The 227,946-nt window shown below is 64.5% G+C and carries 206 protein-coding genes, 2 tRNA genes and 3 riboswitches (2 of these 211 cut by a window edge); of the genes, 122 read left to right on the forward strand and 86 right to left on the reverse strand.

The window, feature by feature from the left end; all coding sequences use genetic code 11:
• The 4 genes from DC363_RS07025 to DC363_RS07040 form a co-directional block, all read right to left on the reverse strand.
• Positions 1 to 1,551 carry the 5' portion of an ATP-dependent DNA ligase gene (locus DC363_RS07025; protein WP_108640424.1) on the reverse strand. It extends 39 nt beyond the left edge of the window, so the window shows 1,551 of its 1,590 coding nt (coding positions 1-1,551); the start codon lies at positions 1,549 to 1,551; the stop codon falls past the left edge of the window.
• Positions 1,548 to 2,555: a ligase-associated DNA damage response exonuclease gene (locus DC363_RS07030; RefSeq protein WP_108640425.1), complete on the reverse strand. Its 1,008-nt coding sequence runs from the start codon at positions 2,553 to 2,555 to the stop codon at positions 1,548 to 1,550. The genes DC363_RS07025 and DC363_RS07030 overlap by 4 nt, the downstream gene beginning before the upstream one ends.
• Before the next feature lie 97 nt (positions 2,556 to 2,652).
• Positions 2,653 to 3,609, reverse strand: coding sequence for an alpha/beta hydrolase (locus tag DC363_RS07035; RefSeq protein WP_108640426.1), 957 nt, complete (start codon positions 3,607 to 3,609; stop codon positions 2,653 to 2,655).
• Positions 3,609 to 3,899 (reverse strand): SCP2 sterol-binding domain-containing protein, encoded by a 291-nt coding sequence (locus DC363_RS07040; RefSeq protein WP_108640427.1) that lies wholly within the window; start codon positions 3,897 to 3,899, stop codon positions 3,609 to 3,611. The genes DC363_RS07035 and DC363_RS07040 overlap by 1 nt, the downstream gene beginning before the upstream one ends.
• 93 nt (positions 3,900 to 3,992) lie before the next feature.
• Here DC363_RS07040 and DC363_RS07045 point away from each other — a divergent pair, with 93 nt between their 5' ends.
• The 5 genes from DC363_RS07045 (at position 3,993) to DC363_RS07065 (ending at position 9,001) form a co-directional block, all read left to right on the forward strand.
• On the forward strand, positions 3,993 to 4,553 hold the full coding sequence (locus DC363_RS07045) for a tetratricopeptide repeat protein (protein WP_108640428.1): 561 nt from the start codon (positions 3,993 to 3,995) through the stop codon (positions 4,551 to 4,553).
• A 25-nt stretch (positions 4,554 to 4,578) separates the two neighbouring features.
• Complete coding sequence (locus DC363_RS07050; protein WP_108640429.1) at positions 4,579 to 7,506, forward strand: helicase-related protein; 2,928 nt, start codon at positions 4,579 to 4,581, stop codon at positions 7,504 to 7,506.
• Positions 7,503 to 7,871 (forward strand): RNA-binding S4 domain-containing protein, encoded by a 369-nt coding sequence (locus DC363_RS07055; protein ID WP_108640430.1) that lies wholly within the window; start codon positions 7,503 to 7,505, stop codon positions 7,869 to 7,871. Before DC363_RS07050 ends, DC363_RS07055 begins: the two co-directional genes overlap by 4 nt.
• A gap of 97 nt (positions 7,872 to 7,968) precedes the next feature.
• A complete protein-coding gene (gene fdxA, locus DC363_RS07060; RefSeq protein ID WP_108640431.1) occupies positions 7,969 to 8,304 on the forward strand; it encodes a ferredoxin FdxA in 336 nt (111 codons plus the stop codon).
• 184 nt (positions 8,305 to 8,488) lie between these two features.
• The gene (locus tag DC363_RS07065; RefSeq protein WP_108640432.1) at positions 8,489 to 9,001 is read left to right on the forward strand and encodes a CarD family transcriptional regulator; all 513 of its coding nucleotides are present in this window, start codon (positions 8,489 to 8,491) and stop codon (positions 8,999 to 9,001) included.
• 143 nt (positions 9,002 to 9,144) lie between these two features.
• On the opposite strand, the gene purD is transcribed toward DC363_RS07065, so the two are convergent.
• Positions 9,145 to 10,407 (reverse strand): phosphoribosylamine--glycine ligase, encoded by a 1,263-nt coding sequence (gene purD / locus DC363_RS07070; protein ID WP_108640433.1) that lies wholly within the window; start codon positions 10,405 to 10,407, stop codon positions 9,145 to 9,147.
• Between the two features lie 73 nt (positions 10,408 to 10,480).
• Here purD and xseA point away from each other — a divergent pair, with 73 nt between their 5' ends.
• A complete protein-coding gene (gene xseA, locus DC363_RS07075; RefSeq protein ID WP_108640645.1) occupies positions 10,481 to 12,037 on the forward strand; it encodes an exodeoxyribonuclease VII large subunit in 1,557 nt (518 codons plus the stop codon).
• 98 nt (positions 12,038 to 12,135) lie between these two features.
• Here the strand turns inward: xseA and DC363_RS07080 are convergent, their stop codons facing one another.
• Positions 12,136 to 13,188 (reverse strand): alkane 1-monooxygenase, encoded by a 1,053-nt coding sequence (locus DC363_RS07080; protein WP_108640434.1) that lies wholly within the window; start codon positions 13,186 to 13,188, stop codon positions 12,136 to 12,138.
• A gap of 144 nt (positions 13,189 to 13,332) precedes the next feature.
• Between DC363_RS07080 and ftsY the strand changes: the two genes are divergently transcribed.
• The 3 genes from ftsY to DC363_RS07100 all read left to right on the forward strand — a co-directional run bounded on the left by ftsY (position 13,333) and on the right by DC363_RS07100 (position 16,444).
• Positions 13,333 to 14,799 (forward strand): signal recognition particle-docking protein FtsY, encoded by a 1,467-nt coding sequence (gene ftsY / locus DC363_RS07090; protein WP_241962950.1) that lies wholly within the window; start codon positions 13,333 to 13,335, stop codon positions 14,797 to 14,799.
• On the forward strand, positions 14,796 to 15,740 hold the full coding sequence (locus tag DC363_RS07095; RefSeq protein ID WP_108640436.1) for a hypothetical protein: 945 nt from the start codon (positions 14,796 to 14,798) through the stop codon (positions 15,738 to 15,740). Before ftsY ends, DC363_RS07095 begins: the two co-directional genes overlap by 4 nt.
• Before the next feature lie 95 nt (positions 15,741 to 15,835).
• Positions 15,836 to 16,444, forward strand: a complete 609-nt coding sequence (locus DC363_RS07100) for an inner membrane-spanning protein YciB (protein WP_108640437.1) — start codon at positions 15,836 to 15,838, stop codon at positions 16,442 to 16,444.
• Between the two features lies 1 nt (position 16,445).
• On the opposite strand, the gene DC363_RS07105 is transcribed toward DC363_RS07100, so the two are convergent.
• Complete coding sequence (locus DC363_RS07105; RefSeq protein ID WP_108640438.1) at positions 16,446 to 16,727, reverse strand: PilZ domain-containing protein; 282 nt, start codon at positions 16,725 to 16,727, stop codon at positions 16,446 to 16,448.
• A 137-nt stretch (positions 16,728 to 16,864) separates the two neighbouring features.
• Positions 16,865 to 16,942: riboswitch (SAM riboswitch) on the forward strand.
• Positions 16,943 to 16,988: 46 nt separating this feature from the next.
• Between DC363_RS07105 and DC363_RS07110 the strand changes: the two genes are divergently transcribed.
• Both DC363_RS07110 and folE2 read left to right on the forward strand, forming a co-directional pair.
• The gene (locus tag DC363_RS07110) at positions 16,989 to 18,176 is read left to right on the forward strand and encodes an aminotransferase class V-fold PLP-dependent enzyme (RefSeq protein ID WP_108640439.1); all 1,188 of its coding nucleotides are present in this window, start codon (positions 16,989 to 16,991) and stop codon (positions 18,174 to 18,176) included.
• A 129-nt stretch (positions 18,177 to 18,305) separates the two neighbouring features.
• A complete protein-coding gene (gene folE2, locus DC363_RS07115) occupies positions 18,306 to 19,409 on the forward strand; it encodes a GTP cyclohydrolase FolE2 (RefSeq protein WP_108640440.1) in 1,104 nt (367 codons plus the stop codon).
• Between the two features lie 21 nt (positions 19,410 to 19,430).
• Here the strand turns inward: folE2 and DC363_RS07120 are convergent, their stop codons facing one another.
• Positions 19,431 to 20,672, reverse strand: a complete 1,242-nt coding sequence (locus tag DC363_RS07120) for a sensor histidine kinase (protein ID WP_108640441.1) — start codon at positions 20,670 to 20,672, stop codon at positions 19,431 to 19,433.
• A gap of 208 nt (positions 20,673 to 20,880) precedes the next feature.
• Between DC363_RS07120 and DC363_RS07125 the strand changes: the two genes are divergently transcribed.
• Positions 20,881 to 22,332, forward strand: a complete 1,452-nt coding sequence (locus DC363_RS07125) for a TrkH family potassium uptake protein (RefSeq protein WP_108640646.1) — start codon at positions 20,881 to 20,883, stop codon at positions 22,330 to 22,332.
• A gap of 1 nt (position 22,333) precedes the next feature.
• Positions 22,334 to 23,941, forward strand: a complete 1,608-nt coding sequence (locus DC363_RS07130) for a thiamine pyrophosphate-binding protein (RefSeq protein ID WP_108640442.1) — start codon at positions 22,334 to 22,336, stop codon at positions 23,939 to 23,941.
• A 63-nt stretch (positions 23,942 to 24,004) separates the two neighbouring features.
• Here the strand turns inward: DC363_RS07130 and DC363_RS07135 are convergent, their stop codons facing one another.
• A complete protein-coding gene (locus tag DC363_RS07135; RefSeq protein WP_108640443.1) occupies positions 24,005 to 25,762 on the reverse strand; it encodes a trypsin-like peptidase domain-containing protein in 1,758 nt (585 codons plus the stop codon).
• Between the two features lie 210 nt (positions 25,763 to 25,972).
• On the opposite strand from DC363_RS07135, the gene DC363_RS07140 reads away from it, so the two are divergent.
• From DC363_RS07140 to glmM, 8 genes are all read left to right on the forward strand, one after another.
• Entirely contained in the window at positions 25,973 to 26,890 is a 918-nt protein-coding gene (locus DC363_RS07140; protein ID WP_108640444.1) for a glycine--tRNA ligase subunit alpha, read from the forward strand.
• Complete coding sequence (locus tag DC363_RS07145) at positions 26,887 to 27,435, forward strand: DUF6446 family protein (RefSeq protein ID WP_108640445.1); 549 nt, start codon at positions 26,887 to 26,889, stop codon at positions 27,433 to 27,435. Before DC363_RS07140 ends, DC363_RS07145 begins: the two co-directional genes overlap by 4 nt.
• Positions 27,435 to 29,660, forward strand: a complete 2,226-nt coding sequence (gene glyS / locus DC363_RS07150) for a glycine--tRNA ligase subunit beta (protein WP_108640446.1) — start codon at positions 27,435 to 27,437, stop codon at positions 29,658 to 29,660. Before DC363_RS07145 ends, glyS begins: the two co-directional genes overlap by 1 nt.
• Positions 29,661 to 29,729: 69 nt before the next feature.
• Positions 29,730 to 32,279 (forward strand): putative PEP-binding protein, encoded by a 2,550-nt coding sequence (locus tag DC363_RS07155; protein ID WP_422396405.1) that lies wholly within the window; start codon positions 29,730 to 29,732, stop codon positions 32,277 to 32,279.
• A gap of 198 nt (positions 32,280 to 32,477) precedes the next feature.
• On the forward strand, positions 32,478 to 33,131 hold the full coding sequence (locus tag DC363_RS07160) for a cell wall hydrolase (protein ID WP_108640448.1): 654 nt from the start codon (positions 32,478 to 32,480) through the stop codon (positions 33,129 to 33,131).
• A gap of 119 nt (positions 33,132 to 33,250) precedes the next feature.
• Entirely contained in the window at positions 33,251 to 34,156 is a 906-nt protein-coding gene (locus tag DC363_RS07165) for a dihydroneopterin aldolase (RefSeq protein WP_108640449.1), read from the forward strand.
• Positions 34,153 to 35,148 carry a dihydropteroate synthase gene (gene folP, locus DC363_RS07170; RefSeq protein ID WP_108640450.1) on the forward strand — a complete coding sequence of 332 codons (996 nt, stop codon included), beginning with the start codon at positions 34,153 to 34,155 and terminating at the stop codon, positions 35,146 to 35,148. The genes DC363_RS07165 and folP overlap by 4 nt, the downstream gene beginning before the upstream one ends.
• An 18-nt stretch (positions 35,149 to 35,166) precedes the next feature.
• A complete protein-coding gene (gene glmM, locus DC363_RS07175) occupies positions 35,167 to 36,522 on the forward strand; it encodes a phosphoglucosamine mutase (RefSeq protein ID WP_108640451.1) in 1,356 nt (451 codons plus the stop codon).
• On the opposite strand, the gene DC363_RS07180 is transcribed toward glmM, so the two are convergent.
• Entirely contained in the window at positions 36,512 to 37,423 is a 912-nt protein-coding gene (locus DC363_RS07180; protein ID WP_108640452.1) for a DMT family transporter, read from the reverse strand. The genes glmM and DC363_RS07180 overlap by 11 nt on opposite strands.
• A 151-nt stretch (positions 37,424 to 37,574) precedes the next feature.
• Positions 37,575 to 38,597, reverse strand: coding sequence for a ketol-acid reductoisomerase (gene ilvC / locus DC363_RS07185; RefSeq protein WP_108640453.1), 1,023 nt, complete (start codon positions 38,595 to 38,597; stop codon positions 37,575 to 37,577).
• Positions 38,598 to 38,730: 133 nt separating this feature from the next.
• Here ilvC and DC363_RS07190 point away from each other — a divergent pair, with 133 nt between their 5' ends.
• From DC363_RS07190 to DC363_RS07210, 5 genes are all read left to right on the forward strand, one after another.
• A complete protein-coding gene (locus DC363_RS07190) occupies positions 38,731 to 39,186 on the forward strand; it encodes an Lrp/AsnC family transcriptional regulator (RefSeq protein WP_108640454.1) in 456 nt (151 codons plus the stop codon).
• Complete coding sequence (locus tag DC363_RS07195) at positions 39,183 to 39,635, forward strand: Lrp/AsnC family transcriptional regulator (RefSeq protein WP_108640455.1); 453 nt, start codon at positions 39,183 to 39,185, stop codon at positions 39,633 to 39,635. The genes DC363_RS07190 and DC363_RS07195 overlap by 4 nt, the downstream gene beginning before the upstream one ends.
• 49 nt (positions 39,636 to 39,684) lie before the next feature.
• Positions 39,685 to 40,473, forward strand: coding sequence for a GGDEF domain-containing protein (locus DC363_RS07200; protein WP_108640456.1), 789 nt, complete (start codon positions 39,685 to 39,687; stop codon positions 40,471 to 40,473).
• 81 nt (positions 40,474 to 40,554) lie between these two features.
• Complete coding sequence (locus DC363_RS07205) at positions 40,555 to 41,685, forward strand: aminotransferase class V-fold PLP-dependent enzyme (protein WP_108640457.1); 1,131 nt, start codon at positions 40,555 to 40,557, stop codon at positions 41,683 to 41,685.
• A gap of 94 nt (positions 41,686 to 41,779) precedes the next feature.
• Positions 41,780 to 43,189 (forward strand): MATE family efflux transporter, encoded by a 1,410-nt coding sequence (locus DC363_RS07210; RefSeq protein ID WP_241962951.1) that lies wholly within the window; start codon positions 41,780 to 41,782, stop codon positions 43,187 to 43,189.
• Positions 43,190 to 43,244: 55 nt separating this feature from the next.
• Here DC363_RS07210 and DC363_RS07215 read toward each other — a convergent pair whose 3' ends face one another.
• Both DC363_RS07215 and DC363_RS07220 read right to left on the reverse strand, forming a co-directional pair.
• The gene (locus DC363_RS07215) at positions 43,245 to 43,661 is read right to left on the reverse strand and encodes a hypothetical protein (RefSeq protein ID WP_108640459.1); all 417 of its coding nucleotides are present in this window, start codon (positions 43,659 to 43,661) and stop codon (positions 43,245 to 43,247) included.
• Positions 43,662 to 43,721: 60 nt separating this feature from the next.
• Positions 43,722 to 44,924 carry a pyridoxal phosphate-dependent aminotransferase gene (locus DC363_RS07220; RefSeq protein ID WP_108640460.1) on the reverse strand — a complete coding sequence of 401 codons (1,203 nt, stop codon included), beginning with the start codon at positions 44,922 to 44,924 and terminating at the stop codon, positions 43,722 to 43,724.
• A gap of 89 nt (positions 44,925 to 45,013) precedes the next feature.
• Between DC363_RS07220 and DC363_RS07225 the strand changes: the two genes are divergently transcribed.
• The 3 genes from DC363_RS07225 to DC363_RS07235 all read left to right on the forward strand — a co-directional run bounded on the left by DC363_RS07225 (position 45,014) and on the right by DC363_RS07235 (position 46,289).
• The gene (locus DC363_RS07225; protein WP_108640461.1) at positions 45,014 to 45,409 is read left to right on the forward strand and encodes a helix-turn-helix domain-containing protein; all 396 of its coding nucleotides are present in this window, start codon (positions 45,014 to 45,016) and stop codon (positions 45,407 to 45,409) included.
• Positions 45,406 to 45,681 carry a succinate dehydrogenase assembly factor 2 gene (locus DC363_RS07230; protein ID WP_108640462.1) on the forward strand — a complete coding sequence of 92 codons (276 nt, stop codon included), beginning with the start codon at positions 45,406 to 45,408 and terminating at the stop codon, positions 45,679 to 45,681. Before DC363_RS07225 ends, DC363_RS07230 begins: the two co-directional genes overlap by 4 nt.
• 92 nt (positions 45,682 to 45,773) lie before the next feature.
• The gene (locus DC363_RS07235) at positions 45,774 to 46,289 is read left to right on the forward strand and encodes a MarR family winged helix-turn-helix transcriptional regulator (protein ID WP_108640463.1); all 516 of its coding nucleotides are present in this window, start codon (positions 45,774 to 45,776) and stop codon (positions 46,287 to 46,289) included.
• Between the two features lie 7 nt (positions 46,290 to 46,296).
• Here DC363_RS07235 and DC363_RS07240 read toward each other — a convergent pair whose 3' ends face one another.
• The 4 genes from DC363_RS07240 to DC363_RS07255 all read right to left on the reverse strand — a co-directional run bounded on the left by DC363_RS07240 (position 46,297) and on the right by DC363_RS07255 (position 49,901).
• Positions 46,297 to 46,971 carry a DUF1194 domain-containing protein gene (locus DC363_RS07240; RefSeq protein WP_241962952.1) on the reverse strand — a complete coding sequence of 225 codons (675 nt, stop codon included), beginning with the start codon at positions 46,969 to 46,971 and terminating at the stop codon, positions 46,297 to 46,299.
• A gap of 88 nt (positions 46,972 to 47,059) precedes the next feature.
• Positions 47,060 to 47,494, reverse strand: a complete 435-nt coding sequence (locus tag DC363_RS07245) for a VOC family protein (RefSeq protein ID WP_108640465.1) — start codon at positions 47,492 to 47,494, stop codon at positions 47,060 to 47,062.
• 57 nt (positions 47,495 to 47,551) lie between these two features.
• Positions 47,552 to 48,925 carry a surface lipoprotein assembly modifier gene (locus tag DC363_RS07250; RefSeq protein WP_158270844.1) on the reverse strand — a complete coding sequence of 458 codons (1,374 nt, stop codon included), beginning with the start codon at positions 48,923 to 48,925 and terminating at the stop codon, positions 47,552 to 47,554.
• Positions 48,903 to 49,901, reverse strand: a complete 999-nt coding sequence (locus DC363_RS07255) for a HupA family protein (protein WP_146180758.1) — start codon at positions 49,899 to 49,901, stop codon at positions 48,903 to 48,905. Before DC363_RS07255 ends, DC363_RS07250 begins: the two co-directional genes overlap by 23 nt.
• A gap of 203 nt (positions 49,902 to 50,104) precedes the next feature.
• On the opposite strand from DC363_RS07255, the gene thyX reads away from it, so the two are divergent.
• Both thyX and DC363_RS07265 read left to right on the forward strand, forming a co-directional pair.
• On the forward strand, positions 50,105 to 51,010 hold the full coding sequence (gene thyX / locus DC363_RS07260; protein WP_108640471.1) for an FAD-dependent thymidylate synthase: 906 nt from the start codon (positions 50,105 to 50,107) through the stop codon (positions 51,008 to 51,010).
• Positions 50,980 to 51,858 carry a DUF3800 domain-containing protein gene (locus tag DC363_RS07265; protein WP_108640473.1) on the forward strand — a complete coding sequence of 293 codons (879 nt, stop codon included), beginning with the start codon at positions 50,980 to 50,982 and terminating at the stop codon, positions 51,856 to 51,858. Before thyX ends, DC363_RS07265 begins: the two co-directional genes overlap by 31 nt.
• A 296-nt stretch (positions 51,859 to 52,154) precedes the next feature.
• Here the strand turns inward: DC363_RS07265 and DC363_RS07270 are convergent, their stop codons facing one another.
• Entirely contained in the window at positions 52,155 to 52,361 is a 207-nt protein-coding gene (locus DC363_RS07270; protein ID WP_108640474.1) for a cold-shock protein, read from the reverse strand.
• A 116-nt stretch (positions 52,362 to 52,477) separates the two neighbouring features.
• On the opposite strand from DC363_RS07270, the gene DC363_RS07275 reads away from it, so the two are divergent.
• Together DC363_RS07275 and DC363_RS07280 are read left to right on the forward strand one after the other, a co-directional pair.
• Complete coding sequence (locus DC363_RS07275; protein WP_108640475.1) at positions 52,478 to 52,801, forward strand: arsenate reductase family protein; 324 nt, start codon at positions 52,478 to 52,480, stop codon at positions 52,799 to 52,801.
• Complete coding sequence (locus DC363_RS07280) at positions 52,801 to 53,163, forward strand: hypothetical protein (protein WP_108640476.1); 363 nt, start codon at positions 52,801 to 52,803, stop codon at positions 53,161 to 53,163. The genes DC363_RS07275 and DC363_RS07280 overlap by 1 nt, the downstream gene beginning before the upstream one ends.
• A 48-nt stretch (positions 53,164 to 53,211) precedes the next feature.
• Here DC363_RS07280 and thrS read toward each other — a convergent pair whose 3' ends face one another.
• Entirely contained in the window at positions 53,212 to 55,161 is a 1,950-nt protein-coding gene (thrS, locus tag DC363_RS07285; RefSeq protein WP_108640477.1) for a threonine--tRNA ligase, read from the reverse strand.
• 377 nt (positions 55,162 to 55,538) lie between these two features.
• On the opposite strand from thrS, the gene DC363_RS07290 reads away from it, so the two are divergent.
• The 3 genes from DC363_RS07290 (at position 55,539) to DC363_RS07300 (ending at position 58,335) form a co-directional block, all read left to right on the forward strand.
• On the forward strand, positions 55,539 to 56,690 hold the full coding sequence (locus DC363_RS07290; RefSeq protein WP_196778390.1) for an MFS transporter: 1,152 nt from the start codon (positions 55,539 to 55,541) through the stop codon (positions 56,688 to 56,690).
• On the forward strand, positions 56,683 to 57,414 hold the full coding sequence (locus DC363_RS07295; RefSeq protein ID WP_108640479.1) for an alpha/beta fold hydrolase: 732 nt from the start codon (positions 56,683 to 56,685) through the stop codon (positions 57,412 to 57,414). Before DC363_RS07290 ends, DC363_RS07295 begins: the two co-directional genes overlap by 8 nt.
• Positions 57,415 to 57,621: 207 nt before the next feature.
• Positions 57,622 to 58,335, forward strand: a complete 714-nt coding sequence (locus DC363_RS07300; RefSeq protein WP_338418928.1) for an alpha/beta fold hydrolase — start codon at positions 57,622 to 57,624, stop codon at positions 58,333 to 58,335.
• 7 nt (positions 58,336 to 58,342) lie between these two features.
• Here DC363_RS07300 and phaZ read toward each other — a convergent pair whose 3' ends face one another.
• Positions 58,343 to 59,641, reverse strand: coding sequence for a polyhydroxyalkanoate depolymerase (gene phaZ, locus DC363_RS07305; RefSeq protein ID WP_108640480.1), 1,299 nt, complete (start codon positions 59,639 to 59,641; stop codon positions 58,343 to 58,345).
• A gap of 161 nt (positions 59,642 to 59,802) precedes the next feature.
• Here phaZ and phaC point away from each other — a divergent pair, with 161 nt between their 5' ends.
• The 3 genes from phaC (at position 59,803) to phaR (ending at position 63,009) form a co-directional block, all read left to right on the forward strand.
• A complete protein-coding gene (phaC, locus tag DC363_RS07310) occupies positions 59,803 to 61,611 on the forward strand; it encodes a class I poly(R)-hydroxyalkanoic acid synthase (protein ID WP_108640649.1) in 1,809 nt (602 codons plus the stop codon).
• Between the two features lie 198 nt (positions 61,612 to 61,809).
• Entirely contained in the window at positions 61,810 to 62,259 is a 450-nt protein-coding gene (locus tag DC363_RS07315; protein ID WP_108640481.1) for a phasin family protein, read from the forward strand.
• A 189-nt stretch (positions 62,260 to 62,448) separates the two neighbouring features.
• Positions 62,449 to 63,009, forward strand: coding sequence for a polyhydroxyalkanoate synthesis repressor PhaR (gene phaR / locus DC363_RS07320; protein ID WP_108640482.1), 561 nt, complete (start codon positions 62,449 to 62,451; stop codon positions 63,007 to 63,009).
• Between the two features lie 4 nt (positions 63,010 to 63,013).
• Here phaR and DC363_RS07325 read toward each other — a convergent pair whose 3' ends face one another.
• The 15 genes from DC363_RS07325 to secG form a co-directional block, all read right to left on the reverse strand.
• On the reverse strand, positions 63,014 to 64,195 hold the full coding sequence (locus DC363_RS07325; RefSeq protein ID WP_108640483.1) for a DegT/DnrJ/EryC1/StrS family aminotransferase: 1,182 nt from the start codon (positions 64,193 to 64,195) through the stop codon (positions 63,014 to 63,016).
• A gap of 85 nt (positions 64,196 to 64,280) precedes the next feature.
• Entirely contained in the window at positions 64,281 to 65,588 is a 1,308-nt protein-coding gene (locus DC363_RS07330; protein ID WP_108640484.1) for an NAD(P)/FAD-dependent oxidoreductase, read from the reverse strand.
• Between the two features lie 4 nt (positions 65,589 to 65,592).
• Positions 65,593 to 66,708, reverse strand: coding sequence for a hypothetical protein (locus DC363_RS07335; protein ID WP_108640486.1), 1,116 nt, complete (start codon positions 66,706 to 66,708; stop codon positions 65,593 to 65,595).
• A complete protein-coding gene (locus DC363_RS07340; protein ID WP_108640487.1) occupies positions 66,705 to 68,057 on the reverse strand; it encodes a glutamine synthetase family protein in 1,353 nt (450 codons plus the stop codon). Before DC363_RS07340 ends, DC363_RS07335 begins: the two co-directional genes overlap by 4 nt.
• Positions 68,054 to 68,731, reverse strand: coding sequence for a type 1 glutamine amidotransferase (locus tag DC363_RS07345; protein ID WP_108640488.1), 678 nt, complete (start codon positions 68,729 to 68,731; stop codon positions 68,054 to 68,056). The genes DC363_RS07340 and DC363_RS07345 overlap by 4 nt, the downstream gene beginning before the upstream one ends.
• Positions 68,732 to 68,856: 125 nt before the next feature.
• Positions 68,857 to 70,185, reverse strand: a complete 1,329-nt coding sequence (locus tag DC363_RS07350) for a glutamine synthetase family protein (protein WP_108640489.1) — start codon at positions 70,183 to 70,185, stop codon at positions 68,857 to 68,859.
• 5 nt (positions 70,186 to 70,190) lie between these two features.
• Positions 70,191 to 71,000, reverse strand: coding sequence for an ABC transporter permease (locus DC363_RS07355; RefSeq protein ID WP_108640650.1), 810 nt, complete (start codon positions 70,998 to 71,000; stop codon positions 70,191 to 70,193).
• Entirely contained in the window at positions 71,000 to 71,884 is an 885-nt protein-coding gene (locus DC363_RS07360; protein ID WP_108640491.1) for an ABC transporter permease, read from the reverse strand. Before DC363_RS07360 ends, DC363_RS07355 begins: the two co-directional genes overlap by 1 nt.
• 88 nt (positions 71,885 to 71,972) lie before the next feature.
• Positions 71,973 to 72,698, reverse strand: a complete 726-nt coding sequence (locus DC363_RS07365) for a transporter substrate-binding domain-containing protein (RefSeq protein WP_108640651.1) — start codon at positions 72,696 to 72,698, stop codon at positions 71,973 to 71,975.
• An 89-nt stretch (positions 72,699 to 72,787) separates the two neighbouring features.
• Entirely contained in the window at positions 72,788 to 73,558 is a 771-nt protein-coding gene (locus DC363_RS07370; RefSeq protein WP_108640492.1) for an ABC transporter ATP-binding protein, read from the reverse strand.
• A gap of 86 nt (positions 73,559 to 73,644) precedes the next feature.
• Complete coding sequence (locus DC363_RS07375; protein WP_108640493.1) at positions 73,645 to 74,082, reverse strand: tellurite resistance TerB family protein; 438 nt, start codon at positions 74,080 to 74,082, stop codon at positions 73,645 to 73,647.
• Between the two features lie 37 nt (positions 74,083 to 74,119).
• Positions 74,120 to 74,548, reverse strand: a complete 429-nt coding sequence (locus DC363_RS07380) for a tellurite resistance TerB family protein (RefSeq protein WP_108640494.1) — start codon at positions 74,546 to 74,548, stop codon at positions 74,120 to 74,122.
• A gap of 37 nt (positions 74,549 to 74,585) precedes the next feature.
• A complete protein-coding gene (locus DC363_RS07385) occupies positions 74,586 to 75,356 on the reverse strand; it encodes a 23S rRNA (adenine(2030)-N(6))-methyltransferase RlmJ (RefSeq protein ID WP_108640652.1) in 771 nt (256 codons plus the stop codon).
• A gap of 127 nt (positions 75,357 to 75,483) precedes the next feature.
• Positions 75,484 to 77,127, reverse strand: coding sequence for a CTP synthase (locus tag DC363_RS07390; RefSeq protein ID WP_108640495.1), 1,644 nt, complete (start codon positions 77,125 to 77,127; stop codon positions 75,484 to 75,486).
• A 209-nt stretch (positions 77,128 to 77,336) separates the two neighbouring features.
• Complete coding sequence (secG, locus tag DC363_RS07395; RefSeq protein WP_108640496.1) at positions 77,337 to 77,699, reverse strand: preprotein translocase subunit SecG; 363 nt, start codon at positions 77,697 to 77,699, stop codon at positions 77,337 to 77,339.
• Positions 77,700 to 77,871: 172 nt separating this feature from the next.
• Here secG and DC363_RS07400 point away from each other — a divergent pair, with 172 nt between their 5' ends.
• Both DC363_RS07400 and DC363_RS07405 read left to right on the forward strand, forming a co-directional pair.
• Entirely contained in the window at positions 77,872 to 79,167 is a 1,296-nt protein-coding gene (locus DC363_RS07400) for an adenylosuccinate synthase (protein ID WP_108640497.1), read from the forward strand.
• A gap of 4 nt (positions 79,168 to 79,171) precedes the next feature.
• Positions 79,172 to 79,417: a DUF2842 domain-containing protein gene (locus DC363_RS07405; RefSeq protein ID WP_108640498.1), complete on the forward strand. Its 246-nt coding sequence runs from the start codon at positions 79,172 to 79,174 to the stop codon at positions 79,415 to 79,417.
• Between the two features lie 78 nt (positions 79,418 to 79,495).
• Here DC363_RS07405 and DC363_RS07410 read toward each other — a convergent pair whose 3' ends face one another.
• Complete coding sequence (locus DC363_RS07410; protein WP_146180759.1) at positions 79,496 to 81,856, reverse strand: hypothetical protein; 2,361 nt, start codon at positions 81,854 to 81,856, stop codon at positions 79,496 to 79,498.
• A gap of 177 nt (positions 81,857 to 82,033) precedes the next feature.
• Between DC363_RS07410 and DC363_RS07415 the strand changes: the two genes are divergently transcribed.
• On the forward strand, positions 82,034 to 82,666 hold the full coding sequence (locus tag DC363_RS07415; RefSeq protein ID WP_108640500.1) for a thiamine diphosphokinase: 633 nt from the start codon (positions 82,034 to 82,036) through the stop codon (positions 82,664 to 82,666).
• On the opposite strand, the gene DC363_RS07420 is transcribed toward DC363_RS07415, so the two are convergent.
• The gene (locus tag DC363_RS07420) at positions 82,599 to 83,516 is read right to left on the reverse strand and encodes a DMT family transporter (RefSeq protein WP_241962955.1); all 918 of its coding nucleotides are present in this window, start codon (positions 83,514 to 83,516) and stop codon (positions 82,599 to 82,601) included. The genes DC363_RS07415 and DC363_RS07420 overlap by 68 nt on opposite strands.
• 233 nt (positions 83,517 to 83,749) lie before the next feature.
• On the reverse strand, positions 83,750 to 85,123 hold the full coding sequence (locus DC363_RS07425) for an L-serine ammonia-lyase (protein ID WP_108640501.1): 1,374 nt from the start codon (positions 85,121 to 85,123) through the stop codon (positions 83,750 to 83,752).
• A gap of 192 nt (positions 85,124 to 85,315) precedes the next feature.
• Here DC363_RS07425 and rpiA point away from each other — a divergent pair, with 192 nt between their 5' ends.
• The 6 genes from rpiA (at position 85,316) to DC363_RS07455 (ending at position 91,812) form a co-directional block, all read left to right on the forward strand.
• Entirely contained in the window at positions 85,316 to 86,104 is a 789-nt protein-coding gene (gene rpiA / locus DC363_RS07430; protein ID WP_108640502.1) for a ribose-5-phosphate isomerase RpiA, read from the forward strand.
• A gap of 145 nt (positions 86,105 to 86,249) precedes the next feature.
• A complete protein-coding gene (locus DC363_RS07435) occupies positions 86,250 to 87,719 on the forward strand; it encodes an FAD-dependent oxidoreductase (RefSeq protein WP_108640503.1) in 1,470 nt (489 codons plus the stop codon).
• 104 nt (positions 87,720 to 87,823) lie between these two features.
• The gene (gene hflK, locus DC363_RS07440; RefSeq protein WP_108640504.1) at positions 87,824 to 89,077 is read left to right on the forward strand and encodes an FtsH protease activity modulator HflK; all 1,254 of its coding nucleotides are present in this window, start codon (positions 87,824 to 87,826) and stop codon (positions 89,075 to 89,077) included.
• Positions 89,077 to 89,976, forward strand: coding sequence for a protease modulator HflC (gene hflC / locus DC363_RS07445; RefSeq protein WP_108640505.1), 900 nt, complete (start codon positions 89,077 to 89,079; stop codon positions 89,974 to 89,976). The genes hflK and hflC overlap by 1 nt, the downstream gene beginning before the upstream one ends.
• A complete protein-coding gene (locus tag DC363_RS07450) occupies positions 89,976 to 90,182 on the forward strand; it encodes a DUF2065 family protein (RefSeq protein WP_108640654.1) in 207 nt (68 codons plus the stop codon). The genes hflC and DC363_RS07450 overlap by 1 nt, the downstream gene beginning before the upstream one ends.
• 226 nt (positions 90,183 to 90,408) lie before the next feature.
• Positions 90,409 to 91,812: a Do family serine endopeptidase gene (locus DC363_RS07455; RefSeq protein WP_108640655.1), complete on the forward strand. Its 1,404-nt coding sequence runs from the start codon at positions 90,409 to 90,411 to the stop codon at positions 91,810 to 91,812.
• A 76-nt stretch (positions 91,813 to 91,888) separates the two neighbouring features.
• On the opposite strand, the gene DC363_RS07460 is transcribed toward DC363_RS07455, so the two are convergent.
• Entirely contained in the window at positions 91,889 to 92,443 is a 555-nt protein-coding gene (locus DC363_RS07460) for a peptidoglycan-binding domain-containing protein (RefSeq protein ID WP_108640506.1), read from the reverse strand.
• 207 nt (positions 92,444 to 92,650) lie between these two features.
• Here DC363_RS07460 and DC363_RS07465 point away from each other — a divergent pair, with 207 nt between their 5' ends.
• A complete protein-coding gene (locus tag DC363_RS07465) occupies positions 92,651 to 92,974 on the forward strand; it encodes a 2Fe-2S iron-sulfur cluster-binding protein (RefSeq protein WP_108640507.1) in 324 nt (107 codons plus the stop codon).
• 91 nt (positions 92,975 to 93,065) lie between these two features.
• Here DC363_RS07465 and DC363_RS07470 read toward each other — a convergent pair whose 3' ends face one another.
• On the reverse strand, positions 93,066 to 93,836 hold the full coding sequence (locus tag DC363_RS07470; protein WP_108640508.1) for an adenosylcobinamide-GDP ribazoletransferase: 771 nt from the start codon (positions 93,834 to 93,836) through the stop codon (positions 93,066 to 93,068).
• Positions 93,837 to 93,909: 73 nt separating this feature from the next.
• Between DC363_RS07470 and cobT (DC363_RS07475) the strand changes: the two genes are divergently transcribed.
• Complete coding sequence (gene cobT, locus DC363_RS07475) at positions 93,910 to 94,920, forward strand: nicotinate-nucleotide--dimethylbenzimidazole phosphoribosyltransferase (RefSeq protein ID WP_108640509.1); 1,011 nt, start codon at positions 93,910 to 93,912, stop codon at positions 94,918 to 94,920.
• A gap of 5 nt (positions 94,921 to 94,925) precedes the next feature.
• Here the strand turns inward: cobT (DC363_RS07475) and DC363_RS07480 are convergent, their stop codons facing one another.
• Together DC363_RS07480 and DC363_RS07485 are read right to left on the reverse strand one after the other, a co-directional pair.
• On the reverse strand, positions 94,926 to 96,818 hold the full coding sequence (locus DC363_RS07480) for a monovalent cation:proton antiporter-2 (CPA2) family protein (protein ID WP_108640656.1): 1,893 nt from the start codon (positions 96,816 to 96,818) through the stop codon (positions 94,926 to 94,928).
• A 37-nt stretch (positions 96,819 to 96,855) separates the two neighbouring features.
• Positions 96,856 to 100,254, reverse strand: coding sequence for a hypothetical protein (locus tag DC363_RS07485; RefSeq protein WP_196778391.1), 3,399 nt, complete (start codon positions 100,252 to 100,254; stop codon positions 96,856 to 96,858).
• A gap of 172 nt (positions 100,255 to 100,426) precedes the next feature.
• Here DC363_RS07485 and DC363_RS07490 point away from each other — a divergent pair, with 172 nt between their 5' ends.
• Positions 100,427 to 101,164 (forward strand): SIMPL domain-containing protein, encoded by a 738-nt coding sequence (locus tag DC363_RS07490; protein WP_108640510.1) that lies wholly within the window; start codon positions 100,427 to 100,429, stop codon positions 101,162 to 101,164.
• 51 nt (positions 101,165 to 101,215) lie between these two features.
• Here the strand turns inward: DC363_RS07490 and DC363_RS07495 are convergent, their stop codons facing one another.
• On the reverse strand, positions 101,216 to 102,508 hold the full coding sequence (locus DC363_RS07495; RefSeq protein WP_108640511.1) for an O-acetylhomoserine aminocarboxypropyltransferase/cysteine synthase family protein: 1,293 nt from the start codon (positions 102,506 to 102,508) through the stop codon (positions 101,216 to 101,218).
• A 500-nt stretch (positions 102,509 to 103,008) separates the two neighbouring features.
• The gene (locus tag DC363_RS07500; RefSeq protein ID WP_108640512.1) at positions 103,009 to 104,037 is read right to left on the reverse strand and encodes a hypothetical protein; all 1,029 of its coding nucleotides are present in this window, start codon (positions 104,035 to 104,037) and stop codon (positions 103,009 to 103,011) included.
• A 95-nt stretch (positions 104,038 to 104,132) separates the two neighbouring features.
• Between DC363_RS07500 and DC363_RS07505 the strand changes: the two genes are divergently transcribed.
• Positions 104,133 to 104,675: a hypothetical protein gene (locus tag DC363_RS07505; RefSeq protein WP_108640513.1), complete on the forward strand. Its 543-nt coding sequence runs from the start codon at positions 104,133 to 104,135 to the stop codon at positions 104,673 to 104,675.
• A gap of 3 nt (positions 104,676 to 104,678) precedes the next feature.
• On the opposite strand, the gene DC363_RS07510 is transcribed toward DC363_RS07505, so the two are convergent.
• Together DC363_RS07510 and DC363_RS07515 are read right to left on the reverse strand one after the other, a co-directional pair.
• Positions 104,679 to 107,807 carry an efflux RND transporter permease subunit gene (locus DC363_RS07510; protein ID WP_108640514.1) on the reverse strand — a complete coding sequence of 1,043 codons (3,129 nt, stop codon included), beginning with the start codon at positions 107,805 to 107,807 and terminating at the stop codon, positions 104,679 to 104,681.
• Positions 107,807 to 109,006, reverse strand: coding sequence for an efflux RND transporter periplasmic adaptor subunit (locus DC363_RS07515; RefSeq protein WP_108640515.1), 1,200 nt, complete (start codon positions 109,004 to 109,006; stop codon positions 107,807 to 107,809). The genes DC363_RS07510 and DC363_RS07515 overlap by 1 nt, the downstream gene beginning before the upstream one ends.
• A 248-nt stretch (positions 109,007 to 109,254) precedes the next feature.
• Positions 109,255 to 109,339, forward strand: a riboswitch (glycine riboswitch).
• Positions 109,340 to 109,418: riboswitch (glycine riboswitch) on the forward strand.
• 83 nt (positions 109,419 to 109,501) lie between these two features.
• Here DC363_RS07515 and gcvT point away from each other — a divergent pair.
• The 3 genes from gcvT to gcvP are packed head-to-tail and all read left to right on the forward strand — an operon-like array spanning position 109,502 to position 113,860.
• Positions 109,502 to 110,626: a glycine cleavage system aminomethyltransferase GcvT gene (gene gcvT, locus DC363_RS07520; protein WP_108640516.1), complete on the forward strand. Its 1,125-nt coding sequence runs from the start codon at positions 109,502 to 109,504 to the stop codon at positions 110,624 to 110,626.
• A gap of 15 nt (positions 110,627 to 110,641) precedes the next feature.
• Positions 110,642 to 111,004, forward strand: a complete 363-nt coding sequence (gene gcvH / locus DC363_RS07525) for a glycine cleavage system protein GcvH (protein ID WP_108640517.1) — start codon at positions 110,642 to 110,644, stop codon at positions 111,002 to 111,004.
• 12 nt (positions 111,005 to 111,016) lie between these two features.
• Positions 111,017 to 113,860 (forward strand): aminomethyl-transferring glycine dehydrogenase, encoded by a 2,844-nt coding sequence (gcvP, locus tag DC363_RS07530; protein WP_108640518.1) that lies wholly within the window; start codon positions 111,017 to 111,019, stop codon positions 113,858 to 113,860.
• A 602-nt stretch (positions 113,861 to 114,462) separates the two neighbouring features.
• Here gcvP and DC363_RS16825 read toward each other — a convergent pair.
• A tRNA-Tyr gene (locus tag DC363_RS16825) sits at positions 114,463 to 114,546 on the reverse strand.
• A 121-nt stretch (positions 114,547 to 114,667) separates the two neighbouring features.
• On the opposite strand from DC363_RS16825, the gene rlmB reads away from it, so the two are divergent.
• The 3 genes from rlmB (at position 114,668) to DC363_RS07545 (ending at position 116,426) form a co-directional block, all read left to right on the forward strand.
• Entirely contained in the window at positions 114,668 to 115,453 is a 786-nt protein-coding gene (gene rlmB / locus DC363_RS07535; RefSeq protein ID WP_108640519.1) for a 23S rRNA (guanosine(2251)-2'-O)-methyltransferase RlmB, read from the forward strand.
• A gap of 15 nt (positions 115,454 to 115,468) precedes the next feature.
• Positions 115,469 to 115,804, forward strand: a complete 336-nt coding sequence (locus tag DC363_RS07540; protein WP_108640520.1) for a hypothetical protein — start codon at positions 115,469 to 115,471, stop codon at positions 115,802 to 115,804.
• Positions 115,805 to 115,988: 184 nt separating this feature from the next.
• The gene (locus DC363_RS07545) at positions 115,989 to 116,426 is read left to right on the forward strand and encodes a CoA-binding protein (protein ID WP_108640521.1); all 438 of its coding nucleotides are present in this window, start codon (positions 115,989 to 115,991) and stop codon (positions 116,424 to 116,426) included.
• Between the two features lie 108 nt (positions 116,427 to 116,534).
• Here the strand turns inward: DC363_RS07545 and DC363_RS07550 are convergent, their stop codons facing one another.
• Genes DC363_RS07550 through hisA form a run of 4 tightly spaced genes read right to left on the reverse strand, consistent with a single transcriptional unit; the run spans position 116,535 to position 118,659 of the window.
• Complete coding sequence (locus DC363_RS07550) at positions 116,535 to 116,822, reverse strand: Dabb family protein (RefSeq protein WP_108640522.1); 288 nt, start codon at positions 116,820 to 116,822, stop codon at positions 116,535 to 116,537.
• A complete protein-coding gene (locus DC363_RS07555; protein WP_108640523.1) occupies positions 116,819 to 117,121 on the reverse strand; it encodes a phosphoribosyl-ATP diphosphatase in 303 nt (100 codons plus the stop codon). The genes DC363_RS07550 and DC363_RS07555 overlap by 4 nt, the downstream gene beginning before the upstream one ends.
• Before the next feature lies 1 nt (position 117,122).
• The gene (gene hisF, locus DC363_RS07560) at positions 117,123 to 117,881 is read right to left on the reverse strand and encodes an imidazole glycerol phosphate synthase subunit HisF (RefSeq protein ID WP_108640524.1); all 759 of its coding nucleotides are present in this window, start codon (positions 117,879 to 117,881) and stop codon (positions 117,123 to 117,125) included.
• Between the two features lie 58 nt (positions 117,882 to 117,939).
• Positions 117,940 to 118,659, reverse strand: coding sequence for a 1-(5-phosphoribosyl)-5-[(5-phosphoribosylamino)methylideneamino]imidazole-4-carboxamide isomerase (gene hisA, locus DC363_RS07565; protein ID WP_108640525.1), 720 nt, complete (start codon positions 118,657 to 118,659; stop codon positions 117,940 to 117,942).
• A 129-nt stretch (positions 118,660 to 118,788) separates the two neighbouring features.
• On the opposite strand from hisA, the gene DC363_RS07570 reads away from it, so the two are divergent.
• Positions 118,789 to 119,172 (forward strand): DUF2147 domain-containing protein, encoded by a 384-nt coding sequence (locus DC363_RS07570; RefSeq protein WP_108640526.1) that lies wholly within the window; start codon positions 118,789 to 118,791, stop codon positions 119,170 to 119,172.
• Between the two features lie 80 nt (positions 119,173 to 119,252).
• Here the strand turns inward: DC363_RS07570 and hisH are convergent, their stop codons facing one another.
• Both hisH and hisB read right to left on the reverse strand, forming a co-directional pair.
• Complete coding sequence (gene hisH, locus DC363_RS07575) at positions 119,253 to 119,891, reverse strand: imidazole glycerol phosphate synthase subunit HisH (protein ID WP_108640527.1); 639 nt, start codon at positions 119,889 to 119,891, stop codon at positions 119,253 to 119,255.
• Positions 119,888 to 120,475 carry an imidazoleglycerol-phosphate dehydratase HisB gene (gene hisB / locus DC363_RS07580; RefSeq protein WP_108640528.1) on the reverse strand — a complete coding sequence of 196 codons (588 nt, stop codon included), beginning with the start codon at positions 120,473 to 120,475 and terminating at the stop codon, positions 119,888 to 119,890. Before hisB ends, hisH begins: the two co-directional genes overlap by 4 nt.
• A 198-nt stretch (positions 120,476 to 120,673) precedes the next feature.
• Here hisB and DC363_RS07585 point away from each other — a divergent pair, with 198 nt between their 5' ends.
• Entirely contained in the window at positions 120,674 to 121,267 is a 594-nt protein-coding gene (locus tag DC363_RS07585) for a GNAT family N-acetyltransferase (protein WP_108640529.1), read from the forward strand.
• Between the two features lie 21 nt (positions 121,268 to 121,288).
• Here the strand turns inward: DC363_RS07585 and DC363_RS07590 are convergent, their stop codons facing one another.
• From DC363_RS07590 to DC363_RS07605, 4 genes are all read right to left on the reverse strand, one after another.
• A complete protein-coding gene (locus DC363_RS07590) occupies positions 121,289 to 122,284 on the reverse strand; it encodes a sensor histidine kinase (protein WP_108640530.1) in 996 nt (331 codons plus the stop codon).
• 136 nt (positions 122,285 to 122,420) lie between these two features.
• Positions 122,421 to 122,495 (reverse strand) — tRNA-Gly (locus DC363_RS07595).
• Positions 122,496 to 122,692: 197 nt separating this feature from the next.
• Positions 122,693 to 123,511, reverse strand: a complete 819-nt coding sequence (locus tag DC363_RS07600; RefSeq protein WP_108640531.1) for a DUF481 domain-containing protein — start codon at positions 123,509 to 123,511, stop codon at positions 122,693 to 122,695.
• Positions 123,512 to 123,769: 258 nt separating this feature from the next.
• On the reverse strand, positions 123,770 to 127,213 hold the full coding sequence (locus DC363_RS07605) for a pyruvate carboxylase (RefSeq protein ID WP_108640532.1): 3,444 nt from the start codon (positions 127,211 to 127,213) through the stop codon (positions 123,770 to 123,772).
• A 216-nt stretch (positions 127,214 to 127,429) separates the two neighbouring features.
• Between DC363_RS07605 and DC363_RS07610 the strand changes: the two genes are divergently transcribed.
• Positions 127,430 to 129,826 carry an ATP-dependent helicase gene (locus DC363_RS07610; protein WP_108640533.1) on the forward strand — a complete coding sequence of 799 codons (2,397 nt, stop codon included), beginning with the start codon at positions 127,430 to 127,432 and terminating at the stop codon, positions 129,824 to 129,826.
• Between the two features lie 7 nt (positions 129,827 to 129,833).
• Here the strand turns inward: DC363_RS07610 and DC363_RS07615 are convergent, their stop codons facing one another.
• Both DC363_RS07615 and DC363_RS07620 read right to left on the reverse strand, forming a co-directional pair.
• Positions 129,834 to 130,451 carry a LysE family translocator gene (locus tag DC363_RS07615; protein ID WP_108640534.1) on the reverse strand — a complete coding sequence of 206 codons (618 nt, stop codon included), beginning with the start codon at positions 130,449 to 130,451 and terminating at the stop codon, positions 129,834 to 129,836.
• A gap of 367 nt (positions 130,452 to 130,818) precedes the next feature.
• Positions 130,819 to 131,031 carry a DUF1127 domain-containing protein gene (locus DC363_RS07620; protein ID WP_108640535.1) on the reverse strand — a complete coding sequence of 71 codons (213 nt, stop codon included), beginning with the start codon at positions 131,029 to 131,031 and terminating at the stop codon, positions 130,819 to 130,821.
• 347 nt (positions 131,032 to 131,378) lie between these two features.
• Between DC363_RS07620 and DC363_RS07625 the strand changes: the two genes are divergently transcribed.
• The 10 genes from DC363_RS07625 (at position 131,379) to murD (ending at position 142,844) form a co-directional block, all read left to right on the forward strand.
• On the forward strand, positions 131,379 to 132,473 hold the full coding sequence (locus tag DC363_RS07625) for an Mrp/NBP35 family ATP-binding protein (RefSeq protein ID WP_108640536.1): 1,095 nt from the start codon (positions 131,379 to 131,381) through the stop codon (positions 132,471 to 132,473).
• The gene (locus DC363_RS07630) at positions 132,470 to 132,955 is read left to right on the forward strand and encodes a GNAT family N-acetyltransferase (protein WP_108640537.1); all 486 of its coding nucleotides are present in this window, start codon (positions 132,470 to 132,472) and stop codon (positions 132,953 to 132,955) included. The genes DC363_RS07625 and DC363_RS07630 overlap by 4 nt, the downstream gene beginning before the upstream one ends.
• A 681-nt stretch (positions 132,956 to 133,636) precedes the next feature.
• Complete coding sequence (locus DC363_RS07635) at positions 133,637 to 134,140, forward strand: division/cell wall cluster transcriptional repressor MraZ (RefSeq protein WP_108640538.1); 504 nt, start codon at positions 133,637 to 133,639, stop codon at positions 134,138 to 134,140.
• Positions 134,141 to 134,143: 3 nt separating this feature from the next.
• On the forward strand, positions 134,144 to 135,121 hold the full coding sequence (rsmH, locus tag DC363_RS07640; protein ID WP_108640539.1) for a 16S rRNA (cytosine(1402)-N(4))-methyltransferase RsmH: 978 nt from the start codon (positions 134,144 to 134,146) through the stop codon (positions 135,119 to 135,121).
• Positions 135,121 to 135,498, forward strand: a complete 378-nt coding sequence (gene ftsL / locus DC363_RS07645) for a cell division protein FtsL (RefSeq protein WP_108640540.1) — start codon at positions 135,121 to 135,123, stop codon at positions 135,496 to 135,498. Before rsmH ends, ftsL begins: the two co-directional genes overlap by 1 nt.
• The gene (locus tag DC363_RS07650) at positions 135,495 to 137,288 is read left to right on the forward strand and encodes a peptidoglycan D,D-transpeptidase FtsI family protein (RefSeq protein ID WP_108640541.1); all 1,794 of its coding nucleotides are present in this window, start codon (positions 135,495 to 135,497) and stop codon (positions 137,286 to 137,288) included. Before ftsL ends, DC363_RS07650 begins: the two co-directional genes overlap by 4 nt.
• A gap of 28 nt (positions 137,289 to 137,316) precedes the next feature.
• Positions 137,317 to 138,828 carry a UDP-N-acetylmuramoyl-L-alanyl-D-glutamate--2,6-diaminopimelate ligase gene (locus DC363_RS07655; RefSeq protein ID WP_108640542.1) on the forward strand — a complete coding sequence of 504 codons (1,512 nt, stop codon included), beginning with the start codon at positions 137,317 to 137,319 and terminating at the stop codon, positions 138,826 to 138,828.
• Positions 138,828 to 140,261 (forward strand): UDP-N-acetylmuramoyl-tripeptide--D-alanyl-D-alanine ligase, encoded by a 1,434-nt coding sequence (locus tag DC363_RS07660; protein WP_108640543.1) that lies wholly within the window; start codon positions 138,828 to 138,830, stop codon positions 140,259 to 140,261. Before DC363_RS07655 ends, DC363_RS07660 begins: the two co-directional genes overlap by 1 nt.
• A 41-nt stretch (positions 140,262 to 140,302) precedes the next feature.
• On the forward strand, positions 140,303 to 141,385 hold the full coding sequence (gene mraY / locus DC363_RS07665; protein ID WP_108640544.1) for a phospho-N-acetylmuramoyl-pentapeptide-transferase: 1,083 nt from the start codon (positions 140,303 to 140,305) through the stop codon (positions 141,383 to 141,385).
• 64 nt (positions 141,386 to 141,449) lie between these two features.
• Positions 141,450 to 142,844: a UDP-N-acetylmuramoyl-L-alanine--D-glutamate ligase gene (murD, locus tag DC363_RS07670; RefSeq protein WP_108640545.1), complete on the forward strand. Its 1,395-nt coding sequence runs from the start codon at positions 141,450 to 141,452 to the stop codon at positions 142,842 to 142,844.
• Here murD and DC363_RS07675 read toward each other — a convergent pair.
• A complete protein-coding gene (locus DC363_RS07675) occupies positions 142,841 to 144,022 on the reverse strand; it encodes a BaiN/RdsA family NAD(P)/FAD-dependent oxidoreductase (protein ID WP_108640546.1) in 1,182 nt (393 codons plus the stop codon). The genes murD and DC363_RS07675 overlap by 4 nt on opposite strands.
• A 176-nt stretch (positions 144,023 to 144,198) precedes the next feature.
• On the opposite strand from DC363_RS07675, the gene ftsW reads away from it, so the two are divergent.
• The 14 genes from ftsW (at position 144,199) to recN (ending at position 158,532) form a co-directional block, all read left to right on the forward strand.
• Entirely contained in the window at positions 144,199 to 145,365 is a 1,167-nt protein-coding gene (gene ftsW / locus DC363_RS07680) for a putative lipid II flippase FtsW (protein WP_108640547.1), read from the forward strand.
• A complete protein-coding gene (murG, locus tag DC363_RS07685) occupies positions 145,365 to 146,459 on the forward strand; it encodes an undecaprenyldiphospho-muramoylpentapeptide beta-N-acetylglucosaminyltransferase (RefSeq protein WP_108640548.1) in 1,095 nt (364 codons plus the stop codon). Before ftsW ends, murG begins: the two co-directional genes overlap by 1 nt.
• Before the next feature lie 37 nt (positions 146,460 to 146,496).
• Positions 146,497 to 147,894: a UDP-N-acetylmuramate--L-alanine ligase gene (gene murC, locus DC363_RS07690; protein WP_196778392.1), complete on the forward strand. Its 1,398-nt coding sequence runs from the start codon at positions 146,497 to 146,499 to the stop codon at positions 147,892 to 147,894.
• Entirely contained in the window at positions 147,891 to 148,118 is a 228-nt protein-coding gene (locus DC363_RS07695; protein WP_108640550.1) for a hypothetical protein, read from the forward strand. Before murC ends, DC363_RS07695 begins: the two co-directional genes overlap by 4 nt.
• Positions 148,119 to 148,209: 91 nt before the next feature.
• Positions 148,210 to 148,470 carry a DUF2484 family protein gene (locus DC363_RS07700; RefSeq protein WP_108640551.1) on the forward strand — a complete coding sequence of 87 codons (261 nt, stop codon included), beginning with the start codon at positions 148,210 to 148,212 and terminating at the stop codon, positions 148,468 to 148,470.
• Positions 148,467 to 148,724, forward strand: coding sequence for a DUF2484 family protein (locus DC363_RS07705; RefSeq protein WP_108640552.1), 258 nt, complete (start codon positions 148,467 to 148,469; stop codon positions 148,722 to 148,724). Before DC363_RS07700 ends, DC363_RS07705 begins: the two co-directional genes overlap by 4 nt.
• 35 nt (positions 148,725 to 148,759) lie before the next feature.
• Entirely contained in the window at positions 148,760 to 149,707 is a 948-nt protein-coding gene (gene murB / locus DC363_RS07710) for a UDP-N-acetylmuramate dehydrogenase (protein WP_422396406.1), read from the forward strand.
• Between the two features lie 108 nt (positions 149,708 to 149,815).
• Positions 149,816 to 150,730: a D-alanine--D-alanine ligase gene (locus tag DC363_RS07715; protein WP_241962956.1), complete on the forward strand. Its 915-nt coding sequence runs from the start codon at positions 149,816 to 149,818 to the stop codon at positions 150,728 to 150,730.
• Positions 150,718 to 151,587, forward strand: a complete 870-nt coding sequence (locus DC363_RS07720) for a cell division protein FtsQ/DivIB (RefSeq protein ID WP_108640553.1) — start codon at positions 150,718 to 150,720, stop codon at positions 151,585 to 151,587. The genes DC363_RS07715 and DC363_RS07720 overlap by 13 nt, the downstream gene beginning before the upstream one ends.
• Positions 151,588 to 151,602: 15 nt before the next feature.
• Positions 151,603 to 152,937, forward strand: coding sequence for a cell division protein FtsA (gene ftsA, locus DC363_RS07725; RefSeq protein WP_108640554.1), 1,335 nt, complete (start codon positions 151,603 to 151,605; stop codon positions 152,935 to 152,937).
• A 177-nt stretch (positions 152,938 to 153,114) separates the two neighbouring features.
• Entirely contained in the window at positions 153,115 to 154,737 is a 1,623-nt protein-coding gene (gene ftsZ / locus DC363_RS07730; RefSeq protein WP_108640555.1) for a cell division protein FtsZ, read from the forward strand.
• A 211-nt stretch (positions 154,738 to 154,948) separates the two neighbouring features.
• Complete coding sequence (gene lpxC / locus DC363_RS07735; protein WP_108640556.1) at positions 154,949 to 155,884, forward strand: UDP-3-O-acyl-N-acetylglucosamine deacetylase; 936 nt, start codon at positions 154,949 to 154,951, stop codon at positions 155,882 to 155,884.
• 133 nt (positions 155,885 to 156,017) lie between these two features.
• Positions 156,018 to 156,872 carry an outer membrane protein assembly factor BamD gene (locus DC363_RS07740; protein ID WP_108640557.1) on the forward strand — a complete coding sequence of 285 codons (855 nt, stop codon included), beginning with the start codon at positions 156,018 to 156,020 and terminating at the stop codon, positions 156,870 to 156,872.
• Between the two features lie 10 nt (positions 156,873 to 156,882).
• A complete protein-coding gene (gene recN / locus DC363_RS07745; RefSeq protein WP_108640558.1) occupies positions 156,883 to 158,532 on the forward strand; it encodes a DNA repair protein RecN in 1,650 nt (549 codons plus the stop codon).
• A 241-nt stretch (positions 158,533 to 158,773) separates the two neighbouring features.
• Here the strand turns inward: recN and DC363_RS07750 are convergent, their stop codons facing one another.
• Positions 158,774 to 160,525, reverse strand: a complete 1,752-nt coding sequence (locus DC363_RS07750; RefSeq protein WP_108640559.1) for a bifunctional helix-turn-helix transcriptional regulator/alpha/beta hydrolase — start codon at positions 160,523 to 160,525, stop codon at positions 158,774 to 158,776.
• A gap of 220 nt (positions 160,526 to 160,745) precedes the next feature.
• On the opposite strand from DC363_RS07750, the gene DC363_RS07755 reads away from it, so the two are divergent.
• Complete coding sequence (locus DC363_RS07755; RefSeq protein ID WP_108640560.1) at positions 160,746 to 162,431, forward strand: chloride channel protein; 1,686 nt, start codon at positions 160,746 to 160,748, stop codon at positions 162,429 to 162,431.
• On the opposite strand, the gene DC363_RS07760 is transcribed toward DC363_RS07755, so the two are convergent.
• The 4 genes from DC363_RS07760 to cobS all read right to left on the reverse strand — a co-directional run bounded on the left by DC363_RS07760 (position 162,428) and on the right by cobS (position 167,550).
• Complete coding sequence (locus DC363_RS07760; protein WP_108640561.1) at positions 162,428 to 162,769, reverse strand: DUF427 domain-containing protein; 342 nt, start codon at positions 162,767 to 162,769, stop codon at positions 162,428 to 162,430. The genes DC363_RS07755 and DC363_RS07760 overlap by 4 nt on opposite strands.
• A 23-nt stretch (positions 162,770 to 162,792) precedes the next feature.
• Positions 162,793 to 164,610, reverse strand: a complete 1,818-nt coding sequence (locus tag DC363_RS07765; RefSeq protein WP_108640562.1) for an aminopeptidase P family protein — start codon at positions 164,608 to 164,610, stop codon at positions 162,793 to 162,795.
• A 65-nt stretch (positions 164,611 to 164,675) separates the two neighbouring features.
• A complete protein-coding gene (cobT, locus tag DC363_RS07770) occupies positions 164,676 to 166,550 on the reverse strand; it encodes a cobaltochelatase subunit CobT (protein WP_108640563.1) in 1,875 nt (624 codons plus the stop codon).
• Between the two features lie 10 nt (positions 166,551 to 166,560).
• Positions 166,561 to 167,550, reverse strand: coding sequence for a cobaltochelatase subunit CobS (gene cobS / locus DC363_RS07775; protein WP_108640564.1), 990 nt, complete (start codon positions 167,548 to 167,550; stop codon positions 166,561 to 166,563).
• A 148-nt stretch (positions 167,551 to 167,698) separates the two neighbouring features.
• Here cobS and DC363_RS07780 point away from each other — a divergent pair, with 148 nt between their 5' ends.
• The 5 genes from DC363_RS07780 (at position 167,699) to DC363_RS07800 (ending at position 170,873) form a co-directional block, all read left to right on the forward strand.
• Complete coding sequence (locus DC363_RS07780) at positions 167,699 to 168,241, forward strand: sigma-70 family RNA polymerase sigma factor (protein ID WP_108640660.1); 543 nt, start codon at positions 167,699 to 167,701, stop codon at positions 168,239 to 168,241.
• On the forward strand, positions 168,238 to 168,945 hold the full coding sequence (locus DC363_RS07785; RefSeq protein WP_158270846.1) for an anti-sigma factor: 708 nt from the start codon (positions 168,238 to 168,240) through the stop codon (positions 168,943 to 168,945). Before DC363_RS07780 ends, DC363_RS07785 begins: the two co-directional genes overlap by 4 nt.
• Before the next feature lie 134 nt (positions 168,946 to 169,079).
• On the forward strand, positions 169,080 to 169,643 hold the full coding sequence (locus DC363_RS07790; protein WP_108640566.1) for a fasciclin domain-containing protein: 564 nt from the start codon (positions 169,080 to 169,082) through the stop codon (positions 169,641 to 169,643).
• A gap of 126 nt (positions 169,644 to 169,769) precedes the next feature.
• Positions 169,770 to 170,234, forward strand: a complete 465-nt coding sequence (gene msrB / locus DC363_RS07795) for a peptide-methionine (R)-S-oxide reductase MsrB (RefSeq protein ID WP_108640567.1) — start codon at positions 169,770 to 169,772, stop codon at positions 170,232 to 170,234.
• Positions 170,235 to 170,339: 105 nt separating this feature from the next.
• Complete coding sequence (locus DC363_RS07800; protein ID WP_108640568.1) at positions 170,340 to 170,873, forward strand: hypothetical protein; 534 nt, start codon at positions 170,340 to 170,342, stop codon at positions 170,871 to 170,873.
• A 6-nt stretch (positions 170,874 to 170,879) separates the two neighbouring features.
• Here DC363_RS07800 and DC363_RS07805 read toward each other — a convergent pair whose 3' ends face one another.
• Entirely contained in the window at positions 170,880 to 171,512 is a 633-nt protein-coding gene (locus DC363_RS07805) for a DnaJ domain-containing protein (RefSeq protein ID WP_108640569.1), read from the reverse strand.
• 74 nt (positions 171,513 to 171,586) lie between these two features.
• On the opposite strand from DC363_RS07805, the gene DC363_RS07810 reads away from it, so the two are divergent.
• Complete coding sequence (locus DC363_RS07810) at positions 171,587 to 171,841, forward strand: BolA family protein (RefSeq protein ID WP_108640570.1); 255 nt, start codon at positions 171,587 to 171,589, stop codon at positions 171,839 to 171,841.
• 18 nt (positions 171,842 to 171,859) lie between these two features.
• On the opposite strand, the gene DC363_RS07815 is transcribed toward DC363_RS07810, so the two are convergent.
• Positions 171,860 to 172,324, reverse strand: coding sequence for a DUF4177 domain-containing protein (locus DC363_RS07815; protein WP_108640571.1), 465 nt, complete (start codon positions 172,322 to 172,324; stop codon positions 171,860 to 171,862).
• Between the two features lie 21 nt (positions 172,325 to 172,345).
• Complete coding sequence (gatB, locus tag DC363_RS07820; protein ID WP_108640572.1) at positions 172,346 to 173,857, reverse strand: Asp-tRNA(Asn)/Glu-tRNA(Gln) amidotransferase subunit GatB; 1,512 nt, start codon at positions 173,855 to 173,857, stop codon at positions 172,346 to 172,348.
• Positions 173,858 to 174,045: 188 nt separating this feature from the next.
• Here gatB and DC363_RS07825 point away from each other — a divergent pair, with 188 nt between their 5' ends.
• Positions 174,046 to 174,918: a transglycosylase SLT domain-containing protein gene (locus DC363_RS07825; RefSeq protein WP_241962957.1), complete on the forward strand. Its 873-nt coding sequence runs from the start codon at positions 174,046 to 174,048 to the stop codon at positions 174,916 to 174,918.
• A gap of 30 nt (positions 174,919 to 174,948) precedes the next feature.
• Here the strand turns inward: DC363_RS07825 and pepN are convergent, their stop codons facing one another.
• Positions 174,949 to 177,507 carry an aminopeptidase N gene (pepN, locus tag DC363_RS07830; RefSeq protein ID WP_108640574.1) on the reverse strand — a complete coding sequence of 853 codons (2,559 nt, stop codon included), beginning with the start codon at positions 177,505 to 177,507 and terminating at the stop codon, positions 174,949 to 174,951.
• Positions 177,508 to 177,592: 85 nt separating this feature from the next.
• Here pepN and DC363_RS07835 point away from each other — a divergent pair, with 85 nt between their 5' ends.
• The 3 genes from DC363_RS07835 to DC363_RS07845 all read left to right on the forward strand — a co-directional run bounded on the left by DC363_RS07835 (position 177,593) and on the right by DC363_RS07845 (position 180,860).
• Positions 177,593 to 177,751 (forward strand): DUF2256 domain-containing protein, encoded by a 159-nt coding sequence (locus DC363_RS07835; protein WP_338418930.1) that lies wholly within the window; start codon positions 177,593 to 177,595, stop codon positions 177,749 to 177,751.
• Between the two features lie 108 nt (positions 177,752 to 177,859).
• Positions 177,860 to 180,007 (forward strand): malate synthase G, encoded by a 2,148-nt coding sequence (locus tag DC363_RS07840; protein ID WP_108640576.1) that lies wholly within the window; start codon positions 177,860 to 177,862, stop codon positions 180,005 to 180,007.
• 79 nt (positions 180,008 to 180,086) lie between these two features.
• Complete coding sequence (locus DC363_RS07845) at positions 180,087 to 180,860, forward strand: gamma-glutamyl-gamma-aminobutyrate hydrolase family protein (RefSeq protein WP_108640577.1); 774 nt, start codon at positions 180,087 to 180,089, stop codon at positions 180,858 to 180,860.
• Positions 180,861 to 180,896: 36 nt separating this feature from the next.
• Here the strand turns inward: DC363_RS07845 and DC363_RS07850 are convergent, their stop codons facing one another.
• Positions 180,897 to 184,592: a Hint domain-containing protein gene (locus tag DC363_RS07850; RefSeq protein WP_108640578.1), complete on the reverse strand. Its 3,696-nt coding sequence runs from the start codon at positions 184,590 to 184,592 to the stop codon at positions 180,897 to 180,899.
• Between the two features lie 349 nt (positions 184,593 to 184,941).
• Between DC363_RS07850 and DC363_RS07855 the strand changes: the two genes are divergently transcribed.
• The 3 genes from DC363_RS07855 to DC363_RS07865 all read left to right on the forward strand — a co-directional run bounded on the left by DC363_RS07855 (position 184,942) and on the right by DC363_RS07865 (position 188,449).
• Positions 184,942 to 186,513, forward strand: coding sequence for a Re/Si-specific NAD(P)(+) transhydrogenase subunit alpha (locus DC363_RS07855; protein WP_108640579.1), 1,572 nt, complete (start codon positions 184,942 to 184,944; stop codon positions 186,511 to 186,513).
• Between the two features lie 17 nt (positions 186,514 to 186,530).
• Complete coding sequence (locus DC363_RS07860; RefSeq protein WP_108640580.1) at positions 186,531 to 188,012, forward strand: NAD(P)(+) transhydrogenase (Re/Si-specific) subunit beta; 1,482 nt, start codon at positions 186,531 to 186,533, stop codon at positions 188,010 to 188,012.
• A gap of 134 nt (positions 188,013 to 188,146) precedes the next feature.
• The gene (locus DC363_RS07865) at positions 188,147 to 188,449 is read left to right on the forward strand and encodes a DnaJ family domain-containing protein (protein ID WP_158270847.1); all 303 of its coding nucleotides are present in this window, start codon (positions 188,147 to 188,149) and stop codon (positions 188,447 to 188,449) included.
• Positions 188,450 to 188,453: 4 nt separating this feature from the next.
• Here DC363_RS07865 and DC363_RS07870 read toward each other — a convergent pair whose 3' ends face one another.
• Both DC363_RS07870 and DC363_RS07875 read right to left on the reverse strand, forming a co-directional pair.
• Positions 188,454 to 188,993 carry a pseudouridine synthase gene (locus DC363_RS07870; protein WP_108640582.1) on the reverse strand — a complete coding sequence of 180 codons (540 nt, stop codon included), beginning with the start codon at positions 188,991 to 188,993 and terminating at the stop codon, positions 188,454 to 188,456.
• Between the two features lie 100 nt (positions 188,994 to 189,093).
• Positions 189,094 to 190,473, reverse strand: coding sequence for an MATE family efflux transporter (locus tag DC363_RS07875; protein ID WP_108640583.1), 1,380 nt, complete (start codon positions 190,471 to 190,473; stop codon positions 189,094 to 189,096).
• Positions 190,474 to 190,595: 122 nt separating this feature from the next.
• On the opposite strand from DC363_RS07875, the gene DC363_RS07880 reads away from it, so the two are divergent.
• Both DC363_RS07880 and DC363_RS07885 read left to right on the forward strand, forming a co-directional pair.
• Complete coding sequence (locus tag DC363_RS07880) at positions 190,596 to 191,759, forward strand: M20 aminoacylase family protein (RefSeq protein ID WP_108640584.1); 1,164 nt, start codon at positions 190,596 to 190,598, stop codon at positions 191,757 to 191,759.
• Entirely contained in the window at positions 191,756 to 192,430 is a 675-nt protein-coding gene (locus DC363_RS07885; protein ID WP_158270848.1) for a YrbL family protein, read from the forward strand. The genes DC363_RS07880 and DC363_RS07885 overlap by 4 nt, the downstream gene beginning before the upstream one ends.
• Positions 192,431 to 192,476: 46 nt before the next feature.
• On the opposite strand, the gene moaA is transcribed toward DC363_RS07885, so the two are convergent.
• Positions 192,477 to 193,481 carry a GTP 3',8-cyclase MoaA gene (gene moaA / locus DC363_RS07890; RefSeq protein ID WP_108640586.1) on the reverse strand — a complete coding sequence of 335 codons (1,005 nt, stop codon included), beginning with the start codon at positions 193,479 to 193,481 and terminating at the stop codon, positions 192,477 to 192,479.
• Between the two features lie 94 nt (positions 193,482 to 193,575).
• Here moaA and DC363_RS07895 point away from each other — a divergent pair, with 94 nt between their 5' ends.
• The 12 genes from DC363_RS07895 (at position 193,576) to DC363_RS07950 (ending at position 207,069) form a co-directional block, all read left to right on the forward strand.
• Positions 193,576 to 194,124, forward strand: a complete 549-nt coding sequence (locus tag DC363_RS07895) for a hypothetical protein (protein WP_108640587.1) — start codon at positions 193,576 to 193,578, stop codon at positions 194,122 to 194,124.
• A 12-nt stretch (positions 194,125 to 194,136) separates the two neighbouring features.
• The gene (locus tag DC363_RS07900; protein ID WP_241962958.1) at positions 194,137 to 194,961 is read left to right on the forward strand and encodes a YihY/virulence factor BrkB family protein; all 825 of its coding nucleotides are present in this window, start codon (positions 194,137 to 194,139) and stop codon (positions 194,959 to 194,961) included.
• Positions 194,962 to 195,161: 200 nt separating this feature from the next.
• On the forward strand, positions 195,162 to 198,278 hold the full coding sequence (locus DC363_RS07905; protein ID WP_146180760.1) for an Ig-like domain-containing protein: 3,117 nt from the start codon (positions 195,162 to 195,164) through the stop codon (positions 198,276 to 198,278).
• A gap of 78 nt (positions 198,279 to 198,356) precedes the next feature.
• Positions 198,357 to 199,727, forward strand: coding sequence for a TolC family protein (locus DC363_RS07910; protein ID WP_108640590.1), 1,371 nt, complete (start codon positions 198,357 to 198,359; stop codon positions 199,725 to 199,727).
• Complete coding sequence (locus DC363_RS07915) at positions 199,724 to 201,979, forward strand: ATP-binding cassette domain-containing protein (RefSeq protein ID WP_196778393.1); 2,256 nt, start codon at positions 199,724 to 199,726, stop codon at positions 201,977 to 201,979. The genes DC363_RS07910 and DC363_RS07915 overlap by 4 nt, the downstream gene beginning before the upstream one ends.
• On the forward strand, positions 201,979 to 203,148 hold the full coding sequence (locus DC363_RS07920; protein WP_108640591.1) for a beta-barrel domain-containing protein: 1,170 nt from the start codon (positions 201,979 to 201,981) through the stop codon (positions 203,146 to 203,148). The genes DC363_RS07915 and DC363_RS07920 overlap by 1 nt, the downstream gene beginning before the upstream one ends.
• A gap of 243 nt (positions 203,149 to 203,391) precedes the next feature.
• Positions 203,392 to 204,018 (forward strand): ATP-dependent Clp protease proteolytic subunit, encoded by a 627-nt coding sequence (locus DC363_RS07925; protein WP_108640592.1) that lies wholly within the window; start codon positions 203,392 to 203,394, stop codon positions 204,016 to 204,018.
• 108 nt (positions 204,019 to 204,126) lie between these two features.
• Positions 204,127 to 205,389 (forward strand): ATP-dependent Clp protease ATP-binding subunit ClpX, encoded by a 1,263-nt coding sequence (gene clpX / locus DC363_RS07930; RefSeq protein ID WP_108640593.1) that lies wholly within the window; start codon positions 204,127 to 204,129, stop codon positions 205,387 to 205,389.
• An 8-nt stretch (positions 205,390 to 205,397) separates the two neighbouring features.
• Positions 205,398 to 205,778: a RidA family protein gene (locus tag DC363_RS07935; protein ID WP_422396407.1), complete on the forward strand. Its 381-nt coding sequence runs from the start codon at positions 205,398 to 205,400 to the stop codon at positions 205,776 to 205,778.
• 93 nt (positions 205,779 to 205,871) lie between these two features.
• Positions 205,872 to 206,255: an NADH:ubiquinone oxidoreductase subunit NDUFA12 gene (locus tag DC363_RS07940; protein WP_108640595.1), complete on the forward strand. Its 384-nt coding sequence runs from the start codon at positions 205,872 to 205,874 to the stop codon at positions 206,253 to 206,255.
• A gap of 14 nt (positions 206,256 to 206,269) precedes the next feature.
• Complete coding sequence (gene mlaD, locus DC363_RS07945) at positions 206,270 to 206,716, forward strand: outer membrane lipid asymmetry maintenance protein MlaD (RefSeq protein WP_108640596.1); 447 nt, start codon at positions 206,270 to 206,272, stop codon at positions 206,714 to 206,716.
• Entirely contained in the window at positions 206,713 to 207,069 is a 357-nt protein-coding gene (locus DC363_RS07950) for a DUF2155 domain-containing protein (protein ID WP_108640597.1), read from the forward strand. Before mlaD ends, DC363_RS07950 begins: the two co-directional genes overlap by 4 nt.
• Here the strand turns inward: DC363_RS07950 and aat are convergent.
• Positions 207,033 to 207,674: a leucyl/phenylalanyl-tRNA--protein transferase gene (gene aat / locus DC363_RS07955; protein WP_108640598.1), complete on the reverse strand. Its 642-nt coding sequence runs from the start codon at positions 207,672 to 207,674 to the stop codon at positions 207,033 to 207,035. The genes DC363_RS07950 and aat overlap by 37 nt on opposite strands.
• Before the next feature lie 88 nt (positions 207,675 to 207,762).
• Between aat and DC363_RS07960 the strand changes: the two genes are divergently transcribed.
• On the forward strand, positions 207,763 to 208,470 hold the full coding sequence (locus DC363_RS07960) for a class I SAM-dependent methyltransferase (RefSeq protein WP_108640599.1): 708 nt from the start codon (positions 207,763 to 207,765) through the stop codon (positions 208,468 to 208,470).
• 1 nt (position 208,471) lies between these two features.
• Here DC363_RS07960 and accC read toward each other — a convergent pair whose 3' ends face one another.
• The 9 genes from accC to DC363_RS08005 form a co-directional block, all read right to left on the reverse strand.
• Entirely contained in the window at positions 208,472 to 209,818 is a 1,347-nt protein-coding gene (gene accC, locus DC363_RS07965) for an acetyl-CoA carboxylase biotin carboxylase subunit (RefSeq protein WP_108640662.1), read from the reverse strand.
• A 13-nt stretch (positions 209,819 to 209,831) separates the two neighbouring features.
• Positions 209,832 to 210,332: an acetyl-CoA carboxylase biotin carboxyl carrier protein gene (accB, locus tag DC363_RS07970; RefSeq protein WP_108640600.1), complete on the reverse strand. Its 501-nt coding sequence runs from the start codon at positions 210,330 to 210,332 to the stop codon at positions 209,832 to 209,834.
• A 130-nt stretch (positions 210,333 to 210,462) separates the two neighbouring features.
• A complete protein-coding gene (locus DC363_RS07975; RefSeq protein ID WP_108640601.1) occupies positions 210,463 to 210,792 on the reverse strand; it encodes a hypothetical protein in 330 nt (109 codons plus the stop codon).
• 143 nt (positions 210,793 to 210,935) lie between these two features.
• Complete coding sequence (gene acs / locus DC363_RS07980; protein WP_108640602.1) at positions 210,936 to 212,885, reverse strand: acetate--CoA ligase; 1,950 nt, start codon at positions 212,883 to 212,885, stop codon at positions 210,936 to 210,938.
• 128 nt (positions 212,886 to 213,013) lie between these two features.
• Positions 213,014 to 213,787: an ABC transporter ATP-binding protein gene (locus DC363_RS07985; RefSeq protein WP_108640603.1), complete on the reverse strand. Its 774-nt coding sequence runs from the start codon at positions 213,785 to 213,787 to the stop codon at positions 213,014 to 213,016.
• Positions 213,788 to 213,857: 70 nt separating this feature from the next.
• Complete coding sequence (locus DC363_RS07990) at positions 213,858 to 214,616, reverse strand: ABC transporter ATP-binding protein (RefSeq protein ID WP_108640604.1); 759 nt, start codon at positions 214,614 to 214,616, stop codon at positions 213,858 to 213,860.
• Between the two features lie 11 nt (positions 214,617 to 214,627).
• Positions 214,628 to 215,755, reverse strand: a complete 1,128-nt coding sequence (locus DC363_RS07995) for a branched-chain amino acid ABC transporter permease (RefSeq protein WP_241962962.1) — start codon at positions 215,753 to 215,755, stop codon at positions 214,628 to 214,630.
• A gap of 130 nt (positions 215,756 to 215,885) precedes the next feature.
• Positions 215,886 to 216,917, reverse strand: a complete 1,032-nt coding sequence (locus DC363_RS08000) for a branched-chain amino acid ABC transporter permease (RefSeq protein ID WP_108640606.1) — start codon at positions 216,915 to 216,917, stop codon at positions 215,886 to 215,888.
• Between the two features lie 97 nt (positions 216,918 to 217,014).
• Positions 217,015 to 218,367, reverse strand: coding sequence for a substrate-binding protein (locus DC363_RS08005; protein ID WP_108640607.1), 1,353 nt, complete (start codon positions 218,365 to 218,367; stop codon positions 217,015 to 217,017).
• Positions 218,368 to 218,581: 214 nt separating this feature from the next.
• Here DC363_RS08005 and DC363_RS08010 point away from each other — a divergent pair, with 214 nt between their 5' ends.
• The 5 genes from DC363_RS08010 to DC363_RS08030 all read left to right on the forward strand — a co-directional run bounded on the left by DC363_RS08010 (position 218,582) and on the right by DC363_RS08030 (position 224,354).
• Complete coding sequence (locus DC363_RS08010; protein WP_108640608.1) at positions 218,582 to 219,847, forward strand: helix-turn-helix transcriptional regulator; 1,266 nt, start codon at positions 218,582 to 218,584, stop codon at positions 219,845 to 219,847.
• A 77-nt stretch (positions 219,848 to 219,924) separates the two neighbouring features.
• A complete protein-coding gene (locus DC363_RS08015; protein ID WP_108640609.1) occupies positions 219,925 to 220,293 on the forward strand; it encodes a response regulator transcription factor in 369 nt (122 codons plus the stop codon).
• On the forward strand, positions 220,290 to 220,589 hold the full coding sequence (locus DC363_RS08020; RefSeq protein ID WP_108640610.1) for a hypothetical protein: 300 nt from the start codon (positions 220,290 to 220,292) through the stop codon (positions 220,587 to 220,589). The genes DC363_RS08015 and DC363_RS08020 overlap by 4 nt, the downstream gene beginning before the upstream one ends.
• Positions 220,586 to 223,270 (forward strand): sensor histidine kinase, encoded by a 2,685-nt coding sequence (locus DC363_RS08025; protein WP_108640611.1) that lies wholly within the window; start codon positions 220,586 to 220,588, stop codon positions 223,268 to 223,270. Before DC363_RS08020 ends, DC363_RS08025 begins: the two co-directional genes overlap by 4 nt.
• 109 nt (positions 223,271 to 223,379) lie before the next feature.
• Positions 223,380 to 224,354 carry a FliM/FliN family flagellar motor switch protein gene (locus DC363_RS08030; RefSeq protein WP_108640612.1) on the forward strand — a complete coding sequence of 325 codons (975 nt, stop codon included), beginning with the start codon at positions 223,380 to 223,382 and terminating at the stop codon, positions 224,352 to 224,354.
• A gap of 42 nt (positions 224,355 to 224,396) precedes the next feature.
• Here DC363_RS08030 and DC363_RS08035 read toward each other — a convergent pair whose 3' ends face one another.
• The gene (locus tag DC363_RS08035; RefSeq protein WP_108640613.1) at positions 224,397 to 224,828 is read right to left on the reverse strand and encodes a protein tyrosine phosphatase family protein; all 432 of its coding nucleotides are present in this window, start codon (positions 224,826 to 224,828) and stop codon (positions 224,397 to 224,399) included.
• A gap of 208 nt (positions 224,829 to 225,036) precedes the next feature.
• On the opposite strand from DC363_RS08035, the gene DC363_RS08040 reads away from it, so the two are divergent.
• Positions 225,037 to 226,392: an enoyl-CoA hydratase/isomerase family protein gene (locus DC363_RS08040; RefSeq protein WP_108640614.1), complete on the forward strand. Its 1,356-nt coding sequence runs from the start codon at positions 225,037 to 225,039 to the stop codon at positions 226,390 to 226,392.
• Here the strand turns inward: DC363_RS08040 and DC363_RS08045 are convergent.
• Positions 226,389 to 226,604, reverse strand: coding sequence for a hypothetical protein (locus DC363_RS08045; RefSeq protein WP_108640615.1), 216 nt, complete (start codon positions 226,602 to 226,604; stop codon positions 226,389 to 226,391). The genes DC363_RS08040 and DC363_RS08045 overlap by 4 nt on opposite strands.
• Positions 226,605 to 226,730: 126 nt before the next feature.
• Here DC363_RS08045 and DC363_RS08050 point away from each other — a divergent pair, with 126 nt between their 5' ends.
• Positions 226,731 to 226,988 (forward strand): DUF2312 domain-containing protein, encoded by a 258-nt coding sequence (locus DC363_RS08050; protein WP_108640616.1) that lies wholly within the window; start codon positions 226,731 to 226,733, stop codon positions 226,986 to 226,988.
• 136 nt (positions 226,989 to 227,124) lie between these two features.
• Positions 227,125 to 227,478 (forward strand): PRC-barrel domain-containing protein, encoded by a 354-nt coding sequence (locus DC363_RS08055; protein ID WP_196778394.1) that lies wholly within the window; start codon positions 227,125 to 227,127, stop codon positions 227,476 to 227,478.
• 84 nt (positions 227,479 to 227,562) lie between these two features.
• Here DC363_RS08055 and DC363_RS08060 read toward each other — a convergent pair whose 3' ends face one another.
• A protein-coding gene (locus tag DC363_RS08060; RefSeq protein WP_108640617.1) for a hypothetical protein crosses the window boundary here: on the reverse strand, positions 227,563 to 227,946 show its 3' end. It continues 492 nt past the right edge of the window; 384 of the gene's 876 nt are visible here — the last part of the coding sequence; the start codon falls outside the window, past its right edge — the gene reads right to left on this strand; its stop codon occupies positions 227,563 to 227,565.

The following is a 227,946-nucleotide window of genomic DNA, read 5'->3' on the forward strand; positions in this document are numbered from 1 at the left end:
GGTGTTGATCTCGTCCACGGGCTTGTCCTTGCGCCAGCGCAGCATGCGCGGGAACCGCAGCGCGATGCCGGATTTGTGCCGAGGAGAGGCCTGTATGCCCTCGAAGGCGATCTCGAACACGTGCTCGGGCGGCACATGGCGGACCGGGCCGAACCGTTGCACGGTGTTGCGGCGCACCCAGTGGGTGATCTGGCGGAACTCGGCGTCGGTCAGGCCGGAGTAAGCCTTGGTGAAGGGCACAAGATCGTTGCCGTTCCGGACTGCGAAGGTGAAATCGGTGAACAGGTTGGCGCGGCGGCCCGATCCGGCCTGCGCGTAGATCATCACCGCATCCACGGTGAGCGGGTCGATCTTCCATTTCCACCAGTCGCCCTTCTTGCGCCCGGCGAGGTAGGGGCTATCGCGGCGTTTCAGCATCAGCCCTTCGGCGTTCATCTCGCGCGAGCGGGCGCGCTCTTGAGCCAGTGCCTCCCACGTGGCACCAGTCACCTCGGGCGAAAGACGGATCGGGGCATCGGGCGGCGAGCCCTCGATCAGGGCCTCCAGACGGGCCCGGCGCTCCTCAAGCGGACGCGCGCGGATGTCGGTGCCTGCGTGTTCCAGAAGGTCATAGGCCATCAGAACGACCGGCGCTTCGGCCATGATCTTCTTCGGCACGGTCTTGCGCCCGATGCGTTTCTGCAAGGCATTGAAAGACAGAGGTTTTTCATCCCTGAATGCAAGGATTTCCCCGTCGATCACCGTGCCATCGGGGAGGTAATCGCGCAGCCGCGCAAGCTCAGGGAAGCGGTCGGTCATCAGCTCTTCGCCCCGCGACCAGAGGTGGTGCTCGCCGCCGCGCAGGATGAACTGGCCGCGGATGCCGTCCCATTTCCGGTCGACGAACCAATCGCTTGGCGGGCCGAGCTGGTCGAGCGTTTCAAGGCCGTAAGCCAGATAGAACGGGTAGGGGCGGCTGAGGTCGGCGCTGGGGTCATCGTCTTCGATCAGGGCCTGCCAGGTGGTCGTCTCGGGCGTCCAGTTGCCCATGAGCTTGTGGGTCAGAACCGCTTCATACTGATCGGTGGCTTGGGCAAGCGCGCGGGTCATGAGCTTCTGGCTCACCCCGATGCGGAACCCGCCGGTGAGCAGTTTGGTGAACAGGAAACGCTCGGTTTGCGGCAGGATGTCCCAAGCATGCAGGATGCCCGCTTTGCGCCCCGCTTCGTCCAGCGCCGAGAGGCGTTTGATCTCGGCGATCCATGCGCTCAGGGGACGCTCTTCATGGGTTGAGGGGGGCGGCAGGAACAGGCTGATGGTTTCCGCCAGATCGCCCACGATGGGATAGCATTCCTCGAACAGCCACAGCGGCAGGCCCGCGCGCTCCGCCGCCCATTCGCGCAGAAAGGTGGTGGTAATGACGCGTTTTGGACGCCGCCCCGAGAACAGCGCAATGCACCAGAGCTTGTCGGCATCCGGCGCGGTGCGGAAATACTCGGCCATCGCGGCGACCTTCACGGTGGTTTTCGTGGTCTGATCAACGGCGGTGTAGAGGGCAGCGAAATCTTTCATGCGTCATCGTCCGCATCCAGCGTCTCACCGTCGAACTCTGTCTGCACCACCTGCGCGTCATAGCCCTGTTCCGACAGCCAGCGGCTGAACACCGAGGTGTAGCCGTGGGTGACGAAGATCCGCTCCGCCCCGGTCTGCCCGATGGCGTCGTTAAGCCCCGCCCAGTCGGCGTGGTCCGAGACGATGAAGCCCCGGTCAGCCGCGCGTCGGCGGCGCACCCCGCGCAGGGCCATCCACCCCGAGGCGAAAGCCGTCGATCCCGGCTTGAACCGCCGCGCCCAGTTCGAATTGAGCGCCGAGGGCGTTGCCAGCACCAGCGCGCCCTTGTGTGCCTTCGCGTCAAGTTCAGGGGTAACGCGGATCGTGTCGGGCAGGGCGATTCCCTGACCTCTTAACACTTCGTTGGTATTTTCGATGGCACCATGGGTCAGGATCGGTCCGATCGAGGGATCGACACTGCGCAAAAGCCGTTGGGCCTTGCCCAGGGCGTAACAGGAAAGGAGGGAATAGGTGCCCGCTGCGGCGTTGCTCGCCCACCAGTCGTTGATTTGCCGGGCCAGGATGTCCTGCGGCGTCCATTTGAAGACCGGAAGCCCGAAGGTCGATTCGGTGATGAAGGCGTGGCACCGGACCGGTTCGAACGGTTCCGACAATCCGTCGTCGACCGTCTTGTAATCACCCGAGCAAACCCAGACCTCGCCCTTGTGCTCTATGCGGATCTGCGCCGAGCCGGGCACGTGGCCTGCGGGATGGAAAGACACCTGCACTCCGTTGTGGGTGGTCACTTCGCCGTAGTCGACGGTGTCGATGCGCACGTCGCCCAACCGGTGACGCATGACCGGGGCCGCCGCGCGGGTCGCCAGATAGGCGCCCATCCCGTCGCGGGCGTGGTCCGCGTGGCCATGGGTGATCAGCGCGCGGTCCACGGGCAGCCATGGGTCGATATGAAAATCCCCGGCGGGGCAGTAGATGCCTTCGGGCGTGAAGGTGAGCAGCTCGGTCATAGCTGCCAAGGTAGCGCTGCGCGGCGCGCGGGCGAGTGAGTTTATCTGGTCAGATGAAGGGGCGGCGGCGCGGGCAGCCGCCTCCGGTGCACTTGCGTCAGGCGAGCGCGGGGCTGTGCGCGTCGAACAGGCGCAGCGTGCGCGCGATCACGCGGGCGCGGATCGGCTCCGCTTCCATCAGCACCTCGTGCCGGGCACCTTCGAGTTCCACAAGCTCGCCCCCGGGCCAGCGCGCCATGCGCTTGCGGATGCGGATCGGGTCGACGATGGACTCTTCGGTCCCGAGGAAGGTCACGCAAGGCAGGTCGGGCGAGGGCTGGCGCGACAGGGCACGCATCTCGCGCAGGGATTCGTTGAGCCAATGGAGCGACGGTCCCCCCAGTGCGAGGTCCGGATGCTGCTTGAGATGTTGCTGAAGCACATCAAAGCTCGCCGCGTCGGAGGTGAGCGTGTTTTCGTCGGCCGTGGTGCGCAGCACATAGGTCTCTGCCTGTTGACCGGGGGCGAAAAGCTCGCCGAAACCCAGCGGTTTACTCATGGAGCTCAGCCCCCAGGCGATGGGGCGCAGGGCCGCAGACATCTGGATGCCCCACATGGGCGCCGAGAACATGACCGAGCGGACGTCGATTCCCTCGTACAGCGACCGCAGAGCGATGCAGCCGCCCATGGAATGCCCGAGCAAGTGGTAGGGTTCGGGCAGGCCAAGGGCTTTGACGTGTGCCAGCAGGGCTTTCGCGTCGAGCTGGTAGTCCGCGAAGACGTTCACATGGCCCACGGCGCGGTTGGCCAGCAGCCGGTCGGCGATGCCTTGCCCGCGCCAGTCGATGGCGACCGAGGCAAAGCCCTGTGCCGCGAAATCGGCCGCTGTGCGTCCGTATTTCTCGACATATTCCGTGCGGCCGGGGAAGATCAGCACCGTGCCGCGCGCGGCTGATGGATCACGGGCGGGCCAGTGGCCCACCCGCACGCGGACCCCGTCCACGGTCAGCAACCAGTGGCACGCCCCGTCCGGGTTGCCCGCAATCGCCGCGTAGTAGGGGGCCGCGTCAGCCATCAGGCGAGGACGCCGGCCAGTTTCATGGCCACGCCCATGTCGCCATCGACCGCCAGTTTGCCGGTCATGAAGGCCGAGGTGGGGTTCTGTTCCCCTTCGAGAATCGCGCGGAAGGTTTCGGTGTCCGACGACAAGGTGACGTCGGCCTCTTCATCGGCGACGCGCGCGCCGGCGCTGTCGATCATGATCGCGCCTTCCCCTTCGACGTCGAACTTTGCGGTTCCGTCGAACTCTTCTCCGGCCATCTTGGCGTTGAGAACCGTAACGGCTTCGGACAATACATCGCTCATAGTGCAACTCCTGCTGGTTTGGCCCTCGGATATGTGAACGAACGGGCGTTCGGGCCCTCTGGTCTCGTGCGCGTGATGCGCTACACTGGCACTATGGGCCTTCGCAAACAGCTTCTCAATTATACCCTTACGGCACTTCTTGCGGGAGTGGGGTTTTCCACACCCCTGTACGCGGATGAGGCGCGCGTCGATCAGCTGTTCGAGCAGCTGCGCGCCGCCCCGCCGGAGGAGGTGGACCGCCTGCAGAACCGTATCCTTGATGAATGGCGCAGGAGCGGGTCGCCCGCCATGGATTTGCTGTTGCGGCGCGGCGAAGACGCGCTGGAGGAGGGGGACGCGGCGCGCGCGGTGGAGCATTTCAGCGCCCTTGTGGATCACGCGCCCACCTTTGCCGAAGGCTACAACGGGCGGGCGGCGGCTTTCTATCAGCTGGAGCTCTATGGTCCGGCGATCGACGATCTGCGGCAGGTTCTGGTGCTTGAGCCGCGGCACTTCGGGGCGCTGACAGGCGTGGCCGTGGTGCTGGAGGAGCTGGACCGTTTTGACGACGCGCTTGAAGTCTGGCAACAAATCGCCAGTTATGCCCCAGCCGACCCCGAAGTGCTGGCCGTGATCGAGCGGTTGGAAAACCGGCTTCAGGGTCAATCACTCTAGCCGCCGTTGCCCAAGGACCGTTGTCATGAGTTTTCCGCCAAAGTCCCAAGGGCGTGTCACGGCTGTTCTGGGGCCGACCAACACCGGCAAGACCCACTATGCCATTGAACGGATGCTGGCACACCGCACCGGGGTGATCGGCCTGCCGCTGCGTCTGCTCGCGCGGGAGGTTTACGACCGCATCGTCGCCGTGCGCGGACCGTCGGTGGTGGCGCTGGTGACGGGGGAAGAGCGGATCGTGCCGCCCCGCGCGGCCTATTGGGTCTGCACCGTGGAAGCGATGCCCGAGGGCATGGGCGCGGATTTCGTGGCCGTGGACGAGATCCAGCTGTGTGCCGATCTCGACCGGGGTCATGTTTTCACCGACCGTCTATTGCGCATGCGCGGGCTGCACGAGACGTTGTTCATGGGCGCCGAAACCATGTGGGGGGCCATTGCGAGCATGGTGCCCGAAGCGGATTTCGTGAAGCGGGAGCGGTTCAGCACGCTCACGTATTCAGGTTCGAAAAAGATAAGCCGCATGCCCGCGCGCAGCGCAATCGTCGGGTTCTCGGTTGAGAATGTTTATGCCATCGCTGAGCTTCTGCGCCGCCAGAAGGGGGGCGCTGCGGTGGTGATGGGCGCGCTCAGCCCGCGCACGCGCAACGCGCAGGTGGAGATGTATCAAAACGGCGATGTCGACTATCTCGTGGCGACGGATGCCATCGGCATGGGGTTGAACCTTGATATCGACCACGTGGCCTTTTCCAGCCTGACCAAGTTCGACGGCCGGCGGATGCGCCCGCTTGCCCCCAATGAGCTGGCGCAGATCGCCGGGCGCGCGGGGCGGCACATGAACAAGGGCACCTTCGGCGTCACTGGCGAGGCTCCTCTGATCGACGATCAGGTGGTTGAGGCCATCGAGAACAACCAGTTCGCACCGGTCAAGAAGCTGCAGTGGCGCAATGCGCAACTGCAATTCGGCTCGGTCGCGCGGCTGATCCAGACCCTGGAAGAACGGACGGACAACCCCTGGCTGACCCGCGTGCGCGAATCCGACGATCTTGCGGCGCTGAAATCCGTCAGCGGCGACGCCGAAGTCACCGCGCGGGCGACGGACGGACCCTCGGTCCGGCTGCTCTGGGATGTCTGCCGCATTCCCGATTTTCGCGGCATCAGCAGCGCGGAACACGCGACCCTGCTCACCGACATCTATAATTTTCTGCACGAACACGGCAAAGTCCCCGACGACTGGTTGGCCGGACGGGTGAACCGGATCGACCGCACCGACGGGGATATCGACGCGCTGTCCAAACGGCTCGCCTATATCCGCACCTGGACCTATGTGGCGCAACGCAAGGGATGGGTGCATGACGAAAGCCATTGGCGCGGGGCGACGCGCGCTGTAGAAGACCGCTTATCGGACGCGCTGCACGCGCGGCTGACGGCAAGATTTGTGGACCGGCGGACCAGCGTTCTGCTTCGCCGGCTCAACCAAAAGGAGGGCCTTGTGGCCGACGTAAACGACAAAGGTGAAGTGACTGTCGAAGGGCAGTTTGTGGGCAAGATCGAAGGCTTCCGGTTCCGGCAGGACAAGAACGCCACACCCGAAGAGGCCAAGACCCTGCGGGCGGCGTCGTTGCAGGCGCTGGGGCCGCAGTTCCATCTGCGCGCGGACCGCTTTTACAACGCCCCCGACACCGAGATTGATTTTACCGAACAGGGTGGCCTGATGTGGGGCACCGAGGCCGTGGGCAAACTGGTGGCATCGAATGACCCGCTCAAGCCAACGGTGCAGGCCTTTGTCGACGACGAAGCGAGCGCAGATGTGGCCGAGAAGGTGCAGCGCCGCTTGCAGCATTTTATCGACCGCAAGATCGCCACGGCGTTCGAGCCGATGATCAAGATGCAAAACGACGAGACGTTGCAGGGGCAGGCCAAGGGCTTTGCCTTCCGTCTGGTCGAAGGCTTCGGCGTCATCCCGCGCGGTGAGGTGGCCGAGGATGTGCGCGCGCTGGATCAGGACGCGCGCGGCTCTCTGCGCAAGCATGGCGTGCGTTTTGGTCAGTTCACCATCTTCATGCCGCTGCTGCTCAAGCCCGCGCCGACCCGTCTGCGGCTGGTGCTCTGGAGTCTGTCCAAGGGTCTGGCGGAGTTCCCCGAAGCGCCGCCGCCCGGACTTGTCACCGTGCCGACGGTGCAGGGCGTCGTCCCGGGCACCTACGCCATGTCGGGCTACCGCGCCGCCGGAGAGCGTGCGATTCGCATCGACATGCTGGAACGGCTGGCGGACATGCTGCGCGATCAGAACACCCGGGCAGGCTTCGAAGCCACGGCGGATATGCTGTCGATCACCGGCATGACACTGGAACAGTTCGCCGACCTGATGGTTGGTCTTGGATACAAGGCCACCAAGGGAGAGCGTGAAAAGATGCGAGCCGAACCCCAGAGCGAGAGCCAGACACCCGCCGATGCGGTCATCGATGCAGCCAACCCCGAGGCGGCCCAGGACGTCGCACCGGTGGCCACCCGCGACGTCGCCTCGGACAACCCCAACCCGGCCCCGAACCCCGGGCCCAACCCGATCCCGAATCCCGCCCCCGCGCCGAAAGACATCCCCCCCGTCGCGCCGGACGTTCCGAAAGACGCGCCCACGGACCTGCCGGACCCCGCGCAGCCGCAGAAAGATGCCGCCACCGGGGACGACGCGCCAGAGATGGAGACCTTCTACACCTTCACCTGGGCCCCGAAGCGGCAAGCGAATCGCCCTCAGGGGGACGGCGACCGCAAGGGCGCGCCGAACGGCAAACGCGGCGGCAAGCCTCAGGGCAAGGGCCGCGCGCCCGGCAAAGGACAAGGCAAGGGGCAGGGTGGCAAGCCGCAGAACTTCTCCGCCCGGCCGCCCAAGCGGGAAAAGAAGATCGATCCCGACAATCCTTTCGCCGCCGCGCTGGCCGGCCTGCAAAAGGATTGACGGAAACGGCCGATACGCTGCGGCTGGACAAATGGCTCTGGCACGCGCGATTCTTCAAATCGCGCGGGCTGGCGGCGGCGCTGGTCAAATCGGGCCGCTGCCGGGTGGACGGGGTGCCGGTCTCGAAACCCGCCCGCACCATCGCGCCCGGCGTCGTTCTGACCTTTCCCAAGGAGGATCAGGTCCGCGTGGTCCGCGTGCTCGCGCTGGGCGTGCGGCGCGGCCCGGCCCCCGAGGCGCAGGCGCTATACGAAGACCTGACCCCACCCGCGCCGCCCAAAACCCAACCGAACGAGCAGCGCGTCGGCGGACGGCCGACGAAAAAGGACCGCCGCGACATGGAGACCCTCAAGGGGACACGTTGACGCGACCGGGGCATGAGCCCTTGAAGGCGCGCCTCACCGCCGTTACAGAAACGCCAATCGCCAGCCGGCTTTTGCCGCCAAACATCCGGACGCACCCATGACCTATATCGTCAACGACAACTGCATCGCCTGCAAATATACCGACTGTGTCGAAGTCTGCCCCGTGGATTGTTTCTATGAGGGGGAGAACATGCTGGTGATCCATCCCGACGAATGTATCGACTGCGGCGTGTGCGAGCCGGAATGTCCCGCCGATGCGATCCGCCCCGACACCGAGCCGGACATGGAGAAATGGGTCGAGTTCAACCGCAAATACTCCGAGGCCTGGCCGGTGATCATCACCAAGAAGGACCCGCTGCCCAACGCCGACGAGATGGACGGCAAAGAGGGCAAGATGGAGCTCTTCTCGGAAAAACCGGGCGAGGGCGGCTGACGACGCCGCGATGCGGCATCCATGCTGCATGCGCGAATGCTATGGGAATCACACGATTTTTGTGCTATAGTGGCCTCAATGCTGCGTAATTGCTGATTGAGATGTGACATCACGCTGTCGGGGGCCCTTGGTTCCCGCTGGCTTTTTGTCGTCTGATGATGCCGCTTTGAGGAAAGGACCGCTCATGGCCAAGAAGAAGAATGAATTCAGCCCCGATGATTATGTCGTCTATCCCGCGCACGGGGTCGGCAAGATTGTCTCGATCGAGACACAGGAAGTCGCGGGCTTCGAGCTTGAAATGTTCGTCATCGCCTTCGAGAAGGACAAGATGACCCTGCGCGTGCCCACGAACAAGGCCGAAGAGGTGGGCATGCGCTCGCTCTCCGCGCCGGATGTGGTGGCGGACGCGATGAAGACGCTCAAGGGCAAGGCCAAGGTCAAGAAAGCCATGTGGTCGCGCCGGGCGCAGGAGTATGAGCAGAAGATCAACTCCGGCGACCTGATCGCCATCGCCGAGGTCGTCCGCGACCTGCACCGCGCCGACGACCAGCGCGAGCAAAGCTATTCCGAGCGTCAGCTTTATGAAGCCGCGCTGGAACGACTGACCCGCGAAATCGCGGCGGCGGGCAACGGCAATGAAACCGATGCCGGCAACGAGATCACCGAAACCCTGCAAAGTCGCGCTTCGGCGGCTTAAGTCGTAACGGAACTGACTGAGAAGCCGCGCCCTTGGGGGTGCGGCTTTTTTCGTTTTGGGAGAGGTGCACAGGGCCGCAGGCAGGATCGCCTGTGGTTTGCGTGCGCCTCCGGCGGGGATATTTTTAAAGCAAAGATGACGGGTCAGAGCGCCCGGTGGCCGATGTCGCGCCGATAGAAGCCTTCGGGCCAGTCGATCTGGTCGATCATGGCATAGGCCTTCCCACGCGCCTCTTGCAGGGTCGCACCGCGCGCGGTGATGTTGAGCACGCGGCCCCCCGTTGCGATAATCTGGCCGTTCTGGATGGCGGTGCCCGCGTGAAACGTCATCTCGGATGCGGTTTCGGGCAGGGCGTCTAGGCCGCTGATCACAGTGCCTTTTTCGTAAGCGCCGGGATAGCCCTTAGCGGCCATGACCACGGTGAGCGCATGATCTTCGGCCCAGACCGGCGCGATCGCGGACAGGCGGCGTTCGGCGCAGGCATGCAGCAGATCCAGCACCTGCGCGCCGAGGCGCATCATCAGCACCTGACATTCCGGATCGCCGAACCGGACGTTGTATTCGACCAGACGCGGCGTGCCGTCCTTGATCATCAGCCCGGCATAGAGGATGCCCTCGAACGGGGTGCCCCGCCGGGCCATCTCCGCGACAGTCGGCTCGATGATTTCGGTCATGGCGCGTTGGGCGATGGCCTCTGTGAGGACGGGCGCGGGGGAATAGGCGCCCATGCCGCCGGTGTTGGGGCCAGTGTCCCCGTCGAAAGCGCGTTTGTGATCCTGCGCGGTGCCTATGGGGAGCACGGTCTCTCCGTCGCAGAGAAGAAAGAACGAAGCTTCTTCGCCCTCCATGAAGTCTTCGATCACCACCTCGGCGCTCGCCGCGCCAAACTGCCCGCCCAGCATGTCGTCGATGGCGGCATTGGCGGTGGCAAGGTCGGTGGCCACGACGACGCCTTTGCCGGCGGCCAGACCGTCGGCCTTGATAACAATTGGCACGCCGGTGCGGCTGACGTAATCCTTGGCGGCACTGGCTTCGGTAAAGCGGGCATAGGCGGCGGTCGGGGCAGCGCAGGCGTCGCAGATGGCCTTGGTGAAGGCTTTCGACGATTCCAGCCGCGCGGCCTCTTGCGAGCAGCCGAAGACCAGCAGCCCATCCGCGCGCAGGGTATCGGCCACGCCTGCGGCCAACGGGGCTTCGGGGCCGATGATCACGAAATCCACGGCATTCTCGGCGCAGAACCCGGCGACCTCGTCACCGTTCTTGATCTCAAGGTCGGCGCATTCCGCGATCTGCGCGATGCCCGCATTGCCGGGCGCCACGAACAGGCGGTCGCATTTGGGGTTCTGTTTGACCGCCCAGGCGAGGCTGTGCTCCCGCCCGCCGCCGCCCAAGATCAGGATGTTCATATCGGTTTCCCTTCCGCTTGGCTGCGTTCTAGAGTGGCCGCCAAAGCAGCACAAGAGCCCGAAAAACATGCCCATGGACCTGATCGACGAACCGCAAAGCGCTGGCAATACGCCGGAGTTTACCGTCAGCGAACTGTCTGGCGCGGTCAAACGCACCATCGAAGGTGAATTCGGCCATGTGCGCGTCAAGGCCGAGGTGGGGCGCGTGGTGCGCGCGCGCTCGGGGCATCTGTATTTCGACCTCAAAGACGACCGCAACGTGCTCGCCTGTACCACGTGGAAAGGGCAGGTCTCCGCCCTGTCGGTGATCCCCGAAGAGGGGATGGAGGTCGTCGTCTCGGGGCGGATGACCACCTTCGGCAGCCAGTCGAAATACCAGCTGAACGCGACCGAGGTGGCGGTGGCAGGGGTCGGCGCGTTGATGGCGATGCTCGACAAACGCAAGAAGGCACTTGCGGCAGAAGGCCTTTTTGCAGCGGAGCGGAAACGCCCCCTGCCGTTCCTCCCCGAGGTGATCGGCGTCATCACATCGCCCACCGGCGCGGTGATCCGTGACATTCTGCACCGCCTGAAAGACCGGTTCCCCCGCAAAGTTCTGGTCTGGCCGGTGGCGGTGCAGGGCAAAGCCTGCGCGCCGCAGGTGGCGCAGGCCATCGCCAGGTTCAACGCGATGACGCCGGGCGGGGCCTTGCCGCGGCCCGATCTGATCATCGTCGCGCGCGGGGGCGGCTCGATCGAGGATCTTTGGGGCTTCAACGAAGAGGACGTGGCCCGGGCGGCGGCGGCGTCGGATATTCCGCTGATTTCGGCGGTCGGGCATGAAACCGATACCACGTTGATCGATTACGTGTCGGACCGGCGCGCACCGACCCCATCGGCTGCGGCGGAGATGGCGGTGCCGGTGCGGCTCGACCTGTTGGCGGCGGTGGACCAGCTGGGCGCGCGCGCCGGTCGCGCCGCGGGGGAGGGGGTGACACGGCGTAAACAGCGTGTCGCCGACCTCTGGCGTGTCGTGCCAAAGCCCGCGCAGCTGACCGATGATGCCAAGCAACGGTATGATTACTGGTCGGAAAAGCTTGATGCGGCGCTGATCGGGCGGGTGACGGCGGGCCAGATGCAACTGGGCAAGGCAAGCGGCCTGCTGCGCCCGACCATGTTGGGCAACCGTCTGCGGCAGAACCACGACCGGCTGACCGGGCTGGACGCGCGGCTCGGGCCCGCGCTCGCCCGCTCGACAACGCAAGCGCGGCGTGACTTGGCCCAGCAAGCGGGCCGTCTACGCCCCCAAACCTTAGAGGCAAAACGCGCGCAAGCGGAGGAACGTCTGACCGGTCTGTTGCGCCGCCTGTCTGCCGCCGCCAATGGGCAGGTGGACCGGCACCGCCACCGGCTCGACGGGCTCGACCGGATGCGCGAAACGCTGGGCTATCGGGAAACGCTCAAACGTGGCTACGCGGTGGTGCGCGGCGACGGGGCGGTCGTCACAACGGCGAAAGCGGCCAAGGCGGCCCGCAGCCTTGAGATCGAGTTCGCCGACGGAACCCTGCGCCCCGACGCCGCCCAGCCCGTCGCCCGCGCGAAGCCTTCGAAACCAAAGCCCCCCACCCCTGAGCAGGGCGATCTTTTCTGACTTCTCTGGTTTAAAAATACCTTGGGGGAGGCCCGGACCAGTCCGGGCCGGGGGCAAAGCCCCCTTCAGGCCGTTCAACGCCCTCGCGCCAGCAAGGGCTATCGCGCGTCCCCGCCGCCCCCGCCGTCCACCCGCCACCGGGCGGCGCGCGGGTTCATCACGCGCTTCCAAAGCGGCGGCACCAGCGCGAGGCTGGCCATCACCGGTAAGGACCGCGGCAACATCGGCATGTCGGCGTCCAACGCAAGGCCGGGGAAGGCACGGCTCGGGGAGCAATGGTGGTCCGAATGGCGCGGCGCGTTCAACATCAGCGCGGAAGAGGCCGGTTGCGGTGCGTTCCAGGACTGCGCCGACCCCACAGGCTCGGCCCGACCATCGGCCCCGATTTTACGTTGTAGTCCATAGTGTTGCACGTAATCGGAAAGCATCAGCTGGCTTTGCGCGAAGATCGCCAGAAGCACCGCCCAAAGCACGCCCGCACCGCCGCCGATGACAAACGCAAGCACCAGCACAGCTACGGCCCCGACCAGATAGCCAAGGTAAGGATGCCGCCACCGGGGCCGTCCGCTGCGCGCGCTTCGCCGGGTCTCCGCCCGCAGCCCGTCGCGGAACCCGCCGATCCAGGCACGCCCCCAGAACCGGTAGAACCCTTCGCCAAGACGGGCGGTGCTGGGGTCGGCGCGGGTTCCGACGTGGACGTGATGCACCAGCGGATGGGCCGATGCGTGATGCCCGAACAACAGCGAGATATAGACCCAGCGGCCCAGGCGGCGCAGGTGCCGCGCCGGGCGGTGGATCAGCTCGTGCGCGTTCGAATTGCTCACTTGCCCCATGAACAGCCCCGCCCCGAGGAACACGCCCAGCTTTTCCCAACCGCCAAGTCCGGTCCATCCGGACAGCGCGGCGATCACCAGCAGCCACAGCAGGAAATGCACCAGCGCCAGCGTGCGGGTCAGATGATCCGCGGCGGGAAACTCGTCCCCCTCGACCACGGGCAGGGTCACGCTTACCAAACGGTCCAACAGCGCCGTCAGCGCCGTCATCCAGAGCACGCCGGCCACCGACCAGATGCCGCCCCAAAGCGCACCTGCGGCCACCAGCAGCGGCGCGGTCAACGTGGCAAGATAGAAAACGGGCAGGGGATGGGGCACGGGGCGCGGTCCTGTCAGCGGGCTCGGCGCAGTCTAGCCCGCTTTGCGCAGGTCGCACAGGGGCCGGGCGGAAATTTCACAGGTCCGGGTTCCTTCTGTCCCGTCGGAGGATTAGGTGTAGGAAAACCCGCAACGGAGCCCGCAATGGCGTTTTTCAAAAAGCTCAAAGATCGCATGTTCAAGTCCTCGTCGAAGATCGAGGACGGGCTGGATGCCATCGTCAATGAAGGCGGCACGGAGGACCGGATCGACCCTGCCGCGCAACCGGATGGCGCAGCCGATGCGGCCGACCACGCCCGCCGGGCCGAAGCGGCGGCGGCCGCGGATCGCGCCGCGCAAGAGCAGGCCGAGGTGCTGCGCCAAGCCGAAGCCGAGCAACAGGCCGCAACCGCCGCGCGTGAGGCCAAGGCCCGCGCCGATACCGAAGCGGCCGAGGCCGAACGCCACCGCGCCGAGCAGGCCGCACAAGCCGCAGCCGAAGCGGAACGCGCCGCGCAGGATCAAGCCGCGTCGGAGGCGGCCAACCGCGCCGCCGCCGAAGCCGCCGCGGCCGCACAGGCCCGGGCCGAAGACGCCGCCCGCGCGCGCGAAGCCGAAGCCGCAGAAGCCGCCCGCCGCGCCGAGGCCGCCCGGCAGGCGCAAGCCGCGCGAGAGGCCGAGGCCACCCGCCAGCAAGAGGCTGCCCGTCAGGCGGAGGAGGCCCGCCGCGCCGAAGAGGCCGCAAAACCCGGCCTGATCGGGCGTCTTCTGGGCCGCTCCGAGGGGCGGGGCGTGGTCCGGCGCGAGTTGGACGATGACATGCTCGAACAGCTTGAAGAGCTGCTGATCTCGGCAGATATGGGCGTTGATACCGCCCTGCGCGTGACCGCGAACATGGCCGAAGGCCGGTTCGGAAAACGGCTGTCCACGCAAGAGATCAAGGAATTGCTCGCCCGTGAGGTTGCCCGCATCATGGAGCCGGTGGCCCGGCCGATGCCGCTGTATCCCACGAAGCCGCAGGTCGTGCTGGTCGTCGGCGTCAACGGGTCCGGCAAGACAACGACGATCGGCAAGCTGGCCAGCCAGTTTCAGGCGGCGGGCAAGAAGGTGGTGATCGCCGCCGGGGATACGTTCCGTGCCGCTGCGGTCGAACAGTTGCAGGTCTGGGGTGAGCGCGCCGGGGTGCCGGTGTTGACCGCGCCTGAGGGCAGCGACCCGGCCAGTCTGGCCTTCGACGCCATGGAACAGGCCGCCCGCGATGGTGCGGATCTGTTGATGATCGACACGGCAGGGCGGCTGCAGAACCGCGCCGACCTGATGGAGGAACTGTCCAAGATCGTCCGCGTGATCCGCAAAAAGGACCCCGACGCCCCGCATAACACGCTTCTGGTGCTGGATGCGACGACGGGGCAGAACGCGGTGTCGCAGGTGCAGACGTTCCAGCAGTTGGCGGATGTAAGCGGCCTTGTCATGACCAAGCTGGACGGCACCGCCAAGGGCGGCGTGCTGGTGGCGCTTGCCGACAAGTTCGGCCTGCCGATCCACGCCATCGGGGTGGGCGAACAGATCGACGACTTGTCGCCGTTCGATCCCGAAGAATTTGCAGATGCGCTGATCGGAGTGACGCGATGAAAGGCCTCGCCCTCATCGCGGCGCTGATCGCCGCCCCGCTGCTGGCGCAGCCCGTCGCCGCGCAGGACCGCATGACTGCGGCCCATTGCACCGACAGTTGGGCCGCGCTGGCCGAGATTACCGGCGTTCCGGCCGAGGGCAGCACAGCCGCGCCGGACAACGAAGGCTGGTGCGTGGTCGAGAATTACCACCTGCAGGGGGCGGGTCAGCAAAGGTGGCAGCTCGGACAGCTGCGCTGGCGCGCCACGGACATCGCTCGCTTCATCGACGACGACCTGCCGCCCCGCGCGCTTGAGGTGCGCGGCCGCAACCTGACCATGGTGCCGCAAACGGACGATCCCGTGCTCGCCTACGCCCTGTCGCTTCAGGCCGAACCCGTGGTCACACAGTTTCGCGCGGCCCTGCGCTGGGATGGTTTGCAGAACGCCCTTGTCGTGGATGAGGCGCTGCTAGTGTTCGATGAAGGCAACCGGCTCTCGCTTACGGCCCGGTTCGAAGGTGTGAACTTTACCAACAGCGATACGATGGCGGCCAGTTTGCAGACCGTCGGGCTGCGCAGTCTGACGATGTCGGCGACCTTTGGCGGCTGGTTCGAGCGTCTGCTCGGGCTGCCCTTGGCGCTGTCGCTGCTGGAGCAGGGCGAGACGCCGCCGGCCGCGCAGGTGGACACGCTCAAATCACAAGCAGTTTCGGCGCTCGGGAGAGTGTCCCGCACGACCTTGACCGACGCCAGTCGCGCCGCCTTGGTGAAATTCATCGAGTCGCTGCCCCGCCCGCGGGGAACGGCGCGGGTCCAGATCTCGGCCAATCCGCGTCTTGATGCCGCCCGCATGAGGCAGGTCGCGACCTTGCAACAGGAGGCAACGGATGCGCAGATCGGCGAAGCGCTGGCCGGGGTGTCGGTGCAGGTCAACTGGACGCCCGCGAGCCCCGCGAAGTAGGCCCCGCGCCATCACGCAGGCCACAGGACCGATGCGACCGCCCACCGGTTCGCTTTGGGGGCTGCAAAGCGCGGGATTGGCAGGTAAGGGAAGGCATGGCTGAGAAAAAGATCAACCCCGCCCTGAAACAGGCCCTCGAACTGGGGCCGACCGTCGTGTTCTTTCTGCTCTATTTGCGGATCAAGGACGAGGTTTATGTGATTGGCAGCACGGAATATTCCGGCTTCATCGCCGCCACGGTCATCTTTGTGCCGATCCTGCTGGTGGCCATGGGCGTCCTGTGGGCGCTGACGGGAAAACTCAGCCGGATTCAGGTGTTCACCGCCTTCATGGTGATCTTCTTTGGCGCGCTCACCGCATGGTTCAACGATGAGCGGTTCTTTAAGATGAAGACAACGATCGTTAACGGCTTGTTCGCGGTGCTTCTGGGGCTGGGGCTGCTGCGCGGCAAAAGCCTTTTGCAATGGGTCATGGGCGAGATGATCCCCATGGAGCACGAAGGCTGGATGATCCTGACGCGCCGTTTGGCGCTGGGGTTCGCGGCGCTGGCCATCGCCAACGAAGTGATCTGGCGCACCATGTCCACGGACGCCTGGGTCAAGATCGAGACGTTCGGCTTTCCGCTGGCGCTGTTCCTTTACCTCTGGCTGCAGATCGTCTCGCTCCAGTCCTATGTTATCGAGCCCGAAGGCGAAGACGGCTGACTTACACCGGGGTCGACAGCACCCGGATCGCGTTCAGCCCGTTCCTCGACAGACGGCTTTCGAACTTCAGCCCGGTCATCTGCGCCATGGTCCAGACGGCGGTCGCCCGCGTCTGGCCCGCGCCGTAGTCCAACACGATGGTGTCGCCCTTTTGCAGCGACGGCACCCCAAGGATACAGCCGCCGCCACGGCTGATGTTGCAAATGGTCGCGCTGAACATTTCCGGCCCCTTGCGCAGAACGACCGGAAATTTTGCTGGATACCGCTCTTCGCGTTTTGTCATCGCACCCTCCGTGACACACCCGCGGAACCGTCGCCCATAGACGTGAAGAAAATGTTAGCGGCGCGACCCTTATGCGCGGGCCCGTTGCGCCCTTTGCGCTGTGCAAAACCATTGACGCAACCGGGCCGCAGGCGTATCGAACCCGCAGTGGCGATTTGTTACCGGATTGCGGGCCACTTTAAACATGCCGCTAAAAGGGACAGGCGCAGCCCTGATACCTTGCCCGGTATCAGGGTTTTTGTTTGCCAGCAGGAGGGCAGGATGGCCACGAAGAAAAACTGGAACAAGCGCACCCGGGCGGTTCACGCGGGCACCCGTCGCAGCGCCTATGGCGAGGTGAGCGAGGCGCTATTTCTCACGCAGGGGTTCGTCTATCCGACGGCGGAAGCCGCCGAGGCGCGGTTCGAGGCCTTGGGCGAGGATGAGTTCATCTACGCCCGCTACGGCAACCCCACCGTACGCATGTTCGAGGACCGGATGGCCGATATGCTGGGCTATGCGGACGGGTTCGCCTGCACCTCGGGGATGGCCGCGGTCTCGGGGGCGTTGATGGCGCTGTCGAAGGCGGGCGATCACGTGGTCAGCAGCCGCGCGCTCTTCGGGTCATGTCTTTATGTCCTCGAAGAGATTCTGGCCCGCTTCGGGGTGGAGATCACGTTGGTCGATGGCACCGACAACAGCGCTTGGGCGGCAGCGATCCGCCCCGAAACGACGCTGGTGTTCCTTGAAAGCATCTCGAACCCCACACTGGAAATCATCGATCTGGCCCATGTCTGCAAACTTGCCCATGGCGTGGGGGCCAAGGTTATCGTCGACGACGTGATGGCCACCCCGATCTATTCCTATGCGGCGGACTGCGGGGCCGATCTGGCGGTCGTGTCGACCACCAAACACGTGGACGGGCAGGGCCGGATGCTGGGCGGCCTGATCGCCGGCAGCAAGGAGTTGATCCGCGGCCCGATCGAAGCCTATTTGAAGCACACCGGCGGGGCGATGAACCCGTTTACCGCTTGGACGCACCTCAAAGCACTGGAAACGCTGGACCTGCGCGTGCGGCAACAGTCCCGCACGGCGATGGCCATTGCCGAAGCGCTGGACGGGCATCCGAAGCTTGCGGCTGTGCGCTACCCGACCCATTCCGCCCACCCGCAACACGCCTTGGCCCGCTCACAGGCCGAGACCGGCGGCACGGTGATGACGCTTGAGGTCAAAGGCGGCAAAGAGGCCTGTTTCAGCTTCCTCAACGCTTTGGAGTTGTTCACCATTTCCAACAATTTCGCCGATGCGAAATCCATCGTCACCCATCCGGCCACCACCACCCATCAACGCCTGCCGCAAGACCAGAAGGACCTTTTGGGCATCAGCGGCGGGTTGGTGCGCCTATCGGCGGGGCTGGAGGATGCGGACGACCTGATCGACGATCTGCGCACCGCGCTTGCGGCGATCTGACCGCGTATTTCGTGCCGCATTCCGGCGCGCGTCTGTCGGGAACGCGGTCCTTTGCCCGGTCCGGCCATGGCAAAAGGGGACAAAGCCCCTTATGTTTACAGTCTGCGGGCATGGTCCGAAGGACGAAAGATGAATATTCAGTCGAACACCCTTGATGACACCCTGACCAAGGACGAAGCGGCCGAGGCTTTGGCCGTTCTGCGGCGCTGGGCGGCGCAAGCGAGCCCGGAGGAGGTGGCGGAACTTGATCCGCTCGTGTCCCGTTTCCTGCCGGGGCAGGAGGTGAGCAATTACCCCGCGCTGGCCCGCGCCTATCCCGAAGAGTTCGAGGCCGATGAGGTTTACCGCGCTACCATGCCCGACCTGCAGAACGGCCCCAGCAGCCTGATCCGCGGGGCCAAGCGGGCGATCCAGCACGTGGGCATCAGCAATTTCCGCCTGCCGATCCGGTTCCACCGCCGCGACGGGGATGATCTCACGCTTGAGACCAGCGTCACTGGCACGGTCAGCCTTGAGGCAGAGAAGAAGGGCATCAATATGTCCCGCATCATGCGGACCTTCTACAAGCACGCGGAAAAGACCTTCTCGTTCGAGGTGATCGACGCCGCCCTCGACGCCTACAAGACCGATCTGGAGAGTTTCGACGCGCGCATCATGATGCGGTTTTCCTTTCCGATGCGGGTCAATTCCCTGCGCTCGGGGCTGACGGGCTATCAATATTATGACATCGCGCTTGAGCTCATCGAAAGCGCAGGGGCGCGCAAGAAGATCATCCACCTCGACTATGTCTATTCCTCGACCTGCCCGTGTTCGCTGGAACTCAGCGAACATGCACGCCAGCATCGCGGGCAGCTTGCGACACCCCATTCGCAACGCTCGGTCGCGCGGGTGTCGGTGGAACTCGACAGCGACCAGGGGGTGCTCTGGTTCGAGGATTTGATCGACCTGTGCCGCCGCGCGGTGCCGACCGAGACGCAGGTGATGGTCAAGCGCGAGGATGAACAGGCTTTTGCCGAACTCAACGCCGCACATCCGATCTTTGTCGAGGATGCCGCACGGCTGTTCGCGCAGAACCTCAACGACGATCCGCGCATCCGCGATTATCGCGTGGTCGCCAGCCATCAGGAAAGCCTGCACAGTCATGACGCGGTGTCAGTGCTAACCGAAGGGAGGACCTTTGCGGAGGAATCCCTTGATCCGCGCCTGTTCCAGTCGCTGTTCCACGTGGGCTAGGCACGCGCGGGGGCAGAGGGCCTAGGTGACCTCAAGCCCCAAGGGCAGTTTGAACGCGAAGGTCGTCTTGGCGTCCTTGGTTTCGACTTCGATCCGGCCGTTGTGCGCGGTGGCGATGGTCGAGGCGATGTAGAGGCCAAGGCCCAGCCCTTCATCCGACGCGCTCGCGCCCCGCTGGAACGGCTGGAACAGGGATTGTTGCACCGTCTCCGGCACGGCCTGCCCTTCATTCGTGATGGCGATCGACACTTCGCGTTCGTCGCTGGTGCCACGCACGTCAATCGGGGTGTCTGGGGTGCCGTGCCGCACCGCGTTCGAGACGAGATTGGCCACCGCTTGCGCGATACGCGGGGCATCGCAGGACACCGCATGCCGGATGTCGATATCAAGATTGATCTCGCGCTCGGGCGAGGCCATGCGCACCTCTTCCACGACGTGTTCGATGGCCTCGGCAAGGGGGGCATCGGGGATGGCGGTGATCTGGATGCCGCCGCCCATCCGCGCCTTGGCATGCAGCAGGATATTCTCGATCAGATCGTTCATGCGGTATAGCGAGGATTGCATCATCGGCACGATCTGTTGCGCCTTGGGCGGCAGGTCCAGCTTGGCCAACTGGCGCAGGCCCGAGCCGAAGGCCGCCACGGGGTTGCGCAGGTCGTGGCCCAGAACGGCGACGAATTCTTCCTGCACGCGCGAGAGCTTGCGCTCTTCCTCGACCTTGCGGGTCTGCGCCTCAAGCCGCTCCTCGGTCTCGAGGCTCTGGCCGATGACATCGGCGAACATCTTCAGCATCGCCACGACCTTGGGGTTCTTGACGTTGCGCGGTTCCGTGTCGATCACACAAAGGGTGCCGAAGAAGCTTTTGTCGGTGCGATAGATCGGGATCGACGCATAGCTGACGATGCCGAACTTCGCGGCGATGGGGTGGTTTTGATAGACCTCATCGGTGTTCACATCGTTGAAAATCACCATCTCGGCGGTGTCGCGCACGCTGCGGCAGAAGGTGGAGTTGATCTCGATCTCGTCGCCTTCGAGCATGCCGAAATTGATCTCGTCCACGGTGCGGCAGGCCACCCAGCGGTCACCGGTCACGCGGGCGACGGCAGCAAACCGCATGTTCGAGGCGAGCATCGCCGTCTCTAGGATCGTGCCCACCAGCTCGCTTGTGGCAAGCATGGAAATATCACCCTGAAAATCATGCCCGCCGGCTAGGAAATCGGCATGGGTCTGCAAGGCGGTGTCGAGATCGGCCCTTTGCGACATCTCAAGCCCTCATTCTACAATCCGGCGAACCTATCAGGCCGCCGTCTGCCGACAACACCGGCCGCGCGTTTTTACGCTGTCACGCGGTGTCATCGGCAAAGATGCAACTGTATTGGCGGGTTTTGGCGCGCGCGGACCGGGCTTCGGCGAAGTCCCGCTTATGCGAACCTCGCTTGACACTTTCTGTGCGCCGCGCCAACCCTGCGACATGTTTGACATCCGCCCCGTAGGATATGTGATCGGCCTTCTGGTCGCGGCCCTCGGGGTCACCATGTTCGCGCCCTTGCTCGCGGATTACATGGCCGGAAACGGGCATTGGCCGGTGTTTCTGGAAAGCGCCGTCATCACCGTCATGTTCGGCGGGCTGATCGCGCTGGCCTGCCAGAACGGCGTCTCCGAAGGACTCACAATCCGGCAGACCTTCCTTTTGACCACGCTGGTCTGGATGGCGCTGCCGCTGTTCGGCTCGTTGCCATTCGTCCTTGGGCATGCGGAGCTGTCGTTCACCGACGGTTTTTTCGAGGCGATGTCGGGGCTGACCACCACCGGCTCAACGGTGATCAACGGGATCGAGGCGCTGCCCGAGGGGCTGAAGCTCTGGCGGGGTGTGTTGCAGTGGCTGGGCGGCATCGGGATCATCGTTGTTGCCATGGTGTTCCTGCCCGAATTGCGAGTCGGCGGGATGCAGATTTTCCGCAGCGAAAGCTTCGATACCATGGGCAAGATCCTGCCCCGCGCGACCGAGATTTCCAGCCGGATTTCCGTGGTTTACGTAGGCCTGACGTTGGCCTGCGCGATGACCTATTCCGCACTGGGGATGAGCGCGTTTGACGCCATCACCCACGCCATGACCACCATCGCCACGGGGGGCTTTGCCAATTACGACAGCTCGTTCGGGCAATTCGCGCCGGGGGTGGAATATGCCTCGGTGGTGTTCATGATGCTCGCCGCGCTGCCCTTCGTGCGCTATGTGCAGCTGATCTCGGGCAGTGGCGCCGGACCGATCCTGACCGACAGCCAGATCCGCACTTTCTTTATCGTGGCCTTCGCGCTGGTGCTGATCCTTGCCACCTGGCAATGGTCCCTGTCCGCCCGCATGACCGAAATGGCGTTCCGGCAATCCCTGTTCAACGTGGTCTCGATCATGACCGGCACGGGCTATGCCAGCGCAGACTACATGCAGTGGGGGCCCTTCGCCGTCACCATGTTCTTCTTCATCGGCCTGATCGGCGGCTGCGCGGGATCGACCGCCTGCAGCGTCAAGATCTTCCGCTATCAGTTGCTGTTCGCCTCGATCAAGGCGCAGGTGCGCCGCATCCACAGCCCGCACGGGGTCTTCGTGCCGCGCTATCAGGGCCGTCCCGTGGGCGAGGACGTGCTGAGCTCGGTCATGGCGTTCTTCGTGGCCTTCATGATGGCCATCGGCGTGATCGGCGTCCTGCTGGCCCTGACGGGGCTGGATTTCATCACCTCGATCTCGGGCGCGGCCACGGCGCTGGCCAATGTTGGCCCCGGTCTGGGCAACAAGATCGGCCCGGCGGGCAACTTTGCAAGCCTCAACGACACCGCGAAATGGATCCTTGCCTTCGCGATGCTGGTCGGTCGGCTTGAAATCATGGCCGTATTCACTCTTCTCAGCTGGCACTTCTGGAGGTCCTGACATGACAACAAACCCGCAAACCCGCCCCTTGGGCGCGCAGATTTCCCATATGCTCAAGGCGCGTGGGGTGGACGTGATTTTCGGGATTCCCGGCGTCCACAATCAGGAAATGTATCGCGGCATCGAAGAAGCGGGGATCACCCATGTGCTGGCGCGCCACGAACAGGGTGCGGGCTTCATGGCCGATGGCTATGCCCGTGCGACCGGCGGCTTCGGCGTGTGCTACCTGATCACCGGGCCGGGGCTGCTCAACGCGCTCACGCCTTTGGGGCAGGCCTATTCCGACGATGTCTCGGTGCTGGCGTTGTGTTCGTGTCTTGACAACACGGTGCATCGGAAGGGCCAGTTGCACCAGATGAAGGATCAGGAAGCGGCGGCGGCGGCGGTCTGCGACTGGTCCGAGACGGCGCAGGACGCGCGCACCGCCTACGGGCTGGTGGACCGCGCGCTTGAGGATTTCGCAGGCGGCGATGCCCGGCCAAAGGCGATCCACGTGCCCATCGACGTGCTCTGCGCCCCTGCCGATCCCGCCGGAGAGGGGGGCGCGGGGCGCAGCCGCTGTCTGCCGGACCCGCAGGCCGTGGCCGAGGTGCGCGACCGCTTGCAGCAGGCCAAGCGCCCGCTTTTCGTGTTCGGCGGCGGGGCCACGGGGGTCGCTTCGGGCGATCTGGTCGCGCGTCTGCTCGAGGTCGTGAACCCGGCGACCTTCTGCACCTTCGCCGGTCGCGGCATCGTGCCGCCGGATGCGCCGTTGCACTTCGGCCCCTTCCTCACGCGGCCGGATTCGGCGCGCGTTGCCGGAGAGGCGGACGTGGTGGTGGCCATTGGAACCCAATTGGCCGAGGTCGACATCTGGCGCGAGCGCTTGGGCCACAAGGACGGCGCGCTGATCCGCGTCGATACCTCGGACGAGTCATTAGGCACGCCGGTCGGCGCGTCACTCAACATCAAGTCCGACGCCCGCGCCTTTGTCGAAGCCCTGCTTGACGAGTGGGAGCGTGATACCCCCGCCGTTGACTGGACCCCGCAAGAGGTCGCGACAACGCGCGCGCGCTGGCGGGCGGAAGTGGACGCCGAGTTCCCCAAGGTTCTGCCCGTCGCGGACGCTTTGCGCGCGGCCTTGCCCGAGGATGCGATGATCTACTCGGACATGACGCAATTCGCCTATGCCGCGAAAGAGGTCTGGGACATGGAGCGGCCGGGCCATTGGCACCACCCGTCGGGCTTCGGCACGCTGGGCTATGCGCTGCCCGCGTCGATTGGCGGGGCTGTGGCGCGTCCGGGCAGGCCCACGGTCTGCATCCACGGCGATTACGGCATCCAATACACGATTGCCGAACTCGCCACCGCCGTCGAACTGGGGCTGCCGCTGGCAATTATCATCTGGGACAACGGCAAGCTGGGCGCGATCGAGGACAGCATGACCGCCGCCCAGATCGCCCCCAATTCGGTGATCCAGCGAAACCCGGATTTCATGGCGTTGGCGAAAGCCTATGGCGCGGAAGCGGTAGAGCCTGCGTCGCTGGACGAGATTGCACCGGCCCTGCAGGCGGCCTTCGCGGCCTCGGTGCCGACGATTATCCGGCTGACGCCCGCATTGGTCGGCTGACCAACAAAAAAGGGATCACCCGCATGGCGGACGATCCCGTTTTTGTAACGCCTTCGTTCGGCGTCAGTCTTCCCAGCAGCTCACCAACACGGCCATGTCTGCGGCCAGCAGGGTCAGCGTCTCGGGCGGCATATAGGCCAGCGTGTCGGTGGTCCGCACGTCCAGCCCCGCGCCCCGGACCGAGCCGATGATCTCATCCGCGTCGACCGAGAAGGCCACATCGGCGGGCAGAACCTGACCGTTCTGCTGACTGCGGGGCTTGAGCATCCCCAGAACCGCGCCGCCCCCGTCGAAGACCGGCCCGCCGGTGTCGCCGTCCTGCGTCGTGATCGACAACCGTTTGACGCCTTCTTCCCCGTTCAGCCCGCGGATGTCCGCGAGCGTGCCGAAGGTCAGCGCTGGGGTCGTCAGCACCCCGCCGTAGGGGAAGCCCGCGACCGCCACATCCGCGTTCAGGCGCGGCACCGAGGTCTGGAACTCGGCCACGGCGGGCGGGGCAAGGGGGCGTTCGGGGCGCAGCACCGCGATACCCAAAGCCTCGTCCACGTGGGCGGGGCTGGCACCGTGTTCCATGTCGAGCGTGATCGACCCGCAGCCTGCGATGGCCTCAGCCGAGGTGAGCACCTCACCGCCGGAGCTGATGTAAAAGCCCGAGCGGTCCCGCAGGGGTTTGCGCACCTCAAGGCCTGAAATCAGATCGACGGATTGATCCTCGTCCGGCTGGGCGGTGGCGGGGTCAAGCACCCCGTCAATGGGCCGGAAGCTTGCCTGCATCTCGTTCAGGACACGGCGGCGGCGCTCGTCGTCTCCGGCGGGCCAGATCAGCATGAAACCCTTGATCTCGCCCCCGTCCAGCACCACCGAGGTATAGGAGTGGATGCGGTCGTTCACGCCTTCGATGGTGAAGCCCCGATTGGAGCGGTTGCGCTCACCCTCGGGCGGGACGACGGCCAGAGTCTGCAGGATTTCGTAAAGCCCGAACATCCGTGTCTGGTCGCCCGGCTGGCTGATCAGCAAAACCTGCGCGTCCAGCTCTCCGCTGGCGTCGTAGCGGGCGAAGGGTGGCTCGTATTCGGTGAACTCGACCACGCCAAGGGGCATCTGGATCTCGATCCCCGCCGCGTCGTCGCGCACCAGTTGCAGGTCCATCCCCTCAAGCACCGCGTTGTAGGCGGCGAACAGCTCCGCCCGCTGACCGGTGGTCAGAACGCCGGTGGCGTCGTGGTTGTTCGCCTCTTGCCAGGCGGTCATGGAGCGGCGCGTGCCGCCGCCGAACAGCCCGTCAATCGCGCCGTCATAGAACCCCGCCCATTGCAGCGCGACCTGCAGGGCGCGTTTTTCGTCCCGGTCCAAAGCGCGTTCGCTGGCGCGGGCCTGACTCAGGGTCTCATCAGGGATCTCGGTCGGATCCGGCGCGGCGACCGGTGCTTCGGGCGCGTCGTCAGCCTCCTGTTGCCCCGCATCCGTGTCGTCCGGCACGTCCGGCGTTGAGAGCGACGCGCCCACAGGCCAGAACTGCGTGCGGAACTGGCTGCCGTCGACCACATAGCTGTCGCGCGGAATCGCGCCCGAGGCCCGCAGGCCCCGCAACAGGCGCGCGGCTTCGTTGCCGTCATATGGCCCCAGAACAATCGCATACCAGCCCCCGGGGATCGAGAATCCGGCAACGTATTCGACCCCGCGCGCAGAGTAGCCTCGCGCGGCATTCTGCGCGCCCGTCAACGTGCGCTGGGCTTCGACCTGAATATAGGCGGGTTGCTGGGCGGTGGCCGGCAGGGCGGCAGACAGGCAGAGCGCCAGTGCGGTGAGTAAGCGAAACATGTGCGTAAGATCGTCCCTGAAAAAGTAATGCCGTGATACGGTAAGCTGCGGCTTCGGTGCAATTTATCAAGTTGTTGCATGAGCGCACGTGCAAAACCGCCCGCAGCGCCGCGAATCCGGGGCATGTTGTCCTATATCACACGGATTTGCGCTCATTGACGCTGCTGGCGCAGCGACCTATTGAAGCGCGAGCATGCCAAGAGGGGTCCCATGACCGATACGCCGCGCAGTTTTCAAGAGATTATCCTGAGGCTCCAGACCTATTGGGCCGCGAAAGGATGCGCCATTCTTCAGCCCTACGACATGGAGGTCGGCGCCGGCACCTTCCATCCCGCGACGACCCTGCGTTCGCTGGGCGCGCTGCCCTGGGCTGCGGCCTATGTGCAGCCCTCGCGCCGCCCCACCGACGGGCGCTATGGCGAGAACCCGAACCGTTTGCAGCATTATTACCAGTATCAAGTGCTGATCAAACCCAGCCCGCCAGATCTGCAGGACCTCTACCTCGGCTCGCTCGAAGCGATCGGCATCAACATGGAGATGCACGACATCCGCTTCGTCGAGGATGACTGGGAAAGCCCCACGCTTGGCGCCTGGGGGCTGGGGTGGGAAGTCTGGTGCGACGGCATGGAAGTCAGCCAGTTCACCTATTTCCAGCAGGTCGGCGGGCACGATTGCCATCCGGTCTCCGGTGAGCTGACCTACGGGTTGGAGCGTCTGGCGATGTATGTGCTGGGTGTGGATCATGTTATGGACATGCCCTTCAACGACCCCGATGCGCCAATTCCTTTGACCTATGGCGATGTGTTCAAACAGGCCGAGCAAGAGCATTCGCGCTACAACTTCGATGTTGCCGACACCGATGCGCTGCTCAAGCATTTCGAGGACGCGGAGCGCGAATGCGCGGCGATCCTGAGCCACGACCAGATCGACCCCAAAACCGGGCACAAGATCGTCATGGCGTTGCCCGCCTATGATCAGGCGATCAAGGCCAGCCATCTGTTCAACCTGCTCGACGCGCGCGGCGTGATCTCCGTGACCGAGCGGCAGGCCTATATCGGGCGGGTGCGCGCGCTCACCAAGCTGTGCGCGGATGCCTTCGTGCAGACCGCCGCCGGGGGGGCGAAATGAATGCCACCCGGCTTGCCATCGTCGCCATCGTGGGCTCGGCCGTGATCGCCGCCGTCTTGATGTATTACCAGCTGGTCTATGCAGGCTATGCCGAACTTACACAGACCGAGGTTGGAGAAATCCAACTTGTGAGCCTCGTTTCCGGCGAGCCCGAGCCTGTTTTGGCAGAAAATGTAAAGGCCATCGACACGGTGGAAGAGGGGGTGCGCCTGTCCGGTGCGATTTCTTTCCGGGCCTGTTTCGACATGGTCAACTCGCAGGCCATGCTGACGGAAACCTATGTCGTGGCCGAGAACGCGGTGCCGCTGACCGCGCCGCGCTGGTTTGATTGTTTCGACGCGCAAGAGGTGGGCGCGGCGCTGGAAACCGGTGAGGCGATCGCCTTTCTGGGCCAGAAGAACATCAGCTACGGCGTGGACCGCGTGGTGGCCGTGATGCCCGACGGACGCGGCTTCGCCTGGCACCAACTGAACCCCTGCGGTGAGGCTGTCTTTGCCGGAGACGACGCCCCCGAAGGCTGCCCAGACTTGACCGAGGATATTTGATGCCCGACCTGTTGATTGAACTCTTCTCTGAAGAAATCCCCGCACGGATGCAGGCGAAAGCCGCCGCGGACCTCAAACGTATGGTCACCGACGGGCTGGTTGAAGCGGGGCTGACCTATGCCGCCGCCGGTGCCTTTGCCACCCCGCGTCGGCTGGCGCTGTCGGTCGAAGGTCTGACCGCCGAAAGCCCCGATACACGCGAAGAGCGCAAGGGCCCAAAAGTCGGTGCCCCGGAAAAGGCCATCGAAGGCTTTTGCCGTGGTGCCGGGGTCGCTCGCGAAGCGCTTGAAGTCCGCGACACCGGCAAGGGTGAGGTTTATTTCGCCGTCATCGAACAACCCGGACGCCAGGCGGCCGAGATCATCGCCGAGGTCCTCGACCAGACGATCCGCAATTTCCCCTGGCCCAAGTCCATGCGCTGGGGCGCGGGCAGCCTGAAATGGGTGCGCCCGCTGCATTCGATCCTGTGCATCCTCTCGGATGAGGGCGGCGCGCAGATCGTGCCGTTCGAGATCGACGGGATCACGGCCTCGGACAGCACGCGCGGACACCGTTTCATGGCGCCGGATGCGTTTTCTGTCACGTCGTTCGAGGATTACGAAACGAAGCTCAAGCGCGCCAAGGTCGTGCTGCGCGCCGATGAGCGCGCCGATCTGATTTGCTCCGAGGCCTCAAATCAGGCCTTTGCCGCCGGGCTGGATCTGGTCGAGGATCCGGGCCTTCTGGCCGAGGTTGCGGGCCTCGTGGAATGGCCCGTCGTCCTCATGGGCACCATCGCGGAAGATTTCCTCGGCCTGCCGCCGGAAGTCCTTACCGCGTCGATGAAAGAACATCAGAAGTTCTTTTCCGTGCGCGACAAGACGGGGCAGGTGGTCCGGTTCGTCACCGTCGCCAACCGCGAGACGCGGGACGGCGGCCAAACGATCCTTGCGGGCAACCAGAAGGTGCTCTTCGCCCGCCTGTCGGATGCCAAATTCTTCTGGGAAAACGACCTGCGGATCGCGACAGAGGGCGGTCAGGCCTGGCTTGACGCGCTGGACAACGTGACCTTCCACAACAAGCTGGGCACCGTGGCCGAACTGGTCGACCGGATGGCGCGGCTTAGCCGTGAAGTTGCCCCCCTTGTGGGCGCTGACCCCGATCAGGCCGAACAGGCGGCGCGCTTTGCCAAGGCGGATCTGTCGTCGGAAATGGTCTATGAATTCCCCGATTTGCAGGGCCTCATGGGGCGCTACTACGCACAGGAAGCGGGGCTGCCGGACGCGGTGGCGCATGCCGCGCAAGAGCATTACGCCCCCCTTGGCCCGTCCGACACGGTGCCGACCGCGCCGGTCTCGGTCGCTGTGGCACTGGCGGAGAAGCTCGACAAGCTCACCGGGTTCTGGGCCATCGACGAAAAACCCACGGGCAGCAAGGACCCCTTCGCCCTGCGCCGCGCGGCGTTGGGGGTGATCCGGCTGGTGCTGGAGAACGATTTGCGGCTGCGGTTGGATCGGTTCATCGATGCGCAACTGGTCCGTCAGAAGGTCAAGGTCGAAGCCAGCCTGACCCACGATGAGGTGGCCGAACTTGTTGACATGATTGCCAAACATGGCGTTTTCGGCGCGGCCTACCGCACCATGAAGGACGCTTGGAGCAGTGCCGAAAAACCTCTGTCGAACGGCTTTGGCGCACTCGCGGCGACGGTGCCGGACAAATCGTCCGACCTCCTCTCCTTCCTGCACGATCGCCTGAAGGTTTACCTGCGCGATCAGGGCATCAGCCACGACGTGATCGACGCTTCGCTCGCCATGCCCGGCAACGACGATCTCCTGCTTCTCGTCAAACGCGCCCGCGCTTTGGCGGCCTTCTTGCAGACGGACGACGGCGAAAACCTCATTCAGGGGTTCAAGCGCGCGAACAACATCCTCACGCAGGCCGAAGAGAAAGACGGCGTCGAATATTCATTTGGCGCGGATGTGAAATTCGCCGACACGGACGAGGAACGGGCGCTCTTCGCAGCCCTGGATGCCGCCGAGCGCAACATCGCCGCCGCCATGGAGGCCGAGGATTTCGCCGCCGCGATGAGCGCCATGGCCGCCCTGCGCGCGCCCATCGACGCTTTCTTCGAGGCCGTGCAGATCAACACGGAAAGCGAGGTCCTGCGCCGCAATCGGTTGAACCTGTTGCACCGCATCCGCACGATCTGTCTTGCCGTAGCGGATTTGCGGAAACTTGAGGGTTAAGGCCGAATCACGGTTATCCTTGCTCTGTCGGCGCGGCGGACTATGCTGCGCGGCAGAAGGGATGCCGCAGTGCAGAAAATAATCACGTTGAAAGACCTGTGCCTTGTCACCAAGACCGCGCCCATGGCGTCGGACGTCCACGGCGGGCGGGCGAAATGTCTGCAACGGTTGATCCGGCTGGACATGCCCGTGCCAACGACCGTCGCGCTGTCCTTTGACGCGGTGCGCAGCATCGCGGCGGGGCAGGGCGTCGAGAGCAGCCAGATCCTGCGCTATTTTGGCCCCGGGCCGCTGTTGTCCGTGCGGCCCAGCAGTATGGACCCCGATTGGGGCGGGCCGGGGGCGATCCTCAACATCGGGATGAACGACGCCAAACATGCCGAACTGGTCGAGCTGATCGGCGAGGAGGCCGCGACGCTCACCTACATGACGCATATCCAGACCTTCGCCGTCGACATCGCTCGGCTGGACGCGGAAGAGTTTCACATCCCTGACCGTCCCGGCACCGATTCCCTTCGCGCCATGCTCGCGGCCTACGAATCGGAGATGGACGAGGAGTTTCCGCAGGACGTGGGCGCGCAACTGGCGAGCGTTCTGCGGTCCATGGCCCGCGCGTGGGAGGGGACCACCGCCCGGCTGTTGCGACAGGCCAAAGGCGCACCGGCGGATGCGGGACTGGGGCTGGTGGTGCAGGAAATGGCGCTGCCCATGGGGCCCGGCGTCTCCGGCTCTGGTGTGATGCAATTCATCGACAGCGCCACGGGCACGCGCAAGATCAATGGCCGCTTTGTCCCGCAGGTCAGCCACAGCGCCGGGCTGCGCGATCAGGCGGGCGCCCTGTATCTGACCCGCGATCCGCGCGGCCCCTCGCTAGAGGATCAGGCGCCGGAAGCCTTCCGGCAGCTTATCGCGTTCGGCGCTTTGGGACGGGACCGCTTGCGCGAGGAGATGGAGATTAAGTTCATCCTCGAAGACGGGCGGCTGGCGATTCTCGATGCGGTCCGGGCCCAGCGGTCCAGCCGTGCCGACGTGCGGGTGGCCGTCGATCTCGCGCTGTCGGGCGTGATCTCGCAGGATGAAGCGGTGATGCGGGTGAAGCCGACCGCGCTGTCGGAGCTGTTGCACCGGCAGATCGCAAGCGACGCCGAGCGGGATTTTCTGGCCAACGGGATCGCCGCCAGCCCCGGCGCGGCCTCGGGGCGTCTGGTTTTCACCGCAAGCGAAGCGCAGGCCAGCGCCGCCCGCAGCGAGCCCTGCATCCTGATCCGGCGCGAGACGACGCCGGAGGACATTCGCGGCATGCACGCCTCGGTCGCGGTGGTCACCCTGCGCGGCGGCATCACCAGCCACGCGGCGGTGATCGGTCGCGGCATGGGATTGCCCTGCATCGTGGGCGCGGCCGATATCGATATTGATGAGCGCAAGCGCCAGATCACCGTGCCCGACGGGCGCACCCTGAACGCGGGCGACATGATCACGGTGGACGGCACCAAGGGGCAGCTTCTGGCCGGAACGCCGAAGATGCACGAAGCTGCCCTTGATGACGCCTTCCAGACGCTTCTGGCTTGGGCCGACGAGGCCCGCGACATCGGGATCCGCGCCAATGCGGACACGCCCGCCGACGCCCAGACCGCGCGGAACTTTGCCGCGCAGGGGATCGGGCTGTGCCGGACCGAACACATGTTCTTCCATGGGGAACGTGTCGATCTTATGCGCGAAATGATCTTCGCCGAAACGCCCACCGGGCGCGCTTCGGTGTTGGAACGTCTGCTGCCGCTGCAACGGTCGGACTTCACCGAGTTGTTCCGCATCATGCAGGGCCAGCCGGTCTGCATCCGCCTGTTCGACCCGCCGCTACACGAATTTCTGCCGGCGGGCAAATCCGGCAAGCGCGAACTGGCCGAGCTTCTGGACGTGCCGCTGGCGCAGGTGATCAGCCGAGTCGAGGATCTGTCGGAATACAACCCCATGCTGGGCATGCGGGGCGTCCGCCTTGGCATAACGGTGCCGGAAATCTACGAGATGCAGGCCCGCGCGATATTTGAGGCTACGGTCGCCATCGGGGAAGAGGGCGACGCGGTCGTGCCCGAGATCATGATCCCCTTGGTGAGCGCCATGCGCGAGGTCGAGCTGGTGCAATCGCGTGTCGATGCCGTGGCCGCCGCTGTTCGCGCCGAGACCGGCGTCGATTTCACCTATCGGCTGGGCGTGATGGTCGAAACCCCGCGCGCGGCCCTGCGCGCCGAGGATATCGCCCAGCACGCGGCCTTCCTGTCGTTCGGAACCAATGACCTGACCCAGATGACCTATGGTCTTTCGCGGGACGACGCGGGCAAATTCATGTCCGACTACGTCAACCAGCGCGTCTATGAGGAAGATCCGTTTCACACACTCGACCTCGATGGCGTGGGGGAGTTGCTGAAACTGGGCGCGGAACGGGGCCGGCAGGGGCGCCCCGACGTCACGCTTTCGATCTGCGGCGAGCATGGCGGGCACACGAATGCCATCGCTTTTTGCCGCGCGCAGGGATTCGATTACGTCTCTTGCTCACCGTTCCGGGTGCCTGTGGCGCGTCTTGCGGCGGCTCAGCTTGCCCTGGCCGATAAAATCGGCAGATAATTGCCTGCAAAGGGCGCGTGAAAAGTCTGTTTGCGAACAGTGCGTTACAAGTTGACGTTGCGGTAATGCTGCAGGTGCAGCATGATTTGGCCCACCTGTCGGGCCGGAAACTGGACGGAATCACCTCAGTCGCTTAAACGGCAAGTCGCTTGCGTGGGGCAGGCAAACGACTGGTACGGATTGAGGAAGACTTCGACGATGGTAAAACAATTTTTCGCGGCTGCCGCTACGGCTGCCGGTTTCGTTCTTGCGACCTTGGCACCAGCACAGGCCGATACTGTTCTTCAGGCGCGTCTTGGCGCTCTCTTGGGTCAGGAACGCGCTGCAATCCAGGAAGTTCCCAACGTGCGCCTTGCAGCCCTCACGGCGGTTCCACCCGCCTCGGCCCGCAACCTGCAGACCGCGCCCGGCACGATCACTTATGACCGCGCCTTTCTGGCCGCCCAGCCTGTCGCCACCGGCGGCGAACAGTGGCAGTGTCTGGCCGAAGCGCTCTACTTCGAGGCGCGCGGCGAAAGCGTTGAGGGCATGTTCGCCGTGGGTGAGGTGATCCTCAACCGTGTCGACTCGGCCCGCTATCCCAGCTCGCTCTGTGGCGTGATCAATCAGGGCACCGGCCGCCGCTATGCCTGCCAGTTCACCTATACCTGTGATGGCAACGCCGAAGTCATCGCCGAGCCCGCCGCTTGGCGTCGCGTGGGCAAGGTCGCCCGCATGTTGATCGACGGCGCGCCGCGCACGCTGACCAACGGCGCGACCCACTATCACACCCGTGCGGTGAACCCCCGTTGGGCGCGCGTGTTCCCGCGCACGACGACCATCGGTTCGCACCACTTCTATCGTCAGGGTTAAGGCCCACACCTTTGCACCACATGATCGCGCCGCTTCTGCTGGACAGGGCGGCGTGTTCTTTCTTGTGGCGCATGCAGCGGCTGGCTATGCCTGCGGCAAATGACTTGCGGGGATATTGCATGAGCAGCGACACCAGACTGGCCTTCGCCCATCCATCCGAGCGCGCCGAAGCGACGGCACCGGAGCACTCCGGCGGGCTGCGCGACCGGATTTCCCTGCGCGACTATATCCGCGAGGTCGAGATCGGCGCCTTCCAGCAAGAGCGTGGCACCCTGCAACGGGTCCGCTTCAACGTGGTGGTCGAGGTCGCGGCCATGTCCGGTGCGATCGACGACGATGTGGACCGCATCCTGTCCTATGACCGCGTAACCGAGGCGATTGACGCGGAACTGGGCACCGATCGGATCAACCTTCTGGAAACCCTTGCCGCTCGCGTGGCCGACCGCATCCTGCTTGAGCCTCAGGCGTTGCGGGTCTTCGTGCGGATCGAGAAGATCGATCGCGGCCCCTATTCTCTGGGCGTCGAGATCGTGCGCGAGACTGGCGGCACGGACGAAGCTGCCACACCGGTCGAGGCGCCGCAGCCCCGTGTGGTTTTCCTGAGCGCCGACAGGGTGTTGCGCGGCGACCTTCACGCGATCATCGACGCCTGCGACGACGATGCCATGCAGCTGATCCTCTGCGTTGACGCCCCCGATCTGCCGCGCGCCAAAGCGCAGACGTCCGCCGCCCAGCGGCACATCGACCTGTTGGCCATCGAACAGAACGCCTGGGTCCTTGCCGCACGGGACAGCCGGTGCCACGTGGTCGGCACGCGCACGGAACTGGATTGGGCGATGAAGAACGGACAGATTTGCGTCTGGGCTCCGGCCAAATTGGTGCAGGACGCCTCCGACGCGCCGCAGGACGCCAGCGACGCGCTGGCCCTTGCCACGTGGTTCGCGGAGCAGATGCAGGCGGCAGAGCTCGTGACCGTGGGCTGCCGCGCGCCCGAAACCACGCTCTCTACGCGAGAGATCGCGTGACCTATTACCGCCCGATCCCCATGAGCGACCCGCACCGGCCAAAGGAGGCCCGAACGCTCGCGGGGGGATGGTGCTGGTTCACCCATGCCGAACGGATCGCGCGTGGACGGCAAGGCGAAGTGGTGCCTGTGGCCGACATCCCGGAGGACGTTCTGCAGCGTCTGACCGACCCCCGCGCCGCCATTGCCGGCCTGTCGATGACGCGGCCGCAGATCATGGGGATCCTCAACGTCACGCCCGACAGTTTCTCCGACGGGGGCCGGTTCGACGCGCCCGAAGCGGCCCTTGCGCAGGCGGGCCGGATGATCGACGCGGGGGCCGACATCCTCGACATCGGCGGCGAAAGCACGCGCCCGGGGGCGGAGACGGTCGACCCCGCGCAAGAGGTTGCGCGCACCGCCCCAGTCGTCGCAGCGATCCGGCAGCGCCATAAAGTGCCGATCTCCATCGACACCCGCAAGGCCGAGGTGGCCCACGCGGCGCTGGAGGCCGGGGCGACGCTGGTGAACGACGTGGCCGCGCTTACCTACGAGGGCGACATGGCGCAGACGGTCGCCTCATCCGGGGCACCGGTCTGTCTGATGCACGCACAGGGCGATCCGGCGACGATGCAGGACGCGCCGCACTACGAGGATGTGGTGCTGGACGTCTATGATTTCCTGTCCGACCGTGTGGCAGCCGCCGCAGCGGCGGGAATTCGCCGCGACCGGATCGTGGTGGATCCGGGGATCGGTTTCGGCAAGACCCTTGAGCACAATCTGACGCTGCTGAAAAACCTGTCGATTTTTCATGGGCTTGGCTGCCCTGTGCTGCTGGGTGCCTCGCGCAAGCGGTTCATCGGCACGCTGGGGAATGCACCGCAGGCCCACGACCGGACGTCCGGCTCGGTTGCCGTAGCGCTGCACGGGGTGCGCCACGGTGTTCAAATTCTGCGGGTCCATGATACATACGCCACCAGACAGGCGCTGAGCCTGCATCAGGCACTTAACTAGGAACGGGACGGGCAGCCCATGGCGCGCAAATTTTTCGGAACCGACGGCGTGCGCGGCACGGCCAACAAATATCCCATGACCGCCGAAATGGCGCTGCGGATCGGTGCGGCGGCGGGGCGGTATTTTCGCAACGACGGCTCGAACGGGCACCGCGTGGTGATCGGCAAGGACACCCGCCTCTCGGGCTATATGTTCGAAAACGCGCTGACCGCGGGGCTGACCAGCACCGGGATGAACGTGCTGCTGCTCGGGCCCGTGCCCACGCCGGCGGTGGGGATGCTCACGACATCGATGCGGGCCGATCTTGGCATCATGATTTCCGCAAGCCACAATCCCGCGCAGGACAACGGCATCAAGTTTTTCGGCCCCGACGGGTTCAAGCTGTCCGACGATGCGGAAAGCGAGATCGAGCGCCTGCTGGAAGGCGAAGTCGAGCCGGCACAGGCCACCAACATAGGCCGCGCCAAACGGATCGACGACGGCCGGTTCCGCTACGCCGAACGGATCAAGGCGACCTTCCCGCACGGGATGCGTCTGGACGGGCTGAAGGTGGTGATCGATTGCGCCCATGGTGCGGGCTACAAGGTCGCGCCCGAAGTGTTGTGGGAACTCGGCGCCACGGTGATCCCTGTCGGCACCGACCCCAATGGCTACAACATCAACGAGAATTGCGGCTCCACCAGCCCGCGCACGGCCGCCGAAGCGATTGTCACCCACGGGGCGGACGTGGGCATCTCGCTCGACGGGGACGCCGACCGCGTGATGATCCTTGACGAGAACGGACAGGTCGCCGACGGCGACCAGATCATGGGGCTTTTCGCCACCCGCTGGGCCGAACAGGACCGGCTGCGCGGCGGCACGCTGGTGGCGACGGTGATGTCGAACCTCGGGTTGGAGCGGCATCTGGACGAGCGGGGGCTGACCCTGAAGCGCACCGCCGTGGGCGACCGCTACGTGGTCGAGGCCATGCGCGCGGGCGGGTTCAACCTTGGCGGCGAACAATCGGGCCATATCGTGATGACCGACTACGCCACCACCGGCGACGGGTTGCTGGCCGGGTTGCAGTTCCTCTCGGCGATGGTCGAGACCGGGCGTCCCGCGTCCGAGCTGTCGCGCGTGTTCGAGACGGTGCCACAACTGCTGCAGAACGTGCGTTTTGAAGAGGGCGCGGACCCCTTGGCGCAAGCGCCCGTCAAAGCCGCGATTGCCGAAGCCGAGGCGACGCTCAACGGGCAGGGGCGCTTGCTGATCCGCAAGTCAGGCACCGAGCCGCTGATCCGGGTGATGGCAGAATGCACCGACGACGGGTTGCTGGCCCAAGTGGTCGACGGGATCGTGGCCGAAGTGGCCGCCGCCTCCTCGGTCAACGGCTGAAGCGCACCGCCCCCAGCAGGGTGCGCAGGCTGTTCCACTGGCTGATCGCCAGCCCCCCGAGGATCAAGAGCAGCGCCACGAAGAACCGCAGGGGTAGCACTTCGGACAGCACCCAAGCGCCGAAAAACATCGACCAGACCGGCACCTGGTAGTTCACCAGCGTCATGAACACGGGCCCGGCAGAACGGATCACCTGCACCCGCAGCAGGGCAGCAAGGGCGGTGGGCACGAGCCCGAGGAAAAGGATCGCGACGCCGGTCCTGTCGGCGTTCAGCGTCGGCACGCCTTCCAGCAAAAGCATGGCGGGGATCAGGCAGATCGCGCCCACGACCAAGCCAGACGCGGCCAGTGCCAGACTGTCCAACGGCGGGCAGCGCCGGGTGAGAATGGCGGCGAGCGCGTAGCTGAACGACGCGGCAAGGCAGGCCAGTTCGGGCAGGGCCAGCGTGCCGGAAGAGACGTCAAACGCCGCCGGACCGATCAGCACCGCCGCGCCGATGAAGCCGAAGACCACGCCGAAGGCCTTGCGCGCCGACATGCGATCATCGGTGAAGAAATGCGCCAGCGGCAGCACGAACAGGGGCAGGGCTGCCATGGAGATTCCGGCAAAGGCCGAGGGCACATATTGTTGCCCCCAGGACAGCAGGGCGAAGGGCAGGGCGGTGTTGAGGACCCCCATGGGGACCAGATGCGCCCACATCCTATGCCCCCGAGGCAGGTGCCGGCCCATCGCGTGCAACAGCAGCACAAGCGTCACCGCCCCCAGCGTGGTACGCGCGCAGGCCACGGTCAAAGGGCCGTAGCCCTCAAGCGCGATGGACACCACCATGAAGGTGCCGCCCCAGATCAGTCCGAGGGTGAAGATCGAAAGCCAGTTCAGGGGCGTAGGCTGTGCGGTCATGGGCGGACTTGTCGGTATGAGAAGATCTCGCGGCGGCGGCGACCGCGACTAAAAACAGGATCGTAAAACGAGGCGGTCGGCCCCTGTCGCAAACGGGGCCGACCTTGAAAGAAGTAAGGGGCCAGCGTGGCCGGCCCCTTGAGGTGTTCGATCAGTTCTTCGACTTGTCGACCATCTTGCCTTCGGAGATCCACGGCATCATGGCGCGCAGCTTCTCACCGACCTGTTCGATCTGGTGCTCGTCGTTGATCCGGCGCGTCGCCTTGAAGTAGGGCTGGCCCACGGCGTTCTCGGCCATGAAGTCACGCACGAACTTGCCGGTCTGGATGTCCGTCAGCACGTCCTTCATGCGCTTCTTGGTTTCCTCGTAGGGCAGGATGCGCGGACCGGAGACGTATTCACCGTATTCAGCGGTGTTGGAGATCGAGTAGTTCATGTTGGCGATGCCGCCTTCGTAGATCAGATCCACGATCAGCTTGGTCTCGTGCAGACACTCGAAATAGGCCATTTCGGGCTCGTAACCGGCTTCGACCAATGTCTCGAAGCCCATGCGGATCAGCTCGACGATGCCGCCGCAGAGCACAGCCTGTTCGCCGAAAAGGTCGGTTTCGCATTCCTGACGGAAGTTGGTCTCGATGATGCCCGAGCGGCCGCCGCCGATGGCGGAGCAATAGGACAGGCCGATTTCCTGCGCCTTGCCCGACGCGTCGGTGTCGACCGCGATCAGACAGGGGACGCCGCCGCCCTTGACGTATTCGCCGCGCACGGTGTGGCCGGGGCCCTTGGGCGCCATCATGATCACGTCGACGCCTTCTTTCGGCTCGATCAGGCCGAAGTGGACGTTCAGGCCGTGGGCGAAGGCGATGGCTGCACCGGGTTTGATGTGGTCGTGGACGTATTTCTTGTAGGTCTCCGCCTGCAGCTCATCGGGCATGGTGAACATGATCAGATCGCACCAAGCCGCAGCTTCTTCGATGCCCATGACCTGCAAGCCTTCGCCTTCGGCCTTGGCGCGCGAGGGCGAGCCTTCGCGCAGCGCGACGACAAGGTTCTTCGCGCCGGAATCGCGCAGGTTCAGGGCATGGGCGTGGCCTTGCGAGCCATAGCCGAGGATGGCGACCTTTTTGTCCTTGATCAGGTTCACGTCGCAATCACGGTCATAATAAACGCGCATTGGTTAATCCTTCGTTACAGTTGCGTTGGCGGCACTATGGGCGAGCGTCCGACAAGAAGCGAGTGGCGTTCCATTGAATTTCCGGCGTATAGTGAAGTTGTCATGCGCGTTTTGCGAGCTGTTAGGATTTATCATGCTTGACGATCTGGATCGCCGCCTGTTGCGGCAGTTGCAGGCCGACCCGTCCCTGACGGCGGCGGAGCTTGGCGCGCGGGCGGGGGTGCCCCCGTTAAAGGCCAGCCGCCGGCTGGGGCGTTTGCAAGAGTTGGGAATCCTGCAGGGCCAGCACGCGGTCATCGATTGGCGCGCGCTGGGCTATGCGGTCGCGGTCTCGCTCCGGGTCACGCTCGACAAAGCCGAACCGCGCGCCTTCGACACATTTTTGGCCGCCGCACGGAAGTTGACGCATGTCACCGAGATCCAGACCTTTCTGGGCCGTGTCGACGTGCGCCTGAACGTGATCGCCCGCGATATGGCCCATTATCAGCAGATCTACCGCGAAGAGATCCTGCAATTGCCCCACATGGCAGATCTTGAAGCGCTGATGACCGTGGCGACCCTGCACACCGATGAAAGCCTGCCCCTATGACGCTCGACGACCTCGACCGCGCCATTCTGGCCGCACTGCAACGCGACGCCACGCAGACGGCCGCGGCCCTTGGCGGGCGCATCGGGCTCAGCCAGCCCGCAACATGGCGGCGCATCAAGCGCCTGCGCGAAGCGGGCGTGCTGGCCGGGCAACGGCTGGCGCTGGATGCTGAGAAGCTGGGCTTCGGCGTGACCGTCTTTCTGGGGGTGAAACTGGCGACCAAGGGCCGCGTCTCGCTTGAGGATTTCGAACGGGCGGTGGTGGCCATCCCCGAGGTGCAATTGGTCGAACACGTGCTGGGGCTTTACGACTACCGCCTGCGCGTGGTGGCCCGTGATCTTGCAGATTTCGAACGGGTCTTGCGGCGGCGGGTCATGACCCTGCCCGGTGTCGGCGATGTCGAGGCGAACGTTCTGCTGAGCGAGGAGCGCCGCCCCGGGCCGATTTAAGGGTTTCGCAAGGATCGTGCCCTATCATGGGGCCACTCAAGAGGGTCCGATGCTCAAACTCAAAACCGCACCGTCGATTGGCATCTTCTGTCTGACCATCACGCTGTTCGGCATCGTCGTGGCGACCGGGGTGGAATATGTCTTCTACCCCGAAGCCTATGCGGACAGCGTCGCTGGCAAAAAGGCGGTGATTGTCGTCACCATCGCGGTGCCGGTGTCCTTCGTGTTGGCATTGATCATCCGACGCAACACCTTGCTGGCGGAAGAACTGTTGCACCTTGTGAACCGGGACCGTTTGACCGACGTGGCCACGCGCGACTTCTTCTTCGCGCGGCTCAAGATGGACGCAGACTCCTACGGCGTGTCGCTGATGATCGACATCGATCATTTCAAGGTGGTGAACGACAGCCACGGCCATCTGGTGGGCGACCGGGTGATCGCGCAGGTCGCGCAAACCTTGAGCGCTCAGTTACGCGAAGAAGATATCGTCTGCCGCTTCGGGGGGGAGGAGTTCCTCGTCTTCCTGCGCAAGGCGACGCCAGACGAAGGATGGGCCGTGGCGGAACGGATCCGCAAGGCGGTGCAGGACACGGTGATCCTCGGCAATGGCGGCCAGATCGGCGTGACCGTCTCGGTGGGTGGTGCACTGAAACACCAGCTTGAGGAGATCGAGGAGGCGATCAAACGCGCCGACGTCTGCCTTTACGAAGCCAAGCGCAACGGCCGCAACCGCACGGTCGTGGCATGGCCCATGGCAGCCGCCAGCGCAGGCCCGGACGGTGCAGCACCCCCTTTCGTGCCACGCAGCAGCGACGCAACCGACCGGCGTGCCTCTTAAAGGCGCGCTTTGCCCCGACATGAACGAATTGCCCCGGCCAGCGCCGACGGGTAGTCATGGGGCAAAGAAGGAGTGTCGCCCATGTCGCATGAACCAAGCCAGAGCGTCGATCCCAACGGATTGATGGAGTTTTCGGTCGTTTTCACGGACCGGTCGTTGAACCACATGTCGAAGGTCTTCCAGGGCGTGATGACCGATCTGCACGGGATGCTATGCGACGTCTATCAGGCGGACGGCGTGGCCATCGTGCCCGGGGGCGGAACCTATGGCATGGAAGCGGTGGCGCGGCAGTTCGGGGCCGGGGCCCATGCGATGATCGTGCGCAACGGCTGGTTTTCCTACCGCTGGAGCCAGATTTTCGAGGCGGGCGGTTTTGCCGGGGAAACAACTGTTTTCAAGGCCCGCCAGACCGGCAACGACAGCCGCGCCCCCTTCGCGCCCGCCCCCATAGAAGAGGTGACGGCGGCCATCCGTGACGCCAAGCCCGACGTGGTCTTCGCCCCCCATGTGGAAACCAGCGCCGGGATCATCCTGCCCGACGACTACATCAGGGCGCTGGCGAGTGCCGCCCATGAGGTGGGGGCGCTGATGGTGCTCGACTGTATCGCCTCGGGGTGTGTCTGGGTCGACATGAAGGACAGCGGCGTGGACGTGCTGATCTCGGCGCCGCAGAAGGGCTGGTCGAGCAGCCCCTCGGCCGGCTTGGTCATGTTCTCGGACCGCGCGTTGACACGGCTGGAGGAGACCACGTCGGACAGTTTCGCGATGGATCTGAAGAAGTGGCGCGCGATCATGGAAGCCTATCTGAACGGGGGGCATGCCTATCACGCGACCATGCCCACGGACGCGCTGCGCGATTTCCGCGACACCATGCAAGAGACGGCCGAACTTGGCTTTGATGCCATGCGCAAAGCCCAGTGGGATCTGGGGGAGCGTGTGCGGAGCTATTTCGCCGAAAAGGGGCTGACCAGCGTCGCCGCCGAAGGATTCGGCGCGCCGGGCGTCGTGGTCAGCTACACCGACGACCCGGACGTGCAGAACGGATCGAAGTTCGCAGCCGTAGGCATGCAGATCGCCGCGGGCGTGCCCTTGGCGGTGGATGAACCGGACGATTTTCGCACCTTCCGCATCGGCCTGTTCGGCATCGACAAGCTGCGCGACGTGGACGCGACCTTTGCCAAATTCAAATCGGTGGCCGATCAGGTCCTCTGACCCGCGCAAAGGTGCCTTGCGCGTGCCGCATTGAAATGCTGCGCGCGCAGGCTGGACGAGGTTGGGGTTTGGGCATAAGCCATTTGACATGTCCATGTCCGACCCCCTCTTGCGGCCTGCGCCGACCCCCTACCGCGAGCATACCGGCCGCCTGTTGAAGCTCGGGCTGCCGCTTGTGGGGGCGAATCTGGCGGGATTCTCGATCCACATGACCGATACGATCATGTTGGGCTGGTACTCCGTCACCTCGCTTGCAGCGGCGACCGTGGCGACCGGTCTGTGGTTCGTGATCTTCATCATCGGCGCGGGATTCGGCCGCGCGGTGACGCCGATGGTCGCGGAAGCCGTGGAGCAGGGCGACGAGACGCGATCGCGGCGGGTCACGCGGATGGCGCTGTGGCTGTCGGCGATCTATGCGGCGCTGTTGCTGGTGCCCTTCATGTATGGCGAGGCCTTCCTTCTGTTGATCGGGCAGGAAGCCGTCGTCGCGGCCGAGGGCGGGCTTTATTTGCGCATCGCGGTATTGGGCATGTTCCCGGCCATGGGCGCGCAGGTGATGCGGTCCTATCTGGGGGCGCAGGAACTCACCGCTGTGCAGCTGTGGATTACGTTGGTGGCCTTAGCGGCCAATGCGGTGGTGAACTACGCGCTGATTTTCGGCCGCTTGGGCGCACCCGAGCTGGGCATCGAGGGGGCGGCCATCGCCTCGGTGATCATTCAGGTCCTGCAGGTCGTGGCCCTGATGGTCTATGCCCAAAAGCGTCTGCCCGAAGCCGAGCTGTTCCGCCGCATGTGGCGCATCGACGTGGAAGCCATGTGGCAGGTGTTCCGCTTGGGATTGCCGATCGGGCTGACGTCATTTGCCGAAAGCGGCATGTTCCTTGCGTCGTCGGTGATGATGGGCTGGATCGGCACGATCGAACTGGCCGCCCACGGCATCGCCATGCAACTGACAGCGTTCATGTTCATGTTCCACGTCGGAATGGCCGAGGCCGCGACCATCCGGGCCAGCCGCCAGTTCGGCGCCCGCAACGAGGTCGAGCTGCGCCGGGGCGCCTTTGCCGCCTATGGTGTGTCGCTGGCCTTCGGGGTGCTGGTGGTCGTGCTTTTCGTGCTGGCCCCGGCTTTTTTCGTATCGCTGTTTCTGGACCCCAGCGATCCGGCCCGCGATGCGGTGCTTGCCCTTGGCGTCGTGCTGGTGATGATGTCGGCGCTGTTCCAGTTCGTCGATGCCGGGCAAGTGGTGGCCTTGTCGGTGTTGCGCGGGGTGCAGGACACGCAGGTGCCCATGTGGTTGGCGATCATCAGCTATTGGTGTGTTGGCATGCCCACGGGCTATGTCATGGCCTTCGTGCTGGGGCTTGGCCCCGTGGGGCTGTGGCTGGGGTTGACCGTGGGGCTGGGGGCGGCGGCGATTCTGCTGAGCCACCGGTTCTGGACGCGGTCGGCACATATCGCCCGACCGGTTGCGCGCGAGGCAGGCGGTGCGCCGATTTTGAAATAAAATCGGCGGCCTCCGGCGGGGATATTTGTAAAGCAAAGATGAACGGGCGGGGCGCCTATTCGGCGGCGTCCTGACCTTTGAGCAGCCGGTCGGCCTTCTTGCGCACCAGAAGCGAGCGCAGGTCGTGCATGGCCAGCAAGAGCGCGTCGGTCACCTCTTCCAGTTGGTCGTCGCTGGCCTTGGACTGCACCCATTGCGTGGTGATGTTGAGGTAGTCGACCGCGCGGTGAATGTCGTCGATGTCGCGCCGGGCGAGCAGGGCACGCCGGTCCGCCATCCAGCGCTCGATCTCGGCCAGATCCTCGGGGGTGAGGGTCCGGTCGCCTTGGGGTTTCACCTCTCCGTTCTTGATGTTGATCACCGCGATCTGGTCCATCTCGATCCGGCGCTGGCGGTTCTCGGTGTCCACACGGAAGACCGCAGCGCCGTTTTCGCGGACGCGGAAGTAATAGTCGGGAAGTTCTGCGCCCATGGCGTCACCCTCTTGCAGCGGTGGTTCAGTTTAGCAAGGCGGTGTCGCTGCCGCCAGAGTTTAGCGCAAAGCGGCGCAGAACCGCTGGATGCGCAGACAAGCCTCTTGCAGGGCGGCGTCCGAAGTGGCGTAGCTGACCCGGAACGCAGGCGAGAGGCCGAAGGCCGCCCCGAAGACGACCGCGACGCCGGTTTCGTCAAGCAGGGCGGTGGCGAAGGCTTCGTCGTCCACGATGGCCGTGCCCGCGCCGCTGGTCTTGCCGATGCAGCCGCTGATGTCGGGATAGACATAAAAAGCGCCCTCGGGCGTGGGGCAGGTGATGCCGCGTGCGTCGTTCAACATGCCGACGACCAGATCGCGGCGGCGCTGGAACAGGCGGGCATTTTCGGCCAGATAGGTCTGCGGGCCGGTCAAAGCCTCGATCGCGGCCCATTGGCTGATGGTGCAGGGGTTCGACGTGGACTGTGACTGGATCTTGCGCATGGCCGCGATGAGGGGCTCCGGCCCGCCCGCATAGCCAATCCGCCAGCCCGTCATGGCATAGGCCTTGGAGACGCCGTTGGTGGTCAGCGTGCGGGCGTAGAGACGCGGCTCGACCTGCGCGGGGGTGCAGAAGGTGAACCCGTCGAAGGCCAGATGTTCATACATGTCGTCGGACATCACCCAGACGTGGGGGTGGCGCAGCAGAACATCGGTCAACGCCTGCACTTCAGCCCAGGAATAGCCCGCTCCGGTGGGGTTCGACGGCGAGTTGAAGATCAGCCATTTCGTCTGGTCCGTAATCGCGCGCTCAAGCGCCTCCGGCGTCAGCTTGAACCCGGTGTCCAGCGTGGTCCCGGCGATGACCGGCGTGCCACCGGCCAGCCTCACCATGTCCGGGTAGCTGACCCAATAGGGGGCGGGAATCACCACCTCGTCGCCCGCGTTCAGCGTGGCCATCAGCGCATTGTAGAGGATCTGTTTGCCGCCGGTGCCCACCGAGATCTGCTGCGGGGCATAGGTCAGGCCGTTGTCGCGGGCGAACTTGTCGCAGATCGCCTGTTTCAGCTCGGGCAGGCCGTCGGGGGCGGTGTACTTCGTCTTGCCTGCCTGAATGGCGGCGATCCCCGCGTCCTTGATGTTCTGCGGCGTGTCGAAATCCGGCTCACCGGCGCTGAGGCTGATGATGTCGCGGCCGCTTGCGCGAAGCTCGGCCGCTTTCGTGCTTATGGCGATAGTCGGCGACGGTTTGACGCGGTCGAGTGTCGCGGAAAGGAAGGACATTTTGGGCCTCGTGTAGCATCCGGGGGTTGGATCTGTCATAGGGGGCGGGTCGGGGACTGACAACTCGGCACAGACAGGGAGAGGTGCGAATGCAAGACGGAGATGACATGCAGGACTGGTACAGCGAAGAGACGGCGACCTTCGGCGACCGGCTGGCCGCCGCCCGTGAGGCGGCGGGCCTGACCCAGAAAGAGCTGGCCCAGCGGGTCGGCGTCAAGTTCGGCACCCTGCGCAACTGGGAAGACGACCTGAGCGAGCCGCGCGCCAACCGTCTGAGCATGCTGGCCGGTATTCTGGGCGTGTCCCTGCGGTGGCTGCTGACCGCCGAGGGCGAGGGGCTGGATGCGCCGGACGCTGCCGCCGAGGTGCCGCCGAACGTGACCATGATGCTGACAGATCTGCGGGCGGTGCGGGCGCAGCTGGCGCAGTCCAACGAACGTCTGGCGCAACTGGAAAAGCGCCTGCGCGCCATGGGCAAACCATGAGTGAGCCCCTGGACGTGATGCGCAAACGGCTGCACATGCGGTCGATCCGGCGTGGCATCAAGGAAATGGACCTGATCCTGACAGAGTTTTCCCGGCAGCATCTGGCGACCCTGTCGCAGACCGAGCTGGAACTGTATGATGCCTTGCTGTCGGAAAGCGATCATGACCTGTATCAATGGGTCAGCGGGCAGGCGGAGGAACCGGCGCGGTATCGCGCGCTGATGGACCTGATCCGGGCCAATTCGGTCGGGCTGACGCGGCCTGCGGAATAAGGCGCAAGGTTGCGACAAATTTCGGGCGATTTAAGGGATTGTTTTACCTCTGCATGGCACTGACGTCGTAGAAAATTGCGACGGAGACTCTGATGAGCTTGCATTCCCTGCCCACGACCCCGCCTGCGCCCCCGCGCGGGGCCGATGCCGAATTCATGAACACCTATCTGGACACGCTGACGCTGGTGGAACGGCTGCACCGGCTGTTGCTCGATGTCATCAAGGATGAGTTCGAGCGCGTCGGCGTGTTGGACATCAACGCCGTTCAGGCGCTTTTGCTGTTCAACATCGGCGACAACGAAGTCACCGCCGGAGAGCTCAAAAGCCGCGGTTATTATCAAGGCAGCAACGTGAGCTACAACCTCAAGAAGCTGGTCGACATGGGTTACATGCACCACCAGCGGTGCGAGGTGGACCGCCGGTCAGTGCGGGTGCGTCTGACCGAGAAGGGCCGCACGATCCGTGATGTGGTGGCGCGGCTGTTTGCCGGGCATGCGACGGGCTTGCAAGAGAAGGGCGTGCTGGACATGAACGGTCTGGATGAGATCGCCACCGCCCTGCGGCGGGTTGAGCGGTATTGGACGGACCAGATCCGCTACATCTATTGAGCGGCACCTAGTGGGTCGTGACGAGCTGGCCGATGGCCATGGCCTGCAACTCGCGCAGCAGCTTACGTCGCATCGCTGTGGCATAATCATCGAACCCTTGCGCGACTTCGACGAAGGCCGCGGGGCCACGAATGACATAGGCGGTGTAATAGGCCGCCAGTTCATGGGTTTGCGGGTCCATCCCGCCGTCGGGCGCATCCCCGGTGCCGGGGCCGATCACAAGGCCGTTGACGGTGACAGGCGCGCCCGCGTCGGGGATATCCTGCGGCCGACGTCCGGTGTTGCCCCGCCCGTCGCCGGACAAATCCAGCGTGCGGGTCCAGCAGGCGGGGCGCTGATCCAGCAGCGCCAGACCGTAGCGCAGCGCCTCGCCCAGTCCGGTGCTGGGGCCCATCTCGGCCCGGTCGGTGCGGCGCAACCGCCGTTGCACCTCGGCCAGGGTTTCGGCGTCGCGGATGGACATCCAGTCGATCACCAGCCGCTGGTCGGTCGGATCGGACCATTCGAACACCGCCAGATCGACAGTGCCGCCCGCGGGATCGAGCAGCGCCGCCGCCACCTCGGCATCCCCGAGCGCTGTGGCCAGACCGTCAAGCTGCAACCGGTATTCGCGGGCGTCCACGGACCCGGACACATCCAGCCCGAGGGCCAGCGCTTGCCGGCAGGGGGTCTGCGCCGCCACCGGGTCGGCCAGCGCGCAAACCGCCGCGAGGGTCAGACCCCGCGGCAGCCAGCCGGACAGGCGCGACCGGCAACGCGCTGCGGTGCGCTTACCAGTGACCGGTATTCTCCATGCTGGCCCAGGGCTCTTGCGGGGGCAGGCTCTCACCTTCCTGCAAAAGCTCGATCGAGATGTTGTCAGGGCTGCGCACAAAGGCCATGTGCCCGTCGCGCGGCGGACGGTTGATGGTGACGCCGTTGTCCATGAGTTTCTGGCACAGATCATAGATGTTGTCGCAGCGATAGGCGAGGTGCCCGAAATGGCGGCTGTCCGACGGCAGGCCATCATCGCCGTCCCAGTTGTAGGTCAGCTCAACATCGTTGTGTCCGTCTGCCTGATCCGGCGGGCACAGGAACACCAGCGTGAACCGGCCCTTTTCGTTTTCCATGCGCTTGCGCTCGACCAGGCCGAGCAGCTTGAAGAAGTCGATCGTCGCATCAAGGTCTTTGACGCGCACCATGGTGTGCAAATATTTAAGGGACATGTGAACTCCTGTGTTGGGTTGCGGCACCCTAACACGCCGTGCAGCGGGGGCCAGAGGTCAGAAGCTGGAGCGGATGCCGATGTTCAGGGAATATTCGCTGGTCTGGAAACGGCTCACGTTGCTTTGCGTGTCCTGCACGCCCAGCGTGGCGACCGGAACGAACCCTGCATATTCAAGGGTGTCGACGACTGCGGACAGACTGCCGAACCAGCGCGTGTCGGTCCGGCCATCGGGCACTTTGAAGATGATCCGGTAATCGGCATAATGGGTCCGGCTGGCCCCGAGCGAGGCGGACAGTTGGAACGGACCCACGGGATCGGCGAAGGCGTAACTAAGCCGCGCGGTGACCGCTTCGTAGCGTTCGTTCGGACTGTCCGAGATTTGTTCTTCGTGCGAGAGTTGCAGCGTTGTCCGGTTGCCGCTCTCTGCGCGATAGGCAAGCTTGGTGCTCAGGGTCCGACGCAGGTTCGAGCGGCGGCTGCGACCCTGCAGATCGGTCCTTTGCACCTCGCTTGTGACTTCGGCACGGGTTTGCGGGGTCAGCGCCTGTCCATAGGACAAAATCCCGTTGATGTAGTTCGTCTTATGTACGCCGCCGAACCAACTCGACCCGACCGTGGCCTGGGTGGTGACAAAACCCTCCGCAAGCCGGCGTTCGTCGCGCAGGCCCAGCTCGAGCCGCTGCGATCCGAAGTCCGAATTCTCGCTCGTGGGCGAGGTTTCGTGGGCCGCGTCAGAGAGCCAGACCGCGCGGGCATAGGCCCGGCCAGTTACGCTTGTGCGATGGGCCGGCCCGCGGGAGATGGCATAGGCGAGCCGCACATCCGCGGTGGCCGAGACCCCCGGAAGCGCTTGCGCATCGCCGCTCAGCACGCCCACAAAGGGCAGCCCGTCGATGATGTTCAACTCGGTTTCGCTGCCGCCGTTCACGTTGTTCGACGGCGCGATGGAAAAGCCCAGCGACACGGACAAGGGATTGAGCCGCCGGATCCCACGATAGTCGGTCTGCGTCTGGCGATAGGCCCGGTCGTCCGGCGCATTCGCGGCCGCGCGCCGCAGCCAGACCTGCGACAGGGTGTAGCGTTCTTCGTTTGCGGCGGCGAGGGCGGTCAGGCGCGCGGCCTCGTAGCGGTCTTCGGGCGTGTCGGACAACCGATAGGCCCGCGCCCCCGCAAGGCGGCCTTCGCGCCCCGAGCCCAACTGCGGCTGCGCCGCCGCCAGAACGATCAGGGCGGCGCGGTCATCGGTGTTGGCATTAAGCAAAGCCTGCGCAAAATCCCGGGCCAGTTCGAACTGGCCCGAGAGCACCGCCTGCCGCGCCGCGATGCGGCCATCTTCAAGGCTGAGATGGAACGTCTCGGCGGGTGATGACGTGGTCAGTCCGACCAGAAGCGTGGCTGCGGCAAGATTACGATGGATTGACCGATGCACAGATGGGATCCTCACCGGGTTGTCCACATTGCGTCAGGACGAAGACGCCGAATTCGTCTTCGCTCTCGATGCCCGGAATCGTGTCCCCATCAAGGTGCACGACGCCCGCGACACCCGCAGCCTCGGTCCCGCCGAAGGTCCCCCCGTATGAGCCGATCCCCTCTTGTGCGGGGTTCTCGGCCGTGCCGAAGAACGTGCCTTCATCGGTGATGTCAGCCGGAATAAGATAGACGTCTTCCAATTCGTTCCCGCCGATGAGCGCCTGCAATGCCGGATCAAGGTTGACGAAGGCCCGGTTGTAGATGGCACCGTTGACCTGATTGTCGCCAAAATCCGCATTAAGGAAAATGTCACCGGTGATCTGCGCGGATTGATCCGGCAAGAGCGCAGGATCGGCGCCGGGTGGGGGCGTCATCAGTTCGTTTCCATCGGCGTTCAGATTGGACAACCCCGCATAGGTGCCGGCGTAACTGACAAGTCCGGTGTCGTTCGGGCCCGAGCCCGGGGTGTAGTCGCCGTCGGTGGCATAGAAGCCGCCGCCGAAGAACTTGGTGAACTGGCCGCCGTCCATCACGACCGCGCCAAGCACCGATCCGTCGTTGCTTTGCGCCACGATGGCGACGAACATCCGGTCCAGCGCGTCATCCTGATAGCTGAAAACCTCGTACCCCGGGGCAAGGGCGGTCAGCGCGGCGTTCGGCGTGTAGTCCTGCTGCGGAATGTCCGAATCCGTGCGGTCCAGCGCCAGCATATCCACCGACAGGGTGCCCGGGTCCGATCCGGTCCCCGGAACATAGGCCACCGATTGCAGGTTGTCGGCGAGGGCGAGGGGGATCCCTTCGGAGGAGACCTCTTCGCCTTCCTCGATGACGGGGGTTTCGGGGTCTTCTACGACCGGCTCTTGGTTAAATGGGTTTTCACTGTCGCACGCGGCAAGGGCGGCGGTCAGGCCGAGGGCCATGAAAAGTCTGCTCATATCAACTGTCCCAATAATAGAATAGTGCGCAATTTCGCGTCATTGCCGCCATAGTCCTGCGATGGGAATTTCAAGTCAACGACGCAGTCGCAGGGGAACCGCATGATGTGGCATTTTCGCGGTTGTTTCGGGCAGATATGGTATATCGGACACTCTTGAGCAGAATCACCGCCCCCAAACGCAAGACCAAAGGACCCATCCCCATGCCCGTGACCCCCGAACAACAGGCCGAAATCGACGATTTGCGCAAAGCAGCGGTGCCCACGCTGCGGGCTGTCGCGCCGGGGATGGAGGCGCATCTGTACAAGGCGCGTGAGGTTCTGGACCACGGATTCGTGCGCGTCATCGACTACATGGGCGACGATGCGGCGATCTGTCAGGCCGCACGGGTGAGTTATGGCAAGGGCACGAAATCGGTGCAGAACGACGAAGGGCTGATCCGCTACCTGATGCGGCACTGGCACTCGACCCCTTTCGAGATGTGCGAAGTCAAGCTGCACGTGAAGCTGCCGGTTTTCGTGGCCCGCCAGTGGATCCGGCACCGCACCGCCAACGTCAACGAATACTCAGCCCGCTACTCGATCCTCGACCGTGAGTTCTACATCCCGCGCGCCGAGGATCTGGCCGCCCAGTCGGTGATCAACAACCAGGGCCGGGGCGAGACGTTGACCGGCGAGGAAGCCGAGCGCGTGCTGCGCTACCTCAAGGACGACGCGGGCCGCGCCTATGACCACTACGAAGAGATGATCAGCGACGAGGGGCAGCAGGGTCTCGCGCGCGAATTGGCGCGGATGAATCTGCCCGCGAACATCTATACCCAGTGGTATTGGAAGGTGGACCTGCACAACCTGTTCCACTTCCTGCGCCTGCGCGCCGACAGCCACGCGCAATACGAAATCCGCGTCTACGCGGATGCGATTTGCGAGATGGTGAAAGACTGGGTCCCAGCGGCATACGGTGCGTTCGAAGACTACCGCATGGGCGGCGCAAACCTGAGCGGCCGACAGCTCGAGTGCATCCGCAAGATGCTCAAGGGCGAAGAGGTCACGCAGGAGACGTCCGGGATGAGCAAGGGGGAATGGCGGGAGTTTATGGGAGTTGTTGGGTGAGTGAATTGCACCATTTTTACATAGACGATTCCAAAATAAGGCCGAAGGCGCACCATAGACAGCGAATGGGTGAGCTAGTGGCGGCAGGTGGTATTATCGTGGACGTCAGTCGCCTCAAAGACTTTGAAAATGCGATTGATACTATCTGTAGAAAAGAAAGTTATGACATCCCAGACAGCGAGAACATAAAGTGGTCTCCGGACAAGCACTCGTGGCTCAGGGATAACCTTGAACGGGGTGTGCGAAATGCTCTTTATCGCGAGCTTTTACAATGTGCGGATGAGCATGATGCTAAGGTCATTGTCGCCATCAGCGATCTGAAGTGCAAAATTGCTAACCAGAAAGCTTTAGATCATGAGATGGACGCGACGCTTTTGGTACTCGAACGCTTTGATACTTGGTTGGGCAGTGGCCATGGAATGGTTTTCTTGTCGAAGCCTTCCGGTGGATCGAAAGATCAAATGAAATTCATCGAGGAATGCATTGAACATCGGCAGAACGGGACTGATTACGTAAAGTTTGACAGTTTTGTATCTAACCCACACATCGTACCAGCCAAGCAATCCCGCATACTTCAGGTGGCCGATCTAGCAGTGTCGATAACGAACGCAAAGGTTGCAGGCGGAGATAAATACGCCGACGCCCTATTCGAGTACGTCTTAAAAATGATGCCTGAAACAAGTAGAGGCGTTAAGGGAGGGCTTGGATTAAAGATCCACCCGTCCTTTAAGTATCGAAATCTATACCACTGGGTTTTGGGTGACCAGTACTATGTTGAGTCGTCGACTGGTATCCCACTACCAATCGAGTCGTATCCATATTCAACTGAAGAAATGAGATGGAGCTAACCAATCTTAGGGTGCCCGTTATCCCGATGGTACGATGAATACGGCCACCAACTCAGGGCGGTCGACCAACCCGTGTTTCGCCGGATTATGGCAATAGTAATTGCCCGCGAGCCGCATAATCGGCTTCGTCTAAATCAGGAAAGGGGAGGCTACATACCCCCCCAAAAAAAGCTACATTCGGCTGGTCTACCTGAATCCAATACAGCAAACATTGAGCCCGCCGCACATAATCCGCCTCACGCACTGACATCACCGCAGGTGCGAAAGCCCTCGAATTCGTAGGGAAAACCCGACGCTCAAGCGCCCCGTAAGTTCCCCGCCATCTGCCGCCCGTCGCGGCCTTCAACGAGGTCGTATTCGACCGGCATATCGTCAGCCAATCCCGTCATGCCCGATTGTTCCACGGCCGAGATGTGCACGAACACGTCATTGCCGCCTTCTTCCGGTTCGATAAATCCGAACCCTTTCGTTGTATTGAACCACTTCACCTTACCCTTGGGCATGTCGTATTCCTCCACTTGATCGTCGGGGGCCGCGGCCCCACGTGTTCTTAACTCGCGGCCGGCGAAAAAGTTCAAACGGCGCGGGGAGAGTGTGATCGGAAAAGGGGGAGGACAGGATGCGGTTCTTTGGTTTGAAAACCTGTGACACCTGTCGCAAGGCGCTGAAAATGCTGGACGGGCGAGCGGTTGAGGTGATCGACGTGCGGGCGGACGGGCTGTCCGACGCTGACCGGGCCGCGATTGTCGCCGCGTTCGGAGAGGCGGCGATCAACAAGCGGTCAACCACGTGGCGCGCGCTGTCCGAGGCGGAGCGGGCGCGGGACGTGGCGGCGCTTCTGGAGGAGCGTCCGACGCTGATGAAACGTCCAGTTATCCTGCATGAAGGCGTCTGGTATCAGGGCTGGACGCCCGAGACGCAGCGCGCTTTGGGGGTGTCGTGATGCGCAGCGCGGCGGGTCTTCTGGGGATCATCGGTGGCGTGATCGGCATCTTTGTGGGGCTGTTCGGCTACGGCATGGTGGCGCTGTCGAACCGGCCCGAGGTGACGGGCTTCGATCTGTTCGACAATCCCGGCTTTGTGCAACTGGTGAGCCTTCTGGCGCCGCTGTTGCTGGTCGCCGGCGGTGCCATGGCGCGGACCCGTGCGCTCTGGGCCGGAGGCGCGCTGCTGATGGGCGCCGCGCTGTTCTACGCGGCCTTCGGGTTCAACGTAGCGACGATGTTTCCCATCGGCTTTGGCGGGGTCGGCGGGCTGCTGGCGATCGCCGCCGGCCGCCCGGACGAGGAAAAGGCGCACTTCTAGATCATGCACCCGGGGCGCCCGCCCACGGCTTGCGGACGGGCCTTTGGGTCAGCGCAGGTCTGGCGGCGTGGCCGCGGCCTGCAACTCGCTCACGATGTCGTCGAGACCGGTGACCGAGGTTTTCTTCTCGCCCAGACGGCGCACGGAGACGGTGCGCTCCTCAACCTCGCGCCCGCCGCAGGCCAGAATGACCGGCACCTTGCCCAGCGAATGCTCGCGGACCTTGTAGTTGATCTTTTCGTTGCGGATGTCCGCCTCTGCCCGAACGCCCGCCGCGCGCAGGGCTTCGACCACCTCATGCACGTAGTCGTCGGCATCCGACACGATGGCGGCCACAACCACCTGACGGGGGGCGAGCCAGAAGGGAAGCTTGCCGGCGTGCTCCTCGATCAGAATGCCGATGAACCGTTCGAACGAGCCGAGCGTCGCGCGGTGCAACATGACAGGGCGATGCTTCTCCCCGTCCGCGCCGATGTAGGTCGCGTCCAACCGCTCAGGCAGCACGAAGTCCACCTGATGCGTGCCGCACTGCCAGTCCCGCCCGATGGCGTCGGTCAGCACGAACTCCAGTTTCGGCCCGTAAAAAGCGCCTTCACCGGGGTTCAGTTCAAACTCCAACCCGGCCGCTTCCGTCGCCGACATAAGGGCCGCTTCGGCCTTGTCCCAAACCTCATCCGAGCCTGCGCGTTTCTCGGGCCGGTCGGAGAATTTCACCTTGAACGAGGCGAAGCCGAGGTCCTCATAGACTGACGACAGAAAGTTAATAAAACGTTTCGTTTCCGATTCGATCTGGTCTTCGGTGCAGAAAATATGCCCGTCGTCCTGCGTGAATCCGCGCACTCGCATGATGCCGTGCAGCGCGCCCGAGGGCTCATACCGGTTGCACGACCCGAACTCCGCCATCCGCAACGGCAGGTCGCGATAGGATTTAAGACCTTGATTATAAACCTGAACGTGGCAGGGGCAGTTCATCGGTTTGAGCGCATTGACCGTCTTTTCGCGGGCGTGCTCCTCGTCCACCTCGACGATGAACATATGGTCTTGATACTTTTCCCAATGGCCCGAGGCTTCCCAGAGCTTGCGGTCCACAACCTGCGGGGTGTTCACTTCGACATAGCCGCCCGCCCGCTGCTTGCGACGCATATAGTCCTGCAGCTGCGTATAGATCAGCCAGCCGTTGGGATGCCAGAACACCTGACCCGGGGCCTCTTCCTGCATGTGGTAGAGGTCCATCTCGCGGCCGAGTTTGCGGTGGTCGCGCTTCGCGGCCTCTTCGAGCATGTTGAGGTGGGCGCGCAGCTGCTCCTTGTTCTGGAAGGCCACGCCGTAGATCCGCTGCAGCATGGCGCGGTCGGAATCGCCGCGCCAATAGGCCCCGGCGATGGACATCAATTTCCACGAATCCCCGGGCACTTGGCCGGTGTTCTGCAGGTGCGGGCCACGGCAGAGGTCCTGCCAGTCGCCGTGCCAATACATGCGCAGCGGCTCATCGCCCGGGATGGAGTTGATGAGCTCGACCTTATAGGGTTCGCCGTTGTCTTCATAATGCCGGATCGCGCGGTCACGGTCCCAGACCTCGGTGCGAACTTCGTCCCGCTTGTTAATGATTTCCTTCATCTTTTTCTCGATCACGGCGAGGTCTTCCGGCGTGAACGGATCTTTGCGGTCGAAGTCGTAATACCAGCCGTTGTTGATCACAGGACCAATGGTAACCTGCGTGTCGGGCCAGATTTCCTGCACGGCGCGGGCCATGATGTGGGCCAGGTCGTGGCGGATCAGCTCAAGCGCCGGAGCCTCGTCCTTCATGGTGTTGATCGCAATGCTGGCGTCGTCCTCGATGGGCCACTGCAGGTCCCAGTGCTGGCCGTTCACCGTGGCGGAAATCGCCTTTTTCGCAAGGCTCGTCGCAATGCTGGCCGCGACTTCGGCAGGCGTGACGCCGGCGTCATAGTCGCGCGAATTGCCATCGGGAAAGGTGAGGGAGATCGTCTGGGCCATGGGCTTGGCTCCTCGTCGGTTTGGCGGCTACAAAGCGCCCGGTTGCGGGTATGGTCGCGCGTCTTGTGGCGCAGGCGGCGGGACGCGTCAAGCACCGTCTGGCATCAGCAGTCTTGTCCGGGGCCAGTGGATCATCGGGGCATATGGCCTATGTGCGGTTAAGCATTGATTAAGGATTTTATTCGATCATGACTGGAGAAACGACACCCCGAAGCGGGGGCCAGCCCGACAGCGCGCAGAATCAATCTGGGCAGGGGGAGGTGCGCGCAGACGGGCATAGGGATCAAACGCGGGACGCTGCGCGCGGTGATACGGCGCAGACTGATGTCTCCGCCGGAGCCCCGGACGCCGAGGGGCGCAATATCTGGCGGCACGTGGTGGCCCTCACTTCGAGCAAGTCCGCCGATGGTTTGGTTGATCCCAAACTGGTGTTGAGCTGGCTGCTGTCCACGCTTGGGGCCGGGGCCTTCTGGATCGGGGCGCTGGTGCCCGTGCGCGAAGCGGGGGCGCTCTTGCCGCAGCTCGCTTTGGCCGGGCGGCTCAAGGCGATGCAGTACCGCAAATGGGCCTGGGTCGCCGGCGCTCTGGGGCAGGCCGCGAGCGTTGCGGCGATTGTTCTTGCCGCCCTGACGTTGCAGGGCGATGCGGCCGGCGGCGTGATCGTCGGCATTCTTGCCGTGCTGGCGCTGAGCCGGTCCGTCTGTTCGGTGAGCTACAAGGACGTGCTGGGCAAGACCGTCCGCAAGCGGCAGCGGGGCCAGACCATGGGCAAGGCGAGCACCGCGGCCGCGGTGACGGTCATCGTCTTCGCCGGGATTCTGATGGCGCTGGACGGGCAGAAATACGGGCTGGTGATCGGTGCGCTGGTGCTCGCGGCCCTGCTCTATGCGCTGGCGGGCTTCGTCATGGCGCAGGTTGAAGAGGGTGCGTCGGACGCGGGCGAGGCGGACGGGATCGTCGCATCGTTACGCCTGTTGCTCGACCGGCCGCAACTGCGGCTGTTCATCATGGTTCGGGCGTTGCTGGTGGGCTCGGCCCTCGCACCGCCCTATCTGGTGATGCTGGCCGGTGGCGGCGGCGTATTCGAGCAGTTGGGCGCGCTGGTGCTGGCTTCGGCGCTGGGGGCGCTTGCCAGTTCCTATGTCTGGGGCTGGCTGTCGGATCGCTCGGCGCGGCTGGTGCTGGTCTGGTCGGGCCTGTCCGGAGCCGCGGCGCTGGCCGTGGCCCTGATGGTCGGATCAGCGGGCGGGGTCTGGGGCATGCCCGTGGTGCTGTTCGGACTGATGGTGTCCTATCACGGCGTGCGGCAGGGCCGCTCGACCTATCTGGTGGATATGGCGGATGAGACCGACCGCGCGGCCTATACCGCTGTCAGCAACACCGCCATCGGCGCCTATTTGCTGGGGGTCGGCGCGCTCTCGGCCGGGCTTGCGACAGTCAGCGTCCCCCTTGTCATCGGGGTCTTCGCCGTGATGTGTTGTGCGGGGGGCGCTTTGGCCCTGAAACTGGAAGAAGTGCAACATGCATAAGACGTTGAAGACCCCACAGGGGCGCGATATTGCCTATCACCGGACCGAAGGGCGCGGGCCGACGGTGGTGTTTCTGGGCGGGTTCAAATCCGATATGGCCGGGACCAAAGCGGTGCATCTGGAGACTTGGGCGAAAGCGGCCGGACGCGCCTATGTGCGGCTGGATTACTCGGGTCACGGGATCAGCAGCGGCACCTTCGAGGAGGGGAGCATCGGCGACTGGGTCGAGGACAGCTGCGCGGTGCTGGAGCTGATCGAGGGGCCGCTGGTGCTTGTGGGCTCCTCCATGGGGGGCTGGATCGCGCTGCAGATCGCCCGCGCGCAGCCCGAGCGGATCGCCGGGCTGGTGGGGATCGCCGCCGCGCCGGACTTCACCGAAGACGGGTTCTGGGCGAACTTTCCGCCCCACATGCGCGAGGCACTGGAGCGGGAGGGTAAAGTGTCCCTGCCGTCTGACTATGGCGAGCCCTATGTGATCACGAAACGCTTGATCGAAGAGGGGCGCGAGCGGTTGGTGTTGCGCACACCGCTGTCCCTGCCGTTCCCCGTGCGCCTGCTGCAGGGCACCGAGGATACATCGGTCACCACCGAAACGGCGGTGCGGTTGCTGGAGCACGCCGACAGCCCCGACATGCGGCTGACGCTGGTAAAGGGGGCGGACCATTCCTTTTCAAGCGAGACCTGTTTGCCGTTGATCGTGCAGGCGATTGAAGAGGTGAGTTGAGCGGGTGGTAGGTGTGATACGGGCGTGAGACGGGGGCGCTGCCCCCCTCGCGCTGTGCGCGAGTCCCCCGGGATATTTCTGAAGCAAAGATGAGACGGCTGGGCGGAAGGCGGCTTTGTCCTTGGGTCGGCGGGATTTGCGGTTGCGTCCGGCAGGCGGGCATGAACAATCAGGGCGCGCAATCACGCCGATAGATTGAAAGAGGTTATGGTGGCCGAACCCCTCGTCCTGTTGCCCGAGATGATGTGCGATGCACGGGTCTGGGCGACCCAATTGACTGTGTTGAGTTACGAGCGGCCGGTGACCATGGCCCCGGTGGCGGCCGGTGACCGGATTGAGGAGATCGCATCGGGGCTTTTGTCGGTCTTGCCGTCGAAGTTCGCGCTTTGCGGCCATGGCATGGGCGGGGCGGTGGCGCTGGAGTTGGTGCGGCGAGCGCCCGAGCGTGTCGTGCGGTTGGCGCTGGTGGGGACGAACCCGCTGTCGGACACCCCGCAAGAGGCCGCGGACCGCGAACCGCGGATTGTCGGCGCGAAAGCCGGGCGGTTGGCCGCGGTTCTTGAGGAGGATGTCTTGCCACGGTTCGTGGGGCCCGGCCCGCAGCGGGGCGCCGTGATGGCGGAGCTGCAGGAAATGGCTCTGTCGCTGGGGGCGGATGTGTTTGCCCGGCAGGAGCGGGCGATGCAACGGCGCCGCGACCAGCAGGCGACATTGCGGCGGATCACCCAGCCGACGTTGGTGCTCGCCGGAGCCGAAGACAAGGTCGTTCCCTTGAAACGGCAGGAGTTTCTGGCCGAGTTGATCCCCTATGCCGAAATGCGGGTGTTGGAAGGGATCGGCCATATGGCCATGCTGGAGGCCCCCGAAGGGACCACCGAAGCGTTGTTCGCATGGATGCGCCAGCCACTGGTGCTGCGCTAGGGACGGTTCAGGCGGCGCTGCGGGGCGCGGCTTTCTTGGCGGCTTTGACCGAAGCCGGCCCTTTGGCGACCGGTTTGCCGTCGGCATTCGCGTCAATGAAATCGAGCACCAGCGGACGGATGTTGTTGCGCCAGCTGCGACCTGCGAAAATCCCGTAATGGCCCGCGCCGGGTTCGATATGCGCGGCCTTCTTGCTGTCGTCGAGACCGGTAAGCAGATCGAGGGCGGCAAGACATTGGCCGGGGGCGGAGATATCGTCTTCCTCACCCTCAACGATTTTCACCGCGACATTGGTGATCTTGCCCAGATCAATCTTGCGACCTTCGACGGTAAAGCTGTTGGTGGCAATTTCGCGGTTCTTGAAGATCCGCTCAACGGTGGAAAGGTAGAATTCCGCCGTCATATCCATCACCGCAAGGTATTCGTCGTAGAACGTGTTGTGCTTGTCGTTCTCCGAAGCCTCGCCCTTGGCTTGTGCCAGGATCTGGTTCTGGAACGCGGCGGTGTGGCTTTCGATGTTCATCGAGATGAACGAGGCCAGTTGCAACAGCCCCGGATAGACCATGCGCCCGACGCCGGGGTATTTGAAGCCGACCTGCTGGATCATCGTCTCTTCCAGTTGGCCCATGGTCACGGTGCGGCCGAAGTCGGTCACTTCCGTGGGGTTCGCTTCAGGGTCGACGGGGCCGCCGATCAACGTGAGCGAGCGTGGCTGCGCGTCAGGGTCCTGCGCGGCAAGATCGGCCGTGGCAGCAAGGGCCAGCGGCACGGGCTGGCACACGGCGATGACGTGGATGTCCGGGCCCAGTTCGCGCATGAACTCGCTCAGGTAGAGGGTGTAATCCTCGACATCGAACTTGCCGGCGGAGACGGGGATGTCGCGGGCGTTGTGCCAGTCGGTGATATAGACGTCGCAATCGGTGAGCAGGGACCGCACCGTCTTGCGCAGCAGCGTGGCGTAGTGGCCGGACATGGGCGCCACCAGCAGCACCCGGCGGTCGCGCGGTTTGCGACCGGGGATGGCAAAGTGGATCAGATCACCGAAGGGCTTGCTGAGCACGGTCTCGATCTCGACCAGATGGTCGCGCTTGCCTTCAGAGAAGGTGTCGATGCCCCAGTCAGGCTTGGCCACCATGCGCGCGAACGACCGTTCCGTCACCTCACCCCAGGCGCGCATCATTTCCATCGCCGGATTGGGCCACATGGCCAGCGCCGGATAGGACGCCATGGCACGGGCGGTCGCGCCGAGCCATTCGTTCGTGTTCCGAACGGTTTCCATAAGGTCGTAAGTTGCCATATACTTCATCTGCTCGCCCTCAAGGCTGGGGCCGCGATCTGACTGGTTCTTCGACCTCAGCCCTGAGACGCGGCATATTGTTCGCTTTGTCGTCAATCCGGGTTACCTTTGGATGAACGGCAATGCTGCACGTGCATCATGCACGTATTGATATGAGGGGCAACGGCGATATGACAACAGATGGTTCCGGAAAAACTGAAATCCCGATCCCCGACGCCGCGTTATCCAAGCTGGAAGCAAACACGGCCAAGATACAGGACCTGACCACCCGGCTGATGGCGATGATGGCGAACAAGCGGACGGTGCCCGTGGATTTGCAAGCGCCTGCGCCGGATCTCTATGCCAAGGCGCAACTCGCCTATTGGCAGGACATGGTGCAGAACCCCGCAAAGCTGATCGAACAACAGGTCGGCTATTGGGGCCAGACCTTGCAACACTTCGTCGAGGCGCAGCAGGCGCTGGCGTCGGGCAAGCTGGAAGCGCCCGAGGACCGGACGCCGGGCGACCGACGCTTCAAGAACCCGCTCTGGCAGACGCATCCCTATTTCAACTTTCTCAAGCAGCAATACCTGCGCAACGCCGAAGCCGTAGAGCAGACCCTGAGCGGAATCGAAGGCCTGGCACCCGAGGAGAAGAAACGGCTGGAGTATTTCAGCGGCCAGATCATCGACATGCTGTCGCCGACGAATTTTCTGGCGACCAACCCCGACGCGCTGACCAAGGCGGTCGAGACCGAGGGCGAGAGCCTTGTGCGGGGACTGGAGAACATGATCGCCGATATGGAGGCAAACGACGGTGAGCTTGTCGTCTCGCTCGCCGACAAGGATGCCTTCACCGTGGGCGAGAATATCGCCACCTCGGAAGGGGAAGTCGTCTTTCGCAACCATCTGTTCGAGCTGATCCAGTATGCGCCGACGACCGAACAGGTCCACAAGACGCCGCTGATCATCTTTCCGCCCTGGATCAACAAGTTCTACATCCTTGATCTGAAAGAGCAGAATTCGCTGATCAAATGGATCGTCGATCAGGGGGTGACATTGATCGTCGTGTCCTGGGTCAACCCCGATGCCTCGTATCGTGAGACGGGGATGACAGACTATGTCGAGGATGGCTACATCACCGCCTTCGAAACCGTGCGCGAGATTTGCGGCGTCAAGAAGGTCAACGCCGTGGGTTATTGCATCGCGGGCACGACGCTGTCGCTGTCGCTGTCGGTGATGAAGCAGCGCGGGCTGGACTACGTCAACTCAGCTACTTTCTTCACCACGCTGACGGATTTCTCCGACCGGGGGGAGGTGGGCGTCTTCCTTGAGGATGATTTCGTTGACGGGATCGAGAACGAGGTCGAACGCTCGGGCTATCTGGACAAGTTCTACATGAGCCGGACGTTCAGCTATCTGCGGTCCAACGATCTGATCTACCAGCCCGCGATCCGCAGCTACATGATGGGCGAGGCGCCCCCGGCCTTCGATCTGCTGTACTGGAACGGCGACGGCACGAACCTGCCCGCCAAGATGGCCGTCGAATATCTGCGCGGCCTGTGTCAGCAGGACAAGTTCGCCGGTGAGGGGTTCGAGGTGGCCGGCCACCTTGCCCGGATCGAAGAGGTCGACGTGCCGCTGTGCGCCATCGCCTGTGAGAGTGATCACATCGCGGCGTGGAAATCCTCGTATCGCGGGGTGCAAAAGATGGGGGCGACGGACAAGACCTTCATCCTTTCCGGCTCCGGTCATATCGCGGGCATCGTGAACCCGCCGGCAAAGAAGAAATACGGCCATTGGACGAACGACGATCTGTCGCTGCCGCCCGAGGCGTGGAAAGCCGCCGCGAAACAGCACGAAGGGTCGTGGTGGCCGCGCTGGGGCAAGTGGCTGGCGAAGCGGTCCGGCAAGAAGGTCGAAGCGCGTGCGCCGGGCAGTGAAACTCACCCCCCGATTGCGCCCGCACCGGGCAAATATGTCGTGAACGAGCGAATTTGAATTCGCGGTAAAAGGCGGCCTGAACACCTCCGGCGGGCGAAAACCTCTCTAAAACAAGGCGCTAGGGGTCGCTGCCCCAGCGTCACATTTTTATGCTGCAGTGCAGAATAATCCTTGAAATGCCGCAGCGCAGCATGTATGTCCTGTGCAGACGCAGAAACGCCGGGTTCCGGCACCGCAATCCGAAGGAGCACCAAAATGGCTGCCAAGACACAAGATTTCACCGCTGTCCTCAAAGACATGATGGGCGCATTCCCCGTGGACACCAAAGCCATGGAAGACGCCTACAAGACGCAGACGTCGCTGAACGAAAAGCTTTCGGCCGTCTCGATCGACGCCGCGCAGAAATCCACCGAACTGTCCGCCAAGTGGGCACAGGACACGCTGTCCAAGATGACCTCGCTGACCGCTGCCAAGGCCGAGCCTGCAGACTACGCCAAATCCGTCACCGACTTCGCCTCGGCCTCTGCCGAAGCCGCAGCCGAGCACATGGCCGCTTTCGCCGAGATCGCGAAAAAGGTTCAGACCGAAACGCTTGAGCTGATGATGGCTGCCGGCAAGGACATCTCCGAAGACATGTCTGCCGCTGCCAAAAAGGCCCAGTCGGACATGACGACGGCCGCCAAGAAAGCCACTGCTGCTAAGTAAGTGAGCCACCCGACCGCGCGCCACCCTCCCTTGGTGCGTCGGTTGACCCCGAAGCCGTGCTGTTCCTCCCGCAGCACGGCTTTTTCGTGTCCGCATGGCCGATATGACCGGATGCACAGAAGTCTTTCCATTTGCGCACATGCGGCATAGGCTTCTCTGCACTGCAACAATGCTTCGGGAGGGCGCCCTTTGGCCAAAGCCTCACAGCCACTTTTGATCAAACGCTATGCCAGTCGGCGGCTCTACAACACCGAGACCAGCGACTATGTCACGCTTGAGGATATCGCGACCTTCATCCGCGACGGGCGCGAGGTGCAGATCGTCGATCTGAAATCCGGCGACGACCTGACGCGGCAATATCTGTTGCAGATCATCGCAGAGCACGAAAGCCGCGGCGAAAGCGTCTTGCCGGTGAACGTGCTGACCGATCTGGTGCGGTCCTACACCTCGCAGTCCATGTCCGTTGTGCCGCAATTCCTTGCCCAATCCTTCGAGATGTTGCAAAGCGGCCAGTCGAAGATGATGGAGAACATGGGCGCGATCAATCCGTTGACGCAGATGCCCGGCTTCGAGGCGATGAAAACCCAGCAAGAAGCCTTCATGAAGGCCATGACCGGCGGCATGATGCCGGGGCAGGGCGCGCCGCAAGGCGACCAGTCCCGCAAATCCGGCGACAGCGCCGAGGACCTGAGTGAGATCAAGGCCGAACTGGCAGCCCTTCAAGAAAAGCTGTCGAAACTTAGTAAATAGGCCCTCAGGCGGCGCGGCGCTGACGGGCGACCTGCGCCGCTTGCAGCAGCACCTGCGCGATCACATCGCAGTCCGCCAGCGACAGCCGCGCCGGAAGCCGCACGTCACAGGCCCGCATGAGCATGGCGCGGGTCTTGGGAAGCTCCGGCAGATCCCCCAGAAACTGCCAGTTCCAGAAGGCGCGCGCGTTGTCCTGCGACTGGCCGAAGATCTGCACCTTGAGGCCAAGCTCTGCCGCAGCATCGGCGAACGCACGGCATTGCGCGTCGTCGAACCCCACAAGGTTGAACTGGATCGAATCCGGCGCCCGCCGTTCCCCGGCAAGGGGGGCGGGCACATGCAGGTTCTCGCAGGTGTTGAGACGGGCCGCGACGTGATCGTGATTGCGCAACCCGTTGGCCACTCGCCGTGCCAGCTCGGGCAATTGCGGGCGGATAATCGCGGCAGACAGGTTCGACAGGCGCAAATTGTAAAGCGGCAGCTTGTTCTGCCATGTCTGCATGACCTCGGCCGGGATCGCGTGTTTTTGCCAGGCGTGTTCATAGGCCCCGGACATGATGATCGCCCGCGCCGCAAGGTCGGCGTCGTCGGTCACCAGAATGCCGCCTTCGCCCGCGTTGACCATCTTGTAGCTTTGAAAAGAAAAGCAGCCGATCTTGCCAAGGGTGCCGATCTTGCGTCCGTTCCAGGTGGTGCCAAGGCTGTGGGCCGCGTCCTCGATCACCGGGATGCCGGCGGCGTCGCAAGCGGCCATGATCGCGTCCATGTCCGACGTGTGGCCCCGCATGTGGCTGATCAGAACGGCATCGGCCTGCGGCAGTTTCGCGGCGAAATCCTCCATGTCGATCCGGTAGTCCGCCCCGCATTCCACCAGCACCGGCACGCAGTCCGCATGGACCACCGAAGAGGGCACGGCGGCAAAGGTAAAGGCGGGGATCAGCACCTTTACGCCGCGCGGCAAGTCCAGCGCTTTCAGCGACAGGAACAGCGCCGCCGAACAGCTTGAGACCGCAAGCGCATAGGTGCTTCCCATGAGGGCCGCGAATTCTTGCTCGAGCAGCGTCACGGGGGCGTCTTGCGCCGCGGTGTAGCGGAACAGGTCGGCGCTTTGCAAAAGGCGCGTCACCTCGCCCAGCGCGGCGTCGGGAATGGGTTCCGCGTCATAGACGTTGGGAATGTCGGTCATCTGCTCGGCCTCTTGTCTGGGCATGTCGCACGGCGGGTAGCACGAAACCGCCGGCAGGTCCAAGCCATGGCGGAATGGGTGGCGGTCAGACGCCAAGCCGGTCGCGCAGGCCATACCACGTCATCGCGGCGGCCAGCAGCGGCGCGCGCAGCAGGGTGCCACCCGGGAAGGCCGGTGTCGGCAGTTGCGCGAAAATGTCGAAGCGTTCGGCCTGACCGCGCACCGCTTCAGCCATGAGGCGACCGGCCAGCCCCGAGAGCGCAACCCCGTGGCCCGAATAGCCCCCCGCGCTGAGGATGTTCGGCGCAGCGCGGGTGATCAGCGGCAGGCGGTGTCGGGTGATGCCCAACGTCCCGCCCCACGTATAGTCAATCGCGACGCCCGCAAGCTGCGGGAACATGCGTTCCATGCGCCGTCGCAGGGCCGGTTCGATCCGCCGGGGGAAGGCGACGGAATAATTCGCGCGGCCCCCGAAGAGCAGGCGTTTGTCTTCGGACAGACGGAAATAATTGACCACGAACTTGCTGTCGGCCACAGCGATATCCTCACGCAGGACGTCCGTCGCGCGCTCCCCCAGCGGTTCGGTCGCCGCGATGAAGGAATTGAGCGGCATGGTCCGTGCCGCCACCTTGCGGTCGAGGTTCGTCAGATAGCCGTTGCCCGCAAGGATCACGAAGGACGCGCTGACGCGACCCTGTCCGGTGGCAACGGTGACGCGCGCACCGGGGTCCAGATGATGCACCTCCGAGCGCTCGAAAATCTGTGCCCCGGCCCGTTCGGCCGCGCGGGCAAGGCCCAGCACGTAGCGCAACGGGTGGATATGCCCCGCGCCCCGGTCGATCAGCCCGCCCTGATACTGTGGCGCATTGACCGAGGCCTGAAAGGCGTCCCGCGTCAGCCCCTCGGCCGCGCTGTAATCATAGGTGCGGCGCAAGAAATCGACCTCGTCGCGCAGGTCGCGGGCCTCGGTCGCGGAATAGGCGCCGTGGGCGACCCCGGGGCGGAAGCGCGCCTCGGGCGCGTGGGCGGAGAGCCGCGATTTCAGCAAGGCCTTGGCTTCTTCCGTCATGTCCCACAGCGCGCGGGCGGGGGCCTTGCCGATGCGCGCGGCGATCCAGCGTTGATCCTGATTGAAGCCCGAGCCCACTTGCCCGCCGTTGCGCCCCGACGCGCCCCAACCTGCGCGATGGGCATCGAGCACGATCACCGACAGGCCGGCTTCGGCCAGCTCGAGCGCCGCCATCAGGCCGGTATAGCCCGCGCCGACGATGCAGACATCCGCCCGGTGCTGGCCCCGCAGGGCGCGCCGCTCGGACGGGATCGGGGTGGTGTCCGCGTACCAGCTGCGGGGGAAATGTCCGGGGCGGTCGTTACGATAGAGCGCGTTGGACATGGGCCTAGGGCGCTTCGCGCAGGTCGTAATAATTCAGGTAATAGCTTTCGCTGCGCCAGTCGAAGGCCCGTGCGGCATCGGTGCGGCCGCCTTCGATTCTCAGCACGTAGCAGTCCAGACAGTCCGCCCCCAGCGTGGCCGAGACGAACTCCGAGAAGCGGGCGTCGGTGTCCACCTGATTGCGTGTGGCTTCCGTCAGCGCGTTGTAAACATCGGCGGGCAGGGTGGTGACGCCGTTGATCCGGGCCCGCACGGTGAAGAAACGTGCGTCGGTAAAGGGGATCGGCGCGCCGTTCACCAGCACGGGCTGGTTGTTATCGGCGTCTGCGAGGATCGCGGCGGGCAGCTCGGTCACGCGGACCCAGTCAAGGCTGGCCCCCTCGGGTAGAAGCGGGGTGATTGCCGTCTGCACAAGGGCTTCGTGCAGGGCGGGGTTGAAGGCGACGTCGGTGGTGACGACGGTGGGCAGTTCAACGATCAGATGGCTGGGGCGGCGGGGCAGGGGGAAATCCACCAGCGGGCGGCGGTCCAGCAACATGAAGTCGGGGGTCTGGGCGATGGCCTCGATGGTTTCGAGATAGGCGTCGTAATCGCTGAACTCGTCCATCACCGGCTGGAACGGGACCGCGTGATCGGTCAGGCCCGCGAAGTTCAGATCGGGGCTGTCGCCGAAGTGGCCGCAGGTGCCGTTGGGACAGGTGACGCTGGCGATCAGCACGTCGTCACGGAAGATCTGCGCGATCACTTCGTCGGGGGTCTCGGCCATCATCGACACCAGCAGGCTGCCCGCAGCCTCTCCGTCGGGGGTCATCGTGTTGACATAGGCGCGGTCTTGCGCGGCGCGCAGGGCGTCTTGGTCGCGGATGATCAGACGTTCGGTGTCCGCATCCGGCGGGAACAACACCAGCGTGATCTCACCTTCGTCGAAGTTGATCCCGCGCAGGAAGAAGAGCTTTTCAACTTCCGGCGTGGCCGGCGCTTCGGAGGCCGGGTTGGGGCCATCCGGCGTGCCCGTGGTGATCAGCGACGGCTCACCCTCTGTGCCCTTGGCGAGGTAGAACGCGCCAAAGGCCAGAAGGCCGGCAATCGCCAGCACCGCAAGGGACGCCAGTCGGATCATACGTTAAGCAGGAGGTGTTCACGCTCCCACGGGCTGATCACATGCAGGAATTCTTCATATTCCGCACGTTTCACAATGGAATAGACACGGGCAAAGTCGGGCCCCAGAAGGTCATGCATGGCGGTGTTTTCATCAAAAAGTTCAAGCGCGGAATACAGACCCTGCGGCAACTCTCCTTCTCCGGCGTAAGCGTCGCCGTCGAAACGTTTGTCGGGACGCAGGCCCTGTTTGATGCCCAGATACCCACAGGCCAATGAGGCCGCAATGCATAAATAGGGGTTGCAATCCATTCCCGCGAGGCGGTTTTCGATGCGCCGTGCCTCGGGCGAGGACAGCGGCACCCGGAGCCCGGTCGTGCGGTTGTCGCGCGCCCATTCCAGATTGATCGGGGCGGCGTGGTCCTTCACGTAGCGGCGGTAGCTGTTCACGTAGGGCGCCATCACCGCGATGACGCTGGGCAGGTGCTGCTGCAACCCGCCGATGAACTGGAAAAACGCGTCCGTTTCACCGCCCTGCGGGCCGGTGAAGATGTTGCGCCCGTCGCGATCAAGGATCGAATGGTGCACGTGCATGGCGCTGCCTGGCTCGTTCTCGATCGGTTTGGCCATGAAGGTCGCGAAACAATTGTGCTTGAGCGCCGCCTCTTTCAGCAGACGTTTGAAAAAGAAGACTTGATCGGCCAGCTCGACCGGATCCCCGTGGTTGAGGTTGATCTCAAGCTGGCCCGCGCCGCCCTCTTGCGTGATGCCGTCGATTTCGAACCCCTGGATCTCGGCGAATTCATAGATGTCGTCGATCACCGGGCCGTAGTCGTCGACGGCGGTCATGGAATAGGCCTGTCGCGCGGCGGCGGGGCGGCCCGAGCGGCCGATCATCGGGTCGATCGGTTTGGCCGGGTCGGTGTTCGGCGCAACAAGGAAGAACTCCATCTCGGGGGCCACGACGGGCGTCCAGCCCTCGGCCTCATAAAGGGCGACGACGCGCTTGAGCACGTTGCGGGGCGAGAACTGGATCAGATTGCCCTTGCGGTCATAGGCGTCATGGATGACCTGCAGCGTCCCATCGGTGGCCCATGGGGCGGCGGTGGCGGTGCTGTAGTCGGGCTTGAGGATCATATCAGGCTCAATAAAGCCATCCTCGCCGGCCGCTTCCCCCCAGCCGCCGGTGATCGTCTGGAAAAAGATCGATTCAGGCAGGTGGAACTGGGTCTGTTTTTCCCATTTCGCCGCGGGCACGGCCTTGCCCCGGGCGATGCCGGGCAGATCGCCGATCATGCATTCGACCTCATCGAGGCGGTTGGCCTCAAGGTAGTCGCGGGCGGCTTGCGGGATCTGGTTGAGCCAGCTCATGGGTGGGCCTCTTTGAAGAATGCGCCGATGCGGGTGGCCAGAACATCGCTGTCCACCTCTTTGCGCAGGTTGGCTTTGGCGGTGTCGATCAGCTCGGGCGGGACGGTGCCCGCGCGGGCGACGATCAGCCCGTTGATGAAGGTGGAATCGAATTCGGGATGGGCTTGCACGGTGAAGGCGCGGGTGCCGTAAACCAGTGCGGCGTTTTCGCAATGGCCGTTGCGGGCGATGGGCGTGGCATCGGCGGGGCGGCGCGTGACCTGATCCTGATGCCAGGCGTTGAGGGCAAGGGTTTCGCCATCCCAATCGTAGGTCTGCCGCCCCACGGCCCAGCCGCCTTCGAACTTCTCGACCCGACCGCCGAGCGCCTGGGCGATGATCTGGTGACCGAAACAGATCCCCACCAGCGGGCGGCCTTCGTCATAGATGGCGCGAATCAGACCTTCGAGCCGCGCGATCCACGGCAGGTCTTCGTAAGCTGCGTGTTTGGAGCCTGTGATCAGCCAACCGTCGCAAACCTTGTGGCTTTCGGGGAAGTCGCCATCGCAGACCGCATAGGTTTCGAAGGTGAACCCCTGACCCGCAAGCAGTTTTTCGAACAGGTTGTTGACGTCACCGGTGATCGGGCGCAGCTCATCTGGAGCGTGGCCAGTTTGTAGAATGCCGATTTTCATGAAGCACCAATAGGTTGATTTGCGCCGAGCGTAGTCGGCCTTGCGCAGGGGCACAAGCGTCGAGCCACGCTGAAAGCGGCCCTCCGGGGGGAGTTTGTCCGGGTCAGATGAAGCGAGGGCGGGGGTCAGACCGTGTCGAGGTAGAGATCGATACGCTCTTCCGGGGAGAGGTCCGCGAACTCTTTGCATTCCTGTCGCTTGGTGGCGACGAGGTTGCGGATCAGCTCGGCCGGGAAAATGCGCGCGATATGCGGGTCGGCCTCAAAGGCGTCGATGGCGTCGGACCAGTTGCCGGGCAGTTGTGGCAGGCGCTGGTCATAGGCATTGCCGGCGATGGGGGCCGGCGGCTGTTGTGCGTCTTCGATGCCGGTGAGCGCGGCGCCCAGCACCACGGCAAGCATCAGGTAGGGGTTCACATCGCCACCCGCGACGCGGTGTTCGATGCGGCGCCCCTTGGGGTTCCCGCCCGGGACGCGGATCGCGGCGGTGCGGTTTTCGTAGGCCCAGCAGATCGACGTGGGCGCGTGGGCGTTGGGCACCAGCCGGTCGTAGGAATTGCCATGGGGGGCAAGGATCAGGGCGCTGGCGGGCAGGGCGGCCATGCAGCCGGCGATGGCGTGCTGCAGAAGGTCCGTGCCCTCGGGCCCGCCATTGTCGAAGATGTTGTTGCCCTCGGCGTCGAGCACCGAGAAATGCACATGCATGCCGTTGCCGGAATATTCCGGATAGGGTTTCGCCATGAAACTGGCAGCGAAGCCGTGTTTCCGGGCGATGCCGCGGACCAGCAGCTTGAACAGCCAGGTGTCGTCGGCGGCTTTCATGGCGTCGCCGTGGCTGAGGTTGATTTCGAACTGGCCAAGACCGGCCTCGGAGATTGCGGTCTCGGCGGGGATGTCCATGGCTTCAGCCCCGTCGTAGAGGGCGGTGAAATATGTGTCGAAGGCGTCCAGCGCCCGCAGCGACAGGATTTCCGCGCCGGGGCGGCGTTTGCCTGAACGGGGCGAGGGCACAACTTGCAGGTCCTTGCCGCTGTCGTCCACGAGGTAGAATTCAAGCTCGGTGCCGCAGATCGGGGTCAGGCCGCGTGCCTTGTACCGCGCCAGCACCGCAGCGAGCGCATGACGCGGGTCGCCTTCATAGGGGCGGCCGTCTTCGCGATACATCCACACGGGCAACAGGGCGGTCGGATTGTCGACCCAGGGCATGGGCATGAAGCCGCGCTCGGTGGGCAGGCAGACGCCATCGGGGTCGCCGGCTTCGAACACCAGCGGGGAATCGTCGATATCCTCCCCCCAGATGTCGAGGTTCAACGCCGAGAGCGGAAAGCGCGTGCCGTCCTGTTCGATCTTCTGTGCAAAGCGCGTGGGGATGCGCTTGCCCCGGGCGACGCCGTTGAGGTCGGAGGCGGCCACGCGAATGGCCTTGATGTGGGGATGGTCGTGAAGCCAGGACATGGATGTTACCGGATCAGTTGCGGGCGGAAGCGGAAGCGCGTGCGCTTCGCCTCTTGCGGCAGGTGGCGGTTCAGTCTTGCGCCGATCCGGCCCATCAGCGTGATGATCACGAGGGTGAGCAGAATGAAATAGCCCGCAAGGATCGGGTAGGGCACGAAGGGGTTGAAGGTCTTGTCGGCGAAGTAGCTGGCGTAATAGAGCGCGTCGCCCTTTTGCTGCCACGCCGGGAAGCCGCTGAAATAGACAAGGGTGGTGGAGTGGAACAGGAAGATCGCTTCATTCGTGTAGGCGGGCCACGCCAAACGCAGCATTGTAGGCCAGATCACGCGGCGAAAGCGCGACCACCCGGACAGGCCATAGGCGTCCGCGGCTTCGATGTCGCCCTTGGGAATGGATTGCAGCGCGCCGTAGAAAATCTCGCCCGTGTAGGCGGAGGTGTTGAGGAACAACACCAGCAGCGCGCCCAGCCATGCGGCAGTGAACGGGTCGAAGAACGGGTATTGCCCTTTGAGCGCCAGAAACAGGAAGTAGGCGAAAAAGAACTGGATGAACAGCGGCGAGCCGCGGAAGATGAAGATGAACCATTCGCTGGATTTACGCAGGACCGGGTTGCGCGCAGCCTTTCCCAGCGCCACGGCGGTGGCCAGAAAGAACCCTGCCAGCAGCGACAACACGCCGAAGTAGATGTTCCACAACATGCCCGAGCCGATCAGCGTGAACTGCTGGCACAGAGTGAAATTCTCTCGCGGCAGGAGGCGTTCGCCGATGCCGATGGAACGCAGCCCGTAGTCAGCGATTGTGTCGAGACATTCCATCATGCGGCGGCCCTGCGTTGGGCTTCACCGCCCGATGTGGCCTGTCCGGCGGTCAGGCGGCGCATCACCCGGTCCAGGACGATTTCGGACAGGCGGGTGAAGGCAAGGTAGAAGACAAGCAGCACCAGAAAATACCACACGCGCCAGTCGCCGTGGGGGTAATCGGTGAAGCGCGGGGTCTTTGTGCCGCCCAGCTCGCGCGCCCAATAGACGATATCCTCGACCCCCAGCAGGAACAAAAGCGGCGTGGCCTTGATCAGGACCATCCACAGATTGCCCAGCCCCGGCAGCGCATAGACCCACATCTGCGGCACGATGATCCGCCAGAAGGACTGGCGCCGGGTCATGCCGTAAGCTTCGGCGGTCTCGATCTGTGGTTTGGGCACCGCGCGCATGGCCCCGAAAAGCACGTTGCCCGCGAAGGCCCCGAAGACGATGGCGAAGGTGAAAACGGCGATGAAATAGCCGTAGGTTTCATGCACCCACTGCGGCGCGTTGCCCAAAGGCATTTTTGCCGCCTGACAGACGATGAAATCGTTGCCCTGCCGGATCGTGTCGGGCCAGTCGGGGCATTTGATCTTGTGGCGCAGGTATTCGATGCCCTGATCAAGGGCGATGACGAAGAACAGGAAAAAGGCGATGTCGGGCACGCCGCGCACGATGGCGATATAACCTTTGCCGAACCACGACAGGGGCGCGATGGTGCTGCGTGCGGCGATGGCCCCGCCGAAGCCGAAGATCAGCGCCAGCGGCGCGGTGATCGCCAGCAGGGTCAGAACCGTCAGGAACGACCAATAGAACCCCATGTGCTTGCCTGTGGTCAGGTAGCAGGCGAGCCACTGGACGGACTCGAGCGTTTCGGGATCTGCGCAAAAGCTGAAAATGGCGGGACCTTCGGGGACGGGGTGGCGCGGTCAACGGCTCAGGAGGAGCGCCGCGCCCGCCGGTTGTCCGGGGGCGCGGCGGATGGGCTTATTCGAAGAGCGAGGCGACTTCCCACTTCGAGATCAGCTCATTGAGCGAGCCATCATCCTTCATGGACTGGATCGCCGCATCGAACTTCTCGCGCAGCTCGGTGTCGCTTTCCCGCAGACCCATGCCGACGCCGCCGCCCAACGCGACCGTCTGCTCAAGCATGATCAGATCGTCCTGCCCCTCAATCGCGCCCGCAAGATAGGACTGGTCGGCAAAGACCGCGTCAGCCTCACCGGCGCGCACGGCGGCGATGGTTTCTTCGGGGGTTGCGAATTCCACCAGCGTCCAGCCCTGATCAGCGATGTAGCCGGCCTGGATGGTGCCGGTCTGTGCGGCGATCACGCTGTTGGCGGGGTCGAGATCCTCGGTCATGGCGACGAAGGCTGTTGGGTCCGCAGGCGTGTATTCCTGTGTGAAGTCGATGATTTCGTCACGCTCGGGCGTGATCGACATGCCAGCGATGATGGTGTCGTAGTTGCCCGACACGAGGTTTGGAATGATGCTGTCCCAGTCGTTGGTGACCCATTCGCAGGTCAGCTCGGCACGCGCGCACAGCTCATCGCCCAGTTCCCGTTCGAAGCCGTCAACCTCACCGGCGTCGTTGATGAAGTTCCACGGGGCATAAGCGCCCTCGGTGCCCATGCGCACGACAGAGTGGGACTCTGCAAACGCCATGGAGGAGGTGAGCGCAAGCGCTGCGGTCGTGAGGATCAGGTTTTTCATCATGTTTCTCCCGTTGATGAGGGGCGACTCGTTGCATGGTCACCCCGACTGTCGCGCAGAATTGTCTGCCCGCGACAAAATGGCAATGGTTAAGCGGATTGCGTGACCGAAAGGAAACCGCGCAGGCGTTCCGATTGCGGCGCGTCGAAGACCGCTTCGGGCGGGCCTTCCTCCTCGATCAGTCCCTGATGCAGGAAGACGACGTGGTCGGAAATGTCCCGGGCCATGCGCATGTCGTGGGTGACCACCAGCATGGTGCGTCCCTCAGCGGCGAGATCCTTGATGACCTTCACCACCTCCTGCTCGAGCTCGGGATCAAGGGCGGAGGTCGGCTCGTCAAAGAGCAGCGCTTTCGGCTCCATGCACAGCGCCCGCGCAATGGCGGCACGCTGTTGCTGCCCGCCGGACAGTTGCGCCGGATAGACGTCACATTTGTCGCCAATGCCCACCTTGTCGAGATAGGCGCGCGCGCTGGCCTCAACCTCCGCCCGGTCGCGTTTGAGCACCGTGAGCGGTGCCTCCATCACGTTTTGCAGGATCGTCATATGGGACCAGAGGTTGAACTGCTGGAACACCATGGACAGGTTGGTGCGGATGCGGATCATCTGCGCGTGATCGCCCGGATGCCGGTGCAGGCCCGTGCCTTTCCAGACCACCGGCTCACCACAAAAGATCACGTCACCCTCCTGGCTGTCCTCAAGCAGGTTGGCGCAGCGCAGAAGGGTCGATTTGCCCGACCCGGAGGACCCGATCAGGCTGACGACATGGCCCGCGGGCGCGGTCACGTCGACGCCCTTGAGCACTTCAAGAGCGCTGTAGGACTTGTGGAGATTGCGGATTTCGATCACCGGATCGGTCATGGGCCCTCATGCGCTGGTGCGCCGATGCGGCGCGGATCCGCATGAGTAGGGCGCAATCCCGCGCAAAATGCAACGGTCTTGCTGCGTCAGCTTCGTTCGACGCGCTGACGGATCTTGTGGCTGTCCTGATCGGTCACCCCAAGCAGCGGCGCGACCATGCGGAGCAGCGCATCCTCGTGCTTATCGCGGTCGCCATCGACCAGAACGACGGACCACATGGCTTCGATCACCGCCTCGCGATTCTCGTAGGGGACGGCGTCCTTGATGGCTCGGGTGAAGCGCACGGTATCAGGGGCTTCGGCCTCGGCGGCCTCACATTCTTGCCGCAGATCGGCGGCGGCGGGGGCGTCCAGCCCGTAGCGGCGCATCAGGATGGCGTCGATCTTCGCGGCTTCGGCGGCGTCATAGGTGCCATCGGAGCGGGCCACCCGCACCAGCAACGCGCCAAGGGCCAGGCGTGCGTCGGTTTCATCCATCGGGGCGGGGTCGGGCGCGGTCAGGCGTTTGAAAAAATCAGCAAGCATGAGGGGGATATAGGGGGCGCAGCGCCGAAGACCAACCCTATCTGCGCAAGGCGGTCGCTTCGTCGAGGGTCATGCCGAAAGTGCGGGTCGCGATCATCACGACCTGCGCTTCGGTGTCGTCGCGTCGCCCATCGGCATCGGCCACCTGCCAGAGCGCTTGCACCAAGGCATCCCGTTCGGTGCGGGTGACCGTGTCCGACAGGATATGCGCCAGATCCTCGGTCTTTGGCATGGCGGCTTCCAGCTTCTCGCATTCCGCCCGCATCCGCGCGGCCTCGACCACGTTCAGATCGTAAAGGCTGGCCAGCAAATGGTCGATTTCCTCAATCTCCTGAAACAGATAGACGCCATCGGCCTTGGCCACCCGGACCAGCAGGGCGCCCAAAGCGTGGCGCGCATCCGCCTGGGGTATTTCGGTGGCGCCGGGGGCGGGCGCGCGGAGCAGGGACAAGAGACGATCAAACATGCCGCAAGTGTAGGCCGCCGGGCCGCACCCGCAAGAGTCAAAGGGCCGCAAACCTGTCCGAAAGCGCTTTTAACGCACCATCAAGCCCCCAGGGCGCGTTGACGACGAACAGGCCCGAGCCCACCATCTTGTGACCCTCGCGCGCGGGCGGAAAGCGCACCTCGTGGCGCAGGGCGTCGGGCAAGGCCGCAGTGAGCGCGCGAACCATGCCGCGATGCCGCTCGTCCGTCAGGATCGGATACCACAGCATCAGCACCCCAACCGGCCAGATCCGCGCAATCCGTGCAAGGTGCCGGGGCAGGTCCGTATAGTCGCTTTTCACCTCGTAGGACGGATCGACCAGCAGCAGCCCCCGCCGCGGCGTCGGAGGGCAGAGCGAATAGGCCATGTCGAACCCGTCCTGCAGATGGATATGCGCGCCGGGCACCGAAGCCTGCAACGCCGCCCCTTCCGCCGGGTGCAATTCCGCCACATGCAGACGATCCTCGGGGCGCAGCAAGCGCGAGGCGATCCAGGGCGACCCGGGATAGGCCGTGTCCCCATGTTCGTCGCGACAACCGGCCAGAACGGCGCGGTAGGGGTGGTCAGCCTCGAACCAATCTTCCACCTGCCCGATCCCGGCCTCTGCCTCTCCGGTCTTCACCGCCTCGGGGGCGGCCAGATCATAAAGCCCGCGCCCGCCGTGGGTCTCAAGATAGCTGATCGGTTTGTCCTTGCGGGTCATGTAGCTCAACACCCACGCCAGTGCCGCGTGTTTGTGCACATCGGCCAGATTGCCCGCGTGATAGAGGTGTTGATACGACAGCATCGCGAAAGCCTCATCTTTGCTTTTCAAATATCCCGGGGGACGCCCGTCAGGGCGGGGGGCAGCGCCCCCAAGCGCCGCCCGCGTGGCACCCCGCCGTCAACAGGTCAGCGCCTGCGGCCCCGGCCTCTTAAACCAGCCGCGAGGTGTCGACCGCCGCCCGCACGAAGTCCGCAAACAGGGGATGCGGTGCGAAGGGTTTGGATTTCAGCTCGGGGTGGAACTGCACGCCGATGAACCAGGGGTGATCCGTCCATTCGACGATCTCGGGCAGCTTGCCGTCGGGCGACATGCCCGAGAAACACAGGCCCGCCGTCTCCAGCGGTTCACGGTACTTGGTGTCGACCTCGTAGCGATGTCGGTGACGTTCCTCGATCGCGGTGGTGCCGTAGATGTCCGCCACTTTCGAGCCTTCGACCAGCGTCGCGTCATAGGAGCCAAGGCGCATGGTGCCGCCTTTGGCGTCATCGGCCTTGCGTTTGACCTTGGCGTTGCCCTGCACCCATTCCTTGAGGTGATAGACCACCGGCTCGAACCGCTTCAGCCCCGCCTCGTGGTCGAACTCTTCCGAGCCTGCGCCGGTCACGCCGGCCACGTTGCGTGCGGCTTCGATCACCGCCATCTGCATGCCCAGACAGATCCCGAGGTAGGGGATCTTGCGGGTGCGGGCGAATTCAGCCGCCTTGATTTTGCCTTCGGTGCCGCGTTCGCCAAAGCCGCCGGGGACAAGGATCGCGTGGAACCCTTCCAGATGCGGGGCCGCATCCTCGCGGTCGAAGACTTCTGCATCGACCCATGAGACATTGACCTTCACCCGGTTGGCCATCCCGCCGTGGGTCAGGGCCTCCTTGATGGATTTATAGGCATCTTCAAGCTGGGTGTATTTGCCGACGATGGCGACGTTCACCTCGCCTTCGTAGTTGTGGATGCGGTCATAGACGTCGTTCCAGATGCGCAGGTCCGGGCGCGGCGCAGGCGAGATGTTGAACGCGTCCAGCACCGCCTGATCCAGCCCCTGCTTGTGATAGGCCAGCGGGGCCTCGTAAATGGATTTGAGGTCATAGGCCGGCACGACCGCCTCTTTGCGGACGTTGCAGAACAGCGCGATCTTTTCGCGTTCCTTGTCCGGGATCGGATGCTCGGACCGGCAGACAAGGATATCGGGGGCGATACCGATGCTTTGCAATTCCTTGACCGAGTGCTGCGTCGGCTTGGTCTTGAGCTCTCCACTGGCCGCGAGATAGGGCAGCAGCGTCAGGTGCATGAAGATGCACTGGCCGCGCGGCATGTCGTGGCTGAACTGGCGGATCGCCTCGAAGAAGGGCAGACCTTCGATGTCGCCCACGGTGCCGCCGATCTCGCAGAGCATGAAATCGACCTCATCCTCACCGATGTGAAGGAAATCCTTGATCTCGTTGGTGACGTGGGGGACGACCTGAATGGTCTTGCCCAGATAGTCGCCGCGCCGCTCTTTCTCGAGCACCGTGGAATAGACCCGCCCCGACGAGACCGAGTCGGTCATCCGCGCGGGCACACCGGTGAAGCGTTCGTAGTGGCCCAGATCAAGGTCGGTCTCGGCGCCGTCGTCGGTGACGAACACTTCGCCATGCTCGAAGGGCGACATCGTGCCGGGATCGACGTTGAGGTAGGGGTCAAGCTTGCGCAGCCGGACCGAGTAGCCCCGCGCCTGCAGCAGCGATCCAAGCGCCGCCGAAGCCAGACCCTTGCCCAGCGAAGAGACAACGCCGCCGGTGATGAAAATAAAACGCGCCATGAACCGGAAACCCCCGTGAAGTCCGTCAAAAAGTGGTTGGACAGGGCGCCGGCCAAAACACGTCGGTGCCCTGTATCACGGGATTTAATCTTAATCGGATTCGGGGGGGACTGGCAACCAGACACCCCCGCGATCTAGGACAAAAACCGCAATAGCTAGTGGTTAGAGTGACTTAGCCCCGCAACCGGTTGTGGGGCCTTTCGTCGGTGTCAGTCAACGTCCGGGGTCAGGGGATCGGCGCTGCCGCCCGCAGTCGGGGGCAGCAGGCTTTCGCCTTCGCTCGGGGCTTCATCGGACTGCGTGGCCGGCGGCAACAGGCCGTCGCCATCCACGACCGAGGCATCGCTGGCCTTTTGTGCCGCAAGGATCGTCAGCGCGATCGAGGTGCAGATGAAGGCCACCGCAAGGATCCATGTCACCTTGCCCAGTGCCGTGGCTGCCGCGCGGCCGGTCATGGCCCCGCCACCGCCGCCGCCAATGCCAAGGCCGCCGCCCTCGGAGCGCTGCAGAAGAACCACGCCAATCAGGGACAGCGCGAGCAGCAGGTGGACGACAAGAACGACATTTTCCATGGATCAGACCTTTGGCGGATAGACGCGTGGTATCTAGAAGCGAACGGCCCGTGCCGCAACCCCCGAAACGCGGCGCGCCGGAGCGGGACCGCCGCGTGCGGCATTTGCCCACTTTCCCCCTTGGGCGCGATGCCCTAGAAGGTGCTCGGATTTGACCCGAGGGGATTCAACAATGGCGAACGTAGTGGTTGTCGGCGCACAGTGGGGCGACGAAGGCAAAGGCAAGATCGTGGACTGGCTGTCCGAACGCGCGGATGTGATCGCGCGGTTTCAGGGCGGTCACAATGCGGGCCACACGCTCGTTATTGATGGCAAGGTCTACAAGCTGCACGCGCTGCCCTCGGGCGTGGTGCGTGGCGGCAAGCTCAGCGTCATCGGCAACGGCGTGGTGCTGGACCCCTGGCACCTGCTCAAAGAGATCGAGACGATCGAAGGGCAGGGGGTCGAGATCAACCCCGAGAACCTGATGATCGCCGAGAACACGCCGCTGATCCTGCCCTTCCACGGTGAGCTGGACCGCGCCCGCGAAGAGGCGGCGAGCAAGGGCACCAAGATCGGTACCACCGGACGCGGCATCGGCCCGTGCTATGAAGACAAGGTTGGCCGTCGCGCCATTCGGGTCGCCGATCTGGCCGATCCGGCGACGCTGGAAGCCCGTGTCGACCGCGCCTTGCAGCACCATGATCCGCTGCGCAAGGGTCTCGGCGTTGAGGCGATCGACCGCGACGCGCTGATCGCCCAACTGCAAGAGATTGCGCCGAAGATCCTGCCCTTTGCCGCCCCGGTCTGGAAGGTGCTGGCCGAGAAGCGCAAGGCTGGCAAGCGCATCCTGTTCGAAGGGGCGCAAGGCGCGCTTCTGGACATCGATTTCGGAACCTATCCCTTCGTAACCTCGTCGAATGTGATCGCGGGGCAGGCGGCAACGGGCGTGGGGCTTGGGCCCACGGCGATTGATTACGTGCTGGGCATCGTAAAGGCCTACACGACCCGCGTGGGCGAAGGCCCGTTCCCGACCGAGCTTGACGACGAAGATGGCCAGCGTCTGGGTGAGCGGGGGCACGAGTTCGGCACCACCACGGGTCGCAAACGCCGCTGTGGCTGGTTCGACGCAGCCCTGCTGCGCCAGACCTGCGCCACCTCCGGCATCACGGGCATCTGTCTGACCAAGCTGGACGTGCTCGACGGGTTCGAGACGCTCAACATCTGTGTGGGCTATGAGCTGGATGGCGAGCGGCTGGACTATCTGCCCACTGCCGCCGACCAACAGGCCCGCTGCACCCCGATTTACGAAGAAATGCCCGGTTGGTCCGAAAGCACCGAAGGCGCGCGCTCTTGGGCGGATCTGCCCGCGGCGGCGATCAAATATGTGCGCCGGGTGGAAGAGCTGATCGAATGCCCGGTGGCTCTGGTCTCGACCTCGCCCGAGCGTGAGGACACGATCCTCGTCACCGACCCCTTCGCGGACTGATCCGGTGGCCCTGTCCTACAAGGCGCGCAGGCGCTGGTCGCTGGTGGTGCTGCTGATCGCCTTGCCGGTCTATGTCGTGGTTGCGGTGAGCGTGCTGAACTGGCTTTACCCCGACCCCATGGCGCGCCCGCCGATCTGGGTGGAGTTGTCGATTTATGTCGGTTTGGGTGTGCTCTGGGCGTTTCCGCTCAAGGCGGTGTTCAAAGGCATCGGACAGGCGGACCCGGAGGCAGAGGACGCGGGCGAGTAGCCGCGAGACACAGGTGCCGGAAACAAAAACGGCGCGGGGGGAAACCCTCGCGCCGTTTGCTTTGGTCTGGTGGTGCGGTCAGCCCGCGCGCCGCTCCGGGTTGAAGCGGCTGTCATCAGCCACTTGGAAACGCCCGTTGCGCACCTTGGTGAAGCGTCCGTCCTGCAACAGTTTGGCAAAGCTGCGCAGACCGTCCTCGCGGTTAAAATCGTCGCTGGCGACCGTGCGCACCCGGCGCAGGATCTGCGGGCGGGAGAACTCTTCCGCGCCTTCGACAAACGCGGTGTAGGCCGCTGCGGCCTCAAGCAGGTCGGGCAGGTCTTTGGCACCCATGCGTTCGGCAAACTCGGCGAAGGAGCCGCCGGAGGCGCCAACGTTCTCGGACCGGCTGGCCGAGACTCGGCGCGGGGTGACCGGACCCTCGCGCTTTTCCGCTTTGGGCAGGTCGACCCGTTGCGACGCCACGAGTTTCAGCGGCGCAGGGCGGGGCCGTTCGGTGCGGGTGGTGCCGCGCACCACGGGGCGGGGTCGCGGGGCCGCACTTTCGGGGCGCACCACCTCGGACAGGTCGTTGCGGAAGGCGTTCTCGACATCCTGGTCGTCGTCGTCCGTCTCGCCGACCTGACGGGCGGCCTCTTTGGCGGCGACAGCGGCCTTGAGTTGCGCAATCGCCTCGCGGCGGCGGCTGCCTTCGGGTTCTTTCAGTTGGGCGTCGGTCTCGGACATCAGCCGCTCAAGTGCTGCGTCGTCGACCTGCGGCTCATCGGTGAGGAAGGCATTGGCCGTTGGCGCGTCGTCCTCATTGTCCGATGTGGCCGGTTCGGGGGCGTCATCCGCTGATGCGTCCTTGGTCAGCGTGAGCGTGCTGTCGTCGCCGACATCCGTGCCAGCGTCCGGGCCTGCAACGGGGGCTTCTGCGTCCTCATCGTCCTCATCCGCAAGGGCGCGCAGGTCGTCGGCAAGCTCGGCGTCAATACCGGGATCGTCGGCGATGACCAGACCGGAGTCGTCGAAATCGCTGTCTTCGAGGTATTCATCAAGCTCGTCAGCCCCGTCGAGCAGCCCGAGGTCGGGTGCGGCCTCGACCGGCTGCGCCGCCTTGGCCTTTTCGAAGTCCGCCCGCTTCATGCGGACGACGCGGGCCCGGGGCGGTTTGGGGTGCGAAGCTTCGGTCGGTGCGGTATCTTTTGCAGCATCCGCGTCAACGGGCTCGGCCGCGTCTTCGGCAGGGGCTACATCCGCGCTGTCGCCATCCGCAGAATGCCGCGCCATAACGCGGGAGATCATGTCGGTGCCGGAGTCGTCTTCCGACTCGGTCTCGTCGGTCGCAGCCTCAGCCTCAACCGGCTGGTCCTCAGCCTGAACGTCGGTCGATGGCTCGTGGTCCTTGGAGGCGGCTTCGGACGTGTCGGCCTTCTGCTCCTCGGGGGTGCTGTCAGGCGCTGCGGCGTCGTGCTGCTGCAGATCGGTGCTGTCGGTTGCGGCGTCCGGGGTGTCGGCGTCCGCGGTGTCGGACCGGGGCAGGACCTGCTCGGTCAGATCGTCCGAGGGCGCGATGGTAGCACTTTTGCCCACGACCGCGCGAATGCGCTGCAGCTTGGCGGCAACGCTGTCGGCATCGGGGTGGGCAGGGGCCTCGTCCAGTTGTGGCGCGGGCGCGGTTTCAGCCTTTGTGTCGCCCTGCGGAGCCTCGGCCTGAGCCTCGGACGCCGTCTCGGCTTCGCTTGAAGGCGACGGCGCTGCAAGCTCTTCGTTTTCATCCACGGGGAACGCCTCGGGGGCTTCCGCCTCGGGCGCGTCGTCGGTGGTTTCTGCCTCAGAAGTTTGGGCCTCCGCCGGGGCCTGCGGCTCCGCATGCGGTGTGCCCGTCTGATCCGATGTCTTTTCCGGCGCATTCGCGGCGTCGATTTTGGCTGTGGCTTCCGCTTCGGCGCGGGCCCGGGCTTCGGCTTTCTCTGCCGCTTTCCGCGCGGCCTTCGCCTTGGCCTTGGCCGCCTTGCGCGCGGCCTTCTCGGCGGCTTTCTTCGCTTTGCGGGCCGCTTTCGCTTCCGCTTCGGCGGCTTTGGCGGCCGCATCTTCGGCAGTGTCTTCGACCTTGTCCGCGGTCACCTCTTCGGCGTCCTCATCCTCAGCCGCCTCGGGCGCGCGTTTGGCGGTGGGCGCGTCGTCGGTCTGATCGCTGATCTGGGCCGCGCGCAGCACAATGCCGCCGTCGTCCATACGGGCGTCGACGCGGCGCGAAATCTCGCGCTCGGCGATCTTGGCCAGCATTTCCGCATCCGGCGTTGGCGGTTCGGCCCCGAAATACCTATCGTCTGCGGCCAGACCGCGAAAATATTCCGCAATCGCCTTCATCGTGTTGAAGGAATCGTCGAACCCTTCCAATGTGCACGAGAAAGTGCCGTATGAGACGGTAAGAATCTTACTTGTTCCAACCATTGTGTACTCGCTTTCTTCCCATCCAGTGACCGTCTGTTTACCATCAATTGGTTCGCAAACCGGAACAGAACCGCGTTATATTGGGTATTATTTCGTGGCGGTTTTGGGGCAGGTTTCCAAAGACAGGGGTAATCAGACGTGATCCAGCCGATTGTTGCAAGTGCGTGTCCAATCACCATGATCGGCGGAGGGGATGTTTCGCCAGATACCCTTTCAGAGGCGTTAAAATGGGGCGAAACGGTGGTTTGCGCCGATGGCGGGGCCGATGTTGCGCTGCGTGCGGGGCTGCGGCCTGCGGCGGTGATCGGCGATCTGGATTCGATCTCGGGCGATGCGCGGGCGGCATTTGACGCGGTGCTGCACCCGGTGGCCGAGCAGGACAGCACCGATTTCGACAAGGCTTTGCGCCATGTGGCCGCGCCGCTGGTGATCGGGGTGGGGTTTCTGGGGCGGCGGTTCGACCACTCGCTCGCCGCGCTGCACGTGCTGTTGAAGTATCGCCACCGGCCCGTGATTCTTCTGGGTGAGGATGATGTCGTCTTCGTGCCGCCGCCGGTGCTGGTGCTCGACACGGACACGGGGCAGCGGGTGTCGCTGTTGCCGCTGATGCCGGGACGTGTCAGCACCCGAGGCCTACGGTGGGACGTGGCGGGGGCCGAGATGTCGATGGCGGCTTTCATCGGCTCATCCAACGAGGCCACCGGCCCGCAGGTCGAGGTGCGCAGCGACGGCGGGCTGGCGCTTATCCTTCCACGGGCGGCATTGGGTGCGGCGGTGCGAGCCGTGCAAGCCGCCGTTCCCGCAGGATGATGTAAAGACCTGCTGCGATAGTGATGCAGATGCCAAGGGCGGCCAGACCGTTGGGCAGGTCGCGGAACACCAGATAGCCGATCACGGTCCCGATGGGGATTTCCAGATATTGCATGGGTGCCAGCGTGGCCGACGGCGCGAACCGCAGGCTCCAGGTCATCAGCAGATGCGCGAATGTGCCCAGCGCGCCCAGAGCGATGAGGAGCCACCACGTGCCTTCGTCCATCTCCGAAAGCGTCAGCCGGTCCGTTTCGGGAAACAGCAGCAGCGCGGCGCCCAGAACCGGCACCGCCATGATGCCGGACAGGGCCTGCATGCCGATGGGGTCCACCTCTTTTGCGATGGCGCGGGTCACCAGCATGAAAAGCGAAAACACCACCGCAACCCCCATGGGCAGCAAGGCCGGCGCGCCGACATCGACGAAGTTCGGCTGCACGACCAGCAACGTGCCTGCGAACCCAACGGCGCAGGCGGCAAGACGGTGGGGGCCCACCTCTTCATGCAGGAACACCTTGCCCAGAAGCAGCATGATGAACGGCATGACAAAGGCGATGGCGATGGCATCCGCCAGCGGGAGGTATTGCAGCGAGGTGAACATCAGACCGATTCCGGCGATGTGGAGCACCGTGCGCAGGGCGGTCATCCGGATCAGCCAGGCGCCACGGGGAAGGGGATAGCCCGCCAGCCAGACCAGCGGCATCAGCAAGATGACTTGGGCGGCAAAGCGCACAAAGACCAGAAAGCCTACGGACAGCTCATCGCCCAACAGCTTCGCCATGGCGTCCCCAAGGGGCGCCAGCATGCAAAAACCAAGCATCAGGATGATGCCAAGAAACGGGCGGTCGATCATGGACGCAGGCTAGGTCCGCGCGGGGGCGGGGTCCAGTGGCCACGGGTGTTACGGACCACGGGTATCGGGCGCGTGGTCGTCGGTGTTGACGAACGGCTTATCCCGGCGACGGAGTTGCATAGCAAAAGGCAGGCGCGGCGCTCTGTTAGGGTGCCAGCAGATCAAACGCCCGCCTCGCGCTGCGCGATATCGTGCCCCAACCGTGGCAGGCAGGGGTGGGGCATCGTCCAAGCCTAGCAATTGGGGACGTTCACCGCCAATCCGCCAAGAGCCGTCTCTTTGTATTTCTCGGACATATCCTCACCGGTCTGGCGCATGGTCTCGATCGCGGAATCCAGCGGAACAAGGTGCGAGCCGTCCCCCCGCAGCGCCAGCGACGCGGCCGAGACTGCCTTGATCGCGCCCAAGCCGTTGCGCTCGATGCAGGGGACCTGCACCAGCCCGCGCACGGGGTCGCAGGTCATGCCAAGGTGGTGTTCCAGCGCGATTTCTGCGGCGTTCTCGATCTGCTCGGGCGTGCCGCCCATGACCGCGCACAGGCCCGCCGCCGCCATGGCCGAGGCGCTGCCCACCTCCGCCTGACAGCCTGCTTCCGCCCCCGAGATCGAGGCATTGAACTTGACCAGCCCGCCGATGGCCGCAGCGGTGAGCAGGAAATCCGGGATCTTCGAGGCGGAGGCGTTCGGCACATGGTCCATGTAATAGCGCAGCGTCGCGGGCACGACACCCGCCGCGCCGTTGGTGGGGGCGGTGACGACCTGCCCGCCGGCGGCGTTCTCTTCGTTCACGGCCATGGCATAGGTCGACATCCAGTCGTTGATCGTATGCGGGGCGGACTGGTTGACGCCTTTCTCGGCCTGAAGCGCGTCGTGAATGCCCTTGGCGCGGCGTTTGACCGACAGGCCACCGGGCAGGATGCCCTCGCTCGTCAGGCCCCGGTCGATGCAATCGTTCATCACCCGCCAAAGCCGGTCGATGCCCCGGTCAAGGTCGTCGGCCGAGCGGCGGGTCAACTCGTTATGGCGCTTCATGGCCGCGATGCTGAGGCCGGATTCCGAGGCCATATCAAGCATTTCTGCCGCACTCTTGAACGGGAAGGGGACCGGCGCGCCGTCATCCTTGTCGGCGCCAGAGGCGAGTTCCTCTTCGGTGAGCACGAAGCCCCCGCCGATGGAGTAATAAGTCACCTGCGTGACCACATCGCCCTGCGCGTCCGTGCCCTTGAGGATCATGCCGTTGGCATGGCCGGGCAGGTTCGGCCCGTAGTCGAATTCCAGATGCTCCTTGGGGCGGAAGGTCAGCGCGCCCAAGCCTTCGGGATGGACGGTGCCCTCAGCCTTGATCCGCTCCATCTCCGCATCGGCCTTCTCGCGGTCGTAGTCATCGGCGCGAAATCCGGCCAGCCCGAGGATCGTGGCGCGGTCGGTGGCGTGGCCCACCCCCGTGAAGGCGAGCGAGCCGTGCAACGTCGCCCGCAGACCGCTCACCTTGAACGGCTGCGCGCGCAGGTGATCCAGAAATCGGGAGGCCGCCACCATCGGGCCGATGGTGTGTGACGATGACGGGCCGATGCCCACCTTGAACATGTCGAAAACCGATAAGAACATAGCTGCACTCCCTTTGGGTCCCTTTGGACGCATATAGGGGGCGGGCGCGGGAAACACGACCTCAAGCGACAGGTTTCGGCGTGTTTGCGGGGACTTGCCGCCCGATGGGGCAAATTTGCACGACTTGCACCGTAGCGCGCGGGCGTGCCTGTGCGTATAAGGACGCGAAACCACCCCTGCAGGAGGCCCCGCATGTCATCCGAACTTTCCCCCATCGACAAAGCGAAATTCGTCGCGGCAAAACAGGCGACGCAATATGTCGAGGACGGGATGAAGGTGGGGCTGGGCACCGGCTCGACCGCCGCGTGGCTGGTGAAATGTCTGGGCGAGATGGTCGAAAACGACGGCCTGAAGATCCGCGGCGTGCCCACGTCCTCGCGCACGGCCGAGCTCGCGCGGGATGTGGGGATTGAGGTGATTTCGCTGGATGAAGCCAAGTGGCTCGACCTGACGATCGACGGAGCGGACGAATTCGACGGCAATCTCAACCTGATCAAGGGCGGCGGGGGTGCCTTGCTGCAGGAAAAGATCGTCGCCACCGCCAGCGACCAGATGGTGGTGATCGCCGATGCGGCGAAATCCGTGGAAACGCTGGGCGCCTTTCCGCTTCCGATTGAAGTGATTCCCTTCGGCTGGCAGACCACCAAGATGCTGGTTGAGGAGACCTTGATCGGAATGGATGTGCTGGGCCGCACGGTGTCGCTGCGGATGAACGGCGATGCGCCATACTACACCGATGAGGGCAACCACATCCTTGACCTGCACCTCAACCGGATCGGCCACGCGCGGCAATTGTCGTTGGTGATCAACCAGATCCCCGGCGTGGTCGAGAACGGCCTGTTCATCGACATCTGCGATGTGGTGGTGATCGGCCACGGTGACGGGCGGGTTGAAGTGCGCGACATCAACGAAGGCACCGTCGAGGAAAGCCGCTTCGACATCATCGAGAAGGACAACCTTTTCGCCGACTTGTCGGACTAGACCGCGCAGCCGCCCAAAGGGCCCGCCGCCATCCGCGGCCCCGCACCGGCCCCCCACTAAGCCCCACGGCGCCGTGACTGGTCATCGGGGCGGGCTTGTGGTTTATCTTGCGGCGAATTTTTCTGACGAGAGGGCGCCGAGCACGATGGCCGAGTTTGACTATGATCTGTTTGTAATTGGTGGCGGCTCAGGCGGGGTGCGCGCGGCGCGGGTCGCGGCCGCCACGGGGGCGCGCGTGGCGCTCGCCGAAGAGTATCGCATGGGCGGCACCTGCGTGATCCGCGGCTGTGTGCCCAAGAAGCTGATGGTGTTCGCCTCCGAGTATAAAGAGGTGTTCGCCGACGCCCGCACCTATGGCTGGGATGTGGACGAATGCACCTTCGACTGGCCGTCGTTCCGCAGCCACCTGCATAAAGAGCTGGACCGTCTCGAAAGCGTCTATCGCAGCCTGCTCGACAAATCCGGGGTCGAGATTTTCGACAGCCGCGTGACCCTGAAGGACCCCCACACGGTGCAGTTTGCCAACGGGGTGACCAAATCCGCCAAGCATATTCTGGTGGCCACGGGCGGGCATCCGAACCGCCCCGATATGGAAAACGCGCATCTGGGCATCGTGTCGAACGACATTTTCCTGATGGAGGAGCTGCCCAAGTCGATCCTGATCGTCGGCGGTGGCTATATCGCTTGTGAGTTTGCCTGTATCCTCAATGGCTTGGGCGTCGATGTGACGCTCTATTATCGCGGCGCCCAGATCCTGCGCGGCTTCGATGACGAAGCGCGCGGCCTGATCGCGGACATGATGCGCGAGAAGGGGATCGACATTCACGTGGGCACCAACATCGTTGAGATGGCGCCCGACTCCGACCGGCCCGAAGCGGGGCCCGCAGGCAGCGACGCCGCCATGGGTGCGCCTTCGGAACACGGCAAGGGCATCGCCAGCAACCCCAAGAGCGAGACGGACCCCGCCGCACGCGGCCCGGTCTGGGTCAAGTCCACCAACGGGCATGAGCAGGTCTTCGATCACGTCATGTTCGCCACCGGCCGCGACCCCAGCAGCCACGACATGGGGCTGGAAGAGGTCGGCGTGAAGCTCGGCCGCCGGGGCGAGATCGTTGTGGACGAATACAGCCAGACGAACGTGCCCAGCATCTATGCCATCGGCGACGTCACCAAGCGCGTCGAACTGACGCCGGTGGCCATCCGCGAGGGCATGGCCTTCGTGGAAACCGTGTTCAAGGGCAACCCGACCCCGGTCGATCACGAGCTGATCCCCTCGGCCATCTTCACCCAGCCCGAGATGGGCACCATCGGCATGACCGAGGAAGACGCCCGCGAGCAGGAAGAGATCGAGGTGTACAGCACTTCGTTCCGGCCCATGCAGACCGCCTTTGCCGACCGGCCCGACCGGGTGATGATGAAGCTGATCGTCTCCAAACGCACCCGCGTGGTGCTGGGCTGCCATATCGTCAGCCCCAACGCCGGTGAAATGATCCAGATGGCCGGGATCGCCGTAAAGATGGGCGCCACGAAAGAGCAGTTCGACCAGACCTGCGCCGTGCACCCGACCATCTCGGAAGAGCTGGTCACAATGCGCGACCCGATCAGGAGTTCTTGAACATTGCACCGGAAAGACGCACTTATACCGGTGGTTGCAATCGCGTATAAGCAGACGAAGACCGTGCCCGGGGGTCGGGCGCCTCAACTAGGAAAGCAGGCTTGATGGCTGGAAACAATGGTGGCCCCTGGGGGGGCGGAGGCAGTGATGACGAAGGTCGTCGTCCGCCGAACGGGGGCCCGAACGGGGGCGACGGACGTCCGGGCGGGCGCCGTCCGGGGGAGCCGCAGATCCCCGAGTTCGATGAAATCGTGAACAAGACCAAGGACCAGTTGCGCGTCCTGATGGGCGGTGGCAATGGCGCAGGTCGCACCGGCGGTGGCGCCGGGGGCGGCGGCGGGCCCGTGGTCAGCCGCGGCATGGTGATCCTTGGCGTGCTGGCCGCTGTGGCGCTCTGGACCATGTCCAGCGTCTATACCGTCCGGCCCGAGGAGAAGTCGGTCGAGCTGTTCTTGGGCAAATGTATGGAGCCCTGCATCGGCGAGAGCGGTTTGAACTTCGCGCCCTGGCCCTTCGTGACCTATGAGGTCGTGCAGGTCACCCGCGAACAGGTCATCGAAATCGGTGAGGATCCGGTCCCGCAAGAGCTGTCGGAAAGCCCCAGCGTCATGCGGATGCTGGAAGGCGACACTGGCCTGATGCTGACCGGAGACGAGAATATCGTCGACATTGATTTTCAGGTGGTCTGGAACATCACCCAGCCCGACCGCTTCCTGTTCAATCTGGCCGAACCCGAAGAAACCATCGCCGCGGTGGCGGAATCGGTCATGCGTGAGATCATCGCGCAATCGCGCCTCGCCAACCTGAACCAGGATCGCGACAACATCGAACAGCGCATGCAAGAGCTGACGCAGGCAACGCTCGACAGCTACGATTCCGGGGTGAACATCGTCCGGATCAATCTCGGGGCTGCCGATCCACCGGCCACCCGCGTCGCAGCGACCAACATCGACGGTGAGGTGAACCCAACATCGCCACTGGCCGCTTACCGTGACGTGCAGGATGCCGAACAGGAACGCATCCAGCTGCAAAACCAGGCTGACGCCTATGCCAATCGTGTGACAGCCGGCGCACGCGGGAACGCGGCGCAGGTGCTCGAGAATGCCGAAGGCTACCGCGCCCGCGTGGTCAACGAGGCCGAAGGTGAGGCCGCGCGCTTCCTGAGCGTTCTGGAAGAATACCAGAAGGCCCCCGAGGTGACCCGCGAACGGCTCTATCTCGAAATGATCGAGGACGTGATGAACTCGGCCAATATCATCCTGCTGGATGAGGCGACGTCCGAGGGCGGAGGCTCCGGCGTGGTGCCCTATCTGCCGCTCGACCAGCTGCGCAACTCTAACACCGGAGGGTCGAACTGATGAACAAGGCCTTGCTTATCGTGCCGCTGATCGTCGTTCTGCTGATCGTGGCTATCTCTTCGCTTTTCATCGTGGATGAACGCGAAAAGGCACTTGTGCTGCGGTTCGGCCGCGTCGTGCAGGTCAAGGAAGAGCCCGGTCTGGGCGTCCGTGTGCCGATCATCGATCAGGTCGTGCGCTATGATGACCGGATCATCTCTATCGATATGGCGGCGCAGGAAGTGATTCCCAACGATGACCGCCGCCTGATCGTCGACGCCTTCGCCCGCTACCGCATTTCCGATGTGGAACGGTTCCGGCAGGCGACGGGGGCCGGCGGGGATCAGGCCATCGCGATTGCCGACAACCGGCTTGAGCGGATCCTGAACGCGGAAACCCGCGCGGTGCTCGGGTCGGTGTCCTCGGGCGATATCCTGTCCACGGACCGGGATGCCCTGATGCTGCGGATCCGCAACGGGGCCATCGCGCAGGCCTCGGGTCTGGGTCTGACGGTGATCGACGTGCGACTGAAGCGCACCGACCTGCCCAGCCAGAACCTTGAGCGGACCTTCCTGCGGATGGTGTCCGAGCGCCAGCGTGAGGCCGAGGACGAACGCGCCCGCGGCCGTGAAGCGGCCTTGCGGATCACCGCGCAGGCGGACCGCACGGTGGTTGAGCTTGTCTCGGAAGCCGAGCGGGAAGCCCGCATCGTGGAAGGCGAAGCCGACGCCCGCCGCAACGCGGTCTTTGCCGAAGCCTACGGGCAGGACGTAGAGTTCTTCGAATTCTACCGTTCGCTTGAAGCCTACCGCGAAGGGTTGGCCACGGGGAACGCCCGCATGGTCATCGCGCCGCCGGAGGAGTTCTTCAACTACCTGCGCTCGCCCACCGGTGATGCGCCCCGCCGGGCGTCGCAGTGATCGGGCTTGCGCTCCTTGCCCTCGGGCTTGTCATGATTGTCGAGGGGCTGGTGTACGCACTGGCCCCTTCGCTTATCGAGGATCTGCTTGAGGCGCTGCGCCAGATCCCGCGTGAGGCACGGCGTCTGCTCGGGTTTGCGGTGCTCACCGGCGGCGTGTTCTTTCTGTGGCTGGCCTCGGTTCTGGGCGCTTTGGACGGGTTGTAACGCCCACGCGGCGTTCACAGCTCCTTGACGGGTTTGAAATGCCCGTTGCGCTCATCCTGACGTGACCTACATTTGCCCCAATCGGCAACTTCGCCCTATTCTATCTGACACACGACGAAGGAGACGTATTGTGCACAGTTCCACCAAGTCCCCGCCCGCCACAGGCCCCGCGCAGGCCGCGGCTCAGGTCCGCACGGACAGCGGGCTTTACTGGCTCGCCGCGTTGATGCTCGGCGCGTTTCTGGCGCTGGTCAGCATTCTGCCGGCCGCCGCGCAGAACCGGCCCGACACGTTCGCCGACTTGGCCGAACAGGTCAGCCCGGCGGTGGTCAACATCACCACCAGCACCGTGGTCGCCAATCGCACCGGCCCGCGGGGCATCGTGCCCGAAGGCTCTCCGTTCGAGGACTTTTTCAACGATTTCAACAACGGGCAACCGCGCCGTTCCTCGGCGCTGGGCTCCGGTTTCGTGATTTCGGCGGACGGCTATATCGTCACCAACAACCACGTCATCGAGGGCGCGGACGAGATCGAGATCGAATTCTTCCCCGGTGCCGGGCAGCCGGCAGACCTGTTGCCGGCCGAACTGGTGGGCACCGATCCCAACACCGATATTGCCGTTCTCAAGGTCGATTACGACGCGCCCTTGAAGTTCGTGAGCTTCGGCGACAGCGATGCCGATGGCGCGCGTGTGGGCGACTGGGTTCTGGCCATGGGCAACCCGCTGGGGCAGGGCTTCTCGGTCTCCGCCGGGATCGTCTCGGCGCGCAACCGCTCCTTGCAGGGGACCTATGACGACTACATCCAGACCGACGCCGCCATCAACCGCGGTAACTCGGGGGGGCCGCTGTTCAACATGGACGGTGAGGTGATCGGCGTGAACACCGCGATCCTGTCGCCTAACGGGGGCTCCATCGGGATCGGCTTTGCGATGTCCTCGGCGGTGGTGACGAACGTCGTCGACCAACTCAAGGAATTCGGCGAGACCCGGCGCGGCTGGCTTGGTGTGCGCATTCAGGACGTCACACCAGACATGGTTGAGGCCATCGACGGGCTGAGCGCCGCCCGTGGGGCCATGGTCACCGATGTGCCCACCGGCCCCGCCGAAGAAGCGGGCGTTGAAGCGGGTGACGTCATCCTGACCTTCGACGGAGTTGAAGTCGCCGACACGCGCGAACTGGTTCAGATTGTGGGCAACAGCCCCGTGGGCAAGGCCGTGCCCGTCGAGATCCTGCGCAACGGCGACGTAATCAATGTGACCGTGACGCTTGGACGGCGTGAAACCTCGGAAGCCTCGGCGTTTCCCGGTGACGTTCCGGCCCCCGGCCAGCCCGAGACGACCAACATGCTGGGCCTGACTCTGTCCGAGATCACCCCGGATATTGCCGAAGAACTCGGCGTGAACGCGAACGCCGGTCTTGTGGTGGTCGAGGTCGAGATCGGCTCGGACGCCGAGGGCAAAGGTCTGCGCGCTGGTGATGTGATCACCGAAGCCGGCCAGCAGAAGATCACCAACATCTCGGACTTCGAGACCCGCGTGGAAGAGGCGCAGGAAGCGGGGCGCAAGTCGGTGCTGCTTCTGGTCCGTCGCGGTGGCGCGCCACGGTTCGTGGCGCTCAGCCTCGAATAACCTCGAATACGATGAGTTAACGAAACGCCCCGTCTGACCTCAGGCGGGGCGTTTTGCGTCTGGACCTTGAAAAGGTCTAAAGCGCGTCGCGGGGCAGGGCGATCAACCCGAGTGTCCGGGCGCTGCGCAGGGTCAGAACCCCAGTGGGAACGTCATCCTGATCGGTCTGGAAGCGTTTGATAGCATCGCTCGTGCGCGCGTCGATTTCACCGTTGATTGCGCCCCGGTAATACCCGCGCGCGAGCAGGGCCCGCTGCACCGAGGCGATAAACTCCGGCGTCATCACGCCGCGGCAGGGGGTTTCGAACTCCACCTCCCGCCGCTCGCGCAGGATGCGCTGGCGCGAGACGGTGCGAAAGGCCGCTGGCTGTTCGACGGTGCCGTCACTGCGCACCAAGGCGGGCTGCACCATCACCTGCTCGGTCACGGTCTCGATCACCGCGGGCGTGGTGTCGCGGGCAAAACAGGTGCCAAGACGGGCATCGACGACCGGCGGTTGCGCCAATGGGCCGATGGCCGGGTCACCGTTCTGCGGCGGGGCGCAAGCCACGAGCAAGGTCAGGGGCGCCGCCATCCGCCACGGATGCCACCATCGGGCCAGTTGTAGAATGGTCGCGGGGGTCACTGTCATAGGCTCCGCCTTTGGCGGGGCAGCCCCGCAGGTGTGTTGCGGTGATAACGCAGAACATCCCCCGCTCAAAGGCGCGGCATGTCCGGGCGGGGCCGGTCGGCAAAGATCGCGCAACTCGCGTGACCTCACAGGCACAGAATGCACTGGAAGGCGGCGCGCGCTGCGCCTATCTATGCCGGGAACACAGGATTGAGGAAGGGCCGGGACATGGCGAAAATCACCTATATCGAGCACAACGGTCAGGAGCATGTCGTCGATGTGCCCACCGGGCTGACTGTGATGGAAGGCGCGCGGGACAATGGCGTGCCGGGGATCGAAGCCGATTGCGGCGGCGCCTGCGCCTGTTCCACCTGTCACGTCTATGTCGATCCCGCATGGGTGGAAAAGCTGCCCGAGAAGGACGCCATGGAAGAGGATATGCTCGATTTCGCCTATGAGCCCGACCCCGAGCAATCGCGCCTGACGTGCCAATTGAAAGTGACGGATGCGCTGGACGGTCTGGTCGTGCGGATGCCCGAGAAGCAGATCTAGCGGCTCGGGCCGGGTCTGCGTCCGAGGCCGTGGTATCTGGGATAGACGTCCGGCTTTAGGTATTTGAGAACCAGAGAAGGGGGGCCACGCGTCAGGTCACCAGCGTGGTGAGGGTGATCAGCAGCGCGGTTTCTGTAAGGTTCTGTGTCGCGCCGAGGATGTCACCGGTCTGGCCGCCGATCTTGGCGCGGGCGATGGCGATCACGGCGAACGTGACGAGTGTGCCGACCACCAGCAGGGGCAGAGCGGCTGCGGGCCAGAGGATCAAAGTCGCCGCGAGCGCAATGGCCAACCCGATCAGGGTCGGTATGTTGTCAGGGCTGCCTACGGAACGGCTCAGCCCCGTGGCGCGGGCATGGGGCAGGCGGGTCATGACCGGCAGCATCGCCGCACGGCTTAGGCTGGCGGTGAGGAGCATCGCAGGCCATGTTGCCCCCGCGACAATCAACAGCCCAAGCGCGTGCCAACGCAGCGCGAAGCTGCCGACCAGCGCCATGACGCCGTAGACGCCGATGCGGCTGTCTTTCATGATCTCCAGCCTGCGGGGCGCGTCCCATCCGCCCCAAAGCCCGTCGGCGGTGTCCGCCAGCCCGTCTTCGTGCATTGCGCCTGTCAGGATAACGAGGCTGATCAGTGCCAGCGCGGCTGCCAGCATGGCCGGGATCCCCAGCCAGAGCGCACTCTGCGTGACCGCTGCCGCAAGGCCGCCAAGCACGAGCCCCGCCACCGGATAGGCCCAGACCGCCTGCGCGCCGCGCGCCGTCGCACGGGCGGGATCGATCGGGATCGGCAGGCGGCTGAGCAGACCCAGGGCTGCGGGAATATCGCGAAGCCGGGGCGTGGGGGCGGCGGTGTCTGTCACGGTTTTTCCTGTCTGGTCATTCCTGCCCTATGGGGTAGAGATTGCGCACCCCTGTTGCAATGAGGCCCAGACCATGACCGCACCTTTCGCCACGCTTGAAGAATTTCGCCACGTCCTGTCGCAGGCAGACGGGCCAGACATGGGCGCCATCGCCGGCGCCCGCGACCGCAACGCGCAGTTGACCAAACCGCCCGCCGCATTGGGACGGCTGGAGGAGCTGGCGATCTGGTATGCCGGATGGCGTGGCACCGACCGGCCCGAGATCGCCAACCCGCAAGTGATCGTCTTTGCGGCGAACCACGGGGTCTGCGCACAAGGCGTATCGGCCTTCCCGCCCGAGGTGACGGCGCAGATGGTTGAGAATTTCCAGCACGGGGGGGCGGCGGTCAACCAATTGGCCAATACCTTCGGCGCGCGGATGGATGTGCACACGCTGGACCTTGACCTGCCGACACAGGATTTCACCAAGGCCCCCGCCATGAGCGATGCCGAGGTCGTTCTGGCGCTGGCGACCGGTTGGAACGCGGTGGACCCCGCATCCGACGTGCTGGTCGCGGGGGAGATGGGCATCGGCAATACCACGTCGGCGGCGGCAATAGCGGCGGCCCTGTTCGGGGGCGCGGCCGAGGATTGGGTTGGCCGGGGCACCGGTGTCGACGACGAAGGCCTTGCGCGCAAGACGGACGTCGTGGCGCGGGGGCTGGCGCTGCATGACACATCCGACCCGCTGGACGCTCTGCGCTGTCTGGGCGGGCGCGAGCTGGCGGCCATGGCCGGAGCCATCGCCGCCGCACGCCATCACCGGATTCCGGCGATTTTGGACGGGTTCATCTGCACTGCGGCTGCGGCGGTGCTTGAGAAAACCGCCGAAGGCGCGCTGGACCACACGGTGGCCGGACACCTGTCCGATGAGCTCGCGCATAAACGTCTGCTTGACGCTTTGGAGCTGGAGCCCTTGTTGGCATTGCGCCTGCGGCTGGGCGAAGGGTCGGGCGCGGCGTTGGCGTTGGGTGTGCTGAAAGGCGCGGTGGCCTGTCACTCGGGCATGGCGACCTTTGCCGAAGCGGGCGTGACGGACTCCTAGGCTCCTCAGGCGCGGTCTGGGGGGGCTGGCATCGCGTCGCCTGCGTCGCCCGCTTCGCTCTCTGCTTCCTCGATGGTTTGCTGCAGTTGGGTCTCGAGCTCACGGTTCGAGGCGCGGGCCCGGCGGATGTATTCCTTGTTCTCGGTCAGTGACAGGTCCGGGTCCCAGACCTCGGCCAGATCGCGCAGGGATTGCCGGTCATGCCGGTAATAGGCCCGCTGCGCTTCCGCGGCCTCGTAATCCGACAGGCCGAGGTTCTCCAGAACGTAGCGGCCCGCCCGTAGCGAGCTGTCGAACATCTCGCGCACGATGTCGTTGGCCCCGGCTGCGTAAAGCCGGTAAACATGCACCCGGTCATGGGCGCGGGCCACGATGTGCAGATCCGGATAGGTGCTGCGGGCATATTTCACCAGTCGCACCGCCGCATCCTTGTCGTCGACGCCGACCACCAGCACCCGCGCCTTGCCCAGACCGGCCGCCTTTAGCACGTCGGGGCGGGTCGGATCGCCGAAATAGCCTTCGAACCCGAAGGTGCGGACGTTTTCGATGGCCTTGATGTTGTTGTCGAGCACGACGGTGTCGAAACCGCTGGACCGGATGAAGCGGTTCACCACCTGACCGAACCGGCCAAGGCCCGCGATCACGACGCTGCCCGACTTGTCGATGGTATCGTGCGCCGGGTCGCTGTCGTCGCGCTGCATCCCCCGTGCGAGGTAGTCATAGACGATGAACAGCAGTGGCGTGACCAACATGGAAAGGGCGACGATCAGCAAGAGCTCATCGCTCAGATCGCCCCCCAGCACGTTCTGTTGCCGCGAAAACGAGATCAGCACGAAGCCGAACTCGCCCGCCTGCGCCAACCCCAAGGTGAACAGCCACCGCGCCCGGCCACGCAAGGAGAACAGAAGCGCCAGTCCATAGAGCACAAGGCCCTTGGTCAGGATGACCGCGCCGGTGACCGAGAGGATCCACAAAGGGTTGTCCATCAACGTGGAGAAGTTGATCCCCGCGCCGACGGTGATGAAGAACAGACCCAGCAGCAGCCCCTTGAACGGCGCAAGGTCGCTTTCTAGCTCATGCCGGAATTCCGAGTTCGCCAGAACCACCCCGGCCAGAAAGGTGCCGAGGGCGGCGGACAGGCCCACCATGCCCATAAGCGTCGCGATAGACACCACGATCAACAGGGCCAGCGCGGTGTACATCTCGCGCAGCCTTGCCTGATGGATGTAGCGGAACACCGGGCGGGTCAGATAGACGCCCACAAGGATGACGGCGGCGACCGCTCCGATGGTGACCAGCGTCACTCCCCAGGCGGGCAGGCCCTCGACCAAGCTGATGGCGGGTTCCTCGCCTGCTATTCCGCCGGCGCCGCTGGTCTCGCCCCGGGGCGCGCCGCGGATGCTCAGAAGCGGCAGAAGCGCCAGCATGGGGATCACCGCGATGTCTTGGGTGAGCAGCACCGAGAAGGTGCTGCGGCCTCCGGTGGTCTGCATCAGACCCTTTTCGTCCAGCGTCTGCAGCACGATTGCTGTCGACGACAGCGAGAAGATGAGGCCAATCGCCAGCGCGGTCTGCCACGGATAGCCGAACAGCGCAAAGGCCCCCATCAGCAGCCCGGTGGTCAGGAAGATCTGCAGCCCCCCGAGCCCGATGAGCCGGTGTCGCATCCCCCAAAGCGCACGCGGTTCGAGTTCGAGCCCGATCAGGAACAGCATCATCACGACGCCAAGCTCGGCGATGTGTTGCAGGCCCTCGGCTTCGCTGCCGATGATCGGACCGATGGCGATCCCGGCAAGCAGATAGCCCAGCACCGACCCCAGCCCCAGCCGTGCGGCCAGCGGAACGGCGATAACGGCCGCGCCCAGAAGGATCGTGGCGAGGAGGAGGGCATTTTGCATCATTCAGGGTCCGCAGAGAAAGGGGAGAGGTGGAGCGTCAGCCGCCCACCTGAAGCGTCACCGTGCGGCCACGTTTGTTGTAACTCAGGGCGTTGGCGCTGATCCCGGTGACGCGTCCGCCGTCCAGCCGGTCGCCCACGGTCACCCGCAGATAACGCCCGTTGCCCAGACGCACCAGCGCCCGGCGGTCGGAAGAGCCGCCGTAGATGCCGATCAAGTTGATGTCGCGCAGGTTAATCTCATTCTGCAGGGTCGCGGCCTGGGCCACCGAGCTTGCCGTCGGAGCGCTGGGGGCGACGCTGGCCGTACGCGGCACCGCTGCGGCTTGCGCAGCCGCCTGTTGCTGGGCCGCAGCCGCCCGCGCGACGATGCGGGCCATGTTGCGGGGCCGGGTGTCCGGCCGGCCGCTTTGTGTCACCGCAAGCCGCGTCGGGTTCACGAAAGGGTCGGGGCGGTTGGCCGCGGCCTGCACCGCGGCAGCGATCTCGGGCGTGAGTTGCAGGCCGCTTGCCTGTGCCGGGGCCGCCGCTGCGACCTGTGGCTCGGGCGTGGGTTCGGTTTCCGGTTCGGCCTCTTCAGGCTCTTGCGCGGGGGCGAGGGCTGCGGGGCGCGTGCGGGGGCGGAAGGCTTCCGCTTGCGCGCGCGTCAACTCGCCCAGAACCGGCGCATTGGCGCGGGCGGCGGCGGCCTGCACGATCTGCGCGGACCGCGGACGCGGGCGCAGTGTGTCCGCGTCGGGCGCTTGCGCGGTTGCCTCGACATTGTCGGCGTCAGAGACATCAACGGCCGCCTCAACCTGTGGGGCGACCGTTCCGGGGCGGGCCGGAGGCAGGACCGATGGGGTGCCGGTGACGACGATCACGTCTTCGCCTGTCACATCGGTTGGTTCGGCGTCCTCCGGTGGTGGCGGTTGCGGGGTGGCGCGGGCTTCCTCGGCCGATAGGTCGGAGGTGCTTTCGGTGTCAGCGACGGGCGCTTCGGGCTCCGCCACGGGGGCTGTCGTGCCGGGACGCACGGGCGGCAGGACCGGAGGTGATCCGGCCAGAACCAGCAAGTCGTCGCTTTCTACAAGGGGCGCATCCGCCTCGGCGATCAGCGCGGCCTGCGGCGCGGGCGTGGGCGCGGTGGTGCCCGGGCGCACGGGCGGCGCGATCCGAGGGCGCCCATTAAGCACGACCACGCCTTCGGGGGCGTTCTCGACCGGCTCTGCGTCCTCGGGCACGACCTCGGCGATCTGGTCCTGCGGTGTGATCTCGGGGGCGACGGTGCCCGGACGGGTGGGCGGGTTCAGCGGCGGCGTGCCGGCGATAACAAGAATACCGTCGGGTGTGGCACTGCCCTCGGGCGTGGCGATGACGCGCCCGTCGGCACCGAAGTTGAATGTGGCGTCGGGGGCCGGAGGATCAATCGGCGTGGCGATCAGCGCATCCCCGGCAACGCTGCCCGCATCCGCAAGGCGCGTCACCTCACTGCGGGGTGCGGCCTGCCAACCGTCACCCAGTTGCAACCCCGACAGGCTGGTGGTGCGCGGGGTCAGCGGGATGCGCGGCGCCCGCTGCCAGACGCCGGTGGCCGCATAGATGCGCGTGGCTTCCTCGGGTGAGAGAACATGCCCCCCCGCAGGCGCAGTGGGGGTCGCCAGCGTATCGCTCGCGGTTGGCACGGCCGCCACGGGCGCGGTCGCCTCGGGCGCGGTGGCGGCGACATCGACCGCTTCGGCCATAGGCGCGTCGACCTCGGCTTCGGGCTGGTCTTCCGGCGCGTCTGCCACCTGCGTTTCGGGCGCGCCGCCGCCGAACCAGCGGGCCAACCCCTCGTCCGAGAGGGCGGCGAAGGCGGCGATGGCGAAGAGCAGCACCAGCAACACCGCCGTCAGGATCAACCCGAGGAACCGGGGCTTTCCACCCACCCGCGCCTTGGGTTTGGCGACCTTGCGGGCGCCGAAGACCGTCAGGCGCGATGTCTTGTCAGAGGTGGCTTTCTCGGCGTCTGGCGCGGCGGCTTTGGACCGGGCCATGCGGCGGCTGGCGAACATGCCGCCCACCGCACCGCCAACTGTGGTAGTTTCAGTCGGGGGTGAGTTCGGCGCCACCTGCGCCGGTGTTTCGGCCGAGAGGGTTGCGGCAACGCGGGCCGCATCGACCGGGTCCACCGCAGCCGGGGTGCCGGTAATCGCCGGGGCCGCGTCGGTCGGGCCAGCCTCGTCCACCGAAGGGGCGGGGGCCGCGTCCGATGCGGGCACGCTGTCGGGGGCGGCGACCGGGGGCATGGCGTCGGTGCCCTTGCCCGTGGGCACCGCGAGTGGCGGCGGGGTGGGGCGGCTGACGCTGGGTTCGGCCCGGCGCGACGAGAAGCTTGCAGCCTCGGGCGAGCCGGACGCTTTGGCAGGCACAGCGGGCGCCGGAGCCGAGCCTGACGCGCCCCGACCCTCGTTGCGATCCGCGCGCAGCCGTGACGCGAACACGGGCGCGGCTTCGGCGACGGCTGCGGGTGCCTCCGGAGTGTGGTCCGATGCGTCCTCGGCCGGGCTTGCCGTTGGGATGGCCGGCACGTCTGGGGGCGGCGGTGTGATGATCGCGTCCTCCGGCGTGTCGTCCGTCCGCCCCGCCTGCGGCATCTCCACCGGCTCCGGATCGGGTTCGGCGGCCGGCTCGGCGGCATTCACCGGATCGGGCAGGGCGTCGGGGGCGGGTTCGAACGCGGGGTCAGCGATCTCGCCCGACGGCGTGATCGGCGGCACGGGAGGTGCGGCGCGCTCTTCATCGGGGACGTCCGGTGTCGCCACAACAGGTGCGGCCTGTGCTGCCACGGCCGGCAATGCGTCTGACTCGTCCTCGGTGCTCACCTGCGCCACGGGATCCGTTGGAGCTTCATCCATATCGGCAGGCGGCGACGGAGGTGTCCCCCCCTCGGGCGGCAAATCGACGGTGCCGGTGACGATTACCGGCTCGGCATCACGCTCCGCCTCGGCCCCGGCGACTGAGCCGAAGAACGCCTCACCGACGAAGGTGAAGGGTTCGGGCACGGCGGCGAAACTGACGGGGTTGAAGCCATGCTCACGGGCGAAGGCTTCGGCTTCGGCCAAAGTCTCACGCGCGACGGCGGCGACATAGGTGCGGCCACCCCCCTTGGCGTAGTCATAGGCCAACTCGTCCAGCGCATAGGGCGTCGTGCCGTCCAGTGCGGCGCGCACGTCAGCCTCTTCCGCGCGGGTGCCATCGATGGCGATATAGCGGATTTGATCGTTTGGAATCAGTAGCTTGGTCGCGATCGGGTCAGAGGTCAGCGTCAGCGCGTCCGCCCGCAGGCGTTCCAGCGCGCCGTTGACGTCGGGATCGTCCAGCGCCACCTGACCGACAAGGTGCCAGCCATCGGCGACACGGTGCATCAGGCGCAGGCCGTCGAAGGAAAGGGACAAGGCAAAATTGGGTTTCATCGGCGTGACTTAGCATCCTGCGCATGGGCTGGAAACACCCCATCCTGTTGCCGATCAAGGCTATAGCAAGGTTCCGCCCACGCCAAGGCGAAGATTCTTGCCATGTTCCCCCGGGCGCGCTCCTATGGAATGCGTCACACCACTATATCCATCATACCCCGGAGGTTTCCCCATGCGATCCACCCTTGCCATCGGCGCCCTTGCCGCCACTTTGTTAAGCGCAACGCTGGCCACCCCGCTGGCTGCCGAAGCCCCCGCCCGCACGATCACCGTCACCGGCACCGCAGAGGTCAGCGTCGATCCGGACATGGCCACGGTGATGATCGGCGTGCAGACCGAGTCGGAGCATGCAGCCGAGGCGCTGGATGCGGCGAGTGTCGCGACTTCGTCCCTTCTGTCCTTGCTAGAGGCCGAGGGCATCCCCCCGGAGCAGATCCGCAGCAGCACCATCCGCCTGCAGCCACGCTATTCATCAAGCGCGCTGAGCAGCGGGACTGAAATCACCGGCTATCAGGCGGTCAATTCGATCATGGTCGAGGTGATGTCCCTCGACCGTCTGGGCGGCCTGCTGGCAGCGTCGGTCGGAGAAGGGGCGAACCGTCTGAACGGAGTGACTTTCGGCCTGCAGGACCCGGACGAAGCCACCGATGAGGCGCGCCGCCTTGCGGCGGCCGATGCCCGGCGCCGCGCGGAGCTTTACGCCGATGCGGCCGGGGTGTCGCTGGACGGGCTGGTCTCTTTGTCGGAAATGGGCGGCGGCAACTACCGGCCCATGCGCGCCGAACCGGTCATGCTGGAAATGGCCAATTCCGCGCCGCAACACGACGTGCCGACCGCGCCGGGGCAGATCGACGTGTCTGCCTCCGTCAACATGGTTTTCGCGATCGATGCGGATGACGACGAGGACTGACGCAAAAAAGGGCCCCACGAGGGGCCCTTTTCTTTCGCTTTGGGTCTGGGATCAGGCTGTTGCCTTGCTCAACGCCTGATCCAGATCGGCGATCAGGTCTTCCACATTCTCAAGCCCGATGGACACCCGGACGACGTTCGGCCCGGCACCCGCCGCCTCTTGCTGCTCCGGCGTCAATTGCCGGTGGGTGGTCGAGGCCGAATGGATGATCAGCGACCGCGTGTCGCCAAGGTTGGCCACGTGGCTGAAAATCTCAAGGCTGTCGACAAGCTTGACGCAGGCGTCGTAGCCGCCTTTCACCGCGAAGGTGAACAGGGCCGACGCGCCACGAGGGCAAACCGTCTTGACCCGCTCGAAATAGGGCGAGGATTCAAGTCCCGCATAGGTGACATAGTCCACACGGTCGTCCGCCTCGAGCCATTTGGCGACCTTCGTGGCGTTCTCGACGTGACGCTCCATGCGCAGCGACAGGGTCTCGATCCCCATCAATGTGTAGTGCGCGGCTTGCGGGTTCATCGTCATGCCGAGGTCGCGCAGACCGATGGCGATGCCGTGGAAGGTGAAGGCCATGGGGCCGAAGGTCTCGGCGAAGACGGTGCCGTGATAGGCGGGCTCGGGCTGGCTGAGCGACGGGAACTTGTCCGAAGCGGTCCAGTCGAACTTGCCGGAATCGACAACGCAGCCGCCCATGACCGACCCGTTCCCGGTCAGGTATTTCGTTGTGGAATGTACCACCAGCGTGGCGCCGTGCTCGATGGGGCGGCACAGATAGGGCGTGGCGGTGGTGTTGTCGATGATCAGCGGAACGCCAGTCTCATCCGCGATATCCGCGATGGCGCGCACGTCCATGATATAGCCGCCGGGGTTGGCGATGGCCTCCCCGAAGATGGCGCGGGTGTTGTCGTCGATCGCGGCGCGCACGGCGTCGGTGTCGTCCATGTCGACGAACTTCGCTTCCCATCCGAAACGTTTGATGGTCTGGCTGAACTGCGTCACGCTGCCGCCGTAAAGACGGGTGGAGACGACGACATTCATGCCCGGCTGCATCAGCGGAAACAGCGCCATGATCTGCGCCGCGTGCCCGGACGCGCAGCACACCCCGCCGACGCCGCCTTCGAGCGTGGCAATGCGTTCCTGCAGCACCGCGACCGTGGGGTTCGTCAGGCGCGAGTAGATGAAACCGACCTCTTGCAGGTTGAACAGCGCCGCCGCGTGATCGGCATCGCGGAACACATAGGCCGTGGACTGATAGATAGGCGTATTGCGCGCGCCGGTGGCCGGGTCGGGCTGTGCACCGGCGTGGATCTGCAGGGTGTCGAAGCCAAGGGAAGGGGTGTCGGTCATGGAAGTCTCCAGCAATGTTTCGACGCTAGGTCTAAGGGCTATGCCGCGGGACCTCAATGCAAGCGACGAACGAAGTCCAATATTGTTCCTCCGGGGGACCGGTGCGAACATGCGTCCCGACGGGCAGCACGAATGCAGCAAGGTTTCCCGCCCCTCGCAAAGCCGCAGGCGGGATCGCGTGCGGCCGACCTGCGCCTCCGGCGGGGATATTTGCAAAGCAAAGATGGGTAAGGTTTCGTTAACCCTTCGGTGGCAGGCTCGGGGCGCGGTACAGGCGGGGACGTCGATGGCCGTAAGCGAAGATAAACTCTTGTGTTTGTCAGATCCGGTGCTGGCCATTGATCGGCGCCGGATTTTAACCGCCCTCATCTTTGTTTCACAAATATCCTCGGGGGGCCCGAAGGGCGGGGGCGGACAGCCCCCTCGACGGCGCGGCACTTTGCCGTTCGGCACGTCGGGTTACCTGCTTGCCGCAGGCGCCGATCGTCACATTTTGCGAACTAGCGCATCCAGAAGCCGTGTTTCTTGATCCGGTTGCGGATTTGCTGTTCCCGCGGTGGCAGATCGGACTGATCAAACAGCGCGCGCACCTTCTGGCCGCGGCCCTGATAGATCATCCGTTTGAAGGGGTCATATTGCTTGAGCCATTTCTTGATCCGGTTCGGGCCGGTGACCTCTTCCAGCACCTGAACGACCGCGGCATCCTCGCGCGCGTAGAGCAAGGGCAGAAGGCGGTAGTGACAGGTCAGATCGCCATCGAGCCCGTCAAGCTCCGGCCCCGGGCGGCCGCCGCCGAAGCTGTGGATCACCAGCGGCAGACTCACCTGATCGAGCCAGGGATCGAGGGATTGCAGCACCAGTTCTTCGGGGGTGTTGTCGCGGATGTCGCGCGCCCAGTCCCGCCAGCGGGCCCCGAACGCCGGCGCGTCATGCCCCGTTACCCAGCCTGCGTTAAAATAAAGGTAGCGTTCCCAGTATTCATCGGGTTGGGCGAGGTCCAGACTGCTGTCGAAGTCCAGCCCGTAGCGGTCGTAAAGCGCCTTCCAGATGGCGGAGTAGCCCGGCCAGTAAAGCTCCTCCTCGGGCCAGGTGCCCGTGCGCCGCATGGAGGCCGCGGGACGGGTGAAGTCGGTCGACAGGCCGCCCAGCTCGCCTAGGATGAGCGTATCACTGTCCAGAAAGAGGAAGTTGCGCCCTTCGGGCATCGCGCAGAGCGCTTCAATCTTGTTGCCATGGGGGTAGCTTTGCCCGAAGGCTGTGTTGTCGAACGGCAGGATCTGCGCCCCCAGATCATCAAGCGCGCCCTTGATGTCGCCCCGCATGGTCGGGTCCTTGTCCCAGAGCGGGCCGGGTTGCGGTTCGGCAATATAGAGCGTGCCGGCAAACCCCGGCGATTTCGCCCGCAAAGAGGCCGCCAGCAGCAGGCATTCGAACTGCAACCGCCCCGCCTGTCCGACCGCGACGATATCGAAGTCGGACGCGCGGGGGGCCGTGTCGCCGGGCGCCAGAGCGGAGGGTGATTGAGCCATTTTGCTTGCCTGATTGCCTGTTGCCTGCACTATAGCGGCGCATCCGCGCCCGAGGGAAGGGCAGCGGGGCGCTATATTTCAAGAAGGATATTTCAATGCTTGATCTTGTTCTACCGCTTTTCATCGGGCTGGCGTTGGGGATTGCGCCGCCTGCCGCGCCGGAGGGTGTCACCGCGGATACCGGGGGGCCGGGCCCGGAGGCCGCCGAGCCATCGCTGGCCGAAGGGTCGGGCGATCACCTCGACGCCAGCCGCACGCCCGAGCCGCAAGACCCCACCGGCAAGTTCACCACGGCGACCGAAGTGCGGCCCATTCTGGACATGACCAAGGGCAACTGGATTGGCGTGCGCGAATACGAGGGGCAGGACCTTTTGTATTTTACCCATCTGATGGCGTGGCGCTGCGGCCTTTGGGACATCCGCTACGGGATCAACGGCGCGCCCGCTGAAGAGGTCATGGCGATGGAGCCCTGCAACACCGACCACGCCCAGCCCAATGCGATGATCGACGTCGAGAATTTTCTGCCTTACGTGGCCTTTCCGCTGCAATCGATCGACAGCGTGAGCGTCGAGATCGTCTATGACGACGGCACCACCGATGCGGCCGAGTTCACCCGGGATGAGGTTCGCATTCCCTAACCGTCAGGTCGCAGCATGCGGATCGAGCAACGGGGCCGGGGTGGCCCTGTTGCGCTCGCCCAGCATCAACATCGCGGGCGTGACCACCAACGTAAGCAAGGTCGCCACGACCAGCCCGCCCGCAATGGCCGCCGAAAGCTCGGTCCACCACTGGGTCGACGGCGCGCCGTAGACGATTTCGCGGGTGAAGAAGTTCAGGTTCAAGCCGATCACCATCGGCATCAACCCGAGCGCCGTTGTCACCGAGGTCAGAAACACCGGACGCAGACGTTGCGCGCCGGTGCGCAGCGCGGCCTCAAGCGGGGATTGCCCGGCCTTTTTCAGGTCGTTGTAGGTGTCGATCAGGACGATGTTGTTGTTCACCACGATCCCGGCCAGCGCGATGACGCCAATGCCGCCCATGACGATGCCGAAGGGGCGACCGGTGACGACCAGCCCCATCAGAACCCCCGCGATGGAGAAGACGATCGCGCTCATGACGACAAAGGCCTGATAGAAATTGTTGAACTGGATCACGAGGATCACGAACATCAGAAAAATCGCGGTGATGAAGGCGCCGACCAGAAAAGTCATGCTTTCCTGCTGGTCTTCCGCCTCACCCGCGAAGGAGTAGCTCACGTCGTCGGGCAGATCGGCGGCGTCGATGGCGGCGCTCAGCGCGATCACCTGATCGTTGACCAGCAGCCCCGGCGCGACGTTTGCCTCGATCGTGGTGACGCGCTTTTCGTCGATACGCCGGATCACGCCGGTGCGCTCGGAGGGGGCGAAGGTCACGAAGTTCGAGATCGGCACCAGACCGGACGCGGTGGGCACCCGCAGGCTGGCCAGTTCCGCAAGCGAGCGATCCTCACGCGGGAAGCGCACCCGGATGTCGAGCGAGCCGTCCACATCGCCGGGGCGGTAGTCGGCCACCGTCACCCCCTGGGTGAGCAGTTGCACCGCTTGCCCCAGAAGGCTCACGTCCGCGCCGAACCGCGCGGCTTCGGCCCGGTTCACAAGGATCGACACTTCGACCCCCGGCACCGGGCTGGTGTCCGTCACGTCGGTAAATCCGCCCAGCCGGTCCATGATCCCGCGGATCATCAGCACCGCTTCTTCCTGCTTTTCCGGGTCGCGCCCGGTGATCTGCAGGTTCACCGGCTTGCCCGAGGTGGGCCCCATGGATTGGGCCTGCACCTGCACGTCGATGCCGGCGATGTCGGCCACGGACTCGCGGATCTCCATGCCAAGCTCGTCCGCCGTGCGGCGCGTGTCCCAGGGTGTGAGTTCCAGTTGCAGCGTGCCGATGGTTTCCTCATCCCCCTGACCGGCGCTCATGGTGGAGCGGGCGTAGATGCTGGCGATCTCGTCGTAAGGCAGCAGGCGGTCTTCCACCGCGCGCACCAGCGCATCGCGCTCGAAGATCGAGAAGTTGTCCCGCGCGCGCACCTGCACCTGCATGAAGTCCGGCTCGGGCGAGGGGAAGAAGCTGACGCCCTTGCCGAACTGCCCATAAAGGCTGAAGGCCCCCAGCAGCATCGCGATGGCCAGCAGCAGCGTGGCACCCGGGCGCAGGATGGCCCAGTGCAACAGCTTGACATAGGCGCCGGTGAAGCCCCCCATGTCACGCGGATCGCCCAGTTCGGCCGCGTGCAGTGCCGCCTTGTCCTTGGCGCTTTGTGGCTGCCGTTTGCCGATGAGACCGCCCACGACCGGGATGAAGATCAGCGCCATGAACAGCGATGCAAACAGCGTCAGGATCACCGTCGTCGGCAGGTATTTCATGAACTCGCCGACCATGCCCGACCAGAACAACAGCGGGAAGAACACGCTCAGCGTGGTCGCGGTCGACGCGATGATCGGCCAGGACATGCGCTTGGCGGCAAATGCATATGCCGCACGGGCGGGCATCCCTTCTTGCAGCTTGCGGTCGGCCAGTTCGACCGTGACGATGGCCCCGTCCACCAGCATCCCCACCACAAGGATCAGCGAGAAAAGCACCACGATATTCATGGTGTAATCCATCACCCAAAGCGCTGTGACGCCGGCCAGAAACGCCCCCGGGATCGCCAGACCCACAAGGATCGCCGAGCGGGTGCCCAGCGCGAAGACCACGACAATCATCACAAGGATCACCGCGGCGATCACGTTGGCCTCTAGGTCGTTGAGCAGATCTTTGACGGATTTCGATTGGTCCTGCAGGTAGGTTACGTTGATGGAGTCCGGCCATTCGGCTTTCAGCGCGGCGACGCGGGCCTTCACCTCGTCCACAGTCTCGATGATGTTTGCGCCGGAGCGTTTGGTCACCTCGAGTGCCAGCGCGGGCTGCCCGTTGATCCGCGCGAACGAGCTGGGGTCCTCGAAGGTCCGGCGCACTGTCGCCACGTCTCCGAAGGTCACCACGGCGTCGCCGCGCACCTTCACCGGGATCGCCATGACGTCTTCGAGGTCTTCGATAAGCCCCGGCACCTTGAGCACGATGCGTCCGGCCCCGGTCTCGATGGCGCCTGCGGCGATCAGACGGTTGTTGCGCTGGATCTGCCCGATCAGTTCATCAAAGGACAGGTTATAGGTCTCGAACACGGTAGGATCGATCAGCACCTCAAGAAACTCGAACCGCTGGCCGCCGATATCCACCTCAAGCACCCCTTCAAGGCTTTCCAGCTCTTCTTGCAGGGTTTCAGCCAGCGCGTTCAGCGTGCGTTCGGGCACCGGACCTGAGAGGATCGCGGTGATCACCGGGAACAGCGCGGTGTTGATCTCGGTGATGGTGATGTCGTTGGCGTCCTCGGGCAGGTCGCCTTGGGCGCGGTCTGCGGCCTCGCGCACCTTGTCGAGGGCTTCGTCGTTGTCGCCGCCCGGCGTGAATTCAAGCTGGATCGACGCAAAGCCCTCGGTGGCCTCCGAGCTCATCTTGTCGAGCCCCTCGATTGAGCCGAACTCGGTCTCCATCGGTTCGAGCAGCAGGCGCTCTGCATCCGTGGGACTGATGCCGTCCAGCCCCGTGGAGATGTAGAAGAAGGGCAGGGGGACTTCGGGATTGGCCTCTTTCGGGATCGCGGAATAGGCGTAGGCGCCCACGGCCAGCAGCATCATGAGCGCCATCACCACCACGCGAGAGCGCGAGAAGGCGGCGTCGATCAACGTCCCCATCAGGAGGGCTCCGCAGTCATGGGGGCCACGGTTTCGTCGATGTTCACGAATCCTTGGCCCACGGTGATGATGTCGACCGCGTCAGGCAGGCCGGTGACCCAGATGCCGTCGATCTGCGCCTTGACGATCTCGACGGGGTAGAATTCGACGATGTTGTCGGCATTCACCGTTTTGACGCCCAGCGTGCCCTGCGTGTCGAGCGAGACGATGGACGGCGCGATGAAATGGGCCGTCACCTCACCGGTCGGGATCACGATCTCGGCGGAGATGCCCGCAGGAATCGCGCCGTCCGCGTTCTCGACCTCGATCTCGGCGCGGAAGGTGCGGGTCTCGGCGGCGGCGGAGCTGCCCACGAAGGTCACGGTGCCGGGAAGCTCCTCTCCGGTGATGAAGCGGACGACGGCGGGCTGGCCCACCTCAAGCTGGGTCAGCGATTGCTGGGGCACGCGGATCACCACGGTCAGCGGCGTGATGTCCACCAGCCGGCCCACCTCGGACCCGGCCGAGACGAATTCGCCCTCGTTGATGTGCAACTCTTCGATGCGCCCGGCGAAGGGGGCCGTGATCGTCAGCGATTTGGCGGCTTCCTGCACGGCGGTGACCTGCGCTTGTGCTGCGGCAAGGGCGGCGCGGGCCTGGGTCACGCGGTCCACCGTGGCAACTCCACGCTCCAGCAGGCTTTGCGCGTTGTCGAAATCGCGCTGGGCGCGGGCAAGCTCGGCCTCGGCGCGGTTCGTGTCCGCCGCGTTCGTCGTGAGATCGAACCGGGCGATCACCTCTCCGGCGTCCACGTCGTCGCCCTTGCGCACCAGAACCTCGGCAATGTCGCCCGAGGCTTCCGCCCGCAGCAGTGTGTCGCGGTCCGGTTCGGCCTGTCCTTCGGCGCGGAACACCTGCGGCACCGTCTCGGCGGTCGAGGGCTCAACCGCGACGGCCACCGGCGCGGGTTCTTCGCGCAGGGGCGGGGGCGCGTCATCCTCGGACGGCAGAACGAAGCCACTGCCCATCCAGCCGACGATGGCAATCAGAAGAAAGGCTGCGAACCATGTGGAGCGGGACGCGCCCTTGTCGGTCTCGAACTGCAGGGTCCGCGCCACTGGCGCATCCGCCCCGGGGCCGGTCGATGGATCCGCCCGGCGGGCCTCGGTCACGGCGGGGGACTCCGGTGACAGGTCCGAAACATTCGACGGCGAATTCATGTGGTATTTCCTCAAGTGACGTCCGGGACGCTCCAACGTGGGTGTCATGTGACCTATTTTTGCGAAAATTCAAACCCGAACCATAAAGATCAGGTGAAATTGACCCCGTCCGGCTCTGCGCGCACTCCTCCTTGGGGGCCATGAGCTGCGATCGGCAAGACCTATCAGCCCGTGGCCGCGCGCAGGGACGTCGCACTTCACCATTTCTCACTTGCTAGCGAGGGGGCGTTTCAGCTACGTAAACCCACGACCCGATCTCGGGAGAACCAGTTCGCTGGTGCCGAAGGAGCAACCGCCTCGGAATCTCTCAGGCCACAGGACCGAGACCGGAATGACGACAACTCTGGAGAGTGGTGCCGCACGCACCCGCCGAAGGGATAACGATCTCAGGCGAAAGGACAGAGGAGGCACCAGCGCGCAGGAATGATCCTGCGTAGGACAGGTGCCGCTTGATTCGTTAAGGGTCTCGCCGGCTTGAAAGAGACGAGTGGCGATATGGCTGAACTGTTGAAGACCCCGCTTTATGATCTGCACTTAGAGGCAGGCGCCAAGATGGTGCCCTTTGCCGGCTACGAAATGCCGGTGCAATATCCCATGGGCGTTATGAAAGAGCATCTGCACACGCGGGCCAAGGCCGGCCTGTTCGATGTGAGCCACATGGGGCAGGTGATCGTGCAGGGCGACAGCTACGAAGCGGCCGCGCGGGGGCTTGAGCGGTTGATCCCTGCGGATGTCCTTGGGTTGGAAGATGGGCGCCAGCGCTACGGGTTCTTCACAAACGACGCCGGCGGGATCGAGGATGATCTGATGTTCGCCAACCGGGGCGATCATCTTTACGTGGTGGTCAATGCTGCCTGCAAGGGCGCGGACATCGCACGGATGAAAACGGCGCTTGAGCCGGATCTCACCGTGGCCGAAATCACCGACCGCGCGCTGTTGGCGCTGCAGGGCCCTTCAGCCGAGGCGGTGCTCGCCGCACTCGATCCGCGCGCGGCCGACATGGCCTTCATGGATGTGGCGACGCTTGACCTCAACGGGGTTGAGGCCTGGGTGTCGCGCTCGGGCTATACCGGTGAGGACGGCTATGAGATTTCCGTGCCCGCCGTGCATGCAAGTTCCATCGCCAAGGCGCTGCTCGAGCATGACGACGTTGAACTTATCGGGTTGGGCGCGCGGGATTCCCTGCGGCTTGAATCCGGCCTGTGTCTTTACGGCAATGACATCGACGCGAAGACCACCCCGGTCGAAGCGGCTTTGACCTGGGCGATCCAGAAGGTCCGCCGCGCGGACGGTGCGCGCGCGGGCGGTTTTCCCGGTGCCGATGTGATCTTTGACCAGATGGCAAACGGCGCCGCGCGCAAACGCGTCGGCCTGCGCCCCGAAGGCCGCGCCCCCATGCGCGAAGGCGTGCAACTCTTCGCCGACGCGGCCGGGGGCGACAGCATCGGCATCATCACCTCGGGCAGCTTCGGCCCCACCGTGGGCGGCCCCGTTGCCATGGGCTATGTGACCGCCGATCACGCGACCACGGGCACCACTGTTTACGGTGAATTGCGCGGCAAACGCCAACCCCTTACACTCACCAAGATGCCCTTCACACCGGCAAACGTTAAACGATAACAGGAAGATAGAGCTATGAAATATACCGAAGAGCACGAATGGCTCCGCGAAGAGTCCGACGGCGTCTATGTCGTGGGCATCACCGAACACGCCACCACGCAGCTGGGCGATCTGGTGTTCGTGGAACTGCCCGAGGTGGGCACCACGGTCAGCAAGGATGACGAGATTGTGGTGATCGAGAGCGTCAAGGCCGCCTCGGACATTCTGGCACCGCTGGACGGCGAGATTGTCGAAGTGAACGAAGCGCTGGCCGAAGATCCGAGCCTGGCCAACAGCGACGCCATCGGCGACGGCTGGTTCTTCAAGATCAAACCGTCCGACCTGTCGCAGATGGACGACATGATGGACGAAGCCGCCTACAACAAGATGATTGGCTAAGGACGCAAACCCATGACCTTCACGCCCACTGATTACCTGCCATACGATTTCGCGAACCGTCGCCACATCGGCCCCTCGCCCGAGGAGATGGATGCCATGCTGGACGTGGTGGGCGCGAAGGACCTTGACGCGCTGATCGACGACACCCTGCCGCCGCAGATCCGCGCTAAGGCCCCCTTGGACTTTGGCAAACCCAAGTCCGAGCGTGAATTGCTCCACCACATGAAAGAGGTGGCCGGCAAGAACAAGGTGCTCGTCTCGCTCATCGGGCAGGGCTATCACGGCACGGTCACGCCGCCCGCGATCCAGCGCAACATTTTCGAGAACCCCGCCTGGTACACGGCCTATACGCCCTACCAGCCGGAAATCAGCCAGGGCCGGCTTGAGGCTTTGCTGAACTTCCAGACCATGGTCAGCGATCTGACCGGGCTGGAAATCGCCAACGCCTCGCTTCTGGATGAGGCGACCGCCTGCGCCGAGGCGATGACCATGGCGCAGCGGGTGGCCAAGTCCAAGGCCCCCGCCTTCTTCGTGGACGAGAATTGCCACCCGCAGAACATCAACGTGATGCGGACCCGGGCCGAGCCTCTGGGGATCGAGCTGATCATCGGCGATCCCGACGATCTGGACGCCGAGGCGGTCTTCGGCGCGATCTTCCAGTATCCCGGCACCCACGGGCGGCTGCGCGATTTCACGCCGCAGATGCAGGCGCTGCACGCCGCTAAGGCCGTGGGCGTCATCGCCGCCGACCCGCTGTCTTTGACGCTGTTCAAGGAACCGGGTGCGATGGGCGCGGACATCGCCGTGGGCTCGACCCAGCGGTTCGGCGTGCCCGTGGGCTACGGCGGGCCGCACGCGGCCTATATGGCAACCAAGCAGGCCTATGCGCGCAACATGCCCGGCCGGATCGTCGGTGTCTCCATCGACGCCCACGGCAATCGCGCCTACCGTCTGGCGCTGCAAACCCGCGAGCAGCACATCCGCCGCGAAAAGGCCACGTCGAACGTCTGCACCGCGCAGGCTTTGCTGGCGGTGATGGCCGGGTTCTATGCAGTGTTCCACGGGCCGAAAGGTCTCCGCGCCATCGCCGAGCGCATCCACCGCAAGACCGCGCGTCTGGCCGAAGGGCTCAAACAGGCGGGCTTCGATCCGCGCCCGGTGACCTTCTTCGACACCGTGACGGTCGAGGTGGGCGACAAACAGCGCGAGATCATGGACCGCGCCGTGGCGAACGGCGTCAACCTGCGCAAGGTCGGAGAGGACCGCATCGGCATCTCGCTGGATGAACGCACCCGCTCTGAGACCATCGAAGCGGTCTGGGCGGCCTTCGGCATTGATCGCAAGGACAAGGACTACACCCCGCACTACAGCGTGCCCGACAAGCTGATCCGCACCTCTGACTACCTGACGCATCCGGTGTTCCACATGAACCGGGCCGAGACGGAAATGATGCGCTACATGCGCCGTCTGGCCGACCGCGATCTGGCGCTCGACCGGGCGATGATCCCGCTGGGCTCTTGCACGATGAAGCTAAACTCCGCCGCCGAAATGATGCCGGTGAGCTGGGACGAATTCGCGCTGTTGCACCCTTACGTCCCCAAGGATCAGGCCAAGGGTTACACGCAGATGATCGACGATCTCTCGGCGAAACTGTGTGACATCACCGGCTATGACGCGATCTCGATGCAGCCGAACTCGGGCGCGCAGGGGGAATATGCGGGGCTACTGTCGATTGCGGGCTATCACCGTGCCCGGGGCGAGGAGCACCGCAATATCTGCCTCATCCCCATGAGCGCCCATGGCACCAACCCCGCCAGCGCGCAGATGGTCGGCTGGAAGGTGGTCCCGATCAAGTCGGCCGACAATGGCGACATCGATCTGGACGATTTCCGCGCCAAGGCCGAACAGCACGCCGACAATCTGGCCGCCTGCATGATCACCTATCCCTCAACCCATGGCGTGTTCGAGGAAACCGTGACCGAGGTCTGCAAGATCACCCATGACGCGGGCGGGCAGGTCTATATCGACGGGGCCAATATGAACGCCATGGTGGGCCTGTCGCGCCCCGGCGATCTGGGCGGTGACGTGAGCCACCTGAACCTGCACAAGACGTTCTGCATCCCCCACGGCGGCGGCGGTCCCGGCATGGGGCCGATCGGGGTCAAGGCGCATCTGATCGAACATCTGCCGGGCGATCCGGTGGAGGGCGAAGGTGCGGTGTCGGCGGCGGCCTTCGGCTCTCCGTCGCTTCTGCCGATCTCATGGGCCTATTGCCTGATGATGGGCGGTGAGGGGCTGACGCAGGCGACGCGGGTGGCGATCCTCAATGCCAACTACATCGCCAAGCGGTTGGAAGGCGCGTTCGACGTGCTCTACAAGGGGCCGTCGGGCCGTGTGGCGCATGAGTGTATCATCGACACGCGCCCCTTCGCCGACAGCGCCAACGTCACCGTGGATGACATCGCCAAACGGCTGGTCGATTGCGGGTTCCACGCGCCGACCATGTCGTGGCCGGTGGCGGGCACGCTGATGATCGAACCCACGGAATCCGAGACCAAGGCCGAGCTCGACCGGTTCTGCGATGCCATGCTCGCGATCCGGGCCGAGATTGCCGAGATCGAGGACGGCAAGATCGATGACAAGAACAACCCGCTGAAGAATGCGCCCCACACGATGGAAGACCTCGTGAAGGACTGGGACCGCCCTTACAGCCGTGAGACGGGCTGCTTCCCGCCCGGCGCCTTCCGCGTCGACAAGTATTGGCCCCCGGTCAACCGCGTCGACAACGTCTGGGGCGACCGGAACCTGACGTGCACCTGCCCGCCAATGGAAGACTACGCCGAAGCGGCGGAATAACAGCGAGCTGGCCAAGATCGAGAGCCCCCGCCCGGTAAAACGGGCGGGGGTTTTCGTTTGGAGGGGGGACACGGAAGAGGGCTGTGGCTGGGGTGCGCATACACAAGGGCTGCGTTGGCCCGCCGGGGTGGCGGAACGCCGCCCCGATGGGGGCGGGCCGGCGTTGCCCGGCGTGCCGCCGGGCTGGGGCGTCGAATTGTGGGGATTGATAGCAGACGAGCGGTTGAAAAAATCTCACAAGACGTGCGTCGTGCTGCGCGTGCGGCGATGACGGTGGCCTGCGCGAACGCGAGTTGCTGCGCAATTCGCGGCCTCGCGCGGATCGGGTGGGGGTGATTGGGTGTGGCCCTATTGGCCCTTCGGGTGCCGAAATGCGGTGCATTTCGGCAGTGGTGGGCGACCCTGGAATCGAACCCGGCGTGCGTCTCCGCGAGGGAACCGCAGGTGGCCCTTGTCGCCGTGAGACCCTTGCGCATGCAGTGACCGCAGTGGCCTGCGCGAACGCGAGTTGCTGCGCAATTCGCTGCCTCGCGCGGATTGGGGGGTGTCCGGGATTGGCCCTATTGGCCCTTCGGGTGCCGAAATGCGGTGCATTTCGTCAGTGGTGGGCGACCCTGGAATCGAACCAGGCGTGCGTCTCCGCGAGGGAGTTACAGTCCCCTGCCACACCTTGCGGCCTGTCGCCCACTGGCGGCGTGAATAGCTTTGGCCTTGGGGGGCGTCAACCTCATTCAGCGCAATTCTTTGGCAGCCCTTGCGGTTTTTTGCGATCCCCCGCATGAGAGGGGCAACCGAAAGGATATGGCGATGAAGAAACCTCAGTGGGTGGTCGACAAGGAGCGCGACAAACGGGCGGCGGCGAACCATACGGTGTGGCTGTTCGGCCTGCATGCGGTGCGTGACGCGCTGCTCAACCCGGCCCGGGAAAAGCTGCGGCTGGTGGTCACGCGCAACGCGCTGGACCGGCTGGGCGATGCGGTCACTCCGGGCCAGAACGGCTGCCCCGAGCCCGAGATGTCCGAGCCGCGCAAGTTTGCCGCACCGCTCGACCCGCAATCGGTGCATCAGGGGGCTGCGCTTGAGGTCAAGCCGCTGGACTGGGGCAGCATCGCGGACCGCTGCATGGGCGACGGCAAGACCCCCCCGCGGGTGCTCTTGCTGGACCGGGTGACCGATCCGCACAACGTGGGCGCAATCCTGCGGTCGGCGGAAGTGTTTGGCGCGCAGGCCGTCATCGCCATGAGCCGCCATGCCGCTCCGGAGACCGGCGCATTGGCCAAAACCGCCAGCGGCGCGCTTGAGCGGCAGCCCTATCTGCGGGTGCGCAATCTGGCCGAGGCGATCACCGAGCTGCAGGACATGGGCTATCTGGTGCTGGGACTTGACGGTGAAGCCGAGGAGGGGATCGAGGCGGCGATCGAGGGCAAACGCGACCGCGCGATTGCGCTTGTGCTGGGTGCCGAAGGCCCCGGCCTGCGCGAGAAGACCAAACAGACCTGCGACAGATTGGTTAAAATCGACTTCGCCGGTGAATTTGGCTCGCTCAACGTCTCGAATGCGGCGGCGGTGGCCTTATATGCCTCCCGTGCCTAGGCAAAAGGAGGCTGCATGCCCGTCACCAAGATCGCGACCTGCTGCTATTGCGGCACCCGCGCGGCGCTGCGCCTGCGGGGCGCGGAGCGACATGAGCTGAGCTGCGCCAGCTGCGGCGCGCCGCTGCGGAACATGAAAGAGATGCCCGTGGCACGGGCGGCGGGATCGGTGGGCCAGTCCACCGGCAAGCCGGCGCGAAACCCGGCAAAACCGGTCGCGGCGCCATCTGCCAAGCGGTCCCGACCAGACCGCACTGAGACGCGAAATCCCAAAAAACGGCGAAATCGCAAGGGGTTGTGGCGCAAGATTGCCGAAGAGGTTTGGGACGAGATCGAGGATATTTTCGACTGAGCGCGCCCGTCGCGGTCACGTTTGCCTGATCCCCCTTACATTTCTGCGAATCGTATCCATATCAGATCTGGAAACGGAGACTGGAACCTCTCTGTTTTGTCTTACTGTCCCTCGTTCCGTACCTCGCGCCCGCACAACGATGCGGGCGCTTTTTTGTCACGATTTGATAGGCTAGGATCCGGATATGTATAGCGATGACCTGCTCAGGGATGTGTTCACCCGGACCGCCACGATTGCGGTCGTTGGCGTGTCGGCCAAACCCGAACGGCCAAGCCATTATGTGACCGAGTTCCTGCAACGAAAAGGCTACCGCGTGATCCCCGTCAATCGCGGTCTTGCGGGGCAGGAGCTGTTCGGCGAACGGGTTTATGGCTCGCTGTCCGAGGTGCCCGACGACGTGGACATGGTGGATATTTTCCGCCGGTCCGAGGCTGTGCCCGCCGTCGTTGAAGAAGCGCTCGCGCGTTGGCCGAAGCTTGGCACGATCTGGATGCAGATCGGGGTGGAGCACGCGGGGGCCGCCGCTGCGGCAGAAGCGCGGGGCGTGACCGTGATCCAGAACCGCTGCCCGAAGATCGAGTATCCCCGCCTGTTCGGGGCGGCATCGGTTGCTGACCTGTAGCTGGTTTGGCGTGGGGTGAAGGGGGGGGCGCTGCCCCCGGCCTGCGGCCTCCCCCGGGATATTTTTTCAAGCAAAGATGGGAAGGGCGGATCTTGGCGTGGGGGGCGTTCAGAGGGCGAGGTCGGCAGCGACGCGGATGTCGCGCAGGGGGCGCACGCGGCGGATCGATTCCGCATAGAGCGGGTGGGCCTTGTAGGCGGCGAGCGCGGCTTCATCCTCGAGATCGGCGATCACCACAAAATCCGGATGCGGGCCGGGGATCTCGTCCAGCCCGAGGTTGCGGTGCACTGCGAATGCCCGCGCGTGGGGATTGTCCTTGAGCAGCCAAAGGCCGGCTTCGATCTCGTCCAGGTCGGCGCGGTCGATGGCGGAGAAAAACGCGATGTGGCGGATCATCGGCTGGCCTTTTCTTGCAGGCCCGATTGGGCGGTGCGGCGCGCCAGTTCGGCTTCGATCGCGTCAAGCGTGACTCCGTGGGCGGCGCACATGACCAAGAGGTGATAGACTACGTCGGCGGCTTCCGATGTCAGCCGCGCGGCATCCCCTTTCGTGGCTTCGATGATCGCCTCAACCGCTTCTTCACCGAATTTTTCGGCGGCCTTGTCCGGGTTGGCCAGCAGCCGGGCGGTCCAGCTTGTTTCGGCATCCGCTTGCGCGCGGGCGGCGATGGTTTGGGCGAGATCACGGATCGACATGTCAGAGCCTCACAGGAATTCCGGCGGCATCCATATGCGCCTTGGCTTGCGGGATGGTGAAGGTGCCGAAGTGGAAGATCGACGCGGCGAGCACCGCAGACGCGCCGCCCTTGGTGACGCCTTCGACCAGATGATCCAGCGTGCCGACACCGCCGCTGGCGATGACCGGGATCGAGACCGCATCGGTGACAGCGCGGGTCAACTCGAGGTTGAAGCCGGATTTGGTACCGTCGTTGTCCATCGCGGTGAGCAGGATTTCCCCCGCGCCCTTGGCTTGCGCGGTCAGGGCGAATTCCACCGCGTCGATGCCGGTGGGGCGGCGCCCGCCATGGGTGAAGATTTCCCAGCGGCCCGGCGCGACGGTCTTGGCGTCGATGGCGCAGACGATGCACTGGGCGCCGAAGCGCAGCGCGGCTTCGGTCAGCACGTCCGGGTTCGCCACCGCCGCCGAGTTGAACGAGACCTTGTCGGCCCCTGCGAGCAACAGTTTGCGCACGTCCTCATGGCTGCGCACGCCGCCGCCGATGGTCAGCGGCATGAAGCAGGCCTCGGCCGTGCGGGTGGCCAGATCGTAGAGCGTGCCACGGTTCTCTTCCGTGGCCATGATGTCGAGGAAACAAAGCTCATCCGCGCCTGCCGCGTCATAGGCCTTGGCGGATTCCACCGGATCGCCGGCGTCGACCAGATCGACGAAGTTCACACCTTTGACAACGCGACCGTTGGCGACGTCAAGGCAGGGGATGATGCGGGTTTTCAACATGGGATACGGTCTAGGGGGCTTTGCGGGGGGCCGCAAGCGGCAGAGGCGCGCGGGTCGATCAGCCTTTGAGCGTCTCGAGCGCGGTGGCAAGGTCGATGGCCCCGTCATAAAGCGCGCGGCCCGAGATCGCGCCGGAGATCACCCCGGTGGCTTTCAGCGCCGCGAGGTCCTCCATCGAGGAGACGCCGCCTGACGCGATCACCGGAATGTCCACCGCCCGGGCGAGGGCTTCGGTCGCGGCGATGTTGGGCCCTTTCATCGCGCCGTCGCGCAGGATGTCGGTGTAGATGATCGCGGCGATTCCAGCATCCTCGAACGAGTGGGCGAGGTCTTCGACCTGCACGTCGGTCTCCTCCGCCCAGCCCTTGGTGGCGACAAAGCCGTTGCGCGCGTCCAGCCCCACGGCGACCTGACCGGGGAACTCTTTCGCGGCCTCCCGCACAAGGGCGGGGTCCTCCACCGCCACGGTTCCAAGGATCACCCGGGCCAGCCCCTTGTCGAGCCAGCTTTCGATCGTTTTCATGTCGCGGATACCGCCACCCAGTTGCGCAGGCACCGGGCAGGCTTTGAGGATCGCTTCGACCGGGGCGGCGTTGACCGGCGCACCCGCGAAAGCGCCGTTGAGGTCCACCAGATGCAGCCATTCACACCCAGCGGCGACAAAGGCCCGGGCCTGAGCGGCGGGGTCGTCGTTGAACACCGTGGTCTGATCCATGTTGCCATGCACCAGCCGCACGGCCTGTCCGTCCTTGAGGTCAATCGCAGGGTAGAGGATCATCGCAGGCACCTTTCGTTTGCCGCGTTTATGCACGCACCTGCGGCGGATGCAACGGACCCTACGTCACGGTTGAATGGAATCAGGGATTGCAGGCAGGATTGTCGCAATCTCAGGGAGGAGACACGCAACATGAAGACATTTCTGGTCACGCTTGCCGCCATGGTCGGCTTTGCCTCGGCGGCTTTTGCCGACCCCATCGAGGGAACATGGCGCACCGAAACGGATGACGGATCCTATGCGCTGGTGAATATCGCACCCTGCGGTCCGGCCTATTGCGGGGTGATCGCGCGGACGTTCAACGCCTCGGGCGAATACCAATCGGAAAACATCGGCCGGCAGATCGTCATCAACATGGTGCCGCAGGGTGGCGGTGCCTATGAGGGGCAGGTCTGGCGTCCGTCCAACAACAAGGTCTACCTTGGCAAGATGGACATCTCAGGCAACACCGCGCGGCTGCGTGGTTGTGTTGCCGGGGGGCTGTTCTGTGCCAGCCAGACCTGGACGCGCAATTAAGACTCAACTTGAGGATCGCGCCGCAGTGATCTGAGGAGCAAAGGAAAGCCGCACCCGGAGATTGACGGGCGCGGCTTTTTTCATGGGGTCCAGCCGAGGAAGTTGGCAATCATGCGCAGGCCCGCCGATTGGCTTTTCTCGGGGTGGAACTGCATCCCGATGATATTGTCTCGCCCAACGATGGCGGTGATGTCGCCGCCGTAGTCGCAATGGGCGAGCCGTTGGGTGGGGTCGGTCATCTGCATCGCCCAGGAATGGACGAAATAGGCGTGATCTCCGGTCAGAATGCCCTGAAGCACCGGGTGCGGGGCGTCAATCACCAGATCGTTCCAGCCCATGTGCGGCACCGGTAGGGTTGGGTCGGCAGGCGTGATCGCGCGAATCTCGCCGTCGATCCAGCCAAGGCCCTGGGTCTCTTGATATTCAAACCCGCGCGTGCCGAGCATCTGCATGCCAACGCAAATGCCCAGAAACGGCACGGCCCGATCCTCGACCGCTTCGCGGAGCGCGTCCGCAAGGCCCGGGATGCCATGCAACTGGGCCTGACAATGGGGGAAGGCCCCGTCTCCGGGCAGCACGATCCGGTCGGCGCGGCGGACGGCATCAGGGTCCGAGGTGACCTGCACCCGGCCTGCACCCGTCTCGCTGGCCATCCGTTCAAACGCCTTCTGCGCCGAATGCAGATTGCCGCTGTCGTAGTCGATCAGGACCGTGGTCAAAGGGCACCTTTGGTCGACGGGATCGCGTCGCCTTTGCGCGGGTCGGTTTCCACGGCCACCCGCAGGGCGCGGGCGACGGCCTTGAACGCGGCTTCGACGATGTGGTGGCTGTTGAACCCGTGCAGCCGGTCGATGTGCAGGGTGATGCCGCCGTGGGTGCTGAAGGCCTGAAAGAATTCGCGCACCAGTTCGGTGTCGAAAGCACCGATTTTCGTGGTCGGCAGGTCCAGATTGCAGATCAGATAAGGCCGGGCCGACAGATCAAGCGCGGCGCGCACCTGCGCGTCATCCATCGCCAGATGGCAATCGCCATAGCGGTTGATGCCGCGCTTGTCGCCCAACGCCTTGACCAGCGCCTGACCCAGTGCAATGCCCGTATCCTCGACCGTGTGGTGATCGTCGATGTGCAGGTCGCCCTTGGCCTTCACCGTCATATCGATGAGCGAATGGCGGGCCAGTTGGTCAAGCATGTGGTCGAAGAATCCGACGCCGGTCTGGTTGTCGTAGGTTCCCGTCCCGTCGAGGTTGAGTTCGACGCTGATCCGGGTCTCGGCGGTTTCGCGGGTGATCGTGGCTGTGCGCATGTGGGCATCCCTTTGAAGTCGCGGCCCTTATAGGGCGCGCGTCCGACCGGGCCAAGCCACTAGATCATGTGGGTGTGGCGTCGAATGCGCGGTCGCCGCGTCGCATCCGAGGACGGGCTTGACGTGGGCCGCCGCTGCGGTAGCTGTTGGACCCGCAAAGGCTTGAGAATTTTCGGCGCAGAACAGGGGCAGGGCAGCATGAATTCGGACTTTCTGGACATCCCGCAGGGCAAGATCGCTTCGGTGGTGACGCATCTGGAAATGCGCGAGAAACCCGAAGTGGCGCCCCATCCCGCCCCGGCCGCCGAGCTCGTGTTCCACGCCCGTCCGGAGCTTGACTGGTATCGCGATCTGTTCAGCCGGATCGGCGCGGACTGGCTGTGGTTTTCCCGGCTGGGGCTGAGCGACGCAGAGCTTGCCTCTGTGCTGAACGACGACCGGGTGCATGTCTATTCGGTGCGCGTCGATGGCCGCGATGAGGGGATGTTAGAACTCGATTTTCGCGAGCCGGGCGAATGCGAGCTTGGGTATTTCGGCTTCACCCCCGCGATGGTGGGCAAGGGGGCGGGACGGTGGCTTATGGGGCAAGCGATTGCCAAAGCCTGGGCCGAGCCGATCACGCGGTTTCATGTGCACACCTGCACGCTGGACAGTCCGCAGGCGCTGCCGTTCTATCTGCGCTCGGGTTTCACCGCTTACCGCCGACAGGTCGAGATCGCCGATGATCCGCGGCAGGCCGGTATCCTGTCGCCAGACCGCGCGCCGCACGTGCCGATCATTCCCGCCGACTGAAACCGGCGTCAGGTCAGGTGCCTAGGACAGGACGACGCGGCGCGGCATTGTCAACGTCCAGACCAGCCCGTCCGGCGCGTAGTCGATCACGGCCTTGCCGCCGACCGAAGCCCCGGCGATTGTGCAGATGACCGTTTGGCCGAATCCGGTCCGGGTGGGGGCCGAGACCGGCGGTCCGCCCTGTTCCTCCCAGCGCAGCACAAAGGTATCCCCCTCATAGCGCCAAGACTGGTCGATATGCCCGGTATCGTTCGACAGCGCGCCGTATTTCACCGCGTTCGTTGCAAGCTCATGAAACGCCATGCCGATCCCCTGTGCTGCATCGGTGGCGAAGCGGGCCTTCGGGCCGGACAGATGCAGCCGGTTGTCCTCGCAATGCACAAAGGCCGAAAGCTGGCCGGTGGCGATGGTGCGCAAATCCACGGAGTCGAGATTGTTGGACACCAGCGCATCAAGGTTGCGGCCCAGCCCGGCCAGCCGCGCCGAAAACCGTTTGAGCGCGTCGTTCGAAGCCTCGCGGCCGAAGGTGCGCCGTGCGATGGCGTTCACCACGGTGAGCAGGTTCTTGGACCTATGGCGCACCTCAAGCAGCAAAAGGTGGCTGTGTTCCTCGGCCTGTTTCAGGCTGGTGATATCCATGATCGCCACGATGCCGGTCACGGGGCGCGGCAGCCCGTCCGGCTGGCGCGGCTCGAACCGGACTTCCTTGCGGGCCGCGACCCAGCGCAAAGAGCCGTCGCGATGTTGCACGCGGTGTTGCACGTCTATGGAAGGCGCGGATTCGGGGGGCAGTAGCCGGTGCACCTCATGCTCGATGGTGTCGCGGTCGGCCGGGTGGATCCGACCGTGCAGCTCGGCGCGGGCAATGGGCACCTCTGCCGGCAGATCGAAAATCTCGGCGGCGACGGGATCAAGGGTGATCGTATCGCGCAGATAATCGACATCCCCCATACCAAGCCCGGCCACCTTGCGGGCAATCTTGTAACGCTCTTCAAAGGTCGTCGGGGCAGGGGGCATGGGCAGGTCCGGCGCATCAAGGGGATGGCCGTTCGGCCTGCCGTCAAAATGCGCGACCTTGCACCGGTTGGCAAGGCGAAGCGACCGGCGAGGGGGCGCCGCGTGCTTTGGTCGAAATGTTATGGAAGTGACGAAATGGAGCGGGCGAGGCGATTCGAACGCCCGACCCTAACCTTGGCAAGGTTATGCTCTACCCCTGAGCTACGCCCGCACCGTTTCGTGAGGCAGGATGTATAAAGTCTGGCTGGCACCCGCAAGAGGAAAAAACGACTTTTCGCGAATATTTTTCACCCCCGGCGCGGGCCTTGGTTTTCCAGCGCAAAACGGGGCGGAGAACGAAGAAAGGGGCGACCAAATCCATGGCCGCCCCTTTCCCCTTGGTCCTCGAGAATGCAAAAAACGAGGGACTTATTGGAAGTTGTACACCAGCGAGACGCCGAAGGTGTTGTCGGTGTCTTTCAGGCCCGGCTGCGGGTCGGTGTGGTATTCGGTCTGCACGCTTGTGCGCAGGGCCAGCACGTCGGTCATCGCCACGTTCACGCCAAGATCGTTGTAGACCACGGTGTCGCTGTCCGACGCGATGATGTCGGTGTCATTGGTGAGCGAGACGGTGTCTGTCAGGCTATTGTAATAGTTCGACGACACGCTGATCGCGGGCTCTTCAAGATCGTCCGCCGTGTTCAGATCTGCCACACGGTAGCCGACGCCACCCTGCACCGACCACTGCAGATCGGCGGTGTTGTAGATCCGGTAGCCCACACCCGCGCCAAGGTAGTTGTCAGAGGTGTCGAAGGGCAAGCTGTCGACGGAGCCCTGCAGCTTGGCGAACCCGAAGTAGGAGCGGCCGAAGTCGCGGGTGTATTGCGCGCTGTAAAGCAGGCTCTCTTCGGTCGAGACGCCATCGGTCTCTGCGTACTGGTAGCTCAGCTGCAGGTCATAGCCGTTGAGACCGTCATAGTAGCCCATGTTCATGCCAAGGCCCACGGATGCGTTGTCAGTGTTGCCGTCCGTAGCATTGGCTTGCAGGGCGACCGATCCGTCGAACCCGAGGGCACGGCCTTCGTTGCCGAACGACGGCACGTCACGCTCGAAATCGTCTTCGATGCTTTCGCGCAGGTCTTCGTTGCGGGTCTCGGCGGCGGAATCGCCCAGAACGGTCTGTGCCATGGCGGGCGCGCCCGCGAAAGCGACAACGGCGGCGGTCATAAGAAGGTATGTTTTTGTCATGATAAGTCCTGTTCGTTCGGGACGCCGCGGCGGCGTCGATCGTGCTGCCCAAGGCAGCGTTGCATTCACGTCGGACCAACAGTGCTGCGCCGCAGAAGTTCCACCTTCGCGCCAGTTTTTTTGGTGACGTAGGGGAAGGTGGAGCGCGAGGTTTTTGTGTGGGTGCCGCTGATCCTGAATGATGGCGCACAATAATCGGGCCGGCCCTTTGTTGGGGCCGACCCGGCGTTGAGCGCTTCAGAAAGGGCAGAGGGGCCGCTACTCCAGTTCGACCAGAAGATCCTTGGCGTCGATCTGCGCGCCGGGGGCGACGTGGATCGCCTTGACGACTGCATCACGCTCGGCATGCAGGCCGGTCTCCATCTTCATCGCCTCGATGGTGAGCAACAGGTCGCCGGTCTTCACCGGCTTGGCCACGGTGGCGGCGACTGTGGCAACGACGCCCGGCATGGGTGCGCCCACGTGATCGGCATTGCCCGGGTCCGCCTTGGGTCGCTTGGCCGAGGTGCCCGCCACGCGGCGGTCGGACACGCGGATGGTGCGGGGCTGGCCGTTCAGCTCGAAGAACACTTTCACGTCGCCTTCTTCGCTGGTCTCGGACACCGCTTGCAGGCGAATCTCCAGCGTCTTGCCGGGGTCGATCTCTGCGCTGATCTCCTCGCCCGGTTCCATGCCATAGAAAAAGGTCCGCGTGGGCAGGGTGCGCACCGGGCCGTAGAGCGCGTGACGGCGGGCGTAGTCGATGAACACCTTGGGATACATCAGGTAGCCGTTCAGGTCTTCGTCGTCGATCTCGATCCCGTCGAGCGTCTCGGACAGTTCCTTGCGCACCGCTTCCAGATCGACGGGCTTAAGGTGCTTGCCGGGCCGCTCAAGGTTCGGCTTTTCGTCCTTGAGCACCGTTTTCACGATGGTGTCGGGAAAGCCGCCGGGGGGCTGGCCCAGATTGCCGCGCATCATGTCGATGACGCTGTCAGGGAAGCTGACATCGACGGCTGGATCCTCGACCTCTTCGCGGGTCAGGCCCTGACTGACCATCATCAGCGCCATGTCGCCCACGACCTTGGACGAGGGCGTGACCTTGACGATATCGCCAAACATTCGGTTCACGTCCGCATAGGTCTGCGCGACCTCGTGCCAGCGTTCTTCCAGCCCGAGGCTGCGCGCCTGCGCCTTGAGGTTGGTGAACTGGCCGCCGGGCATCTCGTGCAGATAAACCTCCGACGCAGGCGCTTGCAGACCGGATTCGAAGGCCGCGTAATGGGCGCGCACGGTTTCCCAGTAGTTGCTGATCTCGCGGATGGCGGCCACATCAAGGCCGGTGTCGCGGTCGGTGTGTTTGAGCGCCTCGACGATAGAGCCCAGCGTCGGCTGCGAGGTGTTGCCCGAAAGCGCGTCCATCGCCGCGTCGATCGCGTCGACCCCCGCGGCCGAGGCCGCCAGCACCGTCGCGATGGCCGCACCCGAGGTGTCGTGGGTGTGGAAATGGATCGGCAGGCCGACTTCATCCTTGAGCGCCGAAATCAGCTGCGTCGCGGCCTTGGGCTTGAGCAGCCCGGCCATGTCCTTCAGGCCCAGCACATGGGCGCCGGCCTTCTCGAGATCCTTGGCCATGCCGACGTAATACTTCAGGTCGTACTTGCTGCGGTCGGGGTCGTTGATGTCGCCGGTGTAGCAGATCGTGCCTTCGCAGACCTTGTCGGCCGCGATCACGGCATCCATCGCCACGCGCATGTTCTCGACCCAGTTGAGGCTGTCGAACACGCGGAACACGTCCACCCCCGAGGCCGCCGCCTGCCGCACGAATTCTTGCACCACGTTGTCGGGATAATTGGTGTAGCCGACGCCATTGGACGCGCGCAGCAGCATCTGCGTCATGATGTTGGGCATCTTCGCGCGGATGTCGCGCAGGCGTTGCCACGGGCACTCCTGCAAGAAGCGATAGGCCACGTCGAAGGTCGCGCCGCCCCAGCATTCCACCGAGAAGAGCTGCGGCATGTTCGCCGCATAGGTCGGCGCGACACGCACCATATCGATCGAGCGCATCCGCGTTGCCAGCAGCGACTGGTGCCCGTCACGCATGGTGGTGTCGGTGATGAGAAGTTGCTTTTGCTCTTTCATCCAGTCGGCCACGGCCCCGGGCCCCGACTGATCAAGGATCTGCCGGGTGCCGGGGGCGGGGTCCTTGGTTTTGGGGGCCGGGGCGCGGGGCGGCAGGGCCTCGGCCTTCGGTTTCGCGCGGCCCTCGGTCTCGGGATGGCCATTCACGGTGATGTCCGCGATGTAGGTGAGGATTTTCGTCGCCCGGTCACGACGCGGCTTGAAGTCGAACAGCTCGGGCGTGGTGTCGATGAAGGACGTGGAATATTCGTTGTTCAGGAACGTGGGGTGTTTGAGCAGGTTTTCCACGAAAGCGATGTTGGTGCTGACGCCGCGAATGCGGAACTCGCGCAGGGCGCGGTCCATGCGGGCGATCGCCGCCTCGGGGGTGGGGGCCCAAGCGGTGACCTTGGTCAACAGGCTGTCGTAATAGCGCGTTATGACAGCGCCGGCATAAGCGGTGCCGCCGTCCAGCCGGATGCCCATGCCCGTGGCGCTGCGGTAGGTCTGGATGCGGCCATAATCGGGGATAAAATTGTTGGTCGGGTCTTCGGTGGTGACGCGGCACTGCAGCGCGTGCCCGTCCAGCTTCACATCATATTGCGACGCACAGCCGGTGGCCTCGACAAGGCTTTTGCCTTCGGCAATCTTGATCTGGGCCTGCACGATGTCGATGCCCGTAACCTCTTCGGTGACGGTGTGTTCGACCTGCACACGGGGGTTCACTTCGATGAAGTAGAAGTCGCCTGTGGTCATATCCATCAGGAACTCGACCGTGCCGGCGCATTCATAATTGACGTGGGCGCAGATTTTCTTGCCCAGATTACAAAGCGTTTCGCGCTGGGCCTCCGAGAGGTAGGGGGCGGGCGCGCGTTCCACCACCTTCTGGTTGCGCCGCTGGACCGAGCAATCCCGCTCCCACAGGTGGTAGATTTCTCCGTGGCTGTCGCCGAGGATCTGCACTTCGACGTGGCGCGCCTTGGTGATCATCTTCTCAAGGTAGCCTTCGCCATTGCCAAAGGCGGCTTCGGCCTCGCGCCGGCCTTCGCGCACTTTCTCCTCAAGTTCGTCGGCGGAGTGGATCGGCCGCATCCCGCGCCCGCCACCGCCCCAGGACGCCTTGAGCATAAGGGGATAGCCGATCTCATCGGCCTCGGCGCGGATCGCGTCCATATCGTCGCCCAGCACTTCGGTGGCGGGAATCACCGGCACGCCGGCCTCGATCGCGACCTTGCGGGCGCTGGCCTTGTCGCCAAGCGCGCGCATGGTTTCGGCGCGCGGCCCGATGAATTTGATGCCATTGGCGGCACAAGCGTCAACAAAATCGGGGTTTTCGGACAGCAGTCCATAGCCCGGATGGATCGCGTCGGCGCCGCTTTCGAGCGCCACGCGGATCATCTCGTCAATGCTCAGATAGGCGGCAACGGGGCCGAGGTCTTCGCCGATCCGGTAGGCTTCGTCGGCCTTGAAGCGATGCAGGCCGAGCTTGTCCTCTTCGGCGTAGACCGCGACCGTGCGTTTGCCCATTTCATTGGCTGCCCGCATGATACGAATGGCAATCTCGCCCCGGTTCGCGATGAGGATTTTTTCAAAGTCCGCCATAGCCTGCGCCTCCCTATTTTGCAGTTGCAGCATTTATGCGGAGTTTTTTGAAGGTGTAAACTGCTTTACGCGCAACTGGTCGTTCGGGTGGCTGGGGGCGCTGCCCCCCGGCCTGCGGCCGCCCCCCGGGATATTTTCAAGCAAAGATGGGCCAGTTTGGAACATATGGCGAACACGGTCTTTTCTTAACCTTCGGGTTTCGATAGATTGGGCGCCATGAGCAGTTTTTCCGATGATGATGCCTTCGAGGCCGCCGCCGCACCGCAGCCCTCCCTGTCGCAACAGGCCATGCAGGCCCGGGGCGCGCCCTATCTGGACGGGTTGAACGTCGCGCAACGCGAAGCGGTCGAGACGTTGGATGGGCCGGTTTTGATGCTGGCTGGCGCGGGCACGGGCAAGACCAAAGCGCTGACCTGCCGGATCGCGCATTTGCTGGGCACGGGGCGTGCGCGCCCCAACGAAATTCTGGCGGTGACCTTCACCAACAAGGCCGCGCGGGAGATGAAGTCGCGGGTTGCGGCGCTGACGGGGCACGTCGAAGGCATGCCCTGGTTGGGGACCTTTCACGCCATCTGCGTCAAACTGCTGCGGCGGCACGCGGAACTGGTCGGGCTGAAGTCGAATTTCACGATTCTGGATACTGACGACCAGTTGCGCCTGCTCAAACAGTTGATCGCGGCCAGCAATATCGACGACAAACGCTGGCCCGCGCGCATGCTTGCGGGCATCATTGATGGCTGGAAGAACAAGGCTTGGACGCCCGCGCAGGTCCCGGTGGGCGAGGCGAGCGCCTTTGACGGCAAGGGTGTGGCCCTTTACAGCGCCTATCAGCAGCGGCTGAAGGATCTGAACGCCTGTGATTTCGGCGACCTTCTGTTGCATATGGTGACGATCTTCCAGACCCATGAAGACGTGCTGGCGCAGTATCAACGCTGGTTCCGCTACATTCTGGTGGACGAATATCAGGATACCAACGTCGCCCAATACCTGTGGCTGCGGCTGTTGGCCCAAGGGCATAAGAACATCTGCTGCGTGGGTGACGATGACCAGTCGATCTACGGCTGGCGCGGCGCGGAAGTGGGCAACATCCTGCGGTTCGAAAAGGATTTCCCCGGCGCCCATGTGGTGCGGCTGGAGCAGAATTACCGCTCGACCGGACATATTCTGGGGGCGGCGGCCGGTGTGATCGCCGCCAACAAGGGGCGTTTGGGCAAGACCCTGTTCACCGAAGGCGAGGACGGCGATCAGGTGCGGCTGATCGGCCATTGGGACGGCGAGGAAGAGGCCCGCTGGATCGGCGAGGAAATCGAATCCATGCAGCGTGGCACCCGCGGCAACGCCGCCCTACCGCTCAACGCTATGGCGATCCTTGTACGCGCGTCCCACCAGATGCGCGCTTTCGAGGACCGGTTTCTGACCATCGGGCTGCCCTATCGCGTGATCGGCGGCCCGCGCTTCTATGAGCGGATGGAGATTCGCGACGCCATGGCCTATTTCCGCCTCGCGGTGAGCCATGACGATGACCTTGCGTTCGAACGGATCGTCAACACGCCCAAGCGCGGCCTTGGCGACAAGGCGGTGCAGACGATTCAGACCACCGCGCGCTCCAACGGGGTGAGCCTTGTGGAAGGGGCGCGTCTGGCGGTTGAGGGCGGCTTGATCAAGGGCAAGGGTGGCAAGGCGCTGGCCGAGCTGGTGCAGAGGCTGGACCGCTGGCACCGGCAGCTGCGCGAAGAGGCCGACACCCACGTTGAGATGGCGGAAATGATCCTTGATGAAAGCGGCTACACCGGCTTTTGGCAGAACGACAAAACGCCCGAAGCGCCCGGGCGGCTCGAAAACCTCAAGGAACTGGTCAAGGCGCTGGAGAACTTCGAGAACCTGCAAGGGTTTCTCGAGCACGTCAGCCTGATCATGGACAACGCGCAAGAGGAAGAGGATGACAAGGTCACGATCATGACCCTGCATGCGGCCAAGGGGCTGGAGTTTCCGGCCGTGTTCCTGCCGGGCTGGGAGGACGGGCTGTTTCCGTCGCAGCGGTCGATGGACGAGAGCGGCCTCAAGGGCCTCGAAGAGGAGCGGCGCCTTGCCTATGTCGGCATCACCCGCGCGGAAAAGTTGTGCACGATTTCCTTTGCTGCCAACCGTCGCGTCTATGGCCAGTGGCAAAGCCAGATGCCCAGCCGGTTTATTGATGAACTGCCCAGCGAACATGTCGAGGTGCTGACGCCTCCGGGCCTTTACGGCGGTGGCTACGGCGCTGCGGGCATGGGGGCCGAGGCGAATCCCGCCAGCATGGGCATGACCTCGAACCTGCATCAGAAGGCGGCGGACGCGAATGTCTACAACTCGCCCGGATGGCGCCGGTTGCAGGCGCGCAGCCAGCAGCGTCCGGTCAGCCAGCCGCTGGAAAGCCGCACCATGGTGATCGACATGACGGCCACGTCTTCGTTCACCACCGGCGACCGCGTGTTCCATCAGAAATTCGGCTATGGCGAAGTGATGGAGATCGAGGGCGACAAGCTGGTGATCGAGTTCGACAAGGCGGGCGAGAAGAAGGTGGTGGCCAAGTTCGTGGTCAGCGCGGCCGCTGCGGACGACGTGCCGTTCTAGCCTTGGATTAAACTGCGGGCCACAGGATCGGCACCAGCGTTGCCAGCAACAGCAGCGCCATGGTGCCATTGAACGCGCGCAGCCGTCCCGGTGACGTAAGGAACCGCCGCATCTGTTGGCCCAGAACGGTCCAGCTGCCGATGCAGGGCAGGTTGACCAGCCCGAAGATCAGCGCCACGAGCAGCACTGCCAGCACGCTGCGGTGCCCGTTCGTGCCGGTGGCAAAGTTCGTCACCGCATAGACGGCCATGGTCCAGGCCTTGGGGTTCACCCATTGAAAGGCCGCCGCCTGCAGGAACGTCATGGGGGTGCCGCTGGTCTCGGGCGCGTCGGGCAGGCTTGGCGCGGCTCTCGCTATCTTCCAGGCGAGCCAGACCAAATAGGCGACCGACAGCACTTTCAGCACGGTGTTCATTATCGGAAAGGCATCGAAAACCTGCATCAGGCCCAAGCCCACCAGCACGATCATCACCGTAAAGCCGATGGCCACGCCCAACATATGCGGCAGGCTGCGCCAGATGCCGAAGTTGGCGCCCGACGCCATAAGCATCGTGTTGTTCGGTCCCGGCGTGATCGAGGACACGAAGGCAAAGGTGATCAGGGCAAGCAGAACATCGAGAATCATCCGCGCATCCTATCGCCGGCAGGGGCGAAGGGAACAGATGGATCGGATCGGATCGGGGAAAGAGAGCGAAAAAAGCGACGGAACCAAGGGAGGAGGAAGTTCCGCCGCTTCTTTGCTACGGTCACCCCAGGGAGGAGGGGGTCTTCCGTGTCATCAAAACGGTCCAAGGGAGGAAGAACCGTTCTGGTGGTATCCAACACACCCCGAGGGAGGACGGGGCAGGCTGGTATTCTTTGGATCGAGAGCGACGGTATCAGGGAGGAGATACCGCCGCGTCTCGATCTGTGCGCCTTCCATCAAGGGGAGGAAATGGACGGCGCGATCACAGGTCAGCCCAGGGAGGGAGGAGAGGGCGACCCGATGCGAATTAGTTGTAGGTCGCTTCGAAAGCGACGCGCTTGATGCTCGAGCGGCCAAAGCCCAGATCGTTAAGCTCGTGGTCGGACAGGTTGCTCAGCTCGGCCACGGTCTTGCGATAGGCGCGGTACTGCATGAAGCGGGAGAACAGGCCGCCAGCGCGATCGGATGCGCGGTCAAGGATGGATGGGCCGCTTGTGCGGATGTCAGATGCGTGTGCCATGATGGCCTCCTAGGTCATTACGACCCTTTCAGCGGGTCGTGGTCTGCGACGCCGTATTGCGTCTTCGAGGCCTCATTTAAGCCAATGCTGCATTTGCACAATGGCCGAAAGGTCAGACCCGCTATGCAAGGACTGCATGGGTAATCTCTTGTAAATATTAATGTTAGCGCCATGGGCACGCCGTGACGCGGGGTCAATCCATGCTGCGGGTGCATAATTCCCCGCCCAGCTCGCCCCAGGGGTGCAAACGCGGCGTGCGTGGGTGCGGCAAGACATCTGTTGTCTTTTGTCTGCACAGGGTGTGAAACAGGTGCTGCAAGATTGACGCAGATAAAGGGCGGGACAGCATGGCACTTACAGGCGAGCAGATCATGGCGGCATTGCGGACCATCGGGCTTCCGGACGGCGGGGACCTCGTCTCGCGCGATATGATCCGGGCGCTGCAGGTGCAGGGCGATGCCGTGCGGTTCGTGATCGAAGCGCCGGACGCGGCCACCGCAAGCCGGATGGAGCCCGTACGGCAGGCGGCGGAAACCATCGTCGGCCGGATCGACGGCGTGTCTTCCGTCTCGGTGGTGTTGACCGCGCCCACGGCCAGCGGCGGGCAAACGCCTCCGGCCCCGGGCAGCAAACCGCCGCCGGACCTCAAGATCGGCCGTCACCCGACGCCGCAGGCGGGGCCGGAAGGGGTGCCCGGCGTCGACCGGATCATCGCGATCGGGTCGGGCAAGGGCGGAGTCGGCAAGTCCACGGTGTCAAGCAACCTTGCTGTGGCGCTGGCAAAGCAGGGCCGCAAGGTCGGGCTGCTGGACGCGGATATCTACGGCCCCTCCCAGCCGCGCATGATGGGCGTGAACAAGCGGCCCAGTTCGCCCGACGGCAAGACCATCATTCCCCTGCAGGCCCACGGCGTCACCGTCATGTCCATCGGCTTCATGGTGGATCCGGCCAAGGCCGTGGTCTGGCGCGGGCCGATGCTGATGGGCGCCTTGCAGCAGATGCTGACGCAGGTGGAATGGGGCGAGCTTGACGTCCTGCTGGTGGATCTGCCACCGGGCACCGGCGATGTACAGCTGACCCTTTGCCAGAAAACGCAGCTGACCGGCGCCATTGTTGTCAGCACTCCGCAGGACGTGGCGCTGATCGATGCGCGCAAGGCGCTGGACATGTTCAACACCCTGAAGACCCCGGTGCTGGGTCTGGTCGAGAACATGTCGACCTATATCTGCCCCAATTGCGGGCATGAGGCGCACCTGTTCGGGCACGGTGGCGTGGCCGCGGAGGCTGAGGCCATCGGCGTGCCGTTTCTGGGCGCGCTGCCCGTGGACCTCGACACGCGGCTCGCCGGGGATGCGGGCACGCCCATTGCCACCGGCGACGGCCCCATGGCCGAGGCCTATGCGACCTTGGCCAAGCGGCTGATCGACGGCGGCATGGGGTGATCATCCGGCCGGCAACCGCGGCGGACTGGCCGGCACTCTGGGACATTCTGCGCCCGGTGTTCCGCGCTGGTGAAACCTATGCGGTGGATCGCGACATCGACGAAAGTGCGGCGCGGGCGTTGTGGTGCGACAGCCCCGCCGCCACTTTTGTGGCCGAGGACGCGGGGCGCATTCTGGGCACCTATTACCTCAAGACCAACCATCAGGGCGGGGCGCGCCACGTGTGCAACTGTGGCTACGTCACCGACGCCACCGCGACGGGCAGGGGGGTGGCGCGTGCGATGTGCGAGCATTCGCTGGCCGAGGCGCGGGCCATGGGCTACCGCGCCATGCAGTTCAATCTCGTGCTTGCCTCTAACGCCGCCGCCGTAGGGCTCTGGCAGAAGCTGGGGTTCCAGATCGTCGGCACGCTGCCGCAGGTTTTCGACCATCCGAGGCTGGGTCTGGTCGATGGGCACGTCATGTGGAAGGCGCTGTCCTGAGCCGGGCGTGACCCGCGCTCCTGTCGCCTCTTGTGGCCCCGGTGAACCTCCCCCCGGTCCCGTCGCCCGTTCCCCGCGCATAGATGCCTCGGGAATTCATGGGAGCGACCCGAGATTTCCGAATCAAACACAAGAAACAGGGCTGTGATTCGGCGGGTTTTGGCCGGTCACCTGTCGGAATGTGCCGTGGCCCTCGCGGGAAAACGTGGGATTTTGGGAAAATCTGGAACTTTCTGTGGCTGCGCTTCAACCGCAACATCTTGTGGTTCATATGATCGGATTGCGCCTTATCTGTGGTTTTTGGCATCTTGAGTACCGGACCGTCGGCCGCGAACGTGACCAAAAAGCACCATCTTGTTCCATGATTTCCCAGAAAAGGGTTGGCGCGCCATGAATTCCCATGCATACATGATTGCAGGAAGACGGGCAGACAACACGGGGCACCAAACGACCCCACCGACACTAAGAAAACTTAGGTCAGGTTTCATACAGGCACCCCCTTTCTGAACGAAGAGATCCGGCGCGCGAGCGAGCAGACATCCCCCCAGGTGGCGCGCGCAGCTGGACACTCCCGGAGACGGGACGAGGGCGGCGGATCAGACAGTGGCAGCAGTCTGATCCGCCGTTTTCCGTTAAAAATCAATAAACTGATGGGGGAACGGGCAAGGGAGCCGCAAGGCAGTGGGTCTGAGTTTCAGAGGCGAATTCAACCAGAAGGTTGACGGCAAGGGGCGCATGTCGATCCCGGCCGATTTTCGCGCTGTGCTCGCCGACGGTGATCCGCGCTGCCCTGAAAATCCGCTTCCCCGCATGGTCGTGTTGCACGGGCCCCACCTGAAAAATTGCCTGCACGCCTATACGATCGAGGCGATGGAAGAGATCGAAGAGGGCATCAAGCGCCTGCCGCGCGGTTCGGACGCCCGCAAACGTGCCTCACGGATGATCCTTGGCAAATCATGGGACACCGAAGTCGATAAGGACGGGCGCATCGTCTTGCCCCAGCGTCTGCGCCAGCAGATCGGCCTGACCGGTGAGGCGACGATGGCCGCCATGGGCGATTATTTCGAAATCTGGAACGCAGAGACATACGCCGAGGTGGAGGCCGCCGAGGCCGCAGCCCTTCTGGAAGAATTCGACGGCGACTTCGATCCGCTGTCCCTGATCGACCCGCCAGGAGGGGCCTAGATCATGGGGACCGCTGCCGCATCTGCCCCGCATATTCCCGTTCTGATCGGGCCGCTGGTCGCGGCCTGCGCGCCGGTCCGTGGCACCTGGCTGGACGGAACCTTCGGGGCAGGGGGCTATACCAAACACCTTCTGGAGGCGGGCGCCGAGCATGTGATCGGCGTTGACCGCGATCCAGACGTTTTCAAAAACGCACAATGGGCGGTCGATGACCCGCGCATTTCGCTGGTAGAAAATACATTTTCCAACCTTGACGCGGTCGCGTCCGATCTGGACGGCATCGTCCTCGACCTTGGGGTGTCGTCGATGCAGCTGGACCAGCCGGACCGCGGATTTTCATTCATGAGGGACGGTCCGCTGGATATGCGGATGGGACAGGAGGGCACCAGTGCAGCTGATATTGTCAATAACGCGTCAGAAACCGATCTTGCTGACATTCTGTTTACCTACGGCGAAGAAAGAGCCTCTCGCCGGATCGCCCGCAAACTCGTCGCTGAACGCGCAAGTGAGCCGATTGAAGGCACGCTCCGCCTGGCCAAAATAATCGAAAGCTGCCTGCCGCGTCCGAAACCGGGGCAAAGCCATCCGGCGACGCGTAGCTTTCAAGCGATCCGCATCGCGGTGAACGACGAATACGGGCAACTGGCCGAAGGGCTTGAGGCTGCCGAGCGCGCGCTGAAACCCGGCGGGCATCTTGCGGTGGTGACCTTTCATTCGGTCGAGGATCGGATGGTGAAGCGGTTCTTGCAGCAACGCGGCGGCGGGCAGGCCAATGCGAACCGCTATGCGCCCGCGCTCGAAGTTGTGCAGCCCGCGTTCCGGATACTCACGAAAAAGGCGGTCGGCCCGTCCGAGGAGGAACTGGCTCAGAACCCCCGCGCGCGCTCGGCCAAGCTGCGCGTGGCCCAGCGGACCGACGCGCCCGCAGGGCCCGCAGACCGGACGAAACTGGGAATGCCACAATTGAGAGATCAACGGTAATGCGTTCTATCCTTTACATCTTTTCGGCAGTCATGGTGATGGGTCTTGCCTATTGGGCCTATCATGAAAACTACCAAACGCAGGCGTCCCTGAAAGAGGTGCGTAGCCTGCACCGCCAGATCGGGCGCGCCCATGAGCGGCTCAAGGTGCTTGAGGCGGAATGGGCCTATCTCAACCGGCCCGACCGGCTGCGCGATCTGGCTGAGCTGAACTTTGACCGTCTTGGCCTGTTGCCACTGATGCCGGAATCCTTCGGCCGCATCGATCAGGTCGCCTATCCCACGGGCATCGTCTTCGATCTGGCCAATTCGATCGAGGTGTCATCGGACAATGCGCCGCTTCTGGACACCAATCTCAACGTCGAGGTGGTCCGATGATCCGCACCCCGCTGCGCCCGCTGGCCCGAATCCTGAAAGCCCGCGAACAGGGGCAAAACCCCGACGCCATCGAAGCCGAAAACATCCGTCTGCGGCACGAGGATGACCGCGACCGCGACCGCAACCGCGCCGAGGGGCGCCTGCTGGTCATGGGGGTCGCGTTCTTTTGCGCCTTCATCGTGATCGGCGCGCGCATGGGAACCCTTGCCGGATCGGTCCCGCAAGAACCCACGGCCCAGGCCTCAGGCTCTCCCATCATTGGGCAACGTTCTGATATCGTTGACCGAAACGGGCGCGTTCTGGCGACCAATCTGGACACGCACAGCCTCTATGCGCAGATCCCAGACATGGTTGATCCGGCGAAAGCCGCGCGCGAACTGGCGGGCATTTTCCCCGAGTTGGACGAAGACGAGCTGTTCAAGGATTTCACCGGTGAGCGGCGGTTCCTGTGGATCCGGCGGGAAATCAGCCCCGAGCAGATGCAGGCGGTCCACGACATCGGTGATCCGGGGCTGCTGTTTGGCCCGCGCGAGATGCGGCTTTACCCCAACGGTTCGGTCGCCGCGCATATTCTGGGCGGCGCGACTTACGGGCGTGAGGGGGTGAGCTCGGCCGAGGTGATCGGCGTCGCCGGCGTCGAGAAATACTTCGACGACTTCCTGCGCGATCCCGCGAACGAGGGCGCACCGCTTGAACTGAGCCTTGACCTCACCGTGCAGGCGGCGAGCGAGCGGGTCCTGCACGGCGGCATGATGCTGATGTCGGCCAAAGGCGCATCGAGCGTGTTGATGGACGTGCATACGGGCGAAATCCTGTCGATGGTGAGCCTGCCGGACTTTGACCCGAATGACCGCCCCCGCGTGCTGACCGAGGCCGACGGAGCGACCGACCAGTCCGACAGCCCCCTGTTCAACCGCGCGGTGCAGGGCGTTTACGAATTGGGTAGCGTTTTCAAGATCTTCACCATCGCGCAAGCGGTCGAGCTGGGATTGATCCGCGCCGACACGATGATTGACACCAAGGGTCCGCTGACCTGGGGCCGGTTCCGCATCCGGGACTTCCGCAACTACGGGGCCGAGCTTACGGCCACGGATGTGATCGTGAAATCCTCCAACGTGGGCACCGCGCGGGTGGCGATGATGATCGGGGCGGAGAAACAGCGCGAATTCCTCGACTCGCTGGGGCTTCTGGCCCCGACGCCGGTGGAGATGGTCGAGGCCCCGACGGGGCGGCCACTGCTGCCGCCGAACTGGTCGGAAATCTCAACGATGACAATTTCTTACGGGCACGGGCTCAGCTCCTCTCCGGTGCATCTGGCGACTGCCTACTCCAGCTTGCTCAACGGTGGCTACCGGGTTGAGCCGACGCTGTTGCGCCAGGATGGCCCCCGTTATGGCCCGCGCGTGGTGTCCGAGCGTGTGTCGGCCACGGCGCGCGACATGCTGCGCGCAGTGATCACCCGTGGCACGGCGTCGTTCGGAGATGTTGAAGGCTACGAGGTGGGCGGCAAGACGGGCACTGCGGAAAAGCCGCGCCCGACGGGCGGCTACTATGACGAGAAGAACATCGCCACCTTTGCAAGCGTCTTCCCCGCCAGCGATCCGCGCTACGTGTTGATTGTCACGCTTGACGAACCCTCGGTTGAGGCTTTGGGCGAACAGCGGCGCACCGCAGGCTGGACGGCGGTCCCGGTCGCGGCGGAAATGATCCGTCGCGTCGCACCGCTTCTGGGCCTGCGACCGGACGTTGAAACCCTGTCACCAACGGGTGTAACACTGACGTCGAACTAGGGGCGATCAACCCGGAAGAGAGACGGACATGAGCAGCCAGGCCGAACAGAAAACATCGACTTTGTCGGCCCTCGGGCTGACCGCGCGCAGCGGAAAGAACCCGCAGATCACCGGCTTGACCGTGGACAGCCGCGAGGTGCAGCCGGGCAGCCTGTTCTTTGCGCTCCCGGGGGCGCGGGTCCATGGGGGCGAATTTATCCAGTATGCTCTGCGCATGGGGGCGGCGGCGGTCGTCACCGACGCGCAAGGCGCTGAGATCGCGGCAAAAGAACTGGCGGAAAGCGAGGCCGCCCTGATCGTGACCGACGATCCGCGCGGCGCGCTGGCGCAGACTGCGTCGCTCTGGTTCGGCGCCCACCCCGAGACCTTGATCGCGGTCACAGGCACCAACGGCAAGACCTCAATTTCGACCTTCGCGCGGCAAATCTGGATCGAGATGGGGCTCGCCGCCGTCAATCTGGGCACCACGGGCATCGAAGGGGCCTGGACCCATCCTTTGCGGCACACCACGCCCGAGCCGATCACCCTGCACCGCGCCCTGGCCGAGGCTCGCGCCGAAGGGATCACCCATGTGGCGATGGAGGCGTCCTCGCACGGGTTGGACCAACGGCGGCTGGACGGGGTGATGCTGGCTGCTGCGGGTTTCAGCAATTTTACGCAGGATCATCTGGACTATCACAAGACGTTTGACGCCTATTTCGACGCCAAGATGGGGCTGTTCACCCGTCTTTTGCCTGAAGACGGTGTCGCGGTGGTCAACATTGATGATCCCAAGGGGCCCGAGGTCGTGGAACTGGCTGAAGGGCGCGGGATCGAGGTGATCACCGTGGGCCGGGCGGCGGACGCGCGCTTGCGGCTCACCGGCCAGCGGTTTGACGGCACCGGGCAAGAGATCCTGTTCGACTGGCAACGCGGCAGCCACAAGGCGCGGCTCAACCTGATCGGCGGGTTTCAGGCGGACAATGTGTTGCTGGCGGCGGGGCTGGTCATTGCCGCTGGCGGGGATGCGGAAGAGGCCTTCGACACCTTGCCGTATCTGACGACCGTGCGGGGCCGGATGCAGCACGCCGCCACGCGCGCGAATGGCGGCGCGGTTTTTGTCGATTACGCCCATACGCCCGACGCCATTGCCACGGCGCTACAGGCCATGCGCCCGCACGTGATGGGCAAACTTGTCGCCATCGTCGGCGCGGGCGGGGATCGTGACGCGGGCAAGCGGCCGCTCATGGGGCAGGCGGCGGCAGAGCATGCCGACGTGGTCTTCGTCACCGACGACAACCCGCGCACGGAAGACCCCGCCGCAATCCGCGCTGCAGTCATGGAAGGGGCAAAGGCCCGCGGCGCCGGCAAGTTGATTGTCGAGGTGGGCGACCGGGCCGAAGCGATCCTGCGCGGGGTCGATGCGCTTGGCCCGGGCGATGCCTTGCTGATCGCGGGCAAGGGTCATGAAAGCGGGCAGACCATCGGTGACGACGTGTTGCCCTTCGATGATGTGGAACAAGCCAGCGTGGCGGTGTCTGCGTTGGACGGGGCGTTCTGATGGCGCTCTGGACCGCAGCCGAGGCCGCTGACGCGACTGGCGGGCAAAGCGCGGGCGATTGGGTGGCGCACGGCGTGTCCATCGACACCCGGACGCTGGCCGAAGGCGATCTGTTCGTCGCCCTGAAAGCCGCGCGCGATGGTCATGAGTTTGTCGCCGCCGCTTTGAACAAAGGCGCGGCCGCCGCCGTTGTGACCCACCGCCCCGAAGGTGTTCCCGAAGATGCACCGCTATTGATCGTCCCCGATGTGCTGGCCGCACTTGAGGCTTTGGGCACCGCAGCCCGGACTCACACCAAGGCCCGCGTTCTGGCGATCACTGGCTCCGTGGGCAAGACTTCGGCCAAAGAAATGGCGCGCACGGTGCTGGCGCGGCAGGGCCGGACCCACGCCGCCGAAGCCTCTTACAACAACCACTGGGGCGTGCCGCTCACGCTGGCGCGGATGCCCAAGGGCACCGAGTTTGCGGTGATCGAGATCGGCATGTCCAACCCCGGTGAAATCGCGCCCTTGTCGCGTTTGGCGCGGCCCCATGTGGCGCTGATCACCACCATCGCCGCCGCCCATCTGGAAGCCTTTGACGACATCAGCGGCATCGCCCGCGAAAAGGCGGCGATCTTTGACGGGCTGACCGCGAACGGCGTGGCCGTCATCAATGCGGATGTGGACACCAGCGAAGTCTTGCAGCACTGCGCATCGAAGAAAGAGGCACGGCAGGTGCTGTTCGGGCAGATGTCGCGGGACTGGAAGCTCAGCCATGTGACCCTGTCCGAGGGGCAAACCATGGTGCAGGCCGACACCCCGCGCGGCGCGCTGATGTTCAAGCTGTCCACGGCGGGGCGGCATTTCGCGATGAACGGGCTGGGCATTCTGGCCGCTTGTGAGGCCATGGGCGCCGATCCGGTGCAGGCGGCGATGGACCTGTCACACTGGGCGCCGCCGACGGGGCGCGGCACTCGTGAGGTCGTGACCCTCGATGCCGCCCACGAAGATGAAACGCTGATCCTGCTGGACGATGCTTTCAACGCCAACCCCACCTCGCTCAGCGCCGCGCTTGAGGTGCTGGCGTCCTACACGCCGACCGATCACGTGGGCCGGATCGTCAAGGGGCGGCGAGTCGCCGTGCTGGGCGACATGCTGGAGCTGGGACCGGACGAGATCGAAATGCATGCCGAGATGGCGAAGGATGCCTCGATGCAGGCCCTGCATCTGATCCACTGTGCCGGACCGCGGATGCGTGCGCTTTATGACGCGCTGCCGGATGCGCGACGTGGCGTCTGGGTCGAGCGGGCCGAGGATCTGGCCACACAGGCCAGCGATCTGGTGGACGCCGGCGATGTCGTGCTGGTCAAGGGCTCCAAGAGCTCGCGCATCAGCCTTGTCGTTGACGCCATCCGCAAACTGGGGCATCCCGCCGCAGGTCCGCAAGGCTAGGGCCCGATCCCCCAAGACTGGAACAAGAAGGTTAGAACGACATGCTATACTGGCTCACCCTGCTGTCTGACGGTGGCGATGTTTTCAACCTTTTCCGCTATATCACCTTTCGCGCGGGCGGCGCGTTCCTGACCGCGCTGACCTTCGGCTTTCTGTTCGGCCCCTCGCTGATCCGCGTGCTGCGGACGCGTCAGGGCAAGGGTCAGCCGATTCGCGACGACGGTCCCGAAGGGCATTTCGTCAAGGCGGGCACGCCCACCATGGGTGGGCTGTTGATCGTGGGCGCGGTGCTCAGCTCGACCCTGCTTTGGGCGCGGCTGGACAATCCCTTCGTCTGGATGGTGCTTTTCGTCACCATGGCCTTTGCCCTGATCGGGTTTGCCGATGATTATGCCAAGGTGTCCAAGCAGAACACCGCGGGCGTCTCGGGCCGGACGCGCCTGCTGCTGGGCTTCATCGTTGCCGCCATCGCGGCCTATTGGGCGGCGCAATACCACCCCGAAGAGCTGTCGTACCAACTGGCCTTGCCGGTCTTCAAGGACACGCTGATCAACCTTGGCGTCCTGTTCATTCCCTTCGCGATGATCGTGATCGTCGGCGCGGCCAATGCCGTGAACATGACCGACGGGCTGGACGGTCTGGCGATCATGCCGGTGATGATCGCCGCAGGCGCGTTCGCGGTCTTTGCCTATTTCGTCGGCCGGGTGGATTTCACCACCGAGCTGGGCCTGCACTACGTGCCCGGCACCGGAGAGCTGGCGATCTTCTCGGCCGGACTGATCGGCGGCGGTCTGGGCTTTTTGTGGTATAACGCGCCGCCCGCGGCGGTCTTCATGGGCGACACCGGCTCGCTCGCGCTGGGCGGGGCGCTTGGGGCGATTGCCGTGGCCACCAAGCATGAGATCGTGTTGGCCATCGTCGGCGGTCTGTTCGTGGTCGAGGCGCTCTCGGTCATTGTGCAGGTGCTGTATTACAAACGCACGGGCAAGCGCGTCTTTCTGATGGCGCCGATCCACCACCACTACGAAAAGATGGGCTGGTCCGAGCCGACGATCGTGATCCGCTTCTGGATCATCTCGCTCATTCTTGCGGTGATCGGGCTGGCGACGCTGAAGATCCGCTAGCGCAGCGCTTGCATCACCCGGGCCGGCACCGCAGGCTGTGCCGCAATCACAAAGGGGCCATGCGATGATTCCAGTTCAGAGGTATTCCGGCAAGACGGTCGCGGTTCTGGGGCTGGGCCGGTCGGGCCTTGCGACCGTGGCTGCATTGCAAGCCGGTGGCGCGGATGTTGTCGCATGGGACGACAGCCCCGATGCCGCCGACAAGGCCGAAGGCGCGCGCGCGGAATTGCGCGATCTGACGCGGGCGGGCTCCTTTGACGATGTCGCGGCGCTGATCACCTCGCCCGGCATCCCGCATCTTTATCCCGAACCGCACCCCGCCATCGCCCGCGCCCTGTCCGAGGGATGCCCCGTGGACAACGACATCGGGCTGTTCTTTCGCAGCTTTGCAACCGACGACTGGCACGGGTTCGACACGATCCCCAAGATCATCGCGATCACCGGGTCGAACGGCAAATCCACCACCTCGGCGCTGGTGCATCACATCCTCGAAGAGGCGGGCCGGCCGACGCAGCTTGCGGGCAATATCGGGCGCGGGGTGCTTGACCTTGATCCCGCCCACGACGGGGAGGTGATCGTGCTCGAGCTCAGCTCCTACCAGACCGAGCTCGCCCGGGCGCTGACGCCGGATGTGGCGGTCTTCACCAACCTGAGCCCCGATCATCTGGACCGCCACGGAGGCTACGGCGGGTATTTCGCGGCCAAGCGCCGGCTGTTTTCCCTTGGCGGGCCGGACCGGGCGGTGGTCGGCGTGGACGAGGTTGAGGGCCGCTATCTCGCCAACCAGTTGATCGAAGGGCAGGGCGACGACCGCGTGATCCGCATCTCGGCGGGGCAGAAACTGGATGGCCACGGCTGGTCGGTCTTCGCGCGCAAGGGGTTCCTGAGCGAGTATCGCAAGGGGCGGCAGATGGCCTCAATCGATTTGCGCGCCATTCCCGGGCTTCCGGGGGCACACAATCATCAGAACGCCTGTGCGGCCTTTGCCGCCTGTCGCAGCATCGGGATCGGGCCGCGCGTCATTGAGCAGGCTTTGCACAGCTTCAAGGGCCTGCCCCACCGCAGCCAGCTTGTGGCCGACCGTGGCGGCGTGCGCTTCGTCAATGACAGCAAGGCGACCAACGTGGATTCCGCCGCCAAGGCGCTGGCCGCCTTCGACCGGATCCGCTGGATCTGCGGCGGGCTTGAGAAAGAGGGCGGGTTGGACGGGCTGCTGCCCGCGCCCACGGTGGTGAAGGCTTACGTCATCGGACGCGAAGCCGCGGGCTTTGCGATGAAGTTGAAAGGCGTCGAGGCCGAGGTCTGCGGCGACATGGCCACCGCCGTCGCCCGCGCCGCGCAGGACGCCCAGCCGGGCGAGGTGGTTCTGCTGGCGCCTGCCGCGGCCTCGTTTGATCAATACGACAGTTTCGAGAAACGGGGCGACGATTTCGCGGCGCAGGTGGCGCAGCTCGACTAGCCGCCCGCCGCGATGGCCGTGCCCGCCGCATGGGCCGAGGACCACGCCCACTGGAAGTTGTAGCCCCCCAGCCAGCCGGTGACATCCACCGCTTCGCCGATGAAATACAACCCCGGCACGCTTTTGGCTTCCATGGTCTTTGACGACAGCCCGTTCGTGTCCACGCCGCCCAGCGTCACCTCGGCCGTGCGGTAGCCTTCGGTGCCCGCGGGTTTCAGCCTCCAGCGGCTCAGCGCCTCCACCAGCGCGTCGATCCGCGCATCCGAGGCATCGGCCACATTGCCTGCAAGCTCCAGATCGGCAGCAAGGAAGTCGACAAGCCGCGCGGGCAGGTATTGCCCCAGAACGGTCGACAGGGCCTTGCGTCCGTCGGTCTGACGGTGACCGCGCAGGGCCGCCGCAAGGTCGAAGTCGGGCGACAGGGTGATGGTGATCTCCTCACCCTCGCGCCAGTAGCTTGAGGCTTGCAGCACCGCCGGACCTGACAACCCCCGGTGGGTGAACAACAGGGCTTCGTCGAAGGCGGTCCCGTCCTGCGTTCCGACACGGGCGGGGGTGGCGACACCGGCGAGCGGTTTAAATTTTTCGTCCGAGAAGGTGAAAGGCACGAGCCCGGCGCGGGTGGACGTCACGTTCAGGCCGAACTGCTCGGCGATCTGATAGGCCAGCCCCGTGGCCCCCATCTTGGGAATGGACTTGCCCCCGGTGGCAACCACAAGATTGCGGGCGGTGATGGTCTGCACCCCACCTTGCCGTTTGGTCGCGACGTGGAAGCCGGTGTCGCCCCGGCGGATGGTGCCGATAGAAGTGTTGAGCCAAAGCTGCGCATTCTCGGCCATTTCCGCCAGCAACATGGCGATGATGTCTTTCGCGCTGGTGTCGCAGAACAGCTGGCCAAGGGTCTTTTCATGCCACGGGATGCCGTGCCGGTTCACCAGATCGATGAAGTCCCATTGCGTATAGCGGGCCAGCGCGGATTTGGCAAAATGCGGATTGCTGCTGATGAAGTTCGCGGCCGTGGTGCCGGTGTTGGTGAAGTTGCAGCGCCCGCCGCCCGAGATGCGGATTTTCTCGCCCGCGGCCTTGGCGTGATCGAGCACCAGCGTCCCGGGGCCGCAATGGGCCGCACAGTGCAATCCGGCGGCTCCCGCGCCAAGAATAAGAGTGTTCACCTGCATGGCGCGACAGGTGCCCTGAATGCAGACGTCGCGCAAGGGGCGACCCGGCCCTCCGGGGGGAGTTTGTCGGGTCAGATGAAGGGGCGGGTGGATTTCTATGGAAACGTAGCCAGATTCCAGCTACACTTGCAGGCAGACCCGGCAAACGGGCGTTTTTAAGGCAGTAAGGCAGTGCCATGACAGAAATGGTCTATGGAGCGATCCCCGTTGCATCGGGTGATCCGGTTCTTCCCCGTTGGTGGCGGACAGTGGATAAGTGGACGCTGTCCTGTATCCTTGCGTTGTTCGGTATCGGCTTGTTGCTGGGGCTGGCCGCGTCGCCGCCGCTGGCGTCCAAGAACGGGTTCGAGCCGTTCCACTATGTGCAGCGCCAAGCGGTATTCGGCACGCTGGCCATCATGGTGTTGTTTGTCACTTCGATGATGTCCCCCACCTTGGTGCGCCGTTTGGCGGTGCTGGGCTTTCTGGGCGCCTTCGTGGCACTGGCCGGGCTGCCGTTTCTGGGCACCGATTTCGGCAAGGGCGCGACGCGGTGGTATTCGCTGGGATTTGCCTCGGTGCAGCCGTCCGAATTCCTCAAGCCCGGGTTCATCGTGGTTGCCGCATGGTTCATGGCTGCGAGCAAGGAAATCGGAGGGCCTCCGGGCAAATCCTATTCGTTGATCCTGACCGTCGTGATTGTGTTGATGCTGGCGATGCAGCCCGATTTCGGACAGGCGGCGTTGATCCTGTTCGGCTGGGGGGTGATGTATTTCGTCGCTGGCGCGCCGATCATCCTGCTGGTGGGGATTGCCGGCGTGGTCGTCTTTGGCGGCACCATCGCCTATGCCAATTCGCAGCACTTCGCCCGGCGCATTGACGGCTTTCTCAGCCCCGATGTCGATCCGACCACCCAGCTTGGGTATGCCACGAACGCCATCCGCGAAGGCGGGTTCTTCGGCGTCGGCGTGGGCGAGGGGCAGGTGAAATGGTCGCTGCCCGACGCGCACACGGATTTCATCATCGCGGTCGCGGCCGAGGAATACGGCCTGATCTGCGTGCTGGCCATCATCGCGCTTTATGCCACGATCGTCGTGCGCAGCCTTGTACGGCTGATGAAAGAGCGTGATCCCTTCATCCGGCTTGCGGGCTGTGGGCTGGCCTGCATGGTCGGCGTGCAGGCGATGATCAACATGGGCGTCGCGGTGCGTCTGCTGCCCGCCAAGGGCATGACGCTTCCGTTCGTCAGCTACGGCGGCTCTTCGGTGATTGCTTCGGGCATCGCTGTGGGCATGTTGCTGGCGTTTACCCGCACGCGGCCGCAGGGCCAGATCGGCGACATCCTGTTGCGGCGGGGGCGGTGATGGCCGGCCCGCTTCTGATCATCGCCGCTGGGGGCACCGGCGGCCATATGTTTCCGGCTCAGGCGCTGGCCGAGGCCATGCTGGCGCGCGGCTGGCGGGTGAAACTCTCCACCGACGCGCGCGGCGCGCGCTACACCGGGGGCTTTCCTTACGAAGTCGAGATCGAACAAGTCGGATCGGCCACCTTTGCCCGGGGCGGGCTGCTGGCGAAAGCGGTGGCGCCCTTCAAGATCCTGGGCGGCATCGCCTCGGCCGTGGTGCGCATGATGCGCGACAAGCCCGCCGTCGTCGTGGGCTTCGGGGGCTACCCCACCATTCCCGCCATGTCGGCGGCCTGGGTCCTGCGCAGGCCAAGGATGATCCATGAGCAAAACGGCGTGCTGGGGCGGGTGAATCAGGTCTTCGCGAAACGGGTGGACAAGGTCGCCTGCGGCACCTGGCCCACTGAGCTGCCCGCGGGTGCCGATGGCGTGCCCGTGGGCAATCCGGTGCGGGGAGCAATCCTTGATCGTTGCGGCGCAGCCTATATTCCGCCTGGCGATTATCCGATGTCGATCCTTGTGATGGGCGGCAGTCAGGGCGCGCGCATCCTGAGCGACGTGGTGCCGCCGGCGATTTCCGGCCTGCCCACCGCCTTGCGCCGCAACATCCGGGTCGCCCATCAGGCCCGGGAAGAGGATCTCGACCGTGTTGCGCAATATTATGCCGATGAGGGTATCCCGGCCGACGTGCAGACCTTTTTCAACGACGTGCCTAGCCGCATGTCCGAGGCGCAACTGGTGATCGCGCGGGCCGGGGCTTCGACCATCGCGGACCTCAGCGTGATCGGGCGCCCCTCCGTCCTCGTGCCTTATGCAGCAGCTGCATCGGACCATCAGACCGCCAATGCGCGGCAACTGGTCGAGGCGGGAGCAGCGATCATGGTGCCCGAAAAGCTGTTCCATGTGGACAGCCTGTCCGAGCAGATCGAGAGCATTCTGTCGGATCCGGACGCCGCGCTGCAGATGTCGCTGGCGGCGCAGCGGGCGGGCAAACCGGACGCCACCCAGACGCTGGTGGATATGACCCTAGAACTGGCCGCGCCTGCGGCGTAAAGAACGGGACACGCAACCGATGGACGGAACGCCACCCATGAACGCCGCAACAAAACTCCCGCTTGATGTCGGACCAATCCACTTCGTCGGGATCGGCGGTATTGGCATGTCCGGCATCGCCGAGGTGCTGCTGCGGCATGGTTATGTGGTGCAGGGATCGGACCTGAAATCGACGCCGATCACCCGCCGCTTGTCCGAGCTGGGTGCCTATGTGTTCGAGGGGCAGACCGCACAGAACGTCGACGATGCCGCCGTGGTCGTGATTTCGAGCGCGATCAAGGCAGGCAATCCCGAGCTGGACGCGGCGCGCAAACGCGGGCTTCCCGTGGTGCGCCGGGCCGAGATGCTCGCCGAACTCATGCGCCTGAAATCCAACATTGCCGTTGCCGGCACCCACGGGAAGACCACGACGACCACGATGGTTGCCGCACTGCTGGACGGGGGCAAGCTAAACCCCACGGTGGTCAATGGCGGGATCATCCACGCCTATGGGTCCAACGCGCGGGTGGGCGACGGCGAATGGATGGTGGTCGAGGCGGACGAGAGCGATGGCACCTTCAACCGGCTGCCCGCGACGATTGCCATCGTGACGAACATCGACCCCGAGCACATGGAGCATTGGGGCACCGAAGAGAACCTGCACCGCGGCTTTTATGACTTCGTGTCGAACATTCCCTTCTACGGTCTGGCGGTGTGTTGCACCGACGACAAGGATGTGCAGACGCTGGTGGGCAAGGTCACCGACCGGCGGGTCGTGACCTATGGTTTCAACTCGCAAGCGGACGTGCGGGCGGTCAATCTGACTTACAAGAACGGTCTGGCGCATTTCGACATTCAATTACAGGCCGAGGGGCTGGAAATCGAAGGCTGCACGCTGCCGATGCCCGGCGATCACAACGTCTCGAACGCGCTGGCGGCGGTGGCCGTGGCGCGGCATCTGGGCATGTCCCGCGAGGAGATCCGCAACAGTCTGGCGAACTTCGGCGGGGTCAACCGGCGTTTCACCCGCGTGGGCGAGGTGGACGGCGTGACCATCATCGACGACTACGGCCACCACCCGACCGAGATCGCCGCCGTGCTCAAGGCCGCACGGCAGGCTTGCGAAGGGCGGATCATCGCCGTCCACCAGCCCCACCGCCACACCCGCCTGCATCACCATTTCGACGAGTTTTGCGGCTGTTTCAACGATGCAGACATCGCCGCCATCGCGCCGGTCTTCGCCGCCGGTGAGGAGGTGATCGAGGGGGCGACGCGGGATGATCTGGTGGCCGGGATGACCCGCGCGGGCCATCGTCATGCACTGGCCATTGACGGCGAAGACGGGCTGGCCGAGCTGGTGCGCAGCCACGCGCGGCCCGGCGATATGGTCGTCTGCCTTGGCGCGGGGTCAATATCGGGCTGGGCCAACGCCCTGCCGGAGCGGCTGTCCGCGTGACCTACGAGTGGCTGATCGTCGCCGCGATCGTGCTGGTTGCGGTCCTGCCGATCATCAAATGGCTGCGCCGTCTGCTCTGGGCCTTTTCGATTGCCTTTTTCGCGATGATGATCGTTCACATGCAACACAACCCCGGAGAGGCCACCCTGGCACTGGGGGCGATGGGCGGGGGGCTTTTGCTGGCCCGTCCGGTGCGACGGCTGGTGTTGGGGGGGATGTTGTGATGACATTCGACGGACAGGATCGCCGATGGGGCGAGGGGCCGGCCCCTCGCGCTCCCCGAGGTATTTTTGAACCAAAGAAGACGGAGGCGGCATGGGGCTGAGCGGTCCGGTTCTGGCGGCGATTGTCTGGGTGTTGGCGGCGACGCTGACCGCGTTGTTGCCGATCCGCAGGCAATATGTGCCGGGGATCACGCTGCTGGTGCTCGCGCCGGTCCTGATCCTCTGGCTGGCGGTGGTCCATGGCTGGGTCTGGGGTGTGCTGGGGCTTGCCGCTTTCGTGTCGATGTTCCGCAATCCATTGAAATACATCTACGCGCGGCTGCGGGGGCGCACGCCAGAGGTGTCCGAATGATCTGGGTTGCGCTGGGCTGTGTCTGGCTTGTGGCCGCCAACGTTCTGGCTTTGGTGCCAAGCCGCGACAATCACTGGTCCCGGGCTTATGTGTTGATCGCGCTTGGTGTGCCGCTGCTGGGGGGCATCTTCTATGCGAACGGCCTCTGGATCGGTCTCGCCTTCCTGATCGCCGGCGCGAGCATTCTGCGGTGGCCGGTGATCTATCTTCTGCGCTGGGTGCGCCGGACCCTTGGCCGCGCACGCCCGTCCTGACTTGGCAGTCCTGCTGGGGCGCGGTAACAGGGGCCATGATGATGAGTGATTTGCCAGATGTGCGGGGCGTTTTGACGCCGGATCGCGACCTCTCCAGCCTGACATGGATGCGGGTCGGTGGCCCGGCGGATGTGTTGTTCCAGCCCGCGGATGAAGAGGATCTGTGTGCGTTTCTCGCGGCTTTGCCCGAAGACGTTCCGGTCTTTCCCATGGGGGTGGGCTCGAACCTGATCGTGCGTGATGGTGGCGTGCGCGGGGTGGTGATCCGGCTGGGGCGCGGGTTCAACGGGATCGACATCGACGGCGATCTGGTACGCGCCGGGGCTGCGGCGCTGGATGCCCATGTGGCGCGTAAGGCTGCCGCCGCGGGGCTGAACCTGACGTTTCTGCGCACCATCCCCGGGGCCATCGGCGGAGCCGTGCGGATGAATGCGGGTTGCTACGGCGATTACATGGCTGATGTGCTGCAAGAGGTGCACGTGGTTCTGCGCGACGGCACCGCAAAAACGCTGCCTGCGGCGGAATTGAATTTGGCCTATCGGTCGTCTGACCTGCCCGAGGGGGCGGTGATCGTGTCGGCCACGTTGAAGGCGCCACGCGGGGCGCCCGAAGCGCTGGAAGAGCGGATGGCCCTCCAACTGGCCAAGCGCGACGAAAGCCAGCCGACCAAGGACCGCACCGCCGGCAGCACCTTTCGCAATCCGGCGGGCTATTCCTCGACCGGGGAGGCTGACGACAGCATGGACCTCAAGGCGTGGAAGGTCATCGACGATGCCGGAATGCGCGGGGCCAGACGGGGCGGGGCGGTGATGAATCCCAAACATTCCAACTTTCTGACCAACGCCGGGGACGCCACAGCCGCCGACCTTGAGGGGCTTGGCGAGGAGGTGCGGAAAAAGGTTTACGAAACAAGCGGTCTGACGCTAGAGTGGGAAATCATGAGGGTCGGCGAACCGGCCCCGCAGAAGGCGCAGACAGTCTGATCCCCTGAAACGGATCACCGCCCCACAGGCAGGGGCACGGTAACGAACTTATTCGGGCCCTAGGGTCCATAACAGACGGGCCGCAAAGGTCCGCGAAAAGGTGGTCGCGTGTCGAGCAGGACACCCAAAACCATAGCCGTCCTTCTGGGCGGACCGTCGGCCGAACGCGAAGTCTCGCTCAGTTCGGGGCGCGAATGTATCGCCGCGCTGACAGAGGCGGGATACGAGGTGGTCGCGATTGACGCGGGCGACGATCTTGTGTCGCGCCTGCAAGAGGTCCGGCCCGACGTGGTGTTCAACGCGCTGCATGGCCGCCGGTGCGAGGATGGCGTGGTGCAGGGCGTGCTGGAATGGCTGCGTCTGCCCTATACCCATTCGGGCGTGCTGGCCTCGGCATTGGCGATGGACAAGCAGAAGACCAAGGACATCTACCGCGCGGCGGGTCTGCCGTTCGCGCAGAGCGTGCTGGCCGACAAGGCCGAGGTCACGGCCGGGCACGTGATGCCGCCGCCCTACGTGGTCAAACCCTTCAACGAAGGCTCAAGCGTCGGCGTCTATCTGGTGCATGACGTGGCCAACGGCCCGCCGAAGCTGGCCGATGACATGCCCGACCGGCTGATGGTCGAGGCCTTTGCTCCGGGGCGCGAGCTGACCACGACCGTGCTGGGCGACCGGGCCTTGACGGTCACCGACATCATCGTTGATGGCTGGTATGATTACGACGCGAAATACGGGGTGGGCGGGTCCAAGCATGTCGTGCCAGCCGACATTCCGGCACCGATTTTCGACGCCTGTCTGGACTATGCGCAGCGCGCCCATGATGCGCTTGGCTGTCGCGGGCTCAGCCGCACGGATTTCCGCTGGGACGAAGCCCGTGGCCTTGACGGTTTGATCCTGCTTGAGACGAACACCCAACCGGGGATGACGCCCACGTCACTGGCGCCGGAACAGGCGGCGTTCTGCGGCATCAGCTTTCCCGAGTTGATGACCTGGATGGTGGAGGATGCCTCATGCGACCGCTGAAGCCCGACACGCCACGCCGCGATCCCGCGCCATCGCGCTGGGGCTACCGTTACCAACGACTGATGCTCACGCCGGGGTTCCGGCGGCTGCTCAAGGTCGGGGTGCCCTTGCTGATCGTGGGCGGCTTGGTCGCCGGCTGGACCGCGCGCGAGGCGAACCGGCAGATGTTGCTGGACGCCTATGCAGACATGAAATCGCAGATCCAGCAGCGCGATGAATTCATGGTCAAGCTGATGGCGATTGACGGCGCGGACGAACGTCTGGCCAAGGATATCCGGACGGTCCTGCCGGTGGAGTTTCCGATTTCGAGTTTCGATCTGGACCTTGAGGAAATGCGCCAGACCGTCGCCGCCCTGCCAGCGGTGGCCGAGGCCACCTTGCGGGTGCGGCCCGGTGGCATCCTGCAGGTGGGCGTGACCCAGCGTCAGCCGGTTGCGGTCTACCGGGTGCCCGATGGACTGAAACTGGTGGATGCCGACGGGGTGCTGATCCAGAACATCATCGCCCGCGCGGACCGCCCCGACCTGCCGTTGATCACCGGCGACGGCGCGCGCGACGCGCTGGCCGAGGGGCTGGAGCTTTACGAAGTCGCCGGGCCGTTGCGGGCACGGATGCGCGGCGTGGTCCGGATGGGGGAACGCCGCTGGGACGTCATCCTCGACAACGGGCAGCGCATCCTGCTGCCTACGACCGGGGCCGTCGCCGCGTTCGAGCGGGTCGTCGCGCTGGATGAGGTGCAAGAGCTTTTGCAGCGGGACGTGGCCACGGTCGACATGCGCCACGCGCACCGCCCGACACTCAGGTTGAACGAACGGGCCATGGCGACCTTGCGCCAGACAAGTGCCGAACAAGAATAAGAAGAGGGACAAACGATGCGAGATCTCTACCAATCCCAGCGCGCCATGCGGAACATGCGTCAAGCGGCCATGCAACGCGGTGTCGTGGCAATTCTGGATGTCGGGTCATCCAAGATTGCCTGTCTGGTGTTGCGGTTCGACGGGCCGGAGCAATTTGGTGAGGCGGACGGCGTCGGTTCCATGGCGGGGCAATCCTCGTTCCGGGTCATCGGTGCGGCCACGACCCGGTCCCGTGGCGTCCGCTTTGGTGAGGTCAACGCCATGGCCGAGACCGAGCGCGCGATCCGCACCGCGGTGCAGGCGGCGCAGAAGATGGCCAATGTGCGCGTCGATCACGTGATTGCCTGCCTGTCGGGCGGGCGGCCCCGCTCTTACGGATTGGACGGGCAGGTCGAAGTCGCGGGACAGGTGGTCACCGAAGGCGACATCGGCCGCGTGCTGGCCGAATGCGAGGTGCCGGATATCGGTGAGGGGCGCGAGGTGCTGCACGCCCAGCCGATCAATTTCGCGCTGGACCACCGCAGCGGTCTGGCCGACCCGCGCGGGCAGATCGGGCAGACCCTTGCCACGGACATGCACCTGATGACCGTCGAGGCCAGCACGATCGAGAACCTGCTGTATTGCATCAAACGCTGCGACCTCGAGCTCGCGGGGCTGGCGTCTTCGGCCTATGCGGCGGGGATTTCGTCCTTGGTTGAGGATGAACAGGAACTGGGGGCCGCCTGCATCGACATGGGCGGTGGCTCAACCGGTCTGTCGATCTTCATGCGCAAACACATGATCTATTCCGACTGCGTGCGCATGGGCGGCGATCATGTCACCTCGGACATCTCCATGGGGTTGCAGGTGGCCCCCGCCATGGCCGAACGCATCAAGACCTTCTACGGCGGCGTGCTGGCCACGGGAATGGACGACCGCGAGATGATCGAGATCGGCAGCGACACCGGCGATTGGGAACACGACCGTCGCACGGTCAGCCGCGCCGAGCTGATCGGCATCATGCGGCCCCGGGTGGAAGAAATTCTCGAAGAGGTGCGGCTGCGTCTGGACGCGGCGGGCTTCGAATATCTGCCCAGCCAGCAGATCGTCCTGACCGGCGGCGCAAGCCAGATCCCCGGGCTTGACGGGCTGGCCAGCAAGATCCTCGGGCAACAGGTCCGGCTGGGGCGCCCCCTGCGCGTGCAAGGTCTTCCGCAGGCGGCCACAGGCTCGGCCTTTTCGGCCGCTGTGGGTCTGTCGCTTTTCGCGGCGCACCCCCAGGACGAGTGGTGGGACTTCGATATTCCGGCCGAGAAATATCCGGCGCGGTCGCTGAAACGAGCGGTAAGATGGTTTAGGGAGAACTGGTGATACGCAAGATTTCGCCGAAACACCCAGATACGGCGGAAAATGACGGAAACAGGGCCATATTTTGCGGTTTTTTGGCAGTTTTTCCGTGACCCTTCGGGGCGTGACCGTTAAAGTCGCAGAAAGATTCAGTCAAGAACGCTCGGTGGGACGGGCATATTCAAAACAGGCGGACAGAACATGACATTGAACCTCTCTATGCCCGGACAGGAAGAACTCAAGCCCCGTATCACCGTTTTCGGTGTCGGCGGGGCAGGCGGCAACGCGGTGAACAACATGATCGAGCAGCAGCTCGAAGGGGTTGAATTCGTCGTTGCCAACACCGACGCCCAAGCGCTGCAACAGTCGCGCTCGGACGCGAAAATCCAGATGGGTGTGAAAGTCACCGAAGGTCTGGGCGCGGGTGCGCGTGCCACCGTGGGTGCGGCCGCAGCCGAGGAAAGCATCGAGCAGATCGTCGATCACCTTGCCGGTGCGCACATGTGTTTCATCACCGCCGGGATGGGCGGCGGCACCGGCACCGGTGCGGCCCCGATCATCGCACAGGCCGCGCGTGAGCTTGGCGTGCTGACCGTGGGCGTCGTCACCAAGCCGTTCCAGTTCGAGGGCGGCAAGCGCATGAAGCAGGCCGACGATGGTCTGGAAGCGCTGCAAAAGGTGGTCGATACGCTGATCATCATTCCCAACCAGAACCTGTTCCGGCTCGCCAACGAGAACACCACTTTCACCGAAGCCTTCGCGCTGGCCGACGACGTACTCTATCAGGGCGTGAAGGGCGTGACCGACCTGATGGTCCGCCCCGGCCTGATCAACCTCGACTTTGCCGACGTGCGTGCGGTGATGGACGAGATGGGCAAGGCCATGATGGGCACCGGTGAGGCCGAGGGCCAGGACCGCGCCGTTCAGGCCGCCGAAAAAGCTATCGCCAACCCGCTGCTGGACGAAATCAGCCTCGAAGGCGCGCGCGGCGTGCTGATCAACATTACCGGCGGCTATGACCTGACCCTGTTCGAGCTCGACGAAGCCGCGAACAAGATCCGCGAAAAGGTCGATGCCGATGCGAACATCATCGTCGGCTCCACGCTGGACACCGGCATGGAAGGCAAGATGCGCGTCTCCGTCGTGGCCACGGGCATCGACGCGGTCGCCAAGACCGACGACATTCCCGTTCCACGTCGCCCCATGGCCGCACCGCTCAAGCAGCAGGTGAGCGCGGAAGTCAAAGAGCAGGCCCCGGCTGCGGTGGCTGAAACTCCGGCACCTGCGCCCGCTCCGGCACCTGCGCCGGAAGCCGCCCCTGCGGTGGCCGCGCAGCCTGAGCCCACGCTCTTTGACGATGCAGCCGCTCAGCATGAGGCGACCTTCGACGCGCCAGCCGCCGCTGCTGCTGCGGACCACGACCTGCCGCCCGCCGCCTACCAGCCGCGCCCCGAGCCTGCGGCGATCGAAGCGCCGACCGAAAGCTTCGTCGCGCCCCAGCGTCCCGCCGCTGGTTCGCCAAGCCAGGACACGCTGGACCGTCTGCGCACCGCCGCGCAGCGCAGCGCGCCAGCCGCACAGCGCAGCGCCCCTGCACCGGCTCAGGAGGCCGCCCCCGCCGAGGCCGAAAAGCCCCGCATGGGTGGTCTGAACAGCCTGATTAGCCGGATGACCGGCCACGCCGAGGGTGCACCGCGTGAACGGGCCCAGCCCTCGGTCGCCAGCCTGCGCGACGAAGCGCCTGCCGAAAGCTACGAAGCGGACGTCGATCCCGATCAGGAGCGGATCGAAATCCCCGCCTTCCTGCGCCGTCAGGCTAACTGAAGCACGTGACGCAAGGTCACATTTTATTCCCAAGGGCCGCCAAGTTGCGGCCCTTTTTCTATGTTTATAAAGGGCTTGCTGCGTTGCAGTAATGAATCCGGCAAGATTGCGCCCCAATCCGGCGCCCATGTTTCAAACCGTTGCAATCTGTGTGTTGAGGGAACCGCCCCCGGTGCTTAGGACTGTATCAACCACAAACAAGGCCGGACCCGTGCAGACAACGATCGACACAACCGTAGCATTCGAAGGCAAGGGCCTCCACCTCGGAGAGCCTGTGTCCGTCGTCGTGCATCCGGCGGCTGCCGATCATGGCATCGTCTTCCGCCGCGCCGATGTTGCCGCGAACACCCCCGCGGGGGCGAACGCCGACATTCCGGCGCTCTGGTCCAATGTCATCGTCTCCCCTCTGAACACCCGGATCGAGAACGCCTTCGGCACCTCCGTTTCGACCATCGAGCATATCATGGCGGCGCTGGCCGGGTGCGGCATCCACAACGCCCTGATCGAAGTGACCGGCCCCGAAGTGCCCATTCTGGACGGCTCTGCCGCGCCCTTCGTTGCGGGGTTCCTGCGGGCGGGCGTGCGCCGCCTGAACCGCCCCCTGCGCGTGATCGAGGTGCGCAAGCCCGTCTCGGTCACCGTCGGTGACGCCACCGCGCGGCTCGACCCGTCGGACACGCTGCACATCCGGTTCGAGATCGACTTCACCGACCGCGCCATCGGCCATCAGGAAAAAACGCTTAACATGTCGAACGGCGCCTTCGTGCGTGAGCTGTGCGACAGCCGCACCTTCTGCCGTTCGCGGGATGTGGACGCCATGCGGGCCAATGGTCTGGCGTTGGGTGGCACGCTCGAGAACGCCGTCGTCGTTGAGGGTGGCAAGGTGCTCAGCCCCGGCGGGCTGCGTCATGCCGACGAAGCGGTGCGCCACAAGATGCTCGACGCCCTTGGCGACCTCTATACCGCCGGCGCGCCGATCCTTGGCCGCTACACCGGATCGAAGGCGGGCCACGCCGTCACCAACGCCCTGTTGCGCGCGCTGTTTGACGATCCCGATGCCTGGGGTTGGGCCGAAGTGGACGCCCAGACCGAGGCGCGCCTGCCCGGGGTTGGGCTGCGCTCTTCGGATGCGCCACAGGTCCTCTGAACGCGCTTGCGGGACCGACCCTCATGCAAAGGTGAAGGCGGGGATGCAAAAGGCGTTTTGCACCTTAATTTTGTATGCTAGACCTGTGCCAACCGGAGCGATCCGAACAATAATTGAAAGCGGGGGCGCCTTCATGTCAGGCCGCAGCAGTGCAAAGAAACTTCGAATTGGATTGGCAAGCGGCGTCGTGTCGCTGGCGCTACTGGCAGGGTGCGGAGCCTTCGACAGCGGGCCTGAAGCCAACCTTGAAGCCTATTCCGCGCAGCAGATCTTCGAGCTGGGCGAACGCAAGCTTGAAAGCGGACAGGCCGATGACGCCGCCGTTTATTTTGGTGAGATTGAGCGCCTTTACCCCTATTCCGAATGGGCCAAACGGGCGCTGATCATGCAGGCCTTCGCCTATCACCGGGATGAGGATTACCCCAATTCCCGCGCCGCCGCCCAACGCTACATCGACTTCTATCCCGCGGATGAGGATGCGGCCTATGCGCAATACCTGCTGGCGCTGTCCTACTACGACCAGATTGACGAGATCGGCCGCGATCAGGCGCTGACATTCGAAGCGCTGCAGGCGCTGCGCGTTGTCATCGAACGCTACCCCGAAAGCGAATATGCCCGCTCGGCCGAGCTGAAATTCGATCTCGCCTTCGACCATCTGGCCGCGAAAGAGATGGAAGTGGGGCGCTATTACCTCAAGCGCGATCACTTCGCCGCGTCCGTGAACCGGTTCCGCGTGGTGGTTGAGGATTTCCAGACCACGACCCACACGCCCGAGGCGCTGCACCGTCTGGTTGAGGCGTATCTCTCCCTCGGTCTTGTGGAAGAAGCGCAGACCGCCGGCGCGATCCTTGGCTACAATTACCAGTCGACCCCGTGGTATCAGGACAGCTATGCGCTGCTGACGGGGCAGGGGCTCGAGATGCGCTCGATCGGGGACAACTGGCTGTCGGCCATCTATCGCCAGATGGTGCGCGGCGAATGGCTCTAGGCTAGGCGCAATGCTCCGCAGCCTTGATATTCGGGACATGTTGATCATTGACCGGCTGGAGCTTGCGTTCCAGCCGGGTCTGAACGTGCTCACCGGTGAGACGGGCGCGGGCAAGTCGATCTTGCTGGATTCCTTGGGTTTCGTTCTGGGCTGGCGCGGGCGGGCCGAACTTGTGCGGCAGGGCGCGGCTCAGGGTGAGGTTGTGGCCGAATTCCAGTTGGCCGAAAGCCATCCTGCTTGGGCAGTGCTGAATGAGGCGGGCTTTGCCTATGACGACGCGCTGATCCTGCGCCGCGTCAACACCCGCGATGGCCGCAAGACCGCGTGGATCAACGACCGCCGGGTCAGCGGAGAGATTTTGCGGGCCGTCTCGGAGACGTTGGTCGAGTTGCACGGGCAGCACGATGATCGGGGCCTGCTCAACCCGCGCGGACACCGGTTGCTGCTGGATGACTTCGGCGGTTTGACCGGCAAGGTGGCGAAGGTGCGTCAAGCCTGGCGCAGTTTGGCTGAAGCGCGCGCGGCGCTGGAGCAGGCCAAATCCGACGTGGCCGCCCTGCGCGCGGAAGAGGATTACCTGCGCCACGCGGTGGCTGAACTCGATGCGCTGTCGCCGGAACCGGGCGAGGATGCCGAACTCGACCAGCAACGCCGGCGCATGCAGGCCGCCGAGAAGATTGGCGAAGACATCATGAAAGCCCAGCAGGCGCTGGGGCTCGACGGGGCCGAAGGCAACATGGGCGATGCCGCCCGTTGGCTGGCCGATGCCGCCGGGCAGGCCGATGGCACGCTTGAGGGCGCGCTGGCCGCGCTGGACCGCGCAATGACCGAGCTGAGCGAGGCGCAAAGCGGCGTGGAGGCCTGTATCGACGCGCTCGCCTTTAATCCTCACGAGCTGGAAATGGTCGAAGAACGGCTTTTTGCGATCCGCGGTCTGGCCCGCAAACATGACGTGTTGGCGGACGATCTGGGCACCTTTGCCGAGGGTCTGCGCAGCCGGCTTGAGGCGCTCGACCGGGGGGCGACCGACCTGATCGATCTCGAAGCCGCGGTGCGCGACGCGCAAGCCACCTATGATGCGCAGGCCGAAGCGCTCACCTCGGCCCGCCGCGCAGCGGCGGCGAAGCTCGACAAAGCGATGGCGAAAGAGCTCTCGCCGCTGAAGATGGAGCGCGCGGTTTTTACTACGGAGGTGACCGAGCAAACCGCTGGCCCGGACGGCGTGGATGAGGTGGCCTTTACCGTCGCCACCAACCCCGGCGCGCCGTCCGGCCCCATCGGCAAGATCGCCTCGGGCGGGGAGCTAAGCCGTTTCCTCTTGGCGCTGAAGGTCTGCCTGACCGGCCCGCAATCCGGTCTGACGCTGATTTTCGACGAGATCGACCGCGGCGTTGGCGGCGCTACGGCCGACGCGGTGGGCCGCAGGCTGTCGCAACTGGCCGCGCAGGGGCAGGTTCTGGTCGTCACCCATAGCCCACAGGTCGCAGCCTTGGGCGATCATCATTGGCGGGTGGAGAAACGTCAGACGAAGGATGCGACCCTGTCCACGGTCGTCGGCCTGCACGAGGGGGAGCGGATCGACGAAATCGCCCGGATGCTCTCGGGCGACAAAATCACCGAGGAAGCCCGCGCCGCAGCCAAGGCCCTGTTGGTCGCCTGACACCCACAACAGAACCGGCCGCCTGATGTTTAACGCTGCAATACCCGCGTCATTGCCATCCTGCGGCCGTATCCTGCGCCGACCTCTCGGCGTTCGTTTGAAATAAAAGTGTTACGGTGCAGCGCATCACCGGAGCGGTAATCAGTTCTGGGTCCGTGGGACCGGGTGGAAAAGCGAGTCTTTCTATGACCATCACGTTAGGCAATTCGCGCAGGGCCCGCTTACCCCAAACAGGGTAATTTCACCGCGCCGCCAGATGCGGCTCAAGCCGGTCAAGCACCGCTTGCCAGTTGGCAAAGAACAATAGCTGCCCTGCGTCGGGAAAAACCTCGAAGTCGATCCACGGATAATCCTGCTTGAAATCCGCCAAGGTCTCGGGCGCAACCTGCGGGTCCTGCAACCCGTTCATAAAGGTCACGGGAACACGGTCTTCCAGATCGCGGACGGCGTCGGTCCAGTCGGTGGTTTCATGGGCGATCACCTCGCGCGCGAAGGCGTCATGGGCGCTGTGGGTGTCCGAGAGGGCCACGTCCGACCCCACAAGCAGGGCCTCGCGGATCTCCGCATCCGCGATGGCATGCATATCGGCGCGGGACTTGCTGTAAACCGCTTTCAGAAACCCGACCTTTCCCAGTTTGTGAGCGAGCGCGAAGCCCGCTTTCACCATGAATGGCAGCAGATGCGGCGTGAAACGGGCGCCGGCGAGGATGAAGCGATGCCATTTGTCCATCCGCTCGTAGTGCTCGGTCCGGGTCAGTGGCAGAACCCCGGCGCAGGCGACCAGCGCGGTCATGCGTTCGGGGTGAAGGCTGTTGAACCGCGCGGCGATGTGACTGTCCCCGCCCAGCGTCAGGAAGGGGGCCCGCGCCACGCCCAGATGGTCCAGAAGGGCCGCGAGATCGTCGCAAAGCTGCGGCACGTAAGGCGCCGCGCGCGGGATCGGGTCTGAGCTGCCGTAGCCCGCACGCACCGGCACGATCACCCGGATGCCCCGGCGGGCGGCTTCGGCCTCGGCCGAGGCGGGCCAGCGCACCAACCCGTAATCCAAAGGCGAATAGAGCAGGGGCCGCCCGGCCGTATCCCCAAGGATCAGAAAATCCATCCGGCGCCCATCGGGCAGTGTCAGACGCTGGAAAGGCAGCGGCGCAAGCCGGTCATAGCCCCGCGACAGTTCGGTTTCGGCCCGGGTCGCCTGATGCGAGAAATGCGTAATTTCCAACGTTGAAAGGGTCAGGCGCACCAGTTCGGTCTGGCTGCGGGTCTCGGTCTTGGCCATGATGGACTTGAGCTGCGCGCGCACCGTGTCGAGACTGCGGCTGCGCGTCTCGGCGATCTGTTGCAACGTCTGGCCCCGCGTGAGCAGGCGCAGCACATCCGCCTCCGCCGGGGTCAAATCAAAGGCCCCGCGCAGCATGTCCGAGAACCCGTCAGGCCAATGCACATCCGACGAGATGACAAGCACATAGCTCTCCCCGTCTCCGGTCTCGGCGCGGCGCAGGTGGAACACGATCACCCGCCCGCAGCCGTCAGACCGGGCGCGGATCACCACGGGTGCGTCGCAAGCGGTGCGAAACAAACGCGCCGCCTGATCGGATATCTCGCCCGCGGCCCCGCCGGGAAGGGACAGATCCCGCGCAGCCGGTCGGCCCTGAAGCTCGAACAGGTCAGCCGCAACCTGGTTGCAGGCAACCACGCGCAGCCCGTGGTCGATGGCGAAGGCGGCGGAACATTCGATCGCGTCCAGCAACGGCTGCGGTCCTTTGGCCCGGTCGCTGGCAATCACCCGGTCGAGGACCTGATCCGCCCGCTCCAGGTGCCCGGCAAGAGCGTCAAGCCCGACGACCTCCGGCGGCCGGGTCGGTGCTCCGGTCCGCCGGGGGGCGATCATCGCTTCCCAATGATCCAGAAGCCGCTCGTACCGCGACGGGTCCACCGCCACCTCATAGATGCGGTCGATCACGTCATCGGTCGAAGGGTCGGTCTTCCGATCCATACGCTTTTCCTACTCCCGAGGGAGATCATAGCCGAAAGGGCGGCCCGGGTCACCCTTGGGCGCGGGCGGCCTGTCCAAAGGGGCTACCAGAACGGGGTTGGCCCCCGTGCGGCGATCCCCTAACACTGGCAACGCGCTCTGCCGCAGGGGGGTAGAGCCGCTTACAACGACACAGGCACGCACGGCCCGTCGCAGGGCCGCACCAGACCGGGGGAACGACATGGCCGAACAGGGGTCCTGGATCAGACGGGGGCTGCGGGATGCCCTTCGGGTCTGGCGCAGGGCGTGGGGCATCGTGCGCACGCGCGGCCCCAGCGAGGTGCAGTTCTGGTTCATCGCGCTGCTCGTCGGGATCGCGGCGGGGCTGGGCGCCATCGCCTTTCGCTTCGGCATCGAAGCCATCGAGACCTGGCTCTATGGAACCGACGACGTCGCGCACCTGCATTCCGCCGCGTCGGCGCTGGATTGGTGGTGGATCCTGTTGATCCCGATGGCCGGGGGGCTGGCCGTGGGCCTGATCCTGAACCGCTATACCGATGACAATCAGGTGCGTTCGGTGGCCGACGTGATCGAAGGGGCCGCACTTTACGACGGGCGCGTGTCGCGGCGCAAGGGGTTGGCCTCGACCGCGGCGTCTTTCATCACGCTGTCCACCGGGGGCTCGACGGGGCGCGAAGGGCCGGTCGTCCACCTTGCGGCGCTGATCTCAAGCTACGTGAGTCGCTGGATCAACGCCGACGGGATCACCGGGCGCGACCTTCTGGGCTGTGCTGTGGCGGCGGCGGTCTCGGCCAGCTTCAACGCGCCCATCGCCGGGGCGCTCTTCGCGCTTGAGGTCGTGCTGCGCCACTTTGCCGTTCATGCCTTCGCGCCCATTGTCATCGCCTCGGTCGCCGGGACCGTCATCAACCGGCTGGTCTTCGGCGACGTGACCGAGTTCCGCATCCCCAATCAGGACGTCATCACCTTTTACGGTGAATTGCCCGCCTTCCTGCTGCTGGGCCTGCTCTGCGGCGTGATCTCGGTGGTGTTCATGCGGTCAATCTTCTGGGCCGACGGGATCGGCAACGCGGTGCAGGCGCGGCTGAAGCTGCCGCGCTATCTGCGCCCGGTGGTGGCGGGCACCTTGCTGGGCGCATTGGCGATCTTCTATCCGCATATCATCGGCGTCGGCTATGAGACGACGTCGGACGCGCTCACCGGGCGGCTCTTGATGCACGAGGCCGTGGTCTTCGTGGCGATCAAGATCGTCGCGGTGGCGATTACCATGGCGGGGCGCATGGGGGGCGGCGTGTTCTCTCCGTCGCTGATGGTCGGGGCGCTGACCGGTCTGGCCTTCGGCATCGTGGCCACCGGCCTCTTCCCCGATGTCTCGGGCGAGGGCACGCTCTATGCGCTGGCCGGAATGGGGGCGGTGGCCGCGGCGGTTCTGGGCGCGCCGATCTCGACCACGTTGATCGTGTTCGAACTGACCGGCGACTGGCAAACGGGCATCGCGGTGATGGTCTCGGTCTCGCTGTCCTCGGCGCTGGCCTCGCGGCTGGTGGATCGCAGCTTCTTTCTCAGCCAGCTCGAGCGGCGCGGCGTCCACCTTGCCGCCGGCCCGCAGGCCTATCTGCTCAGCACCTTTCAGGTGGCCAGCGTCATGCGCAGCATGGATCACCCGCGCGCGGCCGATCCCGACGCCTGCGCGGCACTGATCCGCGAAGGCACCTATGTCTCGGAAGACATGACCCTTGACCGCGCGATGCCGCTGCTGGAATCCACTGGCTCAAGCTTCATCCCCGTTGTGGTGACAGCCGCAGGCGACGGCCCGCCGGACCTGCGCGGCGCGTTGTTTCAGGTGGATGCCCTGCGCGCGTTCAACCGCGCCTTGTCAGCCACGGCGGCAGAAGAACATTCCTAGACCTGTTCGACCGCGACTTTGTCGCCGTAAAACGCCAGATAGCCCTTGATCTCGGCCACCTCGGGCTTGGGATCCTCGTAAGACCACGCCGCATCGGTCACGGTGCCGCTTTTGGCCGCCAGATTGTAGTGCCGCGCCTCGCCCTTCAGCGGGCAGTGCGACGTCGTCTCGGAGCGGTCGAACAGCGCCATCGAGATATCCTCACGCGGGAAATAGATCACATCCGGATGGTCCCCCTCGGACAGTGTCAGTGCGCGGCGGCTTTCCCCCAGAACCGCCCCCGCCGCGCGCACGACCCAATTTCCCTTGGCAGGCGCAATAGTGATCTTCTCGGCCATAGTCTCAATTCTCCCAAATGTTGTTAAAGCGGCGCACAGGCGGCGGTCAGCCACTCTAGGGCCGACCCCTCCACCCGTGGTCCGATCAGCGCCAGCGTATCAGCATGGTAGCGGTCAATCCAAGCGCGTTCGTCATGGGACAGCAACGTCACATCAATCAGACGCCGGTCCAGCGGCACATGGGTCAGCGTCTCGAAATGCAGCATCTCGCGCCCGGCATCGCCGCCGGGCAAGGCCGGAGCGGGGCGCACGACGATCAGGTTCTCGATCCGGATACCAAAGGCCCCTTCGCGGTAATAGCCCGGCTCGTTCGACAGGATCATTCCCGCTTCAAGGGGCGTTCTGGACCGGCGCGACAGCCCCTGCGGCCCCTCATGCACGGACAGATACGCCCCGACCCCGTGCCCGGTGCCGTGATCATAGTCCTGACCGGCCAGCCACAAGGGATAGCGCGCCAAAGCATCAAGGTCCGAGCCGCGCACGCCCTTGGGGAAGCGCACCCGGCTGATCGCGACCATGCCCTGCAGAACGCGGGTGTAACTGGTCCGCTCCTCTTCGCCCACGTCGCCGATAGCTACGGTGCGGGTAATGTCTGTTGTGCCGTCAAGGTATTGCCCCCCGGAATCCACCAGCAGCACTTCGCCGGGATGGACTACGCGGTTGGTCAGCTCGTTCACCCGGTAATGGACAATCGCGCCATTCGGCCCGGCCCCGGCGATTGTCTCGAACGAGATATCCTGCAAGGCGTTGGTGTCGCGGCGAAACTCTTCGAGTTTGCGGACCACGTCGATCTCGGTCAGATCGCCTGAGGGTGCCTTAGCATCCAGCCAGGCCAGGAAGCGGACCATCGCCGCCCCATCGCGCAGGTGCGCTTCGCGGCTTCCTTCGATCTCAACCTCGGTCTTGCGGGCTTTGGGAAGGATGCAAGGATCTTGCGCTTCGACGACTTTTGCCGCGTCGCGCCCGTCCAACACGTCCAGAATGGCCTGCGGCGTTGAGGCAGGGTCGATCTGGACCGTGGCCCCGTCAAGCCCGGCCAGATAGGGGACCACCTCGGCCAGCGGATGGAGCGTCACCTCAATCGCGCCCGACTGCAGATGGGCGCGCACTTGCGCATCGATCTGCGCATCGGTGAACAGGTGCACATCGCCGGTCCAGGCCAGCACCGCATAGGCGTGGAACACCGGATTGCGGGGAATGTCGCTGCCGCGCAGGTTCAACAGCCAACAGATCGACTCCGGCAGTGCAATGAACGCCTGGCGCTGTCCGGCCTGTTCCAGCGCTTCGGCCAACCACCGGCACTTGTCGGAAAACGCCTCCCCGGTGCGGGTGACCGGCTGCACCTTGACCGGGTTGCGCGGCGGGGCGGGGCGGTCGGTCCAGACCACGTCCACAAGGTTGTCGCTCGGTACAAGCGTGATCGCCGGCCCCTCCAAACCGTCGCGCAGGTCGCGCAGTTGTGCGACGGTGTAGAGCCACGGATCGAACCCCAACTTTCCACCGTCTGGCATTTTTTCCTTCAGCCAATCGGCCAATTGCACCTCGGGCCAGGGCACCGGCGTGAACACATCCGCCACCTGGCTGCGCACCTGCACCCGGTAGCGTCCATCGACGAAGACGCCCGCCACGTCCGGCAGCACCGCGCAGAAGCCCGCCGACCCGGTGAACCCGGTCAGCCACGCCAGCCGCTCATCGCTGGGCGCGGTATATTCCCCCTGAAAGCGGTCCGCATGGGGCACCAGATAGCCATCGAACCCGCGCTGGGCGATCTCCGCGCGCAGGGCCTGCAACCGGGCCGGGCCGGTCTCCGGCGTTGAGGTCACGTCGAAGGTTTGAAACATACCCGCCTCATCTTTGCTTTGAAAATATCCCCGCCGGAGGCGCACATCACCCACAAGCGATCCCGTCAGCCGACCTTACGCATCCCCAACACCCGCGCCCGTTTGCGCGGATCGTTGTCAAACAGGCTCGCCAACTGTTCCGTCATCGCACCGGCCAGCTGTTCCACGTCCGTGATCGTCACCGCGCGGTCGTAATAGCGGGTCACGTCATGGCCGATGCCGATGGCGACGAGTTCGACCGCGCGGCGTTTCTCGACCATGGCGATCACGTCGCGCAGGTGTTTCTCGAGGTAGTTCGCAGGGTTCACCGACAGGGTGGAATCATCCACCGGCGCGCCGTCGGAAATCACCATCAGCACCTTGCGGGCCTCGGGGCGGGTGGCCAGACGCCGGTGCGCCCATTCCAGCGCTTCGCCGTCGATGTTCTCCTTGAGCAACCCCTCTTTCATCATCAGACCAAGGTTGTCGCGACTGCGCCGCCAAGGGGCGTCGGCGCTCTTGTAGATGATGTGGCGCAGGTCATTGAGGCGGCCGGGCTGTTGCGGGCGCCCCTCGGCCAGCCATTCCTCGCGGCTCAGCCCGCCTTTCCAGGCTTTCGTGGTGAACCCGAGGATTTCGACCTTCACCGAACACCGTTCAAGCGTCCGTGCCAGGATATCGGCGCAGATCGCGGCGATGGAAATCGGACGGCCCCGCATGGAGCCAGAATTGTCGAGAAGAAGCGTCACGCAGGTGTCGCGGAACTCGGTGTCCTGTTCGACCTTGAAGGACAGCGGCGTGGTCGGGTTCGCCACCACCCGCGCCAAACGCCCCGCGTCGAGAATGCCTTCTTCCTGATCGAACGACCACGACCGGTTCTGCTGCGCCTGCAAGCGTCGCTGCAACTTGTTCGCCAGACGTGAGACCGCACCCTTCAACGGCTCAAGCTGCTGGTCGAGGTAGGCCCGCAGCCGTTCCAGCTCGGCCGGTTCCGCCAGCTCCTCGGCGCCGATTTCCTCATCGTGTTCAGTGGTATAGACGATATAGTTCGGGTCCGCGTCCGAGATGGGCTGCGGGGCGGGGGGCTCCATCGGGGCCTCGCCGTCGGGCATCTCGGCCTCTTCGGCCATGTCGCTCTCGGCGGTGTCATCCATCGAGACCTGCGCCTCGGCGGTGTCCTGCTGTTCTTCCTGCGACTGTTCGGGGGTGCCTTCGGTCTCGTCCTCGTCGCCGTCGTCCTCACCTGTGGACTCGGGCTCTTGATCCTCTTCGTCCGAGGCCTCCGCCTCGTCTTCGTCGTCGCCCATGTCGTCCGGATCGTCGCCCAGCTGGTCGCCGTAGCCCATATCGGCGATGACTTGACGGGCGAACTTGGCGAAGGCGGTCTGATCCTCAAGGGTGTCTTCCAACCCTTCCAGCGTGCCGCCCGCGTTGTCCTCGATGAACCCGCGCCACAGGTCCATCACATTGGCCGCACCGCGCGGCATGTCGCGGCCCGTGGCCATGTGGCGGATCAGATAGCCCGCCGCGGTCGCCAGCGGCGCTTCGGAGGCGTCCTTGATCTGGTCATAGCCCTTGCGCAGCGCCTCATTGCCGATCTTGGCGTCGATGTTGCCCGCCGTGCCCGGCATGTGCCGCGCGCCCACAGCCTCGACCCGCGCATTCTCCATCGCGGTGTAAAGGTCCTGCGCCATCTGCCCCTGCGGCATGTATTTCGCGGCGACGCCCGCGTCGTGGTATTTGTGGCGCAGGGCATAGGCATCCGCCGTCCCGCGCGCGATCAACACCTCGTCCCGCGTCATCCGGCGGCTCACCTGCGGCAGGCGCACGGTCTCGGCCGTCGCCCCCGGAGGGTCGACGGTAAAGCTGACCGTCAACTCCGGATCGTCCGCCATGACCTTCGTGGCCTCGGCAAGCGCCTTCTTGAACGGATCGGCTGGGTTGTCGCTGGGTTTGCTCATGATGACCTGCTTACCCGAGGCTCAGGCTCGCGGCGCTTTCGGGCAGTTCCTCGTCAAAGCAGCGCTGGTAGAATTCGGCCACGGTCTGGCGTTCCAGCTCGTCGCATTTGTTCAGGAAGGACAGCCGGAAGGCATAGCCCACGTCCTGGAAGATGCGCGTGTTCTCGGCCCAGGCGATGACGGTGCGGGGCGACATGACGGTGCTAAGGTCGCCGTTCATGAAGGCCGTGCGGGTCAGATCGGCAACAGTCACCATCTGGCTGACCATCTTGCGGCCCTTGTCGGTGTTGAAGGTCGGTGCCTTGGACAGCACGATGGCGGTTTCCGCGTCGTGGCTGAGATAGTTCAACGTCGCCACCAGCGACCAACGGTCCATCTGCGCCTGGTTGATCTGCTGGGTGCCGTGATAGAGGCCCGTCGTGTCCCCGAGACCAACGGTGTTAGCCGTAGCGAACAGGCGGAAATAGGGGTTCGGGGTGATGATCTCGTTCTGGTCCATCAGCGTGAGCTTGCCGTCGGTTTCAAGCACGCGCTGGATCACGAACATCACATCGGCGCGGCCCGCGTCGTATTCGTCGAACACGATGGCGACCGGGTTGCGCAGGGCCCAAGGCAGGATTCCTTCATGAAATTCAGTCACCTGCACGCCGTCGCGCAGCTTGATCGCATCCTTGCCGATCAGATCAATCCGGCTGATATGGCTGTCGAGGTTCACCCGCACACAGGGCCAGTTCAGCCGCGCGGCGACCTGTTCGATATGCGTCGATTTACCCGTGCCGTGGTAACCCTGAACCATGACACGGCGATTGTAGCCGAAGCCCGCAAGGATCGCCAAGGTCGTGTCGGGATCGAACTTGTAGGTCGGATCAATCGCGGGCACGCGGTCGCTGGTGCCTTCGGCAAAGGCCTTCACCTTCATGTCGGTGTCGATGCCAAAGACTTCGCGCACGGAAATCTCTTCGGTGGGTTTCATCATCGGGTCGAGGGTGCCGTCGGCCATTTAGCTGCCTTTGCTTAACAAGAATTCTTCGGGACTGTTGCTGTTTGACTTGCAACATATAGCGCCCAGCCGCAAGGGGAAGGCCCGCGCCGCGCTTGCGCCTGCCGTTCGATCTGCCATGGTGGCGGCACAGCGGGCCGAGGTGCGGATGACAACACGAAGCGACATCGAAAAGATGATCCTGCGCGTGGCGATGCAGGACCGTGCTGCGTTCGAAGCGCTCTATGCGGCAACCTCTGCGAAACTTTTCGGGATCATCCTGCGTGTCTTAAAGGACCGCGCAGCAGCACAGGATGTCTTGCAGGATGTATATTTGCGATTGTGGCAGGGTGGGGCGTCGTCGTTCCGCGCCGGACGGGCCAGTCCGATCACATGGCTGGCCACCGTCGCCCGCAACCGGGCGATCGACCGGCTGCGCCGGGACCGGCCCGCCACCCCGCTGGATCAGGCCCCCGAGGTGGCCGACAGCGCCAAGGGCCCCGAAGCGCTTGCCATTGACGCCTCGGACCGGGCGCGGATCGATGGCTGCCTGGATGAGCTGAAGCCGGATCGGGCGGCCGCCGTGCGTGGCGCCTATCTTGACGGCGACACCTACGCCGATCTGGCGGCGCGCCACGATGTGCCGCTCAACACCATGCGAACATGGCTGCGCCGCAGCCTGATGAGTTTGAAAGACTGTTTGACCCGATGACCGATGCAGACCTGCCATATCAGGACGGCCCCGACGGCGACGAGATGCTCGCCGCCGAGCTGAGCCTTGGTCTGCTGAGCGGAGAGGAGCAGACCCAAGCCGAACGCCGCGCGCGCACCGATCTGGCCTTTGCCGATCGGGTTGAGGCCTGGGACAAACGGTTTGCCAGCCTGACCGAGGGGATCGCGCCCGTGACGCCGCCTGCGGGTTTATTCCAACAGATTGAAGCCCGCGCCTATGGCTCCGGCCCCCGCCGCCTGTGGCGTCAGCTTGGCCTGCTGCACGCGGTCTTCGGTGCATTGGCAGCGGCACTTGTTCTGCTGGTGGCGCTGGACTTCGGCGTGCTTGAGGACCAGCCCGGCCCCACCGCCACGATGACGGCCCAGCTTGCAGCCGAGGATCGCAGCCTTGTCGTCGCCGCCGCCTATGTAGACGAGGGGGGGCGCCTGTTCGTCGAGCGCCAGATCGGGGAACGTCCGCCCGGCCGCGATCTTGAGCTCTGGATCATCGTCGGAGAGGCCGCGCCGATCTCGCTTGGTGTCTTGCCGCAGGACCGCCGCATCGCAGAATTCACAGTGCCCGCCGATCTGCGTGCGACGCTTGGCGACGCGGTCCTTGCGATCACGGATGAACCGATCGGCGGCGCACCGGACGGCACCGCGACGGGGTCGGTTCTGGCCGCCGGTCCGGTCAGCCGGATCTAGCGCTGAGGTCACGCCAGTCTCACAGCGCGGTGAGCCTCTGAAACATCTGAAACTCCTGTCGGACCGCATCCGTAGCTTCGGGCATCGGGATCGCAATCAAGCGCCCCAAGATGTTGAACTGACAGGAGCTACTTATGACCCTTAAAACTTTTGCCACCGCCGCGACTGCCCTTGCCCTCACCGCTGGGGCCGCCTTCGCCGAATCCCATGCCGCGAACCCCATGGTGGGCGGCGCCGAAATGCTGGCCGAAAAGAACATCATCGAGAACGCCGTGAACTCGCCGATCCACACGACCCTTGTGGCCGCAGTGCAGGCCGCAGGCCTTGTGGAAACGCTTTCCGGTGAGGGCCCCTTCACCGTCTTCGCCCCCACAGATGACGCTTTCGACATGATCGAGGACGACAGCCTCAACGCGTTGCTGCAGCCGAGCGCCAAGGATCAATTGACCGAGATCCTGACCTGCCACGTTGTGGGCGCCGAAGTCTTCGCTGACGCCATCGGCGGCATGATCGCCGATGACGGCGGCGCGCATCCCGTGCCGACCCTTGGCGGCTGCACGCTGATGGCCGAGATGGACGGCGACAACATCACGCTCACCGATGAGAACGGCCGCATGGCCACTGTGACCATCGCTGACGTCGATCAGTCCAACGGCGTGATCCACGTGATCGACCGCGTGATGCTGCCCAAGCAGTAAGCGTGACCCTGTGACCGGGGGGCTTCGTCTCACCCTTCGGTCACAAGCCCGTGCGCCGCGCGTAAAACTGTCCCACGCGCGCGGCGCAGGGCCTATGCTCTTCAGACCACCGCAAAGGAACATCCCATGAACCGTCGCACATTCTCCCTGACCGCTCTTGCCGCCGCCTTTGGCGCAGGGCGCACGATGGCCGCCGAGGGCCCGTTCGAGGTCACGCGCAGCGAGGCCGAGTGGCGGGCCATGCTGACTGATCTGCAATACCGCGTGATGCGCGAGGAGGCGACCGAGCGGGCCGGATCGTCACCGCTTGATGCGAACTACGCCGACGGTGTCTATCACTGTCGCGGCTGCGATCAGGCGCTCTATACCTCGGCGCATAAATTCGACAGCGGCACCGGCTGGCCTTCGTTCTATGACGTGCTGCCCGATGCGATCGGGACGAAGCCCGACAACACGTTGTTCACGACCCGCACGGAATGCCACTGCGACCGCTGCGGCAGCCATCTGGGGCACATTTTCGACGACGGCCCGCCGCCCACGGGCCTGCGTCATTGTCTGAACGGTGCAAGTCTGGTGTTCCGCGCGGCGTAGCCACTGTCGCGGCCTGTGAAACAAACCGTTCGCCAGACTTGCTCCAAGCGCCACACCGGCGCCGCAAAGCGCTGTCAAAATCTCCGTTCAACCGTCGGAGAGCCCATGCGCCAGTCCCTGCGCCGAGACCGCGAATTTTCCGAAGGCGAACGCGCCCGCGCGTTGGCCTTTTTGGTCGTGGGGATCAGCAGCGCAGGACTTGGGTTTCTGGCCGTGCTGCGCCTTGAAGGCGCCTCGGTCTTTGACGGGATCAGCGCCTATCAGCTCTGGATCATCGCCGCCTCGGCCCTTGGCGGGCTGGCGGCGCTGTTCCTGTCCGGGGACCGGATGGGGCAGGCGGGGGTCGCGGGCGCCCTGCGGGGCGTCGCCGGTGCGATCTGGGTCACATTTATCGGCGCGGTGATCGGCGGCACCCTGTCGCTGCCGCTTTACGGCACCATGTTCGGACCCTTCATCGTTTGCGTGACCCTGCTGGGCGCACCTCTTCTGGCGCTGCTCTGGGCCACGAACCTGATCGCGGTGCATATCCTGATGGGGGTCTATCAGCGCGAACGGGATTCCATTTTCGCGGTCGCCGATTCCAAGGCCGTGGACCCGAACGACAGCCTCACCGCCCGCTTGCGCGGGCGGCTGGTCTGATCGCGCCTAGGTGCGGAAATGTCGGCTGGCCTTGATCTGGTCCCAGGCCCAGACCACTTCGGACAGCTGCTCTTCCTGTGAGCGGTCGCCGCCGTTCATGTCCGGGTGCAGCACCTTGATCAGCTTCTTGTAAGCCTTGCGCACTTCGGCCTTGGTCCAGTGATCCTTGGCTTCAAGGATCTCGATGGCCCGGCGTTCGGTCGCGGGCAGCTTGCGGGTCGAGCCGGTGACAGATTTGCCGGGGTTCTGGGTGGCGTTCTGCCCCAGCACCTGATGCGGATCGTCGACACCCAGCCGCGCCCAGGCGCGCTGTTCGTCGGATTTGTGGAACGGCTTGGTGCTGCGCTCCCACACGCGATCCTTGCTCTGCTGGGCGTTGATCTCGGCCTCGGTCGTGCCGTCGAAGAAGTTCCAGCCCAGATTGTATTCGCGCACGTGTTCCTTGCAGAACCAGTAGTAATCATCGAGCACATCGGGGTTCTTGGGCGCGCGATACTTGCCCGCCTCTTCGCAGCCGGGCTTCTCGCACACGCGGGTGGACGTCTCGGACGCGCCGGACATCCCGCGTCGGCCGCGCGGGTTCTTCTTCTTGCTGGCCGAAACCGACATATTAAACCCGAAGGGATCATCTTTATTCATGGCATTACCTTTCCGACTCGGCCGACAGACTTTAAACCAAACGGCACAGGATTGAAGGGGCAGGAGTTAAAATAATGAGCATGGAAGCGGAAATTCGCAGAGCGCTTGAGGGGCGGTTTTCGCCAACGTCGCTGGCGGTCATCAACGAGAGCCATCTGCACGCGGGACATGCGGGCGACGATGGATCGGGCGAGAGTCACTGGCGCATCGAGATGACCGCGCCGGAACTTGCGGGCGCGTCGCGGATTGCCAAACACCGGGCGATTCATGACGCCCTTGGCCCCGAAATCATCGGTCGCATCCACGCGCTCTCGTTGCAGATCGACTGACGGCGGAGCGCGGCGGGCTTAGGCGCGCGGCTTTTCGGCGTCCTCGGGCGGTGTGTCCGGTGTCTCGTCCGGTTGCGCATCCGTTTCGCTTAAGTGTTCCGCATCGGCCGAGACCTCCTTGGTCTCTGGACGCTCGTGTTCGGCAGGGGGCTGACTGTCGGGGGCATCCGGCGTTTCGGCGACGTCGGTTGCGCCCCCGGCACCGCCTGACTGATCCTCGATCAGCCCGGCTGTTGGCGTGTCATCTTCCGGTGCGGGCACCACTCTCTGAAAGACCATCATCGTCTGGAACGTGGTGGTCTTGCCGGTCAGGCCCTGGCGTTCGTCCATGGGCCACGTGTCCGTGCGCAGATAGGTCCAGCCTTCAGCCGCCTGTTCGTTCATCGCCGTCTGCATCGCATGGGCGAACTGCGCTTCGGCCCCTTTGACGCCTTTGGCCTTCAGCCCTTTGCGGGGGCAGGGCACGACCTTGTATTCAAACATTCCGAAGACCTTTCAAAAGCCCTAGAGCCCCAGTTTGGCGCTGACCATCTTGTTCACGGCCGCCGGGTTCGCCTTGCCGCCCGTGGCCTTCATCACCTGACCGACGAACCAGCCCGCGAGTTTCGGGTTGGCCTTGGCCTTTTCCACCTGCGCGGGATTGGCAGCGATGATCTCGTCCACGGCGGCTTCGATGGCGCCGGTGTCTGTGACCTGCTCCATGCCTTCGGTCTTCACGATCTCGTCGGGGTCGCGGTCCTGCGTGTAGGCGATGTCAAAAACGTCCTTGGCGATCTTGCCGCTGATCTTGTCGGACTTGATCAAGGCCACGATCTGGCCCAGCCGCGCGGCGGAAATGGGGCTGTCGTGGATAGTCTTGTCGTCCTTCTTCAGACGGCCGAAAAGCTCGTTAATGACCCAGTTCGCGGCCAGCTTGCCGTCGGTGCCCGCGGCCACTTCCTCGAAGAAGGCGGCGTTGGTCACATCGGCGGTCAGCACGCTTGCGTCATAGTCGCTCAGGCCGAAATCCTTGATGAACCGCGCCTTTTTCTCGTCCGGAAGCTCGGGCAAAGAGGCTTCGATGTCATCCACCCAGGCCTGCTCGATCTCAAGCGGGAGGAGGTCGGGATCGGGGAAGTAGCGATAATCATGCGCCTCTTCCTTGGAGCGCATCGACCGCGTCTCGTTCTTGTCGGGATCGTAAAGGCGGGTTTCCTGCGTGATTGCGCCGCCATCCTCAAGAATGGCGATCTGGCGCCGTGCCTCGTGGTAAATCGCCGCCTGAATGAACCGCATGGAGTTCATGTTCTTGATCTCGCAGCGGGTGCCAAGGTGACCGAAATCGCCAGTCTCCTGAAACTTTTCGTAATCGCCGGGACGACAGACCGAAACGTTCACGTCCGCGCGCAGGTTGCCGTTTTGCATGTTGCCGTCGCAGGTGCCCAGATAGCGCATGATCTGGCGCAGCTTGCCCACGTAAGCGGCGGCCTCCTCCGGCCCGCGAATGTCCGGGAAGCTCACGATCTCCATCAAGGCGACGCCGGTGCGGTTGAGGTCCACGAAGGACATCGCCGGGTCCATGTCGTGGATCGACTTGCCCGCATCCTGCTCAAGGTGGATGCGCTCAATCCGGACGTTGCGCGCCGTGCCGTCGCCCATCTCGACCAGCACCTCACCAGTGCCGACGATGGGATGGTAAAGCTGGCTGATCTGATAGCCCTGCGGCAGGTCCGGATAGAAATAGTTCTTCCGGTCAAACGCCGACGTCAGGTTGATCTGCGCTTTCAGCCCAAGGCCCGTCTTGACCGCAGAGGCCACACACTCTTCGTTGATCACCGGCAGCATCCCGGGCATGCCCGCGTCGACGAACGCCACGTTGCTGTTGGGCTCGGCTCCGAACTGGGTCGACGCGCCCGAGAACAGCTTGGCCTTGGTCGCCACCTGCGCGTGGACCTCAAGCCCGATCACAAGCTCCCAATCGCCGGTGGCTCCGGCGATCGTCTTAGGCTTCGGGCTGTCGTAGGTCAGGTCAAGCATGGCTGGGCTCCGGCGTTGAATTTCACGGTCTGAATAGGGCCAAGCCGTGCGGGCTTCAAGCGGCGCGGTGTCCCGAGGACGGTTGAATCTCCCCTCTGGCCCGTCCGTCGCGCGAAAATTCGCCCGCGCGGGCGGGCAGGGGGCCCGCTTTCTTGCCTTTTGCGGAAACACTGGCCATGGTCCCGCAAATGTTTGCACTCAAGTCTCTCCTGGGGGGGATTCTTGCGGTCACTCTCGCCACGTCGGCGCTGGCCCAGCCGGTTGCCGATTTCTCCGACCGTCCGACGGACTGGCCGATCGGCGGACCGCAGACCGACACCCGCCCCCTGTCGCGCTTCGACGCAGAGCAGCAGCGTGCGCAGGCCGCGCAGGCGGCGTTGCGCGCCCATCGGCCCAACCCGCGCCCTGTGCACATGATCCGCTATCCGGTGGTGATCTCCCAGAACCCGAGTGTGCGTCCGAGGATGCGGGTGAACTACATCCCCGACGCCCGGTGGGATTTCCGCGGCGACAGCGCCAGTTGGACCCGCGCTGCGCTGGCCGCCCTGCGCAGCCACGGCGAGCGGCTGGACGACACCGTGCCCCGCGACATCGAGACCTGGTGCCCGGGCTATGCGCAAAACCCGCCACATCTGCGCCGCGCCTTCTGGGTGGGGATGATGTCGGCGCTGGCCAAACATGAAAGCACCTATCGTCCGACTGCCGTGGGCGGGGGCAATCTTTGGTACGGCCTGCTGCAAATCTACCCCGATACGGCCCGCCGCTACGGCTGCCGCGCCACCACGGGGGAGGCGTTGAAAGACCCCGAGGACAACCTGTCCTGCGCGATCCGCATCATGAATGTGACCGTGCCGCGGGACAATGCCATCGCCCTGCGCGACACGCGCTGGCGCGGCGTCGCGGCGGATTGGGGGCCGATGACCCATCGCAGCAAGATCGCCGAGATGGCCGCCTGGACGCGGCAGCAGGAGTATTGTCAGGTTCCCGTGCCGCAGCAGTCGATCCGGCCCCGCGCGCGGCCCATCGTGCAAGCGGCCCTGTCGACGATGGACGTCAACTAAGCGCACTGCAAAAGCGGGCCTCAGCGTGGGCTACTCTGCGTCCCCCAGAATGCGGCTGACCATCTCGGCCGTGTCAGGGGACAGACCGTCGGTCGCGGCAATCCGGTGCAGCACCGCCCGCATTTTCGCCTGCCGGTCGGCATCGTAGCGCCGCCACGTCTCGAACGCCGTGGTCATCCGCGCGGCGGTCTGCGGGTTCATCCCGTCCAGCTTGCTGATCCAGTCGCCCAGCAGGTCGTAAGCGGCGCCCGAGGGGTGGTGGAACCCCGCGCTGTGGCCCGCGAGCGCCCCGAACACCGCGCGGAAGCGGTTGGGGTTCTTCATGTCGAAATCAGGCTCCCGGGTCAGTGCTTCGGCCACGGCTGCGGCGTCCTCGGGCGCGGCGGTGGCGACCTTCAGGCCGAACCACTTGTCAGTCACCAGCCGGTCGTTGCGCCACTGATCGCGGAAAGCGGCGCTTTCGGCGTCGCCCTTGCCGATCTGCAGCAGCACCGACAGCGCGGCCAGTTGCAACGTCATATTGTCGGCGCCCGCAAATTGCGCCTGAGCGGCCGCGCCCCCGTCGAGCCGCGACAAAAGTGCGAGCGCGGCTGTGCCAAGGCTGCGTTTGCCGGCGGACTTCGCATCAGGCGAGTAGGGGCCTTCGACGGTCATGGCCGCCCGAATGCGCGGCAGCGTGTCTTGCAGGTGCTGCGCCAGCGCCAGCTTCAGCGCCTCGCGCGCGGTGTGGATCGCCATGGGGTCAGGGGTCGTGCCGGCGTCATGGAGCGCTTGGGCCAGATCATCCTCACTCGGCAGGGTCAGGCACAGGGCGCGGAACGCCGGGTCCAGCGTGTCGTCACGCAGGATCGCTGCCACCCCGTCGAGATAGGCCTGATCGGGGGACGCTTCACTTATGATCATCGCCCGCAATACCGATTTGGCAAGCTTGTCCGCCGCGTCCCATTTGTTGAACGGGTCGGTGTCATGGGCCATCAGAAAGGCGCGGTCGGCGTTGCTTTCGGCGCGCTCAAGGATCACCGGCGCAGAAAAGTCACGCAGGATCGATGGCACCGGTTTCGCCCCAAGCCCGTCAAAGCTGAAGCTCTGCTCTGTCTCGGTCATCTCGAGCATGGTGGTCGGCATCACTTCGTCCCCGTTGGGCGACAGCAGGCCCACGGCGATGGGGATCACCTGCGGCTCCTTCTGCTCCTGCCCGGGCGTAGGCGGCGTTTCCTGTTTGAAATGAAGCGTATAGGTGCCGTCCTTAAAGTCGTCCGTCACCGTCACGCGCGGGGTGCCTGCCTGTGAATACCAGCGTTTGAACTGGGTCAGATCGCGGCCCGTGGCATCCTCGAACACCTTCAGCCAATCCTCGATCGTCGCAGCCTCACCGTCGTGGCGGTCGAAGTAAAGATCGACGGCCTTGTAATAGGCCTCATCCCCGACTAGCCGCTTGAGCATGCCGATCAGCTCAGCGCCTTTCTCGTAAACGGTGATCGTATAGAAGTTGTTGATCTCGATGAAGCTTTCGGGGCGCACCGGATGCGCGAGGGGGCCGTTATCCTCGCGGAACTGGCGCGAGCGCAGCACGATCGCATCCTCGATCCGTTTCACCGCATGACTGCCCTGATCGCCGGTATATTGCTGATCGCGGAACACGGTCAGCCCTTCTTTCAGACACAGCTGGAACCAGTCGCGGCAGGTGATCCGGTTGCCGGTCCAGTTGTGGAAATACTCGTGCGCGATGATCGCGTCGATCCGCTCGTAATTGGCGTCGGTGCTCGTGTCCGGGGAGGCCAGCACGCAGCTGGAGTTGAAAATGTTCAACCCCTTGTTCTCCATCGCGCCGGCATTGAAGTCATCCACGGCCACGATGTTGAAAATGTCCAAGTCGTATTCGCGGCCGTAAACCTCTTCATCCCAGCGCATGGCGCGTTTCAGGGCCTCCATGCCGAAGGCGCATTTCCCCTCATCCGGGCCGGGGCGCACGTAGAGGTTCAACGTGACGTCTTTGCCGGACATCGTGGTAAATTGCCCCGAATGGGCGGCCAGATCGCCCGCGACCAGCGCGAAAAGATAGGCGGGCTTGCGCCATGGGTCGTGCCATTCTGCCCAGCCGTCGCCTTGGTCCACGGGGTTGCCGTTCGACAGCATCACCGGCAGGTCGCTTTCGATCCGCGTGGTGAAGACGCTCATGACGTCCGGGCGGTCGGGGTAGAAGGTGATCTTGCGGAAGCCTTCGGCCTCGCACTGGGTGCAATACATGCCGTTGGACATATAAAGCCCTTCGAGCGCGGTGTTCGTCTGCGGCGAGATTTCGACCTCGGCTTCCCAGACAAAGGGCGCGTCGGGCACGGTGCAGGTCAGGCCTTTGTCGGTGACCTCGGGCGAGACCGCGACCCCATCAATCTTCGCCGAGATCAGCTGCATGTCCTCCCCGTGCAAAAAGAACGGACCCGGGGCCTCGGTGTTGGGACGGAATGCGATGCGACTGATCACCCGGGTTTGCGTGGGATGCAGCCGGAAGGTCAGGTGCACCGTGTCGACGTGATAGCCGAAGGGGCGGTAATCGCTCAGGTAAATGGTCTGGGGGCTTGCGTCTTTCATGGGGTCCTCCGGCTGGGGTTGCGGGGAACCTAGTCACCGTCCCGCTGGGCCACAAGGCGGATCGCCCTAACTTTGCCCCATGAAGATGCGTCGCAAATCGGACCTGCCGTCAAAGCTGTGCAAAACCTGCGGGCGGCCGTTCGTCTGGCGCCGCAAATGGGCGCGCGACTGGGAACAGGTGCAATACTGCTCGCGCCGGTGCCGGACAGCGCGCGACGTTTTAAACTCTCAAGAAATTCGATAAATTGCTTTAGGGCTGCGGGGCATCGTGCCGGTTGCCTCGGGCGACGTCAGGCCGTAGGTCTGACGCAACAGTGTGCAACGGCATACAGACAGGTAAAGGACGGGTAACATGACAGACAGAGTTGAGCGCGCAGGTCTTTCGGTGGCACAGGAACTGGCCGATTTCGTCGAGGGTCAGGCGCTGGACGGGCTCGACGTGAGCGCCGAAGCGTTCTGGCAGGGCTTGGCGGAGCTGGTCCACGACTTCGGCCCCAAGAACAAGGCCCTGCTGGAGAAGCGCGAGACGCTGCAAAGCCAGATCGACGATTGGCACACCGCCCGTCAGGGCCAGCCGCTGGACGAGAAAGCCTATGAGGCGTTCCTGCGAAAGATCGGCTATCTCGTCGAGGAAGGCGCGGATTTCGAGATCGACACCGCCAATGTGGACCCCGAGATCGCCAGTGTGCCCGGACCGCAGCTTGTGGTGCCGATCACCAACGCGCGCTTTGCGCTGAACGCCGCGAACGCCCGCTGGGGCAGCCTGTATGATGCCTTCTACGGCACCGATGCCATGGGCCGCCAGCCGCAGGGCAAGGGCTATGATCGCGGTCACGGCGCTCGCGTCGTGGCGCGCACGCGGGTGTTTCTGGATCAGGCCTTTCCGATCAAGAATGCCTCGCACGGGGATGTGGAGAGCTACGCCGTCGAAGACGGTGCGTTGGTCGTGGATGGCAACCCGTTGATGATGCCCGAGCAATTCGTGGGCTACACCGGCGATGCCGCCGCGCCGGACAGTATCGTGTTGAAAAACAACGGCCTGCACGTCGAACTTGTATTCGACGCGGATCATATCATCGGCTCGAAAGACCGTGCGAAACTGGCCGATGTGCAGATGGAAAGCGCGGTGTCGGCGATCATGGACTTCGAGGATTCCGTGGCCTGCGTGGATGCCGAGGATAAGGTCGACGCCTATACCAACTGGCTGGGCCTGATGCGCGGCGATCTGACGTCCACCTTCGAAAAGGGCGGCAAGACGCAGACCCGTCGATTGGCCGACGACCGCACCTATACCGCGCCTGACGGCGGCACGCTGACGCTGAAAGGGCGCGCGCTGCTTTGGGTGCGCAACGTAGGCCACCTGATGACCAATCCCGCGATCCTCGACCGGGACGGGAACGAGGTGTTCGAAGGGCTGATGGACGCGATGATCACCGTGCTGATCGCCATGCACGACCTCGCCCGCGCGGGTGGCAACTCGCTGCACGGGTCGATTTATGTCGTGAAGCCGAAGATGCACGGCCCCGAAGAGGTGGCCTTCACCGACAGTATCTTCACCCACGTCGAAAAGGCGCTGGGCCTGCCGCAATACACCGTCAAGATCGGCATCATGGACGAAGAGCGCCGCACCTCGGTCAACCTCAAGGAATGTATCCGCGCCGCGAAAAGCCGTGTCGCCTTTATCAACACCGGCTTCCTTGATCGCACAGGCGACGAGATCCACACCTCGATGGAGGCAGGGCCGTTCAGCCGCAAGGAATTCATCAAGCGCAAGGGCTGGATCATCGCCTATGAGGATCAGAACGTCGACATTGGTCTGGAATGCGGTCTGTCCGGCAAGGCGCAGATCGGCAAGGGCATGTGGGCCATGCCCGACGCCATGGCAGCGATGATCGAACAGAAGATCGCCCACCCCAAGGCGGGGGCCAATTGCGCCTGGGTGCCCAGCCCGACGGCGGCGACGCTGCACGCGCTGCATTACCACAAGGTTGACGTCTTCGCGGTGCAGGACAAGCTCAAGGCTGGGGGCCGCCGCGCCTATGTGCAGGCCCTGCTGGACATCCCGCTGGCCAGCTACCGCGCCTGGACCGAGGACCAGATCCTGCGTGAGGTCGAGAACAACGCCCAAGGCATCCTTGGCTATGTGGTGCGCTGGATCGATCAGGGCATCGGCGCGTCGAAAGTGCCCGACATCAATGACGTTCCCCTGATGGAGGATCGCGCCACCTGCCGGATCTCCGCCCAGCATATCGCCAACTGGATGCACCACGGGATTGTCGATGAGCAGACCGTGATGGACGCGATGCGCAAGATGGCCGTTGTCGTGGACGAGCAGAACGCGGGCGATGCGAACTACACGCCTATGGGGCCGGCATTCGACGGGATCGCGTTCCAAGCGGCCTGTGATCTGGTGTTCCGTGGGCGCGAGCAGCCTTCGGGTTATACCGAGCCGGTCCTGCACCGCCGCCGGTTGGAGCTCAAGGCGCAGCGCAACAGCTAGGGCGTGGCGCGCGCTGGATGCGCACCGGGGGTTTGATCTTGCGCGGGGGCTTGCTAAACCTCGTGCAAAAGGGACCCCCATGCGCAAACCTGTTATCGGCATCATCGGCAACCGCTATATCGTCAACGACGACTATCCCGTTCACGCTGCGGGGATGATGGATTCCGAAGCCATCGCCCATGTCGCGGAGGCGGTGCCGCTCATTGTGCCAGCTGACCCCACGCTCGTGGACCTCGACGATTTGCTTGAGACCTGCGACGGTTTCCTGCTGACCGGCGGGCGGCCCAACGTCCACCCCGAGGAATACGGCCATCCGCCCACCGAGGCCCACGGCGCCTTTGACCGGGCGCGGGATGGGCTGACCTTGCCTCTGGTGCGCCGCTGCGTTGAGCGGGGCCAGCCGTTCTTCGGGATTTGTCGCGGGTTTCAAGAGGTTGCCGTCGCCATGGGCTGCACCCTTCACCCCGAAATCCGAGATCTGGACGGGCGCGACAATCACCGGATGCCGCCCGACGGCACGCTGGAAGAGAAGTTTGCGATGCGCCATATCGTGACCCTGACCGAGGGCGGCAAGTTTCATGAGCTGATGGGCACCACGGAAATCATGACCAATTCGCTGCACGGGCAGGGGATCCTTGACCCCAGCGACAATATCGTGGTCGAGGGGCACGCCCCCGACGGCACGCCCGAAGCGATCTACGTGCGCGATGCCAAGGGCTTCACGCTGAGCGTCCAGTGGCATCCGGAGTATCAGGCCGGGATCGATCCCGTGTCCAAACGGCTGTTCGGGGGGCTGGGCGACGCCGCGCGCGACTGGGCGAACGGTCGGCAGAGCTTCCGCCGCAGCGCCTGACGCGACGCTTCCCAAGCGCGCGCGACACGCGCCAAATCAGGTGCGCACCAGCATCGCCTCGTGCCGTTTGAGGCAACGCCGCGCAGGGGCGCCATAGGTCTTGGGATCGGCGCGCAGCTCGGGGAAGATCGCGAAAAGCTCGTCCCGCGCCTTGTCGCCCACGGCAGAAAAGCCGATATCGCCGGGGTGAAAACTCTCGGTCGCGGCCCCCTCGGCATAGATGATCTCGTGCTGGTCGAACATCATGTGGATGTAAGTCACCGCTTCGCGCTCGTCCTGCGTCACGTCCATGCCGTCCACTAGATGCTTGGCGGCGACGAGCACCTCGCTCTCTCCGAAGAGAAGCTCGGCGCGGTAGCCCTGAAACATGACCCGGTGCTGCGGAGAGACGATGAGGTCCTGTTCCTGTCCGCCCAGCACGCCCTTGCGGATCGTCACCGGCGCGAAGCGGTCCACCGCAGGGACCCGGCGCGCTTCGATCCAGCGGATCGCCTGCAATCCGTGATCGCGGGTGACCACCTGATCGCCCACCCGCAGGTCCTCGATTGCAATGAGACCGCGGGGCGTGGCGATGCGCGTGCCCGGCGTGAAGCAGATGATGTTCTCGATCTCGGTGAAGTTGAGGATCGTGCCGTCGTCCAGCGTGATCGAGCCCGAATAGCTGCCGGTGCCATCGTCAACGAAGCTGTCGCGCACCTCCTTGGTAAGCTGCCCAAGGGTGCCAAGCTGCAAAGTGTCGCCGCCGGTCTCGGAGCCGCTGCCGCCTTCAATGGTGATCGTGCCGTTCTCCGCCTCACCCAGATCTTCGAGCGTGAAGATGTCGTCGCCCGCACCGCCATAGATCTCGTCACCCTCGGTGAAGGTGATCGTATCGTTGCCCGCACCGCCATAGAGGGTATCGGCGCCAAGCCCGCCGGACATGGTATCGTCGCCCGCACCGGCATAGACGTGATCGTCACCCGCGCCGCCGATGACCGTGTCATTGCCTGAGCCGAGCACCACCAACTCCATCTCGGAGAATGTCGCCGTGTTCGCGCCATCGCTGAGCGTCCCGGCCTCGTCCCCGGTGAAGGTGAGCGTCACATCGGAGGTCATGCCACCGGCGTCGATCACATCGATATCGGCGGGGCCCGTGTCTTCGCCCCCGGTCAGCGTGTCGTTGCCGAAGCCTTCGCCGACCACGAAGGTGTCCGATCCGGTCCCCCCGTCAAGCACATCGTCGCCCGCTCCGGCATAGAGCACATCGCGCCCTGCGCCGCCGAACAGCGTGTCGTCCCCCGCACCGCCGCGCAGGATATCGTCGCCACTGTCGCCAAAGACGGTGTCATTCCCCGCACCGCCCTGAATCGTGTCGTTACCGGTGCCGCCATAGACCTCGTCCGCGCCGGACCCTGCATCGATGCTGTCGTCGCCGCCATAGCCATAGATCAGGTCATCGTCGCCCGTGTCGCCGGGAAGGATCGCATCGCCATTGTCGACACGGTCGCCATCGGGGTCGCCGACGTAGGCGCTGTCGATCACATCCGCGCCGGCGGTGCCTTCGACGGTGCCGTCGCTGAGCGGGATGCCAAGGGCGTTGAGGTAGAAGGGGTCGGCCGCAGCGGCCGGATCGATCCCTTCGATGGTGATCGTCTCGCCCCGGGGGAAGGTCAGGACCGCGTTGCCCGCGCCGTCGTCCGAGACGGTGACGTTGTTGACGTTGATCGGCTTGCCGTCCGGGCTGGTCAGCAAAATGACGTCGAGCCGGTCCACCCCGGTGAAGGTGCCGTCGCCGTTGTCGATGGGGGCGTCGAAGTTGATGATGTAATCGTCGCCGAACCCGTTATCGAGATAGACCACATCCGCGTCACCATCGGTGCCGCCGGCGCCGTCCGAGCCCAGATCGAAAACGTCGTCGCCCGCCCCGGCAAGGATGGAATCCGCGCCGCTGCCCGCGTCGATGGTGTCATCCCCACGCCCGCCGCCGATGGAATCGTTGCCCGCGCCTGCGGCAACGCTCACCCCGCTGTGGTCCAGACGCAGGTCGATGAAGTCGCCGTGGTCCGTGCCCTCGAAGGCTTCGATTTCGCTGTAGCTGCCGCCCGCGGCGGTGCCATCGAACGCATAGGTCCCGGATTCGTCCCCGGTGGCGACGATGTCGATCCCCTGACCGGAGGCGGGCGCGCTGAAGGAGAGGGTGTCGACGTCCTGCCCGTCGGCATCCTCGCCACCGATGATCGTGTCCTGCCCGTCAGTGTCGGTGATCTCGAACCGGTCCGAGCCGGTGCCCCCGTCGAGCGTGTCATCGCCTGCGCCCGCAAGAAGCGTGTCGTCGTCCGCGCCGCCATAAAGGCTGTCGTCGCCGGGGCCGCCATCCAGCCGGTCCGCGCCGCTGCCGCCGAACAGGGTGTCATTGCCTGCGCCGCCGTCGAGGAAGTCGTCACCTGTGCCGCCGCCGACGATGTCCGCACCCTCACCGCCATAGACGGTGTCATTGTCGCCCCCCCCGGTCAGGCTGTCGTCGCCGCTGCCGCCGAATAGAACGTCATCGCCTGCGCCGCCGTCGATGGTGTCGTCATTGATGGATGGGTTGTCGACGCCGATGGTCGTCATCTGCAGGTCGCCCACGCGGATCGCATGGTTTCCGTGGGCCGGGTCAATGTTGTTGTAGTCGATCTCGATTCGCGCCACCGGCCCCGCGATGCTGACCTCGACAAAGCCGGTCACGGAATCCTCCCGGCCCGAGCCGCCGGAGCCGGGGATCGCCGTGGCCGTGCCGGTCGCGTTGTCGACCGAAATGGTCGAAGGATCGCCGGGGGTGAGGGTGACCGCCACCGGGTTTCCGTCGGCATCATAGGCGGTGATGATCACCTGATCGACAAACTGACCTCGTGAATAATCCAGATCGTGGATGCCGAAGGTGACATCGCGCACCTCGCCCGAGACATTCGCCGGATCGTTGGACGAAAAGTCCATCGACATGGTAGCGGCGTTCTGCCCCGCGCCTGTGCGGCCGCCATAAAGCTCAATCGAGGAGCGGTCACTCAGGCTGTTGTAATTGTAGAGCCGCTGGCTCTCATCCATCAAGGCGCGGGTAAAATTTTCTTCGGCCTCGATCGAGACCGCGACGGCAATCTCACCGTTGGCCGAGGCCCCGGTGAACCCGGCGGCGATGCTGTCATTGTCGTTGATCGCGGTGCCGTTGTCGGTCTGGTCGGCCCAGCTGAGCTGCGTCGTCTCGCCCTTGACCTCGCCCGCGTCGTCCCCGTGGATCGTATCGTTACCGTCACCACCCCGGATACTGTCGGCGCCTTGGCCACCGGAAATCGTATCGTCACCCGCACCGGCGTCGATCGTGTCATCGCCCCGACCGCCCTCGACGCTGTCGTTGCCCGCGCTGACCGATTCATTCTGGGTGTCGGCATAGCTTTCATCAATCACGTCATCGCCGTCGGTGCCGTCCACGGCCCCGTCCGGGACATAATAGTCCGGTGCGCTGGTCGCGGTGGCTGATCCGTTAGAGATCGTGTAGTTGTCGGGAACGAAATAGACGTTGCCGTCCGACCCGAGGTGATAGACGCCCGTGTCGGGGATATTATTATAATATCTGCCGTTTCCGGTATAGTAACCGGACCACTGCCAAGACCCGGTGCCAAGCGTTTCGTCGATAGTAAATTCGGATGGCGCGCCCGAGATTGCATCGCCCGCGTCCAAAGACCCATCGTCCAGCCAAACCAGATAACCTGTTGCCATACTCACTCCTGACTGCTCGAATCCCGCAGGGGGTCATCCCCGGTGCGCGTGTCTTGACGTCAGACCTAGTGCTGCAATTTGGTGCATTTGCGGTTAATCCAAGACGTTTCCAGCGCGACCGTGGTCATTCCGTGGCCGCCATCGCTCCGCCGCCCCATTCCCGACACGATTTGCTGCCGCCCCGGGCGCGGTGGGGGCTGGCCGCTGCTCAAAGACGACGATGGCGCCTGCGTGAAACAATCTTGCGTCACCGATGCAAATGATTGCCGCATCGACCGCGCAAGCGCTTGTGATTCCCATGACCGGACGTTAACGACCAATGAAACATCGGTACCAAGGGGAACGTGAGATGAAGATCGGCACACCAAAGGAAACCTATGAGGGGGAAAATCGCGTCGCGATGACGCCTGCCTCGGCCCGGGATTTGCAGAAACTCGGACATGAGTGTGTGATCGAGACCAAGGCCGGACTGGCCGCCGGGTTTGCCGATGCGGACTACGAAGCGGCGGGCGTCGAAGTGGTCAAGACCGCCGCTGCCCTTTGGAAAGCCGCCGATATCGTCGCCAAGGTCCGCGTCCCGAACGAGACCGAGATGAAGCGTCTACGGGCCAATCAGACCCTGATCTCCTTCTTCAGCCCCGTCGCGGACGAGGACAAGATGCAGGCCGCCGCCAAGAAGGGCGCCACCGTCATCGCGATGGAGATGATCCCCCGCATCAGCCGCGCGCAGAAGATGGACGCGCTGTCGTCGATGGCCAATATCGCCGGTTACCGCGCGGTGATCGAGGCGGGCAACAACTTCGGACGTTTCTTCACCGGTCAGATCACCGCCGCCGGCAAGGTGCCGCCGGCCAAGGTTCTGGTTGTGGGGGCAGGGGTCGCGGGCCTCGCCGCGATCGGCACCTCGACCTCTTTGGGCGCGATCACCTATGCCTTCGACGTGCGGCCGGAAGTGGCCGAACAGGTCGAATCCATGGGCGCGGAATTCGTCTATCTCGACTTCGAGGAAGAACAGGCCGACGGGGCGAGCTCTGGCGGCTATGCCTCTGTCTCCTCACCGGAATTCCGCGAAGCGCAGCTCGCCAAATTCCGTGAGTTGGCGCCCGAGATGGACATCGTCATCACCACCGCGCTGATCCCCAACCGCGAAGCGCCGGAACTCTGGACCGAGGACATGGTCAAAGCCATGAAGCCCGGGTCGGTCGTCGTCGATCTGGCGGCGGAAAAGGGCGGCAACTGCAAGCTGACTGTGAAGGACGAAAAGATTGTCACGGACAACGGCGTGACCATCATCGGCTACACCGATTTCCCGTCCCGCATGGCGACGCAGGCCTCGACCCTTTACGCCACCAATATCCGTCACCTGCTCACCGATCTGACGCCCGAAAAGGACGGCGTGATCGATCACGACATGGACGACGACGTGATCCGGGGCGCCACCATCGCCCACGCCAAAGAGGTGACCTTCCCGCCGCCGCCGCCCAAGGTGCAGGCCATCGCGGCCCAACCCAAGGCCGCCGTGAAAGAGCCAACCCCGGAAGAGATCCGCGCCAACGAGGTCGCCGCCTTCAAGGCGCAGACCAAGCAACAGGTCACGCTTCTGGGCATCGGTGCCGCTTTGCTGCTGCTGATCGGGCTGATCGCGCCCGCCAGTTTCATGCAGCATTTCATCGTCTTCATCCTGAGCGTCTTCATCGGCTTCCAGGTGATCTGGGGCGTCGCGCATTCGCTGCACACGCCGCTGATGGCGGTCACGAATGCGATCTCCTCGATCATCATTCTGGGCGCGTTGATCCAGATCGGATCGACCGGCTGGCTGATCACCATTCTTGCCGCGCTGGGCATCTTCATGGCCTCGATCAACATCTTCGGCGGCTTCCTCGTGACACGGCGCATGCTCGCCATGTTCCAGAAATCTTGATCAGGGGGGACTGAAACATGGACTTCGGATTCACCATCGCCGCCTATGCTGTCGCGGCTGTTCTTTTCATCCTCTCGCTGGGCGGCCTTTCGGGGCAGGAAAGCGCCAAACGTGCGGTGTGGTACGGCATCGTCGGCATGGCGATTGCGGTGCTCGCCACGCTGATCGGCCCCGGGTCGGGGCTGTGGCTGCTGTCGCTTCTTTTGATCGCGGGCGGCGCGGCCGTGGGCCATCAACTGGCAACACGGGTGCAGATGACGCAGATGCCGGAATTGGTCGCCATCATGCACAGCCTTGTCGGGCTGGCGGCGGTCTTCGTGGGTTTCAACGCGCACATGATGATCCTCAACATGGGGCAGGTCGTGGCGCAGCACGGGCTGCTTCTGGGGCCCGAAGGCGTCGCCGCACTGCCCGTGGGCGTCTATGAAGAGCTGTCGTCCTTCGGCAAGCTGATCATCAAGAAAACCCCGGTCGAGATCGGCATCCTCAAGATCGAACTGGTGCTGGGCATCTGGATCGGTGCGGTGACCTTCACCGGCTCCGTCGTGGCCTATGGCAAGCTGGCAGGGCGCATCGACAGTGCCGCAAAGAAGCTGCCGGGCGGGCATATGCTCAACATCGCGGCCGCCGCCCTGTCGCTGCTGTTCACCATCACCTACCTGTCCGGCGGCGGCTCGTTCAGCCTTGTGCTGTTGACGCTGTTGGGCCTGTTCATCGGCTATCACCTGATCATGGGGATCGGCGGGGCGGACATGCCCGTGGTGGTCTCCATGCTCAACAGTTATTCGGGTTGGGCAGCGGCGGCGATCGGCTTCTCGCTGGGCAACGATCTTCTGATCGTCGTGGGCGCGCTTGTGGGCTCGTCGGGTGCGATCCTGTCCTACATCATGTGCAAGGCGATGAACCGCAGCTTCATCAGCGTCATCCTCGGCGGCTTTGGCGGCCCGGCGGGTGAGCAGATGGCCGTGGAAGGCGAGCAGGTCGCCATCGACGTGGACGGTGTGGCGCAGGCGTTGGACGAAGCCGACAGCGTGATCATCATCCCCGGCTACGGCATGGCGGTGGCACAGGCGCAGCAGAACGTGGCCGAACTGACCCGCCGCTTGCGCGCCAAGGGCAAGACGGTGCGGTTTGCCATCCACCCCGTTGCAGGCCGTTTGCCCGGGCACATGAACGTGCTGCTGGCCGAGGCCAAGGTGCCCTATGACATCGTGATGGAGATGGACGAGATCAACGACGATTTCCCCGACACCGACGTGGCCATCGTCATCGGCTCGAACGACATCGTGAACCCGGCCGCACAGGACGACCCGAACTCGCCCATCGCCGGCATGCCGGTGCTTGAGGTCTGGAAAGCCAAGCAGGTTTTCGTCAGCAAACGCGGGCAGGGCACGGGCTATTCCGGGATCGAGAACCCGTTGTTCTTCAAAGACAACACGCGGATGTTCTACGGCGACGCCAAAGCCTCGCTCGACAGCCTGCTGGGTAAGATCGGCTAGGACTGAAGCAATCTGTTGCCCTCGAAAGCCCCGCCCCTCGGCGGGGCTTTTGCATCGGGGACTGGTAGGGTTGACGCTGTGCGATGCAGAACACAGGTAAGGGGCAGGTCCGCCGCAGAATGACTGGACACGCCATGTTCAAATCCCTCATCGACCGTGCCTTCGGCAAAGCCCAGTCCGAGGGGGCTTTGGAAGACCTGCCCGGTCAGGGCAAACCAATAGAGCCCGCCAGCCTGAACAGCGATCCTTTCGCCCATGTCTACAAGGAAAGCGGTGTGATGTCCCCCTTCGGACATTTCCAGCGCGAGATCGATGCCCTGCGACGCGAGTTAGCCGAGGTGAGCGAGCCACAGGCGCGGCGCAAGCTGCAAACCCGCATTGCCGAACTCGAAACGCGCAAGGCGATCGAGATGGAGACGTGGAAACGCTACAGCTAGCCCGCTAGACGCGGCGCCACGCCCCTTGCGCGATCCCGTCCAGCGTCCAGGCCCCCACCGACCAGCGCACCAAGCGCAGGCAGGGAAAGCCGATATGGGCGCACATGCGGCGCACCTGCCGGTTGCGGCCCTCGCGGATCGTGACTTCGATCCAGCGGTCGGGGACCGATTTGCGCACCCGCACCGGAGGCTCGCGCAGCCACAGTTTCGGCGGGTCGATCAGACGGACTTGCGCCGGGAGGGTGGGGCCGTCCTTAAGCGTGACAGAGCGGCGCAACGGGTCCAGATCGGCGTCGGTTGGCGCACCTTCGACCTGCACTAGATAGGTCTTCGGCGTCTTGAACTTCGGAGAGGACAGCCGCGCCTGCATTTTGCCATCGTCGGTCAGCACCAAAAGCCCCTCGCTGTCGCGGTCCAGCCGCCCGGCGGCATAGACGCCCTTGGGCAAGTCGAAGCCGGACAGGGTGGGGCGTTCGGTGGGGGATTTCGCGTCGGTGAACTGGCTTAGAACGCCGAAGGGCTTGTTGAACAGGATGGTGGTCATGGGGCGGGGATAGACGCTTGGCGCGGTTGAGGGAAGGGGGCGCTGCCCCCCGCGCTGCCGCGCGCCCCCCGAGGTATTTTGGAACCAGAGAAGGGGGCCGTCAGGCCTGTGCCTGTTCTCCGGTTGCGGGGCGGGACGGTTTGCCCCAGCGCAGAAGGCCGGTGTGGCGGGCCAGCACGAGCGCGGCAGCAGCCCCGCCGACGTTGGCGATCAGGGCCGCGATGAGCACGCCGGTGTAGCCCAGAACCGTGACGCCAAGCCATGCGCCGGGCAGGTAAAGCAGGAAGATGCGGCCCAGCGAGAGCGACATGGACCAGATCGCCTTGTTGCGGGCGTTCATGGCCGCGTTTGCCGTGACGAGGAAGCCATAGCCGAAGAAGGACCAGCTGACGTAGCGCAGATATTGCGCCGTGTGATCCGCGGCGGAGGTGTTCCGCGCGAGCAGGGTCGCGATGGGGTCGGCGAAGGCCCAAAGGCCAAGGGCCGCGACGAGGCCATAGACGAGGCAGACCGCGAAGCTCAGACCCAGACCACGGGCGGCGCGGTCGGGACGCTCGGCGCCCCAGTTCTGCCCGACCACCGGACCGATTCCCGACGACAGCGCCAGCATCGGCACAAGGGCCAGAGATTGCACCCTTGTGGCGGCGCCGAAGCCGCCCACGGGGGTCTCGCCAAGCGTGGCGACAGCGGCGGTGACCAGCGCCATGCCCGCGGGGTTGATCGCATTGCTCAGCGCTGCGGGGCCGCCGACGGTGGCAATGGCCCGCAAGGAGTGCGTGAACCTGCGCGTAACCTGCTCGGGCCAGCGCAGGAAGCCCAGCTTGATGGCCCAGAGCATAGCCGCTGCCGCCCCGGCGATGCGGGCGATCAGCGTCGCGAGCGCGGCCCCGCCAGTGCCCAGATCCGGCAGGCCCCAGAGCCCGAAGATCAGCAGCGGGTCCAGTGCTACGTTCAACAGCGCCATGGCGACCATGACGATGGCCGCCCGTGCGCCATCCCCGTGGGCGCGGAAGGCCGCCTGGGTGAGCATCATCAGCACGAGGAACGGAAAGCTCAGCGCCCAGTACCCGACATAGGCGTTGATCTCGGGCAGGACGCTGTCGGTGGCGCCGATCAGGCGGAAGAGCGGCGTTGCGGCCGCAAAGAACAGCAGCGCCACGATGCTGGCAAGTGTGACCCCGATGAGGACGGCGTGAAGGGCCAGGCGGGCTTCCGCATCCTCTCCGTCGCGGCGTCCGATGGCCTGGCTGATCGCCGCGTTCGCCCCCGCCGAGAGGCCGATCGACAAGGACGTGATCGCGGTGGTGACCGGATAGATGAACCCGACGGCAGCGAGAGGTTCGCCCCCCAGCTGGCCCAGAAAATAGGCATCGGCCAGCCCGACGCTCAGAACGCCCAGAATGCCCAGCGACATGGGCGCGGAAACGGCAGCGAGGCCGCGCCAAACCGGCCCTTGCGTGAGGTCGCGACTGTTTGCCATGCTGCTCAACGGCGCGCGGGCTGCTTGGGTTCCCGGAGCAGGGCGCCCAGGGGGGGCGAGGCCGGTTTACATCCGCGCGCGCCCGCGACAGATTGTGCCAACCCCGAACATAGGAGCCCCCGATGCCTGTAAAGAACCGTTTCTCAGACCTGCTGCCCGAGATCACCACATGGCGCCGTGATCTGCACGAAAACCCCGAGCTGCTGTTCGACACCCACCGCACCAGCGCCATCGTGGCCGAGAAGCTCGAAAGCTTCGGTTGTGACGAGATCGTGACCGGACTGGGCCGCACCGGCGTTGTTGGGGTGATCAAGGGAAAGTCCGATAAATCCGGCAAAGTCATCGGCTTGCGCGCCGACATGGATGCGCTTCCGATCCACGAGCAGACGGGGCTGGACTATGCCTCGAAGACCGAGGGCGCGATGCATGCCTGCGGCCATGACGGGCATACGGCGATGCTTCTGGGTGCTGCGAAATATCTGAGCGAAACCAGAAACTTCGACGGCACGGTTGTGGTGATTTTCCAGCCTGCCGAGGAAGGTGGCGGCGGCGGCAAGGAGATGTGCGACGACGGGATGATGGAGCGGTTCGGCATTCAGGAGGTTTACGGCATGCACAACTGGCCGGGCCAGCCGGTGGGCTCCTTCGCGATCCGGCCGGGCGCATTCTTTGCCGCCGCCGACCAGTTCGACATCGAGATCGAGGGGAAGGGCGGCCATGCGGCGAAACCCCATGAAACTGTCGATTCCACCGTGGTCGCCGCACAAATGATCAATGCGCTGCAAACCATCGCCAGCCGCAACGCCGATCCGGTCGAGCAGGTGGTGCTGTCGGTGACTTCGATGGAAAGCTCGTCAAAGGCCTATAACGTGATCCCCCAGCGGGTGCATCTGAAGGGCACCGTGCGGACCCTGAACGAGGACATTCGCGACCTTGCCGAAAAGCGCCTCACAGAAGTCGCCGAAGGGGTGGCCGCGACCATGGGGGCGCAGGCAAAGGTCACCTATCACCGGGGCTATCCGGTGATGGTGAACTCCGAGGCGCAGACCCAGTTTGCCGCCGATGTGGCCGCCTCGGTCGCCGGGGCCTGCGCCGAGGCGCCTTTGGTGATGGGCGGAGAGGATTTCGCCTATATGCTCGAAGAACGCCCCGGGGCCTATATCCTTGTGGGGAACGGCGACACGGCGGCGGTCCACCATCCGGAATACAATTTCAACGACGATGCGATCCCAGCGGGGTGCAGCTGGTGGGCGGAGATTGTCGAGCAGCGGATGCCGGCGGGGTGACAGCGCGCGACGTGATCGTGCTGGCGGACTCCACCCCGCTGGCACGCGGGTTTGAACGCGAGGTGCACGCCCATCCGACGGAGCCGGACCGCCTGTTGAAAGTTCTGGTGCCGGCCGAACATCAGGGCGGGGGCGGACCCGCGCGCAGGTTCTTCGCCGCCCGCGGGCCGAAGTTCCGCGACTTCCTGATCGCTCGGGAGTACCGCGAATACGCGCGGGCGGCGCTCAGTCTGCCACGGATCGGCGCGCGTTTGCCGATCACCCATATGTTCGGATTTCAGGACACCGACCTTGGGCTGGCCTGCGTGACGGAACGGGTCAGCGACGAGGCGGGCGCGCTGGCCCCGACGCTTGATGCGCTCAGCCGTGGGGGTGCCCTGTCGGACGACCAGATTGCTGCGTTAACGGATTTCGCCCGGCGATTGCTGCGCTACGACATCCGGTGCAGCGATCTGACACGCAAGAACATCGCCTTGGGCTATCGGGCGGGCCCGACGCGGCGCGGGCCGTTCGAGGCGGTCTTGGTGGACGGCTTCGGCGACACCCATGCCATCGCGGTGCGCACGGTGTCACGCCGCGTCAACGCAGCCTCGGTGCATCGCAAGCTGGGCCGCATCGCGGAGAAGTCGGGTCTGGTCTGGGATACCACAGGCGAGGTCTTCACGCGGTAGGTGAGGTTGCCTGCGTAACTTATTGTTATTTAAGTGCAATATCCACTCAGCCGCCGGTGTGGCTCATGTGGCGGGACACCTGTCCGCTGGCGGTCTGGCGGGAATAGTCGAAGTCGTGGCCCTTCGGTTTCAACCCGATCGCGTGGCGGATCGCCGTTTGCAGATGGCTGTCATCGTCGCTGGCGCGCAGGGGGGCGCGCAGGTCGGAATGACCCTCTTGCCCCAGGCAGGTGTAGATCTGCCCCGTGCAGGTGATCCGCACCCGGTTGCAGCTTTCGCAGAAATTGTGGCTCAGCGGGGTGATCAGGCCGATCTTCTGGCCGGTCTCTTCCAGCCGGATATAGCGCGCAGGGCCGCCGGTGCGTTCGGCCAGATCGGTCACGGTGAAGCGCTCTTCTAGCCGCTGTCGCAGGTCCTTGAGCGACCAGTATTGCGTGATCCGGTCCTCGTTCCCGATGTCGCCCATGGGCATGACTTCGATGAACGTCAGGTCCATGTCCCGCTCGGCGCACCAGCTTTGCAGGGTGAAAAGCTCATCTTCGTTGAAGCCCGAAAGCGCCACCGTGTTGATCTTGACCCGCAGGCCCGCACGCTGGGCCGCATCGATCCCCCGCTGCACCTGAGGCAGCCGCCCCCAACGGGTGATCGCGGCGAATTTGTCGTCGTCCAGCGTGTCCAGCGAGACGTTGATCCGGCGCACGCCTGCGGCGAACAGATCGTCGGCATATTTCGCAAGCTGCGAGCCGTTGGTGGTGACCGTCAGCTCTTTCAGCGCGCCGCTGTCCAGATGCCGCGACATGGCGTCAAAGAACGACATGATGCCGCGTCGGACCAAAGGCTCCCCCCCGGTAATCCTAAGCTTTTCAACCCCCAAGCGAATGAAGTTCGAGCAGAGACGATCCAGCTCTTCCAGCGTCAGAAGCTCTTTCTTGGGCAGAAAGGTCATATTCTCGGACATGCAATAGACGCAGCGGAAATCGCAGCGGTCGGTCACCGAAACCCTCAGGTAGGTGATCGCGCGGGCGAAGGGATCGATCAGCGGCGTGTCCATGCCCCCTACCTAGGAGGCTGCGCAGACAGGCGCAAGTGAGCGCACGACCAATTCACCCTCGACAGCGACAGGGGCCAACCCTAGGTTCTTGGCCATGAAGTATGTTGTTTCCATCGTGGCGCTGGCGGCCCTCGGGGCCTGCGCCGACGGGGCGTTCCCCGGGCTGCAATCGCCACAGGGCGCAGGCGACGCGGTCGCGACCCCCACTGCCGTAGCGCCGGACCTGTCGCCGTCGCGCGGGCCGGGCTTTGCGCCGCCGGTCCGCCCGACGCTCGACACCAGCCAGACGCGGCCGGATTTCCCGCCACCGCCGCCGCCCACCGCGCGCACGGTTGAGCAGTTCGACACCACCAGCGCCGAGGATCGCGCTGCCGCGACAGCCGCGCCCAGCGGTGGTGAGCGGCGCTTGGGCACGACCATCGCAAGCCTTGGCAGCCCGACCGATCCGGGGATCTGGTTCAAGACGCCACTGGTGTCTCAGGTCACGCAGGGGCGGGTGGAGTATCAGGGCACGTCGGTGAACGTGGAGCTGCGCCCTTCGGGCGGGGCGGCGGGCTCGGGCAGTCAGATTTCGCTGGCCGCCATGCGCCTGCTGGGCGCGCCCCTGACCGGGCTTCCCGAAGTCACCGTCTATGACAACTAGGGTCGCAGCCTGATGTTCAAGACGGTCTGGGATGTCGTCGTTCAGATGATGAACGACCTGGCGGAAAAGAACGCCGGGCTCATCGCGGCCGGGGTCGCCTTTTACGGCCTGTTGGCGATCTTTCCGGCGATCGCGGCGACCATCGCCCTGTTTGGCCTCTTCGCGGACCCCATCGTGGTCGAGACGCAGCTCGACCTTCTGACAGGGTTGATGCCGCCGGGCGTCTTTGCCCTGTTCGAGGCGCAGATCGAAGGGTTGCTGAACGCCCGCGACACCACGCTGGGGCTGACCACGCTGATTTCGCTGGGCATTGCGCTGTGGTCCGCGCGCTCGGGCGTAGCGGCCTTGATCCGTGGGTTGAACGCCATTTTCGAGCGACCCAACCGCCTGATCCTGCGCCACGTCCTTGTGGCCCTGTTCATGACGGTCTGCCTGATCGGCATTGCGCTGATCGCCTTGCTCATGGTCTTCGTGGCGCCGATCATCCTGCGGATCATCCCGTTGCATGCCAATACCGAAGTGGTGCTTGAAGTGATCCGCTGGTCCGTCGCCATCGCGGTCTTGTTCATCGGTCTGGGCGTGCTCTACCGCTACGGGCCGAACCGGCGCTTTGCCCGGCTGGGCTGGATCACCCCGGGGGCCTTTCTGGTGATCATTCTGTGGCTGATCGTGTCGCTGATCTTCACCGCCTATGTGACCAACTTTTCCACCTATACCGAGGTCTATGGCTCCATCGGTGCGGTGATCGCGCTGCTGGTCTGGTTTTACCTGAGCGCCTATCTCATCCTGCTTGGGGGTGCTCTAAATGTCACACTCGACCGGCGGAAGCCACTGTAATGCCACAATTTTGCCGCTTTGACGCGGGGTGATTTACCCGACGGAAGATTTTTTCTAGAAAAATGCGATCGGCTTGAATAAAGTTTTGCCAATAAAACAAGCGCGGCAGGCAAATGTCGCAAATTTTGAGGCGGAGCAAGATTATGTCAGCGATCAATTTCGTTGTCCGTGATGATTCGGGCAATATCTCAAGGGGTGCCGTGGCCGCAGAGGGTCATCCGGCGTCGCTCATCGTCGGGTCGGGGGCAGATATTTCGCTGAACCTGACGGCGGGGCAGATCATTTCCTACACGCGACAGGGGCAGGCGCTTGAAATTACGCTGGTTGACGGGCGCACCATCGTGATCGAAGGGTATTTCACGGCTGAGGGCGTGGCCGAGAACACGCTGCTGCTGTCTTCGGACGGCTATATCACCGAAGTGAACCTGACGCAGGGCGCGGGTGCGGATTACTACGCGAACTACGTTCTGAACGAGACCGGGGCAGGCAAATACGCCGCCGATGGTGATTTGTATTTCATGCGCAGCGCCGATGTGATGCTGGCCGAAGGCTATGTCCCGGCCGATGACGAAGTGGGCATGCTGGGCACGGCCTTCGGGGCAGTGGCGCCCGCGCTTGGGCTTGGCGGCGCCGCGGCCGCCGGTGCCGCAGCGATTGTCGCAACGGGCGGCGATGGCGGCGGTGACGGTGGCGGCGGCGGCGGAGCCGGTCCGGTGGTCGAGATTACCTCGGGCACGGAAAGCGTCAATCACATGGTCAACGCGGTCGATCATTCCGACGGCGTCGAAATCGGTGGCGCCGGCACGCCGGGCGCCACGGTTGAGGTGCTGGTGGATGGCCACACGGAAACCACCACGGTGGCCGCCGACGGCACCTGGAGCGTGACCTTCGCGCCCGAGGTGATTGCAACCGGGGACTATGCGACCCCCGTTGAAGTGACGATCAGCAACGGGCACGGCACGACGACGGTGACGGACGTGCTGGTGATCGATACGGTCATCAACGTGGACATGGATGCGACCGGCGGCGCGGATGGCATCGTCAGCGCAAGCGAGAACGCCGCCGGTGTCACGCTTAGTGGAACGGTCACCAGCGGCGACAGCGTCACCGTGACGGTCGACGGTGTGGACTACGCAGCGGTTGTCACTGGTACGACTTGGACGCTTGATCTGGGGCAGGGGGCGCTTGCCTCCGGCGAATACGATCTGGACGTGACCGTCACCGCGACGGACGCGGCGGGCAACGTCACCTCCTCGACCTCGACGGTGGTTGTCGACACCGTCACCAATGTCAGCGTGGACACCTCTGCCGTGGGCGGGGCCGACGCGGTCGTCAACGGGGCGGAAGCCGGCAGCGGCGTGACCTTGACCGGCACGGCCCAGCCCGGCGCCACGGTCGTCGTCACCTTCGGCGCGGTGTCCCAGACCGTGACCGCCACCGCGGCGGGCACCTGGGAAGCCAGCTATGACGCCGCCGATGTGCCCACCGGCGAGACGGACGTGCCGGTCACCGTCACCGCCACGGACGCGGCGGGCAACACGGCGACCGACAGCGGCACCGTGACCGTCGACACCTACGTCAACGAGTTGTCGATGACCTCGAATTCCGCAGGCGGGACCGATGGCATCGTCAACTTCAATGAAAGCGGCCAGCCCATCACCATGGGCGGCACGGTCGAGGCAGGATCGAGCGTTATGATCGATCTGCACGGCGTCAGCCTTGCCGCGACGGTCGATGCGAACGGCAACTGGACGGTGACCTATCCGCCCGGCACCTTGCCCGGCGGCGAATACGACACCACCGTGACCGTCACGGCGACGGATGCGGCGGGCAACAGCTCGACCCTGTCCGAGACCGTAACCGTGGACACCGTGGCCGGCGATCTGGCGCTGTCGACTGCGCCCATCGAGATCGACGACGTGGTCAACGCGGCGGAACATGCCGACGGCGTGATCATCAACGGCACCGCCACACCGGGGCTGACCGTGACCGTAGGTCTGGGCAATGCAACGCTGAATGTCGTCGCCGGGGCGGACGGCACCTGGTCGGTGAACTTCCCCGCAAGCATGGTGCCGCAGGGCACCTATGACAGTGCGATCACAGCGTCGATCACCGATGCGGCGGGCAACTTCAAAGAGGTCAGCGACACGGTCCGGATCGATACCGAGGTCACCCCCTTCAATTTCGCATCCGCTCCGGTGGAAGGCGACGACGTGATCAGCGGCGCGGAAGCGGCGGACGGGGTTGTCCTCTCCGGTGAGGTCGAGGCGCATTCCTTCGTGCAGGTCGATTTCGGCGGCCAGTCCATCACCGTGCAAGCGGGTGCGGACGGTCAATGGTCCGCCAGTTTCCCCGCCTCTGCAATCACAGGCGGCGAATACATGGCCACGATGACCGCCACTGCCACCGACCCTGCGGGCAACACCGCGGTGATCACCGACACGGTCCAGGTCGACACGATTGTCAGCCGTCTGACCTCGTCGGATCCGGTGGAAGGGGACAACATCGTCAATGCGGCCGAAGCCTCCGACGGGATCACCCTGAACGGAACGGTCGAGGTCGGCTCATCGGTGCTGGTGACCTTCGAAGGCACCACACGGGCCGCGACGGTCGATGCGGCCGGAAACTGGACGGTCGATTTCGCCGCTTCGGAGGTGCCGGCCGGGCAATACGACGCCACGGTCACCATCGCGGCGACCGATCCGCACGGCAACACCGACAGCATCACCGACACCTTCCACGTGGACACCACGCTGCCCGATGCTCCGGAAATCGAAAGCATGACGCTCAACGGCGACGGCGTCGAATATCTTGGTATCGCCTCCACAGCGAACGACATCACCGTCACGCAGATCGACGAGACCGGCAACGCCACCGAACGGGCGGATGGCTCGGACGGTGTGACCCTGCCCTGGGGTGCGACGCTGTTCAACTTCGGCCCCGCGCTCTCGGACGGGTCGCACCTTGTGGTGAACGAAACCGACAGCGCCGGAAACGCCAATGCGACCTATGTCGTGCTGGAAGAGACCGGAACGAACGTGGTCGACACCGTCGGTTTGGACGGCTTTGACATCGGCGCGATCGACCTGAGCTTTGCCAAGGATTCCGATCTTACCCTTGATCTGTCCACGCTGGAAGGACTGTCGGACGCCAACAACACGCTGACGATCCACGGCGGGGCCGACGACAGCGTGACCCTGTCGGGCGCGTCAGCCAGCGGTCAGTCCACGGTGATCGACGGAACCACCTACGACATCTACACCATGGGCACGGACGGCCAGATCTTCATCGAAGAGGATATCAACGTCACCCTTTGACGCCCGACAGGCACGACAAGGCGGAGGGCCGGATCAACCGGCCCCCGTCCGCGAAAGACAAGCGAGTTGGGGTAGCACGTGGGACAGGCGAAAAACTTCACGACATCGGCGATGACGCTGGCCGTTCTGACGGCCCTTGGCGGCTGCATGGGCGAGGGTTTGGGCGGCGACATCGTCTCACGCGCGGGGGGGCTGGTGGCCGATGGCCAAAGCTTCGTGGGCGGCCTGATGCCCGGTGCCGGGGCGCGCGAACGCGCCCCTGATGCGCCAGCGCTTGACGGTGAGTTGTCCAACGGCGACCGCTCGGACACCATCGACGCGCTGCTCAACCGCCGCTCGGTCCTGCGCGACGGCCCCTATGCGCAGGTGGCAAAGGCGGTGCTGGCCGCCAATTCCCGCGCCGCCGAGGCGGACCTGCGTGCGGCGATGCTGCGCGCGGAAGCGCGTGAATTGAACTGGCTGCCGCAGCTGGGCCCGAGCATCTCTCTCACCTCGCTGGGGTCGGTGGTAGCGAGCCTTCTGGTCGAACAGACGCTGTTCGACGGGGGCGCCAACCGCGCGGCCCGCGAATTTGCCCGCGCCGATGTCGAGGTCGCCGCCGTCACCCTTGCGCTGGACACCAACGACCGCGTTTATCAGGCGCTGGACCTGTATCTCACCGCGCAGGCGGCCGATGCGCGCGCTGCGGTGAACGCGGGCGGGATGGCCCGGATGGAGCGGTTCGAATACGTCATGTCCGAACGGGTCCGGGCGGGGATCAACGACCGGGCCGATCTGCAATTGGTGCAGCAGAAACTGACGCAGATGCGCTCGGACCTGCTTGAGGATCAGGAAGCCGCCGCCGCCGCGCGGGCCGAATTGGCCGCCATGGCCAACGGGCCGCTGGACGGCGTCACCGGCCTGTCCGATCTGGGCGACGTGGTGGGCACGGCCCAGCCGCTGGAGGTGATGAAAGTGGCCGCCGAAGGCACCCGCGGTCTGGCCGAGGCGCGGGCGTTGCAGGCGGGTTATGTCCCCCGCGTCACCGCCTCCGGCACCGTGGGGCAAAGCGACAGCGCCGGGCTGAACATCGGCATTCCCAACGGGTTCGGCTTTGGCCGCGGCGCCGAGCGGGCCGCGCTTGAGGCGATGGCCGACGCCGCCGACCGGCAGGTTCTTGAGCAACGCGAAGACAGCGCCCGCGACGTGGCCGCAATCCGGGGGCGCGTCACCTCGCTCGCGCGGCGCCGCGCCAATATCGGAACGATCATCGAACAGGCCCGCGCCAACTACACCCTGTTCGAGCAGCAATTGCGCGCCGGACAGCGCACCGTGCCCGAGGTGGTCGGCGTGTTCCGCACCAAGCTGAACGCCGAGCGCGAGGCGGTGACTCTGACCTATGATCTGGCGCGGCAAGAGCTGTTGCTGGCGCGGCTTTACGGCACATTGGTGGACGGAGAAGACATTTGAGCGGACCGGTCCTTGCCTTTGACGTGAATGCCACCCGCGGCGGCAAGCTCACGCGGGTCTCGAAGCCCCGCGCCGGTGCGCCGCCCGCGCCCGGGGCCGCGCCAGCCGGGCCGCCCCCTGCAGCCCGCGCCGATGACCGCTATAGCGAGAAGGCCCGCAACCGCGCCGATCTCGCCGCGACCTATGCCGCGCTTCTGGGCAAGGACATCGTGCGCTCGGACCTGCTGGAAGGGCTGGCCGCCCATGAGGGCGACGCGATCACACCGCTGACCATTGCGAAGGCGCTGAATGCGGCCGGGCTGGTCACCTCGGTCACCTTGACCGAGAAGCTCACCCCCGATCAATGGCCCGCGCTGGTCGAGATGAACAGCGGCCAGATCCTGCTGGTGCTGGCGCAGACCGAAGGGGCGGTCGTGGTGTTCGATACCACCTGCAAGGGCAACCGCGCCGAGATCGCGCTGGACGAGTTCACGCCACATTTTAGCGGTGTGATCCTGCGCGCGGATGTGGCGTTGCAGGATCTGGCGGCGAAACACGCCAAGGCCGGCAAGCCCGCCCATTGGTTCTGGGGCGAGATGCTGCAACTGCGACGGCACCTGTTGGAGGTGGCGCTGGGGTCCTTCGTGGCAAACCTTCTGGCCGTGGCCGTCGCGCTGTTTTCGTTGCAGGTCTATGACCGCGTGATCCCGCACCAGTCCACCGCCACGCTGTGGGTGCTGGCCATCGGGGCGGGGCTGGCCATGCTGCTTGAGGCGGGACTGCGCATCGCGCGGGCGCGTCTGATGGACGGGGCAGGGCGGCGGATCGAGCTGAAGGTGCAGGCGCTGCTGATGGACCGTTTGCTGGGCATGCGGCGCGGCACCGAAGGGACGACGCCCTCGGGGCTGTTCTCGGCGGTGCGCGAGTTCGGCGCGGTGCGCGAATTCTTCACCGCCTCGACCATCGGCACCCTGACCGATCTGCCGTTCATCGTGCTGTTTCTGGCGCTGGTGGCCTCGATCGGGGGCAATGTGGTCTGGGTGCTGTTCGCGGGCGGCATCCTGATGGTCCTGCCCAGCTTATTTCTGCAAAAACGAATGATCGCCCTGACGCGGCAGACACAGGGCGCATCGGCCAAGTCCAACAAGCTGCTGCATGAGGTGATCTACGACGCCGACACGATCAAGGCGCAGCGGGGCGAGGATCGCTTCCGCCGCCTGTGGACCGAGCTTTCCGCCGTCTCCTCACTTGCGACCTCCGAGCAGCGCAAGCTGGCCTCGACGCTCACCTTCTGGGCGCAGGGCGTGCAACAGGCCACATATGTCGCCGCCGTGGTCGCGGGCACGTTCATGGTCTTCACCGGTCAGTTCACCGTCGGCACGATCATCGCCGTGGGCATCCTGACGGGGCGCACGCTCGGGCCGTTGACACAGCTTGCCGGAACGCTTGCACGCTGGTCCAACGTCAAGGCGGCGCTGGATGCCCTGGGCGAGATTGCCGAAGCCGAACAGGATCAGGACGACAGCCGCCAATACCTGCGGCGCGAAACGCTCAAAGGCGCGTACGAGCTGCGCGACATCGCCTTTTGCTATGACGAGGACAGCGGCCAGACGCTCGACATCCCCGGCCTGAAAATCGAAGCCGGCCAACGGATTGCGGTTCTGGGGGCCAACGGGTCGGGCAAATCCACCTTGCTCAAGCTGCTCAGCGGGATCTACCGGCCGGGCAAGGGGCGCGTGCTGATCGACGGGGTCGACATGGGGCAGGTCATGCCCCGCGATCTGCGCCGCTCCATCGGCTATCTCAGCCAGGAAGTGCGGCTGTTCTCGGGCACCCTGCGCGAAAACCTGAACCTGACCCTGCTGGAGCGTGACGACGACCGCCTGCTGCAGGCGCTTGAGTTCGCGGGCCTTGGGCCTTTCGTGCGCAACCACCCCAAGGGGCTGGACCTGCCGATCTCGGACGGTGGCGAGGGTCTGTCCATCGGGCAGCGCCAGTCAATCGGCTGGGCGCGCCTTTGGCTGCAGGACCCGGACGTCTGCCTACTGGACGAACCCACCGCCGCCCTCGACCAGACGCTTGAGGCGACGTTGGTCAGCCGCCTGACCACATGGCTTGACGGGCGCACGGCGATCATCGCCACCCACCGCGTGCCGATCCTTGAGCTGACCCAGCGCACGGTGATCTTGCAAAACGGCCGGCTGGCGGTCGATGGCCCCCGGGACGAAGTGCTGGCCCACCTGCAGGGCACAGCCGGAAAGGCGAGTGCCTGATGGTCACCATCAATCAGGAATTTGACGCCAAGGTGCGCGGGCCAAGCCTGTTGATCTGGCTGATCGGGCTGACGGTGCTGGTCTTCGTGCTCTGGGCAAAATTCGCCGCCATCGACGAGATCGTGCGCGCCAAGGGGGCGGTCGTATCTTCGTCGCGGCCGCAGATCATCCAGAACCTCGAAGGCGGTATTCTGGCGGAATTGCTCGTGCGTGAAGGCGACGCGGTGGCCCCCGGCGACGTGCTCGCCCGCCTACGCGGCACCCAGTTCGAAACCGCCGTGACCGATCTGCGCGAACAGGTGATCGCGGCGGAAATCCGGCGGCTGCGGCTGGCCGCTGAGATCGAGGGACAGTTCACCTTCGACGTGCCCGACGCCATCGAAGCCTTCAGCCCCGAGATGGTCGCCAGCGAGCGCGCGCTGCTGCACGCACGCCAGTCCGACTACGTCAGCCGGACCGAGGGCGCGCAGGCCATCGTCACCGAAACCGCCCGCGAAGTGGCGGTGATGGAGGATCTTTATGCCCGCGAGATCGCCGCGCTCATTGAGGTCACGCAGGTGCGCAAAGCCCATTCGGACGCGCAGAACACGCTCAACGACATGGTCACCCGCGCCGAGCTTGAGCGCGCGTCTGAGTATTCCGATGTGCTCGCCACGCTCGCAACCCTGCGGCAGGATCTGCGGGTGGCCGAAGACCGGCTGGAGCGCACGATCATCACCAGCCCCATGCGCGGTATCGTCAACAGTCTGGGCGTGACCACCATCGGCGGCGTGATCCGCCCCGGTGAGGAGATTTTCCAGATCATCCCGCTGGACGATGAACTTTTCGTTGAGGCCGAAGTTTCGCCGTCGAACATCGCCAATGTGCAGCCCGGCCAACGCGCGACGATCAAGCTGAGCGCCTATGACTACACGGTCCACGGCACGTTGAAGGGCGAGGTGCAGCTGATCTCGGCCGACACCTTCGAGGATGAGCGCGACCCCAACGCGCCGCCCCATTACCGCGTCACCCTGCGGGTCGACACCTCGGACCTGAGCGCCCGCCAGAGCCGCATCGAAATCCGCCCGGGGATGCAGGCCGAGGTGGAGCTGCACACCGGATCGAAGACCGTGCTGCAATACCTCACCAAGCCGCTCTACCGCGGGCAAGAGGCGTTGCGCGAACCTTGAGGTGCGCCGCCCCCCCAGGGCGAAACCGGCCGCGTGATCCGGCCCGCGATCACGGGCCCGCCCACCCGAATGTGATGATCGCCGCGACACGGGTTGAAATTCCGGCGTCGAATGGTTTTATCTGGCCTTCGCACGCGATGTGATCCGCTGACCTTGAAGCCCCCTGACGGGCCTACTAAGGTTTGGTTAACGAAGATATTCTAGACGGGCGCGCAGGCGTCCCAGTTCCCGAAGGCAGAGCATATGAACGATCCGGTCGAAACCTACATGAACCTTGTCCCGATGGTGGTCGAACAGACCAGCCGCGGCGAACGCGCCTACGACATTTTCAGCCGCCTGCTGAAAGAGCGGATCATCTTCGTCAACGGCCCGGTTCATGACGGCATGAGCCAGCTGATCGTGGCGCAGCTTCTGCATCTTGAGGCGGAGAACCCGAAAAAGGAAATCTCCATGTATATCAACAGCCCCGGCGGGTCTGTTGTCGCGGGGATGAGCATCTATGACACGATGCAATATATCCGCCCCAAGGTCAGCACGCTGGTCTGCGGGCTGGCGGCCTCGATGGGCTCGGTGATCTCGATCGGCGGTGAGAAAGGCATGCGCTTCGCGCTGCCCAACGCCGAATTCCTCGTCCACCAGCCGTCGGGCGGTGCGCAAGGGACCGCCGAAGATATCCTGATCCGCGCGCGCAATATCGAACAAACCCGCGAACGGATGTACAAGCTTTACGTCAAGCACACCGGGCAGGACTTCGAGACTGTGCAAAAGGCGCTTGATCGCGACAAGTGGATGACCCCGCAGGAAGCCAAGGACTGGGGTCACATCGATGAAATCGTCGAAAGCCGCGGCAAGGCGGACGACGACAGCTAGGGCCACAGCCGTCGTTTTGACGTTGTGGTGCATTTCGGGCTGCCATAGGATAAGGTCCAAAGCAGCCCGGAACCGAAATTAAAGGCTTTTAGCCAAGGGAATGACGACATGGCGACAACGTCTGGCGGCGACAGCAAAAACACCCTCTATTGCAGCTTCTGCGGCAAGAGCCAGCACGAGGTGCGCAAACTCATCGCGGGGCCGACCGTATTCATCTGTGATGAATGCGTTGAGCTGTGCATGGACATCATCCGTGAAGAGACCAAGTCCTCGAGCCTGAAGTCCACCGAAGGGGTGCCGACGCCGCTCGAGATCTGCAAGGTGCTGGATGAATACGTGATCGGGCAGGCGCATGCCAAGCGCGTGCTCTCTGTCGCGGTTCACAACCACTACAAGCGGCTCAATCACGCGGACAAGTCCGATATCGAACTGGCGAAGTCCAACATCATGCTGATCGGCCCCACGGGCTGCGGCAAGACCTTGCTGGCACAGACGCTGGCACGAATCCTTGATGTGCCTTTCACGATGGCCGACGCCACGACCCTGACCGAAGCCGGTTACGTGGGCGAGGATGTTGAGAACATCATCCTCAAGCTGCTGCAGGCCTCAGAATACAACGTCGAGCGGGCGCAGCGCGGCATCGTCTATATTGACGAGGTCGACAAGATCACCCGCAAGTCGGATAACCCGTCGATCACCCGCGATGTCTCGGGCGAGGGGGTGCAGCAGGCGCTCTTGAAGATCATGGAAGGCACCGTCGCCTCCGTGCCGCCGCAGGGCGGGCGCAAGCATCCGCAGCAGGAATTCCTGCAGGTGGATACGACGAACATCCTGTTCGTCTGTGGCGGCGCCTTTGCGGGGCTCGACAAGATCATCGCCCAGCGGGGCAAGGGCGCGGGCATGGGCTTTGGCGCCGAAGTGCGTGGCCCCGATGACCGCGGCGTGGGCGAGATTTTCACCGATCTCGAACCCGAGGACCTGCTCAAGTTCGGGCTGATTCCCGAATTCGTCGGCCGTCTGCCGGTGATTGCAACGCTTGAGGACCTTGATGAGGATGCTCTGGTCACGATCCTGAGCGAGCCGAAGAACGCGCTGGTCAAGCAATACCAGCGTCTGTTCGAGCTTGAGGACGTGAAGCTGACCTTTACCGATGACGCGCTGCAGGCCATCGCCAAGCGCGCCATCGAACGCAAGACCGGTGCGCGCGGGCTGCGCTCGATCATGGAGGATATCCTCCTCGACACGATGTTCGAACTGCCCGGCATCGACACGGTGACCGAAGTTGTCGTCAATGAAGAAGCCGTGAGCGCGGATGCAGCACCGCTGATGATTCACGACGACGGCAAGAAAGAGGCGGCGACCGCGGGCTGATCTTGCCCGTGCGCCACATCTCGACCGGCACCCGTTTCGAGGAGCAGATCGGCTACAGCCGCGCGGTTGTGGCCGATGGCTGGGTCTTCGTGGCGGGCACCACCGGCTATGATTACGACACGATGACCATGCCGGAGACGGTCGAGGATCAATGCCGCAACGCGCTGCAAACCATCGAAAGGGCGCTGGCCGAGGCGGGCAGCGCCTTCGACCATGTGGTGCGTGTGACCTATATCTTGCCCGATCGGGACGATTGGCCAGCCTGCTGGCCGATCACCTCGGCCGCCTTCGCCACGGCGCGCCCGGCGGCCACCATGCTGGTTGCCGCCCTGCAAAACCCAGAAATGAAGATCGAGATTGAGGTCACCGCCCGTCTGCCTGCGACATAGGCGGGAATTGGACTGCGCGGGGCTTCGCATTCACTGGACCTCGGGCGCGCAATCGGGCATGAAAGCCCCAAGCAAAACCGGAGCCAGCAGCACATGGGCGTTCTCAACTTTATCAAGCGTATCTTCATCTGGTGGGACGATCAGACGATCGGCACCCAGCTTTGGACCTGGCTCAAGGGCAAAAAGGTCGGTGAGGATGCGGCGGGCAACATCTATTACACCAATGCCAAGGGCGACCGGCGCTGGGTCGTGTTTAACGGTCTGGTCGAGGGCAGCCGCGTCAGCCCCGAATGGCACGGCTGGCTGCACCACACCTGGGACGAGACCCCCAAAGAGCTTCCCCTCGCGCGGAAGACGTGGGAAAAGCCGCATATTCCGAACCTGTCAGGCACCGATCAGGCCTATGCGCCCGCCGGGTCCCTGCGGCGCGCCGATCCCGAGCCGCGCAGCGATTATGAAGCCTGGACACCGGAATAGGGGTCACCCCATCCATGCGTGAAAACAAGACAGAGGTGGCCGTCGGCGCAATCGTCCTTGCGGCGGCTGCGGGGTTCTTGTGGTTCATCCTGTCCGCAACCGGGGGCAGTCGCGGCACCGGGGACCTGACCCTGCACGCCAACTTCCGCTCGGCCGAAGGGGTCACCGTGGGCACCGATATCCGCCTTGCGGGCGTGTCCATCGGCACCGTCAGCGCCCTGTCGCTCAACCCCGAAACCTACCGCGCCGAAGCGGCCTTTGCCATCGACGACGGCATCGGCATCCCCGACGACAGCGCGGCCGTGGTGGCCTCCGAAGGGTTGCTGGGCGGCACCTATGTCGAGATCGTGCCCGGCGGCTCGTTCGAGATGTTCGCCGATGGCGCGCTGATCGAGGACACGCAAGGCGCGGTTGGCCTGATCCAACTCCTGATGAAATTCGTAGATCGTGAGGACTCATGAGGAAGGTGTTGACCGTATTGGCCATGTTGATGGCCCAGCCACTGGCCGCGCAGGATGCGACAACCGCGCCCGGCGGCACCCTGCGCGTGCTCGACAAGATCACCGGCCGGACCCATGACCTTGAGCTTCGCAACGGCGAAACCGGGACCGTCGGCCTGTTGGCCGTGACGATGATGGAATGCCGCTTCCCGACAGGCAATCGCACCGGCGACGCCTTTGCGCTGCTGTCCATCGTGTACAACAACGAACCGGATCCGGTCTTTCGCGGCTGGATGATCGCCTCGGCCCCCGCGCTGAACGCGCTGGATCACCAGCGCTATGACGTTTGGGCGTTGCGCTGCAGCAGCGAATAAGGGTCGGGTACCGGCCCCTGTCGGTCGAAATCCGCCGGCAGCGGCAAAGCCGCGTCCAGCATTTGGCGATAGCACGCGCGCGGCACTTCTACCCCGCCAAGGCTGCGCAGATGGGGCGTGATGAACTGCGTGTCGAACAGCGCGAAGCCGCCCATGTTGAGTCGATCCACCAGATAGGCCAGCGCCACTTTTGAAGCGTCCCTGCGCCCGCTGAACATGCTTTCGCCGAAGAAGGCGCCGCCCAGCGTGATGCCGAAGACGCCGCCCGCCAGCGTGTCACCGTCCCAGACCTCAACCGAATGGGCGACGCGCGCGCGGTGCAGCTGGCTGTAAAGCGTGGCCAGTGTGGCGTTGATCCAGGTCTCGTCCCGGTCGGCGCAGCCGTCGACAACGCCGTCAAAATCCACATCGAAGGTGATCCTGAACCGGCCGGATCGCAGCGTCTTGCGCAGTGAGCGGGACAGGTGGAAGCCGTCCAGCGGCAGGATTCCCCGTTGCCGCGGATCGACCCAGAACAAAGTGGTGTCGCCGCGATGCTCGGCCATGGGAAAGACCCCGCCCGCATAGGCTGACAACAGAATTTCGGGGGTCAAGGTCGTGCTCATCGGGTCCTCATCTTACCGTTTGCTTGTTGCATGATCCGGCGGCGGCGTAAATAATTCGAGGGGGCACACGGGCAGGGGACGACCACACATGGGCTTTTTCGATTTCATTGCGGACCTGCCGCATTACCGCGATCATTCCGCACCGGTCGCGCGGATGAACAAGCGGTTCGAGGCGCTGATCGCCCCCTTCGCAGACGAGATCAGCGGCGCGCGCGTCCTTGACCTTGCCTCGCACGACGGACGCTGGTGCTATGCGTTTGCGGGGGCCGGAGCAGCGTCTGTCGTGGGGCTTGAGGGCCGGCAGGAGATGGTCGACAAGTTCGCCGATTATCCCGACGCCGCGTTGAAATCGAAGGTCGAGCTTCGCGTGGGCGACCTCTTTGAGGGGATGGAGGCCGCGATCGCCCGAGGGGAGAGTTACGACGTCGTTGGCGTTTTCGGCATTCTCTATCACGTCATGGACCACTTCCGCCTGTTCCAGCTGGTCCGCAAACTGAACCCCCGGCTGGTGATCGTTGACAGTGAGTTCATGTTGCGCCCGGCGCCGATGATGATGCTCAAGACCGAGCGCACGTCGAACGTGCTGAATGCGATTCCGCAATACGACGGGCAGGAGAGGGCGATCAAAGCTGTGCCGAGCTTCAAGGCGATGAACTGGATCGCCGAAGCCCTGGGCTACCAAACCGAGTGGATCGATTGGAACGCCCGCGCCGAGGATGACCGGCGCGGGGTGTCGGATTACTACCGCGAGAAAGAGATGCGGCGCGGCACCTGTGCGCTGCGCCCCATCGGCTGACCTAGGTCAGGTTGTCGTCAAGCCAGCGTTCCAGCCAGTGGATGTTGTACTCACCGGTCTGCACGGCCTCTTCCTGCAAGAGCGCGTGGAACAGTGGCACCGTGGTGTCCACACCGTCGACGATCAACTCCCCCAGCGCGCGCGCCAGCCGCGCCAGCGCCTCGGGCCGGTCGCGGCCGTGCACGATCAGCTTGCCGATCAGACTGTCGTAATAAGGCGGGATAGAATAGCCGGTATAGAGCGCGGAATCCATGCGCACGCCCAAGCCGCCGGGGGCGTGGAACTGCGTGATCCGGCCGGGGCAGGGCGCGAAGTTGGGCAGTTTCTCGGCGTTGATCCGCACCTCGATGGCGTGACCGTCGATTGTCAGATCTTCTTGCGCGAAAGATATGGGCAGGCCCGAGGCCACCCGGATCTGTTCACGCACGAGATCCTGGCCGAAGATCGCTTCGGTGATCGGGTGTTCAACCTGCAGGCGGGTGTTCATCTCGATGAAGTAGAATTCACCGTTTTCATACAGGAATTCGATCGTGCCCGCGCCGATGTATTTGATCCGCGCGCAGGCGTCGGCGCAGACCTTGCCGATTGCGGCGCGTTCTTCGGCGGAAATCGCCGGGCCCGGCGCCTCTTCAAAGACCTTCTGGTGGCGGCGCTGCAACGAGCAATCCCGCTCACCCAGATGCACCGCGTTGCCCTTGCCGTCACCAAAGACCTGAATCTCGATGTGGCGCGGCGTGGTCAGGTATTTCTCGATATAGACCTCGGAGTTGCCGAAGTTCGACTTGCCCTCGGCGCGGGCGGTCTGGAAGGCGGACTTCATTTCTTCGGCGGAATTGGCCACTTTCATGCCCTTGCCGCCGCCGCCCGCGGTCGCCTTGATGATTACCGGATAGCCAAATTCCTCACCGATTTTCAGCGCGTCCTCAAGCGTGTCGACGCCCCCGTCCGAGCCGGGCACGCAGGGCACGCCAAGCGCCTTCATCGTATCCTTGGCGCTGATCTTGTCGCCCATGATGCGGATGTGTTCGGCGGTGGGGCCGATGAAGGTCAGGTCGTGATCCTCAACGATCTGCACGAATTGCGCATTCTCGGACAGGAAGCCATAGCCAGGATGGATCGCCTGTGCGCCGGTAATCTCGCAGGCCGAGATGATGGCCGGAAAGCTCAGGTAGCTTTGCGTGGCGGGCGCGGGGCCGATGCACACGCTTTCGTCGGCCATGCGCACGTGCATGGCGTCGGCATCGGCGGTGGAGTGGACGGCGACCGAGCGGATGCCCATTTCGCGGCAGGCGCGGATCACGCGCAGGGCGATCTCGCCCCGGTTCGCGATCAGAATTTTGTCAAACATGGCCATGCTGCGCCTATTCGACGATCATCAGCGGCGCGCCGAATTCAACGGGCGAGCCGTCGGCGACCACGATGCGTTTCACCGTGCCGGATTTCGGCGCGGGGATGTGGTTCATGGTTTTCATTGCCTCGATGATCAGAAGCGTGTCGCCTTCATTCACCGTGTCGCCCACCTTCACGAACGCCGGTGCGCCGGGTTCGGGGGCCATGTAAACGGTGCCGACCATGGGCGAGGTCACCGCGCCGGGCAGATCGGCCGGATCGGTGTTCGCGTCGCCCTGCGGGGCGGGGGCGGGGGCCGATGGTGCCGCGGGGGCTGCGGGTGCAGGCGCCGGTGCGGCGGCCATCTGCGTGACCACCTGCTGTGGTGCATGGCGGCTGACGCAAACATTGAGGCTGTCATTCTCGCCGTATTCGCGCTTGACCTCGAGCTCTGTCAGGTCGTTTTCGCGAAGCAATTCAGCCAGCGCTTGGATAAAGCTAACGTCGGTATCGTGAGGCGTCTTTTTGGTCATTGTTCCCTCGGCGTGTTGCCTGTCTGTGACGGTGTTGCGGAGCATGTTACCGCAATCGCTGTGCCCTGCCTACACCAAGGGAGACAGGGGGGAAAGCGGGCGACCACAGGAAAATGACGTAAGGGGAGCCTCACGCTTCGGGGGGCACCCCTTGTTTTGGGGCATCGCCTTTCTCGGGCAGCATGCTGATGCCATAGGGTTTCAGGACCCGCGCGGCCGAGGAGGGGCCGGAGGTTTCAGCGCCCGGAGGGGATTCCTTTTCCGGCAGCGCGGCCTTGCTGACCAGCGCGGTTTGCGAGGGGCTGGCGGGGATGGGCATCGGCACCTCGGGCGTCGGATCGCGCGAGAGGGCCGAGGCATCGGCCACGGGGCGGCCATCAGGGGTGGCCGGGGGCGGCGCGGCCGTTTGCGGCAACGGGGCCACTGGGGTGACCTGTGAAAGCGTGTTGTTCATGTCCATTTCGTGCTCCGATCGACAGATGGAGCCCCCACCACGCAGGATGAAACCACCCAAGGATTAAAATCGGGTAAAGACCGCCGCAAGAAACGCCGCGCGACAGCCATCGCGCGGCGTTTTCGTGTTTCGACGTCGTGCCGGAGCCGTTAATCGGTCCGGTTCATCCGGTTTTCGATCAATTCATCCACCACCGAAGGGTCTGCAAGCGTCGAGGTGTCGCCCAAGGCGCCGAAATCATCCTCGGCGATTTTCCGCAGGATGCGGCGCATGATCTTGCCCGACCGCGTCTTCGGCAAGCCCGGCGCCCATTGCAGAAGGTCCGGCTTCGCGATGGGGCCGATCTCGGAGCGGACCCAAGCCTCAAGCTCGCTGCGCAGGGCGTCGCTGGGCTCTTCCCCGTTCATCAGCGTGACATAGGCGTAGATGCCTTGCCCCTTGATATCATGGGGATATCCGACCACAGCGGCCTCGGCCACCTTGGAATGGGCGACCAGCGCGCTTTCAATCTCGGCGGTGCCCATGCGGTGGCCCGAGACGTTGATCACGTCATCCACCCGCCCGGTCACCCAATAGTCGCCATCCGCGTCGCGCTTGCAGCCATCACCGGAGAAATAGTAGCCGTCGTAATCGCCGAAATAGGTCTTCTCGAACCGCGCGTGATCGCCGTAAACCGTGCGCATCTGGCCGGGCCAGCTGTCCTTGATGCACAAAACCCCTTCGACGTCATTGCCCTCGATCTCTTTGCCGGACTGCGGGTCAAGGACGACCGGTTGCACCCCGAAGAAGGGTTGCTGCGCGGCACCGGGCTTCAGGGTCGTGGCACCGGGCAGCGGGGTGAGCATATGGCCCCCGGTCTCGGTCTGCCAGAAGGTGTCGACGATGGGACATTTGCCCTTGCCGACGACCGAATGATACCAGTTCCACGCTTCCGGGTTGATCGGCTCGCCCACGGTGCCCAGCAGTTTCAGGCTGCTCAGGTCGTGCTTTTCGACCCAGTCGTCGCCCGCCCCCATCAGCGCACGGATCGCGGTGGGCGCGGTGTAGATCTGGTTGACTTTGTGCTTTTCGCAAACCTCCCAGAAGCGGCCGGCGTCGGGGTAGGTGGGCACCCCTTCGAACATGATCGTCGTGGCGCCGTTGGCCAGCGGCCCATAGACGATGTAGCTGTGGCCGGTGACCCAGCCGACGTCCGCGGTGCACCAGAAGATGTCCCCGTCGTGATAATCAAAGGTGTATTGATGGGTCATCGCCGCATAGACCAGATAACCGCCGGTGGTGTGGACGACGCCCTTGGGCTGACCGGTGGAGCCCGAGGTATAGAGGATGAAAAGCGGGTCTTCGGCGTTCATTTCCGCTGGGGTGTGCTGGTCGCTCACCTCTTTGATCAGGGCGTTGTAGTCGTGGTCACGCTCGGTCCAAGTGGTCTGCGCGCCCGTGCGTTTCACCACCAGACATTGAACCTTGTCCTTGCAATGCAAGAGCGCCTGATCCGCGTTGGATTTGAGCGCGGTGGCGCGACCGCCGCGGGGGGCATGGTCGGCGGTGATCAGCAGCTTGGCGTCGCAGCCGTTGATCCGCGTGCCAAGCGCATCGGGCGAGAAGCCCGCGAAAACGATGGAGTGCACCGCCCCGATCCGCGCGCAGGCGAGCATGGCATAGGCGGCCTCGGGGATCATCGGCAGATAGATCACGACGCGGTCGCCCTTGGTGACGCCGAGCTTCTCCAGCACATTGGCCATCCGGCAGACATGCCCCTGCAATTCGGCATAGGTGATGTGCAAAGCCTCATCGGCGGGATCGTCCGGTTCCCAGATGATCGCGGTCTGATCGCCCCGGGTTGCCACATGGCGATCGACGCAATTGGCCGCGACGTTCAGGGTGCCATCCTCGAACCATTTGATGTCGACATTGCCCGGCGCGAAAGAGGTGTTCTTCACCTTCGTATAAGGTTTGATCCAGTCCAGCCGCTTGCCGTGCTCGGCCCAGAACCCTTCGGGGTTCTCGATGCTTTCGGCATACATTTTTGCGTAGGTCTGCGCATCCGCATGGGCGTTTTTCGCCATTTCGGGGCTGGGGGGGTATGTCGTCTGGCTCATGGTGTCCCTCATGCAAAACGTCTCTTTTTAATCTGGCCGGGGCCGGTCCGATCAACCGGATGATGGCTTGGCAGCCGCGGCGCTGGGCGGGGCAGACCCTTGATTTCAAAGGCCGAACCCCGAATACATCAAATCGCGAGGTATTTGGCGCGCAACGCCTCATCCTCGAGAACCTCTTTGGCGGAGCCGTCATAGACCACCCTGCCGATGTCGAGGATCACAGCACGGTCGGCAAGTTTCAAGGCAGCAACCGCGTTTTGTTCGACGATGATCGTGGTGATCCCCTGATCGCGGATCAGCTCAAGCGTCTTGGCGATTTCCTGCACGATGACTGGCGCGAGGCCTTCGTAGGGCTCATCCAGCAGCAGCACCTTGATGTCGCGGCACAGCGCCCGTGCGATGGCCAGCATCTGCTGCTCGCCCCCTGACAGCGTCACCCCTTCTTGGCTGCGGCGTTCGCGCAGACGGGGGAAGAGGTCATAGACACGGTCGATGGACCAGCCCCGGGGCGGGGCGATCTGCGCCAGTTTGAGGTTTTCTTCCACCGTGAGGCCGGGGATGATCGAACGATCCTCGGGCACAAGCTGGATGCCGGCCTGGCTGGCCTCATGGCTGCGCATTTCGTGCAGGGGTTTGTGGTCGAGCCAGATTTCCCCGTGGCGCAGTTCCGGATCGCCCATCCGCGCGATGGTCCGCAGGGTCGAGGTCTTGCCCGCCCCGTTGCGCCCCAGCAGGGCAAGGATCTCGCCCTCATGGATGTCAAAGCTCACGCCTTGCACGATGTAGCTTTCGCCGTAATAGGCTTCGATATCCCAAACGGAGAGGAACTTGGGCGCGGTGGCGGCCATGTTGCGCGACTTGTCAAAGGGTTGTGGGCCGTCGAGATGTTCTACGTGGGTCATGTGTTTTCCTTGTTTCGCGTCAAAGCCTCGGCGAGGCTTTGGAGCCGGAGTTTCGATGAAACTCTGGCGCTCAGACCTGCGCTTCACCCAGATAGGCTTCGCGCACCTTGGGGTGGCCCTTGATGTTTTCGGGCGTGTCTTCGACCAGCGGTGTGCCCTGAGCCAGAACGGTGATGCGTTCCGCCAGACTGAACACCACGTTCATGTCGTGTTCGATGATCGCCATGGTCAGGCCGCGGTCGCGCCGGATGGTCTTGAGCAGTTCGATCGTGTTTTCCGTGTCCGCCCGCGCCATGCCGGCGGTGGGTTCGTCCAGCAACAGCAGGCGCGGCTCCTGCACCAGACACATCGCCATCTCGAGCCGGCGCTTGTCTCCGCGCGACATGGAAGAGGCCGTCATCTCGCGTTTGTCGAGCATGTTGACCTCGTCCAGCATGGCCTCGGCCCGCTCGATCATGTCGCTCTCGCGCCGGACGGCTTCGAAGGCGTGCAGCCGGAAGGCCCCGTCGCGTTTGGCGAAACAGGGGATCAGCATGTTTTCCATCACCGTCAGATCGGCGAAGATTTCGGGCGTCTGGAACACGCGGCTGATGCCCATCTGGTTGATCTCGTGCGGTTTTCGGCCCAGCACGGACTGCCCGTCAAAGACGACCGAGCCGCTGTCCGGGATCAGCTTGCCCACCAGCACGTTAAGCAGGGTGGATTTGCCCGCCCCGTTGGGGCCGATGATCGCGTGACAGGTGTTTTCCGCCACGTCGAGGTTCACATCGCCAAGCGCCTGAAGCCCGCCGAAGCGTTTGTTGACGCCTTTGACCGAAAGAATTGCCATTTCCGAACTCCTTAATCTTGCGTCTTGTTGCGGCGGAACTTGGCAGCAATGCGCTGCCCCCCTTCGACGAGGCCACCGGGCAGGAAGATCACCACCAGCATGAACATGATGCCAAGGGTCAGGTGCCAGCCCTTGCCGATGAACGGATAGACCACGGCGACCATGACATCCTCCATCCCGTCGGGCAGAAAGGCGAACCACTGGTGCAGGATGTCCTTGTTGATCTTCGAGATGATGTTTTCCATGTATTTGATGAAGCCCGCGCCCAGCACCGGCCCCAGCAGGGTGCCCGCGCCGCCAAGGATCGTCATGATCACGACCTCGCCGCTGGCGGTCCAGAACATCCGCTCCGGCCCCACCTGCGTGTCCATCGCTACCATCAGCCCGCCCGCGAGCCCCGCGAACATGCCCGAGATGACAAAAGCCGAGAGCGTATAGCGCTTTGGCATCAACCCGGTGTAGTTCATCCGTTGCTGGTTCGACTTCACCGCCCGTAGCATGATCCCGAAGGGCGACCGGAAGATGCGGATGCTCAGGTAGAAGGCCAGCAGAAGCGCCGCGCCCGCGATGTAGTAGCCGAGGTTGAAGGTGAACAGCCAGTTGCCCAGCTCAAGCTCGGTCGAATTGCCCATCTCTGCGCCGAACAGGTTGGCGCGGCCGATGCCGCTCTCCGGGCCGCCGAACAGCGGCGTGTCGGTGTTCTTGATCTGCAAGCCCGTCTCACCGCCGGTGATGGGCGTCAGCACGGAATAGGCCAGGGCGTAGGACATCTGCGCGAAGGCCAGCGTCAGGATCGAGAAATAGATGCCCGAGCGGCGCAGCGAGATGAAGCCCACCACAAGGCTGAACAGCCCCGCCACGATGATCGCGAAAAGGATGCCGGGGATCACGTTCAATGTGATCAGCTTCATCGACCAGATCGCCGCGTAAGAGCCCACCCCCAGAAAGGCCGCGTGCCCGAAGCTGAGGTAGCCGGTCAGGCCGAAGAGGATGTTGAAGCCGATGGCGAAGATCCCGAAGATCACGAACCGCTGCATCAGGTCGGGATAGCCCGCGTTGAACTGCGCCAGCGCTGAGGTCTCGGGGAAGGGGTTGAGGATGAACGGCGCGAAAACGACCAGAACGGTGACGACAAGCATCAAGGTCGCGTCCCGCCGTGTGAGGCCAAGGACCCCGCGTCCCGCGCGGGGGCGCGCAAGGGGCGCATTGCGTGTTGCGGCCTGTTGCACGGAAAGCGGGGCGGTGCTGTGGGATTGGTCGGTCATGGAATTAATCCTCCATCACGCCCTTGCGACCCATCAGGCCACGGGGGCGGGTCAACAAGATGACGATTGCAACAAGGTAGATGATGATCTGGTTGATCCCCGGCAGCACATCGACCACCGTCGGCATCGAGGCGAAGCTTTCCAGAATGCCCAGAAGGAAGCCCGCGGCCACGGCACCGGGCAGTGAGCCCATGCCGCCGACCACGACCACGACGAAGCTGAGCACGAGGAAATCCATGCCCATGTGATAGTTCGGCGCGACGATGGGGGCATACATCACCCCGGCGACCCCGGCGACGGCGGCGGCCAGCCCGAACATGAAAGTAAAGCGCTTGTCGATGTCGATGCCCAGCAGCCCGACGGTTTCGCGGTCCGCCATGCCCGCGCGCACGACCATGCCGAAGGTGGTGAATTGCAGGAAGGCGAAGACTCCGGCGATGATCAGCGCCGAGAAGAAGAAATAGACCAGCCGCCAGTAGGGATACATGATCGTCAGCGGGTCATAGCCCAAAAATACCCCGAAATCGAGCGAGCCGCGGAAGGCGTCGGGGGCCGGGGTCTGGATCGGGTTCGCGCCGAAGAAATACTTGATGATCTCTTGCAGCACGATCGCCAGACCGAAGGTCACAAGGATCTGGTCCGCATGGGGGCGCTTGTAGAAATGCTTGATCAGCCCGCGTTCCATCGCGAAGCCCACGCCGATCATCACCGGGATCGAGAACAGGATCGCCAGCGGCACCGCCCATTCCATGATCGCAGCGCCCGCGGCCTCTCCGAACCAATCCTGCACGTAGAAGACGTCCACTTCCAGCGGGTTGCCCAGAAAGTCGGTGCGGTCGGGGTCGACCACCTTGTGGGACGCGCTGAGGATGCGCGACAGGATCACCGCGCAAAACGAGCCGAGCATGAACAGCGCCCCGTGGGCAAAGTTCACCACGCCCAGCGTGCCGAAGATAAGGGTCAGGCCAAGGGCGATCAGCGCATACGCGGAGCCCTTGTCGAGACCGTTGAGAATTTGAACGATGATCTGGTCCATCAGGTCATGGCCTTATGTCGGAAAAGGGGTGCGGGGCGGTTGCCGACGCGCGGCCCGAAGGCCGCACGCCAGTGTTTATGACAGGTGAAACAGACGCTTACGCGCCGTTGTTGCACTCACCCAAGGAGGCGTCCGCGCCGCCCATCTGCGGGTGATCGGGCTCATAGATGACCTGATCGACCGGCGTGACCTCAACCACTTCAAGAAGGTCGAACTCGCTTTCGGGGTTCTCTTTCCCGCGCACAACCAGCACGTCCTTGAAGCACTGGTGATCCTCGGCGCGGTAGAGCGTCTTGCCGTTGCCCAGGCCGTCGAATTCGAACCCCTCGAGGGCTTCGGCCACAGCGCAGGGCGCGAAAGAGCCCGCGCGGGTGACGGCATCCGCGTAAAGCAGCGTCTGCACATAACAGGTGTGCGCTGCCTGGCTGGGCGGGAAGCCGTATTTCGTCCCGAAAGAGCGCACGAACGCCTGTGAGCCTTCGTCCTGCAGCGACCAGTGCCAGTTGGTCGAGCCGAAGATGCCCTTGATGTTCTCGCCGGCCCCACGTGCCATCAGACGCGAGAAAAGCGGCACGACGATCTCGAAGTTCTTGCCGTTGGCCTGTGCTTCGCGCAGGCCGAACTGCACCGCGTTGGTCAAGGAGTTGACCATGTTGCCGCCGTAGTGGTTCAGCACCAGAATATCCGCGCCCGAGTTCAGCACCGGCGCGATATAGGACGAGAAGTCGGTCTGCGTCAGCGGTGTCTTGACCGAATTCACGGTCTCCCAGCCCATGGCTTCGGTCGAGGCGCGGATCGCTTCCTCGGTCGTGTAGCCCCAGTTGTAGTCGGCGGTCAGGTGATAGGCCTTGCGATCCTCACCGTATTGCGCGGCCAGCACCGGGGCCAAGGCGGCGCCGGACATGTAGGAGTTGAAGAAATGGCGGAAGCCGTTGGCTTTGCGGTCCTTGCCGGTGGTGTCGTTGGAATGGGTCAGGCCGGCCATGAAGATGACGCCCGCCTCTTGGCAAAGCGCCTGCACGGCCACCGCCACCCCGGAGGAGGAGCCCCCGGTGATCATGATCGCGCCGTCCTTTTCGATCATCGACCGGGCCGAGGCGCGGGCCGCGTCGGACTTGGTCTGCGTGTCGCCGGTGACGTATTTCACTTCGCGGCCCAGAATGCCGGTGCCGTCCAGAACCTGGCTGCTGAAAGTGCCCAGCATGCCCCCGTCGCCGCCGCCGTTCAGATGCTCGACCGCAAGCTCATAGGCGCGCAGCTCGTCCGCGCCTTCATCCGCATAGGGGCCGGTCTGGGGGACGTTGAAGCCGAGCGTGACCTCGCTGTCGCCGGGGGCGTTGGTGAACCCGGTGTGGTTTTCGGCGCGCAAATAGGTCGGCAGCGCAAGGCCGGCGCCCGCGATGGCACCGGTCTGGATCACGCCACGACGGGTGAAGTTTGATTTGGACATTAATTATCCTCCCTGGAGTGATGCGGCAGGCCTCCCGCCCGGCCGCAAGTGCTAAGTTTAGCGAGGGTTAATAGAACGGCGTTCTGAAAACTTCTCAATAAGGCTAGGCGGCGGCAGGTCTTTTTTGTAAAGAGTTGCACGCGGCGGGGCGGCAATTTGTAAATAAATTGTCAAAGCGGCGCAGAAGGACGTTGAAATAACTGGGGGATTGCCCATGGCTGAGCGGCTTTTGACCGGCACACGGATCCGCAACAGGCGGCTGGATCGCAAGCTGCGGCAGGTGGATGTGGCGGCGCGGGTCGGCATCTCCGGCTCATACCTCAACCTGATCGAGCACAACCGGCGCAGAATCGGCAGCACGCTGCTGGCGCGGCTGGCCGAGGTGCTTGAGGTGGATGTCGCAGCACTTGAGGATGACGCCGCCGCTGCGATCACCACGCCCCTGCGCGAAGCCGCGGCCGCCTTTCCGCAAAGCGGCATCGATGGCGCACAGGCCGAGGATGTCGTCGCGCGGTTTCCCGACTGGGCCGCGTTGATTGCCGCGCAGCATGCGCGGATCGCCCAACTGACCGAACGGGTCGAGGCGCTGGGCAACCGGCTGACCCACGACACCCAGATCGCGGCTTCCCTGCACGAGGTGATCTCGACCGCCACGGCGATCCGCTCTACCGCGTCGATCCTCGTCGAAAGCCCGGATCTGGATGGCGACTGGCTGCGCCGGTTCCACGGCAACATCGACGGAGATTCCGCGCGGTTGGCCGAAAGCTCGCAAGCCCTGCTGGGGCTGCTGGACATGGACAGCGGCGCACCACAGGCCGAGACGACAGCCATGGAGCAGGCCGAGGCGCTGCTGGCGGCGCGCGGGTTCCATCTGCCCGGCGTTGAACGTAGTGAAGCCGAGGACTGGCCCGAAGCGTCGGACGGCGTGGTGGCGCAGATCCTTGCGCAGTGGACCGAGGGCTACCGGCGCGACGCCACACGCCTGCCGCTTGCGACCTTTGTACCGGCGGCCCGGGCGCTGGCGTTCGATCCTGCGCGGCTGGCAGCGCGGTTCGATGTCCCGCTGGCCACGGTGTTGCGGCGTCTGGCGCAGTTGCCCGCGGCGGACGGAACCCCGCCCATGGGTCTCGCGTGCTGCGATGCGGCCGGGGTGGTGACGTTTCAGAAGCCGGTGCTGGACTTCCGGCTGCCCCGCTCGGGGGCGGCCTGTCCGCTCTGGCCCCTGTATCAGGCGCTGACCCAACCGGGCCGCGCGATCCGCGCCGTTGCCCGTCTGCCCGGCGCGGCACGAACCCCGTTCGAATGTTTCGCCATCGCCGGGCCGGTGGGGGCGGTGGGCTTCGACGCCGCCCCGCGCGTCGAGGCGGTGATGCTGGTGCGCCCCGCCCGCAGTGGCGCGCAGCCGCAGACCGTCGGCCCCGGTTGCCGCGTCTGCCTGGTTGAGGATTGCGCCAGCCGCCGCCAGCCCAGCGTCCTCTGAGGGGGCGCCTCGCGGGTGCTTTGACAGCGGCGAGCGTTCTGGTGATAGTCGTCCGGACGCAGAGGAGGGAGACTGTGATGGGGCGACGGGTATTGCTGATCGAGGATGAGCCGAACATAATCGAGGCGATCAGCTATATCCTGAGCCGGGACGGTTGGACGGTGCACACCCATGCGGACGGGGAAACCGCCATGGACAAGGTGCATCAGGGTGTTCCCGATCTGGTCATCCTTGACGTCATGCTGCCCGGCCGCAGCGGCTACGACATTCTGCGCGACCTGCGCGCCGAAGCGGCGACGGCCCATGTGCCGGTGATGATGCTGACCGCGCGCGGGCAGGCGAAAGACCGCGAGTTGGCCGAGGCGCTGGGCGTGACCCGCTTCATGACCAAACCCTTCTCCAACGCCGAGGTGCTGGAAACCGTCCGCGCCCTGGCGGCGCCATGACGCCCCCCGCCATACCCCCGACGCCGCCCCCGCGCCGGCGGACCGAATTCCTTGACCGGGGCAGCTATCGCCAGCGCCGGCTGCGGGATGCGGCGCGGCTGATGCCGGTGCTGGGGGCGGTCTTGATGGCACTGCCGCTGATGTGGCCCCGCGACCGGCCGGATCAAAGCCTCACGAGCAGCGGCATCATCTATCTCTTCGGGCTTTGGGCCATACTGGTCGTGCTGGCCTTCGTGTTGTCGCGGCTGTTGCGCTATGGCGCGGCAGCGGCACCGGGGGGTGACGCAGAGCGATGATTTCGTTCAACCTGCTGATCGCGGTCTCGTTGGCCTATGTGGCCTTCCTGTTCGCCGTGGCCTTTGCCGCCGAACGCCGCGCGGCGCAGGGCAAGACGGCCTGGCTGCGGTCTTCGGCGATCTATACGCTGTCGCTGTCGATCTATTGCACCGCCTGGACCTTCTACGGCGCGGTCGGCTATGCGGCGCGGTCGGGGCTGGAATACCTGACGATCTACCTTGGCCCGACGCTGGTGATGATCGGCTGGTGGGGGTTGGTGCGCAAGCTGGTGCGGATCGGCCGGACCCAGCGCCTTACCTCCATCGCCGACCTGATCTCGTCGCGGTTCGGCAAGTCGACGGGGCTGGGCGTGCTTGTCACCGCACTCGCCATCGTGGGCACCACACCCTATATCGCGCTGCAATTGCAATCGGTGACCCAGGCCATGGGCGTTTTTGCCGCCAACAGCGGCGAGGTCTGGGGCCCCAGCGATCTCAACCGTTCGGCCATGTGGGTGGCCATGGGGCTGGCGGTGTTCACGCTGATCTTCGGCACCCGCAACCTCGACGCCCATGAGCGGCACCACGGCATCGTGCTGGCCATCGCGGTCGAGGCGGTGGTGAAGCTTTTCGCGCTGCTCGCCGTGGGCATTTTCGTGGTCTGGGGCGTGGCCGGCGGGCTGGGGCCCACGCGCGCGTTGATTGACGCCTCGGCGCAGGCGCAGTGGGCCCCGATGCCAAGCCGCTGGATCGGATTGATCTTCGTCTCGGCGGCGGCGTTCCTGTGCCTGCCGCGGATGTTTCAGGTGCTGGTGGTCGAGAATGCGGACGAACGGGTGCTGAGCACCGCGAGCTGGGCCTTCCCGACCTATCTGCTGTTGATGAGCCTCTTTGTCGTGCCCATCGCCGTGGTCGGGCTGGACCTGATGCCCGCAGGCGCGAATCCGGACCTGTTCGTGGTCACGCTGCCCCTGCGCGAAGGCCGCGACGGGCTGGCGATCCTGTCCTTTCTGGGTGGCTTCTCGTCAGCCACATCGATGGTGATCGTGGCGACGCTGGCGCTGGCGACAATGGTGTCGAACCACATCGTAGCGCCAAGCTGGTTGAACGCGCGGATGCCCGGGGCGGTGGTCTCGGGCGATGTGCGCCGGGTGGTGGTGATGTCGCGGCGCATCTCGATCACCGCGATCCTCGGGCTGGGCTATATCTACTTTCGCGTCTCCGGCGGGGGCGAGGCGCTGGCCGCCATCGGGCTGGTGTCCTTCACCGGGGTGATGCAGGTCTTGCCCGCGATGATCGGCGGCGTGTTCTGGCGCGGCGCCAACCGCTGGGGCGCGGTCGCGGGCATTTCCATCGGGTTCGCGGTCTGGGCCTGGACCCAGTTCCTGCCCAGCTTCGGTGTCGATGCGATGCTGTCACAAGCGGTGTTCGAGCGCGGGCCCTTCGGGCTGTCGTGGCTGCGGCCCCATGCGCTGTTCGGGATCGAGGGAATCGACCCGCTGGTGCATGCGACGGTCTGGTCGATGATGCTGAACGCGGGGGCCTTCGTGCTGGTGTCAGTGCTGACCTTCCCCAACCCGCTTGAGCGGTTGCAGGGCGCGCAATTCGTCAATGTTTACGAGTATTCCAGCGGCGCGCGGGCCTGGTCGCATTCCGCCGCCCAGGCCGAAGACATGCTGGTCATGGCGCAGCGCATTCTGGGCAGCTCGGAAGCGCAGGCGTTGTTTCGCGCCGAAGCCGCAGCGCAGGGCAAATCGGGGCTCTTGCCCGATGTGACGCCGGACTTCCTGTCACATCTCGAGCGCGAACTGTCCGGCTCGGTCGGCGCGGCGACGGCCCATGCGATGATCGCGCAGTTGACCGAGGGGGCGATGGTCTCTGTCGATGACCTGATCGCCGTCGCGGACGAGGCGGCGCAGATCATGGAATATTCCAGCCAGCTTGAGGCAAAATCCGCCGAACAGGAACGCACCGCGCGCGCCCTGCGCGAAGCCAACGAAAAACTGACCGCCGTGTCGATCCAGAAGGACGCGTTTCTTAGTCAGATCAGCCACGAGCTGCGCACGCCGATGACGTCGATCCGGTCGTTTTCCGACATCCTGCGCGATGGCGAGGTGGACGACACCGCGCGACGGCGCTTTGCCGGGATTATCCATGACGAAACCAATCGCCTGACGCGGCTGCTGGATGATCTGCTGGACCTTGGCGTGCTGGAAAGCGGTCAGGTGCAGCTCAACATCGGCGAGGGGCGCCTGTCCGACGTGCTGGACCGCGCTGTGATGGCCTCGGGCATCGATCCCGCGCGGGTCAGGATCGAACGCACGCCCGCCCATGAAGGGGTCACGCTGCGCACGGATCTGGAGCGGCTGACGCAGGTGTTCATCAACCTGATCAGCAATGCGGCGAAATACTGTGCGGCCGAAAAGCCCCGGTTGCGGATCAAGGTCCGGCAGACCCAAGGCGCGACCGAGGTGGATTTCTGCGACAACGGGGCGGGCATTCCGCCCGAGTTCGAATCCATGGTGTTTGAGAAATTCTCGCGGCTTGAGGATCAGGGCAAGGCCGGCGGGGCCGGTCTGGGGCTCGCGATCTCGCGCCAGATCATGACCGCGCTGGGCGGGGACATCACCTATCTGCCCGGGCAGGGCGGCGCCGGGTTCCGCGTGAGCCTGCCCGCCGCGGCGGCGGCGCCCGCGCCGTAAGGTTGGGGACCGTCACGCTTCACGGGGGGAGGGCACGCCCGGATCATTAAAGCCTTGGTAACCCTGCGGGTGTTAGGACAGCGCCACCGGAACCAGTCAGGATGCCACCATGGAAAGGGCGAACCCGATCCTTGCCCAGAAAATGGGTCTGTCATCAGGCCGCGCCACCGCAGCTTCGGCGGGCAGCGGGCAGGATGACCTGCTGCGCCAGATGCGCCGCGCCGTCAGCCGTGCTGCCGACAGCGCCGTGGGCCTTTCGGCGGTGCTGGACCAGCTTACGGCCACGTCGTGCGACGCGGAAACCCTGATTGAGGAGGGGCCCGCAGGCTGGATCGTGCTTGGGTTGCGCGACGGGCATGCGGCGGGCTTGTCCGGACTGGTGCTGATCGATCCGCCCCTGCGCTCGGCACTGGTCGAGATGCAGACGATCGGGGACCTTTTGCCGCCGCGCGGGGACGAACGGCCCGTCACCCGCACCGATGCGGTGATGACGATGCCCTTTGCCGATCTGCTGATGAAAGAGCTGGCGTCTGTGGGCTTTGCCGGGGATGAGGCTGATCTGGCCGCCTTCGACATGGGGCCGATGGACGATCTTCGCACCGCGGGGCTGATGCTGGTGCAGGGGCGCTACCTGTTGTGGCAGGTGACGATCCAGCTCGGCGGACCGGCCAGCGGTGAGGGGCGTCGTGGCACGGTCCACATCGCCGTGCGACCGGGCGCGGACCTCGTTGAGGAGATCTGCGAACAGGGCTCCGACTGGGCGCACCAGTTGCGCCGCGCCGTGGGGGAGGCTCCTGCCGATCTGGATGCGGTGCTTGCGCGGATGACCCTGCCGATCAGCAAGATACAGGCGCTGGAAGTCGGGCAGGTTCTGCATCTGCCGGGCACCACCGTGGGCTCGGTGACGCTTACGGGCCCGTCCGGCGACGGAGTGGCCGCCGCCCGTCTGGGCCAGACCGCCGGCAAACGGGCGGTGCGGACCGAGACGCCGCAGGTCGATCTGGACGACAGCCTGTCTGCCTTTTCCACCACACCGAATGCGGACGCAACAGTGCCGGGCGCGAACACCCTGATCGATAGCTAGGCGGCGCGCCCGGCGAGAGCGGACGCCCCAAAGCCTGCGGGCCTAGCCTTTTTGCTGGGCGAAAGCCTCAAGCTGGGGGCGCATCTGGCTCAGGTCATAGCCCTGTTCCGCCGCGAGGGAGATGATCTCATCCGTGGGGCGGGTGCCGGCCTCGCCCAAAGCCCAGACGATGGTGCTGCGCGTGCCCGAGGCGCAATAGGCCAGCACCGGCCCCTCCGTCGCGCGGCAGGCTTCGAGCTGCGCCGCGACAGTGTCGCCGTTCAGCGTTTGGTGGGTCACCGGAAGATGGACGATCCTGACGCCCGCGGCTTTGGCGGCAGCGTCCATCGCCGCCGATTGATGGGACGGCGGGTTCTCCGCGTCGGGGCGGTTGTTGATCACCGTGGCATAGCCTGCAGCCGCGATGGCGGGCAGATCCTCGGGGTCGATTTGCGGGGACACGGCGTAGGCGGGGGTGATCGGGCGTATGTTCATGCCCGGTTTCTAGGCGCTCGCCCGCCTCCCGTCCAGAGCCCTGCGCAGGGTCGGGCGCGCGCGTTGGGAGCAAATCCAGCCGCTTTGTCACCGAATCCCGGATGGTGCTGACAACTCGGGGCTTTTCCTTTTGCCCTTCGCCTTGCATTCTGGGGGGCAAGGGATCGGTCCGGCCCGGGTGGACGGGTCACGACAAGGTGAGGGTGCTATGACACGTTTGGTGCGTTTTCGGGTTCTGGACGGCATTGCGGTGGCCACGTTGGACGCGCCGCCGGTCAACGCGCTTTCGGCAGAGCTGCGTGCCGCCCTGTGGGAGGTCATGAACCGGATCGACAACAATGCCGACATCGGCGCCGTGGTGCTGATGGCCGCTGGACCGATGTTTTCGGCCGGGGCGGATATCCGCGAATTCGGCGCGCCCCTGCGAGAGCCTTCGCTGCCGCAACTGTGCGACCGGATCGAAGGCTGTGACAAGCCCGTCGTCGTCGCCGTGCAGGGGCAGGCGCTGGGCGGGGGGGCGGAGCTCATGCTGGCCGGGCACTACCGGCTGGCCACCCCCGACGCGCGCATCGGCCTGCCCGAGGTGGCGCTGGGCCTGATCCCGGGGGCCGGTGGCACCCAGCGGTTGCCGCGGCTGATCGGGGCAGAGCGGGCGATGCAGATGATGATGTCGGGCAACGCGGTGGACGCGGCCTCGGCCCAGCGGGCGGGGCTGATCGACGGCGTGGTGACCGGCGACCTCGGCTCGGGCGCGATCGCCTTCGCGCAATCGCTAGTCGAGAAAGGGCAGGGACCGCGCCGCGCCCGCGTCAGGCGCGACCGGCTCGCCGACGGGCAGGCGCATCAGGCGGCTGTCGACGCGGCCCGCCGTGCGTTGCAGGCCAATCCGCTGCACGCGCCGCAACGGGTCGTCGATTGCGTCGAGGCCGCCGCCCTGTTGCCCTTCGACACCGCGCTGGCGTTCGAGGCCGACGCTTTCGAGCGCTGCATGGCGCACCCGCAATCCATCGCCCTGCGCCATGTGTTTCTGGCCGAACGCAAGATCGACAACGCGCTGTTGCAAAAAGAGGGCACGACCTTCCTGCCGGTGGAGCCCATGGGCAAGGCGGCGGTGCAGCGCCTTCGCAAAGTCTGGCGCGCGGCAGCGGAACACCTCGTGTCGCAGGGTGCCACGGAAGCGGACGTGGACGCCGCGATGATCGATTTCGGGTTCCGCAAGGGGCCCTTCGGCGACAAGCCCGACGCCCGCGCCAATGACGGGATCTCACGCCGGTTGTTGGCGGCTTTGCTGGTGGAAGGCGCGGCCATGGTCGAGCAGGAAGCGGTACAGCGCCCCTCGGACATCGATGCGCTGGCGGTCGACGGTCTGGGCTTTCCGCGCCGCCACGGCGGGCCGTTCCGCGCGGCGCAAACGCTGGGTCTGATCCGCCTGCGCAAAGAGATGCGCGTCTGGGCGGAAGAAAGCGAGCTTTGGGCCGTGCCGCCGCTTATGGATGCGGCTGTTCTGGACGCGAAAGGCTTTGACGCGGTCGCTGCCACGCGCGCCGCGGCACCCTCGGCCTAGGCCAGCAGTACGCCAACGACGACGCACATCAGCCCCAGCACCGACAACAGGAACGAGCCGAGGTTCAACGGCAAGATCGCCTGAATGCGCGCGCGCAGCTCTGCATCATCGGTGCTGGCCGCCTTGGCGCGGCGCACCTTGATGATGCTCCAGACAATTCCGGCCAGTCCCGTCAGGGAAATCACCGCACCGATCGTGACCAAAAGTTCCATCTTCCACTCCTGCAAGCTGCGCTGCTGTTATCGCGCATGGTGGGGTCACGCAAGCGCTTGCCGCGCCCGCCCGCTGGGGGTAGGGAAGGGACCGATCCTGTGAACTCCCCCCAGATGAGGCTTGATATGTCCGACAGTTCCACCGACACCAGCTACCGCGTCACGGCCGACGAATTGCGCCAGTTCATCGAGCGGATCGAACGGCTGGATGCCGAGAAGAAAGACATCGCCGATCAGCAGAAAGAGGTCATGGCCGAAGCCAAGGGCCGCGGCTACGACACCAAGGTGATCCGCAAGGTCATCGCCCTGCGCAAGCGCGACCAGAACGACATCGCGGAAGAAGAAGCGGTGCTCGAGATGTATAAAGAAGCTTTGGGCATGTAAGCCCCACCGGGCGGCCGCATTCGGGCCGCCCGTCCGGAGCGGCCCTTGGCAAATTCCTGCCAAGGGGTCGGTCTGACCGGAACGAAGCGCCCCGGCCTTCCGTTGAGTCCCCAGACAACCTCAGGAGGATTCAACTATGAATACTGCAAGCACCAGCAATCTCGTTTCATCGGCCGACGTGAACGGAACCGAAGTCTATGGCCGCGACGGCGCGCATATCGGTTCCATCGACCATCTGATGATCGACAAGCAGTCCGGCAAGGTGGCCTATGCGGTCATGGGCTTCGGCGGCTTTCTTGGCTTGGGCGAGGAGCATCATCCGATTCCATGGGGCAAACTGTCCTATGACACCTCCCGCAACGGCTTCGTGACGGATATCACGGAACCAGAGATCACCGGCGCTCCGGCGCGTGCAGACAATTGGTACGCCGACCGTGACTGGGAACGCCGCGCCCACGAACACTACGGTGTCCCCTTCTACTGGGCCTGATGTCCGGGTATGAACGATAAAAGGGCCGGCATCCCGCGGGGTGTCGGCCCTTTTGCGTGTTGAGGGCCGCTGATCAAGGGCCACTCAGGGTGCGATAAAGTTGATCCCCTGCATCTGTTCGATGCGCGCGATATCCTCGTCATAGGCCTGCGTCAGCGCCTCGACCACGTCGTCGGACCAACCGGGCAGGTCAACCTCGTCCACCACTTCCTCTTCCAGCGCGTAGCGTTCCAGAAAGGCGGCGATGATCCGGCGTTTCTGCGCTTCGGTCTTGGGGGGATTGGCGCGCAGGTAAAGGACGAACTTCTTCATCCCCTCGGGCGAGATGATCTGGCTGAGCAGATCGAAACCACCGGTGATCTTCGACATCGCGGAGACGCCGGCCAGCTCGCGGATCAGCTGCGCCCAGATCAGCGGCGTATCCTCGTTGCACCAGACGGTCACCTTGGCATAGGGCAAAAGCGTGCG

This window comes from Thalassorhabdomicrobium marinisediminis, from assembly GCF_003072065.1.
Taxonomy (GTDB): Bacteria; Pseudomonadota; Alphaproteobacteria; order Rhodobacterales; family Rhodobacteraceae; genus Octadecabacter; species Octadecabacter marinisediminis.

Bases quoted from the DNA above. Each gene is read 5' to 3' on its own strand.
- DC363_RS07030 (WP_108640425.1), bottom strand. From the start codon at position 2,555: ATGACCGAGCTGCTCACCTTCACGCCCGAAGGCATCTACTGCCCCGCC.
- DC363_RS07035 (WP_108640426.1), bottom strand. From the start codon at position 3,609: ATGGCTGACGCGGCCCCCTACTACGCGGCGATTGCGGGCAACCCGGAC.
- DC363_RS07040 (WP_108640427.1), bottom strand. From the start codon at position 3,899: ATGAGCGATGTATTGTCCGAAGCCGTTACGGTTCTCAACGCCAAGATG.
- DC363_RS07045 (WP_108640428.1), top strand. From the start codon at position 3,993: ATGGGCCTTCGCAAACAGCTTCTCAATTATACCCTTACGGCACTTCTT.
- DC363_RS07050 (WP_108640429.1), top strand. From the start codon at position 4,579: ATGAGTTTTCCGCCAAAGTCCCAAGGGCGTGTCACGGCTGTTCTGGGG.
- fdxA (WP_108640431.1), top strand. From the start codon at position 7,969: ATGACCTATATCGTCAACGACAACTGCATCGCCTGCAAATATACCGAC.
- DC363_RS07065 (WP_108640432.1), top strand. From the start codon at position 8,489: ATGGCCAAGAAGAAGAATGAATTCAGCCCCGATGATTATGTCGTCTAT.
- purD (WP_108640433.1), bottom strand. From the start codon at position 10,407: ATGAACATCCTGATCTTGGGCGGCGGCGGGCGGGAGCACAGCCTCGCC.
- xseA (WP_108640645.1), top strand. From the start codon at position 10,481: ATGGACCTGATCGACGAACCGCAAAGCGCTGGCAATACGCCGGAGTTT.
- ftsY (WP_241962950.1), top strand. From the start codon at position 13,333: ATGGCGTTTTTCAAAAAGCTCAAAGATCGCATGTTCAAGTCCTCGTCG.
- DC363_RS07095 (WP_108640436.1), top strand. From the start codon at position 14,796: ATGAAAGGCCTCGCCCTCATCGCGGCGCTGATCGCCGCCCCGCTGCTG.
- DC363_RS07100 (WP_108640437.1), top strand. From the start codon at position 15,836: ATGGCTGAGAAAAAGATCAACCCCGCCCTGAAACAGGCCCTCGAACTG.
- DC363_RS07105 (WP_108640438.1), bottom strand. From the start codon at position 16,727: ATGACAAAACGCGAAGAGCGGTATCCAGCAAAATTTCCGGTCGTTCTG.
- DC363_RS07110 (WP_108640439.1), top strand. From the start codon at position 16,989: ATGGCCACGAAGAAAAACTGGAACAAGCGCACCCGGGCGGTTCACGCG.
- folE2 (WP_108640440.1), top strand. From the start codon at position 18,306: ATGAATATTCAGTCGAACACCCTTGATGACACCCTGACCAAGGACGAA.
- DC363_RS07120 (WP_108640441.1), bottom strand. From the start codon at position 20,672: ATGTCGCAAAGGGCCGATCTCGACACCGCCTTGCAGACCCATGCCGAT.
- DC363_RS07125 (WP_108640646.1), top strand. From the start codon at position 20,881: ATGTTTGACATCCGCCCCGTAGGATATGTGATCGGCCTTCTGGTCGCG.
- DC363_RS07130 (WP_108640442.1), top strand. From the start codon at position 22,334: ATGACAACAAACCCGCAAACCCGCCCCTTGGGCGCGCAGATTTCCCAT.
- DC363_RS07135 (WP_108640443.1), bottom strand. From the start codon at position 25,762: ATGTTTCGCTTACTCACCGCACTGGCGCTCTGCCTGTCTGCCGCCCTG.
- DC363_RS07140 (WP_108640444.1), top strand. From the start codon at position 25,973: ATGACCGATACGCCGCGCAGTTTTCAAGAGATTATCCTGAGGCTCCAG.
- DC363_RS07145 (WP_108640445.1), top strand. From the start codon at position 26,887: ATGAATGCCACCCGGCTTGCCATCGTCGCCATCGTGGGCTCGGCCGTG.
- glyS (WP_108640446.1), top strand. From the start codon at position 27,435: ATGCCCGACCTGTTGATTGAACTCTTCTCTGAAGAAATCCCCGCACGG.
- DC363_RS07160 (WP_108640448.1), top strand. From the start codon at position 32,478: ATGGTAAAACAATTTTTCGCGGCTGCCGCTACGGCTGCCGGTTTCGTT.
- DC363_RS07165 (WP_108640449.1), top strand. From the start codon at position 33,251: ATGAGCAGCGACACCAGACTGGCCTTCGCCCATCCATCCGAGCGCGCC.
- glmM (WP_108640451.1), top strand. From the start codon at position 35,167: ATGGCGCGCAAATTTTTCGGAACCGACGGCGTGCGCGGCACGGCCAAC.
- DC363_RS07180 (WP_108640452.1), bottom strand. From the start codon at position 37,423: ATGACCGCACAGCCTACGCCCCTGAACTGGCTTTCGATCTTCACCCTC.
- ilvC (WP_108640453.1), bottom strand. From the start codon at position 38,597: ATGCGCGTTTATTATGACCGTGATTGCGACGTGAACCTGATCAAGGAC.
- DC363_RS07190 (WP_108640454.1), top strand. From the start codon at position 38,731: ATGCTTGACGATCTGGATCGCCGCCTGTTGCGGCAGTTGCAGGCCGAC.
- DC363_RS07195 (WP_108640455.1), top strand. From the start codon at position 39,183: ATGACGCTCGACGACCTCGACCGCGCCATTCTGGCCGCACTGCAACGC.
- DC363_RS07200 (WP_108640456.1), top strand. From the start codon at position 39,685: ATGCTCAAACTCAAAACCGCACCGTCGATTGGCATCTTCTGTCTGACC.
- DC363_RS07205 (WP_108640457.1), top strand. From the start codon at position 40,555: ATGTCGCATGAACCAAGCCAGAGCGTCGATCCCAACGGATTGATGGAG.
- DC363_RS07210 (WP_241962951.1), top strand. From the start codon at position 41,780: ATGTCCGACCCCCTCTTGCGGCCTGCGCCGACCCCCTACCGCGAGCAT.
- DC363_RS07215 (WP_108640459.1), bottom strand. From the start codon at position 43,661: ATGGGCGCAGAACTTCCCGACTATTACTTCCGCGTCCGCGAAAACGGC.
- DC363_RS07220 (WP_108640460.1), bottom strand. From the start codon at position 44,924: ATGTCCTTCCTTTCCGCGACACTCGACCGCGTCAAACCGTCGCCGACT.
- DC363_RS07225 (WP_108640461.1), top strand. From the start codon at position 45,014: ATGCAAGACGGAGATGACATGCAGGACTGGTACAGCGAAGAGACGGCG.
- DC363_RS07230 (WP_108640462.1), top strand. From the start codon at position 45,406: ATGAGTGAGCCCCTGGACGTGATGCGCAAACGGCTGCACATGCGGTCG.
- DC363_RS07235 (WP_108640463.1), top strand. From the start codon at position 45,774: ATGAGCTTGCATTCCCTGCCCACGACCCCGCCTGCGCCCCCGCGCGGG.
- DC363_RS07245 (WP_108640465.1), bottom strand. From the start codon at position 47,494: ATGTCCCTTAAATATTTGCACACCATGGTGCGCGTCAAAGACCTTGAT.
- DC363_RS07255 (WP_146180758.1), bottom strand. From the start codon at position 49,901: ATGAGCAGACTTTTCATGGCCCTCGGCCTGACCGCCGCCCTTGCCGCG.
- thyX (WP_108640471.1), top strand. From the start codon at position 50,105: ATGCCCGTGACCCCCGAACAACAGGCCGAAATCGACGATTTGCGCAAA.
- DC363_RS07265 (WP_108640473.1), top strand. From the start codon at position 50,980: ATGGCGGGAGTTTATGGGAGTTGTTGGGTGAGTGAATTGCACCATTTT.
- DC363_RS07270 (WP_108640474.1), bottom strand. From the start codon at position 52,361: ATGCCCAAGGGTAAGGTGAAGTGGTTCAATACAACGAAAGGGTTCGGA.
- DC363_RS07275 (WP_108640475.1), top strand. From the start codon at position 52,478: ATGCGGTTCTTTGGTTTGAAAACCTGTGACACCTGTCGCAAGGCGCTG.
- DC363_RS07280 (WP_108640476.1), top strand. From the start codon at position 52,801: ATGCGCAGCGCGGCGGGTCTTCTGGGGATCATCGGTGGCGTGATCGGC.
- thrS (WP_108640477.1), bottom strand. From the start codon at position 55,161: ATGGCCCAGACGATCTCCCTCACCTTTCCCGATGGCAATTCGCGCGAC.
- DC363_RS07295 (WP_108640479.1), top strand. From the start codon at position 56,683: ATGCATAAGACGTTGAAGACCCCACAGGGGCGCGATATTGCCTATCAC.
- DC363_RS07300 (WP_338418928.1), top strand. From the start codon at position 57,622: ATGGTGGCCGAACCCCTCGTCCTGTTGCCCGAGATGATGTGCGATGCA.
- phaZ (WP_108640480.1), bottom strand. From the start codon at position 59,641: ATGAAGTATATGGCAACTTACGACCTTATGGAAACCGTTCGGAACACG.
- phaC (WP_108640649.1), top strand. From the start codon at position 59,803: ATGACAACAGATGGTTCCGGAAAAACTGAAATCCCGATCCCCGACGCC.
- DC363_RS07315 (WP_108640481.1), top strand. From the start codon at position 61,810: ATGGCTGCCAAGACACAAGATTTCACCGCTGTCCTCAAAGACATGATG.
- DC363_RS07325 (WP_108640483.1), bottom strand. From the start codon at position 64,195: ATGACCGACATTCCCAACGTCTATGACGCGGAACCCATTCCCGACGCC.
- DC363_RS07330 (WP_108640484.1), bottom strand. From the start codon at position 65,588: ATGTCCAACGCGCTCTATCGTAACGACCGCCCCGGACATTTCCCCCGC.
- DC363_RS07335 (WP_108640486.1), bottom strand. From the start codon at position 66,708: ATGATCCGACTGGCGTCCCTTGCGGTGCTGGCGATTGCCGGCCTTCTG.
- DC363_RS07340 (WP_108640487.1), bottom strand. From the start codon at position 68,057: ATGAGCTGGCTCAACCAGATCCCGCAAGCCGCCCGCGACTACCTTGAG.
- DC363_RS07345 (WP_108640488.1), bottom strand. From the start codon at position 68,731: ATGAAAATCGGCATTCTACAAACTGGCCACGCTCCAGATGAGCTGCGC.
- DC363_RS07350 (WP_108640489.1), bottom strand. From the start codon at position 70,185: ATGTCCTGGCTTCACGACCATCCCCACATCAAGGCCATTCGCGTGGCC.
- DC363_RS07355 (WP_108640650.1), bottom strand. From the start codon at position 71,000: ATGGAATGTCTCGACACAATCGCTGACTACGGGCTGCGTTCCATCGGC.
- DC363_RS07365 (WP_108640651.1), bottom strand. From the start codon at position 72,698: ATGAAAAACCTGATCCTCACGACCGCAGCGCTTGCGCTCACCTCCTCC.
- DC363_RS07370 (WP_108640492.1), bottom strand. From the start codon at position 73,558: ATGACCGATCCGGTGATCGAAATCCGCAATCTCCACAAGTCCTACAGC.
- DC363_RS07375 (WP_108640493.1), bottom strand. From the start codon at position 74,082: ATGCTTGCTGATTTTTTCAAACGCCTGACCGCGCCCGACCCCGCCCCG.
- DC363_RS07380 (WP_108640494.1), bottom strand. From the start codon at position 74,548: ATGTTTGATCGTCTCTTGTCCCTGCTCCGCGCGCCCGCCCCCGGCGCC.
- DC363_RS07385 (WP_108640652.1), bottom strand. From the start codon at position 75,356: ATGCTGTCGTATCAACACCTCTATCACGCGGGCAATCTGGCCGATGTG.
- DC363_RS07390 (WP_108640495.1), bottom strand. From the start codon at position 77,127: ATGGCGCGTTTTATTTTCATCACCGGCGGCGTTGTCTCTTCGCTGGGC.
- secG (WP_108640496.1), bottom strand. From the start codon at position 77,699: ATGGAAAATGTCGTTCTTGTCGTCCACCTGCTGCTCGCGCTGTCCCTG.
- DC363_RS07400 (WP_108640497.1), top strand. From the start codon at position 77,872: ATGGCGAACGTAGTGGTTGTCGGCGCACAGTGGGGCGACGAAGGCAAA.
- DC363_RS07410 (WP_146180759.1), bottom strand. From the start codon at position 81,856: ATGGTTGGAACAAGTAAGATTCTTACCGTCTCATACGGCACTTTCTCG.
- DC363_RS07415 (WP_108640500.1), top strand. From the start codon at position 82,034: ATGATCGGCGGAGGGGATGTTTCGCCAGATACCCTTTCAGAGGCGTTA.
- DC363_RS07420 (WP_241962955.1), bottom strand. From the start codon at position 83,516: ATGATCGACCGCCCGTTTCTTGGCATCATCCTGATGCTTGGTTTTTGC.
- DC363_RS07425 (WP_108640501.1), bottom strand. From the start codon at position 85,123: ATGTTCTTATCGGTTTTCGACATGTTCAAGGTGGGCATCGGCCCGTCA.
- rpiA (WP_108640502.1), top strand. From the start codon at position 85,316: ATGTCATCCGAACTTTCCCCCATCGACAAAGCGAAATTCGTCGCGGCA.
- DC363_RS07435 (WP_108640503.1), top strand. From the start codon at position 86,250: ATGGCCGAGTTTGACTATGATCTGTTTGTAATTGGTGGCGGCTCAGGC.
- hflK (WP_108640504.1), top strand. From the start codon at position 87,824: ATGGCTGGAAACAATGGTGGCCCCTGGGGGGGCGGAGGCAGTGATGAC.
- hflC (WP_108640505.1), top strand. From the start codon at position 89,077: ATGAACAAGGCCTTGCTTATCGTGCCGCTGATCGTCGTTCTGCTGATC.
- DC363_RS07455 (WP_108640655.1), top strand. From the start codon at position 90,409: ATGCTCGGCGCGTTTCTGGCGCTGGTCAGCATTCTGCCGGCCGCCGCG.
- DC363_RS07460 (WP_108640506.1), bottom strand. From the start codon at position 92,443: ATGACAGTGACCCCCGCGACCATTCTACAACTGGCCCGATGGTGGCAT.
- DC363_RS07465 (WP_108640507.1), top strand. From the start codon at position 92,651: ATGGCGAAAATCACCTATATCGAGCACAACGGTCAGGAGCATGTCGTC.
- cobT (WP_108640509.1), top strand. From the start codon at position 93,910: ATGACCGCACCTTTCGCCACGCTTGAAGAATTTCGCCACGTCCTGTCG.
- DC363_RS07480 (WP_108640656.1), bottom strand. From the start codon at position 96,818: ATGCAAAATGCCCTCCTCCTCGCCACGATCCTTCTGGGCGCGGCCGTT.
- DC363_RS07485 (WP_196778391.1), bottom strand. From the start codon at position 100,254: ATGAAACCCAATTTTGCCTTGTCCCTTTCCTTCGACGGCCTGCGCCTG.
- DC363_RS07490 (WP_108640510.1), top strand. From the start codon at position 100,427: ATGCGATCCACCCTTGCCATCGGCGCCCTTGCCGCCACTTTGTTAAGC.
- DC363_RS07495 (WP_108640511.1), bottom strand. From the start codon at position 102,508: ATGACCGACACCCCTTCCCTTGGCTTCGACACCCTGCAGATCCACGCC.
- DC363_RS07500 (WP_108640512.1), bottom strand. From the start codon at position 104,037: ATGGCTCAATCACCCTCCGCTCTGGCGCCCGGCGACACGGCCCCCCGC.
- DC363_RS07505 (WP_108640513.1), top strand. From the start codon at position 104,133: ATGCTTGATCTTGTTCTACCGCTTTTCATCGGGCTGGCGTTGGGGATT.
- DC363_RS07510 (WP_108640514.1), bottom strand. From the start codon at position 107,807: ATGGGGACGTTGATCGACGCCGCCTTCTCGCGCTCTCGCGTGGTGGTG.
- DC363_RS07515 (WP_108640515.1), bottom strand. From the start codon at position 109,006: ATGAATTCGCCGTCGAATGTTTCGGACCTGTCACCGGAGTCCCCCGCC.
- gcvT (WP_108640516.1), top strand. From the start codon at position 109,502: ATGGCTGAACTGTTGAAGACCCCGCTTTATGATCTGCACTTAGAGGCA.
- gcvH (WP_108640517.1), top strand. From the start codon at position 110,642: ATGAAATATACCGAAGAGCACGAATGGCTCCGCGAAGAGTCCGACGGC.
- gcvP (WP_108640518.1), top strand. From the start codon at position 111,017: ATGACCTTCACGCCCACTGATTACCTGCCATACGATTTCGCGAACCGT.
- rlmB (WP_108640519.1), top strand. From the start codon at position 114,668: ATGAAGAAACCTCAGTGGGTGGTCGACAAGGAGCGCGACAAACGGGCG.
- DC363_RS07540 (WP_108640520.1), top strand. From the start codon at position 115,469: ATGCCCGTCACCAAGATCGCGACCTGCTGCTATTGCGGCACCCGCGCG.
- DC363_RS07545 (WP_108640521.1), top strand. From the start codon at position 115,989: ATGTATAGCGATGACCTGCTCAGGGATGTGTTCACCCGGACCGCCACG.
- DC363_RS07550 (WP_108640522.1), bottom strand. From the start codon at position 116,822: ATGATCCGCCACATCGCGTTTTTCTCCGCCATCGACCGCGCCGACCTG.
- DC363_RS07555 (WP_108640523.1), bottom strand. From the start codon at position 117,121: ATGTCGATCCGTGATCTCGCCCAAACCATCGCCGCCCGCGCGCAAGCG.
- hisF (WP_108640524.1), bottom strand. From the start codon at position 117,881: ATGTTGAAAACCCGCATCATCCCCTGCCTTGACGTCGCCAACGGTCGC.
- hisA (WP_108640525.1), bottom strand. From the start codon at position 118,659: ATGATCCTCTACCCTGCGATTGACCTCAAGGACGGACAGGCCGTGCGG.
- DC363_RS07570 (WP_108640526.1), top strand. From the start codon at position 118,789: ATGAAGACATTTCTGGTCACGCTTGCCGCCATGGTCGGCTTTGCCTCG.
- hisB (WP_108640528.1), bottom strand. From the start codon at position 120,475: ATGCGCACAGCCACGATCACCCGCGAAACCGCCGAGACCCGGATCAGC.
- DC363_RS07585 (WP_108640529.1), top strand. From the start codon at position 120,674: ATGAATTCGGACTTTCTGGACATCCCGCAGGGCAAGATCGCTTCGGTG.
- DC363_RS07590 (WP_108640530.1), bottom strand. From the start codon at position 122,284: ATGCCCCCTGCCCCGACGACCTTTGAAGAGCGTTACAAGATTGCCCGC.
- DC363_RS07600 (WP_108640531.1), bottom strand. From the start codon at position 123,511: ATGACAAAAACATACCTTCTTATGACCGCCGCCGTTGTCGCTTTCGCG.
- DC363_RS07605 (WP_108640532.1), bottom strand. From the start codon at position 127,213: ATGGCGGACTTTGAAAAAATCCTCATCGCGAACCGGGGCGAGATTGCC.
- DC363_RS07610 (WP_108640533.1), top strand. From the start codon at position 127,430: ATGAGCAGTTTTTCCGATGATGATGCCTTCGAGGCCGCCGCCGCACCG.
- DC363_RS07615 (WP_108640534.1), bottom strand. From the start codon at position 130,451: ATGATTCTCGATGTTCTGCTTGCCCTGATCACCTTTGCCTTCGTGTCC.
- DC363_RS07620 (WP_108640535.1), bottom strand. From the start codon at position 131,031: ATGGCACACGCATCTGACATCCGCACAAGCGGCCCATCCATCCTTGAC.
- DC363_RS07625 (WP_108640536.1), top strand. From the start codon at position 131,379: ATGGCACTTACAGGCGAGCAGATCATGGCGGCATTGCGGACCATCGGG.
- rsmH (WP_108640539.1), top strand. From the start codon at position 134,144: ATGGGGACCGCTGCCGCATCTGCCCCGCATATTCCCGTTCTGATCGGG.
- ftsL (WP_108640540.1), top strand. From the start codon at position 135,121: ATGCGTTCTATCCTTTACATCTTTTCGGCAGTCATGGTGATGGGTCTT.
- DC363_RS07650 (WP_108640541.1), top strand. From the start codon at position 135,495: ATGATCCGCACCCCGCTGCGCCCGCTGGCCCGAATCCTGAAAGCCCGC.
- DC363_RS07655 (WP_108640542.1), top strand. From the start codon at position 137,317: ATGAGCAGCCAGGCCGAACAGAAAACATCGACTTTGTCGGCCCTCGGG.
- DC363_RS07660 (WP_108640543.1), top strand. From the start codon at position 138,828: ATGGCGCTCTGGACCGCAGCCGAGGCCGCTGACGCGACTGGCGGGCAA.
- mraY (WP_108640544.1), top strand. From the start codon at position 140,303: ATGCTATACTGGCTCACCCTGCTGTCTGACGGTGGCGATGTTTTCAAC.
- murD (WP_108640545.1), top strand. From the start codon at position 141,450: ATGATTCCAGTTCAGAGGTATTCCGGCAAGACGGTCGCGGTTCTGGGG.
- DC363_RS07675 (WP_108640546.1), bottom strand. From the start codon at position 144,022: ATGCAGGTGAACACTCTTATTCTTGGCGCGGGAGCCGCCGGATTGCAC.
- ftsW (WP_108640547.1), top strand. From the start codon at position 144,199: ATGACAGAAATGGTCTATGGAGCGATCCCCGTTGCATCGGGTGATCCG.
- murG (WP_108640548.1), top strand. From the start codon at position 145,365: ATGGCCGGCCCGCTTCTGATCATCGCCGCTGGGGGCACCGGCGGCCAT.
- murC (WP_196778392.1), top strand. From the start codon at position 146,497: ATGAACGCCGCAACAAAACTCCCGCTTGATGTCGGACCAATCCACTTC.
- DC363_RS07700 (WP_108640551.1), top strand. From the start codon at position 148,210: ATGGGGCTGAGCGGTCCGGTTCTGGCGGCGATTGTCTGGGTGTTGGCG.
- DC363_RS07705 (WP_108640552.1), top strand. From the start codon at position 148,467: ATGATCTGGGTTGCGCTGGGCTGTGTCTGGCTTGTGGCCGCCAACGTT.
- murB (WP_422396406.1), top strand. From the start codon at position 148,760: ATGATGATGAGTGATTTGCCAGATGTGCGGGGCGTTTTGACGCCGGAT.
- DC363_RS07720 (WP_108640553.1), top strand. From the start codon at position 150,718: ATGCGACCGCTGAAGCCCGACACGCCACGCCGCGATCCCGCGCCATCG.
- ftsA (WP_108640554.1), top strand. From the start codon at position 151,603: ATGCGAGATCTCTACCAATCCCAGCGCGCCATGCGGAACATGCGTCAA.
- ftsZ (WP_108640555.1), top strand. From the start codon at position 153,115: ATGACATTGAACCTCTCTATGCCCGGACAGGAAGAACTCAAGCCCCGT.
- DC363_RS07740 (WP_108640557.1), top strand. From the start codon at position 156,018: ATGTCAGGCCGCAGCAGTGCAAAGAAACTTCGAATTGGATTGGCAAGC.
- recN (WP_108640558.1), top strand. From the start codon at position 156,883: ATGCTCCGCAGCCTTGATATTCGGGACATGTTGATCATTGACCGGCTG.
- DC363_RS07750 (WP_108640559.1), bottom strand. From the start codon at position 160,525: ATGGATCGGAAGACCGACCCTTCGACCGATGACGTGATCGACCGCATC.
- DC363_RS07755 (WP_108640560.1), top strand. From the start codon at position 160,746: ATGGCCGAACAGGGGTCCTGGATCAGACGGGGGCTGCGGGATGCCCTT.
- DC363_RS07760 (WP_108640561.1), bottom strand. From the start codon at position 162,769: ATGGCCGAGAAGATCACTATTGCGCCTGCCAAGGGAAATTGGGTCGTG.
- DC363_RS07765 (WP_108640562.1), bottom strand. From the start codon at position 164,610: ATGTTTCAAACCTTCGACGTGACCTCAACGCCGGAGACCGGCCCGGCC.
- cobT (WP_108640563.1), bottom strand. From the start codon at position 166,550: ATGAGCAAACCCAGCGACAACCCAGCCGATCCGTTCAAGAAGGCGCTT.
- cobS (WP_108640564.1), bottom strand. From the start codon at position 167,550: ATGGCCGACGGCACCCTCGACCCGATGATGAAACCCACCGAAGAGATT.
- DC363_RS07780 (WP_108640660.1), top strand. From the start codon at position 167,699: ATGACAACACGAAGCGACATCGAAAAGATGATCCTGCGCGTGGCGATG.
- DC363_RS07785 (WP_158270846.1), top strand. From the start codon at position 168,238: ATGACCGATGCAGACCTGCCATATCAGGACGGCCCCGACGGCGACGAG.
- DC363_RS07790 (WP_108640566.1), top strand. From the start codon at position 169,080: ATGACCCTTAAAACTTTTGCCACCGCCGCGACTGCCCTTGCCCTCACC.
- msrB (WP_108640567.1), top strand. From the start codon at position 169,770: ATGAACCGTCGCACATTCTCCCTGACCGCTCTTGCCGCCGCCTTTGGC.
- DC363_RS07800 (WP_108640568.1), top strand. From the start codon at position 170,340: ATGCGCCAGTCCCTGCGCCGAGACCGCGAATTTTCCGAAGGCGAACGC.
- DC363_RS07805 (WP_108640569.1), bottom strand. From the start codon at position 171,512: ATGAATAAAGATGATCCCTTCGGGTTTAATATGTCGGTTTCGGCCAGC.
- DC363_RS07810 (WP_108640570.1), top strand. From the start codon at position 171,587: ATGAGCATGGAAGCGGAAATTCGCAGAGCGCTTGAGGGGCGGTTTTCG.
- DC363_RS07815 (WP_108640571.1), bottom strand. From the start codon at position 172,324: ATGTTTGAATACAAGGTCGTGCCCTGCCCCCGCAAAGGGCTGAAGGCC.
- gatB (WP_108640572.1), bottom strand. From the start codon at position 173,857: ATGCTTGACCTGACCTACGACAGCCCGAAGCCTAAGACGATCGCCGGA.
- DC363_RS07825 (WP_241962957.1), top strand. From the start codon at position 174,046: ATGTTTGCACTCAAGTCTCTCCTGGGGGGGATTCTTGCGGTCACTCTC.
- pepN (WP_108640574.1), bottom strand. From the start codon at position 177,507: ATGAAAGACGCAAGCCCCCAGACCATTTACCTGAGCGATTACCGCCCC.
- DC363_RS07835 (WP_338418930.1), top strand. From the start codon at position 177,593: ATGCGTCGCAAATCGGACCTGCCGTCAAAGCTGTGCAAAACCTGCGGG.
- DC363_RS07840 (WP_108640576.1), top strand. From the start codon at position 177,860: ATGACAGACAGAGTTGAGCGCGCAGGTCTTTCGGTGGCACAGGAACTG.
- DC363_RS07845 (WP_108640577.1), top strand. From the start codon at position 180,087: ATGCGCAAACCTGTTATCGGCATCATCGGCAACCGCTATATCGTCAAC.
- DC363_RS07850 (WP_108640578.1), bottom strand. From the start codon at position 184,592: ATGGCAACAGGTTATCTGGTTTGGCTGGACGATGGGTCTTTGGACGCG.
- DC363_RS07855 (WP_108640579.1), top strand. From the start codon at position 184,942: ATGAAGATCGGCACACCAAAGGAAACCTATGAGGGGGAAAATCGCGTC.
- DC363_RS07860 (WP_108640580.1), top strand. From the start codon at position 186,531: ATGGACTTCGGATTCACCATCGCCGCCTATGCTGTCGCGGCTGTTCTT.
- DC363_RS07865 (WP_158270847.1), top strand. From the start codon at position 188,147: ATGTTCAAATCCCTCATCGACCGTGCCTTCGGCAAAGCCCAGTCCGAG.
- DC363_RS07870 (WP_108640582.1), bottom strand. From the start codon at position 188,993: ATGACCACCATCCTGTTCAACAAGCCCTTCGGCGTTCTAAGCCAGTTC.
- DC363_RS07875 (WP_108640583.1), bottom strand. From the start codon at position 190,473: ATGGCAAACAGTCGCGACCTCACGCAAGGGCCGGTTTGGCGCGGCCTC.
- DC363_RS07880 (WP_108640584.1), top strand. From the start codon at position 190,596: ATGCCTGTAAAGAACCGTTTCTCAGACCTGCTGCCCGAGATCACCACA.
- moaA (WP_108640586.1), bottom strand. From the start codon at position 193,481: ATGGACACGCCGCTGATCGATCCCTTCGCCCGCGCGATCACCTACCTG.
- DC363_RS07895 (WP_108640587.1), top strand. From the start codon at position 193,576: ATGAAGTATGTTGTTTCCATCGTGGCGCTGGCGGCCCTCGGGGCCTGC.
- DC363_RS07900 (WP_241962958.1), top strand. From the start codon at position 194,137: ATGTTCAAGACGGTCTGGGATGTCGTCGTTCAGATGATGAACGACCTG.
- DC363_RS07920 (WP_108640591.1), top strand. From the start codon at position 201,979: ATGGTCACCATCAATCAGGAATTTGACGCCAAGGTGCGCGGGCCAAGC.
- DC363_RS07925 (WP_108640592.1), top strand. From the start codon at position 203,392: ATGAACGATCCGGTCGAAACCTACATGAACCTTGTCCCGATGGTGGTC.
- clpX (WP_108640593.1), top strand. From the start codon at position 204,127: ATGGCGACAACGTCTGGCGGCGACAGCAAAAACACCCTCTATTGCAGC.
- DC363_RS07940 (WP_108640595.1), top strand. From the start codon at position 205,872: ATGGGCGTTCTCAACTTTATCAAGCGTATCTTCATCTGGTGGGACGAT.
- mlaD (WP_108640596.1), top strand. From the start codon at position 206,270: ATGCGTGAAAACAAGACAGAGGTGGCCGTCGGCGCAATCGTCCTTGCG.
- DC363_RS07950 (WP_108640597.1), top strand. From the start codon at position 206,713: ATGAGGAAGGTGTTGACCGTATTGGCCATGTTGATGGCCCAGCCACTG.
- aat (WP_108640598.1), bottom strand. From the start codon at position 207,674: ATGAGCACGACCTTGACCCCCGAAATTCTGTTGTCAGCCTATGCGGGC.
- DC363_RS07960 (WP_108640599.1), top strand. From the start codon at position 207,763: ATGGGCTTTTTCGATTTCATTGCGGACCTGCCGCATTACCGCGATCAT.
- accC (WP_108640662.1), bottom strand. From the start codon at position 209,818: ATGTTTGACAAAATTCTGATCGCGAACCGGGGCGAGATCGCCCTGCGC.
- accB (WP_108640600.1), bottom strand. From the start codon at position 210,332: ATGACCAAAAAGACGCCTCACGATACCGACGTTAGCTTTATCCAAGCG.
- DC363_RS07975 (WP_108640601.1), bottom strand. From the start codon at position 210,792: ATGGACATGAACAACACGCTTTCACAGGTCACCCCAGTGGCCCCGTTG.
- acs (WP_108640602.1), bottom strand. From the start codon at position 212,885: ATGAGCCAGACGACATACCCCCCCAGCCCCGAAATGGCGAAAAACGCC.
- DC363_RS07985 (WP_108640603.1), bottom strand. From the start codon at position 213,787: ATGACCCACGTAGAACATCTCGACGGCCCACAACCCTTTGACAAGTCG.
- DC363_RS07990 (WP_108640604.1), bottom strand. From the start codon at position 214,616: ATGGCAATTCTTTCGGTCAAAGGCGTCAACAAACGCTTCGGCGGGCTT.
- DC363_RS07995 (WP_241962962.1), bottom strand. From the start codon at position 215,755: ATGCTTGTCGTCACCGTTCTGGTCGTTTTCGCGCCGTTCATCCTCAAC.
- DC363_RS08000 (WP_108640606.1), bottom strand. From the start codon at position 216,917: ATGGACCAGATCATCGTTCAAATTCTCAACGGTCTCGACAAGGGCTCC.
- DC363_RS08005 (WP_108640607.1), bottom strand. From the start codon at position 218,367: ATGTCCAAATCAAACTTCACCCGTCGTGGCGTGATCCAGACCGGTGCC.
- DC363_RS08010 (WP_108640608.1), top strand. From the start codon at position 218,582: ATGGCTGAGCGGCTTTTGACCGGCACACGGATCCGCAACAGGCGGCTG.
- DC363_RS08015 (WP_108640609.1), top strand. From the start codon at position 219,925: ATGGGGCGACGGGTATTGCTGATCGAGGATGAGCCGAACATAATCGAG.
- DC363_RS08020 (WP_108640610.1), top strand. From the start codon at position 220,290: ATGACGCCCCCCGCCATACCCCCGACGCCGCCCCCGCGCCGGCGGACC.
- DC363_RS08025 (WP_108640611.1), top strand. From the start codon at position 220,586: ATGATTTCGTTCAACCTGCTGATCGCGGTCTCGTTGGCCTATGTGGCC.
- DC363_RS08030 (WP_108640612.1), top strand. From the start codon at position 223,380: ATGGAAAGGGCGAACCCGATCCTTGCCCAGAAAATGGGTCTGTCATCA.
- DC363_RS08035 (WP_108640613.1), bottom strand. From the start codon at position 224,828: ATGAACATACGCCCGATCACCCCCGCCTACGCCGTGTCCCCGCAAATC.
- DC363_RS08040 (WP_108640614.1), top strand. From the start codon at position 225,037: ATGACACGTTTGGTGCGTTTTCGGGTTCTGGACGGCATTGCGGTGGCC.
- DC363_RS08045 (WP_108640615.1), bottom strand. From the start codon at position 226,604: ATGGAACTTTTGGTCACGATCGGTGCGGTGATTTCCCTGACGGGACTG.
- DC363_RS08050 (WP_108640616.1), top strand. From the start codon at position 226,731: ATGTCCGACAGTTCCACCGACACCAGCTACCGCGTCACGGCCGACGAA.
- DC363_RS08055 (WP_196778394.1), top strand. From the start codon at position 227,125: ATGAATACTGCAAGCACCAGCAATCTCGTTTCATCGGCCGACGTGAAC.